Raw genomic sequence first — 168,322 nt, 5'->3', positions numbered from 1 at the left:
CTAAAAAAACCGCAGAAAATGCCGTAACAACGGGGTTTTCTGCGGTTTTTACTGTCAAACTTGAGATATATAATGAACTGGCCAAATTAGGAAGAATTAAATAATTCAAAGTCATCCTTTGTCTGGGTTTGTTGAATATCCAGATTTTGTGTAATTTTCGTTTTCTCGTTGAACATATTTAGTATTCTAGTTTTATTACTATCATTTTTAATTTAACTCAATTTAAGTACTGAGCTTAGCATCTTATGATATTTAATTTAAAATTTTGAGGTTTTTGCCATAAGAGAGTCTCATTATCTTTATGAATTCACTAAAGTAGAATAAATATTCTTTCAATTCTAATAAATATTGTTTAATATTAAATTACAGAGAAAAAACAAACGCCCGCTTAAATAAAATAAGGAGCATTCCTGTAATGAAGAAATTTGAGGTTTAACAAAAAAGAGCCCCATTGGTATAGTACAGGGTGTCAATGCATTGACCCCGAAATAATAGATACCAATGGAGGACTCAAAATGAATTATACGCAAAATCAAAAAATCTCGCAAATCACACCATCAACCTTAATTATTGGCATTGATATCGCGAAGGACAAACATGTCGCACGTGCACAAGATGACAGAGGAATCGAGTTTGGCAAGCGCCTGATCTTTGAAAACCGAATCCATGGTTTTGAAACCCTTTTAGAATGGGTTGAAAAACATCAAAAAGAAAATGGTAAGACCCATGTGATTTTTGGGGTCGAGCCAACAGGGCATTACTGGATGAATCTAGCCTATTTTCTAACCGCCAAAGGCTTTGACTTCGTACTCGTCAATCCTATGCATGTCAAGAAAAGCAAAGAGCTGGATGATAATTCTCCGACGAAAAACGATACAAAGGATGCCAAAGTCATCGCACAGCTGATTAAAGACGGGCGATACTCCATACCTAATCTCTTGGAAGGCATTTATGCAGAACTAAGGGAAGGCGTCAAACTAAGAGATCAACTCGCCCGACAGCGAATGATTACAGAAGGCCGTATCCAAAACGTTATTCAACGCTACTTTCCAGAGTTTTTCGATGTCTTCGGAGATTGGGAAGGAAAAGCAGCTTTATCTACGCTAAAAATGTTTCCATTTCCCTCACAAATTGTGGAAATGACACCCGAAGAAGTTTTACTGAAATGGAAGCCATTTGTGCAAAGGGGAGTAGGAATCAAACGAGCCACAAAGCTTGTTGAAACAGCGAAAAAAAGTATTGGCATTCAAATTGGCATCCAGTTTGCCAAGCGTGAAATGGATTGTCTTCTTGAGCAATATGAGCTTTATAAAAAGCAATTGGAACAGTTGGATCTGGAACTAGAAACATTGGTAGAAACCATACCAGGAGCCAAAGAAATGACGGCAATCAAAGGCTTAGGCATAACAACAGTGGCATTACTCTTTGCTGAAGTGGGTGACATCACAAATTACCGTCATCCCCAGCAGCTTGTAAACTTAGCAGGGCTTTCATTGCGCGAACATAGTTCAGGTAAATTCAAAGGACAAACCAAAATATCCAAGCGAGGACGAAGCCGTCTCAGAAGAGCCTTATATCTTGCGATACGTCCACTGGTTGCCCACAACCCAACCTTCAAAGCCCTGCATGAGTATTACACAAAGCGCCCTGAGAACCCACTGAAAAAACAACAGTCGCTTATCGCCTTGTGTAGTAAGTTATTACGTGTCTTTTTTGTCATTGGTAACAAACAATGTGAATTTGATGGTTCCAAGTTATTAAGAGGTTTACCTCAAATCGAAACATTACAGGCAGCTTAAAGATTGTTTTCTTCTTAGCTTGACGCAGTATTCCATTCCTGGGATAGCCCGTCAAGAAAAGCACTTGACTGTCTATCCCAGGAATGGCGTGGTGTAGGTAAGCTAAGAAGAAGGATTCAATGTAGCCAAATTGACTTGTTTATCCATTGTTATTCTGGATATTTACAAACACCAACAGTGCAGAGTCGGAGTTTATTTTTTCCATACGGGCATAANGGGTGAGCGACCGTGAGTCGAGTGGAGATCTTACGCACGGTTAAACCTATTTACCAAATTTATCCAGAATTTGGGCGTTAGGATGGCACTCCCCCTGTAAGAATATTCAATCTATACCTGCTTTAAAGGTGTGTTTACTATTCGGTGTAAATTAAGTGATATGAAATTTCGAGAATAAGCGAGTATTCAAGAGATATTTTAACTTTATTGAAGGAGTATTATGTCTTTTGCGCTTGTCTTTATTTTTTCCTTCACATTTAGCACTAGTGCCTCAGTATTTGCAGGAGAAAATTTTGGTGTTTCAACAGAGCCACCGCCCGGAGAAGTTATCACTCCGTTTGGTTTAGATCCACCAAAAAAATCTAATGTAGTTAATTTAACTAAGGAGAAATTAACTTTTAAAGGAATAGCTAATAACTCTATTTTATATACGAATAAAAACTTTAAAGGAAAATCAGCGGCTACTTATAACATTACAAATTATAAGAGTAACAAATTAACAATTAAAGTATATAGAAATGGAGGACTTCATGTAGCAAAACAAACGATAGTTATATCAGGGAATAGTACAGGGGGAGGAGGTATAAATAATTTAGATAAAAATGAACTCTACTATCTATCGTTTGCACCTCCTAGCGATTTTAGTGGTTCTGTATATTGATTAAAATTAAGTGGGGCGTTCATACAGTTACTCCTTATAATTAGTGATTTGAACAGGATCACCAAACCTAATTATAAGGAGTTTTTCTCGTTTGTGGACATTAGAAATGATAAACCATGAAAACAGATCAGCTCACTCATATCCTTCATGAATATATGCAAGAAGGTAATCAATTGGATGAAGATGTGCTATCTGAACTTAGTCCATATCTTACATTTCATGTAAATCGTTTTGGAAAGTATCGGTTAGACTCTGATAGTTGTCCACCGGATCTTGAATTTGATATTCCTGTGTCTCCTTTTCAATTAGAAACGGTCAGTTAAAACAGAAATAGTCAGGGAAAATTCAATATATTTTGTTGAATTTTCCCTGGCTTCTTTGTGAGTGGCTCGAAAAAGAAGGAATTCTTGCCGTACCCCATTTTTACTATTTCCACTGTCTACTTGACAGGGGGCAGTTCAAAAATGCTGTCCTTTTAAATTCTGTATCCCTGCCTCTTATTTTTGATTCACGAGATCAAGCCTCTCCGGCTTTCATCATCATTCCATCAAGCGTTCTTCCCATTTGTTCTTCCATCCATAAAGCTGTCTCAATGAGCTTATCCAAATCCGTACCCGTCTCAAGGCCCATTTGTTCAAACATGTGTACCATATCTTCTGTACAAACATTGCCAACCGCTTTTGGCGCGAACGGGCAGCCGCCAAGGCCTGCAATCGATGAATCAAAACGGGTAACGCCAGCTTGGTAGCCAGCTAAAGCGTTTGCTAAGCCCAGGCCTCTTGTGTTATGAAAATGGAGACCAAGATCAAGATCGCCGAAATGGTTTTTAAACGTTTTAACGACATCGGCAACTTGGGCCGGATTTGCCATACCGGTTGTGTCTGCCAACGTTAATTCTGTTGCGCCGGCTTGAAGAAATGCTTCAGCCGCTTTTATTACACGTTCAACAGGAACGTTTCCTTCAAAAGGGCATCCAAAAGCAGTTGCCAATACAGCTGCAACTTTTTTGCCTGCCGCCACACCTTCTTCAGCCACTTTCGTTAATTCTTCCACTGCCTGATTAACCGTTCTTCTTGAATTTTTCAAATTAAATTCGTCGCTTGTTGCTGTGACGACGTGCAGGGCGTCAACACTTGTTTCCAGTGCCCGTTCAAGGCCAGAACGGCTTAAAACGAGCCCGGCATAAGTTACGCCATTCACCTTTGGTACAAGTTTCATAACTTCTTCCGCATCTGCCATTTGTGGGACTACCTTTGGATTTACAAATGAAACGGCTTCAAACTTTTTAATCCCTGCATCTATTAACTTGGAAATCAACTCGACTTTTTGTTCTGTTGTTAAAATTTTTTTCTCATTTTGTATACCATCGCGCGGTCCAACTTCACAAATTTGAATCATAAAGATTCTCCCTTCACTTAATCTATGGAATGAGTTTCCAAATGCTCTAGCACATGATCCCTTGCCGAAAAGACATGTTCTTGCATGGCGATTTTTGCTCGTGCAAACTCTTGATTGCGGATGGCTTCTAAGATTGTGTTATGAACGTTATATGAGCGGTAAAGCTGCCTTTCATTGTACCAGTAGAACGATCGGAAAACGAGTGGAAGGACAACTACCTTGGACAAATGGAAACGTAAGTGTTCATTTCTCGTAGCTGCTAGGATTGCTCCATGAAATTGTTTATTGGCTTGAAGAATTTTTTTAATACTGGAAATGTCTGAATCAACATATTGATCAACAGCATTTTTATAGAGCTGATTAGACTCTTCCATTTTTTGCAAGTCTTCGCTTGTGCGGTGAAAAGCTGCTTCGCTCGCAACGTGGCCTTCTAATAGAGCCCGCAAATCATAGATTTGGCTAATATCATTTCTTGTAAATGTTCGAACAATGACCCCGCGTTTAAGGGGAGTGACTAAGCCATCATTTTCCAACTGTTTAATTGCTTCGCGAATCGGTGTCCGGCTGACATTGAATTCTTCGGCTAGCGCCTCTTCGGTTAATCTTTTCCCGGGTTCAAACTTGCCTGTGATGATTGCGTCTTTAATTAGATTGTACGGTTCCATTCAAACCATCACCTCAGAAACATTGTATACAAGTGCTTAAAAGATTTCAATGTATTCTTAAGTTTTGGGAGAAGTGTTTTCAGATTTGTGCGATTAAATATATTGAAAATTTCTTTTTTAAAAAATAGTGCTTTGTTTATATTGATTCAATGTATACAAAATGATAGTATTTTAGTATTAAAAAACAAAGATTTTGGAGGGTTGTATAGAAAAGGTGCTCAAAATAACTATTAAATCGTCTGATAAAGAGTCTGAATTTTTTCGGTATTATTATTCATATGGGAGGATATCATGATCGGCTTACAAACAATAAAAAAATATGTATTTGGCATATTTACATTCGTAATTTTGGCTTCTATTCTGGTGGCGTGCGGAGGGAAAGATTCCGGCTCTAGCAAAGAAACAACAGAGGGTGGCAAAAAGAAAATTGATGAAATAGAGATCGCTGTCACGCATTATCCTACGGGATTGTATGCAGTTCCATATAATGTTGGGATGGAAAAAGGTTTTTTTGAAGAAGAGGGAATCAAAATTAAAAACGTTATCGGAAGCGGTGGCGGTGGCACTACTGTCCGTAACGTGTTATCTGGGGATCTTCCTTTTGGTGATGTGGCAACTTCTGCCGTTCTCCAGTCTTATCTCGCTGGAGCACCATTAAAAATTGTCAGCGGCGGCGTGCAAAGTCTAGCAGACCTAGTCTATGTAACACGCAAAGACGAAGGGTTCGAAAAAGTAGAAGATTTGGCTGGAAAAGCATGGGGAATTACGAATCCTGGCTCAGTAACTGAAACTTCTTCCCATCTCGCTTTTCAAAATGCCGGCCTTAATCCAAAAGACATTAACGTTGTTGCTGCTGGCGGCCTAAGTGAAGGCTTGACTTTGCTTAAAGCAGGAGAAATCGACGCTGCACCAATGCTGGAACCAACCTATTCCGTACAAAAAGATGATTGGAAAACGCTGTTCCGCGTTTCTGAATCTGTACCAAATTATCAACAAAGCGTCATTATTACAAGCCCACAGCTAATTAAGGAAAATCCGGATCTTGTGAAACGCTTCGTTAACGCTTATCAAAAATCAGTTGACTGGATATACGAAAACGAAGAGGAAGCGGCAAAAATCTTCGCGAAATCTGCTGAAATCGATGAGTCTGCATCAATTGAAGCGATTAAAGACTTGTCTGCAGAGAAACATTGGAGCGCTAAAATTGAAACAGATTCAATGAATAATGTGATAAAGGGAATGCAATTAGGTGGTACGTTGGAAAAAGGATCGGAAATTAAATGGGAAGAAGTATTAGATATGAGTTTCTTGCCTGATGAGAAAAAATTAGATCCTTCATCCCTTGACACAAATAAGTAATTGTAAACGAAACGGCCGATGCAAATACATTCGTGATTTGCCGGTCGTTGTCATTTTGATTTAACTTCATTTAAGGCGCATTTGATTAAAGGGGAGAATCGCTTATGACAGAACCATTATTAAAGGTTGAAAATTTAACAAAAATCTATAAAACGGAAACAAAAGAAACCGTTGCGATCAAAGATATCGACTTTACAGTACAAAAAGGGGAATTTGTATCAATTGTCGGGCCGAGCGGATGTGGTAAAACGACATTGTTGGAAATATTGAGCGGGCTGCGCCAAGCTACGACAGGAGCAGTAAAAATTAAGGATCAGGTTGTCACAGGTCCCCAAAGCTCGATTGGGATCGTATTCCAGGAAGAATCGACCTTTCCTTGGAGAACAGTCGTAGAAAATGTAGAATTTGGACTTCTCATGCAAGGGAAGCCGAAAAAGGAATCGAGAGAGAAAGCGATTGATATGATCGAGCTGGTCGGATTAAAGGGATTTGAAAACTCCTACCCGAATGAATTATCAGGCGGAATGAGGCAAAGAGTGGCAATTGCACGGACATTAGTCACTCAACCTGAAATTGTAGTCATGGATGAACCATTCGGTGCGTTGGATGAGCAGACTCGCTTAATTTTGGGGGGCGAACTTCTGAAAATCGTTGATCGTACAAAAGCTACGATCGTCCTTGTTACCCACAGTATCCAAGAGGCTGCACTTCTATCAGATAAAATCGTCGTATTATCGGCCCGCCCTGGAAGAATTAAAAATTTAATTGAGAGTAAGCTTCCAAAGCCGAGAGATGCCCAAGCACTGACTACTCCGGAATTCGCTGAAATTACACAAACACTCTGGTCAAACCTTGAAGAAGAATCGTTAACCAAAACTAATGAAAATAATAAGATTGGATCGTAGAAGAAAATGAAACGTCATCATCTCATACAAATTCTTATTATCTTATCGTTAATCATAGTCTATGAAATTGCCACGAGAATGGAATGGCTGGATTCCTTTACGTTTATTCCTTTTTCTACTATGTTTATGGCAATGATTGATAATTTTAAAGATCCCGGGTTTGTCATGAACCATTTTGGCACAACCGTAATGGAAATTGTGATAAGTTTCGTGGGTGCTGTCATTCTGGGTATTCTTTTCGGAATTGTGTTATGGCGCTTTGATCTTATCCATCACATTCTCCAGCCTTATCTCATGCTGTTTTATGCCATTCCTTTTTTTGCTTTATATCCCATTTTTATAAGCATCCTAGGGGTTGGCCCGGTTCCTGTCATTATGATTGGGCTTTTCTTTTCATTGCCGGCAGTGATTGTCAACACAGCGCTTGGATTCCGTGAAATCAGAAAGGTATTAGTGAAGGTAGGCCAATCGTTTAATCTTACATTTCGCCAAATGCTTGTACACATTTATTTTCCTGCAGCGTGGCCGTTTATTTTTACCGGCATCAAGCTTGCCATCGCCTACTCGATCATCGGCGTTATTGCTACAGAATTTATTTTGTCTGCGCGCGGATTAGGCTATACCATCTCTTTCGCCTATAATAACTTTGATTTAGAAGGAATGTACAGTTCTGTACTTCTCGTTATCCTGATTGCTTTGATCGTTAATTTTGTGCTTGGCTATATTGAATCCTTATTGTATAAAAGGAACTTATGAGATGCGTCTCACGTGCATTAGGGGGAGGAATAACACTTGAAATCGAATACTTCTTTTGAAAAATGGTCAACAATCGGGAGATGGCTAGTACCTGTCATTCTAGTTATCCTTTGGGAACTAATTTATATCATGCTGGGAGAACCGGCAATGGCTTCTCCTTGGCAAAGCGTCGTTAACTTGAGCGAGAACTTTGGAAATTGGCTGCAGGATATTGGAAACACATTGTTAACGCTGCTAATTTCATTTGTCATTTCCGCGTTAGTCGGGTCAATTTTAGGCTTTTTTATTGGACTAAGCCCTTTCTGGACGAAGACGCTGTCTCCGCTTGTACTTGGTTTATATTCAATCCCGAAAGTTACGTTATATCCGATTTTTCTTTTAATCTTCGGTTTAACCATTTCAGGCCGGGTCGCGTTTTCGGTATTCCATGGCATTTTTCCGATCATGATTATTTGTATGGAAGCAACAAGAGCCATTCCTGCAATTTATCTCAAACTGGCAAAATCGTATCAAATGTCTTTTTTCCAAAAAGCAAAGAATATCCTCATTCCTGCAATTATGCCACAATTGGTGGTCGGTCTCCGAATGTGTTTTAGCCTTTGCTTTTTAGGATTAATCTTGGCTGAAATGTTCGCTTCCTATGAAGGATTGGGACATCGTCTCGTCCATTATATGTCACTTAACCAACCTTCTTCTATTCTAGCGCTTATTCTCATTATCGTGTTTATCGCGTTTTTCTTTACGTTTCTCTTTCTTATTTGGCAGGAGAGAAATGAACGCAAGATTGGGAAAAGCAAGGTTAATGCGGTTTAATAGGAAAGATATTTCCTCTTTTTGGGGTTAAACCATCAAGAGGAATTTTTTTGGCCTATACTGTATACAAAGCCCCTTTGTTTTGAACTATTATTGAGATAAATTCAGAATTTATCTATTTATTGTATACAAAATAGAATTGTAAGTGATACAATCTAAAAAAAGAAGCTTTTATTCATTTTCGGAGGTGTAACAATGACTGAACAACAAGAAAGATTGCCTTTGGAAGGGATTCGAGTGCTTGAACTTGGAACATTGTTAGCTGGTCCATTTACTGGCCGCTTGCTGGGTGATTTCGGTGCCGAAGTTATTAAAATTGAAGCTCCCGACAAAGCGGACCCGATGAGGCAATGGGGGAAACAAAAAGATGGAATCGGATTATGGTGGCCGATTCAATCTCGGAATAAAAAATCGATCACACTAAATTTACGGGATGAAGAAGGGCAAGAAGTTTTTAAGGATTTGGTCAAAAAAGCCGATATTATCGTTGAAAATTTCCGCCCTGGCACATTGGAAAAATGGAATCTCTCTTATGAAACGCTATCAGAATTAAATCCGGGAATTATTTTAACAAGGACATCGGGATTCGGCCAAACTGGGCCGTACAAAAGCCGGGCAGGATTCGGAAGCGTTGGGGAAGCGATGGGCGGCCTTCGCTATGTTACTGGGTTTCCCGATCGCCCGCCGACAAGAATCGGAATATCTATCGGCGATACGTTAGCGGCGATGTTTGCGACAATTGGGACGCTTACAGCACTCAATGAACGGCACCGTTCAGGAAAAGGGCAAGTCGTAGACACCGCTTTGTATGAAGCCGTTTTTTCTGTGATGGAAAGCATTATTCCCGATTACTTGCTTGCAGATTATATCCGCGAAAGAACGGGGAATATATTGCCAGGCATTGCGCCTTCCAATATATACGCCACAAAAGATGAAACGTACATCGTTATCGGGGCGAATGCGGATGGCGTGTTTAAGCGGCTCGCTGAGGCAATGGGCATGCCTGAACTGGCGGAAGACGAGAAATACGCAACCCATCGAGCTAGAGGAGAAAATATGAAAGAACTTGATTTGCTTATTGAAAAATGGACGAAGACCCTTCCAGCAAAGGAAGTTCTGGATTTGTTAGCGGAAAAAGGCGTGCCATCCGGGTTAATCTATTCAGCGAAAGATATTGTTGAGGATCCACATTATAAGGAAAGAGATATGATTATCACTGCAGAGCATCCGGAGCTTGGTGAATTCCCGATGCCGGGAATCGTTCCGAAACTGGGAAGAACGCCTGGAAAAGTAAGGCATGTCGGTGCAGAAGTGATGGGTAAACATAATGAAGAAATTTACGGAAAGCTGCTAAATTATTCAGAGGAGAAGATGAACGAGTTAAAGGAAAAAGAAATTATTTAATCTCTATTTCCGTTTCATATGATAAAATATATAGAAAAAGTACCCTCGGGTAAAAGAGTTGACGTTATATGGATAAGACCTCTTTAGTGAATAATAGGGATTCAATGGAGCCTTGGCGGATGCTTGGATGGCTGTTTGCGACACAGGTACTTGTTGCTTTTGTCGGAAGAAGCCTTGCACCTCTCGGTGTTCTTATAGGTGAAGATTTATCACTTTCAAAAGCGCAAATCGGGATGCTTCCCGCTGCGCTTTTTTTCGGACAAATGGTTGCTTCGATCCCGGCCGGGCTTCTCGCTGATCGTGTGGAGTCGCGCAAATTGCTGCTTATGCTGAGTTTTTGTTTAGGGCTTGGGTTTTTGCTGACGACGGTGAGTTTTTCGTTTGTTTTCGTGCTCATATTAATTGCTGTTGGCGGCTTAGGCTACGGTACAATGCATCCTGCTTCAAACAAGGGAATTCTTTATTGGTTTGAAGCAAGGAAACGCGGAACCGCAATGGGGATTAAGCAAATGGGGGTTACGTTTGGTTCAGCGCTTTCGGCGCTTTTGCTTTTGCCAATTGCAAGCCTATGGGGATGGCGGGCGGCTTTAATTGGTGCGGCCATCCTATTAATGCTTGTCGGCTTGTTGGCGTTTCGATTTTACCATGAACCTGTCATGCGGGATGAAGAAAATCAATCGGGAGACCGTATACATTTTTTGTCCTCTTTACTTAAAATGTTTAAACATAAACCCCTGCTTTTAGTCAGTATTGGAGCCACAGGCCTGAATGGAAGCCAGATGATGCTAAATACGTACCTTGTCTTATTCGCCTATCAGAAACTAAACTATAGCTTATTTTTATCAGGGATTTTACTCGTCATTTCTGAAGTAAGCGGCTCATTTGGGCGGGTCGGATGGGGGATCATTAGCGATCGGTTATTCAATGGCAGAAGGATAATTATTTTGATGATCATTGCAACCATAACGGGGTGTGTTTCATTTGCTGTCGCAATGCTTCCAGCCCATACGCCGTTTTGGGCAATGGTTCCGGTTACGATCATTTTTGGCTTTTGTGTGTCAGGGTTTAATGGCATATGGATGAATGTCGCGACAGAGCTTGTTCCAAGGGAGCAGGCAGGGGCAGCAAGTGGTTTTAGTATCATGCTTGGTTCGTGGGGAACGGTTATCGGACCGCCTCTGTTCGGCTTCATTGTTGATAAGACGGGTGACTTTTCTTTTGGCTGGTTATTCCTTTCTTTCATTATGGTTGTTGTTATGGTGTTGTTAATTTCCACAAGTATGCTTTTGAAAAAAATAAGAAAATGAGGGAGCCGCTTCCTATCGGGGAGCGGCTCTCATTCATTTCACATTAGGAAAGCATAAATTTGCAACAAGGTAGAAAACCGACGTAGCAGCAAATTTTAAGTCCCAAGTATAAGGGCAACTTAAGCCTCTGTCTGCGCCTTTTAAGGCTTGCCACTCGGCAAGTTTTCTTTATCGATTAAACGCTGTATGGCATTGTCAATTTCCCGTATTCCTTCAACAGATTGACGGTTATTCGTTGTGTGATTTTGAACTGCAGCTGAAAGCTCTTCCATTGTTGCGGTCGTCTCTTCGATTGTGGCTGCAAAATGATTTACAGACTTTTCAATACTTTCTGTAGCGGTTTCGATCGCGCTGGATTGAACATTAAGCTTTTCTACTTGGGATTGAAATTTTTCGATCCCTGTATCAATCGCCAAAAATGCTTTTCGTGTTTCTTCTGTTTTTTTGATATTTTCCAGCATGAGTGCGGCATTGTCGCGCATTTGCTTCTGGTTAAATTCTGTTTTTTCGTTGACTTCGATTAAATTATTTGAAATTTGGGAAGCGGTTTGTGACGTTAATTCAGATAACTTCTTCACTTCATCTGCCACAATAACAAAACCTTTCCCGTGTTCTCCCGCTCTCGCTGCTTCAATAGCGGCATTTAATGCCAAAAGGTTTGTCTGAGCGGCAATTTCTTCGATATTATTAGAAAATGATGTCGTTTCTTTAATTTTGTTGACTAATTGATTCATTTCATTTGCCGAAATCGAAATCATTTCTTGGAATTTTGCTGTTTGTGCAATAAGTTCATCTACTAAGATTTTACCGTTTGCAGAAGCTGAATCTGTTAATTTTGCCTGATTTGTCAATTCATTCATTAGCTGAGACATTTCTTCGATTGACTTTGATGTTTGTTCGATCGAAGTCGTTATTTCATTAATATCCTCTGTCGATGTTTGCATGGTTGAAGAAATTTGTTGGAAAGCAGCAGACATTTCATTCAGTGAATGTAGGTTATCTTGGCTTTGTTTTGTTAGCTGGCTAGTGTTCTCGCCAATAATTTTTGTGCTTGTCTGTAATGCCTCTTGCCTGCGTTGATTTTCCTCATATTGTTTGGCAATCTGTCTTTGACTTTCTTCTGTATGATGTTGAAGAACAGATGAAGCTCTTTCTTGGAAGAATAAGACAATAATAACTAATATTGTAATTAAGAAAATTGAAGAAATTTTCTCTTCAGGTACTCCAGCTTTGGCAGCCTGGAAAACAACAAAATAGGTTTGTAGGATGATCGTAAACAACGCGCTGTATAACAGAACGTATCGCTTCGAATAAATAGAAGCGATCGCAAGCATGAAAAATGGCAACAACATATTCGTCACCGAAACATTTGAAACGATAATGATAAAAAAGCAAATCGTTGTGAATGTATTCCCGATGTAAGGAATAAGGAAAATCCATTGATCCCTTTTATGCAGAAAACCCCCAATGGACACACCGATAATCACGCAAACCGCGATACTTATCGTATTGACAATCGGTTGTTTCGTAGAAAGATCAACAATGATGCCTAAAATTCCTGAAAAGAGTAAAAGAGCCAGCATAAGGCGATTTTTTCTGCGCAAATCATCATGTTTAATTTTTTCGATTGTAATCATTTAAGCCCTCCTAGATTCGAAAGGATTCCGACACCGAAATAAATTCGCGAACCGCAAACGGCAAGTATTTATTTTTTTTCCAAATCATCCCTAGATCGAGGGTGACAGTCGGATTTTTAAAAGGAAGTGCTACGATCTTATCATTATTTATATTTTTGCAAATTTTACTTGGCAATAAAGCAACCCCAAGCTTCGCTTCAACCATTTCAACCATAAAGTCTTTTTGTGAGCTCTCACAAACAATATGGGGAGAAAAGCCGTTTTTTGAACATTCTTCAATAATACTGTCATGTAATGAGAAATCTTGCCTGTACAAAATAAACGGTTCGCTTTCAATATCTGAGAATTCAATGAACTTCTTCGATGCCAGTCGGTGTTCACAATGCACGATAAGCAAGAGTGGATCCTTTAATAGTTCTATCGTCTGAAAACTTCCTTTTTGAATAGGTAAATTGCAAATTAATCCAATATCAAGTGTTCCTTCTTCCACACCGTCTTTAATTTTCTTCGAACCGACTTCAGTTAACGTCACCTCAATTGTAGGATACATTTCGATAAAGCGGCTGATTAGGTTTGAAAAAAAGGCAGCACCTATAATGGGGGGGATCCCAATCCGTACCTCACCTTTCTTCAAGTTTACGATATCATTTAGTTCAGATGTCAGATTGTTATAAGCTTCCAAGACATGTTTTGCATTTGACAGCAACGCCTTTCCAGCATCCGTTAATTCAAGCTGTTTCGATGAACGATAAAAAAGGGGAACCCCTAGGCTTGTCTCCATATGCTTAATTGTTTTACTTAAAGAAGGCTGGGATATGTGCAAGGTAGAAGCAGCTTTCGTAAAATTTAAGTGCTTGGCCACTTCAGTAAAGTATTCCAATTGTCGAATATCCATCTCTCATATCAACACCTTATCGCTTGATTTCTATAAAACTATTGTACTCTATAACTAAAAGGCATAACAGCCATTCAAAACATATATTTTTAATTATTATCTAGTTGTTATAGAATAGATGGTAGCATGAAGTACATTTAGAGGAGGAATTTACGAATGGCGGATTACGTAAAAAAAGGCAATATTCAAGTTGCCAAAGAGCTTTATGATTTTGTTAATTCAGAAGCACTTCCTGAAACAGGGCTCGATCAAGAGAAATTTTGGTCTGATCTAGGACAGCTTATAGCCGATTTAGCTCCAAAAAATAAGGAACTTTTAGAAAAGCGTGATGAATTACAATCAAAAATTGACGCTTGGCATAAAGAAAATAGAGACTTTGACTTCGACAAATACAAAGCATTTTTAGAAGAAATCGGATACTTAGAGCCTGAAGTCGAGGATTTTACAATTTCAACAGAAGGCCTTGACGATGAAATCAAAGAACTTGCCGGCCCTCAGCTCGTTGTGCCAATTAACAACGCACGCTATGCGATCAATGCGGCGAATGCCCGTTGGGGATCGTTTTATGATGCGTTGTATGGTACAGATGTCATTAGTGAAGAAGGCGGTGCAGAGAAGAAAGGTGCATACAATCCTGTTAGAGGCGACAAAGTTATTGCTTATGCGAAAAACTTCCTTGATAAACATGTACCGCTTGAAAGCTCTTCACATACAGAAGCAACGAAATATGCGGTTGTTGATGGGAAATTAGCGGTAACGCTTAAAAACGGTGAAACCGTTGGGCTAAAAGATGCTTCCCAATTTGCTGGATACCAAGGACAAGCGGAAGAGCCGTCTGCAGTACTCGTTAAAAACAACGGCTTGCATATGGAAATTCAAATCGACCGCAGCCACTCCATTGGAAAGGACGACCCTGCCGGCGTAAAAGACATCTATTTAGAATCTGCCCTCTCAACCATTATGGACTGTGAAGACTCTGTAACTGCAGTTGACGCAGAAGATAAAGTAGAAGTTTACCGCAATTGGCTTGGCCTTGTCAGAGGAGATATATCTTCTACATTTGAAAAAGGCGGCAAGCAAATGGTGCGTACGTGCAACCCTGATCGCACGTACATGGCTCCTAACGGCGGAGAACTGACATTAAAAGGCCGTGTGCTGATGTTAATTCGTAATGTAGGGCATCTCATGACAATCAATGCCATTCTTGACGAGAACGGAAACGAAGTGCCTGAAGGAATTTTAGACGGCGTGTTTACAAGCTTAATGGCAAAACACGGACTTCTCGGCAAAGGCAAATACCAAAACTCTGAACACGGTTCCGTTTATATCGTTAAGCCAAAAATGCACGGTTCTGAGGAAGTTGCGTTCGCAAATGAACTCTTTACCCGTGTCGAAGATATGCTTGACTTAAAACGCAATACACTAAAAATGGGCGTAATGGATGAAGAGCGCCGTACAAGCCTAAACTTGAAAAACTGCATCAACGCTGTAAAAGAAAGAATTTTCTTCATCAATACTGGTTTCTTAGATCGTACTGGCGACGAAATCCACACTTCAATGGAAGCTGGCCCGATGATCCGGAAAGGTGATATGAAAACATCAACATGGCTCAATGGCTACGAGAAAAATAACGTAGCGGTTGGAATTCAAACAGGATTAAAAGGCAGAGCGCAAATCGGAAAAGGAATGTGGGCAATGCCTGACATGATGGATGCCATGCTTAAAGAAAAAATTGGCCACTTGCAAGCTGGAGGAAACACGGCATGGGTTCCTTCACCAACAGCGGCAACATTGCATGCACTCCATTACCATGAAGTGGACGTGAAACAAGTACAAGAAGAACTTGCCAAACAAATCAAAGATTACCGTGATGACATTTTGCAAATTCCTGTAGCGGAAAATCCAAACTGGTCAGCGGAAGACATTCAAGAAGAGCTTAACAATAGTGCGCAAACATTGCTCGGCTATGTTGTTCGCTGGGTAGAGCTTGGTATTGGTTGTTCGAAAGTTCCTGACATTCGTGATGTAGGCCTCATGGAAGACCGTGCAACATTGCGTATTTCCAGCCAAATGATGGCCAACTGGCTCCACCATGGCATCTGCACAAAAGAACAAGTAATGGAAACACTTAAAAACATGGCAAAAGTCGTAGACAAGCAAAACGCAGACGACCCGTTATACCGTCCGATGTCACCGAACTATGACGACTCAGTTGCATTCCAAGCAGCTTGCGACCTCGTGTTCAAAGGAAAAGAGCAGCCAAGCGGCTACACAGAACCAATTCTTCACGCTCGCCGTTTAGAGGCGAAAGCGAAATATGGGGCTTAATTTAATAAAAAACAAAAGGTACTGGAATCAATTCCAAGTACCTTTTGTTTTTTTAATTCACTTTCTTCTCAGCATGCCAATGCTGATTCCGCAGCAAATATTTTTGAAGTTTCCCTGTCGCGGTTTTTGGAAGTGCTTCAACAAATTCAACCGCTTTTGGGGCTTTGAAGCGGGCGATTTTCGAGCGGCAATATTCGATAAGGTCTTCTTCAGTTGGGTTGGCATTTGGCTTTAGTACAACAATCGCTTTCGGAACTTCACCCCATTTTTCATCAGGGATCGCGATCACCGCAACTTCCAAAACATCTGGGTGTTTGTACAGAATGCCTTCGAGTTCAGTAGAAGAAATATTTTCACCGCCGGAAATAATCATGTCTTTTGCACGATCGCGAATTTCGATGTACCCGTCTGGATAGGTAACGGCTAAGTCACCTGTATGGAACCAGCCGCCTCTCATGACTTCGGCTGTTGTTTCCGGATCCTTGTAATAGCCGGCCATAACGACATTTCCTCTTGTTACGATTTCACCTAATTCTTCGCCGTTCCAAGCAACTTCGGTGCCATCGGCACGCACGACTTTTGTTTCTCCGTTGAAGACGAGTTCAATTCCTTGTCTTGCTTTGATTGTTGATTGTTCTTCTTCGTCTTTCTTATCAAATTCTTTTTTCCATTCACAGTACAAAATGAATGGGGAAGTTTCCGTCAACCCGTAAACATGCGTCATATGAAGCCCAAGAATTTCTTGCGCTTTTTGAATGAGTGCAGCGGCAGGAGGCGAACCGGCAGTTGCCATGCGCGGGCGGGTTGTAATGTTGGTTTCAGTGGCCTCAGGAGCATTGACAAGCATATTGATAACTGTTGGCGCCCCGCATAGTAAAGAGATTTTTTCTTTTTCAAATAAAGATAAGATGTACGGCGGATCCACTTTGCGTAAACAAACGTGGGTGCCCCCGACAGCTGTCAGCGCCCAAACGCCTCCCCAGCCGTTGCAATGAAACATTGGTAGCGTGTGCAAATAAACATCTTCATGATGTACGTTAAGATGAAACATAAAATTAGCAGCATTCATATAGTTGCCGCGGTGTGTCAGCATGACGCCTTTCGGTTTTGACGTTGTTCCACTCGTGTAATTTAACGTAAGCATATCATTTTCATTGATCGTTACCTCTGGCAAAGATGTTTCTTCAAGTGAGACGCGATTTATAAAAGTTTCATAGTCTATGCCTTCTAGTGTTGTAGACTGGTTTTTAACAGAGACAATGACGGTTTGTTTAATATTCTTTAAGGAATCGATTGTTTCTTCGATTGGTCCGCAAAATTCTTCATCAACAATGAGCATTTTTGCATCGCTATGATTTATGATGTAATTCAAATCTTCAGCAGCCAATCGATAGTTTAATGGAACCATCACAGCACCAAGCTGGCAGATGCCGTAGAATGATTCTAGCATGTAGTGGGTGTTTGGCAGCATCACCGCGACATGGTCCCCTTGCCTTATGCCTGCTTCGTAGAGTGCGATGGAGAGACGATCCACGCGTTCTCCAAATTCCTTATATGTAAATCTTTTTTCCTCATCAATGACAGCAATTTTATCCGGGTAATATTTAATTGCACGGCGTTTCCAATCGAGTGGTGTTAAAGTAGTGATCATCCAATAAGTCACTCCTTTTTACAATAGAATATTTAATGGCGAATATTTCATAGCGCAGCTTATTTTTTTGATGCAATCCATTCAGGATATATAGGGGCGAGAGCTTCTGTTGGGTCTGATTGGATTCCGTAAGATGGGATAGGATAACGGAGCCCGTTTTTTGAAAGCTTCTTCATTCCTTCAATCCCTTTTACTAGATCGTTTGGCGGTATGGCCATCAGCATTTCCTCATCTAACACTCCCCCGTAGCGGCGTTCGGCATAGCAAGGGATGGAGAGACTTGGCTTACCGGTTGACAGTGCGCGGCCCCAAGAATCGGCGCAAGCACTTTCGCCAACGACGCTCCATTCGAATTTTTTATAACCTTCCCATTGTAATCCGTTAATAAGCAAAATCATTTGTCCCGGCGTACCGTAAATCAAACAAATATCAGGGGATTCTAGCCTGCCTGTTTCAAGTGGTGATAATGCGAGCGCTTCATATTTTCCGTAAGGAACAACATCGAGACTCCGCTGATGGGCAGCTGAATCTTCACGTGTCCCGAACCAAACGCCATCCATCGCTTCGCCAGAATAAAAATCTTTGTCTTGTGACATTAATCCGACAATGGCGCCACATTGCTTCATGGCGAGGTCATCAGCCGTAATCCCAATTGTCCAGCCAAGGCGGACAGATTGCGCGACAATTTGGTCGAGGAGATGGCGCTTTTTCGGACGGCGAATTTTTGGAATCGCTTCCATTTCTTCCTTCGTTGAAAACATCTTCATTCCGACAGGAATTGATCGCAACCTGAGAAGCGAATTTAAATCAGCTACAATTTCTTTCCAATTGTATTGGACTTGATTGTTCGTTTGCATCTTACCACCTCTTTCGTATCGTAAACTTAATTATCCAATCAATTGTAAATTCTGTCAATTGGTTTCATGAAAAAAGACAGGCTGCCCACTCCGGCAGTCTGTGAAACTATAATTTGATGTCCAGTTCGGGAGTCATTTGATGAACGCGTGGAAGAACTTCTTCTTTCAGCAGTTTTAGAGATTTCTTCCAAGGCTCAGGGTTCTCAGAATAATCAAAGCCTTGGACTAATAGAGTCCCAAATCCTCCGGTTGTTTTATAAAGATTTACAATTTTGTTCGCAACCGTATCAGGTGAGCCGACAAACCATACATGCTCTGCGACATATTCAGCAGTGACCTCTTCATCAGGCACGTTTTGATCGTGCTTAAGCACACCGACACCGCCGATTTCCTGAAGGAGTTTATACCAATATTCTCTATGGAAACGGCCCATCATAGAACCAACAGAATGCTGTATCGCTTCTTCGTCCGTGTCTGCCACAAAGATTTCTTTTACGATGCCCCAATCTTTTCGAGCTGGTGTTTTGCCAGTTCTTGCAGCCCCCTCAAGAATGGCGTCCCAATGACTTGCAAGATAGTCATTGTTTGCTCCAAAGCTAAGCGGCATAAATCCATGTTCTCCAGCTAGTTTAAGCGTTTCCGAGCCGGGGCTCAACCCGGCAATTCCAATCGGGGGATGCGGCTTTTGATAAGGATAGATGTGCAATTTGTTGAGGCCGTTAAGCATCGATTCATACGTATTAAAGCTCCAATATTTACCGCGATATTCCTCTGGTTCGCCTTTTGCCCAGATTTTTTGAATAATTTCAATCGCTTCTGCAGTCATTTTTCTATTTTCACCGGAAGCACCGTCAACGTTAAATAATTTCCAATCTCCCGGCAATCCACTGGAACCTATTCCGAAGATCAATCTTCCTTGCGACAGGTGATCCAAGTAGGCAACCCGGTGTGCAAGCTCAACTGGATTATGGTAAGGAAGAAGATGAGCCCCGGGAGCTAGTTTGATGTTTTTCGTTCTTTGGATCGCTTGGGCAATAAGCAAATCCGGCGCCGGAATTGGTTCCCAAGGGGAAGTGAAGTGTTCGCCTATCCATGCTTGGCTATAACCTAATTCATCGACAAGGGAAATCACTTCTAGGTCCCACTCAGTCGCATCATACAAACTTCTTTCCGGAGGGTGTGACGGCATAATAAATAATCCAAGTTCCAAATAAATTCTCCTTTCCATTTTCAAAAATGAATATGTCGCCCATTTTAGTTGAGGGCTAGTTTAAATCATATAAGAATATCTTGTTTGTGTCAAAATATTTGGAAAAATTAAAAACTAAGTGTATAAAAGGATTTTTCAAATTTAGCAAGAAATTTAATTAAGTATAAAGAGAGGAGTGCAAACCATGACATATAAAACATTAGAGTACGAACGAAAAGGGAGTGTTGCCTGGATCCGTTTGAATCGAATGGAAAACGGGAATGCATTAAATGAAGAGATGGGCATCGACTTAATGAATGCCGCATGGGAGTGTGAGCATGATGAACATGTTCGCGTTGTTGTACTAACAGGAAACGGAAAATCATTTTCATTTGGCGGTGATCTCAAAAGCTTTGCAAGCCATGGAGAAGGGATTTCGCAGCACTTGAAGAATGTGACAGCTTTCCTGCATGAAGCCGTTTCAAGATTCGTTCATATGAAAAAGCCAGTTATTGCCGGGGTGAACGGTACGGCAGCCGGAGCGGGAATGAGTCTCGCAATGATGGGAGATCTTGTCATCGCAGCAGAATCCGCGAAATTTACGATGGCCTATACCAATATCGGGTTAACGCCTGACGGTTCGGCAAGCTACTTCTTACCGCGGATTGTTGGTGTGAAGCGGGCTCTTGAATTAGCAATCACAAACCGGGTGTTGACCGCACGGGAAGCCGAAGAATGGGGCATTGTAACAAAAGTGGCGCCGGACGATGAGTTCAAGCGTGAATTGGAAGAACTGGCGAACCGTTTAGCTGAAGGGCCTGTGGAAGCGTTTGGCTCGGCAAAAGCGCTCATTTATGGAAGTTTTCACGAAACATTGGAAAGCCAAATGGCAAAAGAGTCATTTTCCATTGCCAGGCATTCTAGTTTGCCGGAAGGAAAAGAAGGCATCGACGCATTTTTAGAAAAGCGAAAAGCAAACTTTGTAAAAGTTGACAATGCATCAACCTGATAGGGTTGCATGTTGAACAACAGGAAAGAAAAGCCTACATAGGCGAAGCATAGCGAATATCATATATTTTCACCAAGCTCAGACTCCTTAGATACTTAACATGTCATCGAAATGTGATGAATATATGTAAAGTAATGATCAATGAAGGAGGAAATGCAAATGGACGAAAAGCCTTATTATATGATTTGGATGCTTGCAATTTTTGTTGTCATTACTCTTATCGCGATCCTCTTTGGACTGGCACAATTAAGTGCCGCAAATGACAGCTTGCCACCGATTGCCCAAGCTGAAACGATCGATGCATTTAAATCGAGCGTTGTAGAAGCCGCTAAATATTAAGCGGCTTCTTTTGTGCGCGCATAAAAAAGATACAATAAAATGGATAAACAGACTGAAATTGCACCGCAAGCATAGATTGTACTGTACCCAAACCACTTTGAAATGAACCCAAAGAACATGGCTCCAAATCCGACACCAAGGTCGAAAAAAGAGAAGAACGTGGCGTTCGCCATTCCTTTTCGATTCGCAGGCGCACTATTAATCGCCCAAGCTTGCAAGGCTGGCTGAACCGAACCGAAGCCTACACCGTACAGGATAGCTGCTAAAATGAGCATCCATTGGTTAACGAGAAATGTCAGCAGCAGCATGGCGATTACGATCAGTAATGTCCCAGGAATAAAAACGGCTTTTAAGCCTCTGCGATCAAAAATTTTGCCTGCAAACGCCCTTGATAGCATAAGAGAGATTGCAAAGAAAAAGAAATACAACTCAATTCCAGGAATGTCATTTTGCTTCGTGTATAGAGGAAGAAAAGTTGCGATTCCACCAAAAGTCACAGTGATGAATAATAAAAGGCTCGCTGGTTTAATTGCTGCTTTTTCATAAACATCCCATTTCTTTTTTGGTTTTTCCACATTTGGATCAATCGGTCGATATTTCATGAATGCCGCAAGGATGAAGGCTGTCGCGCCAAGTCCGCCGCAAATTAAAAAAAGCTTAGGAAAATCAAGAATCTGAACTAAAGCTAAACCAACCGATGGGCCGAATGCCATCGCTATGTTTCCAGATAGCCCGAAATAGCCAATCCCTTCCCCGCGGCGTTTAACAGGAATTAAATCAGTCGCAACCGTACCGCCTGCCGTTGTGGATAACCCCCAGCCAGCCCCTTGAATAATGCGCAACGCAAATAAGAAAAAAAGGCTTGAGGCAATCGAAAAGGAACTGACGGAAACGACAAAGATGAGCAACCCAAGCAAATAAATAAAACGCCGCCCCTTCGTTTCAAGTGCGTGGCCTGCCCAAGGACGGATGAGAAGGGCGGAAAACGTAAAAATTCCTACAACAAGTCCAATTAAAAAATCATTGCCGCCCAACTCTTCAACGAAAAGCGGAATTGTTGGAAGTGTCATCTGAAAACCTAAGAAAATAAAAAAGTTTGCTAGGCAAACAAATAAAAAGTCCCGCGTCCAAATTTTTTGCAGACTCGGGTGAACTTCGGCCGAATGCTTTGATTGGCTGTCCATATCTCTTTTCTCCCTTCCACTTTAACCGAACGAAAGATCAGTTCTTATCATTTTAACTGATTTTTACTTTAGAGTAAAAAAATATGTCTTTTTCTTTCAACTCAAAAAATTAGGTAGGATTTTTTGAGTGGTTATCGAACAAAGTAGGAGTGACAACAATTTACCTTAGGAGGAACTGTTGATGGTTCAAGAAGCGAAGCCGATTTTAACTGAACGTAAGGGATCGATTTTTATCGTAACAATTAACCGCCCTGAAGCAAAAAATGCGATTAATGAAGCAGCAGCAATCGAAATGTGCAAGGCCATGGACGAATTTGACAGTGATGACAGCTTATTTGTTGCGATTTTAACAGGCGCCGGTGACTCGTTCTCATCAGGGGCTGACTTAAAAGCACTAGCTCGTGGGGAAAATCTCTTTAATACCGAAAGAGGAGGCTTCGGCATTTTTCGAAAGCCGCCCCGCAAACCGATCATAGCTGCTGTCGAAGGGTACGCTGTTGCAGGCGGAACAGAGCTTTGCCTTTCATGTGATTTAATTGTAGCGGCAAATAACTCGAAAATGGGTCTCCCGGAAGTCCGGCATAATTTAGTCGCAGTGGGCGGCGGGCTGATTCGCCTTCCGAAAAGGATGCCTTACCATCGTGTTATGGAGCTTGCCCTGACAGCAGAAATGGTTTCGGTGGAGGAATTCCATAAATATGGCGTTGTAAACCAGTTGGCAGAACCGGGCAAAGCGCTAGAGGCAGCAATTGAACTGGCTGAACGCATTACTCAAAACGGGCCAACCGCTTTACAGGCAACGAAACAAATTATCCAAAGCACATTTGACTGGACGGAAGAAGAAGCATGGGAGAAGCAAATGGAAATTGCCCAGGTTGCCCATGATTCAGAGGACCGGAAGGAAGGATTGAAGGCTTTCGCAGAAAAACGCAAGCCGGTTTGGAAAGGAAGATAGAATCTCGACAGCTTGCCTCTTATTGAATCGAAATAAGGGCAAGCTGTTTTTTTGTTGAAGGTTAAAAATAAACATTAGCGGGGACGATATTAACTGAAGAGAACCTTTTTTCCGCAATGGAAACCTGCTTCTCGGAAGGTAAATCGCGACTTGTTTAAAAGAAAGCTTGACAAAAAGAGTTGAGTATTCATACAATTTAAATAAAGACAGACTAGTCGGTCTCCGGTAAAAGATAATTTTTTATCCCGGTGTAACCGTCCGCAAGACCCCCACTTTAAGATTGAGAGATTTCGAGGAAGTCTAAGTGGGGATAACGGACGCTAATACCTCGATAAATCTCGTTTATCGAGACTACGAACGAAGTGAGTTAGCAAGAATTATACTCTGTGAGTGCTAACCACCAGTGGGGGATGAAGAAAACACCCACTGATGGAAGTCTCGCTTTATAAAGAGGGGAGGGGTTGATTGCGAATTGAATCTGGAGGAAGGCAAAATGAAAATCGACGTAAAAACAACCAAGGAAAAAATTATCGAATCGGCCCTTCAGTTATTTGAAACGCATGGCTACCATGCTGTGACGGTTGATACAATCGTAAAAAACAGCGGAACTTCCAAGGGAGGATTTTACCACAACTTCAAATCAAAGGATGAATTGTTGTTCACAATACACGATTTTTTCATAACATATGTGCTCGATAAGGCTCAGGAAGCTTCTGAAAAATGGCATACGCCCGCTGAACGGTTGCATGCCATCGTAAAATCATTTGTCATGATGTTTGAAAAATACAAACCCCATGTCACCGTTTTTTATCAAGAGAGCCTTTATTTGGGGCCTGAATTTGTTGAAAAAGTTGAAAAAAAACGCGATCGATATAAAGAAATGATGTTTTCAGTTGTGAAGGAAGGGATTGAAAAAGGCGAATTTCGCAAAGAGCTTCCTGTTGAAATCCTATCGATGGCGATTTTCGGAATGATCAATTGGACGTATCGGTGGTACAAAGCGGAAGGAAAATATTCGATTGAAGAAATTGCGGATATTTATGCCGACCTTGTCATGAATGCTACATTAACAGAAGAAGCGAAAAAGAAAGAAAGCTATCAGTCGTTTTTCTTAACGAATCAGAAACCAGGAAGGGAGTGAAGCGCAATCTGTGCTTAAAGCACAGATCGCAATCGAATGAGCGAACGAAACCAAACACTACATGAAGTTCTAGAGCAGTTTAGTGAATTTCCAGTGCCGACTTATGAAGAATGGAAAAACGTAACGGAAAAATCACTGAAAGGCGCCTCTTTTGAAACATTGTTAACGAAAACGTATGAAGGTATTACTTTAAAACCGATGTATCAGAAGAAAGACCTTGAAAATTTGCCGTTCCAAAACTCGTTTCCGGGGATCTACCCATATAAAAGAGGAACAGTGGCCGTTTCCAATCAAACGAAGCCATGGATTATTAGCCAAGAAATCACGCTTCCGACACCGGAGTTGGTTAATGAAGCACTTCGCCATGATCTTGAAAACGGACAAACAGGAATCAACCTTGTCCTTGATGAAGCAGCCTTAAGAAGTTTGGATGCCGATGAAGCGAATCCTGAACAAGTCGGGAAAAACGGTGTTTCTATCCAATGTGCCGGCGGGTTGGACACGATATTTCAAGACATCGATGTAATGAAATATCCAGTCTATATTCATGCTGGTGCGGTATCCCTTCCTTTTCTCGCTTGTTTTGCGGCCTTTCTCAAAGAGAAACAACTTCCCCTGCAAGAGCTGAAAGGGTGTATCGGTGCTGATCCGCTAGCCGCATTAGCGGTCGATGGCGAGTTGCCTTATTCTCTCAATGAAAGCTATGCCCTACTCGCAAAAGTAACAAAATGGGCGAAAGAAAACACTCCACAGTTGAGGACCATTTTAGTTCAAAGCTTACCTTACCATAATGGCGGCGGCAGTGCAGTGGAGGAATTGGCTTTTACTCTGGCCGCTGCGGTTGAATATGTCACAAACATGCTGGAACGTGGCTTAGCTATTGATGAGATCGCACAGCATATGATGTTTTCATTCTCTATTGGGCCAAATTTATTTATGGAAATTGCAAAGTTCCGGGCGGCAAGAATGTTATGGGCAACAATTGTAAAAGAATTTGGCGGCAATGAAACATCGCAAAAAATAAAAGTTCACGCCCGTACCTCAAAATGGAACAAAACGATCTACGACCCTCACGTAAATATTTTACGCGGTGCGATTGAAGCGTTTGCCGGGGCTGTCGGCGGTGTAGACAGCATGCATGTTGCGCCGTTTGATGAGGTGAACAAGACACCTTCTGACTTTTCTAGAAGGGTCGCGCGGAATACGCAAATTATTTTGCAGGAAGAATCCCATCTTGGCAAAGTGACGGATCCTGCCGGCGGCTCTTGGTATGTCGAAGCGTTGACGGATGAAGTTGCAAAAAAAACGTGGGAGCTCTTTCAAGAAACAGAAGCAAAAGGCGGCCTTTTGGCAGCGCTTAAAGAACGTTTTCCACAAGACGTTGTTGCGAAAACTGCAAAAAAACGCGATGAAAACATTAAACGCCGCAAAGACATTTTTGTCGGTACAAATCAATATGCCAATCCTCTTGAAAAAGCACTACAGCCGGTTGAAGGCGGCAATCCAGCAACAATCAAAACAGCACATGCAGAAAATGAAAAGCAAACGATCCAGCCAATCGATAAAAACAGCGAATCCATTGTTGATGAAGCGATTTCCGCTGCTTCCCATTTGACAATGGGAGAAATTAGAAAAGCGTTAAACTTAACCGTTGGTGAAGAAAGCGTTGAGAAAATTCCTCAAAAACGAGGGGCAGAACCCTTTGAACGGCTGCGTCTTGCGATGGAACGCTACGCCGGCAAAACAAGCATGCGCCCGAAAGTTTTTCTTGCGAATGTCGGGGCGATTGGCGGCTATAAGGCGCGTGCTGATTTTGCGGCCGGATTCTTTGAAGTTGGCGGATTTGAAGTTTTGACAAACAACGGTTTTGATGGTGTAGAAGAAACGGCGAAAGCGGCTCTCGAATCGAATGCGGGAACCGTTGTTATCGCATCAAAAGATGACCAATACCCCGAAGCCGTTCCAGCTCTCGTAAAAAAATTGAAAGAAGCCAACCCTGAACTTACCATTTATCTGGCGGGAAGGCCATCTGAGGAAGAACTAAATCACTACAAACAGCTAGGGATTGAAGATGCCGTTCATGTCAAGTCAAATGTTTATGACGTACTCGTTAATTTGCAAAAAAAGAAAGGGGTGCTTGACGAATGACGAAGCCGGATTTTAGCAAAATTGCTTACACGGCAAGCACATCAGAAAGCGATCGAGCGAAATGGAAACAGCTCGCTGAAAAAGAAACCGGAAAGCCGCTTGATGAACTGATTTTCAACACGATGGAAAAAATTGACGTCGAGCCATTATATGACGCAAAAGATACAGAAGGAATGAAGCACTTAGACTATGTTGCCGGGATTCCGCCATTTCTAAGAGGCCCATACCCTGCCATGTATAAATCAAGGCCATGGACGGTAAGGCAGTACGCCGGCTTTTCGACAGCGGAAGAGAGCAACGCCTTTTACCGCCGCAATCTTGCTGCTGGACAAAAAGGGCTTTCGATCGCATTTGACCTTGCGACACACCGTGGCTATGATTCCGATCATCCACGCGTTATTGGTGACGTCGGGAAAGCGGGGGTTGCCGTTGATTCGATTCTTGATATGAAAATTTTGTTTGACGGCATTCCGCTTGATCAAATGTCAGTTTCGATGACGATGAATGGCGCAGTCTTGCCTATCATGGCTTTTTATATCGTTGCAGCGGAAGAGCAGGGGGTCAAGCCAGAACAGTTAGCTGGAACGATCCAAAATGATATTTTGAAGGAATACATGGTGCGAAACACGTATATTTATCCACCTGAACCGTCGATGCGTGTCATTGCAGATATTTTTGCATATACGTCAGAACATATGCCAAAGTTTAACTCGATTAGTATTTCTGGCTATCATATGCAGGAAGCAGGAGCGACTGCCGACTTAGAGCTTGGTTATACGCTTGCTGACGGCTTAGAATATGTAAGAACCGGGCTCAAAGCTGGCATTGACATTGACAAATTTGCTCCTAGGCTGTCGTTTTTCTGGGCAATCGGCATGAACTATTTTATGGAAGTTGCTAAAATGCGTGCAGCTAGGCTGATTTGGGCTAAGCTGATCAAACAATTCAACCCAAAAAATGATAAATCGCTGGCTTTACGAACACATAGCCAAACTTCAGGATGGAGCCTGACTGAGCAAGATCCATTTAATAACGTAACGAGAACAGCGATTGAAGCATTGGCGGCAACACTTGGGCATACGCAATCCCTTCACACGAACGCGCTCGACGAAGCGATTGCACTCCCAACGGACTTTTCAGCGAGAATTGCCCGCAATACCCAGCTCCATCTGCAAGATGAAACAGGCATTACAAATGTGCTTGATCCGTGGGGCGGATCGTACTACGTAGAGAAACTAACCGCCCAACTTGTGCAAAAAGCTTGGGCGCACATTCAAGAAATCGATGAGCTTGGCGGAATGGCAAAAGCGATTGAAACCGGCCTTCCGAAAATGCGAATCGAAGAAGCAGCCGCAAGAAGGCAGGCGCAAATTGACTCTGGTAAAGAAGCGATTATCGGTGTGAATAAATACAGACCAACCGTCGAAGAAGACATTGAAATTCTTGAAGTAGACAATACAGCTGTTCTAGAAGCCCAAAAACGCCGCCTTGAAAAACTGCGGGCTGAGCGTGATGAATCAAAAGTTCAGGCCGCACTGAATGCAATTACTAAAGCTGCTGAAACAGGTGAAGGCAATTTACTCGCCCTTGCGGTTGATGCGGCGCGTGCACGAGCAAGTTTAGGTGAAATCTCAGACGCGTATGAAAAAGTTGTCGGCCGCCATAAAGCAACAATCCGTTCCATCAGCGGGGTATACAGCGCTGAGTTTGGCGAGGAAGAAGAGGTGAAGCGTGTCCGAAAAATGACCGACGAGTTTGCGGAAGAAGAAGGTCGCCGTCCGAGAATTATGATCGCGAAAATGGGGCAGGACGGCCATGACCGTGGCGCAAAAGTGATTGCGACAGCATTTGCCGACCTTGGCTTTGACGTTGACATTGGACCGCTTTTCCAAACGCCGGAAGAAACTGCCCTCCAAGCCGTAGAAAATGACGTTCATGCGATTGGAATGAGTTCACTAGCGGCCGGACACAAAACATTGTTGCCAAAACTTGTGAAAGAACTAGAAAAGCTTGGAAGAGACGATATTCTTGTCTTCTGCGGCGGAGTTATCCCGCCAAAAGACTATGAATTTCTAAAACAACACGGCGCATCTTCCATCTTCGGACCGGGAACAGTGATCCCAGTTGCGGCTCAAAAAGTGCTAGAAGATATAAAAGAACGATTAAATGAGAGTGAGATCGTATGACTGAACGAAATCACGTGAAAAGGAGCAGGAGGAGAAGGAAGCTAACTGCTGATGATTACGCGGAAGGTGTACTGGCAGGCGATCGCGCCACACTGGCCCAAACGATCACGCTTGTCGAAAGCAATGCCGCAAAGCACCGTGAGCTTGCACAAGAGGTTCTCAAAAAGTTACTGCCTCATACAGGCAACTCCATCCGTATTGGGATCACAGGAGTGCCGGGAGCGGGAAAAAGTACGCTAATTGAGGCTTTCGGATCGATGCTCTGTGAGGATGGCCATAAAGTCGCCGTTCTTGCGGTTGACCCCAGCTCAAGCGTGACAGGCGGCAGCATCCTAGGCGATAAAACGAGAATGGAAACATTGTCACGGAACCAAAATGCTTTCGTTCGGCCTTCTCCGTCAGGAGGAACACTTGGCGGCGTCACAAGAAAGAGCCGCGAATCGCTTCTCGTCTGTGAAGCTGCCGGTTTTGATGTCATTATCGTAGAAACAGTAGGTACGGGACAAAACGAGGTATCCGTCCGATCGATGGTTGACTTTTTTCTTGTCATCGCTTTAACCGGTGCGGGAGACGAGCTTCAAGGCATGAAAAAAGGCGTCATGGAACTTGCGGATGCGATTTTTGTCAATAAAGCGGACGGCGACAATAAGCAACAGGCATTGAATGCCAGGGCTGAGTACAACCGGGTCTTGCGTTTTCTTCAATCACCGACCGAAGGATGGAAGCCGCAAGCCTACACTTGTTCTGCTTTAACAGGAGAAAACATTCGAGGCATTTGGGATGTCATTAAAAAATTTGAAAACATTACAAAACAGTCGGGGGTTTTTGACAAACGACGCAATAAGCAATTGATTGAATGGGTGGACTGGATGATTGAAGATGAACTAAAACGACGCTTTTTTGAAAATGAAAAAGTAAAACAGAACTTGCCTCTCATTCATTCAGATGTTTTAAACGCCCAACTTTCACCAACCCTTGCAGTCAAAAAAATCATGGATATTTTTGATGGAAAAACGTAATCTCCGTAGGAACTTCCTTCGGAGTTTTATTCTGTAAAAATTGCTGAAAGATCAAACTCAAAATCTTCAAATATCGATGCTTTTATTCGATCTTCCCTTCCAAAAATGTCCGCTTGCTCATATTTGTTATGTTCACCGAGCAAATACACTTCAATATATTCATTATTTGGATCGACAATCCAATATTCCTTTATTCTCGCTTTTTCGTATAACTCTTTCTTCATCTTTTTGTCTTTCTTTGCTATAGATTTTTCTTTCACAAATGAGACTATCTAATTTAACGGAAACTATAAAATTTTTAATATTTAACCGATAATAAAGATAACGAACATAATGGAGGGGCTCTAATGCATCCAAAATTAAAAAACATAAAAGAATGTATGAAAGAGTTTCAAAACACATATCCGGAAGACGCTTGCTTATACCTTTGCGATATGGAGGAAGTCATCGAAGCTTTGCCCGGCAAGTCGTTTGATTTGAAAATTGAAGTTGGGACGCCGATGGAATCGATAAATCAATCGGTCACCTATAAAGCGCTGAAAAGCGGAAAAACACTTAGGGAGGAAAAGGGAGCAGAAATTTTTGGTGTACCATATATTTCAACCGCCCAGCCCATCTATGATGAAGGGCGAGTAATTGGCGTCATTAGTGCAGTGATTTCCAACGAAAAAGTGGGAATATTAAGAGAGGGTGCGCATGATCTCGGTTCTGCCGTTCAACAGATGACGGCAACAGGAGAGGAGATGATTGCGGCATCCAGCGATATTGCTGTAAAGCTCCAAGAGTTGTCTGAACGATCAGAATCCATGAAAGAAGACATTGAACAAATCCATTCCATTCTTGGCCTTGTAAAAGGGATCGCGAAACAATCGAATATTCTTGGATTGAACGCTTCCATCGAAGCTGCAAGATCCGGGGAATACGGAAAAGGCTTCACAGTCGTTGCGAAAGAAATCCGCAAAATGGCCGATAGCAGCAACGAACGTGTGCTTGAAATCGAAAAGCAACTGGAAGCGATTAAAGAAGCAATCGAACAAATGAACGAATCAACGAATACGATCGCAGCATTTACTGAGGAACATAATGCAAGCATGCAACAACTTGCAAACACTTACGAACAAATCGGAAAAACATCAGAAAGGCTGCTTGAAGCAAGCAAAATCACAATTTAAAAAGGAATCGGCAGAGCGCCAATACTCTGCCGATTTCATGATTAATGTGCTGGCCTGCTTCCATCGCTTACCATTCGAACGAGCACATGTGCTATTTTGTGACGCTCGTCTTCATCAGCAACCATCCACATTTCTTTTAATAAATGCTGTTCACGGTTTTGAGGCTCTTCATTTCGAGCCAAGAAATTCGCAACTTTTTCAGCAGCAGCGGCTAATTGATGTTCATCCATGCCCATTTTTTCAGCGATTTCAACTTTACCGCTTAAAAAGTCTTTGAAACGGTTGAAATTTTCAAGAATAGAGCCTTTTTCCTCTTGGCTCATTTCTGCCATTGATTTTTCAATTTTTTCTGTTTCAATGCTTTCATCTTTATTCAAAAAGTTTTCTCTATCCATTTTTTGATCATCCTTTCAAAAAATATTTTTCAATGATAGTCATTCCCTGCACTTGAAAAAAAATGCACGAATTACAAAAAAAGTATTTTTAAAAGGATCTAAAATTTCTTCGCGATCAGTTGTTCATACGCTTGAACAACTTCCTTTATGAGGTTGGCCGCTGTCGTTTTCTTGCTTAGCCTTGCGCCTTGGCCAGACCAAAGCGACATAAAGCGGATGTTTTGTTGCTTCCCGGCTTCTTTTCTTAATGTACTCGTTAACGCATTTTGAGCAGGGTATGGGGGAATAAGATGCTCGTAATCATTCATTTGTTCGATAAAATAATTGTGAATCCCCCGCGCAGGTTTGCCTGAAAAAACATTCGTAACGACTGTGCTGTCTTCAAAGCTTTCAAGGATTGTTTTCTGATGAATCGGATTCGTGCCGCTTTCCTCGCAAGTGAGAAACGCCGTTCCCATCTGTACCGCAGAAGCCCCAAGCACCTCTGCAGCAAGGACACCCCTTGCATCCATAATACCGCCAGCTGCAATGACTGGAATCGATATATTGTCTACAACCTGGGGAATGAGGGCAATCGATCCGACCATCGCCTGCTCAAAATCCGTTGAGAACGTTCCCCGGTGCCCACCTGCCTCACTGCCTTGCGCAACGACCGCATCCATTCCAGCTTTCTCCAAATGAATCGCCTCATTTACCGTCGTCGCTGTGCCGATCACAAAAGCGCCGGCTTGCTTTAACCTTTGAATCACCTCTTCAGACGGAATCCCGAACGTAAAGCTTACCACGGGAATACTTTCATCGATCACAACATCCACAAGTTCATCGTAAGGTTCAGTAAAATTCGTCGGCAGTTCCTGAATGTCAATCTCTAGCTCGTTGTAAAACGGATGCAGCAGCTTATCCGCTTCCTCTAATTCCTCGCGGGATAACTCTACTTCATCCTCGCCAGGAACAAACAGATTCACTTGAAAAGGTTTATCCGTTAACTGTTTCGTCTGGCGTATGCTCTCACGGAGCGATTCCGGGGACATGTACCCTGAGGCAATCGACCCGAGACCTCCCGCATTTGAAACCGCCGCAACAAGCTCAGGTGTTGTAATGCCTCCGGCCATCGGGGCTTGGATGATGGGGTAAGTGATGTTAAGTTCTTTTGAAAGTGGGGATGAAAACATGAGAGTAACCTCCTAATTAATTCAAGTTCACTTTTTGTCCTAAATATAACTTTCCACACAAGGATGTAAAAAAACCTTTTTTATATGATTAAACAACAATCATCTATGTAACTTAATTAAAGGTTGTACCGTCTCTTTTTCCTTATTCACAAATTTTAAACTAATGAAACCAATAATTAGAAAAACAGCAGCTAAGCTAAAAGCATAAACATAATTTCGATCTGAAATCAGCAAACTGGCAATGATGGGGCCTAACATTTGCCCAATACCATAAACCGTCGTTAAACCACTGATTTTTTGTTGGGAGGATGTTGGAAACAAGTCATTGGCAATCGAAAATGTTAACATTGTAATCCCTAAAAACGTTCCGCCAAAAAAAATGGCACTTAATGAAATAAAAAAAGAATGTTTTAGAAAAATAGGAAGAATAACTCCAATGATTTGAACGAGATATGCCAGCTTCAATGCACTGAGTGTAGTGATCCTGACACTAAGCCACATCCAAAAGATACAAGAAGGAATGGCGCCGATCCCAACAATTGCCCAAATATAAGGGCTCGGCACGTTCATTTTTATTGTAGTCGCTAGCATCGAAATAATAAACGTTGCAAAAATAATGTATCCAAATCCTTCAAAAAAATAAGAGCTGTAAAGGAAAAATGCTTTTTGCTTTGTTTTGGCATCTTCATATGGTTCATTTTTCTCGCCATATGCTTCCAGCGTAGTCGTTGTTTTAATTGTAGACAGCCCAAAGAATATAAATAAATACAAGACAAAGCTAACGATTGCCAATCCGACCCATGAAGCTTCCCAGCCTCCAAAAAACGAGGATAGTGGAACGGTGAGGATGCCGGAAAGAAAAATCCCAAAGCCTACCCCTCCATACAGCCACCCGGCCAAAGAGCCTCGCAATGCTTGTTTTATATATTGAAGAATTAGACTGGAAACAAGCACAAACGCGATTCCGCTCGTCAACCCGGAGATTAGTCGTGAAACAAACCAAACCGCGATCGAATCTGTTAGGCCCATGATCAATGTAGTAATGATGTTGATCCCAATCATCCATAGCAATGTAGCAGGCTTTTGTGTAAGCTTTCCTGCTAAAAAAGCACCGATAAAATATCCGGCATAATTTACCGTTGCGAGCAAGCCAGCCTGATACGAAGATAAGTGTTGCTGCTCCATATATGGAAGAATAGGCGTATATGCAAACCGGCCAATCCCCATAACGATCGCCAACACGGAAAAACCAATGAATGTGACATATATAGGGCTTAATTTTTGTCTCATAAGCACCTCCCCGAGTTGACTTAATTATAAGAGAATTTTAGCATTAAATAAAATGTTAGTTTATCATAACAGGTATTGAAATTTTTAATACTAGGGATGAGGTAACCAAAATGAACATTAATGATCTTCAAGTTTTTGTAGAGGTTGCTAAGCTAGGGAATATTTCGAAAGCTGCTGAACGATTGAATTATGGCCAATCTAATATTACAACATTTCAATTCCTTATAGGTAAGATGCAAATTTAATTTGTTACCACTCCTTAGCCGTAAGCCTACTAAGTTTCAATTCCTTATAGGTAAGATGCAAATTTTAGGAGGAGCCGAAAGGCTTCTCACTTATTAAAGTTTCAATTCCTTATAGGTAAGATGCAAATGAAAAGTAAACAGACTGTTCAGTCGCTTCAATGAAAGTTTCAATTCCTTATAGGTAAGATGCAAATCTAAAACTAGGTTTGATTAAGTATCATATAAAACCGTTTCAATTCCTTATAGGTAAGATGCAAATGAATAACTTGTCTGTTCCATTAGGGTTTGTTGTATCAGTTTCAATTCCTTATAGGTAAGATGCAAATCGGAAATCATCGAGAAGGATGGCGCGCGCTATTTCGGGTTTCAATTCCTTATAGGTAAGATGCAAATGCGGATAGACATGCCACGTCCGTCTAGTATCGGTTTGTTTCAATTCCTTATAGGTAAGATGCAAATTTTGGAAATCAATCGTTATTCGCGTCGACAGCCCCGTGTTTCAATTCCTTATAGGTAAGATGCAAATGACACGGCAGCCTTTGACACTAAGTAGAACCAGTATTGTTTCAATTCCTTATAGGTAAGATGCAAATCCTATGTGTTCAGATATGTTTTCATTATATGAAACAGTTTCAATTCCTTATAGGTAAGATGCAAATTCTTATGACGAACTGTGCAGAGACCTGTTTGATTACAGTTTCAATTCCTTATAGGTAAGATGCAAATATCTGGCTATGACTTTGCTTTTTTTCTTTCCGAATTGTTTCAATTCCTTATAGGTAAGATGCAAATGTAAATGCACCGTTGATTTGTTCGACTATCCAGCTATGTTTCAATTCCTTATAGGTAAGATGCAAATGTGATTCATCCTGAAATCACGAAGCAAGTTGATTTGTTTCAATTCCTTATAGGTAAGATGCAAATGGAGCGCCCAATTCGCCTGGCTATCATCTTCAATAGTTTCAATTCCTTATAGGTAAGATGCAAATTCTGACATATTGGCAGCTTCCCATTCAGCAAGCGCCGGTTTCAATTCCTTATAGGTAAGATGCAAATGAATGCTCTCGCCCACGCTCGTTTGCAAGAAATGGGGTTTCAATTCCTTATAGGTAAGATGCAAATACAATAGTCTGCTTGCCTTTATGCAAGCCTTGAGCACGTTTCAATTCCTTATAGGTAAGATGCAAATCGCAAACGACGACCCGGATGAACCTGTATTTTACAAATGTTTCAATTCCTTATAGGTAAGATGCAAATTGGGTAGACTTCCCATTCTGGGAATGTTTTGTCTAGGTTTCAATTCCTTATAGGTAAGATGCAAATGTCAAGAAGTACGAAGACAACGAGACAGACGACATGGGTTTCAATTCCTTATAGGTAAGATGCAAATATTGTCTGTACAATCATTCAATTGTACAGACTAGCAAGTTTCAATTCCTTATAGGTAAGATGCAAATTTCTAGGCACATCATTATAATTGAAGGTTTTCCATGGTTTCAATTCCTTATAGGTAAGATGCAAATTTTATAAACTGTTCCAAAATATCCCCCGATGCTTCCGCGTTTCAATTCCTTATAGGTAAGATGCAAATCATGATGCGACACAACTGAGGAGGGGTTTTATGGAAAGTTTCAATTCCTTATAGGTAAGATGCAAATCGCGCCCAAGGGTTCGCTGACAGGCCTTTTTAACTTGTTTCAATTCCTTATAGGTAAGATGCAAATGATAAACTCACAATGAAAGAGGACTTTTGTCACAAAGTTTCAATTCCTTATAGGTAAGATGCAAATGCGAAAGTCGCCGTGGCCGCGCCTAGATCGCACAGGTTTCAATTCCTTATAGGTAAGATGCAAATGGCAACAAAGTTTTTTCTAAGGCCTTTTTCCTCAATGTTTCAATTCCTTATAGGTAAGATGCAAATTAGTTTTAGGGAGGATATAGAAAATGGGTGCATATTTGTTTCAATTCCTTATAGGTAAGATGCAAATAAGTCCTTTTGCAATCCTATTGGAGCGACAACGCTGGTTTCAATTCCTTATAGGTAAGATGCAAATTTCGTCCGAAAGATCGTAGGTCTTGAGAGGGGTTAGTTTCAATTCCTTATAGGTAAGATGCAAATTTCTTGTTCATTTGGCACATCATTATTTTGATCACGTTTCAATTCCTTATAGGTAAGATGCAAATTGGCTTTTCTTCTTTAATCTGTTGTTCCTGCTCGGGTTTCAATTCCTTATAGGTAAGATGCAAATGTTTAGATGAGGTTAGATGGTGCAAAAATCGGATAGGTTTCAATTCCTTATAGGTAAGATGCAAATAAATGCCGGAAGGACCCGTGGTGCACGCGCTCCACGGTTTCAATTCCTTATAGGTAAGATGCAAATTTCAAGTTCTCTGGGCGGTAATACAGTTTCTTGTCAAGTTTCAATTCCTTATAGGTAAGATGCAAATAAGAGAATCGCATCTTTTTTGAATTTGCGTTTCCCTTGTTTCAATTCCTTATAGGTAAGATGCAAATAAAGGTTTCCTCATTAGACAAAAAGGAGAAAGTTAGTTTCAATTCCTTATAGGTAAGATGCAAATCTCAAAGAAATATGGATATTTTTAACCTTTTCTAAGTTTCAATTCCTTATAGGTAAGATGCAAATTAGCTACAGGCTATCAGTTGCACCCAGATTTGCAAGTTTCAATTCCTTATAGGTAAGATGCAAATTTGAGCAGCACTTCTTCAATTTTTTCAGGTGTCATGGTTTCAATTCCTTATAGGTAAGATGCAAATCGTAATGAAGTATTTTTTGTGAATTTCTTCGCCAGGTTTCAATTCCTTATAGGTAAGATGCAAATCCCGGTAAATAAAAGAGAAGTTACTGTTATGGTATCGATTTTTAAGAAATTAATCAATTTATATTTCATATAAACACCATTATTATAAGGTTTTAGTAAAATCATTTTGTCGTCGATCCCCTAAGGTTGATGTTGTGAGTGGGATCGACGATTGAGAAAATCAAAAAACCTTTCCTGTAGTTTGTTACTCAATCAGTAGCTTTCATAAGCATTTTCCAAATAAACGAAATAGCGGTAAGTCGATACACTTCTCACTTGTGTAAGAAGTGACGTCCTAATTCCTGTATGTTGAATATATTTTTTTAGTGTAATCAATTTTATCAGTTTCAGCCATTTATATTGAGAATATATGACGCATTGAATATCTATCAGTAGCCCAGACCTTTTTGCTATTTCTATAGGCATTTGAAAACTAAAGAAAAATAACTTATTCTAAAGAAGATGTACATCTTATCTCGAAATAGGGGTTTGAAACAATAGAAGTACTTAGGAAAAATCTTACCTAAAAGGAAAAAAAAGTGAAGTCCATATTGACTTCATTTTTTAATGATGATACTATACATTTAAATAGAAGTACATAGGAGGATTATGAGGATGCCCGCTATTCATGTTACATTCTCGTTTGAGGCACCGCTAATTTTGCCAATAAACTACCAACATCTGCTCCAATCTTTTGTCTACAAGATTTTACCCCAAGAAGAAGCAACACAACTCCATGAAGAAGGTTTTCAACATAACAACAGGACATATAAATTGTTTTGCTTTAGCTCTCTCCAATCACCTAAGACGTTATATGATAAAAATACTAAAAAAATCACTTTTCATGACAAAATTATCCTTTCAATTAGTTCAATTATACCAGAAATAATAGAAAAGACAGCGAATTTTTTAATATTATCTGAAGATTTGAAGATCCGTGGATATTCTATTAAATTGCACAGTTTAGAGTTTGACAAACTACAAGTAAATGAAGATACGCTAATTGTGAAAGCGGTTTCACCAATAACGGTTTATTCTACATACGAAAAGCGAGACGGTAAAAAAATCACGCATTATTTCACCCCATTCGACAAAGTATTTGAACATTTAATCGAAGAAAATTTTATTCGTAAATACGAGGCGTTTACGAAAAAGCCTCTTTCAGAACAAGGACAAGTTCTTTCGGTCGAACCAATTAAAGTAAATAAATGGGACAAGGTAGTTACGAACTACAAAGGGACGTGGATCACGGGGTGGAAAGGGAAGTACCAGTTAAAAGCAAAAGCAGAATATTTATCCTTTCTTCTAAATACCGGGCTGGCTAGTAAAAATAGCAGTGGATTCGGGATGATTTTACCTGAGAATACCTTACCTACAAGGGATTAATATCGAAAGGAGGGGAAAAACGATGCTGTTATCAGATATTATCAAAATTGGTAAACCAATTGTAGAAAGCCCAATGCCAATTATTGAAAGAATTCAACTGCTAACTGATTTTGGGAAAGAGGAGGTGAAAAATTTTTACGGTCATATTTTTCTAATTGAAATCGGTAGAGATAATACGGGATTTCAATTCAAACAATTTCAAGACGAAAAAAATGGTCCGGTCGATTTAAAAAAAGCTTGTGGGATCCCAATCACTTTACCCTCGGGTGGAAATCCGCTTCACGCACAAGGGGTCTATCCAATTCCATGCTACCCGATGTATGATCCGCATATCAAGAATTTTACAGATGAAAAGAAAACGAAAAAAATGGTTCATGACCGATTAGTTCGAACCATTCCTTATATGGATCAAGATGAAAAGACATTAGAAAAAAAGGTAGATTTGATTACTAATATGCTTGTAAATGAAGCATCGAAGTATGTAACGGAAGAAAAGCAACTAGGTGTTTTAGTTATACTTGATCTTTCTTTAAATATTTATTCGAATGAGAGTAAGGAAGAAAGCCTATTTATATCAACTAGTGCAATGGATAACGGTTCGATTTATATTCAATCTAGCGCCATTTTTTCCAACATTATTGAAGCGCGTTTTCTTGAAGCAGCGGAGCTTGGAAGCGAAAATGAACGAGTTTCAACGATTTCTAATGAGCCTTCAGAGAAGGTAGTATCTGCTTACAATAAAGGATGGCTCTGGTTAAGTCCGACATGGGAAATGCCGCGATCTATTTATTGGAAAGAAAAGGAATGGACAAAAGGAATTCGTTTAAACCGTAAAGAGTATGAAGCCTTTTTTTATGGGACGCAATTTCTTAAACAAGTGCAAACCCCATTGCATGCTTCGATGTTAAAAGAAATGTTTGCGCCGATTCAGAATGTTGAAGCGAAAAAAAATATGCGACCAACTAGTTTTGAGGCCATCTATGGAATTCCTTATTTTTTGCCGCTTTTGAATAAAGATTCAATTGAAGTTTATGAAAAGTTTAAAGTATTAAAAAATAGATATGAAGAACAAAACATGAAAGAGAGCGATCTTCAACTTGAAATTATAAGTGGGGTCCAAAAAAGAATGATTCCCGAATTAACTGATGATTACAGGCTAACCATTATTTATTATTCTGGGACAATGTCCCGTGGGGATATTCATATTCGTGGACAAATTGAAGACGTTGTTCCAAGTGTCGCCTATCAGGTACAAAGAATTATTAAAAAAAATGTAAATACATTACTTAATCGAGTTGCTGACCAATTAAGCATACCAGAAAATCAGCTTCAGTTTGCTAGATTTAAAGTAAGCCATTTACCTACATTGTTAAGCAATGCCTACGGTCCTGGTTATATTTGGTCAATGATGCAAGCAGTTTTGCACCGGGAACCTATCGGATTAGAGAGGGTAACAAAGCAAACAAGCAGGCGAATCAATGAGCTGGCAAACAAAGAAGAATACTGGAATCTTAGATATGAGCTGTTATTTTATCATTTGTTCATTGAGTTTTATAAACAGTATTACGAAACTGTTTTAAAAGAAAAGGAGGGGAAGCTAAGCATGCAACAATGGGAGTCTATCTTACAACGATACCTTAATGGTGAGCTTCAGTCTGAAGATCTCGATTCAACAGAGAAAATAGGCTTTGTAACAGGATGTCTACTTCAACAATTTGAACGTTCCTACCGAGCCAAAACAGGAAAATCTTATGTGGATACGAGAGTCATGCGCTTTGGAAGTAAATTAACGCCTGAAATGATTTGGAAAAATGGACTTTTACGTATGCAAGAATTGCAAAAACAATGGGATTTTGGGATTAAATCAAATTATAACCATGCCTTGTCTCTCGTCCTACCATCAATGATTGCGATGAAAGAGAAACAAGCATTTACGAAAGAAAAAGATGAATTTATGACAATGTTTTGGTCTGGATATTTAATGCTTCCAAAAGTAAAGAAGGAGGAAACAGCTAATGAAAGTAAATAATGGGGAATTGTTGTTTGTAAAATCTGTGAAAGATGGAATCCCAAATCGCGATCCGCTTAATGATAGTGATGCTCGTCGAATTTTTCCAGAGGAAGACGGCCGCATTTCTCTCTCTGATGTAAGTATTAAAAGAGATGTGCGTGATTTTGTAGTGGCAATGTATCCAGATGGAGCGGAGAAAAATCATGTTTTCGTTCAAGCGGTTACAAATGATAAAGGTAAATTGCTTGGAAGAAAGTCGCTAGCCATGAAAATCGCAGAAACTGTCGGGAAAGAAAAAGAAGCGAAACAAGACATGAAAAAAGTATTAATTGAACATGCTTTTGATGTCCGAACTTTCGGGATTGTTTATTCAGAAAATCCGAAATTTCATTTAACAGGTCCCGTTCAATTTGCATGGGCACATTCGATGCATCCTGTTGATACTCATTACGTTCAAGGGACAGTCACGATGCCAAGCAGTGATGCTGCGAGTGGTGGAGAGGAAAAATCGCAAGGAACAATCTGGACAAGCTATACTCTTCCATTTGCTGTATTTTCGATGGCAGGCGTCATCAATGCTAAAAGTGCAGAGCACACAAACATGACACAAGAAGATCAAGAGTTGTTAATTAGAGGACTTTGGCAAGGAACGCAAAATCGTCATGCGCGAGGAAGAGGACAACAGGAGCCGTTATTTTTAGTTCATGTTGAATACAATGACCCATTTTATCGAATCGGGTCGCTAGAAGATATGGTCAAACTCCATCCTGAAGAAGATGCATGGCGTCAAGATGATAAACGTCCATCATCAATTAAGGAGATCGTTTTAGATGCAACCGATTTAATTGATACGTTATCAAAACAAAAACACAAAATTCAAAGATGCCGAATTTGGAAGCAACCATTATTGAGGGTACAGGGTAATATTGAACCTTACATTCAAGAGATTGCCTGGTAAAGGAGGCTCTCATTTTGAAAGTTGTTGCATTTGATATAAAAAGTTCATTGGGTCATTTCCGAAGACCGGACACTACGGCGACTCAGCTGACATATCCTTTTATTCCGCCGACTGTAGCGAAAGGCATGGTGGGAGCCATACTGGGGATTGAAGATTTTGTCACTAGTGATCTAGTTGGCATCCAATTATTATCAAAAGTAGAAATGGTTAGCCAACAGTTGTCACTGCTCGGTAAAGGAGGAGGAACCGTCTTCAATCGTCCGACAACGGTCCAATTACTTGTTCAACCTGCGTATCGTATTTTTTACGCAGGTAATGAATATGTCAATCAATTAGAACAATTTTTAAAAAATAATCAATCCGTTTATTCGACATATCTTGGATCTGCTTATGCGCTTACAAAGCCTGCATATGTGGGAACATGGCAATTAAATGAAGTTCGTTCTTTTACAAATACATTGACTTCAAAAACAGTTGTTCCAGTTCAGCTCATCGAAGAGCTAGTTATTGAAGATGGATATTCCTATCAACGGGCTAGCGGATTTATGAAAAATTATGTGGGCGAACGAACATTTGAAAAGTCAGTCGACTTTATTTATGAACAACATGGAAGAAGTCTTGTTTTTAAACCAAAATTAAAACGCAATTCAGAAATTCGTTTATTAGATTTTGAAGGGGATTTATTATGTCTCGTTTAGTTTCTTTGGTGGATTGTATAGCAAGGCCAGATGACGGAAAACAACGCTATTATTTGGTTCATCATTTAGAAGGAGTGCGCTGCTATACGCACTCTTTTTTTCAAAAGGAAAATATAGAAGAGACGGAAAGAAAACTTCTTGAATTCGCTGCTTTAAGCCACGATATCGGTAAAGCACATTATGATTGGCAAGCTTATATCAATGGGGAACAAAAAACAGGCCCGAATCATTCCGGTTGTGGAGCGATCTTTTTTTCGTATTTGGCTTATCACTGGCTAAAAATTCGTGGAGAATGGGATGTTTACAAATCGTTATGGTTACAGCTCACCAGAGATATTGCAGATCATCACGGAAGTCTAAAAGGGTTTATAGAAAATGAAGATATTGAAAAAGGTTCCTTTGAAAAAATGGATATGCTTGGGATTCAAGAGTGGATTTATCGGCTATTCCCGATATACGAGGAAGAAGGTGTATCCTTCAATGCTAAAGATTTAAATGATTGGCAATGTGGCATCTTTGAAGATTTAGTAGACGATGCGATTTATGAACTTCATTTAGATAAAAGGAAACTATCACGTACACCTGTTGAAATGATGGATATCATTCAAAGATGGCGAACATTGACAACGGTTCTAATTTCCTCAGACCGTTTTGAAATCCAAAATATTCCTGATAAGCGTGTGGAAAACGAAGAGTGGGATTCGATAGTTGAAAATATTAAAAGTTATTGTAACCAGGGAAATCAACATCCTTTAGCTGATGTTAGGGCTAATGCGCAGAAGGATATCCTAGAACAATGGGAGAAAGTGAGAGATTGTTCTTATTTTGTATTAGAAATGCCAACAGGGTACGGTAAAACGGTGACTGCTTTAAAACTAGCATCGGAAATTGGCAAGACAAAAAAACTTTCTAAAATCATTTATGTTGCACCTTATATATCAATATTAGAGCAAAATGCCGAAGCGATTTTTGAGGCAATCAAAAAAGTACCAATACAGCACCACTCGATGGCAATTCTAAATGAAAAAACATTAGAAGAAAATTCCCAAACAGATAAACATAGTGACTTATATGTGCAAGCGTGGGCAAATGATATTGTATGTACAAGCTTTGTTCAATGGATGAAAGCAATTTTTCCTAGACGTGCTCAAGAGACGTTGCGAAGAGTTTATTTAAAAGATGCTATCGTAATTATTGATGAACCACAAATCATAAATGCCAGTGTGTGGAATTTGTTTTTAGTCGGTTTACAATCAATCGCAGGTCTTTGCAATTTAACGATTATTTTTTGTTCAGCAACCATGCCACCTTTTTACGAAAAATTGAAAGAAATTCCGAAGCAATTATCAATTGGTGCTAAAGAAGAAAATAATCGCTATCAAATCAAGATTGTTGGTGAACAAACGTGTTTCTCTTGTGCAGAAAGGCTTTCTTCCTTAACTGAACCTAGTGGCGCCGCAATTTTAAATACGATTCAAGATGCTATTGATGTGTATGAAAAACTACCATATGAAGAAAATGTAGAAAATTATTTGATTCACGGTTTAATGATTCCTATGCATAAATCAATTCAGTTAAATAAAATAAATACAAGTATTAGCAATCAGAGAGAGAGGCGTACCAATAATCGAATTCGTGTCGTTTCAACACAAATCATTGAAGCGGGTGTTGATTTAAGTTTTCATTACATGTACCGTGCTTTGCCCATTTTACCTTCACTTGTCCAAGCAGCAGGAAGAGTCAATCGCCATCGTGAATTGCCTATCGGAAAAATCGAAACAGGAATATTTTTGAGAGATGAGAAAGACACACGATTCATTTATGATTCGTCCCTATGCCGAATATCCGATGAACTACTTTTTCAAAGGGATGAGTGGTATGAACATGAAATGGATGCACTTGTAAAAAGATTTTACGAGCAAATGTTTACCGAAAATAGTTATGAATCCGTATTACAAGATATTGAAGCAGCTGTAGGAGGTAATTGGGAAAAAGTTTCGCGACATGACGTATTTAAAAGTGACGACTATTATCGACTTCCTCTCTTTATCCCTTTTCAATGGGAAAATGAAAAAAATTGGATCTCTAATCCATTTAAACGACTATTAGAAGAATTCAAGATAGAAAATCCTAAACAGATTTATAATCTTTTTTTAGATAAAAAAACACGGTTAAATTGGTCCTATGCTCAAAATAAACGTTTTAATCTTTTGTTTAATCAATTTGTATTAAACGTCCCTGTAGAAAAAGCATTAAAATTAGCAGAAAATGAAGATTTTATTCAATACAGAGTCCCTTTATTAGAAGATGAATATAGTTATTCTTTAGAAAAAGGATTGAAAATTGCGGGCAATGAGGTAAGCAATTCAATTATTTAGGATGATATGTAAGGGAGGAGCATTAAATGAGAGATGATGTCTATCCCGTTACCGGAACGCATATTTGGTATTACTTCATTTGCAAACGCGAGCTCTGGCTTATGATGCATAGTATTGCACCCGATCAAGAAGATGAAAACATAGATATCGGTCGATTTTTGCATGATTACTATAGTAAACGAGGGAAAGAAGAAGTGGACATTGGCAGCGGGAAAATCGATCGGATTAAGAAAGTTGGCAACGAATTAGTTGTCCAAGAAATAAAGAAAACATCTCGCTTTAAAGAAAGTAGTTATTTTCAACTTTTATTTTACCTAGAGCAACTAAAGCAAATGGGTATTAAAGCTAAGGGCGAGTTATTGTTCACAGAAGAAAAAACAAAAGAGCAAGTTGAATTAACGGATGAAAATAGAGAAAAATTACTCGAAGCTGTTAAAGATATTCAAACATATGCCAAATTGCCTGTACCACCTTCTCCGAAGAAAATAAAATTTTGCAATCGCTGTGCGTATCGTGATTATTGTTGGGCAGGTGAAGATTAATGAAAAAAACGTTATATATAACAAGGAGCGGAGTACTTAAAAGAAAAGAGAACACATTATTTTTTGTTGACGAGGATGGAAAAAGAAAATTTATTCCAGTGGAAGATACGAATGATATTTTTATTTTTTCTGAAATTGATTTAAACACAAAGCTTCTTGATTTTTTAAGCCAAAAAAGTATTTGCGTTCATTTTTTTAACTATTACGGCTATTACACGGGAACTTATTATCCAAGGGAACATTTAAACGCAGGACATGTGATCCTAAAACAATCTGAAGCATATTTAGATAAGAAACTTCGTCTTGATTTAGCAAGGCGGTTTATTTCGGGCTCTATCAACCAAATGAAACAAGTGCTACGGTATTATGCAAATAGAAGAAAAGAAAACAATGAATTGCTTTTAGGCATTATCGAAGAGCTAAATTCATCGCTGTTAAAATTAAATAATGCAGAAACAGTGGAAGAACTTATGGCTTTTGAGGGGCATGCACGAGAAAATTATTATAGAGGTTTTGACGAAATTATTAGAAATGATGATTTCCAGTTTGGTAAGCGAAGCAAACGGCCACCTTTAAATCGTCTCAATGCTTTAATCAGTTTCGGGAATTCTTTATGCTACACAATGATATTAAGTGAAATTTATAAGACTTACCTTGATCCAAGGATTGGCTTTCTCCACTCTACAAATTTTAGAAGATTTTCATTAAATTTAGATGTAGCTGAAATTTTTAAACCTATTATGGTTGACCGATTAATTTTTCAATTAATCAACAAGAGAATGATCACCCAAAAAGATTTTGAAAAAGAACATGGTGGAGGTATTTTATTAAATGATAAAGGAAGGAGAACATTTCTTGAACAAATGGAATCACGAATGAGAACAACTGTAAACCATCGGCATTTGGGTAAGAATGTGTCATATCGAAGACTTATTCGACTAGAGTTATACAAAATCCAAAAACATCTATTGGGCGAAAAACCTTATGAGCCGTATGCCTCTCTTTGGTAAATGGAAAGGGTGCTTTCATTGTTTGTAATACTTGTTTACGATTTTGGGCAAAAAAGAGTTGGCAAGGCGTTGAAAATTTGTCGGAAGTATTTACATTGGGTACAGAATTCGGTGTTTGAAGGGGAAATTTCAAGAGCTAATTTTGTAAAATTAAAAAAAGAATTAGAGAAGTTGTTGGATGCAGAAGAGGACTCAATCATTATATATACCTTTCGCTCTCAGAAATATTCAAAAAGGGAGATAATGGGAAGAGAGAAGGGGAATGTCGATTTTATGATTTGAAGAAATTGTCGTCGATCCTACTCACGACATCAAACCCAGGGGATCGACGACAAAAGGAAAAACAAAGATAATGACAGATATTAAGAGATAATCGCCAATTAAATAGCATTATTGAAATTTATATTTATAGAATAAGTGATTGATAAAAAGTTTAGAGGAGTATATTATTATTGTATTAACGCAATTTTTTTGGGTTTTCATCTTACCTATGAGGAATTGAAACTCCGTGACGGCGCCGTTTTCTTCAATTTGCTTCAGCGTTTTCATCTTACCTATGAGGAATTGAAACTCGCCTGAATACCCGTCCGAATAAAAACATGACGGCCGTTTTCATCTTACCTATGAGGAATTGAAACAACTCTCCAGGTGGAGATGCCTTTGATGGAATCGCCGTTTTCATCTTACCTATGAGGAATTGAAACAAGGTCGATGCAGGGGCAAGAATCGCTGTTGAAGCCGTTTTCATCTTACCTATGAGGAATTGAAACGCGCCCAAAAAGCTGTTGAGATCGGGTTTGCTGATTCCGTTTTCATCTTACCTATGAGGAATTGAAACTGACGACAGCATAGAGTTTTGGGGCATTGAAGAAGAAGTTTTCATCTTACCTATGAGGAATTGAAACGTCGCTTTCTTGTGTGGAATGGATGGTTTAGGAATCAGTTTTCATCTTACCTATGAGGAATTGAAACAGGAGTGATTCAATGCTAAGGGCTGTACCTAAACCTTCGTTTTCATCTTACCTATGAGGAATTGAAACCAGAGTTAGAAACACACTATTGCGACGGTTGCGGTGAGTTTTCATCTTACCTATGAGGAATTGAAACAAAAAGTTGATGTACTGATAAAAGAAGCTAAAGAAAGTTTTCATCTTACCTATGAGGAATTGAAACTACCTTTCCTTTCGGAACCCTCGACCCAAGGCAAATGTTTTCATCTTACCTATGAGGAATTGAAACGAAACCCAATGTTCGAAAATGGTATATATATCTTCTGTTTTCATCTTACCTATGAGGAATTGAAACATGAGAGAGCGGGCTTTTCTTAGATCAGCAACAATTTCGTTTTCATCTTACCTATGAGGAATTGAAACTTGCTCTCACTTTCTTGTTTAGGAGCATCGGCGCTGTCAAGTTTTCATCTTACCTATGAGGAATTGAAACAAAATTGATGAATGAACGCTCGTAACGGGCGTTCATTTGTTTTCATCTTACCTATGAGGAATTGAAACCCCGGACATCTGGTTTCGGCCCACGTTGGGGAACCATGTTTTCATCTTACCTATGAGGAATTGAAACAAGCATGAACACGCACTCGTGATTTTCTATAATTCCGCGTTTTCATCTTACCTATGAGGAATTGAAACTTGAAATGCAGGAATACCAAGCTAATCATTTTGCTGTTTTCATCTTACCTATGAGGAATTGAAACCGTCTAATGTTTGTATAGCTTGTAATAGTTCAGGTAGTTTTCATCTTACCTATGAGGAATTGAAACTGTTCCGATCAGCAAACATGCCGGAAGGCGTTGAAGTTTTCATCTTACCTATGAGGAATTGAAACAAAACTCAATTTCATAATGAACGCCTGCTATTTTTATTTGTTTTCATCTTACCTATGAGGAATTGAAACAAACATGAAGAAGAAATAGAGTCTATCAGAAATGATGTTTTCATCTTACCTATGAGGAATTGAAACACTATAATCCAGGCACGAAACGGGCAGATATCCAAGTTTTCATCTTACCTATGAGGAATTGAAACATGAATAGGGCTGACTTTCCGGTTATTCGTGAGTTTGGGTTTTCATCTTACCTATGAGGAATTGAAACGCTGGCATGTGTAAGCCTCCTTTCAGATAGATTCCGTTTTCATCTTACCTATGAGGAATTGAAACGAGCAATCCCAAATGCCATAGAACGCTTCTTTGAGCGTTTTCATCTTACCTATGAGGAATTGAAACCTATATGCCAACCAATCTTTCTATTTCGCTATTGTCGTTTTCATCTTACCTATGAGGAATTGAAACTCTGTTGGTAGTTCTTCTCGTTTCCATTTTTCATACAGTTTTCATCTTACCTATGAGGAATTGAAACAGGGAGTCAGAGGACTTAAAGGATTGGGCTGTTGAAACGTTTTCATCTTACCTATGAGGAATTGAAACGTTGGAGATGCTGCAACTGGTGCTAATATGCCAATGTCGTTTTCATCTTACCTATGAGGAATTGAAACATGCGTGATGATGGTCTATGCCGAGTATGCGGAGGCGTTTTCATCTTACCTATGAGGAATTGAAACACGGTAAGAAAGTTGAAAAACCTAAAGAAGAAGCAGGTTTTCATCTTACCTATGAGGAATTGAAACACCACCGAAATAAATTAATGGAGATTTACTCATTCGTTTTCATCTTACCTATGAGGAATTGAAACTATTTCACTTCAAGCGATGCTCGTTTTTGTTCTTTTTGTTTTCATCTTACCTATGAGGAATTGAAACAACGTTTGTTCAAAGATTGCCACCGCCTTCCTTTGTGTTTTCATCTTACCTATGAGGAATTGAAACCTCCAATCCGAAACGCTGTTAATGCAGCCAGAGAACGTTTTCATCTTACCTATGAGGAATTGAAACAACAGAGAAATAGTAAGCAGGAACGGCAGGCATCGCGTTTTCATCTTACCTATGAGGAATTGAAACCCATCAACATAAACATAGGCTAAGAGACGGCCATATGTTTTCATCTTACCTATGAGGAATTGAAACCGGTATAACAGTTTTCAAACAGTGAATCATTCAGTATGTTTTCATCTTACCTATGAGGAATTGAAACACAGTGAATGTAACACGTGCCGCCACTTCACCGTCATGTTTTCATCTTACCTATGAGGAATTGAAACCTATTCGATTGATTGTAATTGTGGATGGATTCTGTTCGTTTTCATCTTACCTATGAGGAATTGAAACGTATTCATGGGCTGGCGTGGACTCAAGACTGTACGTTGGTTTTCATCTTACCTATGAGGAATTGAAACTATATTTATAGAAATACGTCTAGATCAGGTCGCTCAGTTTTCATCTTACCTATGAGGAATTGAAACCACGATCGAAATCGCTGAAACTGAAGGTTTGGCTGGTTTTCATCTTACCTATGAGGAATTGAAACTTGGAAATATCGTTTCGATTCCAACGGCGATTGACAAGTTTTCATCTTACCTATGAGGAATTGAAACATTGCCTGTTTTTCTGTAAGCCAAATGGTTCGCTTAGGTTTTCATCTTACCTATGAGGAATTGAAACCGTACTAATTGAAGGCATTAAGTTTGGGGTATACTGTTTTCATCTTACCTATGAGGAATTGAAACATGTTGTATAGTCGTTAGTTGAGAGTCCTTTTCCGTGTTTTCATCTTACCTATGAGGAATTGAAACAATGCCTTTAAAGCTGATGCTATTCTGTCTTTTAAAGGTTTTCATCTTACCTATGAGGAATTGAAACAATATTACGGACGTACGTTCGCCCGCGCGCGCCGCCGTTTTCATCTTACCTATGAGGAATTGAAACTTAGATTTTTTTGGAAATTATGTCGGATGATAGATTCTAGTTTTCATCTTACCTATGAGGAATTGAAACATGGCCATGTCATTGCGCCGGATGTTGCTATACGCAAAGTTTTCATCTTACCTATGAGGAATTGAAACACTTTCGCTGATTCGAGATATTCTTTTAATGTTATGTTTTCATCTTACCTATGAGGAATTGAAACTCCGGAGATTGCAGATGAATTAAAGCGGAGCCAAGCAGTTTTCATCTTACCTATGAGGAATTGAAACCAGAATATGGAAAATATATGCCGGAGGCAGCGCATGCGTTTTCATCTTACCTATGAGGAATTGAAACACCTACCGGACCTGTAAGAGCAGTAAATGCCGGTCCTGTTTTCATCTTACCTATGAGGAATTGAAACACGGTCTTTTAGGTGCTTACGAGGACCAGAAAGAAGGTTTTCATCTTACCTATGAGGAATTGAAACCTGTTGCAAATGGAATTATCAATGACATGATCCGTGTTTTCATCTTACCTATGAGGAATTGAAACCAAGAGGATTGCGTTTCCAGGTCTTTTCCCTTGCCTGGTTTTCATCTTACCTATGAGGAATTGAAACTGCTGTAGGTGAACACAATGGAAAATACTTCTTTGCGTTTTCATCTTACCTATGAGGAATTGAAACATAGCCAGACAGTTGGCTATCAGTGCGAAATTGAAGTTTTCATCTTACCTATGAGGAATTGAAACTCTCTCATGGCCAGCATGATTGATGATACCGACTGGCGTTTTCATCTTACCTATGAGGAATTGAAACAAATCTTGATATATCAACGTATTTACTTCAAATACTGTTTTCATCTTACCTATGAGGAATTGAAACTCTTTTGACTGTGTTTGAATTAGAGCCGTCAATATTGGTTTTCATCTTACCTATGAGGAATTGAAACACATTTAAAAAGTTTGCATAAACGCCGAAAGCCCGGATGTTTTCATCTTACCTATGAGGAATTGAAACTCAATCAAATCAGGGCCATTAAGAACGTTAAGTTTGTTTTCATCTTACCTATGAGGAATTGAAACTTCGAAATTAAAAAGCGCACCATCAACAATCCGGACGTTTTCATCTTACCTATGAGGAATTGAAACCCGTCCATCACTCATTGATGGCCACCTCCTTAATATTGTTTTCATCTTACCTATGAGGAATTGAAACATGCTACATATACCGCGCAGCAGTATTTCAAAAATTGTTTTCATCTTACCTATGAGGAATTGAAACCTGAAGGTGGAGGAAGCGCAATTGGTCAGGTTGTGGTTTTCATCTTACCTATGAGGAATTGAAACTGTGATAAGGCCTAAAAATAAAAAGGCATTGCGTTTCGTTTTCATCTTACCTATGAGGAATTGAAACATACACTTGTGTCTCCTACTGGCGATGAGGACGACGGTTTTCATCTTACCTATGAGGAATTGAAACCCGTTTTCTAACATCCAATAATACTCTTTGGATATACCGTTTTCATCTTACCTATGAGGAATTGAAACCGATATGGAGGGATTAGATGACGACGACATCGAAATGGTTTTCATCTTACCTATGAGGAATTGAAACTCAGGCAGGCGCTAGAACTTATCAAGGCTTTATCTCTCGGTTTTCATCTTACCTATGAGGAATTGAAACATGCTGAGGGCATTCAGACGCTTGCCGTCAGTCCCGGTTTTCATCTTACCTATGAGGAATTGAAACCGTTAATGTTTCGATACTGACCAGTGCGTAAAGCTAGGTTTTCATCTTACCTATGAGGAATTGAAACCCGCCGAGCTCACCATCTGCCCACATAAGCAATTCTAGTTTTCATCTTACCTATGAGGAATTGAAACAGAGCAAAGGCTTGGTAGGGAATTGACTGAACTTGAGTTTTCATCTTACCTATGAGGAATTGAAACACACATTCCAAGCTCAGATGAATTTTAACACAAGTGAGTTTTCATCTTACCTATGAGGAATTGAAACGCCGATTTGTATCAAGTTTTTAACCAAGAACAAAAGTTTTCATCTTACCTATGAGGAATTGAAACCTTGTCTAAAAGCGACAATATTAGTTCTGATGATGTGTTTTCATCTTACCTATGAGGAATTGAAACATCGCTGAATCGAGTATCCTTTTCAGTGCCGCCTTCTGTGTTTTCATCTTACCTATGAGGAATTGAAACCTGTTTTGGATACTTCCTTGTGGTCAGTTGGCCAGGTTTTCATCTTACCTATGAGGAATTGAAACATTGCAAAACTTAAAGAAATGATGAACAATCGTCAAAGTTTTCATCTTACCTATGAGGAATTGAAACACACAATGGTGGAACCGGATGACAAAGTTGAGTCTGGTTTTCATCTTACCTATGAGGAATTGAAACTCTCTCGGTGTGTTTCCCTCTGACGCTGTTTATAAGTTTTCATCTTACCTATGAGGAATTGAAACCACTTACGACGGTGTTCTGGCTGGTAAAGCGTATTTAGTTTTCATCTTACCTATGAGGAATTGAAACAGATTATAAATTTTGGCATCCGTTATAGCAGCGTCCTCGTTTTCATCTTACCTATGAGGAATTGAAACATTGATGAAATGAGCGACTGACTGTAAACTAGCAGTCCGTTTTCATCTTACCTATGAGGAATTGAAACCTTAATACTATCAATAATCGCATGGTGGATGAGTTTGTTTTCATCTTACCTATGAGGAATTGAAACCCGGGAAAATCAGAATTGTGGATACGATTGAGGACCTGTTTTCATCTTACCTATGAGGAATTGAAACGCCTGTTCTTTGGTCCGCTCGTGATAATCATGTCCGTCGTTTTCATCTTACCTATGAGGAATTGAAACAAAAGTCCTTCTTGCAGTCAGTCCAAGTTTCGTAAGTTTTCATCTTACCTATGAGGAATTGAAACCAAGGCTTGATATTGCCTTGACGCAAATGATGCTGGAAGTTTTCATCTTACCTATGAGGAATTGAAACGCTGAACAAGCTGAAAAAGAAACCCTTGAATCGCTGTTTTCATCTTACCTATGAGGAATTGAAACGACAAATTTAGAAAAGATAACCGTTCTAAAATGCAAAGTTTTCATCTTACCTATGAGGAATTGAAACGCCGTCTTTGGTGGTTTTGGTACAGCAGTCATATGTAGTTTTCATCTTACCTATGAGGAATTGAAACGCCGTCTTTGGTGGTTTTGGTACAGCAGTCATATGTAGTTTTCATCTTACCTATGAGGAATTGAAACCCTCTACATGTTATAGAATACCTCCAAGAACGCTATGGTTTTCATCTTACCTATGAGGAATTGAAACGAAACCACGACAACTTCGCCAACTCTCAATATGACAGTTTTCATCTTACCTATGAGGAATTGAAACGAAACCACGACAACTTCGCCAACTCTCAATATGACAGTTTTCATCTTACCTATGAGGAATTGAAACCATTTTGTCATTGCGTGCAACATTGCGCAAAGCATTGTTTTCATCTTACCTATGAGGAATTGAAACGAAAGTTCATCAAACAAGTCCACAAAGACGCCAATCGGTTTTCATCTTACCTATGAGGAATTGAAACTCTTGAAACCGTCTATCGTGTTTTTTGGAACAATGGTTTTCATCTTACCTATGAGGAATTGAAACCATAAATCTGATAAAAAAATGGGACGTTAACGGTTCAAGTTTTCATCTTACCTATGAGGAATTGAAACACGAGAAGGAAAACAGCTGGTATCGGTTTGTAGAAGTTTTCATCTTACCTATGAGGAATTGAAACCATCAAAAGCCTAACTAAAGAAACTGAAGAAATCGGTTTTCATCTTACCTATGAGGAATTGAAACAGTAAAGCTACCTCATCGATGGCCAATAAAATATAAGGTTTTCATCTTACCTATGAGGAATTGAAACTCCTTTGTTCGTGATTCTGCCAAATAGGCATGGTGTCGTTTTCATCTTACCTATGAGGAATTGAAACAAAGACGACACGCAAACGGGCGATACATTTGTTTAGTTTTCATCTTACCTATGAGGAATTGAAACCAGGATCAATACGTCCGCCGAGCTCACCATCTGCCCACGTTTTCATCTTACCTATGAGGAATTGAAACAAATATTTGAAGCGAGAATGCCACTAACAAATCCCTGTTTTCATCTTACCTATGAGGAATTGAAACCAAGCTGTTTTGAAGTCAAAAGGGTATTAGGAGGGCTTGTTTTCATCTTACCTATGAGGAATTGAAACTACTACGATAAACATACGTTACACATGGCGTACTTGTTTTCATCTTACCTATGAGGAATTGAAACAAGGATATGCTTGATTACGTCTGGGAAATGCTCTCAGTTTTCATCTTACCTATGAGGAATTGAAACTCCAATGGCAATTGTAAGAGGTGACGGAGTGTGATCGTTGTTTTCATCTTACCTATGAGGAATTGAAACCGGTTCAAGGAAAATAGGAACATCAGTTTCCAAAATGTTTTCATCTTACCTATGAGGAATTGAAACAGGCCATATTTGTAATTACCATCTGCCGTTAGATGTGTTTTCATCTTACCTATGAGGAATTGAAACCAAATCAGAAAAAATTGGAGACTATTCTTACACACTCGTTTTCATCTTACCTATGAGGAATTGAAACACTGAATTTGTTTGGCTAGCTTTTGCGTAATTCTATGTTTTCATCTTACCTATGAGGAATTGAAACAGGCACATAATTCGCCCGATCGCATTCCGGAAAAAGGTTTTCATCTTACCTATGAGGAATTGAAACAAACCGAACTAACTAACCTTCAAAACGGCGACATAAGTTTTCATCTTACCTATGAGGAATTGAAACAAGACACATCTTTGAAGACTGAACACTTTGAAGAAGTTTTCATCTTACCTATGAGGAATTGAAACCCTTTAACCGGATTCGGAGGCCCGTCTGCCATGCAGTTTTCATCTTACCTATGAGGAATTGAAACTACGAACTTGCAAGCCTTAGAAAAGAGTCGCCACGCGTTTTCATCTTACCTATGAGGAATTGAAACGCAAGTGAAGCCGCAGAGCAGTTGGCAAGATTGTGCGTTTTCATCTTACCTATGAGGAATTGAAACTCGTGAAGGAGATTATTTCACGAAAATCTACAGTTTAGTTTTCATCTTACCTAAGAGGAATTGAAACTATGAAACTAGCGAAGCAGGCACGTCGTAATTATTCGTTTTCATCTTACCTAAGAGGAATTGAAACTAACCATAAATTCGTGCAAATCGTGGTCAAATTCTACGTTTTCATCTTACCTATGAGGAATTGAAACAGAAGATATACTCTATCGTTATTACTAGGTGGAAATATGACAGGTTGTTAAAACCACTTATCAAAATAAATTTCTATGTGAAAAGTTTGTGAATTTTTTCAATTTTGTGGGGGGATTTACCAAAATATGTCGAATATACTATGTCGAATATACTGTCGAATATACTATTATAAACACATTTAAAAATTACAAATTGTTAAGTTGGTTGTTTTTGAGTAGCATCGAACCAGTTTTATCTTCCGCAAACGTTTGTTTAAATCTATTTGGATCTTTAGCTAAAAGAAATTGGATTTAAAACGTCAAAAAAGGATGTGAATTAATGGATATAAAAGAATTAATTGGGAGAACGTCATTATTATCCTCCTCTCTAGAATGTCGAACGATAACCCCCTTACTTATGCACGGGGGAGATAAAGAAAAGCGTAGAGACAAGGAACAGCCTGCTAGCTCACAATTAAGGATCCCTTCGATAAAAGGGGTTATTCGTTATTGGTTTCGGGCACTCGAAACGGATTTAGAAACAATGTATAAACGAGAAGTAGAACTTTTTGGGGGTTCAAGCGACAACGCCCTCAAATCAAGACTTATTTTAACGTTTGATAAACAAGTAGTGTCAAAGAAACTGGAAAAAGTATTACCGCATCGCTCGAAAAGTTTTTCGACTTATAGTATTTCGCCCGATACTTCATTTACATTACATATTAAAGCGTACAAAAAGAATGAGGAATATTTTGAAGAACTTTTAACTTATGTAAAATTAAGTTTATATTTGGGAGGATTTGGTCAGCGATCCCGTCGTGGATTCGGTTCAATTGAATTCGTTGATGAAACTTTTTCAACTCCCGAAACTTGGCTTCAGAACGTACAATCATTAATTCAAAAAGTATCCGCTCTACCTGTTTCGCTTAAATCTGAACAATTAATAGTAAACAAGAAAACTACAGTTATAGGGCATCCACAATTACAAGCAGTTCATATTGGAAAAGCGCATAAAGTAGCGAATGATGTACTTCAAAATATTAATCAAGCAAGTCATGACGTTGCAAAAAAATTTGAGGGAATATTAGGTTCGCATGATCCCCGCTATGCTTCCCCAATTATTGGTTCTGTAAAAAAAATAGGGAAGGAATTTTATCCGATTGTGACAGAAGTGAAAGCAAAAAATGAGAACCCACGATATAATGACGCAAAAATGGTATTTTTAGAGAAAGTAGGTGTGCAGCTGTGAAGACATATTTATTTGTGTATAGTATTGGGCCTGTTCAGTCATTTATTGCTGCTGCACGAAAAACAGAGGATTTTTGGAGTAGCAGTTATCTTTTATCCTATCTAAATGAAAAAACAATACGAGCTGCTTTAGAAAGTAAGCAACATAATGTAAAATTATTGTCCCCAGCGGTAACTATCGAACAATTAGATGAACAAATGGGAGGTGGTTCTGCTGATGTTGCAGCATTACCGAATCGTTTTTTACTTCGATTAGATGCTAACCAAGATTTGGATGTAATCTCTTTTGCAAAACAACTTGAACAAAGGACGATTGTTACGTTTCAAGAATTGGCAACTGATGCAATTAATAAAGTATTTGGGACATTAAATGAACATCAATATATAAAACGTTTAGCAGATAAACAACTCTCGGAATTTGTAGAAATATTTTGGGCGTTTGAAGAATGGACAAACAAAGTAGAGAACGCTTCTTATAATAATATACGTCTAACTGTAGAAAAACGGTTAGCCTCTGTAAAAAATAATCGTATATTTACTATCCAAGCACAAAATGCTCTTGTTTGTACTGTTTGTGGGAGTCGTGAAGCTTTAAATACTGGGGACATTTCGGATTCGACGATTGTTCAAAAAAATGTGGTTAAAGACAAAGATGCGCGTATTAAAGATAATGAACGACTTTGTGCAGTTTGCTTAACGAAACGTTTAGCCCGCGGAATATTTAAGGAAAGATTTGAAAAGGAAAAGCAACTTTTTCAACCGTTTCCATCTGTTTTTGATTTTGCAACGCAAAGCAACCCATATTATGCCATTATCATGATGGATGGGGATGATATGGGCAAATGGATATCAGGAATTGATAATAAAATTTTATCAGGTTTTAAAAATATCGATGAAGCTTATCATGAAGAAATTAGTCGCAGACTAACTGTATTTTCAGGGCAAAGTGTTCCTAACATCGTGAAGCAATCGAAAGGGCGATTAGTTTATGCCGGTGGCGACGATGTGTTGGCTTTTGTTCCTCTTGATGAATTATTATCTATGATTCAATCACTACGAGAGGTATTTAGTTCTGAAAACGGATTAGATATGAAAGCTACAGCGTCGATGGGAGTTGTTATTGCACACAAAAAAGAGCCATTACAGAGGGTGTTAACTACTGTTCGTGAGTTAGAAGGTAAAGCGAAAGCATATAAAAATAACGTTCAGCAAAAAGATGCTGTAGCATTTGGATTAATTTCAAAAAGCGGACAAATAAGACGGGCAATTGTTCCATGGTATTTAGATGAAAAAAAGCAACTTTCAGTCATTGAAATAATGATTCGATTACGCGAAGTACTAGGTGAAACTTTATCTTCAACATTTTTATATCATTTTTATGATGCCTTTTCGCCTATAATGCCTCAAGGAGAAAAAGCTGATTTAGCACAGGAAATCATTGACTTAGAGTTCCGTCGTTTAATTAGTCGCGCTTCAAAAAATCTGAATCAAAATGAGTTAAATAGTTTAACAGAAGATTTATTAAAAATATATTCAATATCACTAACATTTGTAGGATTTTTACATTTGTTAGAGATTATTCGATTTATGTCAGGGAAAATAGCGCGAAAGGAGGAAGACCAATGAAACTTATTTTAAGGCCGGTTGATACATTTACCTTCCGTGATCACCGTGACTTTAACGCTGGAGAAAATACAGCAGGTTTTAGTTTCCCTTTTCCGACACCGTCTACACTTTACGGAGCATTACGAAGTGCATATATTTATTATCATTCAGATTTTGATACATTTGCAAGAGGGGCGGACAAAGGGGTAAAAGAATGGATGGGGACTCCAAGTTCATATGGTAGATTTCAAGTATTAGGTACATTTATTGAACATAGGGGAGAAGTTTATTTACCGGTTCCAATGGATATGCAAATTATTTCTAATGAAAATAAAGATACCGGTGAAGTAAACGAATATGCTGTTCCACTGTCACTTATAAAGGAAAAACCAAAATCATCTGACGAAAAAAGTTACCGCTTAATAGCAAAACATGACGGTAAATCGTCGTCAGCCAAAGGAGCTTATATATCATTAACTAATTACAAAAAATTGAACTTCGGTGAAGTAGAACAAGCCCCTGTTTATCGTTTAAACACTTGGATAGTAGCCGAGGAAAAAACAGGTATTTTTCGGGATAATTTTACTAGACGTACCAAAGAGAGTATGTTTTATCAACTTTTGATATACCGCTTTAAGAATGAGAAAGAAACAACATTTACTACATATTTAAGTGATGCTCCTTCATTTGAAAAAGTAAGATTTGCACGGGTAGGTCGAAAGGGTCGTCCGTGGATTATAGAGACAAAGGACGACAATTTATCAATCCTAACAGAGCGATACCGTGAAAAGATAGAAAAAGAGATACGACAATCAGGAATAGCTAAACTTATGTTTTTAACACCCACTTTTTTCGAAAATGGTACGTATCCTCTCATTGAAGGTGAACAAAAGTTGTCGATTAGTCGTGATTTAGAATTGGAAGTTATTACAATTGCAACAGATCGACCTGAAGTCATCGGAGGTTTTGATATCGTTAAAAAGCGACCAAAACCAAGGAAAAATGTCATTTCCGAGGGTACGGTAATTTATGTGAAGGTACCTGAAGATAAAGTTAGCTTACTTATTGAAACGGCACAGTTACATATTTTAACTGATGATAGGAATCGTGAAGGATATGGATTGTGCACATTGACATCCGGAAAAATTAACTATGAGGGGGTATTATAATGTTTTCAAATTCAAATTTATTTTTATTACACGCTGTAACTTCGGTACACGTAGGAAGTGGAAGTGAACTAGGTATTGTTGATTTACCGATTCAACGAGAAAAACATACAGGGTTCCCTAAAATTGAAAGCTCTAGTTTAAAAGGGGCAATTCGTGCCAGCAATCAAAGTAGTGAAGAGGTTAATTTGATTTTTGGAAAGAAGAAAGATGAGACAAGTGATGATATCGCAAGTGCAGTGTCTTTTAGTGATGCTCGAACATTACTATTTCCTGTCAAATCAATGCGCAATATTTTCGCATATGTAACTTGTCCTGCAGTATTAAAACGGTTTAATTACGAATGTAATACATATGATCATGCTATTTCTTTACCAGTTCCCGAAGCGGAGACGTGTTCATCAGAAAAGGTGCAAGTAGGAGATAAAAAGCACGTTGTTCTTGAAGAATATGCGTATAAAATTCGAGTTAATGAGATTACTATGCAATTAGCCGAAAAATTAGAAAAAGTTTTATTTGGTGAAGAAAACCAAGGCCATTTAAAAGAGCGTTTAGTTATTCTGTCAGATGATGATTTTACGGACTTTGTAAAGTTATCAACTGAAGTGAATCCTAGAATCCGTGTTAGTCCGGAAACCGGTACAGTTAAGGATCGGGCACTTTTTTACGAGGAAAATGTTCCCCCAGAAACAGTGTTCTATTCATTTGTATTTGCAAGTCATACTCGTGTAAAAGAAGAAGATAAAATTGACGCAAATGAAGTGATGGAAAAACTGACAAGTGGGGAATTATTTCCGGAAGTATTTCAATTAGGTGGAAATAGTACGTTAGGACGTGGTGTACTTCGTCGTACGTTTATTAAGGAGGTGTAAAGAAAAATGGTTAATCAAAGCATTCATTTAGTCGAGAGTGGTCGAGCGAAATTTGCTTATGACATGGTAAAGCAATTAATGAAGAACAATAACAGTAAAAAAGAGGAAGTGCGTTCATATATTAAACGGTTGCCACTTATGATCCAAACGAACGGATTAGGACAAGCCCTTGCATTCTATTATTCTAAAGAAAAAGAACATCAAGATATTTATAAAGTGATTTCTACTTGGTTTTCCCCAAAAGAAAAACATACATTTATTACGATTGATGAAGAACTAATTTATGCAATTACTAAGATGAATCGGAGTACATATCGAATGATAACGAACGAGGTAATTGAATTGTTAATTTGGATGCGTCGTTTCGCAGATGGATACATGAAAAGAAGTGGTGGTTCACAATGACATATTTCCATCCTAAAGATTTAATGGATGTTTATCATATTGGAACGACGAAATCACAAGAACATGTCGAGCATCTAGCATATAAATTGAATTATTTTATTGAGGCAAAAAGGGATGCTAAAGGAAAATTACAGTTTGATAAACAGAAGCAACCCATATCAATTAATTTTCATTCTACTCAATTAGTTGAACAAATGTTAGATTATCGCCTGCGTCAGTTAACCTATTTATCACAACAACAAATCGTACGGATTCATGAGGGACAGCTCATATCTCAACTCGTTCATGGCCTTGGGACTAGTCATGTTACTAACACAGCGATGACGATTCATCATGTGTACGGTATACCGTATTTACCCGCTTCATCAGTGAAAGGGATTGTACGTCATTGGTTTTTACAAACATTTTTAAAAGGGAATGAGAAACTTGTTGAAGAAAAGATTGAGCGTTCTGAAAACGAAGAAAAGCTTTACAAGGTTTATGAAGATGTTTTTGGGAGTCAAGAAAATAGGGGAAAAGTCAATTTTTTTGATGTATACATCCCATCTGGAACATTAATTCCGGATGTCATGACGGTTCATTTCGGAAACTATTATAGTAGTAAAGGTAAATCACCAGCTTCTGATGATAACCGTCTAAAACCAATACCGTTTTATGTTCTTAAATCTGATGCTCCTATCGAATTTGCTTTTTCAATTCAAAAATTACGTAAAACGAATTCATGTTTTTCTTTTGAAGAACTCGCAGAGATTGTTAGTGATTGGTTAAAAAATGCTTTATCAGAAATGGGCATTGGTTCCAAAACAGCAAGTGGTTATGGCAGATTTAGCAAGTGGAAAGATGTAACGAAAGAAAAAATTGTTAATTTAAAACAAGAATTGGAACGGGAACGGGAAGAACGAGTTAAGGCTGAGATAGAAAAAGCGGAAGCCCAAAAACAGACGGTTTTATTAAATTCAATGACAGAAGAAGAAAAACTTGTTTACTATATTAGTCACCTAAATGCGAATAATGAGCAAGATAGACAAGACAGTAAAGGGAAATATTACGATTCGGTAATGAAATTAAAAAACATTGAGGCGGCGAAAGCACTAAAGGTATATTGGAAACAAACGAAAGATTGGGTAGAAAAACCAAAACCGAAGAAAAAGCAAGAAGTAAAAGTTATGCAACTTAGGAAACTTTTAGGCGAGCTATAGTATTTAGCTTATTATAGGCTAATATTGAATGACATATGCAGGGGTGTAAGAAGGCCTACTAATGAGGTGGTTTTTATTAAAGTTTTATTTGTAACGGTCGGAGGTTCAGATAAGCCTATTGTCAAGTCAATTAATAAACATAAACCAGATTATGTTTATTTTCTAGCGACAGAAGACGTGGGCTCTCAATCTGGAAGTAGGAAAACAGTCGATGGGGAAGGACTCGTATGTCAAGATTATAGTGATGAAAAACGTTATAGTATCGTGACCCAAACGGATTTAGAAGAAAAACAGTATGAAATAACTATTGTTGAATCCGATAATCCTTATAGTATTTATTCACGATTTATACAATTGATATCTAGACATATTGAAAAAAGGGATCGTGTTATTGCTGACTATACAGGGGGAACAAAATCAATGTCAGCAGGGCTAGTATTGGCTGCCGTAGAATTTCCTGAGTGTGAACTGTCGATTGTTACCGGTAACCGAGTTGATCTAATTAAAGTTAAAAGTGGAATGGAAAGAATTAAGAAATTGCCTCGAAATGCTGTATATATTCAAAGGCAGTTTCATTTATGCGAATCCCTTATTACCCAAAGAAATTATGATTCAGCACATAAAGTTTTAGATAATTTAAGTGTAGATGAATACATCGAAGAACAATCGTTTTCTCGGTTGTATTATTTAACGAAAGCTTTTGATGACTGGGATAAGTTTAATTATCATGCTGCAGCAGAAAAGATAGATATGTATAAGAAGGATGAATTAATAACTCCTTTTAATGTATTAGTGAAAAAATTGGTAAAAACAGTAGAGTGGTTTGAAAACTGGAGTCCTCAGCAGAAAAGAAACCCGCCAGGTTCGGGTTTTTTACTTGTATATGATTTGTTAACAAACGCTGAAAGAAAGGCTTCACATCAACTTTATGATGATGCAATTTCACGTCTTTATCGAGCAGTAGAAATGTATGAACAATTTTGTCTTATGACTAGTGAACTAAGATTAAATACGTCAGATCTAGATGTCGAAAGGCTACCAAAGGATCTTCGAACATATTATGAAATTAAGAGCGATGAAAGAGAAAAAAAAGTTAAAATCTCTTTAAAAGAAGGATATGACTTATTAAAAAATCTTGATCATCCTGTAGGTAAAGTTTGGGGTAACTGGGAAAAAAAGATTTTAGATATCTTACAAAAGAGAAATCATAGCTACTTAGCTCATGGTAATAAGCCACTTTTAAAAGTTGACTATCTTGAAATGAAAAAGATTGTTTGGGATTTTATTAATGAATGTGATCAATCAATGAAGTTTAAAGAAGGTCTAAAGGAATATGAGCAATTACCAAGAAGCTTATAATAATAGGAACTAAGGGTGCTATAATCATATCGAATTAGGAAGTATTAATTTATTGAGTCTGAGTCGATATTTTCGATAGAAAAAAAGTTAATTGCATTGGGTGCAAAAGTAAGTTATTTCATATACATTTCGTTCACAAAAATATTCCAATAGAGAAATCATTGGATTAGAAAAAGGGCATGTTGATTTTTCCATTTAAATATGTCGTCGATCCGTCTCATGACATTAACTGTAGGAGATCGACGACAAAAATTTTAAAAATGAGCGATAAAAGTAGTGCTATCAAGCCATTCAAAAAAAATAAAAGGTTACCTAACCTTTTATAAATGCTACTATAACATTAACAAATCTTTTATTTATCGGAGTTTCCATCTTACCTATGAGGAATTGAAACATCCATGTGGCAACGGAATCAGTATCAGCTGATTCAGTTTCCATCTTACCTATGAGGAATTGAAACCAAGTCAGATGACATTGACAATATGAGTCAGGAAGAGTTTCCATCTTACCTATGAGGAATTGAAACTCAGCATTTGCCGGTCAATGAATCAGGCTGGCATGCGGTTTCCATCTTACCTATGAGGAATTGAAACAATCAATAATGATATAGTTTCAAAAACGTGTGTTAGGTTTCCATCTTACCTATGAGGAATTGAAACATGATATTCAAGTTGGCAGACGTGCTAGGAAGGATTGTTTCCATCTTACCTATGAGGAATTGAAACCGAGTCCAGTTGATTTCGCGATCAACTCTAAAGTGGGTTTCCATCTTACCTATGAGGAATTGAAACTTGGATGCTGGCGGTAAAGGAGGCGGCTTTTTCTCACGTTTCCATCTTACCTATGAGGAATTGAAACCTCAGAATTGAAAACGGAAAATTAAAACTTGAATTGCGTTTCCATCTTACCTATGAGGAATTGAAACGAGACGAGTTAAACCAGGTGCCTAGCGAGCCTTTTAGTTTCCATCTTACCTATGAGGAATTGAAACAATCCTTTTCTTTCAAGCCGTTTCCAACCGCGCCGGGTTTCCATCTTACCTATGAGGAATTGAAACTCAACTGGATCGCCTTTAGCCGTGGACCATTCGACATCGTTTCCATCTTACCTATGAGGAATTGAAACTTGGTTTCTTACTTGTCCAAACGAGAGAATATTAGTTCGTTTCCATCTTACCTATGAGGAATTGAAACAAAGCCAATGAGTCAGTAAGAATAAATGATGAAACAAAGTTTCCATCTTACCTATGAGGAATTGAAACCCGATGACGAAGTAGCAGAAGCTGCCTTGCGTGCGTGTTTCCATCTTACCTATGAGGAATTGAAACTTGAAGAGGCAACCACTTTCCCAAACGGGAAGCATGAGTTTCCATCTTACCTATGAGGAATTGAAACATGTTTCTAACTCAATTTCAATCGGCTGATATTGCAGTTTCCATCTTACCTATGAGGAATTGAAACTAACTCGATTCTGCCATCTGGCAATGAGTCGTTTCGTGTTTCCATCTTACCTATGAGGAATTGAAACATGGTTTTCACGAAACAACTTTTTCAATTTGGAGAAGTTTCCATCTTACCTATGAGGAATTGAAACTGGCGACGGATCTAACGAACAGCTGCAAAATGTTTCGTTTCCATCTTACCTATGAGGAATTGAAACCATATTGCTCTGAACCGTCTATATAATAAAATTTTAGTTTCCATCTTACCTATGAGGAATTTAAACTGTAGTTAAAACAAAAGAAGGTCAAACTTCTGTTTGTTTCCATCTTACTTATGAGGAATTGAAACCAAAGTTTAAAGAACCGAACGGACAGTTAATCATTGTTTCCATCTTACCTATGAGGAATTGAAACGACAACAAGGCGAGTCATTCAACCTTCCTACACAGCGGTTTCCATCTTACCTATGAGGAATTGAAACAAGCGATTGCGGATGTGGACCTTGTTGTTTTTGACGACGTTTCCATCTTACCTATGAGGAATTGAAACCAGCAAGCGCACGGGAATTAAACCGGGTCGTACAAGGTTTCCATCTTACCTATGAGGAATTGAAACATATAACTGAAAATCTCGCTGAAAAAGTCGCCAACTCGTTTTCATCTTACCTATGAGGAATTGAAACGTAGCCGGCCGTTTCAGCGCGGTCTAGCATGTTGAGTTTTCATCTTACCTATGAGGAATTGAAACAACGTTGCCTTTCAGGTATGCTTTGTAAAAAGTCATGTTTACATCTTACCTAAGAGGGATTGAAACCACTAGACACCTAACTCTCGCTCTTGCCTAATCTTCTGTTTCCATCTTACCTATGAGGAATTAAGTCAGAATGTATTTACATAAATGGACATCCATGTTACTTATCATTAATCAATAGTAATATATCACTAAAAGGGGAAAATCATGAACCAAACAGAATCAATCATTCAAATAGACGCTGAAACTAAACATGAAAACACACATTATAACGATTATGCCATCGTCGTCCATGCCATTAAGCAAAGGTTGAAAAGGCACACAAACATATCGTTTCATATGTATAAAGATGATGAAAATGAAGAAGAAATATGGGACGTTGTGGAGGATGATCTAACCAACAATTCGTCTGAGGTGGAGCTCGTTTCACATGTCTATGATTGTATTGAAACGAAATCGATTCACTTAGAAAGGGCAGGAGGACAGCCGAATTTTCTAATCAAAAATTCTTTGTCAAATTCCGTGTATTATTATCCGAAATACAAAGTCGCCTTAGCGAGAATACCAGTTTTTCAAGCGCATTCTGATTATGAAATCGGATATGTATTTGCTGAGAATGATGAGGATTTAAGGCAATTTCTCCATTACGTTTTCAAAAGGCAGAGGGAATATATTCAAAACAATGTAACCGTGTTTACGGATACAGAAGACGGTGTTGAACGAAGTAAAGAACGGATCACGAATCTAGTGACACGAGATGACGTGTTCCTTGAAGAAGATTTAAAATCAGAGATTTACCGTTCAATTGATGAGTTTTTTAACAAAAGTGGGGACTTTTTTAAAAAATACGATATCCCGTACAAGAGGGGAATTTTATTATATGGAAATCCAGGTAATGGGAAAACAACTCTAGTAAAATCGATTGCTGGAAGTATTTCCGCTCCCGTGGCGTACTGGCAAATAACGGAATATACCTCAAGCTATTCAATTAATGAAGTATTTGAAACCGTTTCGAAAATGTCGCCGATGGTGCTTGTTATTGAAGATATCGATTCAATGCCTGAACATGTTCGTTCTGTGTTTTTGAATTCGCTTGATGGAGCAACGTCAAAGGAAGGAACGTTCCTTATCGGAACGACGAATTATCCAGAACGGATTGATCCTGCCCTTATTAATCGTGCAGGACGTTTTGACAGGGCGTATGAAATTAAAAGGCCTGACGATCAACTGCGATTAAAATACTTGCTTAAACGTAAACTTACACAATTTCTTCCGAAGCATGAAGTAGAGAATACTGCAAAAGTAACGGAAGGATTTTCTATGGCACAGTTGAATGAATTGTATACAGCTACCGCATTGCAATGGCATTATGAAAACACAGTAGATATCGTTAAGATCGTGAATGAATTAAAAGCAGACAACAAAAAAAGCAAGTCAAACAATTGGGAAACTGAAGATTTAAAAGAGAAAGTCGGGTTCGGAGTTTAATATCCTCTAATCTATGTGTTTTATCGTGGTGCCACTGTCCGTAAGACCCCCACTTCAAGATTTAGAGATTTCGAAGAACGTCTAAGTGGGGAATACCGCACGCTACCATCTCGATAAATCTCGTTTATCGAGACTACGAACGAAGTGAGTTAGCGAGAATTATACTCTGTGAGTGCTAAAAACAGCAGTGGGTGATGAAGAAAACCTCCACTGTTTGGAAGTCTCGCTTTATAAAAGTCAACGTAGATGAGCTTCATTTCATCTGCGTTGATTTTTGAGATTAGGTTTTATCCCCTGCTGCCACTTCTTTTCCTCGTTACCAGCCTCAACTAGTGTAATAATTTCATTAATATCGTCAATGTCAAGGGCATTCGCGATTTTTTCAATATGATCAAATTGTATGCGAATTCTTTTTCCGTTGGTAAGTTCACTCAGTGTTGCCCTTCGGATTCCTGTTTTGAGATGGAGCTCATTTATTGATAAATTGTATGCAAGTAAAAGTTCGGTAATTCTCAGTTCTATCTTTTTCAATGTCTTTCACACTTTCGATGTTATTCTAGTTGACTTTGTATACAAAGGCACATTATAATAGCTAGGGGTTAGTACGCTTAAGCGTACGAATGAGATAACTTGGATAAATTGTCATACATTGAGAGTTTACACGTTTTGAAGTAATTTGTAAAAAGGGGAGTTTTTGGTTGTTTTCTTTACTGAAGGACAAAGATTTGATTGACAGTTATAGGCAGGCAATCGCTCTAAGTTTGGAAAAGGAGTTTATTCAACTACTAGAGAAAGCGTTACATGAACGGGGACTACATCAAGTGGTTCGTCTAAATAAATAAAGTGAAGAAAACGGTTAGCAGCGAAAGGTTATTTCTGCTAACTATTTTTTTCAATTGGATTGTCTAGGATTTCTATTCTTACATTTGGGGTATATAGAAATAGGAAAATGATCGAGTAGAATTGTTAGCTTTTTAACCAATGAAAAAGGGGTATACAATGAAGCAAATTACGAAGTTATCGGCTATTGGAATAATAGCAGGTATCGTTCTTGCGCTGTTTCTCAAGGTGGTCCAACTACTTACAGGCAGTGAAGCATATATCCTTCTGTTTAATATGGATTATATTCCTGTTTTGAAAGAAATAAATGAAGTGTTTGGAATGGGAATGCTTTTTCATTTTGCCACTTGTATAGGCAGTGTTGTCATTTTATTTTTTATTCTGAAGGGAATTCATCTGGAGCATTGTTTCTTGGCTTACCTAGCTGTATATACAATTGGTGGAGCGATATTGTTCGCGTTGGCAGGTTTAACGGAAACGCCTCCAGCAGTGACAGATCTCGCAGCATGGTGCTTTTGGACAGCGGGCCATGCATTGTTTGGTGCAGTTGTTGGTTTGCTTATAAAATACTGGGCTTGAAGAAAAAAGGAATGGCCGGCAAAAATGGTGGAAGAACAAAGCAACAATTCGAACGTTGCTTTTTCCATTTTATCCCGGTGCCACTGTCCGTAAAGCCCCTCACTTCAAGAATTAGAGGGTTCGAGGAATTCGATGCTTTTTAATGTAAAAGACCCTTTCTTCAATGTTTGAGTGAAGAAAGGGGAAGCGATGGGCTAGATGATATTAAAATAAATCACTGCTAGTACGATAGCAAGGACAATTCGATAAATAGCAAAAGGCAGAAGCTTTATGCGGCCGATAAGCGCAAGAAAAAAGCGAATCGAAAGCCAAGCGAAGATAAACGCGCTTAAAAAGCCGACGGCAAAGAAAGGAATCATATCGGGTGTGAAGACGTCAAGTTTTTTTATAAAAGACAGGCCGCTTGCACCGAGCATAATCGGGACAGCCATAATAAATGTAAAATCTGCGGCGGCTCTATGCTTCAGTCCAAGAAGAACTCCGCCTGAAATCGTCGATCCTGAACGGGAAAAGCCAGGCCAAAGCGCAAGGCATTGAAAAAGCCCGATGAGGAAGGCTTGCTTATATGTAATGTCATCGATAGAATCATCTTCAATATGCTTCCTCGCTTTTTTATCCGCAAAAATCATGAGAAATGCACCAGCAACAAGACCGATTAAAACGGTTTCAACGGAAAATAAATAGGTATCAATGACGTCTTCAAATAGAAACCCTAGTATAATAGCCGGGATTAAGCCCGTAATAACGTGGGTTAATTTAAGGCGGTTTGTCCCCGGTTCGCTTTTCTCTCCAAGTCCTATTAATTGTAGAAGCCTAGGCCAGAAAACAATAACAACTGCAAGAATCGACCCAAGTTGAATAACAACTTTAAATGTGTTTGCGATTTCCTGGGAACCGAGCAGCTCCTGTGATTTCAATAGCATATCGTCAACAATAATTAAGTGCCCCGTCGAAGATACCGGAACAAATTCTGTCAAACCTTCTACAAGGCCAAGCAGCATCGCGACAAACAATTCCCAAATATTCATCTCATGTTTTCCTCGCTTTCAATTGTTCGGAAAGTTGATTATAACTGAAAACCTCACATTTTGACAGTTCCATAATAAAAAAACATATGAAAAGCCTGTTTAAAATATGCGACATAAAAATGATATAAACATCTTAACAAAAATGATAGAATGATAGATATAGTTTTTTGGATGTAGGAGAGGTAATCGTGAAGAAGCGTAAGAAAAAGATGTGGGCAATAAAGTTTTTCTCTGTCATTGGGCTTGCTTTGCTTGTTTTGATGAAAATTGCAAATGACGATCAGTTATTAGAGAAAAAAGAGAAAGTATTATTGCTTACGGATCCTTATAGTAAAGTGAATGAATATAAACCAATGATACGAAAAGAGCTGGAAAAATACGACATCGACAAACATACGGATGTCCTTCTCGCTTTGATGCAGCAAGAAAGCAAAGGGCTGGGCGGGGATCCGATGCAGGCTTCGGAGTCTGCCGGGCTGCCGCCGAACACCATTGATGATCCCGAAGAAAGTGTGCGGCAAGGAGTAAAGCATTTTAAGAATGTGCTACAATATGGAGAAAATAAAAACGTTGATTTTTCTACGGTCATCCAGTCGTACAATATGGGAAAAGGCTATATTGATTTCGTTCATGAGCACGGCGGGAAACATAGCGAAGATCTGGCAAAAAAGTTTTCCTTGATTCAAGTGAAAAAAGATCCGGACGTCTATGATTGCGGCGGCAATAAAGACAATTTTCGCTACCCTTATTGCTATGGAGATTTTACTTATCATACGAAAGTAGCGAATAATTTAAAACATTTTGCTTCTGCAGAGCAAGAAGAGGTTTCTGTGGCGGAATGATTTTTTTGGCATGTAGTCGACAGGAATTGGAGTTGTAAAAGGAGGTATTTTTCTTTGGAATGGACACCAGAACGGGCTTATGCGATTTTACAGGAGATATATACGGATAAATTAATGCAAGATGAGAAGCGGCGTGTTTTTCAAAAAGTGAGGAACCAGTTAAAGCAGTTTTTAAAATACTTGGCCATTGATGATGCGTTGCTTCCCTATGAAGCGCGTATGAAGCTTTTTAAAGATTTTGCTTTTATGCCGGGTGATACGATTTTTTGGTCGATGCAATACTTGTTCAATATGGCAAGAGGAGAAAGGGAAGCCGACTGGAATGAAACAGAAATGCACTTGAATCGCATTTATCAAGCGTTATTTACACCTGCGGGCTTGAAAAAGCCGGTCATTCCTGATTCATTTTGGAATACGCCACTCGGAATCGCCTGCAAAATTGCTGAGAAAGGGATCGAATCGGTTTACCCCATTTTAGAAGAGATTGAGGCGGAAAGGCAGGACGACTAGTCTGAAAAAATTTTACGCTAAGGTTTAGCCAGATTTTTCCAAAAGCGCATAAAATATATTGCTTTCCATATTGACATGCGGGAGGGAAAATCTTGGGAGCGATTACTGGTGATGAATATGTAGAACGGATCGATCGCCAAAAGTCGGAAGTGTGGATTGACGGGAAAAAAGTTGAAGGCAGGATATCTGAACATCCCGCTTTCAAAGGAATTATCAAAACGCAAGCATCACTCTATGATCTCCAACATGATCAACATAAAAAGGACATATTGACCTATGTGTCGCCATTGACCGGGGATAGAGTTGGGACATCTTATCTTCATCCAAAAACGAAGGAAGATCTTGAAAAAAGGCGACTAGCCAGTACTGAATGGGCTGAAGCATCGTTCGGATTGTTGGGCAGGTCTCCGGATTATATGAATACCGCTTTAATGACGTTTGCGGCTGCTTCAGAATTGTTTTGCGAGCAAGAGAAGAAGTGTGGAGACAATCTGCTGAAATTTTATGAGTATTGCCGGGAGCAAGACATATCATTGACGCATACTTTTGTACAGCCGCAAGTGAATCGATCGGAAATTTATTTTGAAGATACCGAAGAGCCTATTGCGGCAAGGATCGTTTCGAAAAACGGGGATGGCATCGTCATTAAAGGAGCCCGCCTTTTGGCAACGCAAGGCGGGATAACCGACGAAATCCTCGTTTTTCCATCTGGCTCTTTTTTTAAAGGATTAGGGAAGGACGATCCGAACGCGTATGCTTTTTCGATACCAAGCAATCAAAAAGGGCTGAAATTTGTTTCGAGGCAGCCTTTGAATTACAAGGAGTCTCGATTTGATTCGCCGCTCGGCAGCCGATTTGAGGAAAATGATGCGATTGTTATTTTCGATAATGTTGTTGTGCCTTGGGATCGTGTGTTTTTATACGGAAATTGCGATGTGGCAGCGAAATTGTATCAGGAGACAACTTTCCATCATCATGCCATTCACCAAACCATATCAAGGCAAATTGTAAAGACGAAATTTATGTTGGGTGTTATGCAGCTTCTTGCGGAAACGATTAACATCCATGAATACCTTCATATTAAAGAGAAGATATCTGAATTAATTGTTGCCCTGGAAACGATGAAAGGATTTTTGTTTTCCGCTGAAAAACAGGCAAAATTGGATAAGTGGGGGACGATGACGCCTGATATGAACGCACTCTCTGCAGCGATTCATTACTACCCTCGGGTATATCCAAGGTTTTTGGAGATTTTGCAGCAGCTTGGGGCAAGCGGGCTCGTCTCATTGCCGACTGAAGCTGACTTCCGTTCAGAGCTGGGAGAGGATTTGGAAAAATATTTGCAATCCGCGACAACCGGAGGATATGAACGGGTCAAATTGTTCAGGCTTGCTTGGGATTTATGCATGAGTGCTTTTGGTTCTAGGCAATTGCAATACGAACGGTATTTTTTCGGTGATCCTGTACGATTGACGGCAAGGCTGTATGACAGCTATCCGAAGGAAAATTTTGTGCAGTGGGTAAAACTTCGTTGAGTGAATATTAGATGTTGACACGCTAAATAACATTTTAAAATGCTTGGATTTTAGACTCCAAGCGTTTTTTCTATATCTATATTTCTTTGCTCAACTAACGTCTCATTCAAAGAACCATTAAAATTTGGGCATTTTAATGAGAACATAATCAACCCATTTAAATGGTTTGATTACAACAAAAGATGGAGTGCTAAATTTTTGAAATTTAGCACTCCATTTGTGTGTTATATTTGTTTTTCTGCCTTACATCAAACGGAAGTCTTACCACCGCCGTATTCAACGCAGATCACTCCGCATTGCAAAAATTTGGCAAACAAAGATTGTTCAAGCATCGCTCTCCGATTATTGAACTGCTTTTTTTGAAGAAAAGCATCCCATAGGCAAATTCAGTCTCTTTCTCTTGCCCTCTGTGTATCTCTAATATTCTTCTGAATTGTAATTGCTGCAAACAAACTTAGAGCAAATGCCATGGCATAAAATCCCTTTTCGCTTAAAATAATACTTTCGGCATTGTATAACCCGATGCCCATCAATGAAATAGATACAATAAGGGCAATCCAGCTAATCCCATAATAAATAGAAGTAACTGGTATTCCTTCATCTTTATCTCTTACTGCTTTTTGCAAAGAAACGGCTGAATAAAGTCCAAATATTAAAATTGCAAAGTAATACCCTTTTTCGTTCAGTTGCATTGTTGCGTTAAACAAGCCTATGAGATAGGCAGCTACACCTATCAACAGCGCTACCCAGGAAGCCCCTTTAAAAGCTGGGGTCGGTTCCCCCTCTTTTCTTTCTGTTTTTATTTTTGGAACCTCTTCTTTTCCTTTATCTAATAAAATCTCATTTTCATTAGACATTGAACGTTTCACCTCTAACCTTTTCTTAATAAAAATTGAACATTGCTGGTACAGTGCAATGCTCTTGCATATATCCATTATATAGAAATTTCGTGAAAAGAGTAGCTAATTTTATTTAGCAACTTACTTAATTCTCGATTATTGTGAATTATAGATTGACGGAATGTTTTTGTAAAATTATACTTACAGTAACATCTGGTCATCAGATCACCTAATCATTTCATAAAGACGAGCGAGTCCATTTTATCTGGAGAGGACCTTATTTCCGAACGGAAAACCCGCTTCTCGGAAGGTAAATCGTACCCGCGAGTAAAATTTTAATAGACAATGGAGTGACTGATTTGTTTGAAGTTGAACAAGTACAATCACGGAAAATGTATGAGGACGTCGTTGAACAATTGAAAAAAAATATTTTGGAAGGGAATTTAAAGCCCGGCGACAAATTGCCTTCCGTCCGTGCTTTGTCAACTTCGTTTCGAGTAGGGCAGTCGACGATTCGCGAAGCCCTTAGCGTACTTAAAACAATTGGCCTTATCGAGACAAGGCAAGGGGAAGGAACGTTCATCCGGCACTATGATTCTACGATTCTGAACCAATCAATCTCTGATACTCTTTTTGTAACGAAAGAAGAGATTATTGATTTGCTTGACGTGAGGAAAACGTTGGAAAGAGGTACGGTGTCGCTTGCTGCAGAACGAAGGACAGCAGATGATTTAAGGAAAATCGAATCCATCATTAATGAAATGGAAAAGGAGTTAACCTCCGATCATTTTGGTGAAGAAGCGGACTGGGCGTTTCACTTTGCGATAGCGGAAGCAAGCCGGAATCGGATTATGATTTCTTTAATGGAAGAGCTGTCAATAAAAGTTAAACAAGCCTTGAAAGCGAGTCGATTTCGTATGTATGCCACTCCTGGCATGCCAGAAAAATTGCTGCAAGAGCACCGGGGGATTTTTGAAGCGATTCGTGAGCAAAACGGAACACTGGCAGAGGAACGGATGCTTGCCCATTTAATAGGCGTTCAAAAACAAATCATTACGATTGACGAAGACAAACACGAGAATGGGGTGTAATTCTATGAAAGTATCCTTATTTGTAACTTGCCTCAGCGACATTTTTTATCCGGAAGCTGGGAAGCATACAGTGGAACTTTTAGAAAAACTTGGTTGCGAGGTAGACTTTCCTGAACAACAAACATGTTGCGGCCAGCCTGCGTTCAACAGTGGCTATCATAAAGAAGCAAAGGCTGCTGCCAAGCATTTGATCGAAGCGTTCGAAAATGCTGATTATGTTGTTACACCATCCGGTTCCTGCGCCGGGATGGTGCATGAATATAAAAAACTATTAAGAGACGAACCCGATTGGCGGGAAAAAGCTGAACGTCTAATCGCCAAAACGTACGAGCTCACCCAATTTATCGTTAACGTATTGAAAGTGGAAGATGTCCATGCTGTATTGCCGGCGAAAGCGACATACCATACATCATGCCATATGACGAGATTATTAAAAGTAGGAGATGCACCGTTCCGCCTATTAAACAATGTGAAAGGGCTGGAATTGAAGCCGCTCCCACACAATTATGACTGTTGCGGATTCGGTGGGACTTTCGCTGTGAAGATGACACCCATTTCGGAAGAGATGGTGGATGCGAAAGTGAAGCATATTGAAGAAACAGGGGCAGAAGTTTTAATTGGCGCCGATTGTGGCTGTTTGATGAACATTGGAGGTCGGCTTACACGCAAAGGATCGCCAATCCGTGTCAAGCATATTGCCGAAGTCTTGAATAGTGGGGTGAAAAAACATGCCGATGAAAATCTCTGATGCTCCTTTTTTTGATCGTGTGGAAAAAGGCTTAAATGACCAATTTATGCGCAATGCTGTTCTGTCTGCCCAGGACAGGCTTCGCGGCAGAAAACTGCTAGCCGCAGAAGAACTCGGAAATTGGGAAGACTGGCGGGCGCTCGGCGAAGAAATCCGCTCTCATACCCTCGCAAATCTCGACTATTATTTACAACAATTAAGCGAGAATGTCGCTAAACTCGGCGGCCATGTCTTTTTTGCAGAAACAGCAGAAGAAGCAAGCGGCTACGTAAAAAGAGTCGTCCAGGAAAAAAATGCAAAGAAAATTGTAAAATCAAAATCAATGGTAACAGAAGAGATAAACTTAAACGCTGTTCTTGAAGAAATCGGGTGCGATGTCGTTGAAACCGACTTAGGCGAATATATTTTACAAATTGACGACCACGATCCCCCTTCACACATCGTTGCGCCAGCGCTCCATAAAAATAAAGAACAAATCCGCGACACATTTAGAGAGAAAAAAGGCTACACAAAAACAGAGAAGCCGGAAGAATTGACGATGTTCGCAAGGGAATTGCTTCGCAAAGAGTTTCTTTCCGCTGATTTGGGAATTACAGGCTGTAACTTTGCGGTAGCGGAATCCGGTTCGATTGCGCTTGTCACGAATGAAGGAAATGCAAGGCTCGTAACGACGATTCCTAAGACACAGATTACAGTGATGGGCATGGAGCGAATTGTTCCGACATGGGAAGACCTCGATATCATGGTGAGCCTCCTTTGCCGGAGCGCTGTTGGACAAAAGCTGACCTCTTATATTACAGGCTTAACAGGGCCAAGAGACGAAGGTGCTGTTGACGGTCCGGAAGAATTTCATCTCGTCATTGTAGACAATAAACGTTCGGAAGCATTGGGAACGGCTTTTCAATCCGCTCTCCATTGCATCCGCTGTGCCGCATGCATCAATGTTTGCCCAGTATACAGCCATGTCGGCGGCCACTCATACGGCTCGATTTATCCAGGCCCGATCGGTGCAGTATTAAGCCCAATTCTTGGCGGCTACGAAGATTATAAAGAGTTGCCATATGCGTCAAGCTTATGTGCGGCATGTACAGAAGCGTGCCCTGTTAAAATTCCGCTTCATGAACTGCTGATTGAACATCGCCGGCAAATTGTCGAAGAAGAAGGTCTAGCACCTAAATCAGAGAAACTGGCGATGAAAACTTTTAAACTCGGCGTTAGTTCACCAAGCCTTTATAAAATGGGAACGAAAGCAGCGCCGCTTATGCTTAAACCGTTCACCGATAATCAAATAATTGAAAAAGGGCCGGGCCCGTTGAAAGATTGGACAGAGTCACGTAATTTCCCTGCACCGAAGAAAGAGCGCTTCAGAGATTGGTTTGATCGCCGCACGAAAGGAGAAGGAGACAATGCAAAAAGGGACAATTCATAACCGAGAAGCTTTTTTAAACCGAATATCTTCCAAGCTTAACCGTCCGCAGCCAAATGCTGTAACAAGGCCTGCATGGTCTCGCTCTCCGCAATTTGAAGTTTTAAAAGATAAAACACAGGATGAACTCGTCGATGTATTAGTGGAACAAAGTAAATTGATTCATACTGATGTTGTCAAAACAACAAATGCAGAACTCGCTGCATCGCTTGAAAAAGTGATTCTTGATCAATCAGCTAAGCGAATCATCACATCAAATGAGCCGAGGTACGAAGAATTTAACTTGCGGTCCCTCTTCGATGAAAAATTGCCAAACGGCGGCTGTGATGTTCATATTTGGAATCCTGAACATGACCGGGAAAACATTGCCATTGCGGAAAAAGCGGACATTGGAATTACATTTAGTGACATCACCCTCGCTGAATCGGGAACCGTCGTCCTCTTTAGCAATAAATACAAAGGAAGATCAGTTAGTCTTCTTCCAACAGCCTATATTGCCATTATTCCGAAAAGCACCATCGTGCCAAGAATGACACAAGCAACGGCAGAAATCCATAAACGGGTCGAACTAGGCGAAATCACTCCATCCTGTATTAACTTTATCTCAGGGCCAAGCAACAGTGCCGATATTGAAATGAATCTTGTCGTTGGGGTTCATGGGCCGGTGAGGGCGACGTATATTGTAGTACTTGATAAGTAGTCAGGGTCTATTAAATTGAAGAGTTGAAAAAACTCAGGAAAAAATATTAAAAAAATGTTGCTAATTTAAATAAATAACTATATAATGAAGTTGTTCAGAAATTTTAAAAATGATGATTGATTAAGATTTAATTATTAAGTTAGAGTAAATATAATTTATTTTTAAGTGAATATAATAAGGCAATGGCGCCTCAAAACTCAGTTCAATACTGTTTTTGAGGTGTTTTTTGTTCCTATGAAGGATTGAAGGAGGTGGTTTATGCTAAAGTCCTTTTATGCAACAAGTCGTTTCCGAGGATTAAATAATCTGAAACATAAAACCAAAGGGTTTGATGTGGTAAGTTAGATGCCATATTCTAAGAATTTGATGAGGAACCTTAATGAGCATGTACCATGAAGGGTAATTTAGTTAATTTATGATAGATCAGCGAGGGGGTATAACGAAAGGAAAATTAATGTATTCATTAAAATTATAAATTGAAAGGAGTAGTGAAAATACTACTATAATTTACTAAATAAATAAGAATTGAAGATAATTGATTGTTATAAAAATTATTTTAAACAATTTATATGGAGGTATTAATATGCAGATTTCAGGTAAAGTAAAATTACCAGAAGGAAAACGTGTAGCAGTTAATATTGGATGTGACTTTGATGCAGCCTCTGTTTGGATGGGGACATTTAAAAAATTCTCACCGGCTTATATGGCTCGTGGTGAATTTGGTGCGGAGGTAGGTACACCGAGATTACTTAAATTATTTGAAAAATATAATATTAAGGCAAGTTGGTGTATCCCTGGTCATACTGTTGATACTCATACTGATATTTGTAAAGAGATTGTGAAACTTGGACATGAAGTTTGTCACCATGGTTATGCTCATGAAGATCCAACAAATTTAAGTTATGAAGAAGAAGAGAAAATTATGAAAATGGGGCTTGAGGCTCTTGAAAAAATTGATGTGAAACCTAGAGGTTATCGCTCACCAGCATGGGATTATAGTCCAAATACATTAAGTATATTAGAAAAGTATGGATTCAGTTTTGACAGTAGTTTAATGGGAAATGATTTATATCCATATCGACCTCGTCCAGTAGAAGTAAACGTTGATAAAGGAAATGTTTTTGGTTCTCCAAGTAGTATTGTGGAAATTCCGGTTTCTTGGTTTTTAGATGATTTCCCTACACAAGAATATGTAATAGGTGGTGGAGAGGGTATGAGATCCACCCAAGAAGTATTTGAAAGATGGAAATCAATCTTTGACTACGCATGTGACAGTGAAGAAGGAGCATGCTTTGTATTGACAACACATCCTCAAACGATTGGTCGTGCACATACTATACAAATGCTAGAGCAATTAATTCAATATATGGAATCACGTGATGCTTGGTTTGCCACTCTTGGTGATATTTTTGATTCGTATGTTGAAAATAAATAAAGAGAAAAAAGATTTTACTTAATCATATAGAAAAACGAATAAGAATTAATAATTTAAACTAGTTTTGTATCAAATAATTATTTGATTATTTAATATAGTTGTTTCAAATTTAATATTTTACAAAGGAGATGATGTAATGAAGAATGTATCGATATCGGCTTGTCAATTTCGTGTTGAGCGCATAAATAGTTTTAATGATTTTAAAGAACAGGTAAACAAATTAATGAAAGATGTACCTAAAGATACTGATTATGTCATTTTCCCTGAACTTTTTACAATTGGCTTATTAACTACTTTTCCAGATTCGGAAAAGTTTGATGTGACTGAAATGACAAGACTTGATGATTTTACACAAGATTATAAAGACTTTTTTTGTAAATTAGCAACAGATCGGTCACAAGTAATTATTGCAGGTTCTCACCTCGAAAGACGAGGTAATGACTATTTTAATATCGCCTATATTTTTCAGCCTGATGGAACATATGTTGAACATAAAAAAACACATATTTTTCCTGCCGAAGCAGACTGGTGGACAAAAGAGGGAAGTGAGTTACAAGTTTATGAAATTGGACCTGCCAAGATTGGAATCGCTATATGTTATGAAGCGGAGATTCCCGAGGTATCTCATATTTTAAGTGAAAAAGGTGCAGAGATTATTTTCTGTCCATCCTATACATTTACTGAACATGGGTTTTGGAGGGTTCGCCATTGTGCTCAATCTCGTGCTATTGAAAATCAAGTTTATTTTGTACATTGTCCAACAGTTGGAGAACCAGGATCTCCAATTAACAAAGGATATGGGAGAGCTTCAATATTAAGTCCGTGTGATACAGCTTGGCCGCCAAATGGTGTAGTTGCTGAAGCAGAAACCAATAAAAATATGGTTATTACTGGGGTAGTAGATATTGAAGAACTTTATAAAAATCGTGAAAATGGTGCAGCGACAACCTTTAAAGATAGGAAACGTAGAAAAAAAATGTATTCAAAATATGCGCCTTATAATTTTTATTAATTGACATAAAGAAGTTAATGAAAAAGTCTCTAAATTATGCTGTCTAGGGTTTGGGTGGTGTAAAAACTAGAGACGAGCCATAGTCCAAAATTTCTTCAAATGGACAAAGGGGTTCAAAAAGAAGATATAGTAAAACGGCTATTGATTTTGTTAGCGATTACATTATTGGCATTACTTGCCATAAACAAATATGGAAGTAAATATGTAATAAATATAGGTCTCAAGTTTTGTCACCGCCGTCGGTGTATTTTAATAGATTTGACAATATACGCCGTGTAGACGGGGGTGACAAGTTAAAAGTTTAAAAAATGAGATTTTAGAAAATTTTGATAATATGTGACAGGAGGATTAAGTGTGATTTAAAATTTTTAGAAACAGTCAGCAAAATAAGATGACAACAAAGAAGACTCAAATATAGTTTTTTGAAAATTATTTTTAATTAAAAACCAGTTTTCTGTCTCCATAATTTGAATATTTTACGTGATTTTAAACACAGGAATCTAGTATTCCTCGGAAATTTCATATTAACATCCCTACTTTAACAGAGCGATTGTCTCAGCTCATTCAACCCTTTTGTATATATGAAAAGTGATGGCGTTTGTATGAAGTAATTCCCTTGTTACTAGAAGCAATATAAGCAACAGTAATGGTTTTGTGGATGCTGATTCCACAATGAAAAGGATATACAATTTTTAAAGCTATAGGAAAATTTTCTCTCTGGAATTATAGCGATAGACTGTATTGACTGATTTCCAAGCAATAAACCAGTCATGTTTATACAAGATAAGTCTGTGTCTTCTTAGTTACACTTATTTGTGCTTGGTAAGGCAATCAAAACATATAACAATACGGTCACTCTACAACCAGGATGCCCACTCGTCCCAGGTGATTTAACTGCTATCCCTATGGCTATAGATTAATAAAAATAAGCTTGAGGCAAACTTATTTCATTTTCTTTTGTACCTTGAGCGAAAGGAATGGGTATAACTATGAAATTAAAAAATATACTTTTATTTTTGTTATTAGCTCTTATTCTTACAGCATGCGGTTCCACTTCCTCAAATGGAAAGGAAACTGGTAAAGAACCGGAATCAAAAACAGAAACAAATACTCCCAAAAAAATTGCATTTTTCTCAGCGGGAGCATCAAATAATTATTTACAAACAGGAATCGAACACGCAAAAAAAACTGCAAAAGATTTAGGAATGGAGATTGATATATTTGATGGGCGTTTTGATCCATTAGCCCAGTTAAATCAAGTTCAAAATGCATTAGCGGCAAAAAAATATGATGGTTTTGTGATAGAAGCTGTTGATGGAAATCAATTGTGTAAAATTGCCACGGAAGAGGCACCTGCACAAGGTATAGCAGTTTCAGCCATCAATATAGAACTATGTGGAGAAACAGATAATGCGGCAGAAGGTACATTAACCTTTGTAGGAGGACAAGGAATTAATGTTTATCAGGATATCTTGAAGAAAATTTTTAGTGATAACCCTGAGGGCGGAAAAATTGCAGCTATAGGTGGGCCTGCAACAGGAACCCCCTATTTAAATTTTAAAGCAGCACTGGAAATTGAAATGCCTAAAAATCCAAATTGGGAATTAATAGGTCTGCATTCTACAGATTATACTGCAAATCAAGCGTTTCAAGTTGCTCAAAATATTCTTCAAGCCAACCCAGATTTAGATGTTATTTTTTCGAATTATTCGGGTATGACTTCTGGAGTAGTTGAGGCAAAAGCAGCTGCAAGACAAGATGATGTAAAAATATACGATTTTGGCGGTGACACATGGGCATTTGAATCTGTAGAAAACGGTGATATTGAACAGACAACTATTATGTTGCCTAAAGAAGAAATAGAATATGGTATCAAGGTTTTGAATGACTATTTTAACGGTAAGGAAGTACCTAATTTTATCGATTTAACAAAGGAAGAAATTTTACCAGGAACCCCACATGTTACGTTGGATAATATAGAAGAATTCCGGGCTAATGGGTTACCTGAATATTAAGGTGGGGAGTTTCAATGAATGGAGCCATATTAGAAAAAAATAATACTTCTAAAGACATTGCCATTAATATTTCTGGATTGACAAAAAAATATGGGAATTTTTACGCTGTTTCAAACGTAGATATTACAATTTCTAAAGGAGAGATTCATTCACTAGTTGGTCAAAATGGAGCAGGTAAATCTACATTATTGGGGATTTTATCTGGTAGGGTGACCCCTTCTAGTGGGTGTATAAAGATTTTTGGCGAGGAATTGAATTATGGAGACCCCAGATCTTCTAGAAGATTGGGGATTGCAACAATTTATCAAGAGTTAACAATTATTCCTAATTTAACAGCAGTAGATAATGTATTCTTAGGTCAAAATATTAGTCGAAATGGCTTTTTATCTAAAAGAAAGATGCAGCAACGTTTTAATGAACTGAGTGAGTTGTTGGGGGTAAATATCCCCCCCTCAGCATTATCAAGTAGATTATCTATTGCTGACCAGCAAATGCTAGAGATTATGAGGGGAATTCAGCTTGATGCAAATATATTAATACTTGACGAACCAACCGCCTCACTTGCACCAGCTGAACGTGAGTCTTTATTAAAAACGATAAAATCTCTACGTGAAAAAGGCATAACTATTATATATGTTAGTCACCACTTAGATGAGGTATTAGAAATTAGTGATAGTGTAACAATTCTAAGAAATGGAGAAAAGATCAAAACCGAACGCGGACATTTTTGGACGAAGGATAAACTAGTTGCTGAAATGTTGGGTAAAGAAATAGGAAATGATTTAATCCAAGTTATCTCTGAACCCTTTGATAACCAGAATCTTTTTGGTAAAGAGGTTTTACGTACAAGAAACGTGGTGGTACCAGGTGCAGTTAAAGATATAAGTTTTTCAATTAGATCTGGAGAAATTATTGGTATTGGTGGTCTGGTAGGTTCTGGAAGAAGTACTTTTGTACGAGCATTAGCCGGACTTGAACCAACTTCAACAGGTGAACTTTGGATAGATAGTAAAAAAGTTAAGTGGCCTAGTTCTCCAAGGTATTCAATGAATCTTGGAATCGCCCTAGCTCCAGAAGATCGAAAACATCAGGGACTGGTATTGGACTTATCATGTCAAGATAATATTAACATGGTTGATTTCAAAAGAGTGAGAAGATGGGGATTATATCATACAAATTCAGCTAAAAATATAGCAACAGTATTTAGCAAGAAATTTGGTTTAAATAGGCCAATTCAAACGTTATGTCGAAACCTTTCAGGTGGCAATCAACAAAAGGTCTTATTATCAAAAGTTTGTAATTTAAATCCAAGAGTACTAATTGTCGATGAACCTACCCGTGGAATAGATATCGGGGTAAAAATTGAAGTGCTTAAAATTCTTAAACAATTAGCTAGTGAGGGAATGAGTATCATTGTAATTTCATCAGAGTTAGAAGAAGTAGTAGCTGTTAGTGATAGGGTGCTAGTTTTTTCCAAAGGTAGATTAGTAAAAGAATTAAATGAAAAACATGAAATTAATGTAGGTAATATTCTACGTGCTAATTTTTTAGGAGGGACAACATGAGTGATTTACAAACAAAATTAGATTATAGGATTGAGTCAACTAATAGATTCAAAGATCTTAATTATCTACTTTTTAGATACGGTGTTGTTATCGCTTTTGCATTTTTAATTATCCTATCATCTATCCTTTATCCCGGATTCATTAGAACAGATAATATTCTAAACATGTTTAGCCAATTGTCAATTATTGGAATCATGAGTATTGGAATGACGTTTGTCCTGATTACCGGAGGGCTAGACATGTCGGTTGGAGGAATTTATGCAGCAAGTGCAGTTCTTGTTGCAAGTATTGCAGATGGAACTCCTTTGATAATAGCAGCTTTAATTACAATAGTTTTTGGATTTACTGCTGGTTTATTAAATGGAGTAATAATTACTAAATTAAGTGTCCCTCCATTTGTGGCTACTCTGGGTACAGGTTCAATTTTTACTGGTTTTGCTCTTGTCTACTCAAATGCTCAACCTTTCTTTGTTAAGAAAGAGTCATTTGGATGGCTTGGATCTGGAGCTATAGGGAGTATACCTGTATCTGTTATCTTGTTATTTGTAGCCTATATTATTACGGGTGTCCTATTGGCATTTACAACATATGGACGTTCATTATACGCTATTGGGGGTAATCAAGAAGCAAGTAGACTATCGGGTCTCAGAGTTAATTGGCTTACATCAAGCGCATATGGGTTATGTGGATTATGTGCTTCCGTTAGTGGGTTAGTAATTGCTTCGAGACTTGGACAAGGTCAGGCCAACATTGGTGATCTTATCGTCCTTGATGTTATAGCAGCAGTTGTTATTGGGGGGACTTCTCTCAGTGGTGGACAGGGAGCAATTTGGCGAACTGTAATAGGTGGGAGTATTTTGATCATGATTTCCAATGTGTTTGATAGTCTCTCACTTAGTCCTTATTGGCAATCTATTTTTAAAGGAATCATTATCATAGGTGCTGTTATGTTTGACTATTATGCTCGTTCTAAAATAAACAAATAATTTTTAATAATATATTTTACTTTTAATTTTTCCTCTTACTAGACAGACCCATTCAATAGAAAATTGAATTCAACGGTATGTTATGGGAAATAAAAATATTCAAAAACAACAGATCATTCCTTATTTTAAGAGATATTGTTTAAGGTCTGGTAAAAGAAATAGAAACTTAAACATTAATCTTTGTTGAGGAATAGAGAAAAGTTTGTTTGAAGGTATTATAATTTAAAAGTATAATTTAAAAGTATTTAAAGATGGGAGAAGTGATTAATGTGAAACGTTTAGAGGGAAAAGTAGCAATTATTACAGGAGCTGCAAATGGGCAAGGAGTCGCGGAAGCAAAATTGTTTGCAAGTGAAGGGGCAAAAGTTATCGTGACAGATATTGATGAAGTAGGAGTAAAAAAGACGGCGATAGAAATTAGCAATCTCGGAGGTTCTGCCTTTCCTCTCCAACATGATGTTTCGTTAGAGGAAGACTGGAAGATAGTTGTAAAAACTTCAATTGAACAGTTTGGTCGAGTCGATATTCTTATAAATAATGCTGGTATTCCGTCTCGTAAAAATGTTGAAGAAGAGACTGTTGAGGAGTGGGATAAAGTTCAAGCGGTTAATTCGCGAAGTGTATTTTTAGGTATGAAATATACTGTTCCCGAGATACGAAAAGTAGGTGGTGGTTCAATAATAAATGTTTCATCCGTTTACGGTATTATCGGGGTTAAGGGTTACGCGGCTTACCATGCTTCAAAAGGGGCTATTCGTGTATTAACCAAGACAGCAGCAATGGATTTTGCTAAAGATCTCATTCGGGTAAATTCGATCCATCCAGGGATTATAGAAACAGCTATGACAGAAGATTTATATGCCGATGAAGAAACATTGAATTGGTTAAAAGATGTTACACCATGGCCCAGATTAGGAAAACCAGAAGATGTAGCATATGGGGCGCTATTTTTAGCTTCCGATGAATCTACTTTTATAACAGGTTCGGAACTAGTTATTGATGGTGGGTGGATTGCTCACTAGAAGTTGTGCTACTAAGAAACTAGGAAGAAATAAATTTAATCTTTTCGGTAATATTTCATGGATTTGCAACTACATCGACTACTATTTTCTTTAACGACCACCTGCTAAAGCAGGTGGATTTGGAGATAAATATTGACTAATAAAGTCATCTCAAAGTTCAAAAACTCAGTTTTCAATCTTGAATATATCGCTCTTTTTAATGGGTTGGATAGCTATATAATTTCTAATTGGTTCTCCAATCACTGTTGTTACAGTTTGTACAAAAATATTTTCCTGTGCATATATGTTGACCTAGTTCTATTTAAGTCAGGGAAATTTAATCCAGTAAAATCTTAGGTTCCTTTTTTTAAGTACAACATATTTTTACTGGGTACAACTTGAAGAACAAGAGTAATAAAAGGACAGAGGAGTAAGTCAGAAATTTGGATTGTAATCAACATCAAATGACGAAGAGTCTAAAGTAAACTTGGAGGTATTCTATGAAACTTAAGAATAAGGTTGCTCTTATTACTGGAAATGGGAATGGAATTGGAAAAACTACAGCTTTATTGTTATCTAAAGAAGGAGCAAGTATTGTAGGAACGGATATCAATGAAAAAAGTGGTAAACAAACTGTAAATGAAATAAACAATCAAGGTGGAGATGCAATTTTTATTCAACATGATGTGAGCAATGATGACAACTGGAAAAGTGTAATAAATAAAGCCCTATCCACTTTTGGAACAATTGATATACTTTTTAATAATGCTGGATTGTTTATTATAAAGCCTCTACTTGAAACCACAATTGAAGAATGGAACCATTTAATGAACGTAAATGTAACTGGTACCTTCTTAGGAATGAAGCATGTTATTCCAATAATGATAGAGAATAAGGGAGGGGTTGTTATTAACGCTTCTTCAAATGCTGGTCTTTTTGGGGCAACGGGTCTAACATTATATGGAGCCAGTAAAGGTGCAGTACGAATTATGACTAAAGATGCAGCCATGGAATTTGCACCTTACAATATTCGTGTTAACTCTATTCATCCTGGTTATATTAAAACACAGATGATTGAATACGCTGCAAAAGTAGCAAATAAGGAGCCTGAAGATCAAGCTAATTTTGTTCCACTAAAACGATTAGGAAACACATTAGAAGTTGCAAACATGGTGCTTTATTTAGTATCAGATGAGGCATCCTATATAACAGGTTCAGAATTTGTACTAGATGGTGGGGTCTCAGCTGGGCAATCAGTATGGGAACAAGAAGAATAGTGATTTTCTTAAGAAAATCACTATTCTACCTTATACCTCGGTCAAGATAAAGATTCACCATTATGAAGAAGAACCACACCAATTCGCTTTTAGGAGAAAAGAAAAAACTTGTTAATTATCTTTGTTAATTTGGTACCTTTTGTTTTTTGAAATTGTCAAAGTAAAAATCTAAGGAGGCAAGAGAATCTGATTCATAAATTTGATGTATTGTGGCAGGATTATAACTGAAAAATGAAAACGAGGAGCTTTTTTGTTAGTTATGTTTGGACATTTAAACACAAAGGAAAGAAAACCCTATGAAAAACAAATTGTCCAAAGAAGTTAGATAGCTTTAGTCATAATAAAAAATGATTTATTTAAAATATAAACGCTTTAAATGATTAGATAAAAAATGTATTTCTAAAAAATAATATAAATACTCAAAATTATACCTATCGTATAATTATTCAATATATAAGCTATAATAATTCTCTTTCTCATGAAAGCCAAATATTAGTTCGCAAAATGAATTGTAAGGTTGTTTTTAAATAAAATTATAAATGTAGGTAACTAAGAACATTGAAAAACTTTTTACTTGAATCAATTTCATAAATTAAATCCTTAGAGCTTCAAGGCTTTTGAGACACCAAAAAAGGAGTCTTCCCCAAAATGTAAAATTCGCTGCCGATCGTATCAATGCCATGTTATGTCAACAACAAGCTGCTTAAAACCCAAAATTTAATAAAAAGTAAAACTCTTGGATCTGAGTCAATATTTTGGACACAAAGAAGTTAAGTTTAGTCAGCTTTTTCCAGATTTTGAGGCTGGCCAAGTGGCTTGACATGGAGCCTCTATGAGGGTGGTGATTTGCGAAAGGCGAAAGCTAGGTAAACTCTTTTCGCAAAGCAGAAAGCCTACCACGCTCACCTCTCCATGTAAAGCCGTGCGTCAAAACTTGTATTGCTTTATGCTGCTACCCTAGTAAGTTCTTCAATCTCCTGAGGCGTTTTGTAACCAAGGTAGCTATGGATTCTTTTTCGGTTATACCAGCCTTCGATAAATTGGAATAGCGCCATATTTGCAGATTCATAGTCTAGGTACTTTACATGATTTACTTCTTCTTTCTTTAATATGGCATGAAATGATTCTATACAGGCATTGTCGTACGGGCAGCCTTTGCGGCTAAAGGATTGAATCATGTGAAACGTCTTCGTACGTCCTGCAAATGTGTCACTTGTATATTGAGAGCCTAAATCGGTATGAAGAATCAAACCTTTTTGCGGTTGCTGAGTGTAATATGCATTCTCAAGAGCTCTTTCAACCAAGTCTGTTGTCATGGAACGTGAAAAGGAATAACCAACGATTTTCTTTGAATGAAGATCCATCACAGAAGCTAAATAGCACCAGCCGTCTTTTATTGTGTGGATATACGTAATATCTGCCACCCATTTTTCATTGATGGTCGTTGTGGAGAAGTCTCTTTTTACAATGTTGTCACGTTCAATCACATTTTCTTTGCTTGGTGTTGGTCGAAACTTTTTCTTTGTGATCGAACGAATCCCAGCTTCTCTCATTAACCTTTGAACACGCTTGATACTTACTTTGTAGCCTTCTTCACAAAGAATATGGTGGGTGCGCCATAGCGTTCCTTACTTTCTAGGTGGATTTCTTTCATTCTTTTCGTTAACTCTTGGTTTTTTTGTTCACGGTTTGAAATTGTTTTATTTAGTGACTGGTAGTAAGTGCTTCTCGGCATCTCTAGCACGTGACACATCGTTTTGATAGGGTATTCTTTTTTATGCCCCTTAATAAAATTAGACAGTTCGGTTTCATTTACTTTTTCGCGAATATGGTCATAGCCTTTTTTAATATCTCTAGCTCCTGTTTAAGGCGAAGGTTTTCTTTTTGGATATCTGCAATTTCCTTTTGTGTGACTGGCTTATCGGATTCACTAGTTACAGAAGTATATGCTTTTATCCATTTATAAATGGTTACTTCCGAAACACCATATTCGCTGCTTAATTCTTTAACCGTTGAACTACCAGAATGATAAAGGTTGACAATCATTTTCTTAAAATCATCGTTGAATTTTTTACCTGTATTTTGAGATTTCATCGGACACATCTCCTTTATTACCGATTGTAATGACTTAACTAAGATGTGTCCACGGAACTATACTAACATCATCTGCAGGTCTGTGTTTTTCTTTAAAATATGAAACTATGAAATCGACTCACCTAGATAATCTTTATTATGAGGTTATGAAATCATTCTACCTTATTATAATTACTTTTTCTAGTTATTGACCTCCTTTCAAATAGGAACACTAATACTCGTTATGCTTACGAACAGCAGATTACAATATTAATAGAAATCCTGCCTTAATGCTCCTTCATTATTTCTTTTGCGCTGTTCGTTATGATTCTGTTTAGTAAACAAAAAACAATTCAATAACCAAAATTCAAAGAAAAAAATTACTAGTGAAACGTTCTAAAAACGATATTCATTGTAATTTCTTATCATAAAAGGGCAGAATTAGGAGAATACAGATGATTAAGAGACAGAAAGTTGAATCATTGTGTCATAAACATACTAATTTGACTAAAGAAGACATAGAAAAACTTTATGAAGTGATAAAGAACTTACAAATAATTGCTGATTTATCTAAGGCGAATATTTTTGTTGACTGCCCTACTATAGAAGGAAGGCATGCAATTGTCGTTGCTGAAGCATCTCCAAGTACAGCAAAATCCGTTTATAAAGAGCCGGTTGTTGGAAAGATGGCCTACGAAGCATTTGAACCTGCGGTTTTTTTTACTTTAAGAACAGGAAAACATATGTTTTTAAATCGGGCAATCACACAGGAAGGCAAAGCAGTAGAGCAGAGTGTGGTACCTATCAAAGGATTGAATGATAAAGTCATCGGTGCACTGATTATGGAGAAAGATATAAGTGAAAAACTTCAGTATCAGAATGAATTAAAAGCATTTTCTAAAACAACAGAAACCTTAAGTGAAATCTTAATTGGTTTAACAGAAAATCGTCCAATTATTCCAGAAGTAATGGACGAAGCACTCTTTTTTGTCGAACCGCATAATGGAAACCTTCTTTATTATAATCCAGCTGCAATGAATCTGGTCAGTGAAGTTTGTAATTTAGAATGCAAAGTAGATACTTTAATTAAAGACTATTTTCATTGTGTAGAAGACATTATATTTGCTCCAGAAGAAGTGTTGATGAAGGAAGTCATTATTTCTAAAAAAGTTTTTGAAGTAAAAAAGTTAAACTTAAAAAAAGATGGAGAACTCAATGGTATTTTGCTAATATTTAGAGACTTAACAGAATTAAGAGAAAAAGAACGGGAGCTAATCGTAAAGTCGGTTGCGATTAGAGAAATTCATCATAGAGTAAAAAACAATCTACAGACAGTAGCAAGTTTATTACGCTTGCAAATGAAAAGTGTACCCGTTGAAAGTAAAAGTTACTTTCTAGAAAGTCTTAATCGTATTTTAAGTATTTCATCAGTTTACGAGATTATTTTATCTAGCTCGAATGTGGATGAAGTTGATATTTATAGTTTAATAAAAAAAATTGGAGATATGCTTGTATATAGTGAAGTCAATGAGGATAAAAGTATCGGAATCACTTATAAGGGAACGAAGTTGTTAATACATTCCCAAGCAGCTGTTACTGTGGCCTTAGTTATAAATGAATTAATTCAAAACTGTATTAAACATGCTTTTAAAGGATTGCAAGGTGGAGAAATTGAAGTAATTTTTGAGCATAGAAATAATATTGTTCAATTTCAAGTCAACGATAATGGAATAGGATATTTACCATCGTCGGAACCTTCAATAGGATTAAACATTGTAAAGATGTTGATTGAACATGATTTATCTGGTCAATTTGAAATCGAGCGAACAGATAAAGGTACTTCGGTTCATGTTAAATTTCTGTTGGATAAGGAGGACTAGAAATGGCTAAAAAAATTTTGATTGTTGAAGATGAGTCGATCGTTCGATTGGATGTCTCGCTTATGTTAAAAGAGGCTGGATACGAAGTGATTGGCGAAGCAAATAATGGTGAAAAAGCGATTGAAATGTTACACTCCTTAAAACCAGATCTTATTATCATGGATATTAAGATGCCTAAATTAAATGGATTGAAAGCTAGTGAAATTATTTCTTCTAAATATAATATACCTATCGTTCTCTTGACAGCATACAGCCAGCGTGAGTTTGTAGATAAAGCAAAGAACGCAAATATATTTGGTTACTTAGTAAAGCCCATTAATGAATCGAATCTAATACCTGCTGTAGAAATAGCGTTGAAACAAGCAGAAAATGCAAACACGTATAAAGAAAAACTGGTTGAACTAGATAGTAAGTTAAAAAGTAGAAAGGTTGTTGAAAAAGCAAAAGGGATTTTAATGGACCGATTTCAGTTAACCGAAGAAGATGCACATAGAAAAATGAGAAAAATAAGCATGGATAAACAAGTGCCATTAGATAAAATAGCAAAATCTATTTTAACAAAATACAGCTCTTAAAATTTAGTTGTTTGTAAAGGTGTTTGGATGACGTAGGAGGATTTCATAATGAATGAAGAAAAAAAGCGGTTCATTCAAGAGTTTGTCCCGGGGAAGCAAGTGACATTAAGTCATTTAATTGCCAATCCTGACGCAGATATGTTTGAAAAGTTAGGAATTCAACAATCGGGAGCCCTCGGTATTTTAACATTAACACCTAGTGAAACAGTGATCATAGCAGGAGATTTAGCTACAAAAGCAGCAAACGTATCAATCGGTTTTCTTGATCGCTTCACAGGAAGTTTAGTAATCGTTGGAAGTGTATCTGAAGTGGAAATGGCGATGAAGGAAATCAATCGCTTTCTTTCAGAAACGCTCGGATATACCCCATCCTCTATTACGAAATCTTAAGACAAACTAAATGAAGAAAGGTAGGCTCTTATGAATCGCGCAATGCTAATCGGTTCAATTGGTGCCGGGAAATCGACGCTAACACATGCCTTACTGGAAAACAAGATCGAGGCGAGGAAGACACAATCTTTAACTTATTATGATTGGATTGTTGATACACCCGGGGAGTATACTGAAAACCCGTTATTTTATAAAAATATTATGGCAACTTCCCTTGAAGTCACCCATATTTTATATTTGCAGGATGCAACGAATAAAAAATCGATTTTTCCTCCAGGGTTTAGCGGCGGTTTTACAAAGCTGCCAATAGGCGTCGTAACAAAAGCGGATTCAGAGGCTGCAAATGTCGATTTGGCCATTGAACAATTAAAACGGGCTATAACAAGAGGCCCGATTATTGTATCTTCCTCTTTAGAAAAAAAAGGATTAAAAGAGATTCGAGATCTAGTAAAATGCAATACGATGCAGGAAATGAAAGACTATGTTTTAACCAATCAATCTAACGATATTTTTTTCCATGAAACCCTTTACAAGTAGGGAACCATCACTTATAATAACGTTAAACTTAAAATGTAAATAAGAAACGGAATGACTTAGGCAAAGGCGCCTTATACAACTATCCAGAGCGATAGTTCGTATAAGGCGCCTTTTCTTGTATTGTAGGAAAAAGTATAAATTGGCAGTTTATCAATTTAATTACGTCTAACCTCTCACCTCTAAGAAAGATGTGTCAGTGTTTTTCTTTAAAGGAGTTGTAAACTTTGAAACATTACAATCCGCAAAAAGAAGAAATGATCAGCGCCGGTATCGATATTGGAACAAGTACCACAAAGGTGATCATTAGCAAATTTTCGTTAATGAATACGGCAGGCGGGGCACATATGCCAAGAATAGAGATTATCGATAAGGAAATTATTTATCGAAGTCCGATTCATCGTACACCACTCTTATCTCCTACAACAATTGATATGGATAAAGTGGAAGAAATTGTAAAAAATGAGTACGAAAAGGCAGGGGTAAGTTCTCGCGATATAAAAACTGGAGCGGTCATTATTACAGGTGAGACAGCGACGAAAACAAACGCCGAAGAAATGATTCACCACTTATCGAACCATGCGGGAGAATTTCTCGTTGCAACTGCAGGTCCTGATTTAGAAAGTATGATTGCTGCGAAAGGTTCGGGTGCCTATGACTATTCAAAAAAAACGGAAAAAACGATTGCCAATATCGATATCGGCGGTGGAACAACGAATGTAGCAGTCTATCGTTTCGGAAAATTGTGCGGTACGTGTACATTGCATATTGGTGGTAGGTTGGTTGAATTTGAAGAGCATCAGATCCAAAATGTCTCTTTGCCTGTAAAAAAATTACTCCAAACAATAGGCATTGACTTACAAAAAGGCCAACAGTATGAAGAAAGTAATTTGAAAAAATTAACAGATTTTATGGCGTCTGTTATTGCGAGAATGTTACAAAAAAGATTAACTGAAACTGACAAAATCCTTCTTTTAGGTCATGAACCGAATTGGACTGAGAGTGTGGAGGCAATTATGTTTTCTGGTGGGGTTGGAGATTGTATTTATCAACTAGATAATCAACAACTTCTTCATAATCAATATCACGACATAGGGGTTCTACTTGCGACATCCTTAAAAGAAAATTCGGATTTGATGAACTGGGATTGGATAGTCCCCACGGAGACAGTAAGAGCGACGGTACTTGGAGCAGGAACGCAAACAACTGAAATTAGCGGAGCAACGATTCAGGTCGAAACTGAAAACTTACCGATAAAAAATCTGCCAGTTTATCAAATTTGTTTGGAGCATGATTTTGAAAAAGGCTTGCAAAAAATAGCAAGGGCGATGGAAGAAGCGATTGAAATCTTTGACCCTCAGCGGGAAGGCCAAAATTTCGCACTCTGTTTAACTGATGTTCCTTATTTACGTTTTTGCGAAGTTCAACAATTAGCCTCTGTTTTATTAGATGCAATAAAAATAAAACCACATCAAAACCAACCTTTAGTCATCGTGCTGGAAAGTGATCATGCGAAAGCACTGGGTCAAACGTTGAATGTTCAATCGAAAGAGCAAAGTGTTATCTGTATTGATCAAATTCAAGTAGAACACGGGGATTACCTTGATATTGGCCAAGAGTTACAAACAGGAGTTGTCCCAGTCGTTATTAAAACACTCACTTTCCATGGGTAAGAAAGGAGCTTCAAAGATTTGAATTTAAAGACAACGCTATTTGGAAATGTCTATCAATTTTCTTCTTTAAAAGATTTGTTTGCCAAAGCAAATGAGGAAAAATCTGGTGATCGATTGGCCGGTATTGCGGCGGAAACTGTACAAGAAAGAATTGCTGCGAAAGAAGTACTAAGTGATTTAACATTAGCTGATATTCGAAACCATCCGTTGCTCCCGCCAGAAGAAGATGAAGTATCAAAAATAATTGAGAGCCAAATCAATGAACCGATCTATCAATCAATTAAAAATTGGTCGGTTGCTGAATTAAGAGAATATATTTTAAATGATGCTACAACAGGCGAAGATTTAAAACGTCTCAGTCGAGGGTTAAACAGTGAAATGATTGCTGCTGCGGCAAAGCTGATGTCTAACTTGGATCTTGTACATGCCGCTGACAAACTAGAAGTTTTATCAAAATGTAATATTACAATTGGTCAAAAAGGAGTGCTTGCTTCAAGGCTTCAACCAAACCATCCAACCGATAATGTGGAAGGGATGATCGCTTCTTTAAAGGAAGGACTTTCATACGGAATCGGAGATGCGGTTATCGGCATTAATCCAGTCGATGATTCCGTCGAAAGCGTAAAGCGGCTTTTGCATGCAACACATGATTTTATTCAAGAGTGGTCTGTCCCAAGTCAAAATTGTGTATTGGCACATGTCACTGCTCAAATGAAAGCGATTGAACAAGGTGCTCCAGCGGACATGATTTTCCAAAGTATCGCGGGGACGGAAGCGGCTAACCGTTCATTTGGCATAAGCGCATCCCTCCTGGAAGAAGCAAATGACATGGCATTAACACTCGGGACAGGAACTGGCCCGCAACGTTTGTACTTTGAAACAGGGCAAGGTTCGGAATTGTCGGCAGAAGCGCATTTTGGGATTGACCAAATGACGCTAGAATCTAGAAACTATGGATTTGCCCGCTACTATGATCCTTACATCGTAAATACAGTTGTTGGATTTATAGGGCCGGAATATTTATATGATAACAAACAAGTGATAAGAGCTGGGCTAGAAGATCATTTTATGGGCAAAATGCATTGCATTCCAATGGGAGTTGACATTTGTTATACGAATCACATTAAAGCGGATCAAAATGATATTGAAAATTTGGGCGTACTGCTTACAGCCGCTGGTGTAAATTTCATTATCGCGACACCTATGGGGGATGATTGTATGCTTAATTATCAATCGATGAGTTATCACGATGTTGCTGCGTTGAGGCAAACGATGAAAAAGCGACCGGCGCCGCTGTTTGAACAATGGCTTGAAAAGATGGGGATCTTTGAAAATGGAAAACTAAGCAAGCTGGCTGGGGATCCAACCATTTTTACACGATAGGAGTTGGTTAGAGTGGATCGTGAGTTGGTGGAAAAGGTTACGAAAATGATATTAAGTAAAATGAGCGAAAGTGGGATAAGGAGAGATGAAACAAGAGATGTGACTGTTAAGTTTTGGAACCACGGTACACCTAAACCAGAAGTAACAAATTTAACTACGCCTCCTTTTCAACCATTTCAAGATGAATCGAATGATAAACCAACCGTAAAGCTTTATAACAATAAAACGGTGGAAGCGGAAAAGGAAAAGTCTAGTTCGGACAAACGTAAAGAAAACACAACAGACGACATGATTGAAAATACAATCGGAATTGAAAATCCAATCCATCCGGATGAACTTATGAATCTAGTAAATAAAACACCTGCAAGGATTGGGATCGGAAGAGCGGGCTTACGGCCAAAGACGAAAACATGGTTAAAATTCCGTTTCGACCATGCTGCGGCTGTCGATGCTGTGTACGGTCATGTGGATGAAGAAATTTTGAAAAAGTTAAACCTGTTCTCAGTAAATACGAAAGTGGACGATAAGGAGGTGTACATTCGCCGTCCTGATTTTGGCCGAAAACTGTCAGACGAAGCAAAGCAGTTGCTTGAACAAAAGTGTATCAAGTCTCCTACTGTCCAAATTATCGTTTCAGATGGCCTTAGTTCTAAAGCGATCGATAAAAATATCGAAGATGTGTATCTGTCATTAGGGCAATCATTAAAGAGTCAAGGAATAGATGTTGGGACTCCTTTCTTTATTAATAAAGGAAGGGTCGCTGTAATGGATGAAGTTGGGGAATTGCTAAAACCGAAAGTTGTCGTTTTATTAATTGGTGAACGCCCAGGATTGGTAAGTGCTGAATCATTAAGTGCTTATTTATGCTATGAGCCGAGAATAGGAACGATTGAAGCGGATCGGATGGTCATTTCGAATATTCATAGGGGAGGGATTCCTCCAGTAGAAGCTGGTGCATATTTAGGAACAGTCGTTCAAAAGATTTTAAAATATGAAGCTAGTGGAGTAGGACTCGTACAAAGAGAGGGGTAGGAGGTGAAGTGTATGAACTTGGAGAGGGTTCATGCTGAGATTCTTGCAGTTCGGCTCATACCAAATGTCGATCATGGATTAGCTAGACAATTGCAATTAAATCAATACCATCGCAGTCTTGCGATTTTTACGACGACAATCGATGATATTGGCTACACGGCATTGGATGAAGCAACGAAAAGGGCAGATGTAGAAGCGGTTTACGCACGCTCTTTTTATGCCGGGGCCGATCATGCTTCAGGCCCACTGTCTGGTGAGTTTATTGGCATACTTGCAGCTCCTAATCCCGATGAAGTGAAGAGCGGAATGGAAGCTGTAAAACAAACTGTTGAAAATGATGCTTTCTTTGAAGCAGTAAATCAAGATAAAACGCATGTACTTTATGCGCATGTTGTTTCAAGTACGGGCAGTTACTTATCCAAGGAAGCAGGCATCAAGATGGGAGAACCACTCGCTTATCTTATTGCCCCGCCGCTTGAAGCCATGTATGGACTCGATGCGGCTTTGAAGGCATCGGATGTTGAATTAAAAAAGTTTTTTGGGCCTCCTTCTGAAACAAACTTTGGCGGAGGATTGCTAACCGGCTCCCAATCCGCATGCCAAGCCGCTGCAGACGCGTTTCGCGATTGCATTATTGAAATAGCAAAACAGCCAATTCACTACTAGTGTGTGTTCAACAAGGAGGACAACGAGAGGCAAGAAGGTCGAGGAAGCGCAGCTTTGAGCACCGTAGCGACGAGCGATACTACTATGATTTTGCTGCGAGTTGCACCGAGAAAACAAGCTTCGAAGCAATGCTTGTAGACGCAGGTGCATATAGTATCTTCAATTCGTGAGGACGGAATAGCAAGCTGACGAAGAGATTCGCAGCCTATCGTTCCCGGACTTTTTGAACATCCTCTACTAATGAAGAAAGGAGAGATGTAACTTTGATGCCATTGGATCATGATTTACAGTCTGTGCATGAAATGAGAGAAGCGGTGAAAAAAGCGAAAGAAGCTCAATTAACATATTTGCGTTTCTCTCAACAAGAAGTAGACGAAATCGTCAAAAAGGTTTCCGATGCTGCTTTTAATCAATCATTACGATTGGCACAGATGGCGGTTGAAGAAACAGGAATGGGGGTCGTAGAACATAAAAAAATAAAAAATGAAGTTGGCTCCAAAAGTGTGTATGAATCCATTCGCCATGAAAAAACAGTGGGAATCATTAACGAAGATTCGGTGAACAAAGTTGTGGAAATTGCTGAACCATATGGCCTTATCGCTGGTATTATCCCGACTACAAATCCAACATCAACAGCTATTTTCAAAACGTTAATTTCTTTAAAAACGAGAAATGCCATTGTAGTCAGTCCCCATCCCAGTGCAGTGAATTGTACAATCGAAGCATTAAAAATCTGCCTTCAAGCAGCTGTTGAAGCCGGTGCTCCAGAGGGTATTATTGGTTGGATATCTAAGCCAACGATGATGGCAACAACTGAATTAATGCAGCATAAAGATATTAGTTTGGTTCTAGCTACTGGTGGTGGAGGATTAGTACGTGCCGCGTATAGTTCGGGTAAACCGGCATATGGTGTTGGGCCTGGTAATGTACCAGCCTACATTGAGAAAACAGCGAAAATTGATCGCGCCGTGAAAATGATCGTTGATAGTAAAACATTCGATAATGGCACAATTTGTGCAACAGAACAAAGTTTAATTATCGATCGCAACGTGAAGCAAATGGCCGTTAGAGAGCTAAGAAATAACGGAGCATACTTTTTAAGTGAAAAAGAAAAGGAATTAATGGAAAAAATCATTTCCCCTACACCTGGCAAATTAAACTCTAAAATCGTAGGGAAAGATGCTGTAACAATTGCTGACATGGCTGGAATCTCTGTTCCGTCCCAAACAAGATTACTTATTGCAGAAGAAACGAAAGTGGGAAAGGATGTTCCTTTTTCTATTGAAAAATTATCTCCGATTTTTCCTTTATACACGGTGAATGATTATCAAGAAGCAAAAGAACTTTGTCTGAAGTTATTAAATTTGGGAGGGAGGGGACATACGTTATCGATTCATACGAATAATGAACAAGTGGCAAAAGAATTTGGTCTTGAGATGCCAGTTTCAAGGATTCTTATTAATACTCTTTCCTCGATCGGAGCCGTTGGCGCAACGACAAATTTGATGCCATCCATGACGCTCGGTTGTGGTTCATTTGGAGGAAACATCACATCAGACAACATTACTGCTCGCCATTTAATTAATATTAAACGAATGGCCTATGGGGTTAAGGATGTTGACATACCTGTTTCTTCCCAAAATTCAAATGCAAGTAAAAATTTGAAGCAGTCAGAAGATGTTGAACGAATTGTTGAACAAGTGTTACACAAAATCAATCCTGAAAACCCAGTTGATACAGATGTGATTTCTGAAATGGTAAACGAAGTAATTAAAAAATATCAAATGAATGAAATATAGGAGGAATTATAAATGGCTAGAGAACTTACCGCATTAGGCATGATTGAAACGAAAGGACTCGTTGCTTCCATTGAAGCGGCTGACGCAATGGTAAAAGCGGCAAATGTACACTTAGTTGGAAAGGTACACGTCGGTGGAGGAATTGTAACCGTTCTTGTGCGAGGAGATGTTGGCGCGGTCAAAGCGGCGACAGAATCTGGATCCGCTGCTGCTCAACGTGTCGGCGAACTCATTTCTGTACATGTCATTCCACGCCCGCACAACGAGTTGGAAAGCATCCTGCCAAAAATTGACCTAGAACTTTGATGGAAATTCGACAAGTGAGGAGTTGGAAACATGAACCAACAAGTCATTCAAACCATCGTAGAAGAGGTAGTTCAACAACTTTCGAATAAGCCCTCCTCCCCGAAAATTATTCCTATTGCCGTTTCGGCACGGCATTGTCATTTAAGTAAAAATGACTTGAAAACATTGTTCGGAGAGGGGTATGAATTGACAAAAAAAGCAGATTTATCCCAACCAGGGCAATTCGCCGCAAATGAAACGGTGTCAATCATCGGGCCAAAGGGAAGCATTCAAAATGTACGCATTCTTGGCCCCACAAGAAACCTTACGCAAGTTGAGGTTAGTAAGACTGACGCGATCATGCTTGGCTTAAATCCTCCTCTGAGGGAATCAGGCGATATTAAAGGCTCATCACCGATTACGATTTTAGGCCCCGAAGGAAGTATTTACTTAAAAGAAGGTTTAATTATCGCGAAGGCGCATATCCATATGCACCCGGAAGATGCAGAAGCCTTTCAAGTAAAAAATGGCGACTATGTCCGAATTACGACAGAGGACATACGCCCAGTGTCCTTTGAACAAGTGCTAATTCGCGTTTCACCAAACTATAAACTTGAAATGCATATTGACACCGATGAAGCAAATGCCGGTTTCATTACAACAGGTAAAAAAGGAAAATTAATCAAGTATGCAGGTTTATCATGATCGAGCGAACAGTTATAGAAGAAATCGTTTTAGAAGTCCTAAAAAATCTAGATCGTGATGTTTTTAGGAAACCGGATCTTTTTGTGATCAACGCTTCTGCTGAAGAAAAAAAGCAATTAGAAAAACATTGGAATGTACACAGCATATCATCCACATGTCATGACGTTCCAAACGATGTACAAGAGGTTGCCTTTTTCAATGTCACACAAGATTTAATCGTGAAAGGAGCACTAGGAATAACAGATACTCCGGAAAGTAAGATGCTTTCTCATCTTATGATGAAAGGCTTGCGCATCAGCTTGATTCCTTCAATTGAATTAGAGTGGATCTTGAAAAGTAATGAAAAAAAAGCGACAAACCCAAACTATGTGAATCATCTATTAAACTATAAGAACATGCTGAAAAGCTTTGGTGTTTACCTCCAATCTTTAGAGGAGCTGGTTCCTAGGAAGGCTCATTCTAAAGAATCAACAAATTTAATAAAAGACCAAATTACCTTCCATGAAAAGCTTTTAACACAAAGGCATGTGGAAAATAGCGAAGAGACGAAAATTATGATTCACAAATCTACCATTGTCACCCCATTAGCTCGTGATACAGCGAGGAAATTAGGAAAAAGCATCTATGTAATCGAATGAAAGGGACTGAAGGCAAATGCAAATCGGTACAGTGATTGGAAATGTTTGGGCGACAAGAAAAGAAGATCATTTAAAAGGGCTAAAATTTTTAATCGTCCAACCAGAGTCTCCTCAAGGATCGGCGATTGACTTTGCATACATTGCCGTTGACCGTATTGGCGCAGGTGTTGGGGACAAAGTGATGGTGACAAGAGGAAGCGCGGCTGCCAATATGACATCAGACCTTCGGTTACCAATTGATGCCCTAATTATCGGAATTGTTGATTCCATTGATGTAGAAAGAGGTGATGACTTTGCCAAAGGCACTAGGGATGATTGAAACAAGGGGACTTATCGGTTCAATCGAAGCTGCCGACGCGATGGTGAAAGCCGCCGATGTCCGTTTAGTTACGCAAGAGAAAATTGATGCCGCATTAGTATCCGTCTTAGTCGAAGGTGATGTTGGCGCCGTTCAAGCAGCAGTAGAAGCCGGAAAAGAAGCCGCTGACCGAGTCGGAGAACTCATCGCATCCCACGTCATTCCACACCCTGACGAAGGGATCGGAGAACTTCTTAAAAAAGAAGAACCTAAGGAAAAACCAAAGCCAAAAGAAAAAATGAAAAAAGAAGAAACGAAAGCAAAACCACCCCAGAAAAATAAAGGGGCAAAGAGTAAGGATGGATCATCGGACATGGATAAATAACTACAAAGAAGCAAGAATGTTAGGAAGGAGGGAAATCGATGGCGTTTAAACGGAGAAAAATTGCGGTCATCGGTGCTGGAAATACCGGCGCGACAGCCGCTTTCATGTTAGCCCAAAAGGAACTTGGTGACATTATCATCGTTGATATCCCATCGATGTCGAACCCGACAAAAGGGAAAGCGCTCGATATGCTGCAAGTGGGCCCGGTGCAGGGATTTAATGTAACGATCAGCGGCACATCCCATTACGAAGACATACAGGACGCTGATTTAGTCATCATTACGGCGGGCCTTCCCAGGAAACCGGGAATGAGTCGAGATGATCTCGTGACGACAAATGCAAACATCATAAAAGACGTTTCTGAACAAATCGCTCGCCACGCACCAAATAGCTATATTATTGTCTTAAGCAATCCCGTTGATGCGATGACATATGTTTGTTATAAAACGACAGGTTTTGCTAAAAATCGCGTCATTGGTCAATCAGGGGTTCTGGATACAGCAAGGTTCAATACATTTGTCGCCGAAGAATTAAATGTCTCTGTGGAAGACATTTCAGGATTTGTACTCGGGGGCCACGGCGATGATATGGTTCCATTAGTTCGCTACTCTTATGCAGGTGGAATTCCACTAGAAAAAATTCTTCCCGCAGAGCGTTTGGAAGCGATCGTTGAACGGACGCGCAAAGGAGGCGGTGAAATTGTCAATTTACTCGGCAATGGAAGTGCCTACTACGCTCCCGCTGCCTCGGTTGTTGAAATGGCAGAAGCCATCTTAAAAGATAAAAAACGAATTTTGCCATCCATTGCTTATCTAGAGGGAGAATATGGCTACCAAGATATCTACCTAGGTGTTCCGACAGTCCTTGGTGGAGACGGCATTGAAAGCATTATCGAACTGCCGCTCACAACTGAAGAAAAAGAAGCCCTTAACAAATCTGCTCAGTCCGTACAAAATGTCATGTCGATTTTATGAATATCAGATACATTGAGGTTGTCGTAAATCAATTACTAGTTGATTTTACGACAGCCTTTTATTTTTTTGCCTTTTATCCCGCATTAACTGGATCTAAATTGGCAAACGTACCCCTTCAATTCTCGGGGTTGCGGAGGTGAATGCTTTGAAATAGTTTAATGGAAATGAGAGGAGATGAGCAAACATGCAATTGTTTAAGGATAGTGAACATTTTTATAAAGTGATCGGTGAGTTTGCGAAGATACCAACACGACCAAGGACGATAGAGGAATTTAGACAATGGTGGAGCGATAGCCCAGCTTATTATGAAAATGGAGATGAGGTTGATCAAATTAATCAAATTGGTAAAAAAATCGGGAATTCTAAAATGATCGTTGAATTTGAGATCGTGGAGCCGGATGCAGTGATTTGTATTGATGCGAGGAACCCCACTAAAGGAGAAAATTACACGGTATATCTTGGTCAATCTAATGTGGTGCCTGATGTGTCTGTCATCGCAACAGGGAATACTGCCCACCAATTTTGGGGCGGTCTAGTAAGTGTCCCGGTCGCTTTATTGACAGGGAAAATTAAGACGAAAGGTTCCAAAAAGAAAGCTTTGCAGCTATTGCCTCGAATTACTCCCGCCTTTTCATTATATCCGCGTTATCTTGAGCTAATTGGGGAAAAGCAGCTTTTGGAAGCATTATTTTCACCGCAAAGAAGATGATCATACACGACATTTTACGGTAGATGTTGAAAAATTACGAAATTTTAAGGAATAGCCCCTTCTTTCCTTATTCCCTACGATAAAGAAAAGTGAAACAAATGAGGGGTGTTCCATTGAGTATTTCAAAAGAAGCCTCATCTGGACAGGAGAACGATGAGTTCAAGGTGGCTCTGCACGCTGTCGGAAAGGAAATAAAAAAGGAACGTGAAGCAATTACTAGATGGCAAAGACGAAGAAAAATCGTGTCCGTTTTTGCAAAACATGGGTTGCTGTTTTTATTGAAGGATACTGAAATATGGAAATTGTTTGGAAAGAAACAAAGGAACAAAACAGAAAATGATCAGCTTCACAAAATCGGTGAGCGGATTCGCATCGCTTTTGAAGAACTTGGGTCAACATTTATTAAGCTGGGCCAAGTGCTTGTAACGCGCCAAGATCTGTTGCCTGAACCAATCACGTTAGAGTTGGAAAAATTGCTAGATGAAGTGCCAGCCATCGATTTCCGCCATATTCAGTACGTTTTGGAAGCTGAATTGGAAGATGGATTAGATACTTTTGAATGGATTCACCCCATTCCGCTTGGTTCAGGGTCACTTGCACAAGTGTATAAAGCTGGCTTAAAGGACAGAAGTATAGTAGCTGTCAAGGTTATTCGCCCAACGGTGGAAAAATTGTTCCAAACAGACATTGCCGTAATTAAACAAATGGCAAAAATGCTGCAAAAAAGGCTGCCTGTACAATTATCAGCTTCTCTCAATTTAATGGGATTAGTTGAAGATTATTACAGTGGTTCAATGGAAGAATTGGATATGCAGATTGAAGCATTCAAAATGAATGAATATCGGAGGGAGGTTGTCCGTTTTGAACATATTCATGTTCCCGAAGTGGTTGATGCAACGAAAAACGTATTGTTGATGGAATATATTAACGGTTGGATGCTAAAGGAATTCCCTGTCGATTACCTTAGTTTTGAGGAAAGGGTACTGATAATGACCGATTTGGCGCATGGCTATATTGAAAGCATGCTTGTCGGCATCTATCATGCTGATGCCCATGGCTCGAATATTATGATTGATAAAAATGAGAAACGCGCCGTCGTCATCGACTGGGGAATGACCGGAAAGATTGACAGTAATATGGCACATATATTAATGCGGACCATTATGCACATCCAGCTGAACCAGGCTGATGATGCCGCAGAAGTCGTTATCGAGTTATTTCCACCGACGGTTTACACAGATATTGTAAAACTTCGAGATGAACTGAGTCGTTTAGCCCTTCATTATGTTAATACGAATCAAGGCAATGAACGATACAATTATGGCCGCCTCGTTCTTGATGCAATGACGATAGCAATGAAAAATTATTGTAAAATTCCGAGCAGCCTTGCATTATGGGCAAAAGGTTTTTCTGCAACAGAAGGTGTCGCTCGCTGGCTATGCCCCGAAATTTCGTATGGAAAAATGATTGAGACATACGAAATGGGCGTGTTAAAAAATATGCTTGGCAAACGGTTTAATTATAGAGCCAATGCCAGTTTGCTGGGAGAGTCAGGAAAGCTTTTAGCGACTTTTCCTAGACGAATCAATAAAGTGATGGAACATACAGCCGGTAATAACATGAAAATGAACCTCCAGGTTCAGACAGACCCGATTTCAAGCAATTTGGCAAACCAAGTGATAAATCGCATCGGGATTACATTAATTTTCGCATCGATTTTAATCGTCACCAGCATGATGATCGCGAATGCTTCCAGTGCTAGGTTTCTAGGGATTGAGGCAAAAACGTATGCAGGCTTCGGAATAATTGCATCAACTCTCTTCACAATTTTTGTACTTTGGAGATTGTTACGCTCAGGAAAGCACCGCTCTATCAATTAAAAGATTTGTGATTAGGGCGATTTTCTTGAGAAGAGCTTGCTATTTTGTATAAAAACATGGCTTAAGGCTCTATACCGAAGCGCCTTCATACAAAGATAGGGTTTTAAATACAAACATCGCGAAGAAGTTACGACTTTTTTCGGAATATTGTTTATCATTGGAAAGGCTTACATTATTGTCAAAGGAATTTTAAACAGAATCATTTAAATCTTTGAAAAGTTTGGAGGTGGAAAAATAAACGAGTGCTTTCTTTTTTTTAATCAGGGAAATACGAATACGTACTGGTATTAATTGAGGTGTTCAGAAAATGGAATTTTCGCTATTCGCAAATGACGCGAAGAAAAAACCTCAGGTTAAGTTGCTCTATGCTGCATTAATGCTGTTTACTGAAAAAGGTTTTCGAGAAACGACAGTATTAGACATTGTCGAGCATGCCCATGTATCGAAGACAACATTCTACAATTTTTTTAGCAGCAAAGAAGAGTTGCTAGCTTGCTTGTTTCAAGAGCTTTTAGAGGAAGTTTTAATGAAAGTGAAAACAGCGGCGCAGCGCGAGAAGGAAATGGAAGACAAAGCGCTGGCGGGAATTAAGTGTTATCTTCAAATCTGTTTGCACCAGCGTCCAGTTGCGCAGCTTTTATTAGTTTCCTCCGTTGGCGTCAATCAAGCTGTTGAAGAGGTTCGCCATAGAGCCCATGTCCAGTTTGCGGAATTCATTTATGGAACCGTTCGAAATGAACTTGAACCAACGGATGCAGAATTTGACAATGACTTACATATTTTTTCGCAAGCGATGGTTGGTGCGATAAATGAAGTGGTTGTCCATAAAGTAATTGGGGTTGATAAACAAACAGATATCGAACCGCTAGCCGAGCTATTAAATCGTATCGTTGTCGGTTCTTATCATTTTCTCATAAATGATGCAGTTCCTGTTTCTTCTCGGTAAAAATGAGCGTTTGCTTTAAAGGGGGAATGCGATGGCAGAACGATAAGCAAGCGAAAAGAAGCTTTTGGAAAATAAATGAATTTTAAAAAATCAATTTAGGAGGAGTACTAATGGCTACAATTAAAGAAATTTTTCAATTAATCGAATCAGAATTGGAGAAGGATCCTTCCCGTGCGGATGGAATCGAAGCAGTTTATCAGTTCAATATTACCGGAGATGAGGAAAGCACATATCAAGTGATTCTTCGTTCAGATAGCGGTTCTGTCGTTGAAGGAGAAAAGGAAACAGCTGATTGTACATTAACGATTGATTCGGCAGATTTCAAAAAAATGGTTGATGGTGAATTGAATGGAACAGAAGCGTTTATGAGTGGCCTGCTTCAAATCGACGGGGATATGGGTCTTGCATTAAGATTACAAGATATTCTTTCGGCTTACAGCGCCGCTCAACAGTGATCCAACATTCAGCAGCCCTTAGCTTAAATTGTCTTCATGGCAGAATGAATTATTTACATCTGGCTTCGGGCTTCTGAGATCTGATATCTGATTACGGGAGGCGTGAAATGAATCTAGTACAAATTTGGCGTGATAATATCGAAGAGTTTGGCACGTACCCTGTTCTCATTTTCGAGGGCAAAGAATACACAAATACGTATTGTGATGAACTCTCTTCGCAACTTGCGCATACGTTAATCGATTTAGGTGTTGAACGTGGTGATCGTGTTGTTGTTACAATGCCGAACTGTCCGGAAGTCGTGATCGCTTTTGCAGGAATTCTAAAATGCGGTGCGGCAGTTGTCCCTGTCATGCCATTGTTACAAGCTAAGGAGATTCACTACATTCTTAAGGACTGTAAGCCGAAGGTTGTTTTGACGACAGAGCCGCTCTTTGCAAAGGTGACAGAAGCATCACGTGATTTATCGTCAACACTAAAGATTTTTACTCTTGATCAATCGAATTCACCGCATTCATTATATAACAAATTAGAGAGCCAATCGAAAAAAGCGCCAGACATCGCGATTGGTGAAAATGACGAAGCCGCATTGCTATATACGGCTGGTACGACCGGTAATCCAAAAGGAGTGATGCTGACGCATAAAAACCTTTATTCAAATGCAAAGGCGGCATCGAAAACAGCCAAAATCTTGCAAGTAAAAACAGGCCGCGTCGGACTTGGAATTTTGCCCTTCTCGCACGCGTTTGGGTTTACAATGATGAATGTCGCTCTCATGCTCGGTGATAAAAATGTATTACTCCCGTATTTTGACCCTGTTAAAGTGTTTGAAGCGATTGAAAAATATAAAGTAACACACTCCGCAATGGTTCCGGCTATGTTTCACGCTTTGTACCATCACCCGGATGCGGATAAGTACGATACAAAGAGTTTTTTCGCTTGTATTTCCGGTTCAGCATCCCTTCCTCAGCAGCTGGCTAAAGATTTTCAACGGAAATTCGGCTGTATTGTTTTAGAGGGTTACGGGTTGTCTGAAGCCGCTCCAATCGTAACTGCAACGGATCCCATGAAGAAAATCAAACCGGGATCGGTTGGATTGCCATTGCCAGGGATTGAAGTGGCTGTTGTTGACGAGAACGGCAACCGTCTTCCGCCAAATGAAGTGGGTGAATTGATTGTTTCTGGCCCGAATGTCGCAAAGGGCTACCATGGAAAGCCAGAGGAAAGCGAAAAAGTAATCAAAGATGGCTGGCTTTACACTGGGGATATGGCGAAAATTGACGAAGAAGGGTACGTATTCATTGTCGATCGGAAGAAAGATATGATTATACGCGGTGGTTTTAATATTTATCCGAGAGATCTTGAAGAATTGTTAATGGCCCATCCTAGTGTCGCAGAAGCCGGTGTTGTTGGTGTACCTTCTCCTAGCATGGGAGAAGAGGTCATCGCTTATGTTGTGAAACGCCGAGGTGTACAGGTGACTGAGGAAGAGCTAATTCAATTTTGCCATGAGAATATTGCAAAATACAAGTCTCCAAGGATGATAAAAATTGTCGGCTACCTACCCAAAAATTTAATCGGAAAAATTGATAAAAATAAGCTTCGTGAATGGGCAAAGAAGGAGTTTAATACAGCTGCCCTAAACTAAATGAAACAAAAATGGAAATAAGAGAGTACCAAAATTCGAAATGTTCTATCGTTGTAAAGAGAGAAAAGGAGGGGTTAGCATTTGATTTCGTTTCGACCGACAGAAGATGAACAGGCATTTAGCAATCTAGCCAAAAACTTTGCCATTGAGAATATTCGTCCAAAAGCAAGGGAGTGTGAACAAGAGAGGTCTGTAAGCAATGAAATAACAAAAGAGGTTGAGGAGTTGGGATTTGCGGCGCTTGAACTTCCAGAAAGCTGGGGTGGGTTAGAACTTCCACTTATCTCACAAGTCCAAATTTTACAGGCGCTTAGTTATGGAGATTTGGACGTTGTTCAAGGGTTGCCTGGAGCGGGTGATGCTGCTTCATTAATCAGACTTGTTCCTGATAAATCAGCTTTTCAATCCTATAAAGAAGCGAATCTTAATGGAGACAGGCAGGATGTTGCTTTCATCGATGCGACGGATAGAGAAGGCTCATTAGCTTCAGACTTTGAAATCATAGCGAATGGCAATGAGTACGTGCTGCGCGGGACTTCCAAACCGGTTCGACTGGCAGCATCGGCTAAATACATCGCAATCGCAGGTATTGATTCTCAAAGCGAACCGGTCGTCCTGTGGCTGGAGAATAGCGACAAGTGGCGTGTACTTGAAGGAGACTATCGTCTCGGATTGCTTTCTTCAGGACTAGGGCGCATCCAATTTTCAGATTTACAAGTAGGGGCGGAACAAGTCATCGCCCGAGGGGATGAAGCAAGGACTCTCATATCAAATGTTCAAGATCGCATTCGTGTTCTGCAAGGCGCTAAAGAAGTAGGCTTAATGGAAGCGGCACTCGACTATGCGATTGAATATACGGCGGGAAGGAAAGCATTCGGCCAGGAGATTGCGAAATTCCAAGGTGTCTCCTTCACGATCGCAGATATGGCGTTTGAATTTCAAGCTGCCCATCATCTCGTATGGCAAGCGGCGTTAAAAGTGGATGATGAAGCAGAAGATGATGCGAGCCATTCTTTGAGAGCCTTGTCTCGTGCTCACCGATCCGTTCGCTTTGTGACTGACTCTGCTGTGCAAATGCTCGGTGGGCATGGTTATGTGCAAGAGTTTCCAGTTGAGAAATGGATGAGAGACGCACAGGCCCAAGTGGCTTTATATGGCAGGGAGAGAGATTTGCTCATACGCCTAGGTGAACAAATCTTGAAACCAGTGGAAGAGAGGGTTGCCCAATGATTTCTTTTGAACTATCACCACAGCAGAAGCAAATAAAAAATTTGGTTCATTGGTTTGCAAAAAATGAAATTCGCCCCATTGCGATGGAAGCCGATCGGCTTGGAAAAGTTCCTGATGAATGGCTTGATAAAGTGAATAAAATGGGCATTCACCTAAATACTTCTACTTTTAGCGGTGGAAGCAAAAAATCAAAAGATGATGCGAAGAAGAGTGCCAAATCGGAAAAAGAAGGAAATCGGATGGCTGTCATTGCGACGGAGGAAATGGCTTGGGGTTGCCCCGCGATTGCTTTGTCTCTTCCTGGCGCGGGACTTGGAGGGCCTCCTGTTCAAAGCAGCGGCACACCTGAACAAAAAGAGCGCTTTCTATCCATTTTTACAAAAGATAAACCGCGTTGGGGGGCTTATGCTTTAACAGAGCCAGAAGCAGGCTCAGATGCTTCCGGAATTCGGACAACAGCCCAAAAAGTTGATGGTGGCTATGTGTTGAACGGACAGAAAATTTTTATTACAAACGGAGGCCGTGCATCTTGGGTCGTAGTATTTGCCACAGTCGATCGCCATTTAGGCCGAGCTGGGCAGCGCGCCTTTGTTGTTGAAAAAGGGACACCCGGATTCAGCTGTACACGTCTCGCTGAAAAGATGGGATTGCGTGCGAACGAGACGGCGGAACTATTGTTTGAAGATTGCTTCGTACCTCAAGAAAACCTTCTTGGCGGCGAAGAGCTTTACAGTGCGAGCGATAACAAACCATCAGGATTTCAGGTGGCGATGAAAACGTTTGACAGCACCCGTCCGATTGTAGCTGCCATGGCCATTGGAATCGCACGCGCAGCCTATGAATATACCGTTGATTTAGTAAAGAAAGAATACCCTAAACAAGGTCGTCTTTACCATGAAGCAGCAGAAATTTTAGCGGAGGCTGAGCAAGATATTTATGCGGCACGTCTCTTAACATGGGAAGCTGCCTGGAAAGCGGATGTTGGCCAAGCGAATGCGAAGGAAGCTGCAATATGTAAAGCGGTTGCAGGAAAAATGGCGCTGGATGTTTGCTCGAAATGTCTTGAATTGCTTGGCCCTATTGGACTTGACGGGCACCTCGTTGAAAAGCTTTATCGTGATGTAAAAGTATTCGATATTTTCGAAGGTACGAATCAAGTTCAACATCTTGTAACGGCAAGACGTCTTTATGCTCCGCATGAGGTTTATGTGTAACCGGAAGTCAGAGTTCGGAGGCCAAAAGCCGGATGAAAGGAAGGCTTCGAAGCCATAGGCTCGTTTTCGATTAACATTTATATTTGAACTCTTGTTTCTGACAACGATTTCTGGAAAAGGAGGGATAAGATTGTCATACCAAACCATTACTATTGACCGAAGAGAGAAGGGAATTGCTTGGATCATCATTGACAATCCCCCCGCGAATGCGATTAGTGATACGCTCATGAGCGATCTTGAGCGTGCGGCGGACGAACTTGAATCTGATAAGGCGGTACGCGTCGTGGTTATTACTTCCGCTCACGAAAAGACTTTCGTAGCTGGCGCAGATTTAAAAGGCATGATTCAGGGTGGAAGCAAATACGCCGGCCAAAAGAACGGAATTGCGGCGCAATGCGGTCGGATGCAGCATTGCTTTGACCGTTTTGCGAAAATGGAGAAACCAGTCATTGCTGCGATTAATGGGCATGCGCTAGGTGGAGGATGTGAACTTGCGTTAGCTTGCGATTTTCGAATCATGTCCAAAGGAAAAATCGGTCTGACCGAAGTGTCTCTCGGAATCATTCCAGGTGCTGGTGGTACACAGCGGATGACACGGTTGTTGGGGCGTGCAAAAGCAACCGAACTTATTTTTACGTCTAGCCGCTTAACACCCGAAGAAGCATTGCAAATCGGCCTTGTTAACAAAGTGACAGAACCAGAGATGCTTGTTGAAGAGACGACAGAATTTGCCGAGCAACTAGCCGAAGGTGCAGTGAAAGCAATGGGATTGGCGAAGCGTGCAATTCATGCTGCGGAAGGTTTAATCGACGAAGGGTTTGATGTGGAAGCAACTGCTTTTGCCCAGACATTTAATACAGGGGAACCTGGAGTAGGGTTGGCAGCATTTTTCCAAAAGAAAAAACCGCAATTTTTACGTTAGTTCAACGGTGGAATAAAAAATTTTAATCTACGTTCAGTTATTCAAACTCAAAAGACTGTTCCTTAAAATTCTTTTGTTCCTTTTATTAAAAAGTCATTTAAAAAGGTGGGGATGTTGTTGTCTTCTTGGTCAAATTTATTGGAAGGAAAGGTGGCGGTCGTTACTGGCGCTTCACGGGGGCTTGGCCGCGCCGACGCTCTTGCACTGGCAGAAGCAGGTGCAGATGTTGTGATTACAGATATTTTGATTGAATCTGATGAAGAGAGTCGCAATGAAGCTCAAAAGTATGGGCCGTTATCTCAAGTGTTGCAAAGTACGAAAGTCGTCTATGCAGAAAAAACGGCAAAAGAAATTCAAGATATGGGGCGCCGCTCCTTCGCTATAAAAATGGATGTCACGAATCGCGAACAAGTGAAGGATGTTTTTGCCAGGATTAAAGAGGAGTTTGGTTCGATTGATATCCTTGTGAACAACGCCGGTACACTTGACCATGTGTCACAAATTGAAAAGCAAAATGACGATTTCTGGGATCGGGACATGAAGGTGAACTTAACAGGAGCTTACAACTGTACAAAAGCCGTTTGGCCATATATGAAGGAACAAGAATGGGGACGAATTATTAATATGTCTTCTGTTGCCGGGACACTTGGCGGGTTCGGCCAGGCAAGCTACTCTGTTACAAAAGGGGGGCTCCTAAGCTTTTCAAAAAGTATGGCACTGGAAGGTGCAAGATATGGGATTACAGTAAATGCGATTGTTCCAGGTGTCATTGCGACAGAGGCCTTTAAAATGGGAAATCCGAAAATGAACGAACGGATGATTCAGAGAACAGCTTTTAAACGCCCTGGAGAGCCTGAGGATATTGCCAATGCGATTACTTTCCTTTGTTCAGACAAAGCAAAATACATTACAGGAATTGGACTTAATGTCTCAGGTGGCATCGAACTGTTTACGTTTTAGCTTTGTTAAAACAATATTGTTGATACACTCACGGGTTTGGTTTACCTTCCGAGAAACGGGTTTTGCATACGCAAAAAGGTTCTCTTCAGGCAAAATCGCCCCCGCTCGTTGCCTTTATTAACATCGTTAACAAAGCTTAATGAAAAAGGAGAGGTAAGCGATGGCAGATGTCGTAATTGTAGATGCTGTTCGAACTGCTGTTGGCCGAAGAAAAGGCGCATTAGCAAAAACGCATCCAGTTGATATACTCGTTCCCGTTCTTCAGGAACTTGTAAAGCGAAATGGAATGGAAGCAAGTGATGTAGAAGATGTCGTTGTCGGGTGTGTCACGATGACGGGGGAGCAAGGGGGTAACATCGGCCGCCAGGCTGTTTTAGCAGCAGGATTTCCGGTGGAAGTGCCTTCCTATTCATTGAATCGAATGTGCGGATCGAGCCAACAAGCGATTCATACAGCCGCTCAGGCCATTCTTGCAGGCGATATTGATATCGCCATTGCATGTGGCGTAGAGAATATGACGAGAGCGCCGATGGGAAGTGATATGGGCAGGTTCAGCAGACATTTAACGAGCCAGTATAACATTGTTCCCCAAGGGATCTCGGCTGAAATGATCGCTAAAAAATGGAGCTTGACACGTGAAGAATTGGATGAGTTTGCGCTTGAAAGCCATCAAAAAGCTGCAGCAGCGACTGATAAAGGGGATTTCAAACGAGAAATTATCCCAATTGAAGTGAAAGGCGAGGAAGGAACATTTTCCTTTGAACAAGATGAAGGGATCCGAAGAGATACTTCAATCGAAAAATTGGCCGGACTTACGCCTTCTTTCCAACCGAAAGACGGTGTCGTGACTGCAGGAAATTCGAGTCAAGTGAGCGACGGAGCTGCTGGTTTGCTGCTTATGTCAGCAGACAAAGCAGAGAATCTCGGATTAAAGCCGCGTGCTAGAATCGTGGCGCGTGTTGCTGTCGGTGAAGATCCGATTATTATGTTAACAGGGATTATTCCTGCAACGCGCAAAGTGCTGGAAAAAGCGGGCCTTCGCTTGGATCAAATGGATGTCATCGAAGTAAACGAAGCGTTTGCCTCTGTTGTCAAAGCTTGGGAACGTGAATTCGAGCCAGATATGAGCAAAGTGAATCCGCGCGGAGGTGCGATTGCAATTGGCCATCCACTAGGTGGAAGCGGGGCACGTATCCAGACAACATTGCTTCACCAATTGGAAGACATGGATGGAAAATACGGGCTGCAGGTCATGTGCATAGGGTTCGGCATGGCAACTGCAACGATTATCGAAAGATTATGAAGATAAGAACAGGACGGCGGTACGATATAAATCTTCTCGTCGCCAATCATTTATAAGTTTGGGGGGGAATGAAATGGCAGGCAATACAAAGCCAAGTTCAAAAGCAGTTTTTCAAATGATTGATGCTGCATTAAAAATGGATCCGTCAAAATCTGAAGGTTCGGAAGGAGTCTACCAGTTTAACTTGACAGGCGATGACGGGGGAACCTATCAAATGATTATTGATGAAAATGGCGGCAAGGCGATTGAAGGTACGGAAAAGGAACCAGACTGTACGCTTGAAATCAGTGCAGATGACTACAAAAATATGGTCGCTGGCACGTTAAACCCAACAGAAGCATTTATGAGTGGCCAATTGAAAATTGATGGTGACATAGGTCTTGCGCTTAAATTGCAAAACATTCTTAATTCTTTTACAGCTTAATAAGTTCATTAGTTTTACTTTGAAAAAAAGGGAGGATATAAGGATGGCTCATGAAACGTTCCAAACGGTAGAAGGCCAAATCAATTGGGATGCCCCGATGTATAAATTATATGAAAAAGCAAAAAGGCAAGGGAACTGGAATCCGGCAGATATCGACTTTAGCCAAGATAAGGAAGATTTTCAAAAGCTAAAAACGGAAGAACGAATGACTGCATTGCCGCTTGTTGCAGCGTTTTCTGCCGGTGAGGAAGCGGTTACAATTGACATTTTGCCCATGATGCAAGCGATGGCGCGCCAAGGGCGCTTAGAAGATACGATGTTTTTGACAACGTTTGTCCACGATGAGGTGAAACATACAGAAATGTTTTCTCGCTGGCAAGAAGCGGTAGGCATTGGCGACATGAATCTCTCTGTTTTCCACAATGACAGTTATAAGCGTATTTTCTATGAAGCTTTGCCAGAGTCAATGGAGCGGTTAAATACGGACGACTCTCCGAAGGCAGTAATCCGTGCGGCTACAGTGTATAACATGATTGTTGAGGGCGTGCTCGCCGAATCAGGATATTATACGTTTCGCCAAATTTTTAAAAAGGCCGGCTTGCTTCCTGGAATTTTAAAAGGAATTGATTATTTGAACATGGATGAAGGGCGTCATCTTCAATTCGGCACGTATACGATTCAACGGCTCGTCGCTGGCAACGAAGAGAATTTTAAAATATTTCATGATTATATGGATGAACTATGGGTACACGCTTATGACTTTATAGAGTATTTAATCTCGTTGGCGGAACAACAGAGGCAAATCATTACCTACGATCCAGTACTTGAAATTAATTCTACGATACTAAAGGAATATGCATTAAAACAATTTAACATTCGAAAAAGCAAAATAGAGCGGGCTAGAAAGTTTAACAATGCTGATGAACTTGAGAAAGCGGCGGCGAGTGTTCAAGAATAACTTGATAACGGAAAGGAGTGAGAATGTGGCTGTATTTAATAATGAAGAAGAAATGTACTCGCTAATCGGTGGTTTTTTCGAATCGATCAAAGATAGTGAGCCGATTAAAGAAATGATGGAAGCACTTGAACCAGATGCTGGCTTTAACGCTTATGTCCAGTTTGTGTATCACAGTCCTGAGGGAAAAGTGACATGGTATGAGGAAAAGGATGGAAGCATCGGCCTGATTTGTGGTGAAACGGATCTGAGGGCGGAATTGAAATTTGAACAAAGTGCCGATATTGGCCATAAATTTTGGCTGGGTGAACTCGATCTTCAAGAAGCGCTCGCCCGTCAATTGTTAAAAGCAGAGGGCCCATTAGTGAAAGCGTTAAAAGCAATGCCACAGATTGAAAAAATTTATCCGATGTACCGTGATTATTTAGAAAAAACGGGAAGAACTGACCTTTTAGCTGTGAAACAGTAAGTAGTTGGGAGGCGCATAGCGATGCTCGATGCGGAAAATCAAGCATTCATTCATGACCCCTATCCATTTTACCGCAAGTTGCAGGAACAAAGCCGACTCTATTTTCAGCCTAGTCATGAGGAGACCGTACCGGATCGGTGGTTTCTTAGCCATTATGATGATGTCGTCCACGTCCTGAAAGATAAACGCTTTGGCCGTGAAAATGAAGCGAATGTTTCGAGCGGATACACGGCACTTGAAGCAGTGAACCGGGGTGTCATGCTCCATCGTGATCCCCCGGATCATACTCGGCTGCGTTCGCTAGTGAGTAAAGCGTTTACTCCAGCAATGGTAGCCCAGTTGCGCCCGAATATTGAACAGATTTGCGACGAGTTGCTTGATGTCATGGAAGAGAAACAGGACGTTGATCTTATTGCTGACTTAGCTATGCCGCTTCCAGTGATGGTTATATCTGACATGCTAGGGGTTCCGAAAGAAGATCGAGTTCTTATTAAGAACTGGTCCCATGTATTGGCTGGAACGTTGGAACCAGGAATTACACCGGCGAACGAAACAGATGGAATGAAAGCGGGAATGGAGTTTATTCAATATTTGCAGGATATTTTTGAACAACGTAATAAACATCCGAAAGATGATTTGATCACTTCCCTTTTGCAAGTCGAAGAAGCGGGTGAAACATTATCAAGAAGCGAGCTTTATGCAACGTGTATTCTATTGCTGGCAGCCGGGCATGAAACAACGACGAATTTAATTGGAAATGGCCTTTTCACTCTTTGGAAACATCAAGATGAGCTTTCAAAACTGCGTGCGGATCCTGAGCTTACACCAAGTGCTGTTGAGGAAATTTTGCGTTACGAACCGCCCATTCAAAGAACGGGACGATTCGCGCAACAGGATGTCGAACTTTATGGCAAACAAATAAAAAAAGGCCAGCTAGTTGTAACATTGCTCGCTGCCGCAAACCGCGATCCGAAACAATTCACAGATCCGGAGCGGTTTGACATTAGCCGTCAGCCGAATCGCCAAATTGGTTTTGGGATGGGCATTCACTATTGTTTAGGTGCACCGCTCGCCCGCCTTGAAGGTGATATCGTTTTCCGCAAACTTTTATCCCGTTTTTCCAGCTTAGATATTAATGTTTCAAATCCGGAATGGAATCGCATGGTCATTTTCCGCGGGTTAAAAAAATTGCCTGGGACCGTATGTTAACGGAGGTCATAGATCAGAGGCCAAATTTATACATTCTTTTTTTAAAAAAAGCTTTTGGATGGGGTGGAGGTCATGTTGTTAGAGAAAAATCTTTATGACGTAACGATTATTGGCGGTGGGCCGACAGGGTTATTTGCAGCCTTTTACGCGGGGATGCGCCAAATGAAAGTAAAGATTATTGAAAGTATGCCACAGTTGGGTGGCCAGCTATCCGCGTTATATCCTGAAAAATTTATTTATGACGTGGCAGGATTTCCAAAAGTGCGTGCACAACGTTTAGTTGATCAATTAGTAAAGCAGGCAAAGCAATTTCACCCGACAATTGTACTGAGTGAAACGGTACAAGACGTAAAAAAAATCGATGAACAGATTTTCCGTTTAACAACAGACGCCAATGTTCATTATTCTAAAACAATCATCATTACCGCTGGCGTTGGCGCGTTTCAGCCAAGGCGTCTGCAAGTGAGCAATGCCATGGCGTATGAAGGGCGAAATTTGCATTATTTTATCAATGATTTAAGCCGTTTTGCGGACAAAAAGGTATGCATTTTCGGTGGTGGGGATTCTGCTGTCGATTGGGCTCTTATGCTTGAGCCGATTGCGGAGCATGTGACCGTTGTCCACCGGCGTAATCAATTTCGGGCGCACGAAGGAAGTGTTGAGCAGTTGAAGGCCTCAAACGCGACACTGCTAACACCTTATGAAATGATGAAAATTGATGGGGATGGAGAGAAAATTCAACAAATCATTATTCAAAAGGTAAAGGAAGAAGAGACGAAAACAATTGAAGTCGATGAAGTCGTAGTAAATTTTGGATTTGTGTCTTCATTAGGCCCTATAAAAGACTGGGGTCTAAATATAGAGAAAAATTCAATCGTCGTAAACACAAAAATGGAGACAAATATCGAGGGGATTTACAGCGCTGGAGATGTATCGGCCTTTGATGGCAAAGTAAAATTAATTGCGACCGGATTCGGTGAGGCCTCCATCGCGGTAAGCAGCGCGAAAACCTATATTGATCCAAAGGCGCGCATGCAGCCGCAGCACAGCACAAGTTTGTTTTAAAAAAAATTTATCCCGGTGCAATCGTCCGTAAGACCTCCACTGGGAAGTCTCGCTTTATCTAACAAACGAATAATCGAAATCGGCTTTTTCGACGATTTCAACAAATCCAACTTCCCACATCAAATTTTCAGAAAAACGCCTAGCGTTTTTCTTACGAACATATAGAGGAGGGATCGTTATGGCTTATGTCATTACATCACCATGCATGGAGGAAAAAGCGAGAGAATGTGTTGAAGTCTGTCCCGTTGATTGCATACATGAAGGGGAAGACATGTTTTATATCAATCCAGATGATTGCATCGATTGCGGGGCTTGTCTAAGCGCCTGTCCCGTTGAAGCGATCTACTATGAAGATGAAGTACCCGAAGAGGAATCGAAATTTATTGAATTAAATATGCGATTTTTTCAAATGAAATAATTCGTTTGTCAGCGTAAGCCAATTTTCTAGTATCGCAACGCAAAAAAATGTACAAAAGTAGCATATTTTTTTTGAAAGCGCTTAAAATGCCGATATTTTACGGGATAGCTATTGTTCTTTATAAAGCATACATTGTATTCAGAATTATCTATTAATCCATCAGCTTCTTTATGTCTTACTGTTTAGACATGAATTAAGGTATTTGTTTTGGGGGAAATAGATGTTCAGAAAGAAAGGGGAGGGAATTTAATGGTAGACGCATTAAACGTTAACAAAAAACGACTCGGAATCATTGGAGGTGCTGGTGGTGCAGGACTTATCGCTTTACTTCTGTCATTGTTCTTGACAGGGTCAGCATTCGCTGCTTTTCCGATTGCCGGCGTTGGTGGTTTTGTAATTGCAGCCGATAAAATTGAAGGTACAGATTTTAAATTGTATCCACAGCTTGGCGAAACAGAGAAAAAAGCAGCCTGGGGACAGGCGGCTGTTGAACTTGGAACAGCCAAAATTAATGGATTAAAGCTTTCAAAAAATATTGATCTTCAAGGTGCCCTTGATGCTTATAATGTTGAAACGGTCGATGTCATGGTTACATCGGGTGCTGGGGTTGATGGTAAAGACCTCAAACTAAGAGTAACAGGAATTAAATCTGAAAATTCAACTTTTACAAATTTAGAAGTAGCGGAACATTATACGGATAATCCGTTAAAGTCGATTGATTTAAAAGCGCCAACGCTGGTACTTGATAAGCCTGAATTAAATACACATTTCTTGTCAGCATCCAATATTGGAATTCCTGGCTTGAAAGTTAAAATTATTGCTAACATGAAAGACGGCAAAAAAATCGGAGATTTTTAACTTCATTCAGCAGAAGTCTCCCATTCTTTAAGTGGTGGGATGAATGCTTATCAGTATTCTATTCAGTGGGGGTTCAAACCCCGGCTGAATAAAGTTAAAGCCTCCGGCGGATGCCACAGATTTTCAGGAATAAAGGAAGTTCGACTAAGAACGCAACGTCCTGTTGCAACGTCGAACTGACCTACATCCTGTAGGCCGGAGCGCTCGATAAAATCTGGGCGCAAATACGCCAAGGCGCATTTGATGGTTAATCAAGATTAGCCTTCTATTTCCCCCAAAATGAATAAGCGAATCGCTGGTAACCTTATCGTGCAACATGTCGAATAAATACAAGTTAGGAGGGGTGTTTCATGCTAAAACTCATTTTAGAAAATGTTGTCATGGCGATCATTGGACTCTTTACCGGGGCTTTTATAGGTGGGCTGCCGCTAGGGCATGGACTTGCAGGGGCGCTCATTGGTGGATTCACCGGAGCAGTGTTACTTGTTCTTCTCACATTACTATTCCACGTTAAAAAGTGGGAAAAAGCAAAAACGATATTGAAATATGCCAGTATCGGGATTTTGCCAGGTATGTTTATTGGTGGCAGCAAACCGCTCAGTTTAGGAGTAAACGGTGCAATCATGTTTGGCATAATCAGTGCGATTATTTATGCGACAATCATTTATAAAATGATTGAGAGCCATGAAAAATCAGAACGATATATTGTCTTTCCAGGCCATTACCTTATCCTCTTCTTACTTGGCTCCATTAGTGTTTTTGTAACGATTTTAATCGTTGATTTTGTTGGCCATTTAGTAAATTTTGAAAAACTCGCCCTGAAAATGCCTGTCTATTTAACCACTATCTTGTTGATTTGTGGTTTTTTAGGCGTTTATTTCATTGGGTTTTTGATCAAAAAAAGAAAATTAAAAACATGGTCTTTAGCTTTTAAATCAACTAAAAAATCATTAATCATTCTTGCTTCAATCCTGTTGGTCATCATGCTTTCCATTCTATTGACTCGCATGGAATATATATCGCTAAACCACTTCATTCTAGCAGTGACGGGTGTTGTGATTCCTTACGGAGTCGGTCTTGTTTTACCGCTTTCATTCGGATACTTATTGGCGAATAACAACAACCGGCCAATGATGGGTTCTGTTTTCTCACTCGTTGGCGGTATTCTCGTGATGATCATTGGAATTAGTGTCGCGCCAATGTTGTTATTACCGGGCAGTGGATTATTGTGGGCTGGCTTAATAACTGGAATGTTTATGATCATGTTTTCGCTCTTTAGCATGGCAAAACCCGACACGCATTTATTTGCGGGTTGTTCTATTATTATTTTCTCAATCCTTTCATTTATTGGTGCGGCAGGAGGATTAATTGTAGGCGGGTTACTAGGCATAGTAGGCGGAACACTTATTGCTGCTTGGAACGGGGGAAGTTCGAAAACAATGGATGACGACCCAGAAGTTCTCAAAAGTCCGAAAGACATTCCATCTGTTCCTTCGAACACAATAAGCGGTTAAAAACCACTGGCGTAATGTGGGGCTAGAGAGGGGGCATTCATAAATGGCAATATGGCGAAAAACGAAAATATATGGCCTGGCATTTATACTAATCATAGGATTCTGCTTTCCGCCGGGAGGAATGAATAAAGTAGAGGCAGCTAAAGATAAGGGCTTTATTGTGAAAGTTGATAAGATATCAGGAAGGATTAATTTACTTGGCCTCAGGCCAGGGATCATTTTTGATACACAAGTTGCATTTACTAGTGCAAGGGGCTACGGTTTTAGCTTATCCAAGCTAATTGAAACAAAACAAGGAACATTGGCGATGACCATTAAATCTAGCTCTCCCAGCAAACGAGTTGATGTAAGCTGGTTAACGGTCACAGCCCATTCACTGAATATTGGAGGACTTTGTTGGCCCGAGAGACTTCTTGATGTGTGCCTAACCAATGTTATTATTGATGGGAAAAAGTTAGAATCGAGTGGCACTTCATTTCCGGATATGGTTCTTGAGACAAGTTATAATCCGATTGAGGTATCAAAAGTACAGGCCCTCTATAATAAATTAGAAAACCAAAATGATGAGGAACAGCTTGAAAAGCTCATATTGGCCATCGATAAAGCTGAAGGTGGTAAGTTTACTCAACAAAAAGAAGCATATGAAGACCTAAAGGCTCAGCTTCCTGAATTGGAGAAACAAGCCGATGGGTTCCAAACATTACTAGAGGAAGCTGAAGCACAAAAGAAACAGCTCGAAGCTGGAATGACCAGTCTTGAAGAAGTAATGGATAAGGCGGATCAATTAACGAAAAAACCTGAGTTTGAAGAAATGTTGAAAGGAATTGATGGGAAGCAAAAAGAAATAACAACAAACATCGAAGACTTTTCAGTTACATTGGAACAAGTTGAAGACCTTTTACAAAAGGTCCAAAAATCGCTGGAGAAAAAACAAGAATTTGTGAAAGCGAGATTTGAATTATTAGAAGAGCTAGAGCTTGGTGAATGGTCGAATAGTTACAAGGAACTTGAAGAAATAAAGCAAAAGCTTGATACGGTAGAAGAAAAGGTAACAGCTGGCTTTAAACGACTTGAAAAGCTGAAAGAGAACGAACAACAATTAACGGATCGAATGAAAAAGATCAATGAAAAAATCGAAGCTTTAAAAAATAAGGAGATAAAAGAAGAAGAGGAAAAACAGGAAGAACAGGCGGGAGAAGACACTGAAGATGAGGAAACGGAATCCGATCAAAAGGAGAAGGAATCGGATGATGAGAAACTAGGCGAGAAAGATCCTGAAGACTCCTCACAGACTGACGACTTGGAAGCATTCACATCAAGCGTCAATGAACTGTTTACCCAAGTGGATGAAACGAATAAGAATTTCTCCATACTCGGGTCGAAATTAGAGGAAGACTTTATCGAGCCGGTACAGAAAGCCTTGAACAACCAGCTTGATGATGACGAAGTGACAAAGTTACAACAGACTCTTGATGAATCGTTAAAAAATAAAACAATGAATAATAAGCTAACCAAATTCGTTGAAATCAAAGAGAAAATGGGTGATTATAAAGCTCGGCTAGCAGAACAGGCAGACGAATTAAAGCAATTGAAAAATCATGTTGAAGATGTTAACCAAAAAGAATTACTCGAAATACAAGATAAAATCAAAAAAAGCGATACTACGCTCAAAGAGATGCAAGGAAGAATGGAAGAGATCGAAACACATTTAGATGATCTGTTCAAAGATTCAAAACAAAAACAGCAAGAGCTGGATGAAAACACCAATGAACCTCTTTTAGGCATTCTCGAAGATCTACTGAAAGTCGAAGCATTGTTGAAGGAAATGAAAGGATAGAAAAAACGGAAAGGTGAATCAAATCATCACCTTTCCGTTTTATAATTTTCCCACTTATTAAATAATTCCGCTTCGAATCGCTTTTACAATGGCCTCTGTGCGGTTTTTCGCGTTCATTTTTTGCATAATCGTGGAAATATAGTCACGAACTGTATATTCGCTCAAATGGAGCTGATCGGCTGCTTCAATTGTAGAAGCCCCTTCAGCCACTAATTTTAAAACTTCAATTTCACGAGAGGATAAATGGGTAAGCCCATTGGATGTATTCTTCCGGTTCACAGCCCCAAATTTGGCCAAAATTTCGCCAGCACTTTGTCCAAATTTCATTAATGTCGTATAGGTGTCACGTGATACTTCAAATTGCTGCCCAGGCCCTTGGTCCAAAAACGCTGCTCCAATGAGTTTACTTTCTGAAGGCACATAAATCGGAGCAATGACGATCGATTTAAGCTCAAACTGTTGAACATATTGAATAGGCAATCCGCCTGATGCTTCCGCCATATAAATAGGGTGGACTTTTTTTATGCGCTCACCGAGCAGCTGTAATTTTTGAAGTGATTTTTTAATGATTGGAAGATTATTAATATCTTCGTTAATCTTTTGAATAAGTTCAGTGTTCAAATGATGTCCATAAAGCCCAAAACCGATTTGCTCTGTGTTTGAATACGAAAAGAGCCCACATCGTTTAAATGGCAAGTAATTGACGAAACCTGATGTAATATTTTCAAGCGCCTCATTCAATGTTTTTGAACGCATAATCCACTCGTTAAACAAAATGACGGAGTCTTTCCATAACTGTTCTTCTTTCGTTGATTTTAATGCTCGTTCCCCAGTTTGAAACATTTGCAACGTATAGGTTATAAACGGGAGGATCTGTGATTCTGTTTCTTCCGTGCAAAAGAGTAAGATTTTCTCTTCCCAAGGAATAGGAAAAGTTTTTCCGGATTCTGAAGGAATGAGATCAAGTAATAGTTCCGACAAAGCAAATAAAGAGTTTGCAGTAATCTCTTTTTCGGCGAAATCTGGTGGTAGATCTTTTTTGCTGTAAACTTTCATAACCCGAAAACCACCATCGCTTTTAACTAATGTAGCAACCCAATCAATTTTAATCTGGCGTGAATGAACAAGCTGCTCAAGAAACGTATTCATATCAAGATTTTCACGGGTTGATTCTCCAAATAGCTCTTCACTTATTTTTGAAAATAAATATTGTACAGATTGATGTTTCCAATAGGAATCATTGCCATTTGACTGAATCGTCTCATGAACAGCATTTTCTAATAATGTAATAAAAAAGATTAATTCACTGGATGGAGAATGATCGATGTTCTTCCAGTTTTCTTTTAATTCTATAAAAAAATCTTCAATGCTTTCATTCTCTGAAAACAGCCATTGTGAAAAAAAATCAACAACAGATTCTAAAAGTGGAGCAGAGTTACTTTTCCTTTGTTGCATTTGGATTAATCGGTCATTCCATTTTGCTAGTATAGTATCTTGATGTTCTAGTATCACATCAAACCCGTTTTTCATGAAATCATTCATTTGTTGGCTCAACGTCTGATACACATTTTTTACCTCCTTTTTATTTTGCTGTTTAAAATAAATAAAAATGAAGTAAAGGTGCATACCCCTTTTTTGCTTATTTTAATTATGTGAGAATATTATAACATTTTTGTCAATAATGCGACAGATCTAGGGGTCGATACGAGAAAGTACTACTTTTAACGGAATTGATGAACATTGTCGACAAAGCTATGATGAAAGAAATTGAGGTTTTTCTATTCGTTAAAATGGAGTCATAACCGTTAAGGCGAGGAGGGACAGAATATTGAGTGCGTTAAAAGAAGTAGTTTCTCAGGGAGAAACAACGAAGAAAGATATGGCTTCATTTTCTGCAATAGAAGAAGCCATTGAAAAGGAAAAAGCTTCAATTACAATACGCAGGCGGCGCCGGAAAATCATTTCCATTTTCGCGAAAAACGGGCTGGGATTAATCGTTAAAGATCCTGTCACAAGCAAAATTTTTGGAAGGGGGAAACGCAGCCAGTCAGAAAATGAAAAGCTGCATAAGATTGGAGAACGGTTGAGGCTTGCCTTCGAAGAGCTTGGACCGACATTTATTAAACTTGGCCAAGTATTAGTAACGAGGCAAGATCTCTTGCCTGAGCCGATTACACTGGAATTGGAAAAGTTATTGGATGAGGTTCCTGCAATTGAATTTAGCAAGATTCAATACATGATTGAAAAAGAACTCCCGGATGGGATAGAGACATTTGAATGGATAGATGACAAACCTCTTGGTTCAGGATCGCTTGCACAAGTGTATAAGGCTGGAATGAGGGATGGAAAGACCGTTGCAGTGAAGGTCGTTCGGCCTACCGTCGAAAAGTTATTTCAAACTGATATTACTTTTATTAAGAAAATAACGAAAAAACTGCAAAGGCGCTTACCTCCGGAACTGGCTGCTGCCCTAGATTTAAATGGGTTAATTGATGATTATTACAGCAGTGCGATGGATGAGCTTAATATGGTGGAGGAAGCGCGAAAAATGGAAGAAATGCGCGGCCTTCACCGAAATTACACAGAGTTTGTTGATATTCCGCTTGTCTATGATGCAACAAAGAATATTTTGATCATGGAGTTTATTGATGGATGGCTTATAAAAGATTTCCCAGTTGATTTCTTTACATTTGAAGAAAGAGTAAAGATTATGATTGACCTCATTCATCTCTATGTGCAGACGATGCTGGATGGGCATTACCACGCTGATGCGCATGGTTCGAATATTATGATAAACAAACATACAAAAAAAGCTGTCATCATTGACTGGGGGATGACTGGCCGGATGGATAGTGTGATGGCTCAAATCTTAATGAGAGTCATTATGCATATCCAGTTGAATCAAGCTGAAGATGCAGCAGAAGTCTATCTTGAACTGATGTCGCCAACCAAATATACGGACTTGGTCAAGCTGAAAGATGAATTGAAAAGCCTTGTCCTTAATTATGTCTATTCCAATCAAGGGAATGAACGTTATAATTACGGACGTCTCGTCTTAGAAGCAACAAGTATAGGGTTGAAAAACTTTTGTAAAGTCCCTAATGGCCTTGCTTTATGGGCAAAAGGTTTTTCTGCGACTGAGGGAGCCGCTCGCTGGATTTGTCCAGAAATCTCCTATGGGCAAGTCGTTGAAGCATGTGAAATGCCGATTTTAAAAAGCATGCTTAAAAAACGATTTAATTATCGTTCAAATGCTAGTTTGCTTTCTGAAACTTCCAAGCTTGTCGCTACTTTTCCTAGACGGGCGAATAAAATTATGGAAAATTTAGCAGATAACAAGGTTCAATTTAATTTGCAAGTGCAGCCGGATGTCCTTACTAGAAATCTTGTAAACCAGATTACGAATCGCCTTGCACTATCACTTATTGCCTTTGCCATTATTATTGCAACTGGCCTTATCGTGTCAAGTATGCCAAATGCAACGTTTTTCGGTTTGAAAGCGGAAACAATCGGCAGTATCGGTATCATTACTTCCGTTATTTTAGTTCTATTTATTATTTGGCGATTATTCCGTACGAGGAAATACCGTTCGCTATTCTAGCAAAAGGAGGGATTTTAATTGATTGAGGAACAAGAAAAATTGACAATGTCTCAAAGAATTGATGCGTTTTATCGCCAAAGCGGCGGGCCAGGGAACCCTGAGATTGCCCGGATTCTTGAAGAACATTTAATCAACGGAAAAGATCATGGGGCACGAGGCAAGAAAGAAGAATTAAAAGATGTTTTTACAGAAGTATTCCTTGGCGATCATTCAACACAGCCGCTAGTCCTATGGATGATGCGTATGAGATATAACATAAAGGAACAATGGGAAGCATTTTTAAACAGCCGTTCTCCAGACATTGATGTTGACAAAATCATTGAAGAATTAAAGAAACATCAGACAGGCAAATCATGAACCCTTTTGTTTCACGCCTTTTGAAAGGAAAGAAAAGGACATGAATGATGCAAACAGTGGCTCGCATCAGGAACCTAAAGATGTCGTGCTTATTAACGGCTTGATCAACATCCACCGCTGGGGAAACGCTTTTTTGAAAACGGTTGCAGATATTTGGGGTTCAGGGAATGTCTATGTCATCTACACAAATAAATCTAAACGTGTCAAAATCACGCATTATAATGAAAACGTTGTTTATGTCATAGGTAAAAACAATTATCGTTCTGGGGCGAATTTCGTTCATGCACAAACAAAGGAAGTTGAACGAAAAATAAAGATACTACAAAACGACTATGGTTTAGGAAATCACTTCAATATGATAACCCATAGTATGGGTGGCCTGGTCGCACGCCTTTATGTCTATAATAATCCATATACGGTTAAAAATCTTGTCACATTGGGCACCCCACACCACGGTTCGCCACTGGCAAACTATTATAAATGGCTCGGTTTTATGATTGGAGCCAGAAAGGCTTTTGCCAATCTTACTCCCGAATGGCTGCAAGATTTTAATCAGCGTTTTCCAGTGAAAGGCGCCCCGCTATGTAAAGGGGGAAAAATTTATACCGTTCGAGGATTTGCCAAAGGAAAACTCAAGAGAAATTGGGGAGTTATCGGTGAAACCTATATTGCTTGGCTGACTTTGAAATTTTTAAAACCAACAATGAACGATGGTTTGGTCCCTGCCGAGTCTGCCGTCATCGAAGGCGCAGAGCATCTAGTTGATTTTTGGGATAATGATCATTCACGCCTCGCTATGCGTTCCTCAATTGCAAAACAAGTTTCTTTCATGTTGCTCGAAAAGGAACAATGTAAGAGCGGTTAAATTGGCCGGCCTATCGCAAGTTTCGTAGTAGGAGAAAAGCTTAAAAATACAAAAACAAGGGGAGAACACTTTGAAAGCAGCAGTTCTACACAACTATGGGCAAGAGTTAAAAATAGAAGATGTCGAGTTAGAAGAGCCTCGCAAAGGCGAAGTTCGGGTAAAAATGAAAGCCGCAGGGATATGCCACAGTGATTTGCACGTCATTGATGCACATTTGCCATTGCCGGTTCCAATCGTACTTGGCCACGAAGGTTCAGGTATTGTTGATGCCGTCGGAGAAGGTGTGGCCAGTGTAAAAGTAGGGGATCATGTTGCACTGAACTGGGTCCCTTCATGTTCAAAATGTTATTATTGCAAAATTGGCCGTCCGGATATGTGCGATGAGGCTTCAAAAATTTCGTTGATGGGAACGATGCTTGACGGGACAACACGATTCTCCGTTGATGGGAAAGCAATTCATCAATTTCCGTTGACAGGAACGTTTAGCGAGTATACGGTCGTCCCCGAAAGCGCTGCCATTCCGATTCGAAAAGATGTTCCTTTTGAATTGGCAGCGCTTGTTGGCTGTTGTGTCATTACTGGCGTTGGCGCAGTGGTGAATACTGCAAAAGTAAAAGCAGGAAGCACAGTTGCGGTTATTGGTGCAGGGGGAGTGGGCTTTAATGCCATTCAAGGGGCAGCTTTATGTGGCGCGAAACAGATTATCGCCATCGACATTATCCCAGAGAAGTTAGAAATGACAAGACAGTTTGGTGCCACACATACCATTAATGCCAGTGAAAAAAATGTCGTTAGCGCGGTACTTGATGTAACCGATGGGCTGGGTGTCGACTATGCATTCGAAGTGATCGGCAGGCCTGAGACGATGGCACAGGCCTACAATATTACAAGAAAGACAGGCATGACAGTGATTGTTGGGCTTCCTGCCCCTAATGAAAATGTAACGATCAATGCATTTTCACTTCCTTCGCAAACCAAAACTTTGACTGGATCGTGGCTGGGACAAGGCAATCCATCTGTGGACTATCCGAAATTGCTTGATTTGAATGCGGCAGGAAAACTGAAGCTTGAACCTCTTGTAAGCAAAATCTATTCTTTAGAACAAATCAACGAAGGCTTTGATGATTTGAAGGCTGGAAAGAATATCCGTGGTGTGATTCGATTCGATTAAAGATGCTTCAGCTTCTGATAATCTATTTTAACGTTACGGATTTAACGATTTTTTAATAGAATAAGCAAATTTGATACGTAGAGAAAGGAGAGAAATCATGGTGATTTCAATGGAAACAAAAGAAGCAGAGTTGTTTATCGGAGGCCAATGGAAGGCCTCTGCCTCAGGGGAAACATTTGAGGTGATCGATCCTGCGACTGGGGAAGTGACAGCAAAAGTTGCCAAGGCGAATGAGCAAGATGTTGAAGAAGCCGTACAAATCGGTTTAAAGACATTTCATGAGAACCGCTGGCTTTCGATGCCTGCACTTGAACGAGGAAGAATCTTACATAAAATCGGAGAGCTTATTCGAAAAAATAATTTTGAACTCGCAAAAATCATGACACGTGAAAATGGGATGCCGCAAAATATGGCTTTATTTGTAGAAATTCCAATGGCTGCCGATTGCTTTGACTTCTTTGCTTCACTCGTTGTTCAGCCAAAAGGCGAGATGGTGCCATTCTCGTTAACAGGGGCACCGCCAAATCATATGGCATGGACGATGAAAGAGCCAATTGGAATAGCGGGATTAATTACACCATGGAATTTTCCGTTGATTATGCCTGCTTGGAAGCTGGCCCCGGCATTAGCCGCGGGTTGCCCGGCGATTCTAAAGCCTGCACCTGAAACCCCTTTAACAGCACTTAAGTTAGCTGAATTATGTAAAGAAGCGGGTGTACCGGATGGCATGCTTCACGTCCTGACAGGCACAGATGAAGCTGGAAAAGCAATTGTACGCCATCCGGATATCCCGAAAATTGCCTTTACCGGAGAAACGTCTACAGGACGAAAAGTTTTAGAGAGTGCCGCTGCCAACATTAAGAGGGTATCACTTGAACTTGGAGGAAAATCACCAAACATTATTTTTGAAGATGCAGACATTGAACATGCGGCAAAAAGTGCTTTATTCGGTATTTTTTACAACTCTGGGCAAGTCTGCCAAGCCGGAAGCCGAATTCTCGTTCATGAATCAATCTATGAATCTTTTACGGAACAATTAGTAACAAAGGCAAAAAAATTAAAAGTGGGACCTGGATCGATTTCAAGAAATGATTTAGGCCCAGTCATTAGCAAAGAACAGCACGAAAAAATCCTACAATATATTGAAACCGGGAAGAAGGAAGGGGCACGGCTATTGGCCGGTGGCCGTGTTCCCGATGGCGCCAGAGAAGGCTACTTCATTGAACCGACGGTATTTGCAGATGTCGATCAATCCATGTGCATCGCGCGTGAGGAAATTTTCGGTCCAGTCGTCAGCGTGATTCCCTTTAAAGACGATGATGAAGCGGTGCAAATTGCAAACGATACAATCTATGGTTTAGCTGCTGCGGTTTGGACCCGTGACATTAAAAGAGGGCTTCGCATGGCGCAACGAGTGAAGAGTGGGACGCTATGGATTAACACGTACCAAGTACTTTCACCTACCGCTCCTTTTGGAGGATATAAACAGAGCGGTTTGGGCCGTGAAATGGGAATCCATGCGCTTGACAGTTATTTGGAAACAAAAACAGTTATTTGTGACTTGAACGATCGGCCGATGACCCTTTTTTAAATAGTAGGCTTTGTTAATAACTAATGTTGATCCATGAACCTCAGCGGGGACGATTTTGCCTGAAGAGAACCTTTTTTTCGTTAGGAAAACCCGCTTCTCGGAAGGTAAATCGTACCCACAGGGTTATCAACAATAACAAAGCCAAATAGCAATAAAAGACATTCCATTATAGTGGGGTGTCTTTTTTTTGTGCGTTTTTTAGTATATTTTCACTTCAACCTTTATATATATGTACTGGCAAGTTAAATTCCAAAAGAATAAACAACATTCAACAAAAGCATTCAACACGAGCGTGTGTTTCTTTTGTGGAATTATGCTGATTTCAAATAAAACGTTAAAAGGGGCTGTGATGATGTTCAGTTCTTTTCATGGGAAAACCGTTGTTGTTACCGGCGGCAGCAAAGGGATAGGGAAAGGAATTGCGCAAGTTTTTGGAAAATACGGCGCAAATGTAGCTATTGTCGCAAGAAACCTCGCGAATGCAGAAGCGGCTGCTGCTGAAATAGAAAGCAGCGGCGGGCGAGCCAAAGCTTTTTCTGCCGATGTGTCGGATCGCAAGGAAGTTGAATCTATGGTTAAAGAAGTGGTGAAAGAATACGACGGCATCGACATTTTATGTGCAAATGCCGGAATTTTTCCGAATGCAAGCATTGAAGTAATGACAGATGAAGATTGGAATCAAGTGATGGATACAAATATTAAAAGTACATTTCTCACCGTCCAAGCATGCCTGCCGCATTTGAAGAAAGCAGAATATGGCCGCATCATTTTAACCTCATCGATTACCGGGCCTGTAGTTGGCTATGCAGGCTGGACACATTATGCGGCGAGTAAAGCGGCACAGTTAGGCTATATGCGTTCAGCGGCGTTGGAGATGGCGAAAGACAATATTACGATTAATGCCGTATTGCCAGGAAATATATTGACGGAAGGCTTGGAAGGAATGGGTGAAGATTATTTAAGAGACATGACGACAGCCATTCCATTGAAGAAATTAGGGCAAGTCGAAGATATCGGATATGCGGCACTTTTCTTTGCATCTAAAGAAGCGAGCTTTATTACGGGCCAGTTACTTATCGTTGATGGCGGCCAAACGGTGCCTGAAGACTTAAGCGCTTCTGAAGTCTAATCATTCCATATCGATAAGCAGTGATTCAACCATTGGATTAGGTGGGTTAAATATGTCGCTATCCTTTGAAGAACGAAAACCAGTCATTGTGAAATTTCTAGACAGGGAAGGTAAAGTACACGTAAGTTCGTTGGCGGAAAAGCTTGAAGTCTCAGGTGAAACGATACGGCGTGATCTTGAAAGGCTTGAAAAAGAAGGTGTATTGAAAAAAGTTTACGGCGGTGCTGTAAAAACAAAATTTAACTCCCGAGAACTTCCTTTTGACCAGAAAGCATCATTAAATGAAAAGGAAAAACGGGCGATTTGCAAGGCGGCTGCCGCTCTTGTCGAAGATGGCGAAAGCATTATGGTTGGGCACGGCACGACTCCATTGGAAATTGCCCGGTTTCTCAAAGGGAAAAATAATATTACGCTCATTACACATTCGGCGCCGGTTTTTCTCATGGCAAAGGAAGTATTTGACGGCCGTATTATTTTTATCGGCGGAGAATATGAACGCAGCCAGAAATTAACGAGCGGTCCGCTTACAGAAAGAACACTTGAGCAGTTGAAAGCGAACAAAGCATTTATCGCGGCAGGTGGATTGTCTACCATCGATGGGATTACCGATTATGATTTACACGGTGCAAGCATTTCCCGAAAAATGATAGAGCGCGCAGATGAAGCGATTATTCTTGCCGATCATACGAAATTTGGCAAAACGACATTTGCGCATGTCTGCTCACTAACCGAAGCATCGATGATTATCACGGATAAAAATTGTCCAACGGAATGGAGAAATATTTTAGCGGAAAGGGAAGTTGAACTTTTCATTGCGGATGATGTTTAACATTTTGTAAAGGATGTGGGGGAGAAAACAAATGCTAAATGAAACGAAACAGTCAGTCCTTGAAAAATCAATGGCATGGTGGAACCCGGGAAAGACAAAACAATGGCAAATTGACGGAGTAGACCTAGTTATAGGGAAACGCGAAGGCTATTATTTGTATGATATGAACGGAAAAGAGCTTATGGACGTCCATTTAAATGGCGGAACATACAATTTGGGCCACCGCAATCCGGAAATTATCTCAACATTGACAAGGGCGATGGAGGAGTTCGACATTGGCAACCATCATTTTCCTTCGATCGCACGGGCAAAGCTTGCTGAACAATTTTCCCTATGTACTCCCGAAAACTTAAAGTATTCCATTTTTTCAAGCGGGGGAGGGGAAGCGATCGATGTTGCGGTAAAATCTGCCCGGTACGCGACGAAGCGCAGAAAAGTAATTTCGATTGAATATGCCTATCATGGCCATACAGGGCTTGCTGTTTCCCTCGGAAACGAGCGGTATTCGAAGCCTTTTCTCAGTGAAGGCAATCCGGATGAATTTATCCATGTTCCGTTTAACAACTTGGATGCGATGGAAGCGGCACTTTCTTCAAGGGATGCTGCCTGCGTCATCGTTGAAACTATCCCAGCAACTTACGGATTTCCGCTTTCAAAGCCCGGGTATCTTTCGTCAGTAAAACAAATGTGCGAAAGATATGGTTCCCTGTATATTGCAGATGAGGTGCAAACCGGCTTGATGCGTACAGGAAAACTGTGGGGATTCGAGCATTACGGCATTGAACCGGATATTTTTGTTACATCAAAAGGTTTGAGCGGCGGCATTTATCCAATTGGGGCTACAATCGTTAACGAAAAAGCGGGCCATTGGATGAATGAAGATGGATTTGCGCACATTTCCACCTTCGGAGGGGCGGAATTAGGCTGCATTGTTGCGATGAAAGTTTTGGAAATTTCACAGCGAAAAGAAGTCGTAGAGAATGTAGATTATGTCGCAAGATATTTGCGTTCAGGGCTTGAAACGATCAAAACGCAATACCCGGACTTTTTTGCCGGCATCCGGCAGTTGGGTGTTGTGATGGGGCTTGAATTCAGCCATCCTGAGGGAGCGAAGCACGTCATGCGTACGCTATATGACAATGGGGTGTGGGCAATTTATTCCATGCTTGATCCTAAAGTCCTTCAATTTAAACCGGGGCTCCTTTTAGACAAAGATTACTGTGATGAACTGTTGTCGCGGTGTGAGTTAAGCATTAAACAAGCGGCAAAAAATGTATTCCACCACGTTTAGTAATAAGAAAGGGGAAATAGCATGAGCATGAACGGTGCGGAGGCTTGGCAGGCACATGTAAATAAGTTTAACCGTGTGGCGGCTAAAGCAAAAGAATCCTTTTCCGTGTTAACCTCTTCGACAATTAAGCTATTAAACTATTCGGAAAATGCCACATACCTAGCAACGAACGAGGAGAAACAAGAGAAATATATTTTGCGAGTATGCAGGCCAAACTACCACACGAAATCTGAAATCGAAAGTGAAATGGCTTGGATAAAATCGATACACGAAAGTTCCCCTATAGAGGTATCACTTCCAATAGTAGGGGATAACGGCGAATATATTCAAAAAGTGAAACTTGAAGATGGCCCGCAGGAGTATTGTTGTTCATTGTTTACTTTTTTAAAAGGGGAAGCCCCTGATGAAAATAAAGAGAGTGAACTCATTCGCCAGTTTGAAAATCTTGGAGAAATTACAGCACAGCTGCACGAACACAGTATCAAAAATCATCAAACCTTTTCTTCGTTCAAGCGGCTGACATGGGACTATGAAACGATACTTGGAGAAAACCCGAAATGGGCAAGGTGGCAAGATGGATTAGGAATGACACCGGAAAGAAAAAAATTGTTTCAAAGAGTATCAGAAACGATTAAACATCGGTTGGATAAATTCGGAAAGGGGCCTACTCGTTTCGGTTTAATCCATGGCGATTTGCGTCTTGCAAATCTACTCGTAGACGGTGAACATATCAAAGTCATTGATTTTGATGATTGTGGATTTGGTTGGTATCTTTTTGATTTGGGGACTTCGTTAAGTTTTATAGAGCATAAGCATTATGTTCCGTCATTAATTGATGCCTGGCTGAAAGGGTACCGCAAAGTTCGCCACCTTTCGAAAGAGGAGGAGCAAGAAATCCCCACTTTTATTATGATGCGCCGGCTGATGCTCATTTCTTGGGTCGGCAGCCGGGAGAATGAAACGACGAAAGAATTGGGAAGTGAGTATACGATACAAACCGATCCTTTGGCGGAAAAGTATTTGGAAGATTTTGAACACTCAAATGTCAATTGACGAAACGGTCGGAGGTGAAACGGTGGATCCTGTTTTAATAGAAAAAATTACAAAATTAGTAATCGAAAAATTAGAAGGTGTTGAACGAAAACCGAAACCGCACGCTCTTACAAATGAAGAAATAAAAAGGTGGAATGAGATTGCTTCTGCATTAAAGTATTCAGAGGTTTCAGTTTTTCCTTCAGAAGGACAATCAGAACCGCTTCCTTTAAGCGAAGAAGAGATTCGAAGATGGAAGCATTTAACTTTTTCGTTGAAAAATATAAAGCCAGAAATGGCGCAGGGGCAAGAGCAGGTTAAATTCCATCAACACAATTAAGCATTATGTGTAAGAAAGAAGGTGTGACAGCGATCGAACTTGATTACGATTTGAAATCAATGCAAGAGATGAGAGAAGCTGTGAAACGGTCGAAAGAAGCGCAACATAGGTTTCAGGAATTTTCTCAGGAACAAGTTGACCACATCGTAAAAAACATAGCAGAAGCCGCATACAGTAAGTCCGAATGGCTAGCCCGGCTGGCAGTTGAAGAAACCGGCATGGGAGTAATCGAGCATAAAAAAATAAAAAACGAGCTAGGCTCAATGGGTGTCTACGAATCAATTAAAGATGAAAAAACAGTAGGGGTCATTCGAATCAATCATCAATTGAAGGTCACTGAAATTGCATATCCATTTGGGGTGATTGCGGCGATTTGCCCGACGACAAATCCAACTTCAACAGCCATTTTTAAAACACTCATTTCCTTGAAAGCACAAAATGGAATCGTCGTAAGTCCGCATCCATCAGCGATGAAATGTACAGTCGAAGCTCTAAAAATATGCCATCGGGCGGCAGTGGAAGCAGGCGCTCCGGAAGGATTAATCGGATGGATAACAAGGCCGGCGTTGGCTACAACGACTGAATTGATGAAGCATAAAGATATCGATTTAATTTTGGCTACAGGTGGAGGGGGATTAGTCCGTGCGGCTTATAGCTCGGGAAAACCTGCCTATGGTGTAGGGCCAGGCAATGGACCTGTTTATGTTGAGAAAACGGCCAATGTAAGGAAGGCCGCCAACATGATCATGGATAGCAAAACGTTCGATAATGGCACGCTTTGTTCGACGGAACAAGCGATTGTCGTTCATAAAAATATTAAGGAAATGACGGTTAGAGAGCTAAAAAATGGCGGTGGCTATTTCTTGGATTCATCTGAAAAGGCAATGTTGGAAAACGTTATCTCTCCATCGAAAGGGAAGCTCAATCCGAAAATTGTTGGACGTTCAGCCCGCATCATTGCTGAAATGGCCGGATTTCGTGTGCCTGATGAAACCCGGGTTTTAATCGCAGAAGAGGAACGAATAGGAAGGGATATTCCACTCTCAATCGAAAAGCTCGCGCCAATTTTTCCTTTATATACAGCAGCGAATGATGAGGAAGCAATAAACATTTGCGTTGAATTATTACATCTTGGTGGGAAGGGGCATAGTTGTTCCATTCACTCAAATGACGAAAAGGCAGTGGAAAAGTTTAGTCTTCACATGCCTGTATCACGAATCATGGTGAACACGCTCGCATCGATCGGTGCAGCAGGGGCGACAACAGGCTTAACACCGTCTTTAACGCTTGGGTGTGGTTCGTTTGGCGGGAATATTTCATCGGACAATATTACAGCACACCATTTATTAAATATAAAACGTGTCGCATACGGAATGAAAGAAATTTCAATACCAAAGCCATCCCAACCTGGCATTCTTCAAATAGAAAAGCATTCGAACAAGAATGACATTCATGAAATCGTTAATCAAGTAGTAAAAGAGACAGCCATGAAACCACAGGCAATTGATCATGAAGAGATCTCTCAAATAGTGCAAAGCGTCATCGAACAATATACGAAAATGTAATGAGGAGGGAAACACATGGGCAAAGAAATAAACGGTGCACTCGGTATGATTGAAACGAAAGGATTGGTCGCATCGCTGGAAGCGGCTGATGCAATGGTGAAAGCGGCCAATGTGAATCTAGTAGGAAAAGTTCATGTCGGAGGAGGAATCGTTACCGTTCTAGTTACAGGAGATGTTGGTGCGGTTAAGGCGGCGACAGATTCTGGAAGCGAAGCGGCACAGCGTGTAGGCGAGCTTCTTTCCGTTCATGTCATTCCCCGCCCCCACAATGAACTTGCCGGCATTTTGCCATGAAATGAAATCTTTTTATTTTGAAGGTAGAACTTCTGTGGCGAAAGCGGTAGGGATGATTGAAACATTGGGGCCGGCAGCTTCAATCGCAGTAGCGGATGCCATGTTAAAGTCTGCGGATGTCATGCTTGTGAAACAGGAAGAGGTGAGTCAAGCGCTATATACCATCTTAGTTGAAGGAGAGCTTAGCGCTGTGCAAGCAGCAGTTGAAACAGGGAAACGGATTGCGGAAAAATTAGGAGCACTTATCGCCTTTCAAGTGATCGCAAATCCTGACGAGGGGACAAGGAAATTATTTTAAACATTGAGTGGAGGAATAAAAATGTCAAGAGAGCTGACTTCTTTAGGCATGATTGAAACAAAAGGATTAGTTGCTTCAATTGAAGCGGCTGATGCGATGGTTAAAGCGGCGAATGTCCAGGTTGTAGGCAAAGTCCATGTTGGCGGAGGGATTGTAACCGTTTTAGTCAGAGGGGACGTCGGCGCTGTAAAAGCCGCTACGGAATCAGGAGCCGCAGCTGCGGAGCGTGTCGGTGAACTTCTATCTGTTCATGTGATTCCGCGCCCGCATAATGAACTCGAAAGCATCTTGCCTAAATTAAATATCGAAACTTAATAGATTGTGTTCTCTTTCTGCAAAATTAGAAAAGAAAATTTATTCTATATAAATTGAATAAAAGGATTTTAAACACAGTTGGTTTGAGTTTGGCAAGGATGCATTCAAGACACTTCGAGACCTTCCGAGCGACTGAGAGTAAAAACAATGTTGACCGCTCTTCGGTTCTCTTCGTTTAGATATCCAAACTCAAAAGACTGCTATTAAAATCTTTTGTTCCTAATCATATAGCAAAGCTATACCAATCAGGCTTCTGACATCTGAGTTCAGAAAGGGGGCGATAGAAGTGAAGCAGGAGGTTATCCAATCGATTGTTGAGGAGGTGATCAATCAACTTTCGAGTAAGCCTTTTCCTCCAAAAATGATTCCGATCGCTGTTTCTGCCAGGCATTGTCATCTAAGTCAAGCTGATTTAGAAACACTTTTTGGAAAGGGGTATGCATTAACGAAAAAAAATGATTTAACCCAACCTGGACAATTTGCGGCAAATGAAACGGTCCTCATTGCAGGCCCAAAAGGAAGCATGAATAACGTTCGCGTACTTGGCCCCATTAGAAAAGCAACACAAGTCGAAATAAGCAAAACCGATGCTATTCAGCTCGGACTTGATCCGCCAATACGGGAATCCGGCGATATAAAAGGTTCATCCCCTGTTACGATTTTAGGGCCGAAAGGCAGCATTTATTTACAAGAAGGGCTAATCATCGCAGGGGCGCATATTCATATGCATCCTGATGATGCGGAAGCATTTTCTGTAAAAAACGGAGATTTTGTCCGGGTTCAGGCGGAGAATGAAAGGCCTGTTTCTTTTGAAAAAGTACTCATTCGAGTTTCGCCAAATTACAAGCTTGAGATGCATATCGACACAGATGAAGCGAATGCAGGGTTCATTTCAACAGGCGAAAAAGGAAAATTAATAAAGTATGCAGGTTCCCTATGATGATCGAGCGGAAACTCATTGAACAGATTGTTACGGCAGTTCTAGAGAAGCTGGATGAAAATGATAAAAAGAAAAATCTATTCGTTGTTAATGCCCGGGAACAGAAGTCGATAGAAATATTGGAAAAACAATGGAACATTATTCAAATGTCTGCGCCTGTAACCATCCCGGAAAAGACGAAAGAAGCTGTTTTCCTGCATGTATCCCAAGATTTGCTTGTAAAAGCAGCACTTGGGATGACAGATACAGATGAGAGTCAATTGTTTTCCCTTTTTATGAATCGGGGGATAAGCATCACTTTCATCCCATCGGAAGAATTAGTATGGCTTTTGGACTCCGGGGTGCAAAAAGAGATGAACCAAAACTACGCCGCTCACCTAGTAAACTATAAACAGATGCTTGAAAAATTTGGTGTCCAGTTTCTTTCATTATCAGAATTTGCTTCTACTTCCCGAAGCGTTACTCGGCGTTATGAAAAAAAGCTGCTTACGGAAAAGGATGTGATAGAGAGTAAAAGCAACGAGATATTTATTGGCAAAAAAACAATCGTCACTCCTCTAGCCCGGGATTCCGCCCGTGAACTTGCAAAAAAAATTATTGTCATAGATAAAAAGGAATGAGCGTTTATGCAAATAGGCACAGTAATAGGAAATGTTTGGGCAACAAAAAAAGAAGATGATTTGCAAGGTTTAAAATTTTTAATCGTTCAGCCGGAACTTCCAAATGGATCGGCTATTGACTCGGCTTACGTGGCAGTGGATCGAATTGGCGCCGGAGTGGGAGATAAGGTCATGGTAACGAGAGGAAGCTCATCTGCCAATTTTGCAAAAGAGCATTCATTGCCCATTGATGCGCTAATTATTGGAATTATCGATTCCATTGACATCGCAGTGGAACAACGATAGGCAGGAGGGAAACCAATGGCTTTTAAACGACGAAAAATTGCGGTCATCGGCGCTGGGAGTACAGGAGCAACCGCTGCCCTTATGTTAGCTGAAAAGGAACTTGGCGATATCATACTCGTTGATGTACCGTCGATGTCAGGCCCTACGAAGGGCAAGGCGCTCGATCTGTTGCAAGTGAGCCCTGTGCAACGTTTTAATGTGGATATTGTGGGCACTTCACATTATGAAGAGATAAAGGATGCTGATTTAGTAATTATCACGGCTGGCCTTCCCCGTCAGCCGGGAATGACCCGGGATGACTTAGTCACAACAAATGCGGAAATAATGAAAAACGTTTCCGAACAAACCGTTCGCTTCGCTCCGGACAGCTATATTATCGTGCTGAGCAATCCAGTTGATGCAATGACTTATGTTTCCTTCAAAACAACCGGATTTTCCAAAAATCGTGTGATCGGCCAATCTGGCGTTTTGGACACGGCGCGTTTTAATACATTTGTCGCACAAGAATTGAACGTATCAGTTGAGGACATTTCAAGCTTTGTGCTCGGCGGCCACGGCGATGATATGGTTCCATTAGTTCGCTACTCTTATGCAGGTGGGATTCCACTAGAAAAAATTCTTCCGGCAGAGCGTTTGGAAGCAATCGTTGAACGGACGCGCAAAGGGGGCGGTGAAATTGTCAATTTACTTGGCAACGGAAGTGCATACTACGCTCCCGCTGCCTCGGTTGTTGAAATGGCAGAAGCTATCTTAAAAGACAAAAAACGAATCTTGCCATCCATTGCTTATCTAGAGGGAGAATATGGCTACCAAAATATCTATCTAGGTGTTCCGACAATCCTTGGTGGAGACGGAATTGAAAGCATTATCGAACTGCCGCTCACAACTGAAGAAAAAGAAGCACTTAACAAATCTGCCCAGTCCGTACAAAATGTGTTGGGGAGCCTTCGGAAAGGGGGGTGGTAACGGTCAATCGCGCCAATAAATTGCAAATGATTCACACAAATTTAACCTTCATGAACTCGACCGGCAGCTTCTGTTAAGTTTGATTATTGGAAAAATTCAAAAGGAAGAAGGGTGAGAAACAATGGCGAGAACTGGTCTTGCGTTATTTGAACAACGCTCAACCGGCGGTGTTGCACGGCAAATCAGCCCGATTGATACGATGATTTATTCATCCGCAAACCCCGGCTTGATGTTTGCGCTCGTCTATATTATGTGGGCCCCTTTTTTGTACCCCGGTGCACATATGGTATGGGCGATTTTAACGGTAGCTCAGATGTTTATCATTGCCGGCCTTTATTGGCTGCTGTCGGTCGCTATGCCGCGTTCAGGAGGTGAATACATCTATATTAGCCGTATCTTGCATCCATCACTTGGCTTAATGGCGAGTTTTATGATTACGTTTACAGCGATTTCCTGGACGGGAATTTTACTGAATTGGCTTATGAAGTGGTCAATCGTCGAATTTTTCTATTCCATCGCCCTTATTAAGGGGAACGATTCGACATGGCTAGGTGTGGCGGACTTTTTAAATCAAACCTATATACGTGCCATCATAGGAACTGCTCTGCTTTTATTTATCTACTTTATTTACTATAAAGGAACCAAATGGATGGTAAAGCTCGCTTACATTACATTGGGTGCTACACTGCTTGGTGCCATTACATTTATTGTCGCGAATCTCGTAACAGGACCAGAAACCTTTGCAAACAATTTTACCCAGCTTACTAGTTTAGCCTATGCTGATGTGATTAATCTCGCCCAGGCTGACGGATATCCGACGAAATTCTTGTTCGGCGCTACGATCATGGCAGGATCCACATACATCATCTTAAATACGTTGGGTTCTACCTTTGGCGCCAATTTAGCCGGTGAAGTACGGAACGTACAGAAATCCCAGTTGCTTGCATTGTTCGGCTCTTTAGCGATTTTAATGTTTGTCTGGTTTATTTTCTATGGGATGTCTTATGTGAACTTCGGTGGGATGTGGTCTAACAGCTTGTATTATTTGTACAATGCTGGCCATACGGCATATCCTTTCGGCAGCTATGATCCATTTATTACGATCATGATTGGCATTATGACGAAGAGTCCCATTTTTGTCTTTTTAATCGCTATCTGTTTCGCGTTTGCAACCTTTGGCTCAGCTGCCGGACTAGGATTTGGACCGTCACGAAATTTTGTCGCCTGGTCGTTTGACCGGCTGTTTCCAAGTAAGTATATGAAGCTCAATGAAAAAACGAATTCTCCAACGTATGCATTAAGGACCGTGATTGCTGGCGCGTGGGTCTTTTTAATGCTCGATATTTTTCTTCCTACCTGGACAGAAAATATTGGATTTACGATCTTCACTTGGTTTTTAGCGTGGATCTTTTTAGGACTATCCGGGATTCTTTTTTCAACGAGGAAGAAAATATTGTTCCAGTCCTCGCCGCCAATTGTGAAAACGAAGTTTCTAGGGGTCCACGTCATTACGATTTTAGGCTGGCTGACGTTTTTGATTAGTGTATCGATTTGTTATTACCTTCTCATCCCGCTCTTTAGGGGAGACATCTCTTTCACGATGATTATTGTTTCTTTCGTGCTAATGATTACTCCTTTAATCATTTATTTCATTATGAAACGTGTCCATGCCAAAAAAGGAATCGACATCGATATCCAGTTTCAAGAAATTCCTTCAGATTAAAAAGAATGTTTCAAAAATGATAGGTTGATAGGAATGAATCCATCGGCGGCTTTATGTCTCTCGTTGCCCTGCTTCTTAGCAGGTGTGATTATTAAAAATATGGGGTGAGAAGGGATGAAAATATTTTATGCAGGTGATTTGCACGCTGGCGAAACCGCATTTCGGAAATTTACAAACGCCGGAACATTTTATAAAGCTGATTTAGTTATTAACGGGGGAGATTTTACTGGCAAGCAAGTGGTGCCCATTGTAAAAAATGGCGACGTATATACGTGCCGATACTATGGGTCAACCGTAAAAATTAAAAAAGCAAACGAAATTCCCGATTTGGAAAGAAACCTACGCGATGCCGGATTTTATCCTTTCATCATATCGGAGGACAAACTAAATAAATTAACGGAAGACGATGCTGAACAGATCATTAAAGAAAAACAAATTGAAGTGCTAAAGCAATGGCTGGAATTGGCTGATGAGAGATTTAAAGCTGCGGGGATTCCTTGTATTCTAATCCCTGGCAGCATGGATGATTTTTACCTTGATGATTTACTTAACTCGGCATCTTATGTGCAAAATGGGGACGGGAAAATCATCGAATATAATGGGTATGAAATTCTCTCAATCGGCGGAGGCATACCGAGTGTCTTTCACTATCCACGCGAATTTAGCGAGGAAGACCTAGCTCAGAAAATTCATGACCTTGCGGTTGAAGTAAAGAATATGGATAAATGCATTTTTAATATTCATATCCCGCCTTATGACACTGATCTTGATCAAGGCACAGTATATGATGAAGAATTAAAGCCTGTTCTTGACGGAGATGCATTAGCAACCGCTCCTTCTGGAAGCAAGGCTGTCCGCGAAGCGATAGAGAAATACCAACCGCTGCTTTCCCTGCATGGGCATGTCCATGAAAGCAGGGGCGTAACCATCCTCGGAAGGACAATATGTATGAATGCGGGAACCGACTATGACCAAGGGATGTTGAGAGGAGCATTGATTGATATAAGTTCGGATGGAAAACTGTCCTACACATTAACCGCTGGGTAATTTTCTATTGAAACGAATTACAGTGTCCAAAAGCTAGTCGTTGGGCACTTTTTTCTTTTTTTACAGAAAATTCAAATCAACTAAAAAAAGACAAAAATGCTCAATTTTTTGTACAAACAAAAAGGATAAAATAAAACCAAGTCGAATATTTTATTTTAAAAGAGAATAAATATGTCAGAATTAGGCAATTTATGTAATGAACAACCAGATCAAACCTTACTTTCCTTTCAGCCAGTTCTTGCGGAAAATTTAGTCAAAATTAACCGGGCCCTAAGGAGTGATAACTGTGAATTTATTTCATAGGTTTTTGAAAGGGATAGGTATCCTATCATTAGGCGTTGCACTAGGATTTGGAATCGTGCATTCTGTTGGAAAAGGAGACAACCTAAAAGAAACAGCACATGCCCAAGTATTTGCAAAAGATAGAACAGCCGAAAACGACAAGGACATCGATTATCCCAACGTGCTAGAAGAAATGACAAAGCCTGAAAAGAACGGTAATATCCAAATCGACCAAATTGAATTTATGAACGATGAAGCAATAGAAGTAGAATTTTATGATTCTGATGGAAACCCGCTAAAAAGTGAAGTAAAAAATGCAATACTTGATTTTTTTATTAGCCAGTTGTTTGAGAACGGTAAGTAATAAGCAAAAAATTCCAGCAATTAGTTTCAGCTTGGAAAGTAATGGGTATAAATAAACTAAGAACGAAACGGAGGGATCAAATTTACAGAGGGAGGAATAAAATATGTATAGCGAGCCTGACATGACAAATGTAGAAGAAATGAGTACGATCGATTCAAGTGATTTTTTGTTAATGACTACTGGCGTTATGATTATAAGTGCCATTACTTATTTGTTTTCCCTGCTGATTTCATAAAGCGAAACTTCCATAAGTGGGGATCCTGCGGACCGTTGCGGCGTGATAATTATCGAAAGTGCCTGGAAACAGGGCACTTTATTTTTTTTGTTTTTTTGAAAAATAACCAATTGACATTGTTATAGTACAATGATTTAATGGAACTAAACTTATCAGATATCTGATAACCGATCACCTTCCCAAAGAGCAGGAGGGGTATGTCATGCTCCAAGTTGAGAAGATTTCAGGCAAAAAAGTATCCGATATTGTCGTTGAACAAATTGAAGAATGGATTCGTTCAGGCAGCGTTCAGCCGGGGGAAAAATTGCCCTCTGTCAGAGAAATGTGTGAATTGTTCGACGTTGGACGATCAGCAGTCCGTGACGCGTTGACAACTCTCAAAGGAAGAGGGCTTGTCAACGTGAAACATGGGGAAGGGACTTTTGTCTGTCATTTTGATACAGCGCAGTTGCTTCCAGATATCTTACTCGTCCAAAAGAGCGATATAAGCAAACTGTATCAAGTTCGAAAAATTTTAGAAGCAGGCATTGCTGAAATGGCAGCGTTAAACGCGACTGAAAAACAGCTTAACATCATGGAAAAAGAACTCGATGAATTGGTTAATGCAAAAACGTTGAAAGGTTGGGAAGCGGATTACCGTTTTCATCTGGCCATTGCGGAAGCGAGCGGAAATGAAATTTTAGTCGATTTAATGGATACAGTATCAACAACAACGAAAAAAGGGATTATGGCTTGCCATCGGATTATTTTATCTGATGAGAAATTGTCCAGAGATGTTGCGGAACAACATATCGCCATCTATGAATCAATGAAAGCGAAAGATCCGATTAAAGCACGTAAAGCAATGTATAACCACCTGACTTACGTAGAGGAACTTCTAGACAATCATCTGAACGAATCAGGCGACTGATGGGATTAATAAGAAAAACGCTGACGCGTCCTTTCTTTAGAAGTCAGAGGACAGAAGCCGGATCGGTCTAAATTTGCGAAAGAGCACGGCTGCTGCATTGAAATGCACCGTTAGTGCCCTGCACCGAGGAAGCCTACTTCGAAGCGTAAGCAAGTAAGACGCAGATGCAAATTTATACTTCAAAAAGGGGGAAAGGCAACATGATTTCTTCAAATTTAGAAGGGGTATTGCCAAAAGAACAAATTAAAAACAATGACGGGCAAGAGCACCCTCTTGGCAATGGAGGAATCCAAATCATTGAAGCGCTTTCCGAAGAAGATATTTCAAAAGTGCTTGCTTATGCCCATCAGCATGACAAGACAGTAAATATTATTTCAGGCGGAACGAAACGCGGCTTCGGTGGCACAAAGAAACAAGCAGACATTTTATTGTCGCTTGCGAAGTATAAAGGAATCGTTGAACATTCGGTTGGCGATTTGACGCTAACAGTAAAACCGGGAACAACGCTAAAAGAAATCTCTGATGAATTGGCGAAGCATGGCCAGCGTGTAGCACTTGATACTCCATGGCCAGAACTTGCAACGATTGGCGGGATTGTCGCCGCAAATGACAGCGGCCCGAAAAGGCTTCTTTACGGTTCAGCAAGAGACCTCGTGATTGGGACAAGAATCGTTTATGCGGATGGAAGAGTGATTCGCACTGGCGGAAAAGTTGTAAAAAACGTTGCCGGCTATGACATGAACAAGCTATTCATCGGGTCAATGGGAACATTGGGAGTCATTAGCGAAATTACGGTCAAGCTTCGTCCAATATCAAAATATGAGGGGCTTTCATTGCTTCATTTTCCTCAAGGGAAAGAACAGGAAATCCGTCAATTTGCAGTTAAACTTCTTGATTCGACGATGGAACCGGTCTCTCTTGAACTTTTGACGCCTTCGCTTGCTGAGCGTTTCACAGGAAAAGCATCCTACACGCTCGCGATTTCATTTGAAGATCGGGAAAAGGCCGTCTTGGCTCAGGAAGACTGGGTGGCGCAAAATTTGCCAGCCGGAGTTGAACTTGCAAATTTAAATCAAGAAGAAGCGAAGAAATGGTGGCATAATTTCCGCCATATTGGGCCAAATGGACACAATGATGAAAAGAATGAAGCAAACACACAAGCCGCATTGAAAATCGGAAGCAATAACTTAGACGTTATCAGCAACCTGGAAACGGCCGAACGATTCGCTCATGAATACCATGTCTCTATTGAAGCGCATGGCGGTCTTGGCCACGGTATTTCAAGAGTCTATGTGAAAGGCTTTCCTGAAGATATTGTTTCTTACACGAAAGCATTGCGGGCAAAAGTAGAGGAGAAGCGTGGGTACGTTGTGTGCACCCATTTGCCGTTCGCATTAAGAGAAACGATTGACGCATGGGGAGAGGATCCAGGTTATTTTGCATTGCTGGAAGGGATTAAGCTTGCGAATGACCCGAAGAAAATCCTAAACCGCGGGCGTTTTGTAGGGGGAATTTAAGATGAGTGTTGATGAGAAAAAACTATCCATTCCATTGAAGCAGGATGTGGCCTGTCATACGACAAGTCTAGGAAACTATTTTTGGGAGGACCCGCCTGATGAAAATAAGTGGGCCGACTGTGTTCACTGCGGCATGTGCCTTGAAGCATGCCCAACTTATCAAGAAACGGGGGAAGAGCATCAATCACCGAGAGGCCGTGTTTATTTAATCAAAGCAGTAGCAGAAGGAAAGATTGATGTCAATGAAGCGTTTGCTGATCCTGTCTTCACTTGCCTCGACTGCCGTGCATGTGAAACGGCTTGCCCGGCAAGTGTCCAAGTTGGCGGCTTAATTGAGGAAGCACGCGGACAAATTCGTCAAGCGATGCCATTAACAGGTATTCCCGGTGCGTTCAGCAAAACGATTTTGAAAGGCTTTTTCCCGCATCCGAATCGCATGGGCAAACTTGGCGGCTTAATGAGGCTGTACCAAAAGAGCGGCATTCAAAGTGTTGCAAGAAAGGCGGGCCTATTAAACATTTTGCCAACCCATTTAAAAGACATGGAATCGATCCTTCCAAAGGTTGGAAAGCCTGTACTTGGCAGATATCCTGAAATTGTTCCTGCAGAAGGCGAAACAAAGGGCCGGGTTGCAATGCTTACTGGCTGTGTCATGGACGTCATGTTCAGTGACATTAACGAAGCGACAATTCGAGTCCTTACCCATAATGGTTATGAAGTCGCTCTGCCAAAACAGCAAACTTGCTGCGGCGCGCTTCATGTCCATGCAGGGGATAGAGAGACAGGAAAATCACTTGCCAGACAAAACATTGAAGCATTCAAAGATTACGATAAAGTTCTTGTAAATGCGGCTGGTTGCGGATGCGCGCTTGCTGAATATGACGAACTCTTCCGCAACGATCCTGACATGCTTCCAATGGCAAAAGAATTTTCAGAAAAAGTCGAAGACATCTCAAAATTCCTATATGACAATGATTTTAAACGTCCACAAACGGAAGTGAAAACGAGAATTACGTATCATGATGCATGCCACTTGGCACACGGACAAGGCGTCCGATTTGAACCTCGCCAGCTTTTGAAAGAAATTCCAGGTGTGGAATTGGTCGATTTGCCTGATGCGGACAGATGCTGCGGAAGTGCGGGGATTTACAACCTTACGCATCCTGAAATGGCAGGGGCGCTTCTCGATCGCAAAATCGATGACATCCCTGAAGATGTTGAAATGATTTCGATGGGTAATCCGGGATGTATGCTTCAAATTGCAATGGGCGTGCAGAAACATGGCAGAAGTGAAAAAGTCGTTCACACGATCCAATTGCTTGACTGGGCATATGAGAAAGAGAAAAAAGAAGCGAAAAATCTAGTGAAGTCGTAAGGGGGTGCAAGGTTTGCTAAGGAAAAAAGCAAGAAAACAACAACCTGATCAAATCGTTCGCCAATTAATGAAGATCGTTGGAGAAAAAGACGTTCTCTACTTAAAAGAAGATCTTGTTGCCTATGAATGTGACGGCTATACGATGACAAAAGGAACGCCAAAAGCTGTCGTTTTCGTTAAAAATACGGAACAAGTATCCCAAATCGTTAAGTACTTAAACAGTGTTAAAGTACCATATATTGCACGCGGAGCGGGAACTGGCCTTAGCGGAGGTGCTACTCCTCTTGGAGGTGAAGTGATCATTAGCCTTGTAAGGATGAAAAAATTGCTTCATCTTGACTTGGAAAATCGAAAAGCAGTTGTTGAGCCGGGCTATGTGAATTTGAAGTTAACACAATCGATTTCAGATAAAGGCTATTACTATGCACCGGATCCATCAAGCCAGTACGCCTGTACAATCGGTGGCAATGTTGCGGAAAACGCCGGTGGGGCGCATTGCTTGAAATACGGAGTAACAACAAACCATATTCTTGGCCTTGAAGTCGTTCTTCCGAATGGTGACATTATTCAATTAGGGGAAGAAGGAATCCCTGATCGGCCAGGCTACGACTTGCTCGGCCTTTTAACTGGATCGGAAGGAACGCTTGGAATCGTTACAAAAATTACTGTAAAGGTATTAAAAAATCCTGAAGGCAAGAAGACGGTGCTTGCTTATTATGATGATATTAATGATGCGAGCCAAGCGGTTTCAGATATTATTTCAGCCGGAATTATTCCTGCAGCGCTTGAAATGATGGATTCCACGGCCATCGAAGGTGTTGAAGCAGCGGCATTTCCAGTTGGACATCCGAAAGATATCGCAGCTTTCTTGCTTATTGAAGTGGACGGCATTGCTGCTGGGATTGACGACCAAATCGAAGAAATTCTTACCGTCTGCAAAAATAATAATGTCCGCGAAGTAAAAGTTGCGAAAGATGAAGCAGAACGAGCACTTTGGTGGGCAAACCGCAAAACAGGATTCGGAGCAATGGGTGCCATTTCTCCTGACTATCTCGTTCAGGATGGCGTAATCCCAAGAACGCGTTTGCCTGAAGTGCTTGCAAAAATTGGTGAAGTCAGCAAAAAATACGGCCTTCGCATCGCAAATATTTTTCACGCCGGCGATGGCAACCTTCACCCGCTCGTCCTGTTTGACGCAAGGGTTCCGGGCGAAAGCGAGCGCGCATCGAAGGCTGGCTCCGAATGTTTAAAAGTTTGTGCTGATGCTGGCGGGTCAATTACCGGTGAACATGGCGTCGGCATCGAAAAGTCAGCTGAAATGCGTTTTATCTTTACAGATGAAGAGATTGAATCACAAACAAATATTCGTTCTGTATTCAATCCTGAAGATTTACTAAATCCTGGCAAGCTTTTCCCTCAGCCAGGCCGTTGTGCAGAGATTAAGCAAGAACTAAAGAAAGCGGAAGCACAGTAACTCTTTAAAATGGAAAACGAATAATGGGCTGGGTCTTCGTAGACCCACCCAAATTACATCATATCGGAGTGTAACGTCATGAAATTTACAAGATTTAGAAAGAAAAATGAAGAAGCCGTATTGCAAGGAATTGTAAATGGAAATGAAATCAAACAAATCGAAGGCGACATGTTTTCAGATTGGAGAGAAACAGAAACAGTATTTCATCTTGACGTTGTCGAACTTTTGGTACCGTTTGCACCGCGCCATATTATAGGCATCGGGGCGAATTATGTTGCAAAGGAAGAGGACAAGCCAAGCGAATTGCCAAAAATCCCGGTGTTCTTTTATAAACCGTTATCTTCTGCAATTCCAACCGGGCAGCCAATTGTTATTCCTAGTGCAATCAACGAAGTGAAATTTGAATCTGAGCTTGCTGTTGTCATTGGTAAAGAAGCGAGCAACATTTCTGAAGAAGAAGTCACTTCTTATATTTTCGGGTATACCGTTGCAAATGATGTGACTGCCCCTCAGTTTTTTAGAGAGGATGGACACTGGGCGATTGGAAAGTCGTATGACACATTTACGCCAATCGGGCCTTTTGTAGAAACCGAGTTGGATCCTGATAAAGTTGTTGTTGAAGCATACCTTAACGGCGAGAAAAAACAAGATAGTCCAGTGTCACTTATGATTGTGTCAATGAGAAAAATGATTTCATACTTGTCTAAGGTGATGACGCTTCAGCCTGGAGACGTTATTTTAACAGGCAGCCCACTAGGCGCAGAGTTTATGAAAGACGGCGATGAAATCGTCTGTGAAATTGCCGGGATTGGAAAATTGCGCAATTCTGTGAAGCAAGGCTAATTGTTTTAATCAAGGAGGAAAAAATTTATAAAAGTTAAAAAATATTTTTTCCCTTCCTTTTTTTGCGTAATATGTTATATAACAATACTATATTCCTTGTTTTGTTTCCTAACAGAAAAGGAAAATGTATTGTTATTTAATATAATAAAATAATTTTTTTAAAAAAGGGGGATTTATATGGGAACTGGAACATTAGCGATTCTGGCGTTTCTTCCGATTATTGTTGTAGGTATTTTCCTTGTCGGACTGAAATGGCCAGCAAGTAAAGCGATGCCGCTTTCTTACATTGTTGCTGTACTACTGGCTCTGTTTGTTTGGAAGGTATCGTTTGCACAAGTAGCTGCTGCATCTGTTCATGGTCTCATCACTGCAATTACACTTTTATTCATTATTTTTGGCTCCATTTTACTTTTGAACACGCTTCAAGAAAGTGGCGGGCTTCATACGATTCGCCGGGGGTTTACAGATATAACACCTGACCGTCGAATTCAAGCCATAATTATTGCATGGCTGTTTGGTTCATTTATCGAAGGCGCTTCCGGATTTGGTACACCGGCGGCTGTAGCTGTTCCACTTTTAGTTGGGCTCGGTTTTCCGGCGATGGCAGCCGTTATTTGCGGGATGGTTATCCAAAGTACACCAGTCACATTCGGAGCAGTAGGAACACCTGTCGTTACTGGAATTGGCAGTGGCATCGAGTCACATCCTGCGATTACTGATGTAGGCGCATTCATTTTTGATGTTACTGGAAAAGCGGCGCTTCTCCATATGATTGGCGGATTATTAATCCCTTTGATCATGGTAGGTTTATTAACACGTTTTTTTGGAAAAAACAAATCATTTAGCGAAGGGCTAAAAGTTTGGAAATTTGCATTATTCGCGTCTCTTGCAATGACAATTCCATACATTATTGTTGCAAATACACTTGGGCCAGAATTCCCTTCTATGGTAGGTGGGCTGATTGGACTAGCTATCGTCATTCCAGCCGCTAGAAAAGGCTTTCTTATGCCAAAGGAAGACGAAATTTGGGACTTTGAATCAAAAGATCGCTGGGATCCAACTTGGACAGGCCGCGTAGAGATTAAAAATAATGATCTTTACGCTGGCAAAATTAGCATGGTTCGTGCTTGGGCACCGTATGTTTTAATCGCAATCCTTTTATTAATTACAAGACTTACGCCAGTTGGTGGGTGGCTTAAAGCAGCCAAAATTTCAATCCCGAATATTTTTGGAACTGACATTACTTCAAATTGGGAAATTCTTTTCTCTCCAGGATTTATCTTTATCGTTGTTTCTGTCATCACATATTTTATGCACGGAATGAATGGTTCAGATTATGCCCGTGCATGGAAAGAATCTGGGAAAACGGTCGTTGCTGCTTCAACAGCGCTTGTTTTTACAGTTCCGATGGTACAAGTATTCATTAATACAAGCGGTGGTACTGCGGGTTATGAACAAATGCCAATCGCGCTTGCCGATGGAGTAGCCGCTTTAGCTGGTTCCATTTACCCAATTTTTGCTCCATTTATCGGTGGGCTGGGCGCTTTCGTTGCAGGCAGCAACACAGTAAGTAATATGATGTTCTCCTATTTCCAATATGGAGTCGGTGAACGAATCGGTGCCGATCCGAGCTGGATGGTTGCAATTCAGGCAATCGGTGGGGCTGCTGGTAACATGATTTGTGTGCACAACGTTGTAGCAGCTTCAGCAGTTGTTGGCCTTATGGGTAAAGAAGGGCATGTTATCCGTAAAACATTGCTTCCGTTCGTCTATTATGCATTGCTTCTTGGCTCTGTCGGATATTCCATCATTTGGACAGCGGAAAAAGGCATCTTCAACATCGGTTCAATCATTGCGGTTATTATTTGGGTGATTGCCATTTACCTGATTGCTACTAACAATAAACGCTATCAATCACTCGACCGTGGTATCGCTTCTTAAAACCTATAAACTCCCTTGCAAAAAGAGCAGGGGAGTTTTTCTATGTTTATTTTGAATATTCTTCGTGGAATATACAAAAACTAAGGTGAAAATATTTTATTAAGGAGTGTAAAACATGAAGAAAAGCGGTATTTTATTAACAACGGCGCTAGCTCTTTCAGTTGCTCTTGTTGGCTGTGGAAATAATGGAGACGATGACACAAATCCGGGTATCAATGATGAACAAGGGAACCCTAATAATGGCGGGCAAATGAACAACAATAACGGAACGATGGACAATAATAATGGAACTACGCCTGATGACGCCGGCCCTTTAGAAAACGACCGTAATGGCGATGACACAAATGAGCAGAATGATGAAGGTGACATGCTTGACAACAACACAGAAAGAGATAATGATAACAATCGATAGGTATCAGTTATAAGAAAAAGGAGCTTTCATCACTAGGCTCCTTTTATTTTTGAATGAAAAATTGAAAATGTCGATCCTTTTTTATAGGAAACGTCCGTTCTGTAAAATGAACTTCATCGTTATGGCTGATCGTGAGAATAGTTGAGCACCTTGTGCCGTAATCAGGCGTCTTTATAAAAATAGATGAAAGCTTTTCTTCCAAATCAGATGCCACCCCTGTAGCTGGCAGTTGATCCTTTGGTGCAGGTTCAGCGTCGCTTAACAGTCGAAAGAGATCTTCTTCCTCAATCGAATGCCGAGTTGAAATCAACGTTTCAAGTTGTTTTTTCCCTTTTTCCACCTTTGGCCACGGCGTGTCCAAGAGGTGATTGCTTAACCCATATATTCCAGGTTGAAGCTGTTTTATTTTATTTTCGACATTTGAATAGTAATAAAATGATTGTGTGTCACCGAGTAAAATATTAAACCCTTGATATTGTTCCCGCTCTTTTTGAAGTTCATTTAAAAAATCTTTCGGCGAGTCTTCACCTGCTAAAAAATTCCGCACGATATGCCCCCTAGATTTTCGATTCGGATCCATATTTTTGGGATTTCGAAAGTTGGTTAGCGCGGCAAATCTTCCTTTTTTCGATATGCCCATCCATGTGCCCATTTGCTCTAAATCTCTCCCCGCGAGCAAGTTTGGTTCGTCATCCCAAAAATGTGCGTCTTTCGTGGGGCGTTTGTAAAATTCATCTCGGTTTGCAGCAATTATTAGCTTGTAGTTTGGGTGGGATTGGTAAGCTGCGAAAACGATACACATAACGATTCTCCAATCTAACTGAATAGTAATTAAGCAATGAACCTATTAATGTCGTCTATTTTTGCTGAAAAAGCGGTTGCTTTCCGTTTTTTTGGATCGTAGAAGACAAGCATTAGCGATTTCGTGTTTTTTATTTCGCCTGTCTTCTTATAATGTTGAACGTCAAATGGAATGTATTCAAGAACTGTATGTTTAAATATATCTTTTTCAGAAAGATTAAGAGCTGCGAATTGCTGGCCCAGCAAATTAGGATGTTGAACGATTCGATTCAAGAACAATGAACGTTCATTTTTCTCAATCATATCCGGCCACCACGGTTTTCTTGGCTTGTGCTTTTGACTCATTAAGTAATCAAATTTCATAAGCCCTTCCACCATATCAATTTCTTTTATTTTTTTGCTTTCTAAAAATTGCCGAAGCCGGTTGAATAAATCTTCGAGCTGATGGCCGATTCGCGACCAACCCCGTTCTTCCCAATACGTTCCAAACGTTTGAAAGAAGTCAAACGGTGTTTCGAATATATGGCTCACCAAGTATTCAATCGTATGATCCATTCGATGATCGTTCCAATATTTATCCAGTACGTCTTCGACTTGTTTGATAAGGACAATCTCCGAAAAGGTGAGCACATTGTTCGACAACATTTCATATGGGGCATGATCCATATACACATAGTTCCAGTTATCAGCCTGTATTCTTAATCCAGTGCCCCGCAGCATTTTCAAAAAACCGAGCTGCAATTCTTCAGGCCGTAAAGCGAACACGTCATTAAACGTTTTTCTGAAAGACGCATAATCTTCTTCGGGAAGGCCAGCAATTAAATCGAGATGCTGGACAATTTTTCCGCCTTCTTTTACCATCATCACGTTTCGTTCTAATTTTTTAAAATTTTGCCTTCGTTTAATGAGTTTATTCGTATGATCGTTTGTTGACTGCACACCGATCTCGAAACGGAACAATCCTTTTGGCGCATGTTCGTTCAAATATTCAAGGACTTCCGGCCGCATAATATCCGCTGTTATTTCGAACTGGAAGACGCAGCCGTCACGGTAATTTTTAATCAAAAATTCAAACATCTCTAGTGCATAATCGCGTTTAATATTAAACGTGCGATCAACGAACTTAATCGTCTTGGCGCCGCTATCCATTAAGAAGAGCAATTCCTGCTTCATGCGTTCAATATCGAAATACCGGATGCCTACTTCAATGGAGGATAGGCAAAACTGGCAAGAATAGGGACAGCCCCTGCTCGTTTCAACATAAGTGACGCGTTTTGAGAGACTAGGCAAATCTTCTTCAAAGCGAAAAGGGGAGGGGATGTCATTCAGGTTGAGCTTTGGCCGTGGAAGATTAAATTTATTTTTCCCGTCTCTGCGGTAAGCAACACCGGGAACATCTGCAAAGTCACCATTGTTTTTTATGGTTTCAAGCAGATGTTTAAAAGTTGCTTCCCCTTCTCCCATCACAATTACATCAACTTCCGGAATGCGGTTCAGCCAATAATTGGTATCATAAGAAACTTCAGGCCCGCCCAGTACGATGATTAATTCCGGTTTTATTTTTTTAAGCATGTTGATAATCGGAATTGTTTCTTCGATATTCCAAATGTAACAGCTAAAACCAATGACATCTGGTTGTTTTATAAAAAGATCCGTTACAACATTCATTGAAGGATCTTTTATCGTATATTCGCTAATCTCAATCTCAAATTCTGGCGCTGCATATGCTTTTAAATACCTTAATGCAAGGCATGTGTGAATATATTTTGCATTTAATGTCGTGACAACCGTTTTCAAATTTTTCAACTTCCTTTTCTTATTGCTAACCCTATTGTAGCATAAAGCCTATCTTTCGAATCAAGGATGCTGAATATGAAAGTCATCATAATAACAGCCTGATTCCGTAAATTTTGGAATCAGGCTGTTTGTTTCTATTACTTCGGCTGCATACGGATGGCGCCATCCAACCGGACGGTTTCTCCGTTTAAGTATGGGTTTTCGATAATTTGTTTGATAAACATTGCGTATTCCGGAGGGTTTCCTAGACGCTTAGGGAAGGGAACCATCTCTTCAAGCGCATTAAATACTTTGTCTGGAAGCTTTTCAAACAATGGTGTCTTAAATAATCCGGGAGCGATCGTCATTACCCGAATTCCAACGCTTGCCAAGTCTCTCGCGATCGGGAGCGTCATTCCGACAATCCCGCCTTTAGAAGCACTGTAAGATACTTGTCCGATTTGGCCTTCAAAGGCTGCGACAGAAGCCGTATTAACAATAACCCCGCGTTCTCCGTTTTCATTCGGGTCGTTTTGCGCCATTTTTTCGGCTGCAAGACGGATGACGTTAAATGTCCCTACAAGGTTGACATCAATCACCCTTTTAAAATTATCAAGGCTGTGTGGACCATTTTTGCTGCTATAAGTTTTTTCACCGTTCCCTATTCCAGCACAGTTGATAACCGCTGTGATCTTGCCAAATTTTTCAACCGTTTGATTAAGAGCCGATTGAACTTCTTCTTCATCGGATACATTTGCTTTTGCAAACATCACTTGATCGCCAAGTTCTTGGATAAGATTGTTGGCGCGATCTTCGTTCAAATCAATGATTGTCGCTTTTCCACCGTTTGCTGCGATCTCTCTTACAGTGGCTTCGCCTAATCCTGAGGCACCGCCTGTCACTACAGCAACTGTTTCTTGAATGTCCATATGTAAAAATCCCCCAATCTTTGAATTGTTTGTTCTTTTGGTCATCTTTCTATTCGTCCGTAAGACCCCCGCTAGAAAATTCTAAGTGGGGGATAACGGATGCTGATTCTCTAATGAATTTAATCAAGTCTTTCTATAATCGTCGCGTTAGCCATTCCATGACCTTCGCACATCGTTTGCAAGCCGTATCGGCCGCCTGTTCTTTCAAGTTCATACAATAGTGTACACATGAGACGGCCACCGCTGCCTCCAAGTGGATGTCCAAGCGCGATTGCACCGCCATTCGGATTCAATTTTTTAGGATCTGCGCCTGTTTCTTTTAGCCAAGCAAGAGGCACTGGTGCGAATGCTTCATTCACTTCAAAAATGTCAATATCATCAATCGAAAGGCCAGCCTTCTTAAGAACCATTTCTGTTGCAGGAATCGGTCCGGTCAACATTAATGTAGGATCTGATCCGACTACTGAACGAGCGAGTACACGGAACCGAGGCTTTAAACCTAATTCTTCCGCCTTTTCACGGGACATGAGCAATAGGGCGGAAGCGCCGTCGCTAATTTGGCTCGAGTTTCCAGCATGAATCACGCCGTCTTCTTTAAACACTGTTTTTAATCCGCTTAATATTTCAACAGTTGTTCCGGGCCTAATTCCTTCATCATGCTTCACTGTTTTCTTTGTGCCATCTGGAAGTGTAACATCAATCGGAACAATTTCCCTTTCAAATCTTCCTTCTTCCTGGGCTTTATGTGCTTTTTGATGGCTTTCAACAGAAAATTTATCTAACTCTTCCCGGCTGAATCCCCATTGTTCAGCAATTCTTTCGGCGGACAAGCCTTGATTGATGATTTCGTATTTGGAAGTAAGCTCCTCACTTAATTTAGAGCCTTGTCTGGTCGATCCCATGGGGACGCGAGACATGCTTTCAACTCCGCCTGCGATTACAACATCCATATCACCTGCAATAATGGCTTGTGCAGCGAAATGAACGGCTTGTTGGCTAGATCCGCACTGCCTATCAATTGTTGTCCCAGGCACTTGGATAGGGAAACCGGCGATCAAGGAAGCTACTCTTGCAATATCGCCCGATTGTTCACCGACTTGAGAGACGCAGCCCATAATTACATCTTCAACCATGTCGGGTGAAATGCCAGCTCGATTGACTAGTTCCTTGAGCACTTTTGCTGACAGCTCGTCAGGACGAACGCCACTGAGTTCCCCATTTCTTCGCCCTGTAGGCGTTCGTACTGCTTCAACAATTACTGCTTCACGCATTTCATTCTCCCCTTTTTGTTTTTTACATTTATTTTCTTAACAAAATTATGCTTAACTACTATAATATAGACTATTTTTTGACTTTTCAATAAAAAGATGCAACCTTTATGGATCTTCCAGTTAGAAAAAGCTGTTCAATCATGAAATTTTTTTCTATAATTGCCAAGCGCATACAGCGGCCAAATGTACCGGTAGCTATGATAATGAATGTAGAAACTGCCCGGAAGTCCGGCGCCTGTCGGATACGATTTCGCCCAATGTTCAAATCGCTGTTGGTCCGTAAGCAAAAGAATTCCTTCTTGGATGTTGTAAGAATCTTGATCCGATAAGGCAATTAGAGCGTCAACTGCCCATGCGGTTTGAGACGGAGTACTCTTCATGAGAGGCATATATTCTCCTAAAATATCACTTTGACAAGATTCTCCCCAACCGCCGTCATCGTTCTGGATTTCAATGAGCCATTTTTTTGCTTTGAGAAGAGAAGGATCATCTTTGCTTATACCTACAGATGTTAATCCGGTCACAGCAGCCCACGTGCCATAAATGTAGTTGACACCCCATCTTCCTTGCCAAGAGCCGTCGACATTTTGATTTCGTTTAAACCATTGAACCGCTTTTTTAACGATTTTATTATCTGTTTTTAATCCAGCATCGTCAGCAAGAAATTCGATTGCCCTTCCTGTGAGATCACTTGAAGAAGGATCAATGATGATGTCCTCAGTCCCTTTGATCGGAAGCAAAGTTAAGAGTTTTTTGTTTGTGTTTTTTTCAAAGGCTGGCCAGCCGCCATCTCCGTTTTGCATAGAGATAAGCCAGCGTAATCCCCGATTCCATGCCTTTCGGTAGACCTTGTCATGTAAAGCAAGCCTCCTTATTGCCCGGAGTGCAGCAGATGTATCATCAACATCGGGAACCATTGTATTAATATCGGAAAATCCCCATCCTCCGGGACGGACATTCGGATTATGAACGGCCCAGTCTCCGTATTTTGTCTGCTGGCGTGATAGAAGATAGTTTCCCGCTTTCCGAATCATCGGATCGTACGGTGAAACCCCGGCATTTTGCAATGCATCACTTAACAAAGCGGTATTCCAGACAGTAGCGGGGGAGTTTTGCAAATGCAAGCCGTCTTTTGTTTCCGAAAGAAACGATTTTAAACCATTTACCGCATGTAAAATGATCGGATGCGTTTTTCGATAGCCGCGTGCCAGTAAAGCAAAAATCATTAAAAAAGTCGTGCTCGCATAGCTGTATAATGTTCCGTTCGGCTCAATCCGTTCAAGCATATAGTGTTCGGCGCGTTCGATGGCCGAATGCCGGATACGCGAAGGGGAGTAGGGGAATTGATTTATCCACTGTTTGATTTGTTCAAAAGCGGTAAAAAAAGAACGTTCCAGCGTTTTTGAAGTCTGGCCTCTAGTAAACATTAATTCAGATAAGTCAGGGGTTTGGGCAGTCTTTAATGAAAATTTTAGATTTGCAGCGATCAAGATAGGAACGAGATGGGCACGTGTATAGCCGACAATATCAAAAAAGTTGATAGGAGAGGATAGAGGCAGCAACACCATTTCAATCGGAATGGGAATATATTTTGGCCACGGATAATTTCCTGTACAAGCAAGAATAACTTTTGTTAATAAATCAGCCTCGCCGATCCCGCCTTTATCGATAATAAATTGCTTGGCAGCTTGCATCCTTTCATTGTTTTGGTCAATTTTTCCCGAGAAGAGCAATGCATAATACGCATCAATCGTCGAGGAAAGATTTCCATCTTCTTCATCGTAGTAGATTTTCCAAGCTCCGTTATTCGCTTGTTTCGATAGTAGTCTCTTGACAAGCTGCTCGATTAACTGTTCGTCATGAATGTTCAACGACCGCAATATGATGATCATGTAGGCATCAGACATAATTGGACCTTCAAAGCAGTATCTCCATGCACCGTCAGGAGATTGGTCTTTTCGCAATATATCAACGAGCCGATTCATTTCTTCACTGACCCGATTGTGTATATCCATGTGTGTGAACCCTTCCTTTTAAAGGATGTTCAAAACGGTGTCTGGTGAGACACGGGGGTTTTTGAACATCACTTATAGCATCATTGCTTCTAATTTATTCAGCAAAAATAAAGAGGTTCGAATGCGGGTGGGAAGATGTCCTTTATATGTAAAAAATTTTCACAAAAGTTGCCGCCGGAGTTCATTGAGTTAAAAAAGGAAATAAAAAAGGCGATAAAAAAACGCAAAAACGAAATGCCTTTTCATCTGCTGTCAAACCCGGAGAAAGAGATTATTGAGCGGATTCGTGAACAAACAGGCAAATTGAATGCAAATAATGTTACACGCACGAGCGCTTATTTTGACATGTACTTGCGATATCCAAATCTTCATTGGGCTTTTTTAGGGCACATGGTTTCCCGAAATGGCGGTTGGAATATGACTGATTTAAAAGGGGAACTCATTTCGAGGCTGCTTTCGGAAAAAGAACAAAACGATTTTTTTTCATTTTTGGAAAGAGGCAATTGGCTGATTTTTCAAGATGTATACCCGCAATTTCTGATTTACGAAGAAAGTGTCAATAGCGGGAGCAGCTTGTTTCATCTTCTTTCGTATTTTGGTGTTTCTGTTTTTATGGAAGGGGTTTGGAATCGATATTTGGAGAAAAGGGATGACAAACTCCTTGCGATTGCATTAGTAATTAATGAGCAGACGTATTTGGAAAAAAGAGTGATACAGAATTTCAATTTCTTAAAACACATTATTTTTTCATTCGAATTTCAGCTTCAAGATTTGCTGGGGCTAAATCAAGTTTTATTCCCATATTTGAAAAATGAAAAGGAAGTTGGTTTAATCGGGGAAACCATTCATCATTTTGCTTTTCTTAGCGAGCGGATTTCTCTCGGAAAACGTCTCTATTCGCTGCTTTTTGAGAATGAAGAGATGTTAAAAAAAGTTGTTCATTGGGCAGAAAAACATCCTCATACAGGTTCGAGAAAGGATTTTTTCCCACATGTATTCAACGATGTGAAAGAATTGCCGCCTGGCAAAAAATATGTAAAGAAACTAAACAACTGCACCTTGCAAAAGAATGCCGCCAAGTTATACAGCCCACAGCTTAAAGACAGCTGGCAAAACGCGGCCCACGCCCCTGCTGAAAAAGGGGATTGGTTCGCTGATTTTAAAATTCTAAAAGAACTGGCTGATTTTGAAGAAAAAGGCAACGGAGAGATTGAAAATGATTATTGTGAAACATTGGAGAAGCTTGAGATCGCGATTATCACAAAAGAAGCCGTCTTTCGCAAAGAAGCTTAAGCCGCTTTTATTTACAGGCATTTTTGCCTCATTTTCAACGACTTATTTGGAAATGATCTTTGTCGGCGTTGGGCAGTATTCTTTTCCAACCCGCCCGTTTCCAACTGTCTTTCCCATTCATATCGGTTTTACACTTCTAGCTATTCCGCTTATAACGGTGACATTTCTTGTTTTATTTGAAAGGACGAACCGAATATATCAACTGGCCATGTTGATCATGCTTGGAATACTGGCTGTCTTGGCGGAGCTTATTGCTAAACAATTAGGTTTGATAAGCTTCAGCAACGACTGGCAGCACTTATACTCCTTTTTTGGATATATCTTATTTTTTATGATAAATTGGCTTATTTTTTGTCTTTTACAAATCGACTGAAATCGCTTACAATAGATAGAAGAACGAATCTTTTTAATAGAGAATTAATTTTGCAAATAGAAAAAGGGGGGATCAGAGATGGATATTGGAAGCAGCTTGGCAATGAATGCAAGGCGGCATCCCGGCAAGTGGGCAGTTACTTGTGAGGACCGGATGTATACGTACAAAGAATTTAATGAAGAAGTCAATCGATTTGCACATGGTTTACTAAATTTAGGGATAAAAAAGCAAGAAAAAGTTGCCTTGATGATGAAGAATTCGGATTATTTCGCCATTTGCTTTTATGCGGCTGCAAAAATTGGCGCTGTCCTCGTGCCGATTAACTTTCGACTGGTGGCAAGTGAAGTAAAATACATTCTTGAACAATCTGATAGCGTTTTAGCGATTTGTGATGAAGAGTACGAAAGCTTAATTGGACAAGCGATTCAAGGAATGCCGCTCGTTCGACATATCGTAACAGTTGGAAAACCAACGAATGCCACACATTTAGCTTACATAGACGTTTTATCCAATGAGATGAATGAGCCGGGAATTAAAGTTAATGAATCAGATGACTTGGAAATCTTGTACACATCCGGAACGACCGGGAAGCCAAAAGGTGTACTTCTTGACCACAGGCGTGTAATGAATGTTGGTATTTGTGTGACGGTAATGATGGGATTAAATCCAAATGACCGGCTTTTACATTTGGCGCCGTTATTTCACTCGGCCCAATTAAATTTATTTTTAATTTCTGGATTTTGGTTAGGCGCATCCCATGTGATCCACCGTGATTTCCATCCTGTCGAAACATTGAAAGCAATCGATGAACATAAGATCACGTTATTATTTGCTGTCCCCGCGATGTATACGTTTATGCTTCAAGTGCCGAATGCAAACGAATATGATCTTTCCTCAGTTCAACGCTGCGGCTACGGAGCAGCACCAATGGCGCCGGATACAGTGAAAAAAAGCATGCAATTGTTCCAAACTGACCAATTTTATAATTTATGCGGCTTGACTGAAGGAGGCCCTGGCGGTGTGTGTTTGCCTCCTGAGGCACACAAGGATCATCTTGGAAAAGGTGGTAAGGCCATGTTTCTTACGGAAGCACGGGTCGTTGACGATAAAGGGAACGATGTGAAGCCTGGTGAAGTCGGAGAATTTGTCCTCCGCGGTGAGACTATTATGAAAGAATACTATAAAAAACCGGAGGAAACGAAAAAGACATTCAAAGATGGTTGGCTTTATACTGGTGATTTAGCAACCATTGATCGAGAAGGCTACATTACCCTCGTTGATCGAAAAAAAGATATGATCATTACGGGAGGCGAAAATGTTTATTCAATCGAGGTTGAAAATGTAATGAGTGCCCACCCGCAAGTGCTAGAAGCAGCAGCGATTGGCCTGCCTCATGAAATATGGGGTGAGATTGTAACCGCTGTTGTCGTGCCAAAGCAGAATGAAGTCATTGATAAAGACGAATTTACAGCGTTTTGCCGAAAGCATTTAGCCGGATATAAAATACGCGAGAAATTATATTTGCAGAAGTTTTACCAAGAAATGCATCAGGAAAAATATTGAAATATCAACTGCGCGAAAAATATTCAGCAATAAAAAATTAGTCAATATTATCATAATTATTTAAATAGGAGGAATGCGGTTATGATGGACACACAACTAACACTCGTATCAATGATTGAAAGGGCAGAAAAATACTTTCCAAAAAAGGAAGTCGTTTCGCGTACATTGTCTGGCATACAACGGTTAACGTATAAAGAAATTGGTGCGCGCACCCGGCGGCTTGCAAGTGCGCTTGAGAAGTTAGGAGTTGAAAAAGGTGACCGGGTTGGCACGCTCGCTTGGAACCATCATCGCCACCTTGAAGCTTATTTTGCAATTCCAAATATCGGCGCTTCATTCCATACGATTAATTTGAGGCTTTCACAAGAGCATTTGATTTATATTATCAATCATGCGGAAGATAAAGTTTTGCTTATTGATGAGGATCTTATCCCATTAATTGAGCCGATTAAAAATGAGTTAAAAACGGTTGAAAAATATGTCATTATGAGCGATCGCGATGAACTGCCCGAAACAACATTATCACCGGTTTATTCCTATGAAGCGATGCTAAGGGAAGGAGATCCGAATTATCAGTATCGTACTGATATCAATGAAAATGATCCTGCAGGCATGTGCTACACGTCGGCCACGACAGGGAATCCGAAAGGTGTCATCTATTCCCACCGGGGAATATACCTTCATAGTTTAGCGATCGGCTTAGCTGATACGATCGGGGTTTCTGAGTCGGATGTTGCGCTGCTTATTGTTCCGATGTTTCATGCAAACGCATGGGGGATGCCATTTGCCGCAACTTGGTTCGGTACGACTCAAGTACTGCCTGGACCGAACTTCACCCCAAAACTGCTTGCTGAATTAATTGAATCGGAAAAAGTAACGATTTCTGCCGGAGTTCCAACAATATGGCTTGGGCTGTTGCAAGAGCTTGAAAAAGGCGATTATGACACTTCTCATGTTCGAGCATTTCTCTGCGGAGGATCAGCAGCACCAAAAAGTTTAATTCGAGCGTATGAATCAAAGTATAACATTCCGTTCTTCCATGGGTACGGAATGACAGAAACGAGTCCGCTCGTCTCATTATCAACATTAAAGAGTTACCAAAAGGACTTGCCGGAAGAAGAAAGATTAAATATTCGGGCAAAACAAGGCTTAGTCGTCCCCGGAGTTGAGATTAAGGTAGTGAATGAAAAAGGCGAAGTTGCATGGAATGATAAAGAGATGGGTGAACTTCTCATCCGCGGTCCATGGATTGCTGATGAATATTATAATGATGAACGGACAGAGGAAGCTTTCCGTGACGGTTGGCTGCATAGTGGTGATGTCGCAACGATCGATGAAGAAGGAACAATCAAACTAGTAGACCGTACGAAAGATTTAATCAAAAGTGGCGGAGAATGGATTTCATCCGTTGATTTGGAAAATGCGCTCATGGCGCATGAGGCAGTTTTTGAAGCAGCGGTCGTCGCCGTTCCACACGAAAAATGGCTTGAACGTCCCGTTGCCTGTGTTGTATTAAAAGAAGGCTATGAAAACATAGATAAAGAGGAATTAATTGACTTTTTAAAACCTCAATTTGCAAAATGGTGGATCCCTGATGACATCGTATTTATGGATGAGATACCGAAAACATCGGTTGGCAAGTTTTTAAAACGCGGATTGCGAGAACAGTTGGAAAATCATTTAACTTCAACAAAAACAGAATAAAGCGTAACTTTCGGCGAGGGCCTTAATGCCCGCCAACTCAAAAAAAGAAAACACGTCAGCGTTTAGGCGTGTTTTCTTTTTTAAAAAAATAAGTCTAAATTTGTCTTGTTCGCAAATTTAGACCAAACAATTACTTTTTTATGAAAATATATTGACGCTTTTTTATAAAGCGCTTACAATAAACATATCAACTGAGAGCTCATTCAGTCAAGCTTTCATTTTCCACTTGGCGGGAGGGAATTTTGTGAAGCATTTGTATTTAACGGATGAACATCATATATTTCGCCATTCTTTTCGTAAATTTTTAGAAACGGAAGCGATTCCATATTATGATGAGTGGGAAAAGAACCGTATCATCCCGAGAGATTTTTGGAAAAAAATGGGACAGCAAGGGTTTCTCTGTCCTGATGTTGATGAAGCATACAATGGCTCAGGTGTCGATTGGGGGTTTAATATCGTTATAAATGAGGAGCTTGAACGAATTGGATCGTCAATGATTGGAATTAGCTTGCACAATGATATCGTTGTTCCATACATTACAACGTATGGAACAGAGGAGCAGAAGAAGCGTTGGCTACCGAAGTGTGTGAAGGGTGAAATGATTACAGCAATCGCAATGACAGAACCCGGAACAGGATCCGATTTGGCCAATATTAAGACGACCGCAATCAAAGACGGGGATCATTATATTGTCAATGGGCAAAAAACCTTTATTACAAACGGCATCCAATCAGATCTCGTCATTGCCGCTTGCAAAACCGATCCGAAAGCTGAACCGAAACACAAGGGAATTAGCCTCTTGGCAATCGAAAGGGGAACATCCGGTTTTTCACGAGGCAGAAAATTGGATAAAGTTGGCTTGCATTCGCAAGATACAGCTGAGTTGATTTTCGAAGATTGCCGTGTTCCTGCAGAAAATGTAATCGGGCAAGAAGGCGAAGGCTTTCATTATATGATGGAAAAGCTCCAGCAAGAACGCCTTGTCGTTGCCCTTGCAGCACAAGTGGCATCTGAAGAAATGCTTTCTACGACAGTTGAATATGTAAAAAGCAGAGAGGCATTTGGAAAACCGATTAGCAAATTTCAAAATACGCAATTTAAAATTGTGGAAATGGCAACAAAGATTGAAGTAAGCCGCGCATTTCTCGATCAATTGATTGCCCGGCATATGGAAGGTGAAAATGTCGTAACAAAGATTTCTATGGCAAAGTGGTGGATAACCGATATGGCGAAACAAATCGCTTCGGAATGCATGCAGCTTCATGGAGGCTACGGCTATATGGAAGAATATAAGATTGCTAGAAGGTATCGGGATATCCCTGTCATGGCGATCTATGCAGGTACAAATGAAATTATGAAAACGATCATCGCAAAAAACATGAAACTCTGAATTAACAATTAAAACTATCTCATAACGATTAGATGGAGGAATGCCACATGATGAACACGCAGTTAACATTGAATACGTTGTTGGAGAGAGCAGAAAAATATTTTCCAAAAAAAGAAATCATTTCAAGAACACATGCCGGAATGAATCGATTTACGTATGCACAATTTGGAAAGCGTACAAGAAGCCTTGCAAGCGCATTGGAGAAACTAGGTGTGATTCGCGGCGATAAAATCGGGACGCTGGCGTGGAATGATCACCGCCACCTAGAGGCATATTTTGCAATACCTAGTATGGGGGCTGTTTTGCATACGATAAATATTCGATTATCAGTCGAACACTTAACGTATATTATTCGAAATGCTGAAGATAAAATTTTGCTGATTGATAAAGACTTTGTTCCTTTGATCGAACAAATTAAAGATAATATTCCTTCTGTGAAAGCGTTTGTTATTATGACGGATGAAGAGCAGCTGCCTGATACGACATTAGCCCCTGTCTATCACTATGAGGCAATCGTTTCTGAAGGGGATGAAAATTACGCTTTTCCAGCCGATCTTAATGAGAATGAGGCGGCCGGAATGTGCTACACATCTGCAACAACTGGAAATCCTAAAGGGGTGCTGTATACACACCGGAGCATCGTGCTTCACAGCATAACGCTCGGATTGGCAGATACGCTGGCGATATCAGAGTCCGATATCGCAATGCCTGTCGTCCCGATGTTTCATGTGAATGCGTGGGGCATGCCCTTTGCGGGAGTATGGTTCGGAACTACACTGGTGTTGCCGGGACCAAGTTTTACTCCGAAAATTCTTGCAGAACTGATCGATTCAGAAGGTGTCACCGTAACAGCCGGCGTACCAACAGTATGGCTTGGACTTGCACAAGAACTTGAAACAGGAAAATACGCCACGTCAAGCTTAACGAGGGTCATCTGTGGTGGTTCAGCTGCCCCTCTCGGCCTCATTCGCACCTATGAAGAAAAATTCAATATTCCGTTCCTTCATGCTTACGGCATGACGGAAACAAGCCCAATCGTAACCGTATCGCGCCTAAAAAGCTATCAACAGGATCTATCTAATGAAGAAAAGCTTGAAATCCGTGCAAAACAAGGATTGCTCGTCCCGGGAGTTGAAGCAAAGATTGTGAACGAAAATGGGGAAGTAAAAGCTGACGGAGAAGATATGGGAGAATTACTTCTTAGAGGCCCATGGATCACTGACAGCTATTACAAAGAACCTGAGAAAACCGCCGAGACAGTGAAAGATGGGTGGCTCCATACAGGCGATATCGCAACAATTGATGAAGAAGGATTTATTAAATTAGTCGACCGTACAAAGGATCTAGTGAAAAGCGGAGGAGAATGGATATCGTCCGTTGATTTGGAAAATGCCCTTATGGCACATGAAGCTGTTTTTGAAGCGGCGGTTGTTGCAGTACCTCATCCACGTTGGCAAGAGCGGCCAGTGGCGGCTGTTGTGTTAAAAGATACGTATAAAGACAGTGTTTCAAAAGAAGATATTCTTGAATATTTAGAGCCCCAGTTTGCGAAATGGTGGCTTCCGGATGATGTCATTTTTATGGAAGAAATTCCAAAAACGTCAGTAGGCAAATTTCTAAAGCGCGAATTGCGTGAGCAATTAAAGGATCACCTAACTTCTGCAAGTAAGTAAACTTAACAAAAAGTTTATGAATGGCCAATGTTGGTAAGTGAGCAGTATCGGGGACGTTTTTGCCCAAAAGGAAAATCTGTTTCTCGGAAGGTCAATCATACCCGCGGAGCCATCAATAGAGCTTAATAAAAAAATAGGCTTGGGGTCGCCCTCAAGCCTATTTTTCATTTAAGTTATTTGTGTGCTGCGCTTTAGCTTCTTCATCTGTATCAACTGTATGTTTATAGGCATACCCTTTAACAACGACCCAAACACTCAAATATAAAACAACAAGCGTAATAAGAATCGAAATAATAATAATCGTTGTGGCTGACATGTTATCCCTCCACCTGTTCGCTATTTCATAGAAATGAAGACGGCTTTTCTGTTCAAATCCATTATAGCACGTTTATAAATGAAAGGGCTCCCACGTAATGAAAGTTCGTTTAATAGTCACTTTTTACGATCAAAAAGGTAGACACCGTCTACAATCTGCTTTGTGATTTCACCTTTAAAATATAAATGTTGCAGGTGCGCGAGCGCTTCACCAAGTGCAAAACGCGACTCATGGATCGTAAGTTTTTTGTGAAACATGTTTTGGCATACTTCAAAAGCGGTTAGAGGTTCGTTCAACAGATCAATGACAACATTCAGACGGGAATCGTGATGGGCGATCAGCTCATCAATCCGTTTATTCGCATCTAAAAATGGCTTGCCGTGAGATGGAATGACGTATTCGGCATCAAGTTTTTTTATTTTATGCAGTGAATCAATAAACTGCTGAAGCGGATTAGGGTTGCCGTGAAACCAATACGAAATATTCGGTGTGATTTTTGGCAAAATATGATCCGTTGAGAAGAGAACGCTTTTTTCTTTGTTGAATAGTACAATCATTCCTTCAGAATGGCCCGGCGTCTCAAATACTTCATATTCATATTTCCCAAAAGGTACGATTTGTCCTTCTTCAAAATGCTTCTGGACGTTTGGATATGGCGTGACAAGCTGGACAAAATCCTCTGTGTTTTCAAACATATCTCCAGAAAGTTCACCCGGCGTTCCCAAAAGCCGATAATTGTCTATGAGTGTATCGAGATGTCCGGGCTCCCACGAATTTAACCCATTCTCTTCATCTATTTTTGTCATCCACACCGTCGCCCCTGTTTTTTTCTGCAAGCCTCCAGCATAGCCAAAATGATCCGGATGATAATGACTAATGTATATTGTATCCACTTCTTTTCCTTGGAGAGCTTTCTCCCATGCGGATCGGGCTGTTTCATTGTTTAGCGCAGTGTCCATAATGATCCAGCCGTTCTCCCCTTCAGCTAAAAAACAGTTCACATGGTTAAGCCTAAATGGCAATTCAATCGTTATAGGAATAACATCTAGTTCATTTAACATGAGGTACCCCCTAAATTTTTTCTTCCTTTATTTAAAACATCAAATATTTACAATTTAAAATCAGTATAACAGATAATAAATTGGTTTCATTGTTTTCAGAAAAGTTTGAACGTGCTAAAATACTATTAGTATTTGAAAAAATATTGAAAGAAGGGCTAAAGATGAAGGGACAAACGGTAATTATTACGGGTGGATCTAGTGGAATGGGGTTTGGAATGGCTAAACATTTTGTGGAAAAAGGGGCCAACGTTGCCATTACAGGAAGAAAACTAGACAAACTGGAAGAGGCAAAAGCACAGATTGATCCAAGCAATAACCAAGTGATAGGCATACAAATGGACGTAAGAAATCCAGAGGATGCGGAACGCATGGTAAATGAAACAAAAGAAGCCTTCGGCAAAATCGATCATCTTGTGAACAATGCCGCAGGCAACTTTATCGTTGATGCCGAAGAACTAACAGTAAACGGATGGAATGCGGTGATTAATATTGTGTTGAACGGTACATTCTACTGCACACATGCCGTCGGTAAAGACTGGATAAAAAATGGCCAAAACGGGTCAATCCTGAATATGCTCGCTACATATGCATGGGGTGCAGCACCAGGAGTTGTCCATTCGGCAAGCGCGAAAGCCGGAGTATTGGCGATGACTCGTACCCTTGCAGTGGAATGGGGTGCAAAATATGGCATTCGCGCTAATGCGATCGCTCCTGGGCCAATTGAAAATACAGGCGGGGCTGATCGGCTCTTCGGTTCAGAGGAAGCGGCAAAGCGTACAATTGAGAGTGTCCCATTGAAACGTCTTGGCACATCAGAAGAAGTTGCCAAACTTGCTGCATTTCTTCTTTCAGAGGATGCTTCTTATATAAATGGGGAAGTCGTTTCGATTGACGGAGGACAACAGTTTAACAAAAAGTCTTTTCTATGAAAACATAATAAAATTATCTATCATACTGCCATTTGCTCTAAACAATTGTTTCGCTCCATTTCTATTTTAAAATATTAAATGAAGAATCTTTACAAACTACTTTTTTTATATTAGAATAAAAAATCATAAGGTGGACAATATTCAAAAAAAACTGATTGTTCCACCTGCAATTAAAATGAGATGATTCTAGAAAAACAAAAAAAGGGGGGATAAAGAGTCGGCCTTGTTTGGACAAGTTATCTTTTGTTAATAACTCAACTTTCGCAGACTGAAACAGGCAGATATACCTTGATATAATTAGGTAAGCCTGCAATCCA

143 protein-coding genes, 2 pseudogenes and 3 CRISPR repeat arrays are annotated in these 168,322 nt (G+C 40.0%); of the genes and pseudogenes, 121 read left to right on the top strand and 24 right to left on the bottom strand.

Annotation, left to right across the window (positions count from 1 at the left end):
• The first annotated feature begins 515 nt into the window (after nucleotides 1-515).
• The 3 genes from DCC39_RS03075 to DCC39_RS03065 all read left to right on the top strand — a co-directional run bounded on the left by DCC39_RS03075 (nucleotide 516) and on the right by DCC39_RS03065 (nucleotide 2,999).
• A complete protein-coding gene (locus DCC39_RS03075) occupies nucleotides 516-1,799 on the top strand; it encodes an IS110 family RNA-guided transposase (protein WP_116553411.1) in 1,284 nt (427 codons plus the stop codon).
• Nucleotides 1,800-2,235: 436 nt separating this feature from the next.
• Nucleotides 2,236-2,676, top strand: a complete 441-nt coding sequence (locus DCC39_RS03070; protein WP_116553410.1) for a hypothetical protein — start codon at nucleotides 2,236-2,238, stop codon at nucleotides 2,674-2,676.
• Between the two features lie 116 nt (nucleotides 2,677-2,792).
• On the top strand, nucleotides 2,793-2,999 hold the full coding sequence (locus DCC39_RS03065) for a Tn3 family transposase (RefSeq protein WP_276309876.1): 207 nt from the start codon (nucleotides 2,793-2,795) through the stop codon (nucleotides 2,997-2,999).
• 193 nt (nucleotides 3,000-3,192) lie between these two features.
• Here DCC39_RS03065 and DCC39_RS03060 read toward each other — a convergent pair whose 3' ends face one another.
• On the bottom strand, nucleotides 3,193-4,074 hold the full coding sequence (locus DCC39_RS03060; protein WP_116553409.1) for a hydroxymethylglutaryl-CoA lyase: 882 nt from the start codon (nucleotides 4,072-4,074) through the stop codon (nucleotides 3,193-3,195).
• 17 nt (nucleotides 4,075-4,091) lie between these two features.
• Complete coding sequence (locus tag DCC39_RS03055) at nucleotides 4,092-4,739, bottom strand: GntR family transcriptional regulator (protein ID WP_116553408.1); 648 nt, start codon at nucleotides 4,737-4,739, stop codon at nucleotides 4,092-4,094.
• A gap of 291 nt (nucleotides 4,740-5,030) precedes the next feature.
• Between DCC39_RS03055 and DCC39_RS03050 the strand changes: the two genes are divergently transcribed.
• From DCC39_RS03050 to DCC39_RS03025, 6 genes are all read left to right on the top strand, one after another.
• A complete protein-coding gene (locus tag DCC39_RS03050) occupies nucleotides 5,031-6,098 on the top strand; it encodes an ABC transporter substrate-binding protein (RefSeq protein WP_116553407.1) in 1,068 nt (355 codons plus the stop codon).
• 104 nt (nucleotides 6,099-6,202) lie between these two features.
• Nucleotides 6,203-7,003, top strand: coding sequence for an ABC transporter ATP-binding protein (locus DCC39_RS03045; RefSeq protein WP_116553406.1), 801 nt, complete (start codon nucleotides 6,203-6,205; stop codon nucleotides 7,001-7,003).
• 6 nt (nucleotides 7,004-7,009) lie between these two features.
• Nucleotides 7,010-7,759 carry an ABC transporter permease gene (locus DCC39_RS03040; RefSeq protein WP_116553405.1) on the top strand — a complete coding sequence of 250 codons (750 nt, stop codon included), beginning with the start codon at nucleotides 7,010-7,012 and terminating at the stop codon, nucleotides 7,757-7,759.
• Nucleotides 7,760-7,795: 36 nt separating this feature from the next.
• Nucleotides 7,796-8,572: an ABC transporter permease gene (locus DCC39_RS03035; RefSeq protein WP_116553404.1), complete on the top strand. Its 777-nt coding sequence runs from the start codon at nucleotides 7,796-7,798 to the stop codon at nucleotides 8,570-8,572.
• Between the two features lie 195 nt (nucleotides 8,573-8,767).
• A complete protein-coding gene (locus tag DCC39_RS03030; RefSeq protein ID WP_116553403.1) occupies nucleotides 8,768-9,976 on the top strand; it encodes a CaiB/BaiF CoA transferase family protein in 1,209 nt (402 codons plus the stop codon).
• 68 nt (nucleotides 9,977-10,044) lie between these two features.
• Complete coding sequence (locus DCC39_RS03025; RefSeq protein ID WP_116553402.1) at nucleotides 10,045-11,283, top strand: MFS transporter; 1,239 nt, start codon at nucleotides 10,045-10,047, stop codon at nucleotides 11,281-11,283.
• A gap of 140 nt (nucleotides 11,284-11,423) precedes the next feature.
• Here the strand turns inward: DCC39_RS03025 and DCC39_RS03020 are convergent, their stop codons facing one another.
• Nucleotides 11,424-12,920 (bottom strand): methyl-accepting chemotaxis protein, encoded by a 1,497-nt coding sequence (locus tag DCC39_RS03020; RefSeq protein WP_116553401.1) that lies wholly within the window; start codon nucleotides 12,918-12,920, stop codon nucleotides 11,424-11,426.
• A 10-nt stretch (nucleotides 12,921-12,930) separates the two neighbouring features.
• The gene (locus tag DCC39_RS03015; RefSeq protein ID WP_116553400.1) at nucleotides 12,931-13,815 is read right to left on the bottom strand and encodes a LysR family transcriptional regulator; all 885 of its coding nucleotides are present in this window, start codon (nucleotides 13,813-13,815) and stop codon (nucleotides 12,931-12,933) included.
• A gap of 156 nt (nucleotides 13,816-13,971) precedes the next feature.
• On the opposite strand from DCC39_RS03015, the gene DCC39_RS03010 reads away from it, so the two are divergent.
• Nucleotides 13,972-16,143, top strand: a complete 2,172-nt coding sequence (locus DCC39_RS03010; protein WP_116553399.1) for a malate synthase G — start codon at nucleotides 13,972-13,974, stop codon at nucleotides 16,141-16,143.
• A gap of 52 nt (nucleotides 16,144-16,195) precedes the next feature.
• Here the strand turns inward: DCC39_RS03010 and DCC39_RS03005 are convergent, their stop codons facing one another.
• The 3 genes from DCC39_RS03005 to DCC39_RS02995 form a co-directional block, all read right to left on the bottom strand.
• Nucleotides 16,196-17,794 (bottom strand): long-chain-fatty-acid--CoA ligase, encoded by a 1,599-nt coding sequence (locus DCC39_RS03005; protein WP_116553398.1) that lies wholly within the window; start codon nucleotides 17,792-17,794, stop codon nucleotides 16,196-16,198.
• Between the two features lie 59 nt (nucleotides 17,795-17,853).
• The gene (locus tag DCC39_RS03000; protein WP_116553397.1) at nucleotides 17,854-18,651 is read right to left on the bottom strand and encodes a DUF169 domain-containing protein; all 798 of its coding nucleotides are present in this window, start codon (nucleotides 18,649-18,651) and stop codon (nucleotides 17,854-17,856) included.
• A 106-nt stretch (nucleotides 18,652-18,757) separates the two neighbouring features.
• Complete coding sequence (locus DCC39_RS02995; protein WP_116553396.1) at nucleotides 18,758-19,861, bottom strand: LLM class flavin-dependent oxidoreductase; 1,104 nt, start codon at nucleotides 19,859-19,861, stop codon at nucleotides 18,758-18,760.
• Nucleotides 19,862-20,045: 184 nt separating this feature from the next.
• Here DCC39_RS02995 and DCC39_RS02990 point away from each other — a divergent pair, with 184 nt between their 5' ends.
• Nucleotides 20,046-20,849 carry an enoyl-CoA hydratase/isomerase family protein gene (locus DCC39_RS02990; RefSeq protein WP_116553395.1) on the top strand — a complete coding sequence of 268 codons (804 nt, stop codon included), beginning with the start codon at nucleotides 20,046-20,048 and terminating at the stop codon, nucleotides 20,847-20,849.
• Nucleotides 20,850-21,008: 159 nt separating this feature from the next.
• The gene (locus tag DCC39_RS02985) at nucleotides 21,009-21,188 is read left to right on the top strand and encodes a hypothetical protein (RefSeq protein WP_116553394.1); all 180 of its coding nucleotides are present in this window, start codon (nucleotides 21,009-21,011) and stop codon (nucleotides 21,186-21,188) included.
• Here the strand turns inward: DCC39_RS02985 and DCC39_RS02980 are convergent.
• The gene (locus tag DCC39_RS02980; protein WP_116553393.1) at nucleotides 21,185-22,372 is read right to left on the bottom strand and encodes an MFS transporter; all 1,188 of its coding nucleotides are present in this window, start codon (nucleotides 22,370-22,372) and stop codon (nucleotides 21,185-21,187) included. The two genes, DCC39_RS02985 and DCC39_RS02980, sit on opposite strands and share 4 nt — an antisense overlap.
• Before the next feature lie 181 nt (nucleotides 22,373-22,553).
• Here DCC39_RS02980 and DCC39_RS02975 point away from each other — a divergent pair, with 181 nt between their 5' ends.
• From DCC39_RS02975 to meaB, 5 genes are all read left to right on the top strand, one after another.
• Nucleotides 22,554-23,327, top strand: a complete 774-nt coding sequence (locus DCC39_RS02975; protein ID WP_205948457.1) for a crotonase/enoyl-CoA hydratase family protein — start codon at nucleotides 22,554-22,556, stop codon at nucleotides 23,325-23,327.
• A 493-nt stretch (nucleotides 23,328-23,820) separates the two neighbouring features.
• The gene (locus DCC39_RS02970) at nucleotides 23,821-24,468 is read left to right on the top strand and encodes a TetR/AcrR family transcriptional regulator (protein WP_116553392.1); all 648 of its coding nucleotides are present in this window, start codon (nucleotides 23,821-23,823) and stop codon (nucleotides 24,466-24,468) included.
• Between the two features lie 36 nt (nucleotides 24,469-24,504).
• Complete coding sequence (locus DCC39_RS02965; RefSeq protein ID WP_116553391.1) at nucleotides 24,505-26,616, top strand: methylmalonyl-CoA mutase family protein; 2,112 nt, start codon at nucleotides 24,505-24,507, stop codon at nucleotides 26,614-26,616.
• The gene (gene scpA / locus DCC39_RS02960; protein ID WP_116553390.1) at nucleotides 26,613-28,802 is read left to right on the top strand and encodes a methylmalonyl-CoA mutase; all 2,190 of its coding nucleotides are present in this window, start codon (nucleotides 26,613-26,615) and stop codon (nucleotides 28,800-28,802) included. The genes DCC39_RS02965 and scpA overlap by 4 nt, the downstream gene beginning before the upstream one ends.
• Entirely contained in the window at nucleotides 28,799-29,821 is a 1,023-nt protein-coding gene (gene meaB / locus DCC39_RS02955; RefSeq protein ID WP_116553389.1) for a methylmalonyl Co-A mutase-associated GTPase MeaB, read from the top strand. Before scpA ends, meaB begins: the two co-directional genes overlap by 4 nt.
• A 26-nt stretch (nucleotides 29,822-29,847) precedes the next feature.
• Here meaB and DCC39_RS02950 read toward each other — a convergent pair whose 3' ends face one another.
• A complete protein-coding gene (locus DCC39_RS02950) occupies nucleotides 29,848-30,081 on the bottom strand; it encodes a Uma2 family endonuclease (RefSeq protein ID WP_116553388.1) in 234 nt (77 codons plus the stop codon).
• Between the two features lie 87 nt (nucleotides 30,082-30,168).
• Here DCC39_RS02950 and DCC39_RS02945 point away from each other — a divergent pair, with 87 nt between their 5' ends.
• Complete coding sequence (locus DCC39_RS02945) at nucleotides 30,169-30,993, top strand: methyl-accepting chemotaxis protein (protein ID WP_116553387.1); 825 nt, start codon at nucleotides 30,169-30,171, stop codon at nucleotides 30,991-30,993.
• A 41-nt stretch (nucleotides 30,994-31,034) separates the two neighbouring features.
• Here DCC39_RS02945 and DCC39_RS02940 read toward each other — a convergent pair whose 3' ends face one another.
• The 3 genes from DCC39_RS02940 to DCC39_RS02930 all read right to left on the bottom strand — a co-directional run bounded on the left by DCC39_RS02940 (nucleotide 31,035) and on the right by DCC39_RS02930 (nucleotide 33,850).
• Nucleotides 31,035-31,388, bottom strand: coding sequence for a DUF3243 domain-containing protein (locus tag DCC39_RS02940; protein ID WP_116553386.1), 354 nt, complete (start codon nucleotides 31,386-31,388; stop codon nucleotides 31,035-31,037).
• A 98-nt stretch (nucleotides 31,389-31,486) separates the two neighbouring features.
• Nucleotides 31,487-32,560, bottom strand: a complete 1,074-nt coding sequence (locus DCC39_RS02935) for an NAD(P)H-dependent flavin oxidoreductase (protein ID WP_116553385.1) — start codon at nucleotides 32,558-32,560, stop codon at nucleotides 31,487-31,489.
• A 99-nt stretch (nucleotides 32,561-32,659) separates the two neighbouring features.
• A complete protein-coding gene (locus tag DCC39_RS02930; RefSeq protein WP_116553384.1) occupies nucleotides 32,660-33,850 on the bottom strand; it encodes a YbfB/YjiJ family MFS transporter in 1,191 nt (396 codons plus the stop codon).
• Nucleotides 33,851-33,960: 110 nt separating this feature from the next.
• Here DCC39_RS02930 and DCC39_RS02925 point away from each other — a divergent pair.
• The 17 genes and pseudogenes from DCC39_RS02925 to DCC39_RS02845 all read left to right on the top strand — a co-directional run.
• A pseudogene (locus DCC39_RS02925) lies at nucleotides 33,961-34,047 on the top strand (LysR family transcriptional regulator); the annotation flags it as partial.
• A 14-nt stretch (nucleotides 34,048-34,061) separates the two neighbouring features.
• Nucleotides 34,062-36,936: a CRISPR direct-repeat array (repeat unit 30 nt; unit sequence GTTTCAATTCCTTATAGGTAAGATGCAAAT).
• A gap of 594 nt (nucleotides 36,937-37,530) precedes the next feature.
• Nucleotides 37,531-38,301 (top strand): CRISPR-associated endoribonuclease Cas6, encoded by a 771-nt coding sequence (cas6, locus tag DCC39_RS02920; protein ID WP_165820764.1) that lies wholly within the window; start codon nucleotides 37,531-37,533, stop codon nucleotides 38,299-38,301.
• A 22-nt stretch (nucleotides 38,302-38,323) separates the two neighbouring features.
• The gene (locus DCC39_RS02915) at nucleotides 38,324-40,330 is read left to right on the top strand and encodes a hypothetical protein (protein WP_116553382.1); all 2,007 of its coding nucleotides are present in this window, start codon (nucleotides 38,324-38,326) and stop codon (nucleotides 40,328-40,330) included.
• The gene (gene cas7b / locus DCC39_RS02910; protein ID WP_116553381.1) at nucleotides 40,317-41,270 is read left to right on the top strand and encodes a type I-B CRISPR-associated protein Cas7/Csh2; all 954 of its coding nucleotides are present in this window, start codon (nucleotides 40,317-40,319) and stop codon (nucleotides 41,268-41,270) included. The genes DCC39_RS02915 and cas7b overlap by 14 nt, the downstream gene beginning before the upstream one ends.
• Nucleotides 41,271-41,284: 14 nt before the next feature.
• Nucleotides 41,285-41,968, top strand: a complete 684-nt coding sequence (gene cas5 / locus DCC39_RS02905) for a CRISPR-associated protein Cas5 (protein WP_116553380.1) — start codon at nucleotides 41,285-41,287, stop codon at nucleotides 41,966-41,968.
• Entirely contained in the window at nucleotides 41,956-44,346 is a 2,391-nt protein-coding gene (gene cas3 / locus DCC39_RS02900; RefSeq protein WP_116553379.1) for a CRISPR-associated helicase Cas3', read from the top strand. Before cas5 ends, cas3 begins: the two co-directional genes overlap by 13 nt.
• A gap of 26 nt (nucleotides 44,347-44,372) precedes the next feature.
• Nucleotides 44,373-44,888 carry a CRISPR-associated protein Cas4 gene (cas4, locus tag DCC39_RS02895; RefSeq protein WP_116553378.1) on the top strand — a complete coding sequence of 172 codons (516 nt, stop codon included), beginning with the start codon at nucleotides 44,373-44,375 and terminating at the stop codon, nucleotides 44,886-44,888.
• Nucleotides 44,888-45,898 carry a type I-B CRISPR-associated endonuclease Cas1b gene (cas1b, locus tag DCC39_RS02890; protein WP_116553377.1) on the top strand — a complete coding sequence of 337 codons (1,011 nt, stop codon included), beginning with the start codon at nucleotides 44,888-44,890 and terminating at the stop codon, nucleotides 45,896-45,898. Before cas4 ends, cas1b begins: the two co-directional genes overlap by 1 nt.
• An 18-nt stretch (nucleotides 45,899-45,916) precedes the next feature.
• Complete coding sequence (gene cas2, locus DCC39_RS02885; protein ID WP_116553376.1) at nucleotides 45,917-46,180, top strand: CRISPR-associated endonuclease Cas2; 264 nt, start codon at nucleotides 45,917-45,919, stop codon at nucleotides 46,178-46,180.
• 193 nt (nucleotides 46,181-46,373) lie between these two features.
• A CRISPR array of direct repeats spans nucleotides 46,374-55,054; the repeat unit is 30 nt; unit sequence GTTTTCATCTTACCTATGAGGAATTGAAAC.
• Between the two features lie 319 nt (nucleotides 55,055-55,373).
• Nucleotides 55,374-56,282, top strand: coding sequence for a type III-B CRISPR module RAMP protein Cmr1 (gene cmr1, locus DCC39_RS02880; protein ID WP_116553375.1), 909 nt, complete (start codon nucleotides 55,374-55,376; stop codon nucleotides 56,280-56,282).
• On the top strand, nucleotides 56,279-57,907 hold the full coding sequence (gene cas10, locus DCC39_RS19245) for a type III-B CRISPR-associated protein Cas10/Cmr2 (RefSeq protein ID WP_116553374.1): 1,629 nt from the start codon (nucleotides 56,279-56,281) through the stop codon (nucleotides 57,905-57,907). Before cmr1 ends, cas10 begins: the two co-directional genes overlap by 4 nt.
• Nucleotides 57,904-59,055 carry a type III-B CRISPR module-associated protein Cmr3 gene (gene cmr3 / locus DCC39_RS02870; RefSeq protein WP_116553373.1) on the top strand — a complete coding sequence of 384 codons (1,152 nt, stop codon included), beginning with the start codon at nucleotides 57,904-57,906 and terminating at the stop codon, nucleotides 59,053-59,055. Before cas10 ends, cmr3 begins: the two co-directional genes overlap by 4 nt.
• Entirely contained in the window at nucleotides 59,055-59,924 is an 870-nt protein-coding gene (cmr4, locus tag DCC39_RS02865; protein ID WP_116553372.1) for a type III-B CRISPR module RAMP protein Cmr4, read from the top strand. The genes cmr3 and cmr4 overlap by 1 nt, the downstream gene beginning before the upstream one ends.
• 6 nt (nucleotides 59,925-59,930) lie before the next feature.
• Nucleotides 59,931-60,329, top strand: a complete 399-nt coding sequence (gene cmr5 / locus DCC39_RS02860) for a type III-B CRISPR module-associated protein Cmr5 (protein ID WP_116553371.1) — start codon at nucleotides 59,931-59,933, stop codon at nucleotides 60,327-60,329.
• A gap of 86 nt (nucleotides 60,330-60,415) precedes the next feature.
• A complete protein-coding gene (gene cmr6, locus DCC39_RS02855) occupies nucleotides 60,416-61,528 on the top strand; it encodes a type III-B CRISPR module RAMP protein Cmr6 (protein ID WP_165820763.1) in 1,113 nt (370 codons plus the stop codon).
• A 66-nt stretch (nucleotides 61,529-61,594) separates the two neighbouring features.
• Entirely contained in the window at nucleotides 61,595-62,887 is a 1,293-nt protein-coding gene (locus DCC39_RS02850; RefSeq protein WP_165820762.1) for a TIGR02710 family CRISPR-associated CARF protein, read from the top strand.
• Nucleotides 62,888-63,251: 364 nt separating this feature from the next.
• Nucleotides 63,252-65,208: a CRISPR direct-repeat array (repeat unit 30 nt; unit sequence GTTTTCATCTTACCTATGAGGAATTGAAAC).
• A gap of 77 nt (nucleotides 65,209-65,285) precedes the next feature.
• Entirely contained in the window at nucleotides 65,286-66,566 is a 1,281-nt protein-coding gene (locus DCC39_RS02845; RefSeq protein ID WP_116553368.1) for an AAA family ATPase, read from the top strand.
• A 258-nt stretch (nucleotides 66,567-66,824) separates the two neighbouring features.
• Here the strand turns inward: DCC39_RS02845 and DCC39_RS02840 are convergent, their stop codons facing one another.
• Nucleotides 66,825-67,097: a helix-turn-helix domain-containing protein gene (locus tag DCC39_RS02840; protein ID WP_116553367.1), complete on the bottom strand. Its 273-nt coding sequence runs from the start codon at nucleotides 67,095-67,097 to the stop codon at nucleotides 66,825-66,827.
• Nucleotides 67,098-67,264: 167 nt separating this feature from the next.
• Between DCC39_RS02840 and sda the strand changes: the two genes are divergently transcribed.
• On the top strand, nucleotides 67,265-67,408 hold the full coding sequence (gene sda / locus DCC39_RS02835) for a sporulation histidine kinase inhibitor Sda (RefSeq protein ID WP_116553366.1): 144 nt from the start codon (nucleotides 67,265-67,267) through the stop codon (nucleotides 67,406-67,408).
• A gap of 157 nt (nucleotides 67,409-67,565) precedes the next feature.
• Nucleotides 67,566-67,985, top strand: a complete 420-nt coding sequence (locus DCC39_RS02830) for a hypothetical protein (RefSeq protein ID WP_116553365.1) — start codon at nucleotides 67,566-67,568, stop codon at nucleotides 67,983-67,985.
• 194 nt (nucleotides 67,986-68,179) lie between these two features.
• Here the strand turns inward: DCC39_RS02830 and DCC39_RS02825 are convergent, their stop codons facing one another.
• Entirely contained in the window at nucleotides 68,180-69,013 is an 834-nt protein-coding gene (locus DCC39_RS02825) for an undecaprenyl-diphosphate phosphatase (protein WP_116553364.1), read from the bottom strand.
• A gap of 188 nt (nucleotides 69,014-69,201) precedes the next feature.
• Between DCC39_RS02825 and DCC39_RS02820 the strand changes: the two genes are divergently transcribed.
• The 3 genes from DCC39_RS02820 (at nucleotide 69,202) to hpaB (ending at nucleotide 71,900) form a co-directional block, all read left to right on the top strand.
• The gene (locus DCC39_RS02820; protein ID WP_240613508.1) at nucleotides 69,202-69,855 is read left to right on the top strand and encodes a lysozyme family protein; all 654 of its coding nucleotides are present in this window, start codon (nucleotides 69,202-69,204) and stop codon (nucleotides 69,853-69,855) included.
• A gap of 54 nt (nucleotides 69,856-69,909) precedes the next feature.
• Nucleotides 69,910-70,365, top strand: coding sequence for a hypothetical protein (locus tag DCC39_RS02815; protein ID WP_116553363.1), 456 nt, complete (start codon nucleotides 69,910-69,912; stop codon nucleotides 70,363-70,365).
• A gap of 92 nt (nucleotides 70,366-70,457) precedes the next feature.
• Complete coding sequence (hpaB, locus tag DCC39_RS02810; protein WP_116553362.1) at nucleotides 70,458-71,900, top strand: 4-hydroxyphenylacetate 3-monooxygenase, oxygenase component; 1,443 nt, start codon at nucleotides 70,458-70,460, stop codon at nucleotides 71,898-71,900.
• A gap of 386 nt (nucleotides 71,901-72,286) precedes the next feature.
• Here hpaB and yiaA read toward each other — a convergent pair whose 3' ends face one another.
• The gene (yiaA, locus tag DCC39_RS02805; RefSeq protein WP_116553361.1) at nucleotides 72,287-72,757 is read right to left on the bottom strand and encodes an inner membrane protein YiaA; all 471 of its coding nucleotides are present in this window, start codon (nucleotides 72,755-72,757) and stop codon (nucleotides 72,287-72,289) included.
• A gap of 341 nt (nucleotides 72,758-73,098) precedes the next feature.
• Between yiaA and DCC39_RS02800 the strand changes: the two genes are divergently transcribed.
• From DCC39_RS02800 to DCC39_RS02745, 11 genes are all read left to right on the top strand, one after another.
• On the top strand, nucleotides 73,099-73,830 hold the full coding sequence (locus DCC39_RS02800; RefSeq protein ID WP_116553360.1) for a FadR/GntR family transcriptional regulator: 732 nt from the start codon (nucleotides 73,099-73,101) through the stop codon (nucleotides 73,828-73,830).
• 4 nt (nucleotides 73,831-73,834) lie between these two features.
• A complete protein-coding gene (locus tag DCC39_RS02795) occupies nucleotides 73,835-74,578 on the top strand; it encodes a (Fe-S)-binding protein (protein ID WP_116553359.1) in 744 nt (247 codons plus the stop codon).
• The gene (locus DCC39_RS02790; protein WP_116553358.1) at nucleotides 74,559-76,007 is read left to right on the top strand and encodes a LutB/LldF family L-lactate oxidation iron-sulfur protein; all 1,449 of its coding nucleotides are present in this window, start codon (nucleotides 74,559-74,561) and stop codon (nucleotides 76,005-76,007) included. The genes DCC39_RS02795 and DCC39_RS02790 overlap by 20 nt, the downstream gene beginning before the upstream one ends.
• On the top strand, nucleotides 75,985-76,704 hold the full coding sequence (locus tag DCC39_RS02785; RefSeq protein WP_116553357.1) for a LutC/YkgG family protein: 720 nt from the start codon (nucleotides 75,985-75,987) through the stop codon (nucleotides 76,702-76,704). The genes DCC39_RS02790 and DCC39_RS02785 overlap by 23 nt, the downstream gene beginning before the upstream one ends.
• 583 nt (nucleotides 76,705-77,287) lie before the next feature.
• Nucleotides 77,288-78,139, top strand: coding sequence for a polysaccharide deacetylase family protein (locus DCC39_RS02780; RefSeq protein WP_116553356.1), 852 nt, complete (start codon nucleotides 77,288-77,290; stop codon nucleotides 78,137-78,139).
• 136 nt (nucleotides 78,140-78,275) lie between these two features.
• Entirely contained in the window at nucleotides 78,276-79,151 is an 876-nt protein-coding gene (locus tag DCC39_RS02775) for a carbon-nitrogen hydrolase family protein (RefSeq protein ID WP_116553355.1), read from the top strand.
• Nucleotides 79,152-80,140: 989 nt separating this feature from the next.
• Nucleotides 80,141-81,166: a sugar ABC transporter substrate-binding protein gene (locus tag DCC39_RS02765; protein WP_165820761.1), complete on the top strand. Its 1,026-nt coding sequence runs from the start codon at nucleotides 80,141-80,143 to the stop codon at nucleotides 81,164-81,166.
• Between the two features lie 14 nt (nucleotides 81,167-81,180).
• A complete protein-coding gene (locus DCC39_RS02760) occupies nucleotides 81,181-82,731 on the top strand; it encodes a sugar ABC transporter ATP-binding protein (protein WP_116553353.1) in 1,551 nt (516 codons plus the stop codon).
• Nucleotides 82,728-83,717, top strand: coding sequence for an ABC transporter permease (locus tag DCC39_RS02755; RefSeq protein WP_205948456.1), 990 nt, complete (start codon nucleotides 82,728-82,730; stop codon nucleotides 83,715-83,717). The genes DCC39_RS02760 and DCC39_RS02755 overlap by 4 nt, the downstream gene beginning before the upstream one ends.
• A gap of 269 nt (nucleotides 83,718-83,986) precedes the next feature.
• Nucleotides 83,987-84,739 carry an SDR family NAD(P)-dependent oxidoreductase gene (locus DCC39_RS02750; protein ID WP_116553352.1) on the top strand — a complete coding sequence of 251 codons (753 nt, stop codon included), beginning with the start codon at nucleotides 83,987-83,989 and terminating at the stop codon, nucleotides 84,737-84,739.
• A gap of 479 nt (nucleotides 84,740-85,218) precedes the next feature.
• Nucleotides 85,219-85,995, top strand: a complete 777-nt coding sequence (locus tag DCC39_RS02745; protein ID WP_116553351.1) for an SDR family NAD(P)-dependent oxidoreductase — start codon at nucleotides 85,219-85,221, stop codon at nucleotides 85,993-85,995.
• A 944-nt stretch (nucleotides 85,996-86,939) separates the two neighbouring features.
• Here the strand turns inward: DCC39_RS02745 and DCC39_RS02740 are convergent.
• Nucleotides 86,940-88,089: pseudogene (locus DCC39_RS02740) on the bottom strand (IS3 family transposase).
• 434 nt (nucleotides 88,090-88,523) lie between these two features.
• Here DCC39_RS02740 and DCC39_RS02735 point away from each other — a divergent pair.
• The 34 genes from DCC39_RS02735 to DCC39_RS02570 all read left to right on the top strand — a co-directional run bounded on the left by DCC39_RS02735 (nucleotide 88,524) and on the right by DCC39_RS02570 (nucleotide 121,299).
• Nucleotides 88,524-89,948: a sensor histidine kinase gene (locus DCC39_RS02735; RefSeq protein WP_116553350.1), complete on the top strand. Its 1,425-nt coding sequence runs from the start codon at nucleotides 88,524-88,526 to the stop codon at nucleotides 89,946-89,948.
• A gap of 2 nt (nucleotides 89,949-89,950) precedes the next feature.
• Nucleotides 89,951-90,523 carry an ANTAR domain-containing response regulator gene (locus DCC39_RS02730; protein WP_116553349.1) on the top strand — a complete coding sequence of 191 codons (573 nt, stop codon included), beginning with the start codon at nucleotides 89,951-89,953 and terminating at the stop codon, nucleotides 90,521-90,523.
• A gap of 48 nt (nucleotides 90,524-90,571) precedes the next feature.
• Entirely contained in the window at nucleotides 90,572-90,913 is a 342-nt protein-coding gene (eutS, locus tag DCC39_RS02725; protein ID WP_116553348.1) for an ethanolamine utilization microcompartment protein EutS, read from the top strand.
• A 30-nt stretch (nucleotides 90,914-90,943) separates the two neighbouring features.
• Nucleotides 90,944-91,450 carry a EutP/PduV family microcompartment system protein gene (locus DCC39_RS02720; RefSeq protein ID WP_116553347.1) on the top strand — a complete coding sequence of 169 codons (507 nt, stop codon included), beginning with the start codon at nucleotides 90,944-90,946 and terminating at the stop codon, nucleotides 91,448-91,450.
• 224 nt (nucleotides 91,451-91,674) lie between these two features.
• Nucleotides 91,675-93,120, top strand: coding sequence for an ethanolamine ammonia-lyase reactivating factor EutA (locus DCC39_RS02715; protein WP_205948455.1), 1,446 nt, complete (start codon nucleotides 91,675-91,677; stop codon nucleotides 93,118-93,120).
• An 18-nt stretch (nucleotides 93,121-93,138) separates the two neighbouring features.
• Complete coding sequence (locus DCC39_RS02710; protein ID WP_116553346.1) at nucleotides 93,139-94,503, top strand: ethanolamine ammonia-lyase subunit EutB; 1,365 nt, start codon at nucleotides 93,139-93,141, stop codon at nucleotides 94,501-94,503.
• Between the two features lie 12 nt (nucleotides 94,504-94,515).
• A complete protein-coding gene (gene eutC, locus DCC39_RS02705) occupies nucleotides 94,516-95,535 on the top strand; it encodes an ethanolamine ammonia-lyase subunit EutC (RefSeq protein WP_116553345.1) in 1,020 nt (339 codons plus the stop codon).
• 12 nt (nucleotides 95,536-95,547) lie between these two features.
• Nucleotides 95,548-96,201 carry an ethanolamine utilization microcompartment protein EutL gene (gene eutL, locus DCC39_RS02700; RefSeq protein ID WP_116553344.1) on the top strand — a complete coding sequence of 218 codons (654 nt, stop codon included), beginning with the start codon at nucleotides 95,548-95,550 and terminating at the stop codon, nucleotides 96,199-96,201.
• 266 nt (nucleotides 96,202-96,467) lie between these two features.
• Nucleotides 96,468-98,000, top strand: coding sequence for an acetaldehyde dehydrogenase (acetylating) (locus DCC39_RS02695; RefSeq protein ID WP_116553416.1), 1,533 nt, complete (start codon nucleotides 96,468-96,470; stop codon nucleotides 97,998-98,000).
• 12 nt (nucleotides 98,001-98,012) lie between these two features.
• Nucleotides 98,013-98,306 carry a BMC domain-containing protein gene (locus DCC39_RS02690; RefSeq protein ID WP_116553343.1) on the top strand — a complete coding sequence of 98 codons (294 nt, stop codon included), beginning with the start codon at nucleotides 98,013-98,015 and terminating at the stop codon, nucleotides 98,304-98,306.
• Nucleotides 98,307-98,336: 30 nt separating this feature from the next.
• Nucleotides 98,337-98,990 carry a phosphate propanoyltransferase gene (locus DCC39_RS02685; protein ID WP_116553342.1) on the top strand — a complete coding sequence of 218 codons (654 nt, stop codon included), beginning with the start codon at nucleotides 98,337-98,339 and terminating at the stop codon, nucleotides 98,988-98,990.
• Nucleotides 98,987-99,628, top strand: coding sequence for a hypothetical protein (locus DCC39_RS02680; protein ID WP_116553341.1), 642 nt, complete (start codon nucleotides 98,987-98,989; stop codon nucleotides 99,626-99,628). Before DCC39_RS02685 ends, DCC39_RS02680 begins: the two co-directional genes overlap by 4 nt.
• A gap of 16 nt (nucleotides 99,629-99,644) precedes the next feature.
• The gene (locus DCC39_RS02675; RefSeq protein ID WP_116553340.1) at nucleotides 99,645-99,947 is read left to right on the top strand and encodes a EutN/CcmL family microcompartment protein; all 303 of its coding nucleotides are present in this window, start codon (nucleotides 99,645-99,647) and stop codon (nucleotides 99,945-99,947) included.
• Complete coding sequence (locus DCC39_RS02670) at nucleotides 99,922-100,311, top strand: BMC domain-containing protein (RefSeq protein WP_116553339.1); 390 nt, start codon at nucleotides 99,922-99,924, stop codon at nucleotides 100,309-100,311. Before DCC39_RS02675 ends, DCC39_RS02670 begins: the two co-directional genes overlap by 26 nt.
• A 38-nt stretch (nucleotides 100,312-100,349) precedes the next feature.
• Nucleotides 100,350-101,285 (top strand): malate dehydrogenase, encoded by a 936-nt coding sequence (gene mdh / locus DCC39_RS02665; RefSeq protein ID WP_116553338.1) that lies wholly within the window; start codon nucleotides 100,350-100,352, stop codon nucleotides 101,283-101,285.
• A gap of 184 nt (nucleotides 101,286-101,469) precedes the next feature.
• Nucleotides 101,470-101,994, top strand: coding sequence for a hypothetical protein (locus DCC39_RS02660; RefSeq protein WP_116553337.1), 525 nt, complete (start codon nucleotides 101,470-101,472; stop codon nucleotides 101,992-101,994).
• Between the two features lie 113 nt (nucleotides 101,995-102,107).
• Complete coding sequence (locus DCC39_RS02655) at nucleotides 102,108-103,874, top strand: ABC1 kinase family protein (protein WP_240613504.1); 1,767 nt, start codon at nucleotides 102,108-102,110, stop codon at nucleotides 103,872-103,874.
• Between the two features lie 307 nt (nucleotides 103,875-104,181).
• Entirely contained in the window at nucleotides 104,182-104,820 is a 639-nt protein-coding gene (locus tag DCC39_RS02650; RefSeq protein ID WP_116553335.1) for a TetR/AcrR family transcriptional regulator, read from the top strand.
• A gap of 110 nt (nucleotides 104,821-104,930) precedes the next feature.
• Nucleotides 104,931-105,275, top strand: a complete 345-nt coding sequence (locus DCC39_RS02645; RefSeq protein ID WP_116553334.1) for an SCP2 sterol-binding domain-containing protein — start codon at nucleotides 104,931-104,933, stop codon at nucleotides 105,273-105,275.
• A 107-nt stretch (nucleotides 105,276-105,382) separates the two neighbouring features.
• A complete protein-coding gene (locus tag DCC39_RS02640; protein ID WP_116553333.1) occupies nucleotides 105,383-106,921 on the top strand; it encodes a long-chain-fatty-acid--CoA ligase in 1,539 nt (512 codons plus the stop codon).
• Between the two features lie 81 nt (nucleotides 106,922-107,002).
• Nucleotides 107,003-108,151, top strand: coding sequence for an acyl-CoA dehydrogenase family protein (locus DCC39_RS02635; protein ID WP_116553332.1), 1,149 nt, complete (start codon nucleotides 107,003-107,005; stop codon nucleotides 108,149-108,151).
• Nucleotides 108,148-109,365, top strand: coding sequence for an acyl-CoA dehydrogenase family protein (locus DCC39_RS02630; protein WP_116553331.1), 1,218 nt, complete (start codon nucleotides 108,148-108,150; stop codon nucleotides 109,363-109,365). The genes DCC39_RS02635 and DCC39_RS02630 overlap by 4 nt, the downstream gene beginning before the upstream one ends.
• A 130-nt stretch (nucleotides 109,366-109,495) precedes the next feature.
• Nucleotides 109,496-110,287: an enoyl-CoA hydratase/isomerase family protein gene (locus tag DCC39_RS02625; RefSeq protein WP_116553330.1), complete on the top strand. Its 792-nt coding sequence runs from the start codon at nucleotides 109,496-109,498 to the stop codon at nucleotides 110,285-110,287.
• Between the two features lie 117 nt (nucleotides 110,288-110,404).
• Nucleotides 110,405-111,247, top strand: coding sequence for an SDR family NAD(P)-dependent oxidoreductase (locus DCC39_RS02620; RefSeq protein ID WP_116553329.1), 843 nt, complete (start codon nucleotides 110,405-110,407; stop codon nucleotides 111,245-111,247).
• 160 nt (nucleotides 111,248-111,407) lie between these two features.
• Nucleotides 111,408-112,550, top strand: a complete 1,143-nt coding sequence (locus DCC39_RS02615; protein ID WP_116553328.1) for a thiolase family protein — start codon at nucleotides 111,408-111,410, stop codon at nucleotides 112,548-112,550.
• 73 nt (nucleotides 112,551-112,623) lie between these two features.
• Nucleotides 112,624-112,974 (top strand): SCP2 sterol-binding domain-containing protein, encoded by a 351-nt coding sequence (locus DCC39_RS02610; protein ID WP_116553327.1) that lies wholly within the window; start codon nucleotides 112,624-112,626, stop codon nucleotides 112,972-112,974.
• Between the two features lie 19 nt (nucleotides 112,975-112,993).
• The gene (locus DCC39_RS02605) at nucleotides 112,994-113,932 is read left to right on the top strand and encodes a R2-like ligand-binding oxidase (RefSeq protein WP_276309877.1); all 939 of its coding nucleotides are present in this window, start codon (nucleotides 112,994-112,996) and stop codon (nucleotides 113,930-113,932) included.
• Between the two features lie 25 nt (nucleotides 113,933-113,957).
• Complete coding sequence (locus tag DCC39_RS02600) at nucleotides 113,958-114,398, top strand: hypothetical protein (protein WP_116553325.1); 441 nt, start codon at nucleotides 113,958-113,960, stop codon at nucleotides 114,396-114,398.
• Nucleotides 114,399-114,419: 21 nt separating this feature from the next.
• Nucleotides 114,420-115,607: a cytochrome P450 gene (locus DCC39_RS02595; protein ID WP_116553324.1), complete on the top strand. Its 1,188-nt coding sequence runs from the start codon at nucleotides 114,420-114,422 to the stop codon at nucleotides 115,605-115,607.
• 72 nt (nucleotides 115,608-115,679) lie between these two features.
• Nucleotides 115,680-116,672 (top strand): NAD(P)/FAD-dependent oxidoreductase, encoded by a 993-nt coding sequence (locus tag DCC39_RS02590; RefSeq protein ID WP_116553323.1) that lies wholly within the window; start codon nucleotides 115,680-115,682, stop codon nucleotides 116,670-116,672.
• 178 nt (nucleotides 116,673-116,850) lie between these two features.
• On the top strand, nucleotides 116,851-117,090 hold the full coding sequence (locus tag DCC39_RS02585; protein WP_116553322.1) for a 4Fe-4S dicluster domain-containing protein: 240 nt from the start codon (nucleotides 116,851-116,853) through the stop codon (nucleotides 117,088-117,090).
• Between the two features lie 249 nt (nucleotides 117,091-117,339).
• Nucleotides 117,340-117,948, top strand: coding sequence for a DUF6230 family protein (locus tag DCC39_RS02580; protein ID WP_116553321.1), 609 nt, complete (start codon nucleotides 117,340-117,342; stop codon nucleotides 117,946-117,948).
• Nucleotides 117,949-118,298: 350 nt separating this feature from the next.
• The gene (locus DCC39_RS02575; RefSeq protein WP_116553320.1) at nucleotides 118,299-119,462 is read left to right on the top strand and encodes a DUF6114 domain-containing protein; all 1,164 of its coding nucleotides are present in this window, start codon (nucleotides 118,299-118,301) and stop codon (nucleotides 119,460-119,462) included.
• 43 nt (nucleotides 119,463-119,505) lie between these two features.
• Nucleotides 119,506-121,299, top strand: coding sequence for an AAA family ATPase (locus DCC39_RS02570; RefSeq protein WP_116553319.1), 1,794 nt, complete (start codon nucleotides 119,506-119,508; stop codon nucleotides 121,297-121,299).
• A gap of 57 nt (nucleotides 121,300-121,356) precedes the next feature.
• Here the strand turns inward: DCC39_RS02570 and DCC39_RS02565 are convergent, their stop codons facing one another.
• The gene (locus DCC39_RS02565; protein WP_116553318.1) at nucleotides 121,357-122,865 is read right to left on the bottom strand and encodes a response regulator transcription factor; all 1,509 of its coding nucleotides are present in this window, start codon (nucleotides 122,863-122,865) and stop codon (nucleotides 121,357-121,359) included.
• A 262-nt stretch (nucleotides 122,866-123,127) separates the two neighbouring features.
• Here DCC39_RS02565 and DCC39_RS02560 point away from each other — a divergent pair, with 262 nt between their 5' ends.
• The 29 genes from DCC39_RS02560 to DCC39_RS02425 all read left to right on the top strand — a co-directional run bounded on the left by DCC39_RS02560 (nucleotide 123,128) and on the right by DCC39_RS02425 (nucleotide 150,911).
• Entirely contained in the window at nucleotides 123,128-124,900 is a 1,773-nt protein-coding gene (locus DCC39_RS02560) for an ABC1 kinase family protein (RefSeq protein WP_240613503.1), read from the top strand.
• An 18-nt stretch (nucleotides 124,901-124,918) separates the two neighbouring features.
• A complete protein-coding gene (locus tag DCC39_RS02555) occupies nucleotides 124,919-125,257 on the top strand; it encodes a hypothetical protein (RefSeq protein ID WP_116553317.1) in 339 nt (112 codons plus the stop codon).
• A 40-nt stretch (nucleotides 125,258-125,297) separates the two neighbouring features.
• Complete coding sequence (locus DCC39_RS02550; protein ID WP_116553316.1) at nucleotides 125,298-126,122, top strand: lipase family alpha/beta hydrolase; 825 nt, start codon at nucleotides 125,298-125,300, stop codon at nucleotides 126,120-126,122.
• A 70-nt stretch (nucleotides 126,123-126,192) separates the two neighbouring features.
• The gene (locus DCC39_RS02545) at nucleotides 126,193-127,293 is read left to right on the top strand and encodes a Zn-dependent alcohol dehydrogenase (RefSeq protein ID WP_116553315.1); all 1,101 of its coding nucleotides are present in this window, start codon (nucleotides 126,193-126,195) and stop codon (nucleotides 127,291-127,293) included.
• A 97-nt stretch (nucleotides 127,294-127,390) separates the two neighbouring features.
• Nucleotides 127,391-128,884, top strand: a complete 1,494-nt coding sequence (locus DCC39_RS02540; protein ID WP_240613501.1) for an aldehyde dehydrogenase family protein — start codon at nucleotides 127,391-127,393, stop codon at nucleotides 128,882-128,884.
• Nucleotides 128,885-129,233: 349 nt separating this feature from the next.
• The gene (fabG, locus tag DCC39_RS02535) at nucleotides 129,234-130,013 is read left to right on the top strand and encodes a 3-oxoacyl-ACP reductase FabG (protein ID WP_205948454.1); all 780 of its coding nucleotides are present in this window, start codon (nucleotides 129,234-129,236) and stop codon (nucleotides 130,011-130,013) included.
• Nucleotides 130,014-130,065: 52 nt separating this feature from the next.
• Nucleotides 130,066-130,842 carry a DeoR/GlpR family DNA-binding transcription regulator gene (locus DCC39_RS02530; protein ID WP_116553313.1) on the top strand — a complete coding sequence of 259 codons (777 nt, stop codon included), beginning with the start codon at nucleotides 130,066-130,068 and terminating at the stop codon, nucleotides 130,840-130,842.
• A gap of 31 nt (nucleotides 130,843-130,873) precedes the next feature.
• Nucleotides 130,874-132,133 (top strand): class-III pyridoxal-phosphate-dependent aminotransferase, encoded by a 1,260-nt coding sequence (locus DCC39_RS02525; RefSeq protein ID WP_116553312.1) that lies wholly within the window; start codon nucleotides 130,874-130,876, stop codon nucleotides 132,131-132,133.
• Between the two features lie 21 nt (nucleotides 132,134-132,154).
• Nucleotides 132,155-133,186 (top strand): phosphotransferase enzyme family protein, encoded by a 1,032-nt coding sequence (locus DCC39_RS02520; RefSeq protein WP_116553311.1) that lies wholly within the window; start codon nucleotides 132,155-132,157, stop codon nucleotides 133,184-133,186.
• Complete coding sequence (locus DCC39_RS02515; RefSeq protein WP_116553310.1) at nucleotides 133,176-133,505, top strand: hypothetical protein; 330 nt, start codon at nucleotides 133,176-133,178, stop codon at nucleotides 133,503-133,505. Before DCC39_RS02520 ends, DCC39_RS02515 begins: the two co-directional genes overlap by 11 nt.
• A gap of 32 nt (nucleotides 133,506-133,537) precedes the next feature.
• A complete protein-coding gene (locus DCC39_RS02510; protein WP_240613510.1) occupies nucleotides 133,538-135,070 on the top strand; it encodes an aldehyde dehydrogenase family protein in 1,533 nt (510 codons plus the stop codon).
• Between the two features lie 15 nt (nucleotides 135,071-135,085).
• The gene (locus DCC39_RS02505) at nucleotides 135,086-135,364 is read left to right on the top strand and encodes a BMC domain-containing protein (protein WP_116553308.1); all 279 of its coding nucleotides are present in this window, start codon (nucleotides 135,086-135,088) and stop codon (nucleotides 135,362-135,364) included.
• 34 nt (nucleotides 135,365-135,398) lie between these two features.
• Entirely contained in the window at nucleotides 135,399-135,662 is a 264-nt protein-coding gene (locus tag DCC39_RS02500; protein WP_116553307.1) for a BMC domain-containing protein, read from the top strand.
• A 21-nt stretch (nucleotides 135,663-135,683) separates the two neighbouring features.
• The gene (locus tag DCC39_RS02495; protein WP_116553306.1) at nucleotides 135,684-135,977 is read left to right on the top strand and encodes a BMC domain-containing protein; all 294 of its coding nucleotides are present in this window, start codon (nucleotides 135,684-135,686) and stop codon (nucleotides 135,975-135,977) included.
• A 286-nt stretch (nucleotides 135,978-136,263) separates the two neighbouring features.
• Nucleotides 136,264-136,917 (top strand): phosphate propanoyltransferase, encoded by a 654-nt coding sequence (gene pduL / locus DCC39_RS02490; protein WP_116553305.1) that lies wholly within the window; start codon nucleotides 136,264-136,266, stop codon nucleotides 136,915-136,917.
• Nucleotides 136,914-137,537, top strand: a complete 624-nt coding sequence (locus tag DCC39_RS02485; RefSeq protein WP_116553304.1) for a hypothetical protein — start codon at nucleotides 136,914-136,916, stop codon at nucleotides 137,535-137,537. The genes pduL and DCC39_RS02485 overlap by 4 nt, the downstream gene beginning before the upstream one ends.
• A 6-nt stretch (nucleotides 137,538-137,543) precedes the next feature.
• Complete coding sequence (locus DCC39_RS02480; RefSeq protein WP_116553303.1) at nucleotides 137,544-137,822, top strand: EutN/CcmL family microcompartment protein; 279 nt, start codon at nucleotides 137,544-137,546, stop codon at nucleotides 137,820-137,822.
• Between the two features lie 15 nt (nucleotides 137,823-137,837).
• On the top strand, nucleotides 137,838-138,788 hold the full coding sequence (gene mdh / locus DCC39_RS02475) for a malate dehydrogenase (protein ID WP_116553302.1): 951 nt from the start codon (nucleotides 137,838-137,840) through the stop codon (nucleotides 138,786-138,788).
• Between the two features lie 121 nt (nucleotides 138,789-138,909).
• Nucleotides 138,910-140,511, top strand: a complete 1,602-nt coding sequence (locus DCC39_RS02470; protein WP_116553301.1) for an APC family permease — start codon at nucleotides 138,910-138,912, stop codon at nucleotides 140,509-140,511.
• A gap of 114 nt (nucleotides 140,512-140,625) precedes the next feature.
• A complete protein-coding gene (locus DCC39_RS02465) occupies nucleotides 140,626-141,558 on the top strand; it encodes a metallophosphoesterase family protein (protein WP_116553300.1) in 933 nt (310 codons plus the stop codon).
• A 286-nt stretch (nucleotides 141,559-141,844) separates the two neighbouring features.
• Nucleotides 141,845-142,204, top strand: a complete 360-nt coding sequence (locus DCC39_RS02460; RefSeq protein ID WP_116553299.1) for a hypothetical protein — start codon at nucleotides 141,845-141,847, stop codon at nucleotides 142,202-142,204.
• A 103-nt stretch (nucleotides 142,205-142,307) separates the two neighbouring features.
• Nucleotides 142,308-142,439 (top strand): hypothetical protein, encoded by a 132-nt coding sequence (locus DCC39_RS19565; protein WP_276309875.1) that lies wholly within the window; start codon nucleotides 142,308-142,310, stop codon nucleotides 142,437-142,439.
• Between the two features lie 202 nt (nucleotides 142,440-142,641).
• Nucleotides 142,642-143,349 carry a FadR/GntR family transcriptional regulator gene (locus tag DCC39_RS02455; RefSeq protein WP_116553298.1) on the top strand — a complete coding sequence of 236 codons (708 nt, stop codon included), beginning with the start codon at nucleotides 142,642-142,644 and terminating at the stop codon, nucleotides 143,347-143,349.
• A gap of 200 nt (nucleotides 143,350-143,549) precedes the next feature.
• The gene (locus tag DCC39_RS02450) at nucleotides 143,550-144,866 is read left to right on the top strand and encodes an FAD-binding oxidoreductase (protein ID WP_116553297.1); all 1,317 of its coding nucleotides are present in this window, start codon (nucleotides 143,550-143,552) and stop codon (nucleotides 144,864-144,866) included.
• 1 nt (nucleotide 144,867) lies between these two features.
• Nucleotides 144,868-146,241, top strand: coding sequence for a (Fe-S)-binding protein (locus DCC39_RS02445; RefSeq protein ID WP_116553296.1), 1,374 nt, complete (start codon nucleotides 144,868-144,870; stop codon nucleotides 146,239-146,241).
• Between the two features lie 67 nt (nucleotides 146,242-146,308).
• Nucleotides 146,309-147,715: an FAD-linked oxidase C-terminal domain-containing protein gene (locus DCC39_RS02440; RefSeq protein WP_116553413.1), complete on the top strand. Its 1,407-nt coding sequence runs from the start codon at nucleotides 146,309-146,311 to the stop codon at nucleotides 147,713-147,715.
• Between the two features lie 78 nt (nucleotides 147,716-147,793).
• Nucleotides 147,794-148,558: a fumarylacetoacetate hydrolase family protein gene (locus tag DCC39_RS02435; RefSeq protein ID WP_116553295.1), complete on the top strand. Its 765-nt coding sequence runs from the start codon at nucleotides 147,794-147,796 to the stop codon at nucleotides 148,556-148,558.
• A 177-nt stretch (nucleotides 148,559-148,735) separates the two neighbouring features.
• Nucleotides 148,736-150,499 (top strand): L-lactate permease, encoded by a 1,764-nt coding sequence (locus DCC39_RS02430; RefSeq protein ID WP_116553294.1) that lies wholly within the window; start codon nucleotides 148,736-148,738, stop codon nucleotides 150,497-150,499.
• A 115-nt stretch (nucleotides 150,500-150,614) separates the two neighbouring features.
• Nucleotides 150,615-150,911 carry a hypothetical protein gene (locus tag DCC39_RS02425; RefSeq protein WP_116553293.1) on the top strand — a complete coding sequence of 99 codons (297 nt, stop codon included), beginning with the start codon at nucleotides 150,615-150,617 and terminating at the stop codon, nucleotides 150,909-150,911.
• Between the two features lie 43 nt (nucleotides 150,912-150,954).
• Here DCC39_RS02425 and DCC39_RS02420 read toward each other — a convergent pair whose 3' ends face one another.
• The 5 genes from DCC39_RS02420 to shc all read right to left on the bottom strand — a co-directional run bounded on the left by DCC39_RS02420 (nucleotide 150,955) and on the right by shc (nucleotide 157,703).
• Complete coding sequence (locus DCC39_RS02420) at nucleotides 150,955-151,713, bottom strand: NRDE family protein (RefSeq protein WP_116553292.1); 759 nt, start codon at nucleotides 151,711-151,713, stop codon at nucleotides 150,955-150,957.
• 29 nt (nucleotides 151,714-151,742) lie between these two features.
• A complete protein-coding gene (locus DCC39_RS02415) occupies nucleotides 151,743-153,509 on the bottom strand; it encodes a B12-binding domain-containing radical SAM protein (protein WP_116553291.1) in 1,767 nt (588 codons plus the stop codon).
• A gap of 137 nt (nucleotides 153,510-153,646) precedes the next feature.
• Complete coding sequence (locus DCC39_RS02410; RefSeq protein WP_116553290.1) at nucleotides 153,647-154,417, bottom strand: 3-hydroxyacyl-CoA dehydrogenase; 771 nt, start codon at nucleotides 154,415-154,417, stop codon at nucleotides 153,647-153,649.
• A gap of 119 nt (nucleotides 154,418-154,536) precedes the next feature.
• Nucleotides 154,537-155,688 (bottom strand): thiolase family protein, encoded by a 1,152-nt coding sequence (locus tag DCC39_RS02405; protein WP_116553289.1) that lies wholly within the window; start codon nucleotides 155,686-155,688, stop codon nucleotides 154,537-154,539.
• Between the two features lie 134 nt (nucleotides 155,689-155,822).
• Nucleotides 155,823-157,703, bottom strand: a complete 1,881-nt coding sequence (gene shc, locus DCC39_RS02400; RefSeq protein WP_240613500.1) for a squalene--hopene cyclase — start codon at nucleotides 157,701-157,703, stop codon at nucleotides 155,823-155,825.
• 135 nt (nucleotides 157,704-157,838) lie between these two features.
• Here shc and DCC39_RS02395 point away from each other — a divergent pair, with 135 nt between their 5' ends.
• The 6 genes from DCC39_RS02395 (at nucleotide 157,839) to DCC39_RS02370 (ending at nucleotide 165,699) form a co-directional block, all read left to right on the top strand.
• Nucleotides 157,839-158,996: a DUF2515 family protein gene (locus DCC39_RS02395; protein ID WP_116553288.1), complete on the top strand. Its 1,158-nt coding sequence runs from the start codon at nucleotides 157,839-157,841 to the stop codon at nucleotides 158,994-158,996.
• Nucleotides 158,947-159,369 carry a CBO0543 family protein gene (locus DCC39_RS02390; protein WP_116553287.1) on the top strand — a complete coding sequence of 141 codons (423 nt, stop codon included), beginning with the start codon at nucleotides 158,947-158,949 and terminating at the stop codon, nucleotides 159,367-159,369. Before DCC39_RS02395 ends, DCC39_RS02390 begins: the two co-directional genes overlap by 50 nt.
• A gap of 78 nt (nucleotides 159,370-159,447) precedes the next feature.
• Nucleotides 159,448-160,932 (top strand): class I adenylate-forming enzyme family protein, encoded by a 1,485-nt coding sequence (locus DCC39_RS02385; protein WP_338066529.1) that lies wholly within the window; start codon nucleotides 159,448-159,450, stop codon nucleotides 160,930-160,932.
• Nucleotides 160,933-161,013: 81 nt separating this feature from the next.
• On the top strand, nucleotides 161,014-162,636 hold the full coding sequence (locus DCC39_RS02380; protein WP_116553286.1) for a long-chain fatty acid--CoA ligase: 1,623 nt from the start codon (nucleotides 161,014-161,016) through the stop codon (nucleotides 162,634-162,636).
• Between the two features lie 244 nt (nucleotides 162,637-162,880).
• Nucleotides 162,881-164,026 (top strand): acyl-CoA dehydrogenase family protein, encoded by a 1,146-nt coding sequence (locus DCC39_RS02375; protein ID WP_116553285.1) that lies wholly within the window; start codon nucleotides 162,881-162,883, stop codon nucleotides 164,024-164,026.
• 47 nt (nucleotides 164,027-164,073) lie between these two features.
• Nucleotides 164,074-165,699 (top strand): long-chain fatty acid--CoA ligase, encoded by a 1,626-nt coding sequence (locus tag DCC39_RS02370; RefSeq protein WP_116553284.1) that lies wholly within the window; start codon nucleotides 164,074-164,076, stop codon nucleotides 165,697-165,699.
• Nucleotides 165,700-165,856: 157 nt separating this feature from the next.
• On the opposite strand, the gene ytzI is transcribed toward DCC39_RS02370, so the two are convergent.
• Both ytzI and DCC39_RS02360 read right to left on the bottom strand, forming a co-directional pair.
• Entirely contained in the window at nucleotides 165,857-166,015 is a 159-nt protein-coding gene (gene ytzI, locus DCC39_RS02365; RefSeq protein ID WP_116553283.1) for a YtzI protein, read from the bottom strand.
• A gap of 116 nt (nucleotides 166,016-166,131) precedes the next feature.
• A complete protein-coding gene (locus tag DCC39_RS02360) occupies nucleotides 166,132-167,076 on the bottom strand; it encodes an MBL fold metallo-hydrolase (RefSeq protein ID WP_116553282.1) in 945 nt (314 codons plus the stop codon).
• A gap of 161 nt (nucleotides 167,077-167,237) precedes the next feature.
• Between DCC39_RS02360 and fadH the strand changes: the two genes are divergently transcribed.
• Nucleotides 167,238-168,005: a 2,4-dienoyl-CoA reductase gene (gene fadH / locus DCC39_RS02355; protein ID WP_116553281.1), complete on the top strand. Its 768-nt coding sequence runs from the start codon at nucleotides 167,238-167,240 to the stop codon at nucleotides 168,003-168,005.
• Nucleotides 168,006-168,322 lie beyond the last annotated feature (317 nt).

Source organism: Pueribacillus theae, assembly GCF_003097615.1.
GTDB lineage: Bacteria > Bacillota > Bacilli > Bacillales > UBA6769 > Pueribacillus > Pueribacillus theae.
The sequence above is the reverse complement of the archived record's forward strand: the minus strand, read 5'-3'. Positions and strand labels throughout refer to the sequence as shown.

Bases quoted from the DNA above. Each gene is read 5' to 3' on its own strand.
- DCC39_RS02385 (WP_338066529.1), top strand. From the start codon at position 159,448: ATGGATATTGGAAGCAGCTTGGCAATGAATGCAAGGCGGCATCCCGGC.
- DCC39_RS02520 (WP_116553311.1), top strand. From the start codon at position 132,155: ATGAGCATGAACGGTGCGGAGGCTTGGCAGGCACATGTAAATAAGTTT.
- DCC39_RS03040 (WP_116553405.1), top strand. From the start codon at position 7,010: ATGAAACGTCATCATCTCATACAAATTCTTATTATCTTATCGTTAATC.
- DCC39_RS03055 (WP_116553408.1), bottom strand. From the start codon at position 4,739: ATGGAACCGTACAATCTAATTAAAGACGCAATCATCACAGGCAAGTTT.
- DCC39_RS02515 (WP_116553310.1), top strand. From the start codon at position 133,176: ATGTCAATTGACGAAACGGTCGGAGGTGAAACGGTGGATCCTGTTTTA.
- DCC39_RS03025 (WP_116553402.1), top strand. From the start codon at position 10,045: ATGGATAAGACCTCTTTAGTGAATAATAGGGATTCAATGGAGCCTTGG.
- DCC39_RS02980 (WP_116553393.1), bottom strand. From the start codon at position 22,372: ATGGACAGCCAATCAAAGCATTCGGCCGAAGTTCACCCGAGTCTGCAA.
- DCC39_RS03070 (WP_116553410.1), top strand. From the start codon at position 2,236: ATGTCTTTTGCGCTTGTCTTTATTTTTTCCTTCACATTTAGCACTAGT.
- DCC39_RS02690 (WP_116553343.1), top strand. From the start codon at position 98,013: ATGGCTAGAGAACTTACCGCATTAGGCATGATTGAAACGAAAGGACTC.
- DCC39_RS02405 (WP_116553289.1), bottom strand. From the start codon at position 155,688: ATGCGTGAAGCAGTAATTGTTGAAGCAGTACGAACGCCTACAGGGCGA.
- DCC39_RS02785 (WP_116553357.1), top strand. From the start codon at position 75,985: ATGCAAAAAGGGACAATTCATAACCGAGAAGCTTTTTTAAACCGAATA.
- eutL (WP_116553344.1), top strand. From the start codon at position 95,548: ATGAACTTGGAGAGGGTTCATGCTGAGATTCTTGCAGTTCGGCTCATA.
- DCC39_RS02720 (WP_116553347.1), top strand. From the start codon at position 90,944: ATGAATCGCGCAATGCTAATCGGTTCAATTGGTGCCGGGAAATCGACG.
- DCC39_RS02760 (WP_116553353.1), top strand. From the start codon at position 81,181: ATGAATGGAGCCATATTAGAAAAAAATAATACTTCTAAAGACATTGCC.
- DCC39_RS03000 (WP_116553397.1), bottom strand. From the start codon at position 18,651: ATGCAAACGAACAATCAAGTCCAATACAATTGGAAAGAAATTGTAGCT.
- DCC39_RS02495 (WP_116553306.1), top strand. From the start codon at position 135,684: ATGTCAAGAGAGCTGACTTCTTTAGGCATGATTGAAACAAAAGGATTA.
- DCC39_RS03005 (WP_116553398.1), bottom strand. From the start codon at position 17,794: ATGATCACTACTTTAACACCACTCGATTGGAAACGCCGTGCAATTAAA.
- cmr1 (WP_116553375.1), top strand. From the start codon at position 55,374: ATGGATATAAAAGAATTAATTGGGAGAACGTCATTATTATCCTCCTCT.
- DCC39_RS02650 (WP_116553335.1), top strand. From the start codon at position 104,182: ATGGAATTTTCGCTATTCGCAAATGACGCGAAGAAAAAACCTCAGGTT.
- DCC39_RS02930 (WP_116553384.1), bottom strand. From the start codon at position 33,850: ATGAGACAAAAATTAAGCCCTATATATGTCACATTCATTGGTTTTTCC.
- DCC39_RS02615 (WP_116553328.1), top strand. From the start codon at position 111,408: ATGGCAGATGTCGTAATTGTAGATGCTGTTCGAACTGCTGTTGGCCGA.
- DCC39_RS03010 (WP_116553399.1), top strand. From the start codon at position 13,972: ATGGCGGATTACGTAAAAAAAGGCAATATTCAAGTTGCCAAAGAGCTT.
- DCC39_RS02580 (WP_116553321.1), top strand. From the start codon at position 117,340: ATGGTAGACGCATTAAACGTTAACAAAAAACGACTCGGAATCATTGGA.
- DCC39_RS02825 (WP_116553364.1), bottom strand. From the start codon at position 69,013: ATGAATATTTGGGAATTGTTTGTCGCGATGCTGCTTGGCCTTGTAGAA.
- DCC39_RS19565 (WP_276309875.1), top strand. From the start codon at position 142,308: ATGTATAGCGAGCCTGACATGACAAATGTAGAAGAAATGAGTACGATC.
- DCC39_RS02795 (WP_116553359.1), top strand. From the start codon at position 73,835: ATGAAAGTATCCTTATTTGTAACTTGCCTCAGCGACATTTTTTATCCG.
- cas4 (WP_116553378.1), top strand. From the start codon at position 44,373: ATGAGAGATGATGTCTATCCCGTTACCGGAACGCATATTTGGTATTAC.
- DCC39_RS02420 (WP_116553292.1), bottom strand. From the start codon at position 151,713: ATGTGTATCGTTTTCGCAGCTTACCAATCCCACCCAAACTACAAGCTA.
- DCC39_RS02570 (WP_116553319.1), top strand. From the start codon at position 119,506: ATGGCAATATGGCGAAAAACGAAAATATATGGCCTGGCATTTATACTA.
- DCC39_RS02395 (WP_116553288.1), top strand. From the start codon at position 157,839: ATGTCCTTTATATGTAAAAAATTTTCACAAAAGTTGCCGCCGGAGTTC.
- scpA (WP_116553390.1), top strand. From the start codon at position 26,613: ATGACGAAGCCGGATTTTAGCAAAATTGCTTACACGGCAAGCACATCA.
- DCC39_RS02370 (WP_116553284.1), top strand. From the start codon at position 164,074: ATGATGAACACGCAGTTAACATTGAATACGTTGTTGGAGAGAGCAGAA.
- DCC39_RS02440 (WP_116553413.1), top strand. From the start codon at position 146,309: ATGAAGATCGTTGGAGAAAAAGACGTTCTCTACTTAAAAGAAGATCTT.
- DCC39_RS02455 (WP_116553298.1), top strand. From the start codon at position 142,642: ATGCTCCAAGTTGAGAAGATTTCAGGCAAAAAAGTATCCGATATTGTC.
- ytzI (WP_116553283.1), bottom strand. From the start codon at position 166,015: ATGTCAGCCACAACGATTATTATTATTTCGATTCTTATTACGCTTGTT.
- yiaA (WP_116553361.1), bottom strand. From the start codon at position 72,757: ATGTCTAATGAAAATGAGATTTTATTAGATAAAGGAAAAGAAGAGGTT.
- DCC39_RS03065 (WP_276309876.1), top strand. From the start codon at position 2,793: ATGAAAACAGATCAGCTCACTCATATCCTTCATGAATATATGCAAGAA.
- DCC39_RS02790 (WP_116553358.1), top strand. From the start codon at position 74,559: ATGCCGATGAAAATCTCTGATGCTCCTTTTTTTGATCGTGTGGAAAAA.
- DCC39_RS02965 (WP_116553391.1), top strand. From the start codon at position 24,505: ATGAGCGAACGAAACCAAACACTACATGAAGTTCTAGAGCAGTTTAGT.
- cas7b (WP_116553381.1), top strand. From the start codon at position 40,317: ATGAAAGTAAATAATGGGGAATTGTTGTTTGTAAAATCTGTGAAAGAT.
- DCC39_RS02480 (WP_116553303.1), top strand. From the start codon at position 137,544: ATGCAAATAGGCACAGTAATAGGAAATGTTTGGGCAACAAAAAAAGAA.
- cas6 (WP_165820764.1), top strand. From the start codon at position 37,531: ATGCCCGCTATTCATGTTACATTCTCGTTTGAGGCACCGCTAATTTTG.
- DCC39_RS02755 (WP_205948456.1), top strand. From the start codon at position 82,728: ATGAGTGATTTACAAACAAAATTAGATTATAGGATTGAGTCAACTAAT.
- DCC39_RS02685 (WP_116553342.1), top strand. From the start codon at position 98,337: ATGAACCAACAAGTCATTCAAACCATCGTAGAAGAGGTAGTTCAACAA.
- DCC39_RS02845 (WP_116553368.1), top strand. From the start codon at position 65,286: ATGAACCAAACAGAATCAATCATTCAAATAGACGCTGAAACTAAACAT.
- DCC39_RS02410 (WP_116553290.1), bottom strand. From the start codon at position 154,417: ATGGACATTCAAGAAACAGTTGCTGTAGTGACAGGCGGTGCCTCAGGA.
- DCC39_RS03050 (WP_116553407.1), top strand. From the start codon at position 5,031: ATGATCGGCTTACAAACAATAAAAAAATATGTATTTGGCATATTTACA.
- fabG (WP_205948454.1), top strand. From the start codon at position 129,234: ATGATGTTCAGTTCTTTTCATGGGAAAACCGTTGTTGTTACCGGCGGC.
- cas3 (WP_116553379.1), top strand. From the start codon at position 41,956: ATGTCTCGTTTAGTTTCTTTGGTGGATTGTATAGCAAGGCCAGATGAC.
- DCC39_RS02935 (WP_116553385.1), bottom strand. From the start codon at position 32,560: ATGTTTTCATCCCCACTTTCAAAAGAACTTAACATCACTTACCCCATC.
- DCC39_RS02990 (WP_116553395.1), top strand. From the start codon at position 20,046: ATGACATATAAAACATTAGAGTACGAACGAAAAGGGAGTGTTGCCTGG.
- fadH (WP_116553281.1), top strand. From the start codon at position 167,238: ATGAAGGGACAAACGGTAATTATTACGGGTGGATCTAGTGGAATGGGG.
- DCC39_RS03030 (WP_116553403.1), top strand. From the start codon at position 8,768: ATGACTGAACAACAAGAAAGATTGCCTTTGGAAGGGATTCGAGTGCTT.
- shc (WP_240613500.1), bottom strand. From the start codon at position 157,703: ATGGATATACACAATCGGGTCAGTGAAGAAATGAATCGGCTCGTTGAT.
- DCC39_RS02525 (WP_116553312.1), top strand. From the start codon at position 130,874: ATGCTAAATGAAACGAAACAGTCAGTCCTTGAAAAATCAATGGCATGG.
- DCC39_RS03020 (WP_116553401.1), bottom strand. From the start codon at position 12,920: ATGATTACAATCGAAAAAATTAAACATGATGATTTGCGCAGAAAAAAT.
- DCC39_RS02450 (WP_116553297.1), top strand. From the start codon at position 143,550: ATGATTTCTTCAAATTTAGAAGGGGTATTGCCAAAAGAACAAATTAAA.
- DCC39_RS02505 (WP_116553308.1), top strand. From the start codon at position 135,086: ATGGGCAAAGAAATAAACGGTGCACTCGGTATGATTGAAACGAAAGGA.
- DCC39_RS02360 (WP_116553282.1), bottom strand. From the start codon at position 167,076: ATGTTAAATGAACTAGATGTTATTCCTATAACGATTGAATTGCCATTT.
- DCC39_RS02640 (WP_116553333.1), top strand. From the start codon at position 105,383: ATGAATCTAGTACAAATTTGGCGTGATAATATCGAAGAGTTTGGCACG.
- DCC39_RS02485 (WP_116553304.1), top strand. From the start codon at position 136,914: ATGATGATCGAGCGGAAACTCATTGAACAGATTGTTACGGCAGTTCTA.
- meaB (WP_116553389.1), top strand. From the start codon at position 28,799: ATGACTGAACGAAATCACGTGAAAAGGAGCAGGAGGAGAAGGAAGCTA.
- DCC39_RS02610 (WP_116553327.1), top strand. From the start codon at position 112,624: ATGGCAGGCAATACAAAGCCAAGTTCAAAAGCAGTTTTTCAAATGATT.
- DCC39_RS02585 (WP_116553322.1), top strand. From the start codon at position 116,851: ATGGCTTATGTCATTACATCACCATGCATGGAGGAAAAAGCGAGAGAA.
- DCC39_RS03075 (WP_116553411.1), top strand. From the start codon at position 516: ATGAATTATACGCAAAATCAAAAAATCTCGCAAATCACACCATCAACC.
- DCC39_RS02780 (WP_116553356.1), top strand. From the start codon at position 77,288: ATGCAGATTTCAGGTAAAGTAAAATTACCAGAAGGAAAACGTGTAGCA.
- DCC39_RS02915 (WP_116553382.1), top strand. From the start codon at position 38,324: ATGCTGTTATCAGATATTATCAAAATTGGTAAACCAATTGTAGAAAGC.
- DCC39_RS02765 (WP_165820761.1), top strand. From the start codon at position 80,141: ATGAAATTAAAAAATATACTTTTATTTTTGTTATTAGCTCTTATTCTT.
- DCC39_RS02975 (WP_205948457.1), top strand. From the start codon at position 22,554: ATGGTTCAAGAAGCGAAGCCGATTTTAACTGAACGTAAGGGATCGATT.
- cas1b (WP_116553377.1), top strand. From the start codon at position 44,888: ATGAAAAAAACGTTATATATAACAAGGAGCGGAGTACTTAAAAGAAAA.
- DCC39_RS03060 (WP_116553409.1), bottom strand. From the start codon at position 4,074: ATGATTCAAATTTGTGAAGTTGGACCGCGCGATGGTATACAAAATGAG.
- DCC39_RS02590 (WP_116553323.1), top strand. From the start codon at position 115,680: ATGTTGTTAGAGAAAAATCTTTATGACGTAACGATTATTGGCGGTGGG.
- DCC39_RS02595 (WP_116553324.1), top strand. From the start codon at position 114,420: ATGCTCGATGCGGAAAATCAAGCATTCATTCATGACCCCTATCCATTT.
- cmr5 (WP_116553371.1), top strand. From the start codon at position 59,931: ATGGTTAATCAAAGCATTCATTTAGTCGAGAGTGGTCGAGCGAAATTT.
- DCC39_RS02945 (WP_116553387.1), top strand. From the start codon at position 30,169: ATGCATCCAAAATTAAAAAACATAAAAGAATGTATGAAAGAGTTTCAA.
- eutS (WP_116553348.1), top strand. From the start codon at position 90,572: ATGAATGAAGAAAAAAAGCGGTTCATTCAAGAGTTTGTCCCGGGGAAG.
- DCC39_RS02660 (WP_116553337.1), top strand. From the start codon at position 101,470: ATGCAATTGTTTAAGGATAGTGAACATTTTTATAAAGTGATCGGTGAG.
- cmr4 (WP_116553372.1), top strand. From the start codon at position 59,055: ATGTTTTCAAATTCAAATTTATTTTTATTACACGCTGTAACTTCGGTA.
- DCC39_RS02470 (WP_116553301.1), top strand. From the start codon at position 138,910: ATGGCGAGAACTGGTCTTGCGTTATTTGAACAACGCTCAACCGGCGGT.
- DCC39_RS02465 (WP_116553300.1), top strand. From the start codon at position 140,626: ATGAAAATATTTTATGCAGGTGATTTGCACGCTGGCGAAACCGCATTT.
- DCC39_RS02425 (WP_116553293.1), top strand. From the start codon at position 150,615: ATGAAGAAAAGCGGTATTTTATTAACAACGGCGCTAGCTCTTTCAGTT.
- DCC39_RS02745 (WP_116553351.1), top strand. From the start codon at position 85,219: ATGAAACTTAAGAATAAGGTTGCTCTTATTACTGGAAATGGGAATGGA.
- DCC39_RS02630 (WP_116553331.1), top strand. From the start codon at position 108,148: ATGATTTCTTTTGAACTATCACCACAGCAGAAGCAAATAAAAAATTTG.
- mdh (WP_116553302.1), top strand. From the start codon at position 137,838: ATGGCTTTTAAACGACGAAAAATTGCGGTCATCGGCGCTGGGAGTACA.
- DCC39_RS02730 (WP_116553349.1), top strand. From the start codon at position 89,951: ATGGCTAAAAAAATTTTGATTGTTGAAGATGAGTCGATCGTTCGATTG.
- DCC39_RS02380 (WP_116553286.1), top strand. From the start codon at position 161,014: ATGATGGACACACAACTAACACTCGTATCAATGATTGAAAGGGCAGAA.
- DCC39_RS02675 (WP_116553340.1), top strand. From the start codon at position 99,645: ATGCAAATCGGTACAGTGATTGGAAATGTTTGGGCGACAAGAAAAGAA.
- cmr3 (WP_116553373.1), top strand. From the start codon at position 57,904: ATGAAACTTATTTTAAGGCCGGTTGATACATTTACCTTCCGTGATCAC.
- DCC39_RS02940 (WP_116553386.1), bottom strand. From the start codon at position 31,388: ATGGATAGAGAAAACTTTTTGAATAAAGATGAAAGCATTGAAACAGAA.
- DCC39_RS02435 (WP_116553295.1), top strand. From the start codon at position 147,794: ATGAAATTTACAAGATTTAGAAAGAAAAATGAAGAAGCCGTATTGCAA.
- DCC39_RS02985 (WP_116553394.1), top strand. From the start codon at position 21,009: ATGGACGAAAAGCCTTATTATATGATTTGGATGCTTGCAATTTTTGTT.
- DCC39_RS02530 (WP_116553313.1), top strand. From the start codon at position 130,066: ATGTCGCTATCCTTTGAAGAACGAAAACCAGTCATTGTGAAATTTCTA.
- DCC39_RS02645 (WP_116553334.1), top strand. From the start codon at position 104,931: ATGGCTACAATTAAAGAAATTTTTCAATTAATCGAATCAGAATTGGAG.
- DCC39_RS02680 (WP_116553341.1), top strand. From the start codon at position 98,987: ATGATCGAGCGAACAGTTATAGAAGAAATCGTTTTAGAAGTCCTAAAA.
- DCC39_RS02550 (WP_116553316.1), top strand. From the start codon at position 125,298: ATGAATGATGCAAACAGTGGCTCGCATCAGGAACCTAAAGATGTCGTG.
- DCC39_RS02575 (WP_116553320.1), top strand. From the start codon at position 118,299: ATGCTAAAACTCATTTTAGAAAATGTTGTCATGGCGATCATTGGACTC.
- mdh (WP_116553338.1), top strand. From the start codon at position 100,350: ATGGCGTTTAAACGGAGAAAAATTGCGGTCATCGGTGCTGGAAATACC.
- DCC39_RS02430 (WP_116553294.1), top strand. From the start codon at position 148,736: ATGGGAACTGGAACATTAGCGATTCTGGCGTTTCTTCCGATTATTGTT.
- DCC39_RS02830 (WP_116553365.1), top strand. From the start codon at position 67,566: ATGAAGCAAATTACGAAGTTATCGGCTATTGGAATAATAGCAGGTATC.
- DCC39_RS02540 (WP_240613501.1), top strand. From the start codon at position 127,391: ATGGTGATTTCAATGGAAACAAAAGAAGCAGAGTTGTTTATCGGAGGC.
- DCC39_RS02735 (WP_116553350.1), top strand. From the start codon at position 88,524: ATGATTAAGAGACAGAAAGTTGAATCATTGTGTCATAAACATACTAAT.
- DCC39_RS02775 (WP_116553355.1), top strand. From the start codon at position 78,276: ATGAAGAATGTATCGATATCGGCTTGTCAATTTCGTGTTGAGCGCATA.
- DCC39_RS02695 (WP_116553416.1), top strand. From the start codon at position 96,468: ATGCCATTGGATCATGATTTACAGTCTGTGCATGAAATGAGAGAAGCG.
- DCC39_RS03015 (WP_116553400.1), bottom strand. From the start codon at position 13,815: ATGGATATTCGACAATTGGAATACTTTACTGAAGTGGCCAAGCACTTA.
- DCC39_RS02445 (WP_116553296.1), top strand. From the start codon at position 144,868: ATGAGTGTTGATGAGAAAAAACTATCCATTCCATTGAAGCAGGATGTG.
- DCC39_RS03045 (WP_116553406.1), top strand. From the start codon at position 6,203: ATGACAGAACCATTATTAAAGGTTGAAAATTTAACAAAAATCTATAAA.
- DCC39_RS02970 (WP_116553392.1), top strand. From the start codon at position 23,821: ATGAAAATCGACGTAAAAACAACCAAGGAAAAAATTATCGAATCGGCC.